We start from the raw sequence: 216,584 nt of genomic DNA, 5'->3' as shown, positions 1-216,584 counted from the left end.
TTCCCTGCATCGGCGATGGGCGCCAGTCGGGGACGTCGGGGTCGCCCTCGATCCTCAACGCCTCGCCCGAGGCGGCGGCCATGGGTGGGCTTGCGCTGATCCGCACCGGCGACCGGGTTCGTATCGATCTCGCCAAGGGCAGCGCCAACGTGCTGATCTCCGACGACGAGCTTGCCGAGCGCCGCCATGCGCTGACCGAAGTAGGCGGTTATGCCTATCCGCGTTCGCAGACGCCCTGGCAGGAAATCCAGCGCGCCACCGTCGGCCAGATGGAGACCGGTGCGATCCTCGAAGGTGCCGAGAAGTACCAGCGCATCGCGCAGATGATGGGCCTACCGCGCGACAATCACTGATACTCATGGAGCATCGCTTTCTCACGGGAAGGCGATGCTACAGGCCCCCGGTGGCGAAGTACCACCGAACCATCAGACGGCACCGTCGGCAGGACGCCCTTCGATCCCGCGCTCGAACCTGGGGCTAGATGAGTCTCCGCTCGACGATACGGCACGCCGTCCTTCCGGAATACTCCGTCAAACCCATAGTCAGCCTGGCCAACGCGTACAGGTTCCTCAGCCGCCCCATGGCAGTGTTTGCGTCTTGTGATCGCCAAAACCCAAGTTGTTCACGCCCACATGGTAGCACTTGCCAATCGCTAACGAGCAATCGCGGATCGATCCGGTGCCCCGCGCCATTAATCCCGATCGGATTATCATGCAGTTGCAGGGCATCAACTGCCGGATCCGTCGCTCGAATGTTTCCATCATCTGTAATTGCGGCACCTCACGACGTCCAACGGCTGAACCGACGCTTTTGCACGGGCGACGTCTTGCGGCGCGGTGCCAATCGCGGCCGATCCGGCCCCCCAGATTAACGGTTGCGACAAATCGGCCGCGCGCCCGATCGATGGCCTGCGTCAGCGGTGCGGCCAACGGCTCCTGCCCTTCTGCCCCTTATACCGGCCAGCGCTGTTGTTTCGCCCGTTCCAAAAGTCCCGGCCCCCGACCAGCCACCGATCTTCGTCGGGGGCGCGGTCCTTCGCGAGCAGAGCGGCGTCTATTATGTATCGCACAGTCACGGTCGCTGCACGCCCCCCCCCCCAATTACTCGTTCCATTAGGCGACCGCGCCCTCCCCATTCGGTTCGTGGCGATACCGCGGCCCAAGCCTGACGAACAATGCGCGGCATCATGGCCAGGCCACCACAGTTCGTCCGCGCACGCACGCTCCTCAGAAGAAAGGCCGGTGATTGTCAAGCATCACCGGCCTTTCTTCGATAAGCGTCAATACGCCCTGCACCCGCTTTTGTGCGTCGGAGGCGTTGTCGCGACGAGTTTCGTTTTCCCGGTCCTCTTACGTGATTACCGAGACGGCGTTTGGAAAACAGCGCGGTTGAGTATGCTTACCGCTTGCCGCTATGAGATGGGCAGGCATCGCGGCAGGTTGAGCATCCCCAAGACGCCTCCCTGCCGCGGTGCCCCCAGACCATTTTTTGCATTTGTCCCTAATAGCGGGCGGACCGAAACAGGAAGTTTGCCTGGATTCGCCAGCCCGTGCGTGGACGCGCAAGGATAGCCGTTTTGTGAGGGTCGTTATGCAAAATCTTTTCGGCAACGAGTCTTTTTAAGTCAGGATTACGTACCTGATAGTCCGCAGCGCGGTTCGCTCCCACGTTGATCCGCTGCGAGGCTCGCCAAGCGAGCTACCGACGCGGTCAGCCTATCCGTTTTTCTCAGCAGTTTTCCGGATAGGCTGGCCGTTGCGGACACGAGTTTGCCCTAGCGCGTTATGTGACGCCGTCTGCGCAAACTCCAACGTAGCTGGCCGACCTGCTTCGGACTTCACACGAGCAACTGAAGCGGGCGTTACTGTTGACACACTACCGCCTCGTCGTGTTGGTTTAAAGCCCCGCGACCGTGAAGTAATCCGGCGTCTCCCTTATTGACCGCAATTGAGTTTATACATCTTTCCCAAGCCCGTTTTGCCATCCAACGAGCTGAGACGATTTTTTCGAACTGATCCAATTTCAATTCTACTCCCTGTTGAGGTGATCCGTTACGGATAATGTTCAAGAAGCGGATCGTACTGTCGGGGGCGAGGTTGCAAGCTAGCCGTAATCGATAACAAGCTTACCCCATTGCCCGAGCGAACCGGGCAGAAAATACTCCTGCATCTCGCGTCGTTTATGCTAGAAGCGCACATGCTTAATAGACGAAAGAAACGACTTGCCGATCGCGGAGATCGTGCAGTGCAAAGCGTTACCGAAATCGAAACCGCGATCACGAACCTCGCGAACGAGGATTTGCTCGATCTGGCGGACATCTTCAAAGCCCAGCCCCGTACACCGATTGGCGATATGGCGTGTGCCGAAATGGCTCGGCGTAACATCAGTCTCTGAAGGCGGTGTCGCGACGGTTGGTAACCTCATCTGATGACGCCGAGACTTTTCTATTATTGACGGATATCCCGCGGGATCTCGCCGCGCCTTGCCCTATTTGGCATGGTCATTCTGTGCTCATGGAGTGAAACTCGTTCTATTCGGATTCACCACGCCCCCATCACCATGCAGCTAAAAAGGACCGGATTGTCCAGCTCGACTTAATCACGACCGACGCAGGCAGCAGCAGGGGCTTTGAGCGATCTTTTCCAGATAGCTGTGGCACGGCAAACCCATACCATCCGTCACGATCTACGGGTGTCCTCAGGTGGGTTTTCACACAGCCTGTCTGGTTTTTGCCTCACGAATGGGTTCTGGTGCTGAGTGCGAGAGGAGTTCGCGGCGCTGGCGAGAGCATTGCGGACGGACGTGGCACCTTTTCGGATATGTCCCGACGCTCGATTACATATGCCGGTTCTCCATTGCTTTGTGAATTGGAAAGACTTTTGCGCTACGTGGCCGCTTGCGCGCAGCGTTCGACAATAGACACGACGATCCTGCGCCGTATGAAACGTTGGGCGCCGATCGTGGCGACTAGACCGGGCTTTTTTCCAAGGACGAGATCATTTCACCTTCTTCCGGATATGATGGGGATACCGTCCGGCTGGACTGGCACTGGCCGATACTCGCGGTAGCGCTTGCCGCAACGGCGATTGCGCTCGGCTGGGTCGGATATGCCGCGTCCGATGATGCAGCCTATTATTTGGCAGCCCAGCACTGGATCGCCTCGCCACCCTATCCAGGGTATGATCACTGGGCGACGCGGTTTCCGCTGGTGATCACACTGGCTGCGACCCTACGATTGCTGGGCGAGAATGAAACCGCACTGACGGTCGTCGCCTTGCTCTGGTACGTGGTATTCCTGCTGGCCGTGTTCGCCTTAGCGCAACGGATTGGCGGCAGGAGGGTCGGGTGGATCGCGACAATTCTGCTGTCGACGATGCCGGTCGTCGTGACAAACGCGACTACGGCGTCCTGCGATCTGGTCGAAGCGACGTTCCTGGTCCTTGGCATCGTGTTGGCGGGCGACGCGGCAACGCGCGATACCAGACCTGGTCGCCGTGCGGTGGCAGCCGGGCTTGCGTTCGGCGTTGCCATCCTGTGTCGCGAGACCACCACGCTGGCGCTCATGGGCTTCGTGCCGCTGTTCATGCTCGGCAGGCCGATTTCGCGCCGCGCCCTATGCTTGATGGCAGTCGCGTGCTTCGCGCTATTGGCCGGGGAAGCGGTGTTCCAATGGGCGATGACGGGCAACCCGCTCAACCGGTGGGACGTCGCGTTCCATCATGACGCCCACATCGATCGTGCTGCGAATGCCGAGGGCAATTTTCTCCTGCACCCCGTCATCGACCCGCTCCTCGTACTGCTAGTGAACAACGATTTCGGGCTGATCTTCTGGATCTTCCTCATTGCAGCGTGGCTTCGTGTCGATCGGCTGCTGGACGTCGTCGCGCGACGCCGAACGATCATCCTGGCCGCGCTAGCGCTTGCAACGTTCATCCTGACCGGTGTGCTCTACACGAAGCTTGTTCTCAATCCCCGCTACTTCATGCTGCCCGCGATTGCTGCAGCGATCATGGTCTCGGTCTGGCTCGGCTCCGTGACCGTCCGCACTCGAACGGTGGTACTGGCCGTCGCCGTCGCGGTGAACTTCCTGATGCTGTCGGTCGAGAACACGCATCCGCGCTGGGCGGCGGAAGCGCTTGTGAGCGCTGCGCGGGCGCAACCCGATACGCCGATCGTCACGGACGCGCAGACCTATCATCGCGCATTGATGCCGCTGCAATGGCACCATTTAAGCCGGATCGAGCGCGGTCCATCCAAACCGGGCCAGCTGCTCTTGCTACCGAACGAACAGGGGCCGGTGGGCGCAACCGTCGTGGCGCGCTATCCCTCGCCGAGCACACCTCTAGGCGCGATCCTTAAAGCAGTGAGGCTTGACGAGTTCATACCCCCTTCGATCCGCCGACGCCTGGTTTCGCCCAACCCGACCGCCGTGCTCGTTCGAACCTAGTCAACCGCGTGGAGCGACGCGCAAATCGCGCGTCGGCGTCCCGGAAATGGGCCGCTGAAAACAGATGACCGCTGGGACATTGGCGGTGGGATGCCCGGCAACCACAGCAGTGCAATCGAGAGTCGAGGAGCGCGCGATCGCCCGGAACCTATCGCCGGAGGTTGGTGCCGGTGCGGCCGCCTTAGCTGTTCCAAGACAACTTCTAATCGATAAGGCCGCCCCGGCAAGCTATCGACGACCCGCCGCCAGAAGCAGCAGGATCCTGTTCGCTCATGCTGGCGACGTGGCCCCGCTGAGGCCTTCATACACAGGCGAACTCAGAGTATGCAGCTGGCGGGACGGCCAAAAACCAGAATGACACGTTTGCGTTGACGGCCAAGCCCGCAAACAGCCCAACCCCGCAGACCAAGCCATATTCCCGGCATGATACCGCACAAGGCCCAGATCACGGTAATCCCGGCAATGGCGCGCGCGAACGCCAAGACAGAGGCCGGGTGAAGATCATTATGACGATATGTAACCAGAGTTGGCGCGAGTCTTAATTTGGTTCATTATTAGCTGATCTCGCCAATATCCTAGATAGTATATTCTCGATTATTGCGAACGGCGCAGCTCCCGGAGGGCCAAAGTGGCCTTGCGGGACGTGACGATCCTTCCCTAAGGCGTGACGGATCCAGAGAAGGGACCTTATGCGCGTTCTCGTTACCGGTGCGGCCGGGTTCATCGGCTTCCACGTAAGCCGCCACCTCCTTGCGCGCGGCAACACGGTGCTCGGTATCGATAGCCTTAACGACTATTATGACATCGCACTCAAGCAGGCGCGGCTGGCCGAACTTGGCAAACTCGGTGGCAGGTTTGCGTTCAAGCAGGTCGATTTCTCGAATCACGTTGCGCTCGAGGCGGCGCTCGACGGCGAGGATTTTGACCGTATCGTTCATCTCGGGGCGCAGGCTGGCGTCCGGTATTCGATCGAGAACCCACGGGCCTATCTCCAGGCCAATCTCGCCGGGCACCTCAACATGATCGAGATCGGGCGGAATCGAAGGGTCGAACACCTGGTCTACGCATCATCTTCGTCGGTCTATGGCGGCAACGACGCGCTGCCGTTCCGCGTCGAGGATCGGGTCGATCACCCCCTGTCGCTCTACGCCGCTACCAAGAAAGCGGACGAGTTGATGAGCGAAACCTATGCACACCTGTACCGCATACCGCAGACCGGCCTGCGGTTCTTCACCGTCTATGGTCCTTGGGGGCGGCCCGATATGGCGATGTGGTTGTTCACCAAGGCAATCTTCGACGGCCAGCCGATCAAGGTGTTCGGTGAAGGGCGGATGCGCCGCGACTTCACCTACATCGATGACATCGTCGCCGGCGTCGTCGCCTGTCTCGACAATCCTCCGGCCGACGACGGCGTAGTCAAAGCGGGCGGCAGCATTAGTCCGCACCGGATCTACAATATCGGCAACAACCGCTCGGAGGATCTCGGTGAGATGATTGCGCTTATTGAACAGGCGTGCGGACGCCCCGCCGAGCGCCGGATGCTGCCGATGCAGCCCGGCGACGTGCGCGACACCTTTGCCGATATCGGTGCGATCCAGCGCGATCTTGGGTATGAACCGCGCACAAGCATCGTCGACGGAGTGCCGCTTTTCGTGAACTGGTATCGCGAATATCACGGGCTCGCGACACGCTCTTGGTGATAATGCGCCAGAGATCCCAATCGCTATTGGCCGATGGTTTCCGGGGCGATCCGCGCCGCGAGATACGTTGTCTACGGTCAGCAGCCGTTTGTCCCGTCGAGATGGATCGCCCGTGATCGCCGGGATCGGCAAGAGCCCCCCGGACCAGCTAGCTCACGTGCGCAGACGAAGGAGTATGTCAGTTCCGCCTCCGGTCGTCGCCGATACGTACAATCCTACACGGCGCATCGCAGCCGGGGCAGTACACCACGCAAAGCTGTTCTAATCATTCCAAAGTTGGTCTAGTGCGACTGCGGCAGCCGACCGGGTCGTATTCCGGCGGCCAACAGATTTAAAGGTGGGATCGGTTGAGTATCGAACGCTCGCAAGGGACGCCTGGCACGGCGCCGTCCCTGGTACGCAAGGCTTGGCGACCCCGTGCGACAACGCTTCGGATGCGTATGGTACTAGGCCTGCTGGCGCTCGATATCGCCTGCATCGTCCTCAGCTTCGCGCTTGCCGCCCTCGTCCGCGATAGCTTTCTTGGCACATCGAACTGGACTTTTGTTCTCGCCGTCATCTTGCCGACCTATGTGATCGCGGCGGCCAATGTACATGCCTATACCGCAGCCAGCAGTCAGGACCCGTTTCGTGCAATCGCCAAGGGCCTGCACGCGTTCCTATTCGCGCTCAGTGTCGCGATCTTCGCCGCATTCGCCTTGAAAACCACAGATACCTTTCCGCGGTTGGTCGTATCGTTGGGGGCCGTTCTTGCGATCATGACGCTTTCAATGGGGCGCTATCTCTTTACACGACACCTCGAGAAGATCATCGGTGGATCACCCTTTAGCGTAGTGCTACTGCGCGACGGCGATGCCCCCATACCCGATGCCAGCTTTTCCGTCATTATGCCGGTGGATGGAAGGTTCGATCCGGAAAGCCACGACCCAGTCATGTACGATCGGCTGGCAACATCGCTTGCGCATGCGGACCGGGTTATCGTGGCATGCACCGCAGATCGCCGCATCGCCTGGGCTCACGCCCTGAAAGGCGCCAATATCCAGGGCGAGATATTCATCCCCGAGTTCGACACGCTCGCGCCGCTTGGCATTGCGAGCTATGGCGACATACCGACGCTGATCATTGCCAACGGTCCACTGGGATTGGTTGACCGTTCGGTCAAACGTGCCTTCGATATCGTCTTGGCCAGCGCCGCGCTTTTTATCCTGCTACCGCTGTTCATCATTATCGCCCTTCTGATCAAACGCGATTCGGTGGGCCCAATATTTTTCACGCAGACCCGGATCGGTCGGAGCAACCAGATGTTCCGAATGAAGAAGTTCCGTAGTATGTATGTGGACAGCAGCGATGGTGCAGGTCATCGCTCGACGGGCCGCGAGGACGACCGCGTTACGCGCATTGGTCGCTTCATCCGGAAGACCAGCATCGACGAATTGCCCCAGATACTAAACGTCTTGGCGGGCGATATGAGCATTGTCGGTCCGCGACCGCATGCGCTGGGCTCACGGGCAGCAGACAAGCTTTTTTGGGAAGTTGATCAACGATATTGGCACCGGCATGCCGCCAAGCCCGGTCTGACAGGCTTGGCACAGGTGCGTGGATACCGTGGTGCCACGTTGGTCGAGGCCGACTTGGAAAACCGGCTACAGGCCGATCTCGAATATCTCGAAAACTGGTCGATCTGGCGGGATCTCAAGATTACCGTGCTGACCTTCCGGGTGCTGCTTCACCGCAATGCTTTTTAGCAGCGTCCTTGGGGCCGGCGTTCAACTCCATACCTACTCGTTAGGATACCGCGTCGATGAGCAGCCCGAACGCGGTTTTGGCTGGCGTCGCGGGGGAGTAAATGCAGTTTCACACGACGTCCGGACAATGCGATCTCGGTCGATGGCTGAAGAGCGGTTTTCCGATGCGAACAGGCCGCCCTCCAAACCTCGAAGCAAATCGGTAGCCGACAAAACGACTATGGTTTAGCCTCCGATCAGAGCGACCATCTCCAAGTGAACAATTCAAGAAGAACTATGCCATGAGTACCGCGCCGTCTCCGCACAATTCGCAAAGATTGAAATGGCTGGATACTGCGCGTGGGATAGGCATCATACTCGTCGTCGCAGGTCACGTCGAACGGGGTCTGGTTGCCGGCAATATCGCTACAAGCAGCGCGTGGAGCATTCTCGATGTCGGACTGTATACGTTCCACATGCCGCTATTTATGGTCCTTGCTGGACTCAACGTTAAGCAATCTCTGAGCAAGGGCAAACCTCGCTTTATACGATCGAAAAGTAGATCAGTCGTCCTGCCATATATCATATGGTCCGTGATCCAGGGCTCTCTTCTGGTCGCGCTTTCGGGATCAACGAACAGTTCAACTAGCTGGAACGATGTATTAAGCATCGGCTGGAAGCCAATTGCTCCTTTCTGGTTTCTCTATGCTCTCTTTATTTATTTTTGCGTCGCTTCCTTATCAGTTAACAGGGTTTTACTGACCGCCTTGGCAATTTTTGGCATAGTGCTAGCCGACAGCTTCGAGCCTGGAAGCTTCGCAAATTTGCTATGCCATCATTTTTTGTTTTTTGTCATCGGAGTCACGGCAGGCGACTGGATAAAAAACTGGAACCCAAATCGTCCGGCCATGATGCTGCTGGCTGGCATCATCGGGTATTTTGTAGGCTGGCAGGTCCTTGCTGCGGGCAAGACGGCGTATACGTCTGTATCGGCCATACCGTGTGCAATCATGGGAAGCATCGTTGTTCTTACTTTGGCCCGTATGGTGAACAGATCGGCATCCTACCTCGAATGGATTGGGCAGCGGTCAATGCCAATCTACGTCATGCACATCATCGCCGCGTCGGGTAGCCGTATGATTCTTCAAAAACTCGGGATCACGACAGATGCGTCAATTTTCTTTATCGTCGGCGTCTGCAGCGGCGTAGGCTTTCCCCTTCTTGCCTTCGCAGTGATGAACCGATGGGGCATATCGCCTCTGTTTGGGCTGGGCGATCGTCCTAGACTGTCGGGCCCACTGCCCGACAGTCCGGTGGCATCGCGGTGACTAGTGCTTCATTATGGCGCCGTGAGAAAAATTCGAACGGGCCGAACGGGTACAATCTGAGACCAAATCGGGCGACTAGCTACGTTCGTGGGGTGACGATTGTTCGGATGCGTTTACAAGGACCCGTACGGTCTCGGCGAACTCGCTTGCGGAGCCATCCCAGTTGATCCAGCTGAATGCACGTGCAGCAGTCTGATAGCCTTCGGGGTTATCGATAAACCCCCTGATGGCCCCGGCGAACTCGTTAATATCGTCGGGTGGGAAATAGCATCCCGCCTCACCGGCGACCTCTCGAAAGATCGGAATGTCGGACGCGAGAACCGGTACGCCAAAGGCCAGCGATTCCACGATCGGTAAACCAAAGCCTTCCGCCTTCGACGCCATGATCGTCGCGTCCGCCCGTGCCATGGCGTCGCGCAGCTCGTTATCCCCAACGTCATGGCACAGGAACAGCGATTTGCCGAATTGCACATGTCGCCGCGTTTCGTGGATGAACGCGTCGACGTCCCAACCAACCCTGCCCACCATGAGAAGATTTGCGGCGACGCCGTCCTCCCATAAGCTGCTGAATGCTGCCAATGCGGCTGCATGGCGTTTGCGGGGCTCGATTGAGCCGACCATAATGAAAGTCGGACCACCGTGCCAAGCATCCTCGGGTATCGTCGTGGAAGCAGGATTCCCACGCGCGACGTGAAGATCTTGCCCAAGATAGAAACTGCTTACCGGAACCCCCGACCTGAGCACCGCGGGCTGCGCACGGATCAGGTCGGCACCGCTCTTTGAGATCGCAATCAATCCATCGACCCTGCCGGCCATCTTCTCAAAGGTTCTTTTGAATAGATAGGCGATTGGTCGCGGCACCATCTCTGGGTGGAGAATGGGGATAAGATCATAGACGATCGCGATCGTCGTGGCACCGGTACGCCGGGCCTTGGCGATCGCGCCCAGCGAGGGACTGCCACCTGCAAAATCGTCGATCAGCGCAACGATATCATCGGACGTAACGTCAATTGGCTCGAGGTTTGCCGTCAATGCCGCCATCCGCCGCCGCATGCTCAACCGCTGCATCGTCGCATAGACGCGCATGTTGGACTGCAGTACTTCCTTGGCGCGACGGGCCAATCGGGAATGCGCGACGATGGCCCCGCCGGTCGCAGCCGGTGGGTCGAGCAGTCGCGTCAGCCCGGCGGCGTCGAGGCGGTGATAGCCCCTGCTACTCGTGACCACCGGGATCACTTCGACTCCAAGCGCGGCGCCGATCAGGTCGCTCCGGCGGACGAGCTCACGGACGACGCGTTGAATGCCAGTCGAGAAACGGCATTCGAACGTCTTCGTCGCGTCTAGGAGCATTCTCTTTGGCACGCATTACTCCAGATTCTAGTTGCGTCGGCTTAGTCGTATCGGCGACCTGGTTAGTCACGACAGACCCTGACATTGGCCTCAGGGTGTGCCGGCGCGCTTCTCGACGCGGTAGCTCATGTCACTGCCAACTCGTAAACTAACACGACCTTCGGACGCACGGCCTAGGTTGTATAGTTCGTTCTGACTAAGGATACGGTTCTTGCCCGAACGCCCCGCAGCGGCCGTCGCAGGCGTATCGTTGAGTGAACGGACCGCGACACCGACCGCGTCGCTAGCAGATTCCTCGATCGCACCATTCTCGCGGGCCTCACCCGGCGCTGGCGTGGCCGTCTGGGCGAAGCCGGAGCGCGCTACGGCTCCTGAAAGGATCAGCACCGAAATCGTCAACGCAGACACTACACTTTTGCGCATCGCTATCCCCAATGAAGAATCCTGCCGTAAGGTTAACGCGGCTCACGAAACCCGTCTTTACGCCGTCTTGCAGCCGCTACGCTACCCAAACGTCGCCAGCAACGCACGATGCGTCGGGCAACGCTGGATTTCTGTCGATCACGCCAGTACAGGTCACGGCTATTGAATCCCATCGATCATACGGCCGGCACATGCCGACCAGATCTGCGTATGGCCTGGTATACTTGGCCCGAAGGAGACTATGTGAGCAAGACCGCGATTGTTACCGGCATCAGTGGCCAAGACGGAGCCTACCTTGCCGAAAACCTGCTCAACCGAGGTTATACCGTTTACGGCACATACCGGCGAACCAGTTCGGTGAATTTTTGGCGCATCGACGAAATTGGCGTCACGAATCACCCGCGCCTGAAGCTCGTCGAGTACGATTTGACTGACATGGGATCGGCAATCCGTCTTCTCGAAACTTCTCAGGCCACAGAAGTCTACAATTTGGCGGCCCAGAGCTTCGTTGGGGTATCGTTCGACCAACCGATCGCCACCGGCCAGATCACCGGTCTGGGGGCTGCGTATCTGCTTGAAGCAATCCGTACCGTGAACCGTGACATCCGTTTCTACCAGGCGTCGACGTCGGAGATGTTTGGCAAGGTTCAGGCCATTCCGCAGGTAGAGGACACTCCCTTCTATCCTCGCAGCCCATACGGCGTTGCCAAACTTTACGCACATTGGCTTACCGTCAACTACCGCGAAAGCTTCGGCATCTTCGGATGCAGCGGCATTCTGTTTAATCACGAGTCGCCGCTGCGTGGGCGTGAGTTCGTGACACGCAAGATCACGGACACGGTCGCAAAGATTGCCCTCGGCAAGGCCGATCTGCTGGAACTTGGCAACCTCGATGCCAAGCGGGACTGGGGTTATGCCAAGGATTATGTCGAAGGCATGCGCCTGATGCTGCAGCACGACGTTCCCGAAACCTTTGTGCTGGCGACAAATCGTACTGAGACGGTCCGTACGTTCGTTGAGATGGCATTCCGTCAAGTCGAAATCGATATCGACTGGTCCGGCAAGGATGAGACCGAGACCGGTGTCGATCGCAAGACCGGCAAACTGTTGGTCCGGATCAACCCGCAATTTTATCGTCCCGCCGAAGTCGAGCTGTTGATCGGTGACCCGGCAAAGGCACAGCGCGAACTTGGCTGGACGCCACAGGTCCAGCTCGAGGAACTGACCGCTTTGATGGTCGAGGCCGACATGCGCCGCAACAAGGCGGGTTGGTCCTTCTAATGCGGATCGCGTTGACCGGCGCAAACGGGTTTACCGGACGCTTCGTGATCGAGGCGCTCTCGGCCCGAGGGATCGAGTGCGTCCCTCTGTCGGTTGACCTTGCCGACAAGGACGCGGTGGAGGCGACGGTTGCCGATACCGCGTTCGACCGATTGATCCACCTTGCCGCCCGAGCGTTCGTGAACGCGTCCGACTGGGAGGCGTTTTATACCGTCAACCAGCTTGGTACGTTTCACCTCCTTGATGCGGTCGCTCGGGTTAGGCCCGACACGCGCTGCATCATTTCCAGCAGCGCCCAGGTTTATGGCCCCGGTGCTCAAGGACTGGTCGTTGAGGATGCGCCTACGCGTCCCGCTAACCACTACGCCATTAGCAAACTCGCGATGGAGGAGGGCGCGGCACTGTGGCGCAACCGGCTTGAGATCGTCTGCACGCGTCCGTTCAACTATACCGGCGTCGGTCAGGGGATCGAATATCTGGTCCCCAAGATCGTCGATCACTTCCGCCGTGGTGCCGACACAATCGAGCTGGGCAACCTGTTTGTGAAACGTGATTTCGGCGATGTACGTTCGGTCGCCGAAGCCTATGCCGGCTTGGCACTAGCCGATGCGCCACCTGCGCTCATCAATATCTGTACAGGCACGGTGCGCTCGATCGACGACATTCTCGCCACGCTAAACCAGATTAGCGGTCACCGGATCGACGTGAAGGTCAATCCGGCTTTCGTACGTGCCAACGACGTACCGGTGCTGGGCGGCGACGTTGCCCGCCTGCGTACCGCCCTGCCCGACTGGCACCCGCGCGATCTCTCTGATACGCTGGATTGGATGTATCGGGACGCTAGTGAATAAGCGGCTGTAACTAGGACCTCGCTTAAAAAGCTCACGCGCCCTCGAAACGGCACTGCTATTTGCGTTCCAACGGTCCGCTCTGCGCCTTGATCGGGTTTGCTTCCGCGAGTCCAGCGTCGTCGGGGGTCGCTTCGCCACCCGGTCGGGCGGAGACGATATCAGCGTATCCGCCACAGTATTTCGGTTGGCGTGAGCCACCGGACACCAGTGCACCGCAATAATCCTTGGGGCGCATGACCACGTTGCGCAGGACAAGCATATGCCCGTTGCGCAGGGCTACCGTCAGAAGGCCGTCTGGGCCGACCATGACAAAGGCTGTCGACAACGTCCGGCGTCCCAGCGCTTCTGCGGGCGAGTCTGCATGCACTGCCGCTACGGGAACAGCACCGGCATTTTCTGCGGCGGACACGGATTCTGGAATTGGACCTTGGGCAGCATGTGCCCCCTCACTGATGTCCTGGGCGGTCGAACTCGGCGCCGCGGACCCCTGGCGCTCCGGTTTTAACTCGCTTGGATCCGAGATAATGATCCTTGGTATCGGACGCGAGTTACGCATGGATACATCCTGAGGTGAAGGCGTGCATGCAACAAGCGCCGTGAAGCATGACAATAAGATGCGGAGCATCGCGTTCTCCGTCGGCGTGACCGCATTTCGCAATACGGCAACCCCGGTCGCGTGTCACGTGTGGAGGGCAAAGAGTGGTACAGATTGTGACCGGATCCCGCACTGTTCAGCGGCATCTGTACCAACGGTATTTCGCCTGCTCTGAGCGATTTGCGCTGCGTTTCAGTCACTTCCATCGCATTTGAACGAGGTAGCGCTTGACCCGCATCGACGCGCTGTGAAACTATGAAGCTAACATTAACGAATCATGACACGTCCGTCGATGTGACGGTGATAGAATATGACATAACGATGCAGTTAACTGCAATAAAAATATAGTCTGGCAAACAGGGGAATCGTCGATGAACATTTCTAAGCTCGGCAATACTAATCCTGACCCCAATCACGTTGGCGGTTCCCCCGAGGCGTATTCCAATCGCCTTCCTGGTGACGAGGTCGTTATCGGCTCCTACGATCCGCTAGCAGTTACCACTCCTATTTCTGACGGAGAAATGGGTGTCGGCACATGGGATCCTCTCGCTGACATCGGTCATGAGACGATCATGGAGGGGTGTAACTGCGCCGGTTGCCAAGGCCTGCGCGAGGCACAGGGTGGCGTCGACGGCTCCAATCCAAAAAACATCGATCCGACCGGGGCCAATCCGGAAGGCAACAACATCGGCGAGTTGCTGCCGCTGGGCACCAACCCAGACGGAAGCCATTTCTTCACAGGCAACCGTAATATCGATGCCACGCTGATCGGCTCAAAATGGGGTACCCTGAACCTTACCTATAGTTTTCCTACATCGGGATCAAACTACAACGGCAGCGGTTATGACACCAATGGCGTCAGCCTTTATCATATCGATCTAGGCACGCAGCAGCAGGCAGCAGCGCAAGCATCCTTTGCACAGCTTTCGGCCGTGACCGGACTTACGTTCACCCAAATCACCGATACAGACACAGTTCACGCAAACATCCGCATCTCGCAGAGCGCGGACAACGATGTGACGTCGGCTTATGGCAACTTCCCATCCGACACGCGCGGCCTGTCGGGCGACATCTGGTTCGGCCGCACCAGCCAGCCTTATTATGACCTCGCGGTTAAGGGCACATGGGGATACGCCACCATGATGCACGAGATTGGCCACACCATGGGGCTCAAGCACGGGCATCAGGATTACACGAACAGCGATCTGTCCTTCTATTTTGGGGGCACGCCGCGTTATGGTACCCAGTCACTGACCCCGGACCGCGACGGACAGGCCTGGTCATTAATGACGTATACGCCCGCGCCGTTCACCAACAGCAACTTTGCCGGTGAAAAGATCAACCAACCACAGACTTACATGCAGTACGATCTGGCTGCTCTGCAGTACCTGTACGGCGCCAACTACACGACCAATGCCGGCGACAGCATGTACACCTTTAGCCAGACGACCGGTGAGATGTTCATCAACGGTGTTGGCCAGGGCGCACCGTCGGGTAACAAGATCTTCCTTACCGTCTGGGATGGCGGTGGCAACGACACGATCGACGCCAGCAACTACTCCAACGGGATCACCGTTGATCTGCGCCCGGGCGAGTTCTCGACGTTTGACCAGTCGCAGCTGGCCAACAGCCTGGCCTATCAGGGCCTCACATCGCTCGCGCCCGGCAACATCGCCATGTCGCTGCTCTACAACAACGATACGCGTTCGCTCATCGAGAACGTCAAGGGTGGCGCGGGCAACGATGTCCTCGTCGGCAACGTCGCTAACAACATCCTCGACGGCGGCGCCGGCAGCGACGCGGTGATTTTCACTAACACCATCGGCGTGACCGTCACGCTGAACGATACCGGGGCGGACGTCATCGTCGGCCATGACGGCGAGACCGACACGCTGCGCAACATCGAGAACATCGGTGGTACGATCGGCAACGACATTCTAACCGGCAACAGCCAGGACAACATTCTTAGCGGTGGTGTAGGTGGCGCCGACTCGCTGTCGGGCGGCGCCGGCAACGATCGCCTGATCGGCGGCAGCTTTACGACCACAACGACCGTCACGGCACCGCCACAGGCTGACATTATCAAGGCCCAGTCGACCAACAATGGCAGCATCGCCACAGCCGTAGCGACTGCTGGCGCCTATGACGTCGACGCGAATGCCGACATCACGAATGCGGCGAGCATCCCTCACGCCACCATCAACGCAACGGCAGCCGGCGGCGCGCTGGAATATTATCAGATCGACGTGACGGTGCCGGGGTCGCAGGCGATCTTCGACATCGACGGAGCCGGCACGCTCGACGACAGCTTCATCGAACTGGTCAACAGTGCTGGTACCGTGCTGGCTAGCAACGATACGGGTTCGGGTGACGCATCCTATCCCGGGCACGACGACGCCTATCTGACCTATACTTTCGCGACGGCAGGAACCTATTTCATCCGTGTCGGGCTGTGGAATGGTGCGACCACCGCCCAGCCGCTCATCGCTGGGCAGACCTATCAGCTGAACGTCTCGCTCCAAAACGCGGCGGTCGTGACGACCACGGTCACCGCCAACAACACGAGCAGCCTCGTGGCGGACGGCGGTGAGGGCAATGACTTCCTGCAGGGAACGATCGCCAGCGATATCCTGAACGGCGGCAACGGCAACGACACCGCGTCCTTTGTCAACGCGTTCAGTGCGGGTTCCACGACCGGGGTCACGGTCGACCTTAACGTGCAGGGCACCGCCCAGAACACGGTCGCGGCCGGCAACGACACACTGAGCGGGATCGAGAACCTGATCGGCTCGGCGCTAAACGACATTTTGACCGGCAACGCCGACGCGAATGTCATCGAAGGCGGCCTTGGCAACGACACGCTCGTCGGCGGTGCCGGCAACGATACCGCCTCCTACGCAGGCGCAACCGCAGGCGTGACGGTCAGCCTCGCGCTGCAAGGGTCTGCACAGAATACCGGGATCACCGGCACAGACACGCTCAGCGGCTTCCAGAACCTGCTCGGCTCCGCTTTCAACGACGGTCTCAGCGGCGATGCGGCCGAGAACGTCCTTTCGGGCGGCGACGGCAACGACACGCTCAATCCCGGAGTAAACACGGGGGGCGCCGTTGACCTGCTGGATGGTGGCGCGGGATCGGATACCGCCTCGTTTGCGGGCAATACTGCCGGTGTTACCGCCACGCTTACCGGCGCGACGGACGGGACTGCAAGCGTCGGCGGATCTCAGATCGCCGCCCTACGCGGTATCGAGAACCTGCTGGGCGGTGACGGCAATGACATCCTGACCGGCGACGCCAATGCCAACATCATCGAAGGTGGCCTTGGCGACGACACTCTCAATGGTGGTGCAGGCAGCGACACCGTATCGTTTAGCGGCACGACCGGCGTGACGGTCGATCTGACTATTCTGACCGCGCAGAACACCGGCGTCGGCAACGATACGATCACCGGCTTTGAGAACGTTCGCACCGGCGCAGGTGCCGACACGGTCACCGGCGACACGAACGACAACATCTTCTTCGATGGCGGCGGCGCGGACACCTATGCTGGCGGTACCGGTAGCGACACGATCGATTATTCCATCGCCACCTCAACGGTAACGGTTAATCTCAACACGCTTACGGCGCAGAATACCGGAATTTTCGGTGGCAGTGACACGATCCGCGAGATCGAGAATTTGACGGGTGCGGTGGCATTCGCCAACAGCCTCACAGGCGGGAACACGACGGCCAACCGGCTGGTCGGTGGCACGGTCGCAGACTTCCTGGTCGGTGGCGGTCTCGGCGACACGCTGATCGGCGGCACCGGCAATGACGTAATGTTCGGTGACTATGTGGGCAATTTTAATACCGGGGCGACTGCTGCTGACGGTAGTGACGTGCTCGAGGGCGGTTCCGGCAACGACACCCTCGTCGGCGGCATGGGCAACGATATCCTGCGCGGCGGCGATGGCGACGACGTCCTGGTCGGCGGCATCGCCAACGGTTCGGCAGCGGGGCTCAGCACCGTCTTCACGAACGACGGCGGCGACGACACGTTCGACGGCGGCGACGGCACCGATACCGCCTATGCCTATTATACCGACCACACCGCCGGGATCCGTTTCGATCTTGGCAATCTGGCAGGCAACAGCGCGATCACCGTCGACGGCGTCCAGCGCGGCGAGTTCATCAGCGTCGAGCGCGTGATCTTCCGCGGCGGCCTCGGCAACGACGTCGTCCGGGGGGGCGGCACGCTCGATACGCTGGTCGGCAACGCCGGTGACGACGTGCTCGATGGCTGGTACGGGAACGACACCCTCTCCGGTGGACTGGGCAACGATACGCTGATCGGCGGCGAGGGACTGGATACTGCTACCTATGTAAACTCTACAACTGGCGTGAACGTCGATCTGCGAATTCAAGGCGCTCAGTTTACGGTTGGCGAGGGTATCGATACGCTCATCGACATCGAATACCTGACCGGATCCAGCTTCGGCGACAATCTGCGGGGCAATGACGACTTCAACCTGATCATCGACAACGCGGTCGATGCCTCCGCGACCGCCCTCAGCCAAACGGACTCCCTGTTCGGTTACGGCGGCAACGACAGCATCCTGGCAACGCGTAGTGCCGCGACTGTAGCCACCAATCTTAATCTGGACGGTGGCGACGGCAGCGACTTCATTGAACTGCGTAGCGGTACGTCGTCGACGGCGCTGGCCGCCAACGCCGCAGGACTATCCGGCACCACGTACCTGGCATTGGGCGCGACTTCCAACGACAGGAACAGCGACGTCGTGACCGTCGATGCCGGAGCTGGCGATGACCGGATCGTCCTGACAGGGGTTGCCAGCGCTACCGTCAATGCCGGGTCAGGTGCCGATATCGTCAGCATCAGCATGCGCGGTGCTTCGAGCGTAAACAACTACCAGCTTACGCTGGGATCCGGGGCTGACATCGTTCAGCTGGGCGTCGGCACCTCGGTTGCAAATTCGGCTGAGGTAGCAACGACCGTCCGAACCAACCGCGTGACCGACTTCCAAGCCGGCAATGCGGGCGACAAGTTCGAGTTGACGGATTTCCTCAATCGCGGGCTGACCGGTTACACCGCGAACAGCAACGCCTTCGCCAGCGGTCACCTGCGTCTGGTTCAGTCGGGGACCGACCTGGTGCTGCAGAGCGATCGCGACGGTGCGGGTACGGTCAACAGCTTCGTGACCATCTTCACGATTAGCAACGGCTATACGGGCGGGTTCACCGCGTTTAACTTCGACGGCGCGATTGGCAATCTCACCCTGACGGGGTTCGCGATCGATGAGACTATCACCGGCGCGACGGGCAATGATGTCCTTAGCGGGATGGATGGAAACGACGTCCTGTCCGGCCTAGCAGGTAACGACACGCTGGACGGCGGGAATGGTAACGACACGCTCGACGGTGGTGCCGGTAACGACACGCTGTTCGGCGGCACCGGGAATGATATTCTGCTGGGCGGCATCGGCAACGACACGCTTGATGGCGGCGCGGGTATCGATCGGTCGGGCTATGACAGCCTGTTCAGGACGTCCGGGATGTCAACGGTAGCCGGCGTGACCACCCTGAACGGCGACGCCGCTCTAGGTACTGATACGCTGACGAGCATTGAGCACATTACGTTCAGGGACGGCGAGTTCAGTACCGATCCCGACAGCGTGGGTGCCCAGATCATTCGCCTGTACGATACGGTTTTGGATCGTGGCCCCGACGCGGGCGGTCTCGATTTTTGGGTCGATCAGGTCGAGGATCGCGGCCTGACAGTTACTGCGGTAGCCAACGCGTTCGCGTCCAATGCCGCCTTCCAGTCTGCCACCGGTAGCTTGTCGAACGAAGCGTTTGTCGATTACATCTATCAGCAGGCGCTGGGTCGTGCAGCCGATGGCGGAGGCCGGACGTACTGGACGGCGCAGCTGGATAGTGGCCTCTCTCGTGGCGAGTTCATGCTCGGCCTTTCGGAAGGCACCGAGCATCGTGGGCTGACGGCGGAGATCATTGGACAAGGGTACTTCCAGACCGACGACACCTATCAGTCAATTGCGTTGCTGTACGATAGCGCCAGCAACCGGATGCCGGACGTCTCGGGTCTGACGTTCTGGGCTGAGCAGGTGAAAGCCGGCACCCTGACGTTGAACCAGGTTGCCGATAACTTTGTATCTTCGGCGGAATTCAGCAGTAGCACGCAAGGGCTGAGCAACGGTCAACTGGTAGATTTGATGTACCAGAACTCTCTGGACCGCGCGCCTGACGCCGGCGGGCGCGCCTTCTGGACCGATCAACTCGATCATGGACTCTCCAAGGGTGCGCTATTGTACGAGTTTTCGGCATCGGCCGAGCACGCCGCTCTGCTCGCCGCAAACATTGTCGGCGGCATCGCAGTATAACTGATATCCGCCATTGAAAGCGCACGGGGGTAGTATGGACGGCGTCCGTACTACCCCCGTGCGCTTTTCCACCTCTAGTCCCACGCTGATCGGCTGGCGTTTGTTAACCGCTGGTATTGATCCTCGAATTGGGTCAAACATCAGGCATCAAAATCTTCGCGCTGGGTCCGGTTCAACGCTCATGTCGCTATCCTGCGCAACGAAACGAGCAGCGGCTTCTTGTGCGATGCCCCAAGGCAAACACGGTATGACTTTATCAGCTGCGCCCAGGCGCCGCATCGGCCGTATCGGTCGCATCGCTTTCGCAAATGGGGTCATCGGCGGGTTGGCAATGACCGCAACGCCTGCGCTGCATGCGCAGGTAATTGCTGCGCCGCCTGGCTCGTTGGTAGTCGATCCGCAGCAAGGCGCAACGCCGCGCCCGCTTCCCGCTTCTCCGATATTGCCGGCCCAATCTTCGTCGGCACGCCCCGTAGCGGCGCCGTCATCGCCTCCGCAGCAAGGTCCATTGCTGCCGATCCCGGCGACGAGTGGTCCCGTTCGCCCGACCGGAATAGCGTCCGCGCCAATCGCGCCACGGTCACTGCCTCGCCGCACAATCGCGGGCGGACTGCCAGCGCCTGGCGGTGATCCACTCCACATCGACCCGGCAGCAGACCCCGTATTGCGCTTGGCACGCAGCGCCACTGACCCTGCAGTGTTCCACCGTGCGATCGCCGACGCCGTGCGTCACAATCCCGCATTGGATGAGGCGACGGCGCAGGTCGAGGAGGCCGACGCTGCTCGCGCCGAGGCGGGCGCTCGCAGGCTGCCGACCGTCGACCTGTCGCTCTCGAGCTTCAAGATACTGAGCCGCGCCTTCTCGAATGATCCCGGCAACGTGCTGGAGCGCTCCCGCCCGCGTAGCCGAACCGATGGGCTCCTTCGGCTCCAGCAGCCAGTGCTGGACTGGGGCTCGAGCCTTAGCCGCGTGCACGCCGGCGAGGCCCGGCTGGAGGCTGCGCGCGCAGGCGTCGAGGACACCGGCACGCAGGTCGCCTTACGCGCGATATCAGCCTGGTATCAGGTCTATGGGTATCGCGTGCTGGTGCGGCTTGCCGATGCGTTCACCGCCAATCAGACCGACCTGCGCTCGGCCCTAGAAGATCGTGTCATGCAAGGCGCGGCGGCACCCGCCGATATCGCCCAGGTCGACAGCTATATTGCGTCGGCCGATGCGCAGGCCGCCGATTTTCACCGCCAGCTGAAAAGCGCCGAAGCGCAGTATGCCGCGGTGATCGGGTCTCCCGCACTCGGCGATCTCGGTCGCGCACCGGTGCCGGCGCTAGACGGAATTGCCAAGGCGGCCCTTCCCGATGCGGTCGATCGCCTACCAACGGTACGCGCCGCACGGCTAGGGGCGGACGCGGCGCGGCTCGATGCGCGCGCGCTCAGGTCCGATCAGCTTCCGCAATTAGCGGCGGGGCTCGACGCTGGCCGGTACGGCATCGTCGAGACTGCGCGCGACTATGACATCCGCGGCAGCGTCACCTTGTCGATGCGGCTTGGGGGGGGGGCGGCAGAGCGGGGCCGTCAGGCGGCGGCGCGCGCCAACGGCGCCGACGCGCGACTGCGGCGCACGCGGATAGACGCTCAGCGCGATGCCGAGATCGCGTTGTCCGACGTTGAAGCGCTAGAAGCGACCCGGAAAGCGATTGAAAGTAACTATATTGCCAGTCGGCAGTCACGCGACGTCTTAGCCGAACGGTTCCGCGTGTCGCGCGGCACGCTGTTCGATCTGCTTGGGGCTGAGAGCAATTACTTCGGCGTCGCTGCACGCTATATCCAGACGGTGATCGAACTCGATAGCGCACGCTATGCCCTTCTCGCCCGTACCGGCCGCCTGCTGCCGGAACTCGGTATTGATCCTGTAACGCTAGACGTATTGCTGGACCCTCAATGAGCAATTCCCCCGACCTGGTAGAGCATCCAAGCCCGCGCTTTGCACTGTGGCTGACGGAGCCGATGCTCCGTAACAAGGGGACGTACATGAAGGTCGCCCTGGCTGCTGCGATGGTGAACATTTTCGGCCTCATCACTTCGCTCTTCACCATGACGGTGTACGACCGCGTGGTGCCCAACAACGCCGTCACCTCGCTGGTCGCGCTGTCGATTGGGCTGCTGGTAGTGGTGATCTTCGACTTCCTGCTACGCATCCTGCGCGCCTATTTCACCGATCTCGCGGGCGCCGATATCGATCACGATGTCGGCGGTCGCGTATTTCGGCGGTTGGTCGCGATCCGGCTCGACCAGAAGAAGGGATCGACCGGCGCACTGACAGGCATGATGCGCGAACTCGAGACGCTACGCGACTTCTTCGCGTCCGCCACTATGACCGCACTGGTCGACGTGCCGTTCATCGTCGTGACTTTGGTGTTCATCGCGATCCTCGGCGGACCGCTGGTATGGGTGCCGCTCGCCGCCATCCCGATCGTGGTGGGCGCCGGGTGGCTGACCCGCCCCGCGCTCGATCGCCTATCGGCTAAGTCGATGAGCGAAGGCCTGTCGAAGCAAAGCGTACTGGTCGAGACGGTCGGTGCGCTGGAGATGGTAAAGACGTCGGGTGCAGGACGTTTGCTTGGGCGTCGCTGGAGCAAGGCTAATATGGCGCACGGCGACAGCTCGACACGCCAACGTCTGGTCTCCACGATCGCGGTCACGGTGGCAGCCTCGGCGAACACCCTGTCCTATGCAGGCACGGTTGTCGCTGGCGTATTCCTGATCGCTGACCACCGGCTGACCACCGGCGGACTGGTAGCCTGCTCGATCCTGTCGGGCCGCGCCGTTCAGCCGCTTGCGACCATCGCTTCGCTCCTCTCGCGACTATCGGCAACACGCGCCTCCTACAAGCAGATCAACGGAATGATGGAGACCGGGTCGGAGGAGCCGGGCGCTGGCGCCCTCCGCCCGGTCCGGTTCGACGGCCGCATCGAACTGCGCGGCGTCGAGTTCCGCTATCCCGGTGCGGCTGAGAAGACGCTTGACGGTCTCAACCTGCTCATTCCAGCTGGTCAGCGTGTAGCGCTGCTCGGTAGGATCGGATCGGGCAAGTCGACCATCGCGCGCCTCATTCTCGGTTTGTACCCGCCCCAGGAAGGCTTGGTGATGATCGACGGCACCGACATCCGCCAATACGACCCTTGGGCGATGCGAGGACTGATCGGAACCGCGCTGCAGGAGCCGGTGCTGCTGTCGGGAAGCGTCCGCGAGAATATCGTGCTCGCGCGAGACGGTATCGATGATACCGAAATGCTTCGCGTCGCCGAACTGTCGGGCGCGCATAGCTTCATGGGGCAGATCGCCAACGGCTACGACCTCCAGCTCGCGGATCGTGGAGAAGGTCTGTCGGGCGGGCAGCGCCAGGCGATCTCTCTCGCCCGGGCGCTGGCGGGCAGGCCGCAGATCGTCGTGTTCGACGAGCCCACGAGTGCGATGGACCAAGCCAGCGAAGCGCAATTGATTGCGCGGTTGGTGGGCGAGCTTCAGGGCCGTACCTTCGTGCTCATCACCCATCGCCCAGCACTACTGCACCTCGTCGATCGGATCGTGATGGTAGAGAATGGCCGGGTGGTGCAGGACGGCCCGCGCGACGCGATCCTCAAGGACCTCCAGCGCCCCCGCGTCGCAGCCTGAGACCCGATCCATGACCGAACCCTCTTCCGCGTATAGCCATTTCGAAGATCTGGCCGACAGGATCAAGCCCAAGGCGGTCTCCGACCTCCTGCTGTGGCTGATCCTTGGCTTTATCGTCATCTTCGTCGTCTGGGCGAGCGTGGTGGAGCTCGACCGAACCGTACATGCGTCTGGACGAGTGGTGCCATCGAGCCGGCTCCAGGTGCTCAGCAATCTGGAGGGCGGCATCGTGTCTGAGATCCTGGTGCGTGCTGGCGACGTTGTCAGCCGCGGCCAACCTCTGGTTCGTCTTGATCGCACCCAGGCTGGGGCGGAGCTCGGCAGTTCGGAGGCTACGGTTGGCGCGCTTACGGCCAAGATTGCACGGCTGAGCGCTGAGATCGCAGGCCGCGAGCCGGTGTATCCTACCGCGCCGTCGCCTGAAATCGCCGAGCAGATCGCGATCGAGCGGTCGCTGCACACCGCGCGGATGAGCGATCTCGCCAGCCTCAGTTTGGCTGCGGCCGCGCGGGAGGCGCAGTCCGGGCGTGCCGTCGCGGAAGCGAGCGCAGCCTACCAGTCGCGCGTCTCAGCGCGCGATTCGGCGCGGCGCCAGCTAGATATGATGCGCCCTTTGGTGAATCGTGGGATCGAACCGCAACTTACGCTGATCCAGTTGGAAAACACCGCCGCGGTCGCCACGACCGATGCGGCGCAGGCTGCGGCCGGCATCGCGCGCGCACAATCGGCGGTAGCAGAAGCCCGCGCCTCGCTGGCACAAGTCCGCGGCGCTTGGCGCGCGCAGGCGGGTACTGAGCTCGCGACAGCACAGGCAGAGCTAGCGGCGCGGCGCCAGACGGTGCCCGCGCTTGCCGCCCGGCTTGGCCGCGCGACCGTATCGGCGCCGGTCAATGGCCGCGTGAACCGGGTGTTGGTGTCAACCGTTGGCGCCAGTATCGCCGCGGGACAACCGATCGCCGAAGTGGTCCCGTCCGCTGATGCGCTTACTGTCGAGGCGATGGTCAGCCCGAAGGATATCGCCTCAGTGCGGCTCGGCCAGCGCGCCAAGGTCAATATCACCGCGTATGAATCAGGTATCTACGGTGGAATGGCCGGGCGGGTTGTCACGATCTCACCTGACGCCACGATGGACGAGCGTACTGGCGAGGGTCACTATACGGTGCGCGTACGCGCCGACGCCCAGAACTTCCGCGGCCCCGACGGCCGGCACCTTGTGATTGGCCCCGGCATGACTGCCGACGTCAATCTGATCGGGGACAAGAGGTCGGTGATGGCCTACATTCTGTCGCCCTTTACCCGGCTCAAAGAGGACGCGTTCCGAGAATAGCGAAGGTCCGTTCGCCGCAATCAAGGACCGAAGACGTGCGTTACTACCGTGAAGTCAAGCATCGCGGCACTAACGTTGGGCGGCCTTCTAGATTATAGTATACCTTGGACTGCAGGTCCGAACATTCTCGTTGCGACGATGCCAATCAACATCGCCTATGACATATGTTCAAAGGGCCACAAATGCGCCACTACGGACCAGCATCATTCATTACAGTAAAGTAATGCACTTCAAGCGGCCGATGGTTTTATTCTCGCCCGCGACCATGTGAACCGGCAATATGGCGCATAGCGAATCAAGCACCATGTCACCTTTGAAGCATTGGTTGGCCCAATAAAGGTATCGAGCCAACCAAGGTGCGCGCGATCACCCCTGCCCCGCAGCGTCGAGTTCCGAGATGACTTCAAGCATCTGGATGGCCGCCCCGCGCCAAGTATAGCTGGCTGCTCGCTCAAGGCCCTGGTCCCGTAAACTTTGGCGAAGACCTGCATCGCTGACGATCTTCGCCAACGCGGCGCGCCATGCTGATTGATCAGCCGGGTCTGCATAAAGTACCGCATCCCCACAGATTTCCGGCACGGCACCACCAGTGGTTGCAATGACGGGGCAACCCAGACGCATCGCTTCCAGGGGAGTAAGCCCGAATCCTTCGGATAGAGAGGGGCAGGCAAAGGCCATAGCGTGCGCGTACAGCGCCTTAAGCTCGCCGTCGTTAACTCGACCCAGATACCGAATATTCTCACCCTTGCGCAAACCGGCGTCACCGAACACCCGCGCGTTGCCACCCCCGGCGATCACCAAATCGATACCGTCAGGCCGCTCATCGCAGAAGGCGTCGACTAGCATCCGCAGGTTCTTGTGACGCGCGAGGGACCCGATCGCGAGAACATACGGCCGAACGAGACCATGCCTCACGACGACTTCGTCATCGGCCGCGACTTTATCAAGGTGATCGATTCCGAGGCGCAACACCTGCGCCTTGTTCTTGGGAAATACGCCGAACTGCTCCAGTTGCTCCTTGGAGAACTCAGAAATGGTGAATAACGCTGCAGCACGACGACTGGCAATCGACAGCGCAAAACGATACCACCAGCGGAATGCTCGCGAATAGGATTCCGGGTGGAGAATGAACTGCGCGTCGCAGATCACAACCGCTTGGCGTCGCCGCAGTATCGGCGCGGTGTTACACAGGTTGAGCAACCATGCATCCGGCCGCGCCTGTGATAATTCGCGCTGCTCCCAAGCATGTCCGTTGAGCCGGCCAATCGCCTGCACGGGGTTTCGGGGAAAGCGTATCGAGGCGGCAGCGGTGATCGCCGCGAGGTCTGGCGATGGTGCGAGAATTTCGAACGCGCTACCAGACGGCAGCGTATCACCACCGACCTCTACCACGCGGTTATCGATGGCATCGGCGAGTTCGATCGCCAGTCTTTCGACACCGGTGACAGGGCGCCCCAGGAAACGCCCGTTAAGCGCGAGTTTGAAAAGCATCTTACTCCTTACGCCTCTGCCATGCCGGTCGCATTCGTTAGCGTCGGGTGAGCCTGCTCGCGAACGCGGACGTAGGCCAATGCAATCATGAACCAAGGTGGCAGATAGGAGAATTCGGAGACCGTCACCATTTCCATCACGTACAGGGAGATCAAGGTCGCAGCGATCGCACCTCGGTCCGGTGCCGTCCGCAACATGAAACAGGGGGCTAAAAGCAGAGCAGAGTACGCCAGCAAGCCAATGATGCCGACATTGGCCAGCAGGTTGGAAAACATGTCGGTCGAACGCACGGTACCGAACCCTACACCGAACAGCGCGCGCACGACGTTGCCGTCGAACGCAAGCGAGACGTTGTTCACGAACGACGTCAAGCGTTCGGTTCCAGAAAGCGTGTCCAGCTTATCGAACAACAAGGCATTGAGCGCTTGATTGACCGAATCAGACGTCATGTAGAGTAGCACGCCGACGAAGACCGCCGCTGCAATATAAAGAATAAATTCCTGTCGCTGACGTATTTCGGCATAGGCTAGACCAACGAGCAGGCCGATTACGGCTGTGCTTGACGTCGACAGCACAAGGGAAACTGCAAGCAAGCCGAACAATAGCCACCATCGTCGTGCATAGGCGTAAACCGCGAACGGGGTTACGCTCAGCGCATACATTGATGGTTCACCGACAAGGCTTTTCAGACGCATGAAGCCCGCGCCAAAGAGATTCGACCCCTGAATCACGCTACCAGTGACAGAATCCCCCTCGCCTGCACCAGCGGCGGCGGTATCCAAATCACCAAAGTTACGGTTCGACAGTATGTCACCGTTCGTATGGAAAATGGCATAGAATACAAATTCATAAAAGCCGTACAGAGCCAGCAATATAATGCCAAAATATGCGAACTTTACAAATGCTTCTTGAAAATAAGAGTAAACCAAAAAACAAAACAGCATTGCGGCAAACAGATATAACCCTTGCGTGAACTGCGTCTGGCGCAATATGCCGTAGATGAACACCTCGCGGATTGTCGTAACAGTACTGAAATCAGGTTCATCTATCAGATAGCCTGAAAGGCTACAGGCCATATAGAGAATGTAAATTAGCCAGAAGCCGACGATGAACATCAGGACACGCCCGTAGCGCACTTCACCCCGAAGCAAAAATGCCGCTGCACCCAAAATCAACAGGAACGCCGGGGTGGACCCCTGCACTGGCGTGAGCAGAATGCTCTGGATCGGCGCTAGGAGAAGCAAAAGCTTGAAATACAGCGTGTGCACGAGATTGGTGCCATTCCACGCATAAGGGGAAAGCGTGGAGTTCCTAACCGACGCCGGTTGCCCGGGTGTGGCGTCAAAGCCTAGATTCATGCGCGTCGCCATACGTCTGCCCGCCTACGCCGCGGGGCGCATGTGCAGGGAATGCAGCAGCAACGTGCGCGGGACCGAAGAGGATTGGACATCGCCAACGATCTCAAGGACAGGATAAGCGCACGGCAAGGGCTGGACGGTCACAAGCCGTGTGGGAACGCCCCCCTCCTGCCGCAAGAGTATCGCAGCATCGTCGCACATCAAACGAAACTGGGCTGCCGACAGATTGGGGATATTCTCACGGTCCACAGATATTTCGAGGACGTAGCGGCGACCGGCGATGGCAGACGTACGCTGTCGTACGAAAACTGGCACGCCGCGCCCGTTCCACTTGATCTCTAGCGCACTACGGCCATTATCGACGAACGCATCGGTGCTGAACCCTTCACCGGTCAGCAGCTGCCAGTCGTAAGGCACCGTTGTTGCGGCCTCAGCCGAGTTCGCTGCAGCGCGTTGGAAATACGGGTCGTTCAAAGGAACGCCGACATCCCGATGCACCGTTTTCCATAAACTAAACCCGAGATCTGGCAATTTTCCCCGATCAAGAGCAATCACGTTAGCCGTTAGCTCCGACTTGCTCAAATGATCGCCCCGCCGCATTAATTCCCGCAAAATACCGTAGCGGGCAACGAGTTGGTCACGCCGAAGCAGAGTATCGGTCGTTTCGAGATACGCTGCACGCCACGCCGGCCTGCTCTGCAGTCGCCTGACCAGATCAGCGCCGATCTTTGGATCAGTCTCAACGATGGCGAGCACGGGCGTAATACGCTCCATAAGCTGCTGGCGGCGGAGCAACGCTTCGCTAACGTCAAGTATCGTCGCAATATTGCCAGCCGCAGCGGCGACATACAGGCGGTTTAACTGCGCTGGAGTATCGCGCCAGCCCAATCGCCCGACGACTGGCATCCATCTGGTCAGTCGTGCGTCGTTCAGCGCCGGAACCGTATAGCCTGGGGTTGCTCGCCCGTTTACTGTGGGCCCCTGAACGACAACATGCCCCCCAACTTGCCCCGTATTTCGTCCGTCAACCTGTCTTGCCGCATGCCCCTGGATGTCTCGGACCATCGCAACGTTGACTAGCCCTTGGTCGAGAGGCCGAGCAACGATGGCCCGCCGCATCACCGTGTCAGAGATCGTCGTCAGTTGTGGCTTGGCAACGGATACCGGGTCAGTCGATGCCGAATTATACCCCGCTTTACCAGTCGGCGCCGGAAGAGCTGACAGGCCGGTCGCAGGTACGGGCGCTGCAAGCAATGCGCCGTCACGTTCACCGCGAACGATCATGACCGCGCTGGACGCATTCGCGAGATAAGCAACGACTGGCAGCAGTACCGCTGCCGCCAGTACGCTCGCCACACTCCGCCGCAGACGCGACGGTTCAATCATTCCGTGGGGCATAGTCATATTGATAGCCATATTCGGTACCATAGCCGTAACCGAACCGGCCCGGATCAAACTTCAGGAGCACCGCGCCAATGATGGTGCCGCCACCTTGCGCAAGACGTGCGAGAGCGACCTGAATGGTGCGGGCCGGATTGCGTCCGGACTCGATGACAAACACTGTCACATCGACTTCGCTCGACAGGACGACCGCGTCGGCAAGACCCATCACCGGGGCGGAATCGAACAGGATCACGTCGTAGCGCTTGCGCAACTCCGTGAGCAGTACGGGGAGTTGCGGGCTACCGATCAACTCAGCCGGGTTCGGTGGGATATCACCTGCGACAACCATATCGAGCCCGTCAACGCCGCTTGGCTGAATTGCATCGCCGATCGCCAACTGGCCTGCCAGCACGTTGCTGAAGCCCTGCTTGTTCGCGACGTTGAATAGACGGTGGACGTTGGGGCGTCGCAGATCGATATCAACGATGAGAACACGCTTGCCGAGGCGGGCAAAGCTGAGTGCCAAAGCGTGGCAGGCGGTTGATTTGCCCTCACCCTGTTGCGTGCTGGTCACCATCATGACCTGTGGCACGCCGCCCTTGGTCAGCGAAAGGCCGGTCCGAACAGAACTGTAGGCTTCACTTTGGAACGACTTCGGATCGGCCAGTTCATCCTCAGGATTGTCGCTCGACGGCACAACACCAAGGATCGACAGATGCGCGGCAGCACGCACTTCGTCAGGCGTCCGTACGCGGCTGAACAATTGCTCGTGGAGGAAGACGAAGAGTGCCGAAAGAAGCATCCCTAAGATTAGAGCTAGGGCGATGTTCAACGGCAATTTCGGCCAGGACGGACGCTCGGGTACCTGCGCCTGGTCGACCGACGACAGGTTATTGGTCTGTATGCCTGATTCTGCGTTGAGTGAGTTGTAACGCCGCAGCAGCGCTTCATATTGCTGACGGTTGGTATCGGCCTCGCGACGCAGAATCGAAAGCTCGATCCCCTGCTTCTGCTCCGACAGCGTGCTGTTCTTGAGGCTGTCGATCTCGCTGACCAGCGAACGCTCGCGCGACGACGCGACGTCGAACTGATTCTTGATGCCGTCGCGAATCCCCCGTGCCAGCGTCGTAATCTGGCGGTTGAGTTCCTTAACCTGCGCAGCCGTCTCGGCCACCGCAGGGTAGTCCGCGCGACGCGTCGTCAGTTGCTGCTGATACTGTGCCTGGATTTGCGCGCGGCGTTCGATCAGCGGCTGGATCGCGCTGTTCGCCAGCACGTCCGGCACGCTGAGCAATGGTAGACGCGAAACGTTCGCCCACTTCTGCTCGGCGGCGATGCGGTCGGCGATCGCGGTCGAATATGCCTGGTTCAAGGCGACGAGCTGTGCGGTGATCAGCGACTGGGGCCGCGCACTCGCGTCGGACGTTGCGGCATTGCCTGCGGCATTGCCGGCATCGACGATACGCGTACGACGCGCATATTCAACGACGTCCTGCTCTGACTTGGCAAGACGCGCCTGCGCCTCGCGCAGCTGGTCACGCAGGAAGTCGAGCGCATAGACCGAGCTGCCCGCCTTGCGCGCCAGATTGTTGCGGATGTACGAGGTCGCATAGGCATTGGCGATCCGTGCCGACAGCCGCGGATCCGGGCTGGTGAACGAGATCGTCGCGATCCGGGTCGTGCCGGTATAGCGCACCTGCATATTGTCCCGCAGGGCCTTGATGACGCGCGCACGTTGCGCGTCGCGCGGCGACATACCGAGCGGCACCTGCACGTCAGCATCGGGGACACGCATCGTGTTAAGAAACGCCTCCCCACGGAACAGCCCTTCGCTTTCGGCGACCGCCTCGGCAACGCCGCGGCTGCGAATGATGTCCAGCTGGGTTTGCAGGAAGCGCTCCGCATCCGCGCGCGAACTCGAATCCTCTCGGTCCTGCTCGGTGCCCAGAACCTTCTCGGCTTCCTGACGGACCTCTATCGACGCGGACGCCTGATAAAGGCGCGTCGACAGCAAAGCGACCGCGATCGCCAGGACGATACACACCGCGAAGATGCCGGCAATCCAGTAGCGCGACCGATAAACGGCAGCCCAGATCTCACGCAGCGTCCCAGTGCTCCGATCGGCCTCGATCGTCGGCGTGGTAGCTGAGGTCATGGTCGGTTCGGTCGGCGTACCGGGACCGGCAAACGGAAACTGCATATTGCGAGACGCCTCGTTCAATTGGACAGACCCACAAAGATGGCCGCCGCACTCGGCAGCGCCGCGATGAGCACACGGGTCAGGGCAGCAGCGCGCGAATAGCCGACGACGACGATATCGGACTGCTGGATCTGGGGGTCGGCCATCTGCGCCGCACGGATCTGGGCCAGATCGAAGCGCGCAGCATAGCGCTTGCCGTCGATCTCACGGATGACCAGCACTTCGTTCAGCTTGGCAAGGTCGGTTACGCCTTCGCCAAGCGCTACCGCCTGCAGCAGGGTCAGGCGCGCGCCGGGAATTTGGTAGACGCCCGGCTTTTTCACTTCGCCATCGATGGTCACTGTGAAGTTGGCCGCGCGCTCGACCGATACCGCCACGCGGGCATTGCGCAGATACCTGGCGTTGAGCGCAGACGTAATCATCGCGGCGACTTCGCTAGTGGAACGGCCAGCCACCGGAAGCTCACCGAGGAGCGGCAGGGACACCTTGCCGCTAAGCGATACGCCTGCTTCGGTGACGCTGAGCGACGGTTCGTTGAACACGTTGACACCGATCGTGTCGAGTGGCCCGAGCAGATACTCATTGAGCGTGACCGGAACGGGTCGGGTCAGCGGGGCCGGCGGCAACTGGGTCTGGCCGACCGGCACATTGGAGCCGCCCGCACATCCAGCCACACATGCAGCCGCTCCGGCAGACAGCGCCCAGGTCGATAAGATCTTGAGGCGCACACGCACACCCTTCACCAAAGTAGAAACGATAGTCTGAAGATACAATAATCAGAAGCTGGGCTGCCGTAGCAGCAGCCACGATCCTCCATCAAGCCGTTTCGACCTGTCGGTCCATTGGTTGGTCCGTAGAACCGGCCGAACCACCGCCCACCGCACTCATGCGATACCCGCGATAGACCGCGACCAGTCCCAATGCAAAGAACGCCCATCCCGCAGGGCGGCGCAGGGGATAATCCACGACACTGTGCAGCGCGAACAGGAGGATCATGGCGAAGCCGAGCGTCATCGTCGCACGCTCCCGGGCGCTGCGCGGCAGCTGCCACCACAGCATCAGCGGCGCGATCAGCGATGCGAGAAATACTGCGAGCACCGCGATCCCGGCTACGCCAAATTCGATCACGAGTTGCAGATATTCGTTATGGGCATGATTGACGAAGGTGGGTTTGACCCAAGCGAGCTGTTCGTTCGCCGCGAACAGCGTCGCGAACGAACCAGCGCCGCTGCCCGACACCCAATAGCGCTCCGCGAGAGGCCACGACCATGTCGCGATTCGCCAGCGCAGATCGCTGTCGACATCCTCGAACCGACCCGAGACCAGTTCGAACGCGGCGGTCGACAAGATCAGGCCGGACAGCAGCGCGAGCACGACCAGCCCCCCGATCTTGTAGCGCCAGCTGATCCTTCGCGTCTGGTCGTGCAAGACGATCAACGCTGCGATCCCGCCAAGCGCCAGACCAGCGCGGCTGTTGGTCGACACGATGCACACCAGCACGAACGCGATATAGCCCAGGTTCACCCACAGGCGGCGCTGCAGGTCGAAGACCCGCGGTATCACCACGAAGCCCGCCAGCAGGATCGTGGTCGCGAGGATTAGCGCCATATGGTTCTTGTTGGCATAAAAGCCCTGAAGCGTCGGCCCCATGCTGATGCCATGTGGATTGGGAAACTGACCGTCCGTGACGACCTGCACCATTCCCACCAGGATGCCGAAGACCACGAGACCGAACGCCAGGAATAGGACGCTGCGGAAATCCTTGTCGGTCAACCGCATCAGCAACGCGACCAGCGTCACGAAACCGACCGTGAGTATGCCCGATATCGCCGTCCCGACGGGTTCGGTCGACAACGGCTGCCAGCTGTTCCCCAGTCCCGCCAGCGCCAGTACCTGCTGACGCAGCGCCTGCCCCGGCAGCGCCTGCCACCAGCCGGGCGGCAAGGGGATCAATTGCAGCAGTGGCAGAACCGCGATGCAGATCAGTGCGATCTTGGCCAGGGGCGGCGTCTCATCGAGCACGCGAAATCCGTCGCGCCACGCCAATGCGACCGTCGCGGCGATGATCGCAACGAAGATCAGCATATAGCCTGGCGTCCAGCCGGCGAGCCCACCGCCGAACAGAGCCAGCACTGCAAAATACCCGCCGGTAGCTATCAAGCACCGACGTTCTTTCAGAGGCGTGTCGCTGGTAAACGGCGGGCGCCAACCGCGGGACCTACCGGCAGAACGGCTACGATCCGAACGCGCGGATACGCCACGTCCTCGGTAGGTTGCATTCATATTTCAGTCCATATGCTTGGTCGATCAGGCTGCGACCCCGCTTATGCCGAAGTCGCACCGAAGAACAGACCCTTGCCGGGTGCGAGCTGCGCTGGACGGGGCACGTTGCACGATCAATCGCAGAGCCGGCCCTTTCTCCCCCTTCAGGACAGGCGCATTGCGAAGACCGTAGTAAGCAACAGGCCCGCCCACGGCACCATCGTGGCGTTCGTCGTTCAGCCGACTGTCATCTCGCTGGCGGCTATTTGTCTGATGGCTTAATCACGGCCACGGATTTCATTGCGAAACAAGGACTTCGCTATTCTCCCTCCCCTTCCCACATCACGACGATCGTTGCTCGCCGCGTTGACGTCTGCCCCGTTGATGGTCGGATCCACCGCCCGCGCCGACGACATGCTGCCGCTCGCAAGTACCGGTGCCGCAGACAATGCCAGCGTCACCCCTGAACAATACGGTGCGAAAGGGGACGGCATTACCGACGATGCCCCCGCGATCCAGCGTGCAATCACTGCGATCGCGGCACGCGCCAATGGCGGCATTGTGCACCTCCAACCCTTGATCGCCTATCGCTGCCGTTCGACCATCACGCTTGATGCATCGCGAGTGTCTTTATGGGGACAGGCGTTGCTCGACTTCACGGGTATCAATGGCCGCTGCCTGCACGTCATCGCCAGCTCGGTTGCGCGAAGCGGGGCGGCCAACAACTATGGCCCCAAGGGCATGATCTCAGGCGCCATCCATTTGCGAGGCGGTGGAATGGATACCGACAGTATCGGGTTAGATTTTGACGCGGATGCGGTTGGCACCTCGGCGCAGTTGCTCGTCGAGAACATGGCGATATCCAAATGCGGCACCGGCATCCGTTTTGGCAATCGTGGCTACAACAGTGTCTTTACGCACTGTGAGGTTTTCGAGTGCGCGCAGTGCGTCGACTGGCCGCTCCTCGCCGACAATGGTGAACGCAACAGTTTCTTTGGCTGCTCGCTGTACAATTCGACGGTTGCGGTACGCATGGCGCAGCCATCAGGTTCGCTACAACTGATCGGCTGTTCGATCGACTATACCCAAAAGCTCTATGCCGTGAGCGCTGGCGTGGTGACCGCGACCGACTGCCACCACGAGAGCAAGCTATGGACATCCCCCGTCATCAGCTGCTCCGGCAACGGTGCGCTGGTACGGCTGAACGGCGGGTGGTTGTTGAATACCGGCAAGCCCATTGTCGGGCGGTACGTTCTGGAGGTAGGCGCTGGCGCGGACGTGGCACTGGTCGGCATGGTCATCCATCAGGTCGATGTCGAGCATGGGGACCCGGCGCGTCCCTCCGTCTGGGCAGCGGGTGCCGGCAGGTTCAGCATGGAACACAGCACCGGATTCGATCTCGGCACGATGCCGATGCGGTTGCACGAGAGCCAAACCATGCTGGCCGATCCGGATTTCACAGCGCCTGACTGGCAGGATCCGATCTGGCGGATCACCGACACGGTGATGCCGATCCGGTCGCGTGTCGGCGGAGAAGGCGACAATCTCCGCCTGACGCGCCAGCCCGGTGCGATGATCGCGACCAAGGCCTATGGCACGACAGCAGCGGCAGCCTTCGTCTTGATTGCTCTCCCGGTGCACAACGGAGATCAGGTGCTCGCCGGCTTCCAAGTACGCCGCGACGCGCGGCACCCGGGCACCGACGGTACCGTACTGACTATCTCACGGTGGGTACGTATCGACGGATACGACGCCAATCGGGTGCCGGTCATGACCCGTGTTCAGGACATCGGGACTTTTCCGATTACGCCGCCAACTGATCGTTTCGTCGCGGTCGCTCCCTTGGCATCACGCACCAATCGTACCGCTCCGAGTTGGGCGACGCACTTCGTCATGGTTATCGACTTGGTGCAGGCGCACCAAGCTGGCTTTCTGTTCCGAGGTCTGTGGGGCGACACGATCTGAGGCCTCGTCCGAATAAGGTTTTTCTAGCACGGCATCGGCGTGGGACCGGTCAGACACACTGTCCGACCGAGACAGTTCGTTGCTACTGCGCTCCATGGCGCGGTCGACAAACGCACTAAATTCCCGACGAAACCGTTCGGTAGAAAAGCGTGTGGCATTAGCGCGGCACGCCTCAGGCGTGATATCCTGCTGTCGGCGTTCGAAATGTTCGACCGCCGCGACGATCGAGTCCGTGCTCTGCTCGCTGAAGAACACGCCGGTCTGCCCTTCGCCGTCGCGACCACGGATGGTTTCCCGCGCGCCGCCCTTGCTTAAGGCGATGACCGGGGTGCCGCACGCCTGTGCCTCCAGCGGCGCGATGCCGAAATCCTCTTCAGCCGCGAACAGGAACGCCTTGGCCCGCTGAAGATGCGAAACGACAACCTCGTCCGACTGCCGGCCCATAATCATGACGTTGGGGGCATGGACAGCCTGCACGGCAGCCATTTCTGGCCCGTCGCCAATCACGATCAAGCGACGATGAGGCATCTTAGCGAACGCTTCGACGATCAGCGGAATGCGCTTGTAAGGCACCATACGCGATACGGTGATGTAAAAGTCTTCCTTAGCGGCGCCCATATTGAACCGGTCCAGATTTACCGGTGGATGGATCACCGTGGCTTTCCTACCATAAGCTTTGCGGATGCGGCGCGCGACGAAGGCCGAATTGGCGATCATGTCGTCAACCCCGTTAGAGGTCCGGGTGTCCCACATCCTGATGTAATGCAGAATCAGACGGGCCAGCGCACTCTTCACACCCTTGGTGAGGCCTGCTTCCCCGAGATACTGATGCTGGAGATCCCAGGCATAGCGAATCGGGCTGTGGATATACGAAATATGCACTTGGTCAGGACCGGTGATGACGCCCTTCGCCACGGCCGCGGACGCGCTGATGACCAGATCATAGCCAGTGACGTCGAGTTGCTCGATCGCGAGTGGCATGAACGGCAGGTACGATCGATATCGCTTCGACGCCCATGGCAGGCGCTGGATGAAGCTGGTGGTAACGCGACGTCCCTTTAGAAAAGCGCGTTCATCTTCAGGCAGGAAATCGACCACGCAGAACAGGTCGGCTTGCGGATAGAGGTCGAGGAACTCTTCCAGACACGCTTCGGCCCCGCCTTTCAGCGTCAGCCAGTCGTGAACTATTGCAATCTTCATACTCGAAAAATCCAATGACGCGGATGAGGCCGATCCACCTGTGCGGCGTGATCGACTCTCCGCCCCCTTCCGCCCAAGGGGTATGCAAATTGCGCCTGAACGGGATATTGACTGAATGGATGGGCCTGCCATCGCTTGGCGGTAAAAAGCTCAGCTTTATGCGGGTCATGCGGAATTATAAAGTCAGGCATAAACTCCCTTGCCCATCGAACGTTCCGAATCGGAACATATGACCCCGGATTGCGCGCCTTTGCCCAACCAGAGGGGCCTAGGACAAGAGCCCAGCCGCGGCTAAGCGCTGGACTGTGTGTAACAATCGCTTATCAGGCGCGTCGCTATGAATACCGTCACGCTCAACACCCATCGTTCGTTCGATGCGGATCCGACAGTGTCGATCCTCGACGCCGCACGGACTCAGGGGATCGTCCTTGAATATAGCTGTCGCACCGGTCGCTGCGGGATCTGCAAAGCGCCGGTTCTCGCCGGCACCACCGAGATCCTGCGTCACGAGGAAAGCCTGACGCCCGCCGAAGCGGCCGAGGGGCTGATTCTCACCTGCTGCCGGTCGGCGACTAGCAACGTCACGCTCGACATCGAACCGCTTGATCGCCTTGCCGGGCTCGAGATCAAGACGATGGCCAGCCGAATCGTGTCGATAGAACGCCTCGCGCTCGACATCGTCAAGGTCGTGCTGAAGACGCCGCCCACCTCCCCAATGCGGTTCCTGCCCGGACAGTATGTCGACGTCATCGCCGAGGGCGTGCGCCGCAGCTATTCGCTCGCCAATGCTCCACGCGCCGACGGCCTGCTCGAACTCATCATCAAGCGCTACAAGGGCGGCACGCTCAGCGAATATTGGTTCGAGCGCGCCAAGGCCAACGACCTTCTGCGGATCGAGGGGCCGTTCGGGACTTTTTTCCTGCGCGAGGAAGGACCGACCAATATCGTGTTTTTAGCAACCGGCACCGGCATTGCCCCCGTCAAGGCGCTGCTCGAGGAACTGGCCGCAAATCCCGACCGCGCCGCCAAGCACCGGCTCACCGTCTTCTGGGGCAACCGGGAAGCCGAGAGTTTTTGCTGGGACCCGGTCGGATTGGGTCTCGACGTCGGCGTCCACCACTTGCTATCGGGCACCAATGCCAATTGGAGCGCCGCGCGGGGGTATGTTCACGACGCAGCGATCCGCCAGGGGATCGATCCCGACGACACGGTCGTCTATGCATGTGGCTCGAACGCCATGATCACATCTGCACGAGAGGCAATTCTGGCGCTGGGTCTTCCGGCCAAGCGCTTCTTCTCCGACGCATTTGTCAGCTCGAATTGAGGTAGGACAATGAAGGCAGTCATTTTAGCCGGTGGTCTCGGCACGCGTTTCGCCGAAGAGACCAGTCTGCGCCCCAAACCGATGATCGAAATTGGCGGTCGCCCGATCCTGTGGCACATCATGAAGATCTATGCCGCGCACGGCGTAACTGAGTTCATCATTTGCTGCGGCTACAAGGGCTATGTGATTAAGGAGTATTTCGCGAACTACTTCCTGCACATGTCCGACGTCACCTTCGACATGAAGGCGAACGAGATGATCGTCCACGAGAAGCGCGCCGAGCCGTGGAAGGTCACGCTGATCGACACCGGCGACGACTCCATGACCGGCGGGCGCCTCAAGCGCGTCGCCGAACATGTGAAGGACGAGGAATTCTTCTTCTTCACCTACGGCGACGGTGTTGCCGACATCGATATCACCAAGTCGATCGAATTCCATCGCAGCCACGGCAAGGCGGCGACGCTGACCGCCACCTATCCGCCCGGTCGCTTCGGTGCGTTGCAGATCGAAGACGGCCAAATCACCGAGTTCCTCGAAAAGCCCCAAGGCGATGGCGGCATGATCAATGGTGGCTATTTCGTACTGTCGCCCAAGGTGCTCGATTATCTCGAGGGCGATTCCACCACGTGGGAGCAGGAACCGCTGCGCACGCTGGCCACCGACGGTGAGCTCATGGCGTACGAGCATCACGGCTTCTGGCAGCCGATGGATACGTTGCGTGACAAGCAGTATCTCGAAAGCCTGTGGCAGGGCGGCAAGGCGCCGTGGCGGATATGGTGACTGACGCCGCCATGACTGCGCCGATCGCGACCAAGGGCAGCGTCGACCCCGCCTTCTGGGCGGGCAAGCGCGTCTTCCTGACCGGCCATACCGGGTTCAAGGGAAGCTGGATGTCGCTCTGGCTCCAGCAGATGGGGGCGGAGCTGACCGGCTTCGCCCTTGCCCCGCCGACCAGCCCCGCGCTGTTCGAGGTCGCCGGCGTCGCAACCGGGATGACGTCGATCATCGGCGACATTCGCGACCGCGAAGCACTGGAGGCAGCGCTGGTCGCGGCCGATCCGGAGGTCGTCATCCACATGGCGGCACAGCCACTGGTGCGCGCCTCCTACGACGACCCGGTCGGCACTTATGCGACCAACGTCATGGGCACCGTCCACCTGCTCGAAGCGGTCCGTAAGGCACCGTCAGTTCGCGCCGTCTGCGTGGTCACGACCGACAAATGCTACGAGAACCGCGAATGGGTCTGGGGCTACCGCGAAGACGAGGCGATGGGCGGCCATGATCCGTACAGCAACTCGAAGGGCTGTTCAGAACTGGTGACGTCGGCCTATCGCCGGTCGTTCTTCACCGGCGACGGCCAGCCCGCGCTCGCCTCGGGCCGCGCCGGCAACGTCATCGGTGGCGGCGACTGGGCGGCCGATCGCCTGATCCCGGATATCCTACGCGCGGTCGCCGACGGCGATCCGGTGCTGATCCGCAATCCGCTCGCGACCCGGCCGTGGCAGCACGTGCTGGAGCCGGTGTCCGGCTATCTTGTGCTGTGCCAAGCGTTGTGGACCGATCCCACCGCTGCCCAGGCGTGGAACTTTGGTCCGCGCGACGAGGACGCGCAGCCGGTGCAGTGGATCGTCGAACGCATGTGCGCACGCTGGGGCGATGGCGCCGACTGGACCCGTGATGAATCGGTGCAGCCGCACGAGGCCAATTACCTCAAGCTCGACATCTCCAAGGCCCGTTTCGGCCTCGACTGGCAACCGCGCTGGTCGTTACTACAAGCACTCGACCGGATCGTCGCCTGGCATCGCGCCTGGATGTCGGGAGCCGATATGCACACGTATTCGCTTGAAGAGCTGGAGCGCTTCGCCGGCGCCAGCCACACCATTTCCGCATAGGACCTATTTCAATGACCGCTGACGAACTTCGCAAGCAGATCCGCACTCTGGTTGGCCAATATGCCGAGCAGCAATTCGCGCCCAAGCCGTTCGTGCCGGGTGAATCCGTAATCCCGCCCGCGGGCAAGGTGATCGGTGCCCCCGAAATCGAGATGATGGTCGAGGCGTCGCTCGACGGATGGCTGACCACGGGCCGCTTCAACACCGAATTCGAGGCGAAGCTTGCCAAGATGGTCGGTGCGCCGTTCCTGCTGACCACCACCTCGGGTTCGTCTGCCAACCTGCTGGCGCTATCGTGCCTGACCAGCCACAAGCTCGGCGATCGTCGCCTGAAACCTGGCGACGAAGTCATCACAGTCGCGGCGGGCTTCCCGACAACGGTCAATCCGTCGATCCAGCACGGTCTGGTCCCGGTGTTCGTCGACGTCGAAGTCCCGACCTACAACATCGACGTCAATCTGATCGAGGCGGCGATCACCGAGAAGACCGGTGCCATCATGATCGCGCACACGCTTGGCAACCCGTTCAACCTTGCCGAGGTCCGCCGGATCTGCGACGAGCACGACTTGTGGCTGGTCGAGGATTGCTGCGACGCGCTCGGCGCGACCTATGACGGCAAGCTGGTCGGCACCTGGGGCGACGTCGCGACGCTCAGCTTCTACCCGGCGCATCACATGACGATGGGCGAAGGCGGTGCGGTGTTCACCAAGTCGGCCGAACTGCGCCCGCTGATCGAGTCGATCCGCGACTGGGGCCGCGACTGCTATTGCGCACCCGGCTGCGACAACACCTGCGGTTCGCGCTTCGGCCAGCAGCATGGCACGCTCCCGTTCGGCTACGACCACAAGTATGTGTACTCGCACCTTGGCTACAACCTGAAGATCACCGACATGCAGGCCGCCTGCGGCCTTGCACAGCTCGATCGTGCGGAGGGCTTCATTGCTGCCCGCCGGCGCAATTTTGGGTTGCTCACCGAGCGGCTGAAGAGCCTCGAGGAAATCTTCATCATGCCGGAGGCGACGCCGAATTCGGATCCGTCGTGGTTCGGCTTCCCGCTGATGCTGCGCGAGGGTATCGATGCCAAGCGCGTCGACGTGACTCGCTTCCTCGACCAGAACAAGATCGGCACACGCCTGTTGTTCGCCGGCAACCTGACGCGCCAGCCCTATTTCGAGCACGTCAACTACCGCGTCGTCGGCGACCTGACGCAGACCGATCGGGTGATGAACAGCACCTTCTGGCTCGGCCTCTACCCTGCCCTAGGCCAGGAGCATTTCGACTATGTCGGCGAGAAGCTCGAAGAATTCTTCGGCCTGAACTTCTGACAAGGCCCGGTTCTACGAACTACCAATGTTGCCACCTAGGTCTGGCCAGCGATGTCTGGCCAGACCTATTTGATTGTATGATTGTCAGCATGCCGATGATGAATTCCTGTTCCCTGCTCACGACAGTGCCGCTAGGGAACGCCGCGTGACCGAGGCCGACCGGCAGGCTGGCGGTGCCGAAGAGGGCGATGCCGAAACCGCACACGCCGACGCTGGGCGGGCTGACAGCACTCTTTGGGGATTCCGCGTTCCCTCGATCTGGCTGGTAGCCGGCGGGGGCTGGATCGGCCGCGGCATCCAGGTGATCGCCCAGCTCGTGGCCGTGCGCATCTTGATCCAGGGGCTCGGCACCGCCGGCTATGGCGTGTTCGCGGTCCTCGCCAGCCTTAACGGCTGGCTGTTACTGAGCGACTTCTGCATCGGCATCAGCCTGCAGAACCATATCTCCGAGCGCCGGGCGGCCGGCCAGGACACTGAGGACCTGATCCTTACCGGCGCGCTGCTATCGCTGGGGGCGGTCTGCATCATGGGGCTGGTCGTCCTGCTGATCGGCCCGTGGCTGTCGCACATGGTCCTCGGTGAAGTCGGGTTCCTGTCAGCGTCGGATCGCACGCTGGCTTTCTATGCGGTGGCATTTCCCGGGATCGGCACGGCGCTCGGCACGGTAATGTACCGGATCTGGTTCGCGCGGCATCGCGGCTATCTGTCCAACCTGGTGCCTGCCGCTGGAACGGTGATCGGCACGGCCTCGGTATGGGCGCTGCAACATACCCATGCGGAGCCGCGGATCGCACTTGCCACGGCATTCTATTATGCGCCACTTGCGGTGCTGCCGCTGATCGCGCTGGCGGCGACCGTTGCGAGGGCGCGGCGCAATCATCGGTTCCACCGCGAGCTGGTCCGCCCCCTGCTATCGCGCGCGTTCCGCTTCTGGGTGTCGGGGCTGCTCGCCGCGGCCGTGCTCCAGGTCGACTATATCATCATGGTCCAGGTGCTCGATGTCCACGACATCGTCATCTACAGCGTCGCCACCAAGTTGTTCCTGCTGATCTTCTTCGTCTACAACGCGCTGCTCCAGGCGCTCTGGCCGGTGTGCAGCGAGGCGATCGCACGACACGACTGGCACAGCGTTCGGACCATCGTGAACAAGTACATCGCGTTCGGCGTGGTTTTTACGCTGGTCGCCGGCGTCGGGGTCGCGATCGTCAATCCGTGGATCGTACGCCTGCTGGCGCCGGGCTTGAACACCCCGATCCCGATGATCGTGATCGCCCTCCTGACCTTCTACATCATGATCCGCGTCTGGACCGACACGTTCGCGATGGTCCTCCAGAGCATGAACGACCTGTTGCTGATGTGGCTGGTCGCCCCGATCCAGTCGTTGCTTAGCATCGGCCTGCAGATCCTCGGCGCGCGCTGGTTCGGGCTGCCGGGCGTGATTGGTGGCCTGATCGGCTGTTTCGTGCTGACCGCGGTCTGGGTGTTACCGCTGCGATGCTGGCTCCACGCGCGCCGCGATGCGCTCACCTGAAGGACCCGGTATGCGTCTATCAATCTGTATCCCTACCTATAATCGTGCGCATACCCTGCGCCGACTGCTCGACAGCATCGCCGCGCAGATCGGTGATGACGGCTTCGATCGTGACGGGTTCGAAATCGCGATCAGCGACAATGCGTCGACCGACGATACGTCCGACGTGGTGGCGGGCTATGTCGCGGCAGGGCTGCCCATCACCTATCACCGGTTCGAGGAGAACAAGGGCTTCGATCGCAACCTGATGAACGCGATCGAGATCGCGGCCGGAGAGTATTGCTGGCTGTTCGGGAGCGACGACTTTCTCGAGCCCGACGGCTTGTCGCGGGTGTGGAAGGCGCTGGGCGAACATCCATCGCTGACCGGGATGAGCGTCGGATCGCAGGGCTACAGCCCGAACCTCGACCGGCAGATTTTCGTCAACGACCATATCTCGACCGAATTCGCCACCGACACGATGCTGGAAGGCCGCGACGCGATCATCGCCAGCATCGGTCCGTGGATGGGATTCATCAGCAGCCTGGTCGTCTGCCGCGAGCGCTGGCGCGCCGCCATTCGCAGCGCGCCCGTCGAGCCGTACATGCACGGCTACATACACCTCTATCTTTGCGCCAAGATGCTCGACGAGGACTCGCGCTGGATATGCGTGCCGGACCGCTTGGTAGGTTGCCGCACCGGCAACGATTCCTTCCTTGCCAAGGACGAATTCGCGCGTACCCGCCTCGATATCGAGGGCTATGATTTGGCCTTCGGCGCGACCCTGGGCCGAACCAACCCGGCCTACCGGCAGGCGATGGCCAAGGTGTCCGCGTTCTACATCCGTACGCACTTCCTCAACGCGAAGGTGAAGGGCGCGAGCGGCGCCTATTGGAAGCAGGCTATCCCGATGTCGCTGACGCATTACTGGCGGTATCCGACGTTCTGGACCAAGACCTTCCCGATCGCGGTGACGCCGCGGTTCGTGATGTTGGGTGTGCGCACCGCCTATCGGGGCACCGTCAAGCCGATCCTCGAACGACGACGCGGCATCAAACCCCAACGTTGACCGGCCGTGCTCGCGCCGACGTTCGAAATCCCCGTTATCGAGGATTTCGAACCGCTGCGCGATATGGGCTCGGGAAAAACGCAGTGCCCGCCCGCCGTCGGTGACGGGCCGGCGGGTCGAAGGCCGATCCCGCTCGCGGTCTCAGCCCCCTTGCGGATTTGCGCGTGACGGGTTCACCCCGGGATCGTGGATCACCTTGTCGACCAGTGTCTTGCGCGAGACCAGGTTCGACGCCGGCAGCGAGAGATGGCCATAGTCGTACGTCGTTATCCCCAGCCGCTTGTCCCCGCCGATATACGACAGGCATCCGCGTGCCGTGCAGAACAGGTCGATGAGGCTGACGTATCGTGAATAGGGATCGGCCTTGAAGTTCGTCTTCAGGCTGCGGTCCAGCTCTATGGTGTCGGTATTCAGGCCGGTCTTGAGATAGCGGGGCGTGTTTTCCCACGCCGAGCGCAGAATGATGTTGGGCAAATCATAACGCCAATGCGGGCTGGGTCCGACGAACAGGACATTCCTTACGCCGGCGGACTCGAGATAGCGCCGGATGGCGTACATGCGATCCAGAGAATGCCCGTCCTTCTGGGCGACGATGACCGTATCGGGTTTGGCCACAACGACCGTCTTCATCGCCAGGGCATTCGAGAAACGGCAATAGTTCGAACGATCGCCGCCATCGACAATCTCGGCGGGACACGCCGAGCTGGCGACCTGAAGGACCTGCCAATCGGCCGGCAGGTTCCGTGTGAGGCCCGGGCGCAAGGCCATGGCGTGGCTGTCCCCCCATATCAGGACAGCCTTCCGGCCGGTGCGTACGAAGCAGGATGAGGGGATGCTCGGCTTGGCGACGTTGGTCTGGGCACCATTCAAATCCGACGCCAGATCATACGAATCGCAGTCATAGTGAACCTTTGCAAGAATTTCCTCACGTTTGACATAAGCCAAACCCGGCGACGCATTCTCGAAAAACTTAGCAAACACCGCGCGTTCCGGCGTATCGTAAAAGCGATACATGCCGCCATTGGTTGTCACGCCGGAAGCACCGACCGCAGCGAACCCGGCCAAGCCCACGGCCGAAAACGCGAAGATCTGTTTGCGGCCGAAGGTTTTAGACTGACGAAAGGGCGTCTCGACGAACCGATAAGAGAGATACGCAAGCCCGATAGCCAGCGCCGACAATGCCAAGCCCACCGGGGTTGGCAAAGGGCCCATCCGGTAATGGCGGGCAAAAGCGAAGATCGGCTGATGCCACAGATATGCGCTGTAGCTGATCAGCCCGATCCAGACGAACGGGCGAAGCGAAAGCAATCTCCCGGTCAGCGTATCAGCACCTGCGAACAGCAAGATCAGACCCGTGCCAATGACTGGCACGAGTGCATATACGGAGGGAAAAGGCGTGGTCTCGTCATACGCGAATATCGCGAAGGCGATCATGGCGAGTCCGAGAGCCGCCAGCGGTCCGTTCGATCGTTGTGGCTTATTAAAATGCCAGAGCGCACTCATCGACCCTACAAGCAACTCCCACGCGCGAGTCGGCGCAAGGTAGAAATTCGCGCTTGGTTGATGCCGCCACCCCCATTCGCTCAGCAGCAGGCTGAGCGCCGCCACAAAGAAGATCAGATAGAACGTGGGACGCCGCCCAAACCGCCAGAGAACCAACAAAGCAATTGGAAACAAGACATAATATTGCTCCTCAACTGCCAAACTCCATGTGTGGAGAAGAGGTTTTCCGGCGGTCTCCGCATCGAAATATCCGCTCGATCGCCAGAAGAATATGTTCGATGCGAAGAGGCATACGGCGATTATGCTTTTTGCAAAATCTTTCAGATCCCCAGGCATCAGAAGGAGCCACGCAAACGGAATGCAGACCAGTATTACAACGAATAAGGCGGGTAATATCCGTCGAGCCCTGCGCTCGTAGAACCTAATGATCGAAAATCTATTATTATCAAGATCATAGGCCATAATACTGGTGATGAGATACCCAGATATGACAAAAAAGATGTCGACTCCGACAAACCCGCCTTTGAAGAGATTAGAACCGGAATGAAATAATATAACCGGAATGACTGCTATTGCGCGTAAGCCATCGATTTCGCTACGATATTTCATAAAGAACCTTGTACGGCCCCTGCTGGGCGTCAAGATTACTTCGTCTGTCCTAAATCTTCGCGTGCGTCTACCAGGTAGCGCGGTCATGATGACCAACGCGGCACCTTTCCGAAACCAAAAGGCTCCGGGCGATCATATCTTAACACGTAGCTCCCCGGCTATGGCCGACAGGGGCGCCAGTCTGGTGCTCGCCCCTCGATGATCAGCGCGAGAGGATGAGGCGGGTTACGCTCTTCAACGTATCGCTTGACCCCGATCGTGGCCGGTACCCTAACGCCTCGGCCGAGCGATTCCGCGAGAAATAGTTCGACTTCACGCCGGTCGCATTGATGCCTCCTCCGGAGACCTCAAAGACCAGTCCGAACTCGTCGCGGAACAGCGCGAGCATCTGCATCTTGGAAATTGGCGAGCGACTATAGGCATCGACCGCGGCGTTGTAGCCGGACGGAGCATCGAGGCAGGCCCCCATCAGCGCCGCGAAATCCTCGGTCCCCAGGTAATCGCGCCACATGTCGTTGGGATCGACGCTCAACGAGCGACCGTCCCTGACTGCGGCGATCATCTCGTTGATCAGGAACCGGTGGTTCAGATCCGCGAATTCGCTGATGTAGTTGAAGATCCGGATGTCGACGATCGAGCGACCGGTCTGTGAGCGATGAACCGCCTCGGCGTAGAATTTTGATATGCCGTAATAGGCCCGCGTCTGCAGATCGTTGATCGCGAAGCGGGCGCTTGTGTCCGGTCCGAGCGGCTCGGGTCCGGTCGCCCCGAACGCTGCGCCGCTGCTCAGGAACACATAACGGCACGTCGGGCGGGTATCGAGATAGGCGAGCACCCGGTCGTCCCACAACCGGGTGATACGCAAGATGTCCGCCCCCATCGCCACGGCGCGGGCAGGATCGCCCACGCCGACAAAGTTGACAATCGCATCCCAGTCGCCATCCGCAAAGGCGTCGAGCGGTTGGCAATCGGGCAATGCCGATATCGGAGGCGCCGATACGCCCAACGCCGGGGCAATGCGCCGTGCGATCGCACCGCGGGCGGCTTCCGGATCCCGGGCGAACAAGGTCAGGCTGTAGGGCGCCTGCTGCTCGAGGCTGAAGGCGACGAAATCCGCCGCCAACATGCTCGTCGCTCCGAGGATCGCGATACGCATGACGGCCTCAGAGCTGCGCGGACTTCTCGTGGAGACCGACGATCATGTGCGCGCGCAGTTCGTCGCGGGGAACCAGCGGCGAGAGATCCTCTAGCGGGGGCGACACGATCGTGCCGTCCGGCCGCGCTGCCAGCGATAGCTTGGGCAGGAACAGCTGGTGCGGATCCATAAACACCTCGCAGATCAGCGGCCCCTTCGCCTGCTGGATCTCTGGAATCATCGTATCGACATCGTCCCAGGTCCGGATCTGATAGGCCGGGATGCCCCACGCCTTTGCCAGCGCGCTGAAGTCGGGGCAGCTTACCCCGCTCTTCTTGTCCACCGCGACCTGCCGACCCGCGAACAGGTTGGTCTGGGTGTGCTTGATCATCAGATAGCCGTCGTTGTTGAAGATGAACAATTTGATCGGCAGTTCGTGGTGAACCATCGTCTGGATTTCCTGGAGGTTCATCATCATGCCTCCATCGCAGTTCAGGCAGATGACCTCGCCGCGATCCCGACCGAAGGACGCGCCGATCGCCCCCGGCAGCCCGTAGCCCATCTCGCCCAGCCCGGTCGACGTCATCAACCGCTGGCCATCCTTGAACCGCATTACCTGGTGCCCCGACAGCAGCGCCGTGCCCATGTCGGTCACGACCACCTGGTCCGGCTTCATCTGGTCGGTGAGCTTGTCGAGGAACTGGTAGGAGTTGATGAACGACGGCGTATCCGCGTGCTCCGGCCCGATCCAGGGATAGGCTTGCCGGTACTGGTCGCACCGCGCCAGCCAGTCGGTCTTCGGCGCCGTCGGGCTCGCCGCCTTCAGGATGCCGTCGATCACGTCGGCCACATCGGCGACGATCGGCAGCGTCACGCGTGCACCATGCTTGGCGACCTCGTCCGCGTCGATATCCACGACGACGAGCTTGGCCGCGCGCGCGAACTCGTCGAGCACATAGCCGACCTGCGGAATGGCGAGACGCGTGCCGAGTGCGATCACCAAATCCGAATTCTGGACGACCAGATTGCCCGCGCGCTGCCCGTAGACACCGGCGCGACCGAACACCAACGGATGACTGGAATCGATCAGGTCGATCCCGGCCCAGGATACCAGCGTGGGAATTCCGAGCTTTTCGACAAGGGTCCGAACGCGGTCTGCCGCACCGGCCAGCCGGATCCCGTTACCGAGCCACAAGACCGGACGCTCTGCCTGTTCCAGCAGCGCGAGGAGTTCCGAGACGGCCGGCTCGATTGATGCGACGGCGTCCCCCGATACGGTGTATGGCGCGGCATCCGAGACGGGCGGAACGAACTTTCGCAACGTCGCCGGGTCCAGCTTCACCGACTGGATGTCCATCGGAATGTCGACCCAAACCGGCCCCGGACGCCCGGTCGAGGCGATGTAATACGCCTTTTCGAGTTCGTAGAGGACCTCGGTCGGATCCATCACCCGCGCGACATGCTTGGTGACCTTCTCCACCACGCCGCTCGAATCATAGCCCTGGACGCCCCAGATCCGCAGCGGATTGTCCTCGCGCGTGAACTTCGAATTCTCGTTTCCAGAGATGATCAGACCCGGCAGCGAATCCATATAGGCGCCGACCACGCCGGTCAGCCCGTTGGTAGAACCACCGCCGGTGGTCAGGATCGCCGCAGTGATGCGGTCCGACGTCCGGTAATAGGTCTGCATCGCCATCGTCGCGGCCTGTTCGTGATGGACGCAGACCATCTCGAGTTCGTCGCGCGACCCGATCGAGTCGAAGATATGCGCGTTGCCGGCACCGATGATGCCGAACACGTGTCGCATGTCCTTGCCGATGAGGAAGTCGGCAATGACGTCGCTAATCTTTACAATGGTCACGATGGTTCCTTGGACTCAAACGACGGTATCGTCGGCTATCGGTGATCGTCGGTACGGACGTCTGACCTGCCCCCGGACACCCGATCAAGCGACCAGATGCCCGAGAGGTTCAGGCCGAACGAGCGTACCAGGCTAGGCTGCGCGCGACGGCATCGGTCATCGAATGCGCGGGACGAACGCCGAACTGGCGGATCGAGCGCTCCATATCCGGCAGGAAGCTGTCGGTATCCGCATGGCGCGCCGCGGTATTCACGCGAACATCGAGCGGGCGCTTGGCCTGGCCGACCACCAGATTGGCGAGATCTAGCACGGTCATCGGGTCCACACCGCCGAGATCGTAAATCTCGCCGCTGTCGCCCAGCACCATCTGGTGAAGCGCGATCATCGCCATGTCGCTGCCATAGAGATAGGATCGTACCGCGTGACCGTCGCCGCGGATCTTCAGCGGCTGCCCTTCGATCGCGGCATGGAGGAAGTTGTTCGCCGCCCACGGGCTGTCGAGGTTCTGGAACGGACCGAGGAACGTGAACGGCCGGGTGATGACGATCGGCAGCTTGGCTTGGGTCCGGAACGCATAGCAGAGCGTTTCGCTGTAGCGTTTGGCCTCGACATAGGCCGAGTTGGGGCTCACCCCACGCCCGGACACCGCGACGGCGTCGACCAGACCCGAGCTGACGTGGAGGATTTGGCGCAGGCCACCCGCCTGCTCCGCCAGGCGCAGGATGCGAAGCGTGCCCTCGCCGATGACCGCAGCCGTCTCGATCGGGCTGGTCGCATGATGGCGGCTGTCGGGATTGCCCGCGGCATGGATCACCCATGCCACGCGGTCCGGCATCGAGGCGAGCTGGCGGACGTCCGTGCCGACCCAGCTGATATCCTCGCGTCCCACCAGGAACGGCGCGCGCTGTTCGACGATGCTCGGATGCCGCGCGACTGCAGTCACTTGCGTGCCGAAGCCGTGGACGTCGTTGAGGAACGCCAGCGTGGACAGCAGCCAGGAGCCCACGAAGCCGCTCGCGCCGGTGACCAGCACGTGGCTGCCGCGCAGGTCGGCGAGCGCTGCGGTACCGGTTGCCGCGAAGGACTTGGCACAATCGGCGTAGATGCGGTTCTTGTCGTCCATGTTACGCAAACTGCTTCCGCTTCGAGAGACCCTCTACCACTTCGAGAATGATATCCTCCTGCCCCGCCACGACACCGCGACGGCCGAGTTCGAAAAACACGTCGCGGACATCGACGCCGAAGTCGTTGGCGATCCGCGTGGCCGGCTTGAGAAAGCCCGAGAACACGCCGGCAAGGCCGCTGACGACGCTGGCAGACGAAATGATCGGCACGGTTTCCATGACTTCGGTTTCCGCAAACGTCGCGAGATCGAGGACCTTGTAGAGGTCGATCCCGGTTTCGTAGCCAAGCCGGTGCAGCACCGCGACCAAGACTTCGAGCTGGGCATTGCCCGCCCCTGCCCCGAAGCCGCGCGCGCAGCCGTCGAGCATCGTCGCGCCGACCTCGATCGCCGCGAGCGAATTGGCGATCGCGCAGCCGAGGTTGTTGTGCGCATGGAAGCCGACCGGAATGTCGAGATTGTCGACCAGCAGGCCGATACGACGACGTACGTCGTCGGGCAGGTAATACCCCGCCGAGTCCATGATCACGAGCGTCTCGGCACCATAGGCTTCCATCTTCTGCGCCTCTTCGAGCAGAATTTCAGGGCTGGCCATATGCGACATCATCAACACGCCATATGCCGTCTTGCCGGCATTGCGCGCGAACATGATGAAGCGATCGGTGATGTCGGCTTCGGTGCAGTGCGAGGCTACGCGGAAGACATCGACGCCGGCATCGAGCGCGGGCTTCAGATCCTTCTCGATCGTGGCGAAGCCCGGGATGATGTGGACCCCGAGCTGCGTGTTCTTGAGCGATTCCCGCGCCGCGCGCAGCAGCTCGGCGTCGGTGGCAGCCGCCTCGCCCAGCTGGAGCGAGGAAGCGCCGAGGCCGTTGCCGTGGCCGACCTCGATCACCGGGATGCGTGCCGCTTCGGCGCGGACGCAATAGGCCCGGACCTGGTCGGGGGTCAGCTGATGGCGGACCGCGTGGTTGCCGTCGCGCAGCGAAGGATCGCTTATCAGGATATGCTTGCCGCTCATTACTGCACTACCCTCAACGCACGCGCCTGCTCGCCCTGCAGGCGACGCTTGGCATATTCCTCGGCAACCGCGATCGCGGCGCAATTGATGATGTCGAGATTGCCGGCATAGGCAGGCAAATAATCGCCGCTGCCTGTCACCTTCACCATCGTCACCACCCGGCCATTATCGAGCTTTGGCCAGACCAGCACCTGATATCCCGGGATGTAGCGCTGAATGTCCGCGACAACCTCGCGGAGTTTGGCAGTGAACGCCTCGATATCAGGGTTTGCGACGCGTGCGAACACGGTCGTCTGCATGTGGATGCAGGGAACCGCGGGATTGAGGTTGAGGATCGCCTTGGACCGCCGGGCGCCCGAGAACTGGCGCAGCGCACCTTCGGTCGTATGGATATATTCGTCCAGGTTGCTGCGCGTCGCAGGTCCTGCCGACCGCGAAGCGATGCTCGAGACCACTTCGATATACTCGATATCGGCATGGGTGGCACCCAGCGCATGGGCAATCGGCGAGGACGCCTGTCCGCCACACGTCACCATGTTGACGTTCAGCGTATCCAGCGACTGATCGAGATTGACCGACGGCACGCAGAAGCCACCGCGCTTCGCCGGCGTGAGATCGATTACCAGCATGCCGGCCGCTTCGAGCGCGGGCGCGTGCAGATGATGCGACGCCGCGGACGTCGCATCGAAGACGATGTCGAAATCGTCGGGATTGGCAAGAATGTGGTCGACGCCGTTCGCGGAGATCGCGATGCCCTCCGCCTGCGCGCGGGCGAGCCCTGCGGACCCGAGGCTGCGCCCGATCAGCGCGGCGCACTCGAGACGATCCGACTTCTGCAGCTTGATCGCGAGATCGGTTCCGATATTACCGCTTCCGAGCACGGCTGCTCGAAGTTTTGCGTTGGCGGCGAATGTCATTCCACATTCCCTTCAAATTTTGCTTCAGACATAAAAATCTGCTGACTTTCCAGTATAGCAGGGCGCACCGGCGCGGGCCGCCACGTGTGGCTGTCGCACTTAGCTAGTTGTGGCCTCGGAATAAAGCTTTGTGTGGCGAGTGGGTCGCTCGGGGATGTCGGGAGGCCTCCTGCAGGAACGGGTTGAACCCAAGCGGCCAGTGACAATCCGGTCCGCCCAAGCACTCCCAAGGTGCGTACGGATGCGTTCGCCTACAAGGGAGACGCGTAATCGACGACCATCGCCAGGGTCTCTATCCGCTCGGTTCGAACCAATCGTGGCTTTCCACGTGATCACGTGGATCGGTTGGCGTCGACCACCCCACTGCGGGCGGTCTGATCCGCTACGCAATATCACCCGACTGGCCAGCCAGTTTCGGCCGATCAGACCTGAATGCCAGTTTGTTTCATCGTCGAATCGACGCAGATTTCAATTTGTGATCAACTCTCAGAGGATCCGCTCAGTAAAGATAGGTCAGCATGCCACGCCTGCAACAGGGCATCGCGATCAGCACGACGGCCATTTCGCAATTTCAGACGGTGTGAGATGCTCACACATCCAAAGATAGCAGCTGTCGCGACTAGGTAAAGCACTCTCAATCCCCCAACTCGCCGCGTGTTATTTGCACGTCTCGACGGCACCTAACGACGCATGGGCAGGCTGTTCAACCCATATTTTTTACAACCATCTGAACCGCCCCGGTTCTGCCGGAAGCCTTGAGTTGTGAGTCGTGCTGCCATACCGGTGTTGTCCGCGGCAGCATGATACTGATCTTCGGCTTCGGCAGGCGGGATGTTGCCGATTGGCTCCAGTAGGCGATGGCTGAACCAGTCGCCCCATTCGAGGGTCGCGTATTCCACTGCTTCGAAAGATCGCAAGTCCACGGCGATGGATGACCTCGGCTTTGTAGAGGCCGTTGATCGTCTCGGCCAAAGCGTTGTCTGTCGCCGACGCTGCCAACCCAGGGCTCGATGCCGATCTCGGCCAAGCGCTCGGTGTACTTTACGGACACATATCCAGACCCGCGGTCGCTATGATGGATCAGGCCACCCCGGTGGGTCGGACGGCGATCATGGAGCGCTTGTTCGAGCGCATCTAGGACGAAGCTGGCGTGTGCTGTCTTGCTGGCGCGCCAACGTACGATCCAACAGGCGGTTTACGTGATCGCGCGGGCACGGTGCCGCCTTGTCGCTGACGGTCGTACACACCGGCTTGCCCCGTATCACGCCTGCCAAGCTCATCTCGTGCATCAGCCGTTCGACGGTGCACGTGCGATTACAGTAAGCGCTGTTATCCCACCACGCGGGCAGCGTAGGTCCATGGCATAAGGTCGCCGAGGGCATTGATACGATGGCCCTCGGCGAGGCGCGTCAGAGAGTCAGCGAGCCAGGCCTGTGGGTCGACGCGGTTCAATTTGGCGGTTTCGATGAGCGAGGCGATAACCGCCCAGTTGTCTCCGCCATCGTCGGAGCCTGCGAAAAGCGCGTTCTTGCGGTTGAGGGTCAGCGGCCGGATGCTGCGCTCGACGGTGTTGGAATCCAATTCGACACGTCCGTCGTCGAGGAAGCGGCAGAGCCCGTCCCAGTGGCTCAATGCATAGCGGATAGCCTCGGCGAGTCCCCCTTTGCGGCTGATCTGGCCAAGCCGCATATCGAGCACGCGGTGAAGGTCGTCGATGACGACACGGCTGCGTTCCTGCCGGACGGCACGGCGTGCATCGGCCGACTGGCCACGGGTGTCGGCCTCAACGGCATAGAGCTGCGCGATGCGCGCGAGAACGTCGGTTGCGACCGGCGACGTTCCGCTCGCTGCCTGCTCGAAGAAGCGACGACGCACGTGTGCCCAGCAGAAGGCGAGCTGCACGTCGCCGATGCGCGCGAGCTTGCGGTATGCGGCATAGCCGTCGACCTGCAGCACGCCGCGGAAGCCGGCGAGATGCTCGATGGGCTGCTCGGCCTTTCGGTCGGGCGCGTAGCGGTAGGCGACGGCGGGCGGGTCGCTGCCGCCCCATGGTCGGTCGTCGCGCGCATAAGCCCATAACTGACCGCGCTTGGTGCGGCCTCGTCCCGGGTCGAGCACTGGCGCCACGGTTTCGTCGGCGAACAGCTTGCCCGAGCGCTTGAGCATGTCGAGCAGATGGTCGCGCAGCGGTCGCAGCCACCACGCCGCGCGCCCGGTCCAGTCGGCCAGCGTCGAACGGTCGAGTTCGACGCCCTGGCGGGCGTAGATCTGCGCCTGACGGTATAGGGGCAGGTGGTCGGCGTATTTGGACACCAGCACCTGGCGACGAGCGCCTCGCTGGGCAGGCCACCGTCGATGATATGCGCAGGTGCCGGCGCCTGCACGGGCGCCGCCTCGCATTCCCGGCAACCATAGCGGGGGCGGCGGGTGACGAGGACGCGAAAGGTTGTGGGCACCACGTCAAGCCGCTCGGAGACGTCCTCGCCGATGACGTGCAGAGCACCACCGCAGCAGCCGCATGCCTTGTTTTCGATGTCGACGACCTGCTCGACCCGCGGCAGGTGAGCGGGAAGCCGCCCGCGGTTGGTCTTGCGCCGACGCGGCTCGCGCGGGGCGGGCGCAACGGCGTCGAGACTGGCGGCGACCACGGCAAGTGCCGTTTCGGTATCCTCGAACGCCATCTCCAACTGCTCGTCGTCGAGCTTCTCGGAGCGTGCGCCAAAGCGGTGGCGGCGCAGCGCGGCGATGATGTCGTGCAGCCGGGCCAGTTCTGCCTCGGCATGGTCGTTGACGGCGCCGAGCCGTACGATCTCGGCCTGAGCCTCCGCCTCGACCGCCTGCAGGACGGCAATTTCCGCCTGCTTCTGCTCGTTAGCGGCACGCAGCGAGGCGAGTTCTTCATCGTGCGAATGCAACTGCGCCATGGTCGCGACGAGCATGGCGCGCAGAGCGTGCGGATCAGATGGAAGGTCAGCCTCAAGCAGCATCGCGGAGCAGTGAATCAGGCCGCTCCCGCGGCGTCAACCGGGCAGTTGCGGCGCCGCGGGCTTGCGGCCGCCATGGACCCGACGCCAGTCCGAACCCTCGAGCAGCACCGCCATCTGCGCGGCCGTCAGCCGGATCACGCCGTCCCGGATACCTGGCCAACGAAAGCCACCCTGCTCGAGCCGTTTCGCCATCAGGCACAGGCCCGTGCCGTCCCACCAGACCAGTTTGACCCGGTCCGCCTTCTTTGCACGGAAGACATAGACCACGCCCGAGAACGGGTCGGCGCCGTACTGAGCCTTCACCAATGCCGCGAGCGAGTCCGCACCTTTGCGAAAGTCCACCGGCGCGGTCGCCACCATGACCCGGGCGTCGCTGCCGGGACCGATCAACGCGACACCTTCAAGGCATCGATCACCGCGGCGATGACGCTGGCATCTGCACCACGCCCGATCTTTACCGCGACACCGTCGATCTCAAGCTCGACCATGCCATCTGCGCGCGCATGTCGGGGACGCCGTCGGACCGATCGCGCTGGAACAGCGGGAACCGAAGCCGGCTCGATGACAGCTGGCACGAATACCGGCGCTGCCTCCTCCATGGCTTTGCGCGCCTCCCGCCGCCAGGTGAACAGTTGCGATGGGCATAGCCCGTGGCGTCGGGCTACCGCGCTGACGCTTTCCAGCCCCGCGTAGCTCTCCGCCAAAATCCGAGCCCGGGTCTCGTCTCCCAACTCGCGACGCCGGCCCGCTCCCGTAAACACCTCGAACCGGACCGGCTTAGTGCCAGCATCGTCACATGACATCGTCATGGCTGTAGGCCTCCCTGCTTTTCAGAAAGGCCGATCCGGCCGCGCTTACGCAGCCCTCAACAAGGTGCCCACCGAACAGCGCTTACCGATTACAAAGCCTTCCCGTATCATCTGACGCCATACCCTGCGCACTCCGTAGACCGCGAAATTCTCCGCGAACACACGAGCGATCTCAGGCTTAAGGATCAGATCTTCACGCGCCCGTTCCGACAGACGCTCTGAGAGTCCCCGACGTGCCGGCGATACTGTTTAAGACAGGGTTTTTTCTGAACTCGAAGGATGCGGCGTTCCGCGACAGCATAGAAGGACAGTCCAAAATCGCCGAAAGCATCGCTCCCGCGGTGGATGTACGTGTTACCAGGTCTCAAGCGACACCTTGAAAAAGATCCCACCTTGGAAAGGATGAAAACCCTCGCGCATCAAGGTGCCGGAGAAGGCAAGCCCGGCAAATGGCGGCGGGGCGGTATGCTTTTGGCGCACTAGCATCAGGCCAGTAGCGCAGCGACCGGTCTACGATCCCCACGGCTTCTACCCCGCTGAAGAGGGTCCGCAAATGGGGAGCGTAGGAACTGGGATCAGATCGCGACCGCGTGTAGCGTAGGCTCGCTGGCGTCCTCGTCGTGGGCCCGTGACGACACCCGGTAAGCCCGGCCATCATCGCCGGTAAACGTCAGATTGATCTGGGGCTCGCCGTCGAATTCATGCACCAGCGCTTCAGTCTGGCCTTCGACGATAACGTTGTACTTGATCATTCTGCGGATCCTCACTTGCGGTAGACGTACATTCCAACGCTCAACTTTTGCGTTCTATCCTAACGAGAGAAGGCCGGAGTCCGTGGGACATCGGAAATAGGCAAACTTTCGGCCGCGCGAGCGCGCCATAAGCCTTAGAAGCCGTGGCCGGTGTCGACGTAAGCCGGCATGCTGGCATCTGCGAAATGGCTGGAATCCAACCACATTGTCTGGGCAACATCATGACTGGTGGGGGCAGCATTCTCTGAGATGAACGCGCTCGCCGGCGCAGCAGAAGACAGGCTGGACACGTCATCCAGGTCATCATTCCGGACCGGTGAAACCGCAGCCGCACCGGACGCGTCATCCACAACCTTGATTCCGCCAATAATGTCAGCTGCCTTTAACCCGTAGTGCTCTGCGCCCTGCGAGAAGCTAAGCAACAGCGCACCCCTGGTCAGGCCTGCATCGAGTTGGCTCACCCAGAAAGCACGACCTGATGCGTCGGGACCTCGGTCAAGCGTGTTCTGGTACATAAAGTCGACTAGCTGCCCGTTGTCCTTGCCAGCGACCGCGTTCGTGAACTCACCCGATGCCGCAAACTCGTCCGCGACCTGCGAGAGCGTCCGAGCGCCGCTCTCCACCTGCTCGGACCAGAATGTCAGTCCGCTGGTATCCGGTAGGCGCCCAACGGCGCTGTCGTACAACAACGCGACCGCCTGATAGGTATCGTCGGTATCGAAATAGCCCTTGCCGACTAGATCGGCGGTCAGCGTACGATGCTCGGCGCCCTCAGAAAAACTTAGCAGCATACTGCTGCGCGAGAGCCCAGCATCGAGCTGCGACGTCCAGAAGATGCTGCCACCGGCATCGGCGCCGCGGCCGAGCGCATGCTGGTAAAGGTAGTCAACGAACGCCGGGTTCGTCAGCGTCCCGGTCGCGGACCGAAACTCAGGCCCATCCAGAAAACTTGCCGATACCATCTCAAGTGTTGCACCCTTATCCTGGATTCGCTCAACCCAGTAATCGAGCCCGAACGCATCCGGTTCGCGCTGCAGAACGGTATCATACAGACGCGTTACTTGTGCCCCAACACTGTCACTATCAATGATGTAATGACCATCTTTGAAGCCGATGTCCTGTACCTCCGCGATGGTGTCGACCCCATCCGACTTGTGAACGGTTATAGAGCCGCTGGCACCATTGACAAAATATTGCCGCCACACATCGTCGTAAACAAGTGCGTTACGACCAGAACCGCCAATGACAATGTCAGATCCCGCACTACCGAATACCGTATCGTTTCCATCATTGCCGCTTAGCACGTCATCAAAACGAGTACCCGATAGCTGGTCGTCACCGGACCCGCCGGTTTGCGCACGTTCGGCTAACCGGACCGTCACGAGCGTTGTGTCCGTACCGTTTGCAAACGTTTGCCCGCTAGCGGTCACTCTAAACGCGATGGTTTCGGCACCCTCCACAGCCAAGTCGGCGTAGTAGCTTATCATCGGCAGCGCGAAGACGAAGTCACCAGCGGCTGACTGACTGACGGTTACCGTGCCGGAGAAATTTGCTCCCGCAAAGTCGGTCCCATTTGTGGCGGTCGAGGCCTCTCCGACAAAGGAAACGGTAACATTCGTCGTAGCGGTCGTAACGTTGCGTAACGTCAGCAACGGGGTAAAGCTGTTGCCGACGCCCTCGGTCACGATGGCTGGCGTCGTTACCCGAATGGTCGCGAGGTCTGCCATCGACACCACCGTCGGGGCAAAACCAGCAAGGTTTCCCATGTTGATCTGCGCCGCCTGAGTATTTTGCAGCAAAGCCCTCGTGACAAAAGCTTGAGACCCGGAGCTGCCGTCCGCATCGACCTGTACAAGTACGTTCTCTGCGGCTTGGACTAGGCGAACATTACCCACCCCTGGCGCAACGCTCGAGACGAGCGCGGATATGTCGATTACGTCGCCGCCGACACCAGCCTTAAAGTCGGCAATGGTCAGGTTGTCAGGTGAATCGCCGGTAAGCACTACTCGGTCCGCCCCGCCGCCCAACACCACATTCACCGTTGTCATCGGATAGGCGATCTGCTCCAGAAACAGCGTGTCCGCCCCTTCGCCAAGGTCGATGGACACAGTCCCGGCGGATGTTGATTTAATGCGGACGGTATCGTCGCCGGCGCCACCACCGACCGTGACCTGCTCTGGCCCATTGTAATTAAGGCGTGCGAGCGCGATCGTATCGTTACCGTCGCCGCCATCGATCGTATCGGATCCGCCTTGAAAATCAGTCAAGACATCGTTGCCGGCGCCGCCGAGAATGTGATCGCTTCCTAAGCCACCATCGATATTGTCGTCCCCGGCGCCACCATCGAGTAAATCATTTCCCGCGTCGCCAACGATGATGTCGGCACCTGCAAGGCCATGAATGGTGTCCGCGCCCTCCCCTCCGACGATTGTATCGGCGTTATTAGTGCCACTTGAAATGACACCTGGCACAGCGCTCCCGTCTGGCGAATAACCGTCAAAATTTGTCGCGGTTAACTGCGTCGCCTGGACATTACGAAGCACTAATAGTTGCGAGCCGGATGAATACGTCCCCGCTCCGTCGCTATCGAAGGTTACAACGGTATCAGTACCGGACTGTTGCAATTGAATTTGACCGGACGCAAATGGGTTGCGACCATCCCAAAACGGATTTGCGCGTATAAGGCCTCGCAAAGATAAGACGTCGCCGCCATCTCCGGGCGTAAAATCGGCTATATCCCCGACAATGTTGCCATAAGAGCCGCCGCCCCCCTCGTAAGAAGCGTCAATTAAGACGGTATCTCGCCCGGTTCCCAGCGTCGCGGTTACGGAATCACTATTGTAGTAATACAGCCTCAACGTGTCGTTATCAGCGCCCAAGTCAACGGTCATTTGGGGACCGCGCACTTGGACAGTATCACGCCCGCTGCCCGCATCGACGATGACTTTGTCCATGCCGAAGGTGCGACTTACCGTAATGATGTCGTCCCCCCCTCCACCACGAAGCGTATCCGTCCCACCAAACGCTGCGCCGCCACCTGCGCTATCTGAGAGAATGTCATTCCCATCACCACCATCGATAACGTCGTAGCCCGTGCCGCCCTCGATCGTGTCGTTATCCGCCCCGCCCTCGAGAGTATCATTGCCGGCGAGTCCGTTGATGATGTCATCACCGCCCAATCCGCGGATGATGTTGTTGCCTGCTCCACCGGTCAGGGTGTCGGCATTCTCCGTTCCGGTGATCGAGCGGTTGGCATCGAGATTGGGGTCAAAACCAAACAAATTTGCCGACGTTATTTGACTCGACTGCACGCCACGTAATGTAAGCACCGAAACCGGTGAATAACTGTATCGGCCGCTGTTGAGCCCATCGGCATCAATTTGCACTACCGTATCATTTCCCACTTGTTCTAAATGGATATACCCCGCCGCAAAAGGGTCACCTCCGTTCGGATTGACAAACAAGCCGCGTAGGTCGATAAAATCTCCCATGCCTCCCGCAACAAAGTCGGCAATTGTTAAGCTATTGCCTGAAAATACATTCCCGGTGGGGGTAAACGTATCTCGCCCAACTCCACCCGTAGCGCTTGTTCCGCTACCTAACGCCAAAGAAATGGAGTCGTCACCCTCTCCACCGTCTATTTGATCCGCGCCTCCGCCTCCATTTATCTGGTCATTGCCAGCGAGGCCCATAATTACATCGTTGTCCGATGTCCCCGTTAGAACATCTGCGTTTTGAGTTCCGACGATAGTGGCCATGATGGTTTGATCCAAGTGATTCGGTTGGGGTAAACGCGTTTGGCAACAGCATCAACAGTCCGTCGAACGGCGCAGTGATGTCAATGTGTTCCGGCTGGACGACACTGACGCACATCATCATAGGATCCGTCCCAGTCTTTCAGAAAGCTATCGTCGGCGAATGTCTTTGAGGCTCAATTTCGAGCGCCTTGCGGGGAACAGTAGAAGTTCGCCAGGGATCGGTTGCCGATGGGCGCGGTCCAATGCGGTCGAAGCGGTCGAGCCGCAACGAAAGGGCATGGCAGTCATCCGGTCGTTCGGGACGCCGATCTGCGACCTCGAGCCGATGATGGGTGCGCTGTCGCAATACGCGCTGCGGGCTGCCGAGAAGTTGCTATCGCACGGTTTGGTCGCGGCTTGGCCGAGCGCGTTCTTTCATACCAACAAGCACCAGCCTGATCAGCTTCAATACGGCGGATCGCGGATGGTGACGCTGCACCCGATGATGAGCGACAGCCTAGAGCTAATCGCGGCGGCCTGACGCGGTGCGGAGAAGGTATGGCGCGACGGCTACGCCTACACGAAGGCCGGTATAATGCTCGACGATCTGTTGCCCGAGGACGAGCGGCCGCGAACGCTGTTTGAAGGGGATTCGGCCAAGCGCGATCGGCTGATGGGCGCACTCGACGCGATCAATCGCAAGCTCAGCACGTGGACGGCTGTGACCACGTCCCAAGGGTTCAAGCGGGAAGGGAAGATGCGGTCGCCGGCATGGACGACCAACATCTCCGAGGTGCCGACAGTTCGGGCTCAGTTCACGCGCTGCTTCCGTGCGCCGACGATCATGCCCCTTGCGATCTGACGCACGGCTTCGTCATTTTTCGTGGCATCAGTTGCCGGGTCGCCGAGATGGTCAAGACTTTGCTCCATAAAGTCGAGCAATCCCGCGTGCCGCGCCTCGACATACTCCATGAGCTTGAACAGGAGGTGTTCGGTCGCGATCTCGCGCTGCCGCGTTTGCGTTGCCGCGTCAGCCATCACGGCGCCTCCTTCGGCTTTGGAGCGCCCAACTTCTTGGCAACGCGGGCGACTTCCTCATCGCTTGGCGCCTTGAGCAACTCCTCACCCGGTAACAGCGCATCGTCAGGGATGCTTGGTGCAGTGCCGGCAATCGGCTCATCGATAGCGCGCTCGTTCGCACCGTCAGTAATCTTCTCTCGCATGGCCATGTAAGTCTCCTTCACGGTGCTCAAACGCGCAGGTGGCGCTACGGAGCCGCCTCCCTCATGCAATTAGAAATTACGAGAATGACGTCCGGAATGGGCAGGAAATCGGCCCGTCTGCTCTTCACGGATTAGTCGGAAAAGCAGCCGTTGGAGATAATGACATCTGGTGCCATTCCAAACGCATGCACACCTCACCCGCGATCGACGCAGCCCCGCAGTTTATGGCCGTCGTTCAGGACGGCCAGGTTCCCACTGACGCGGCGCTGACAGGGGCTCTGGGTCGCCGCATTGCCGCATATCACGTCACCGCCGACGCGGAGCCCTCTGACGGCGATCTGGAAGCCCCCCCCCGTGAGGGCGGCCCCGATCTATTCCGGAGGGCCGTCGCACGCTTTCCGGATTATAGTCTCTATCCGCTTGCGGACCCAGCCGATGGATCGGACGCCAAATTGGGTTGAGGCGACTCAATTGATGACCTCGGCGATCTCACGCTTGATATGCGCGAGGTAGAGTGGCTGGCAGACAATACGGGAGCAGATGGCGCCCATTGGTCGTTCCGCCTTCACTTCTCCCATTGGGCCACGCACGCTCGGGATTCGTCACGATATTTGCACCGTCGCCAGTTCGGCTGAGTGTCCGCTCTTGGGAACCTCCAGCTTCAACGGCAACAAGTGGGCGTAAGCGGAAAGGCTGAGATGGGGAAAGGCGTCGGGTTGCGTATGAGCGAAAGCCGATAGAACCGAATGATGGGTGCTTGCTGTCGAACGGAAGCGAACCAATTCCACGGTTACTCGTTCACCATCGATGCTCCGTCGAATAATTTACATCAGCAAATCCCGCATGGGCCCCGATCCAAGCGGGATAGCAGCGATCGTGTCGTCCTCGATTAGCCGCAACGCAAAAACCGACGTTACCGGAATGTTGTGGGCTGATGGGCACCACTTTGCGCAGGTGCTTGAGGGAGATCCTAGCGCTGTCGAGCAAACCATGGGTCGTATCCGCACAGACCTACGGCATGCCGACATCGAGGTGCTGTTTGACCGGCAAGTGTCATCAAGGCAGTTTGGCCAATGGTCGATGCGACGTGCAGCTGACGACGAAGAAAGTGCCCGAGGGAGCGCGTTTATTATCGGCTTTGCCTTGAATATCCCTACGGCGCCGGCACAACGGCTCTATCAGATCGTTCTGGCGAGCGACGAGCAAGGCAAATAGCTCCGTCGAAGCGTCAAGTTTGGGCGATAGTGAGCATTAGGTGATGCCGCCGACCTAATCTAAGATCGCGACATGAAACCCAGCAGGTTCATCTCACATTACGAACGGCAACTTGGGCGTGCGCTAACGGTAGGCGAGTTGGGCAAGGTCAACGAGGCCCGTTCGACCAGCGCGGGCAAGCGGGACGCCGTGAAAGCCATGCGGCTGGCCCTCCTGGCCCTAACGCCACAAGCCCGACCTGGTTACCGTGACATAGAAGCGGTGTAACCGACACGACGCCAACTCAACATGATGCGACCGGTTCGATGCAGGACGGAGTATCGCTAAGTGACAGGTCATCGTGCGGCAGATCAATACGAATTAAAACCATGCCGGCTTCGTTTCGATTACCCTTGAGCAACTCAGAGAATCTGGGCGGGGAGGCTAACATATGCCACTGTGGAACGAGAATGCGGTCGCCGTCGAACGCCGCGGCGACGAGTCCGTCATTATCGGTGAGGGCACATTGGCGGCGCTAGTAGCTGGACTACAGACGCTTGGAGCCAGCGCTTTAAAGGGGGTGCGGGTATCGATGCCGGATCGGCACGTTTCACCGTTCACCTTTGAGGGCCAAGGGCTCGTTGAGTTGCTAAAGGATGCGCGGCGGCCCGACGCGCGTCCTACGAAGCTGCTTGCACCTGTCGCGACGTAGCAGCCGTCACCGCGGAATCCGACGTGTGGATACATGCTCGGGCAACGTTGCGGCCCGATTGCTGACCGTATGTCCGTCACAACTCAGGCCGATGTCACTTTCGCCCTGCGCCAGAGAGAGAGGCGCGCCTTTTCGGTTGAAAGAAGCATCGCTCTGTCGAAACGGACGCCATTTGCTAGTGCGGTGATCCCGTATCATCGTAATTCCGCATCTGGATCAGTCGGATCGCCAGTGGGATGTCATGCAAAGTTTTAGCTTTCCGCCGGCGATGACCGATAAGCGCACGCGGTATTTTCATCTCGTTGCGCATCCCAGTCTTTGGTCCTGGCGATATGTGAGCTTCTTCTGGCGCTCGTCCCTCGACAGCCACATCGAAGCCCACCAGATTCCCGCTTCTCGCTTATGACGCTGTTGGCGGCGTTCGGACTTTTGTCGACGAGAGCGAGACTTGAGGACCGATCGTGTGCCAATCCACATCGCTGCCACTGCGGGAACGATCGCTAGGAACTCAAACATGTAACGCTCCAAACCAGCAGATGCGCACCGCCTAGAGGCTCGCATGCCGTCCGGCGAGGATCGCGTCCGTACAACTGCCCCAAAGGGGATGGGCGCATTATCAGAGGTGCGTCCAGCGTGCGATTCTCACGCCGTCTAGCTCGACGGCGAGGCCCCCAATTTCTGCGTCATTAAGCGACTTGCGCAGGTCGACAACGTCAGTAACATTGCCCGAAATGATATGGGATAGTCATGATGAAGGCTTGGATAGCAGCTGCGTTGGTGGGATCGAGTGCGGCGCTTGCACAAACCAATGCGCCTTCGAGCGCAACAGGTGCAGCCGTGCCAGCAGCGCAAATTAAGCCACCCAAGCCTGTTTGTCGAAGTGAGACCAGAACAGGTTCCCTATTCCCGACTCGAACCTGCCACTCGAAGGAAGAATGGGCTGCTATCGATGACGCGAATACATCCAGCGCCGAGCGCATGTCGAACATGCGCAACAGCGCCGGGCAAAATTAGGTTTCCGGCTGCCGGACGCCCCCCCTCCCCCACGCGCTCCATCCTGATGAAGCAGGACTAAAATTCGGGGCGCCAGTTGGATGCTTTCGCGCCACCGAACCATCGAGCGCCTTTCGTCGATTATTCCTCGGGTCCACTTCGCGACGTGTCGAGATCGATGTCTTCACCGGCGTTGCCGCCACCTGCGCTCGATCCGCTACCGTGAACCTCCCCGGTCTTGTTGTCGATGTACGCCCGTTTGCCTGCCTCGGGTGGGATGTCGCGACCGTCAGCGGCTTCGCCAGCGCCTTCTTTTGGCGCACCGTCGCGCTTTTGAAGGTGCCGCTCAGCCGCATGATTCGCGCTGTCGTACTCGTCGCCCGAGTAGCCTTTGCCTTTACCAAAACCGTTTTTGTTACGGTCTGCGGACTGCGACTTTACTCGTACATTGTCGTTAGGCCTCGGCGTGCTGTCGTTCGTCATGGCAACCTCCAGATCTGCTAGGCAGCCAACGCACGGCTAGCAGAAAGCTCCGAGAAACTGATGAAGGGTTTGTAAGTTGACCGACGCGGCCGTCGGCATATCATCGATCCCGCCCACTGAGGGCAGGGAGATTGTTAGATGCATAAACTGCTGTTCGCTGCTGCCTCGCTATCCCTGCTTGTCGGGGCGCCCTCAATGGCTGCGCCCTGCAAGGACGCCAAGGGGCGCTTCACCAAATGCCCGAAGGCACCGGCCAAAGTGGTCCGGTGCAAGAGCGCTAATGGCAAATTCGCGAAGTGTGGCACGGCTGGCGCCAAGCCAGTCTGAAGCTAGACGAGCGCGGGCGATCACACCCGCGCTCGCTACGTCAGTTTTTCGCCGGCGCGGTGACAACCATCGGCGCACTTGCCGGTACGACGGCAACCGAGACGTCCTCATCGATAAAGGCGGTCACCGGCGAGCCGAGGGGAATGTCTGCGCTCGTTCCGGTCATGAAGAAACCCGCGACCGGGATCAGCACCGCGGCACCGACCACGCCCGCGGTCCCGGTCTTCCCCTTATCGTCGATCGAGCCGCTCATGCGGATCTGGCGACCATTTGCACGCACGTACAGGACGCGTCCGTTGATGCGGCCGGACTTGCCCCACATGCCCTTGTTCCTGACTTCCGTGATCTCGCCGGTCGCAGGGCTGCCGGCTGGGATGACGACGTTGCCGTCGATCATGACAGCCTCCGCGGTCTCCATCTGAAAACGCTGCCCCACCTTGAGCTTCTTGCCCTACGTGGTCAGCCCTTCAGCCATTTTTAGCGGAACCGACGTTCCGGCACGAAGCGTTCCCGACGTGGTAGCAGCGGTCGCGACTGGAGCCGTCTGCGCCTGAACCGCAGGCACGGCGAGAGTAAGCGCGCACGCGAGCGCGCCAATTGTATATTTCATAATATAACCCCTCCTGATTCGGCCTCCCCAGACCAATGTTTGGAGCGTGTCGCGCAAGTCATTCGGGGTCAACGATAAATCTTCATCCGAATCGAATGTAACGGTGGTCGTTGATAGACATGGAGTGCGGCATTACGGCCTACTCAGGGGGCCGGATTCTTGAGAAACACAGGAGTGGTGGATGCCCGGTATTTAGAGATGTTTGGTAATCGTCGCCGGCTTAATTTCCGGAACCGCGAGTGCCACGACAGTTTGAGCAACGTCAACTGCAAGAACCAACCTACGACTACGGCGCGCGTCGTTGCCCGAATTTCCGCCGGTACCGATGTATCCGTAGAGCAGCGCCGGGATGATTGGTCACCGATCCGCCATGCGCCGCGAAGCTGCTGGGTCGCATCGCGTTATTTCGGCGAGCAGAGCACCGCAGATGCGAACCGCGCAAGCCTGCGGCAGACCCGTGCCGCAAGTCGTAGCTCCTACACGAACGAGGAGCGCATCGGCCGGTCCAGCCGTCGCTCCTCGTTCTGGTCCAGCACGCCTCACCGTTCGACCCGGCGACAGAGCCGAGCTCGGAGTGTACCCAGCTATAATTATGGCGGTGGCTCCTGAGGTGGCCTCCTAAATGCCCTGACAGAGCCGCTCTCAGATAAGAGTGAGGCACATGACTGACGGTACGACCAGGCGTTACAATGATGGCGAGGTCCTCTCCGGTGTTCAGCGCCGGAGGCGGTGGACACCGGAAGAAAGGTCCGGATCGTCGAGGAGACGTATCTGCCGGGGATGAGCGTGTCGCTCGTCGCCCGCCGGCACGGCATCGGTGGCAATCAGATAATCGCCTGGCGGCGCCTGATGACGCAGGGTGCACTGACCGCCGCAACAGCGGGCGAGGACGTGGTGCCGGCGTCCGAGTACCGCGCGCTCGAGGCGCAGGACGCGAGCTACACCGGCTGCTCGGTAAAAGGCCATGGAGAACGTGCTGCGGCGCGAGGCCGTGTCCCGGGCCGCAGGCCCAACAAAACTGCTGTTGCGCTCGACCTCGTTGCCGCGGGAGGGACGGTGAGCGCTGTCGAAGAGGCGGTCGGCATCACTCGCCCACACCTGTCCGCAATGCGCCATCGCCCAGCACCTCGCCCACGCGGACGACCACCGCTGCCGGATGCCGAGCTGGTCGCCGACATTCGCGTGCTCGTCGCCGATCTGCCTGCCTATGGCTATCGCCGCGTGCATGCTCTGCTGCGCCGGGAGGCCGGGAATACCTGGCGCGAAGCGCGCAATCCGAAACGCGTATACCGCGTCATGAAGATGCACGGGCTGCTACTCCAGCAAGACGGCGAACGCCGCGAGGAACGGCGTCACGACGGCCGCGTCGCCGTCGACCTCCGCAACACCCGCTGGTGCTCCGACGGGTTGGAGATCACCTGCGACAATGGCGAGAAGGTGCGTGTCGCATTCGCGCTCGACTGCTGCGACCGTGAAGCCATGGGACACGTGGCAACGACGGGCGGCATCACCGCAAAGGACGTCGAGGACTTGATGGTCGCCACGGTCGAGCATCGCTACGGACAGGTGAACCGCGTACCCGAACCGATCGAGTGGCTCACCGATAATCCTGTCCCGAGCGAAACCGAAGGGGGCAGCTGTTACACCGTTCGCAACACACGTGCGTTTGCCTGGGGCATTGGGCTGATCCCGCGCACGACCCAGTCAGCAGTCCTCAATCGAACGGCATGGCGGAGGTGTTCGTTCGCACCCTCAAGCGCGATTATGTCCGCGTGAACCCCAGGCCGAATGCGCAGAGTGCCATCGACCAACTGCGTGGCTGGTTCGCCCATTATAACGAGGTGCATCCGCACCGCGCTTTGCGCTATCGATCACCCCGCGAGTTCATCGCGAAAACCTGCGAGGCCCTGTCAGGCCTTTAGGGGGCAACAACAGCTGGGTATCACGCGCCAGACGCCCGACCGCTTCAGTAGTACCACAGGTAGCATTGGAGCCGATGACGAAAGCTACTTGCCCGACGCACTCGATAATCGCGATGCTTTGCGGACGGCGAGTTCCCCTCGGCGATATCGTTCCTCACCGTCACTGATGCGCGCGAAAGGTCACGCCGATCGTCCGCGGGTCGCTTGGCGTAGCAAGGATTAGGCCTGAGTTTCCGGCCTGGATCGTGACGTTTTGAATGTAGTCGCGATCGAACAGGTTGCGGGCGAAGACAGCAAGCTCCCAGCCCTTCTCGCTGCGATAGCCTATGCTGCCGTTGACGACAGTGTAGCTGCCTATCGTCGTGAAGCGCGAGCCCGTGGGATCGCCGAACTGCTTGCTGCGGTAATTCGCATCGGCATGCGCGAACAGGCTGCCCCCGAGCGTCGCGACGGGACGGAGGTAATCGCCACCGACGGTGTAGGACCATTTCGGCAGGCCGGGCAGGCCGGTGCCGCTCAGGTTGCAGGAGGACGCCGTATTGCCGATCAACTCGATCGGACACGGGCCTGCGGGGTAGCTGTCATACTTGCCGTCCGCGTAGGCGACCGACGCACGCAAGGATAGCTCGCGGGTGACCGCCGCTACCGCATCCGCCTCGACACCCTTCACCGTTACGCGCGGAATATTGGCGAGATAGGTGCGCAGCGCCGCAGCCGCGCGGGTGTCGCTGACGTTGGTCTGGAAATCGGTGACGCGGGTGTAGAAGCCGTCGATGTTGAAGGTGAGCCGATTGTCGAACAGGCGGGTCTTCACGCCGACCTCGTAGGCGGTGTTCTTCTCGGGCCGGACGACGGCGGTGCCGATTGCCGGCAGGTTCTGGTCGTTCAGCGGCAACCCGGACATGTTGATGCCCCCCGACTTCTCGCCCCGCGCGTAGCTGACATAGCCAAGTACATTATCGGTCGCCTGCCACGCGATGTTGGCACGACCGGTCAGCGCGCCGTCATTGACCTTCGCGGCATAGGTCTGGCCGCGCAGGATCGACAGCCGGGCATTGATCAGCGCGGCGTTGGTGGTGGCGGGCCCGCCGAACACGACCGTGTCGTAGGTGCCGGTCTTGTGCTCGTAGGTGTAGCGCAGCCCCCCGGTCAGCGTGACGCGATCGACCGGGCGCCAATTCACTTCGCCGAACGCGGCGTAGCTGTTCGACTGGAAATCGGTCCGGCCATCGGTGCCATAGCCATCGAGCAGATTGGCGGGTACCGGGGTGGCATTTGCGCCGGTGGTCGTCCCGATCAGGTAGCGCGCCGCGGCCGGGCCGTAGATCGAGATCGGCCGTCCGACGACGCGCTGACGGAAGAAATACAGACCGCCGACATAGCTGATCGCATGGTCGCCGTTGGAGGCCAGACGCAGTTCCTGGCTGTACTGGTCCTGGCGCGACGGAATGTGCTGCTCGATCTGGATCGGGATGCCGGTATAGTCGCGATCATTGGCCGCATCCCAGTTCCAAAAGCGCCACGCGCTGACCGACGTGAGGGTCGCGCCGCCCAGGTTCCAGTCCGCGATCGCTGCGACGCCGCCCTCGTTGGTATCGACGCCTAGCTGTGCGTCGATATCGGTCACGCGATCATAAGGATTGGTGCTGGGTGGCGTGTAGCTGAACTGCGCAGCAAGGCCGGTCGGTCCGGCGAATTGCCGCGTGGCGGTGCGCGGGACGTCGCGGGTTGCGACGCGGTAATAGACCTGCGTGCAGCAGTTGCTCTGGAAGTTGGTGAAGTCTGCGCTGAGCTTGATCTGGACCATCTCGGACGGCTTGAACAGCAATTGCCCGCGGACCGCCTGATTGCCGATCTGGTTCTGATCCCGCCCGGTGCGGACGTTGTCGATGACGCCGTCGCGCCGCGTCGACACGCCCGATAGGCGGAAGGCCAGCGTATCGCTGATCGGCCCCGACGCGGCCGCCCTGACCTGGACGAAGTTGTAGCTGCCGACCGAAATCTCCTCGGTCGCCTCGGGCGTGAAGGTGGGCGCGCGCGTGGTTATGTTGATCGCGCCGGCCGTGCTGTTCTTGCCAAACAACGTGCCCTGCGGCCCCCTCAGCACCTCGACCTGGCCGATATCGCTGAAGTCGAACGCGGCCGTCGCGGGACGGGCGTGATACACTTGGTCCACGTAGAAACCGACACCGGGCTCGAGCCCGTCATTGGCCTGGCTAACCGCGACGACGCTGCTGCCGAGGCCCCGGATCGTGAAGGCAGTGTTGCGGGGGTTGGCCGAGCTGTAGTTGAGCGTCGGGACCAACTGCGAGAGTTGCTGCGTGTTGACCGTATAGGACCGGTCGAGCGATTCGCCGCCCACTACCGAGAGCGAACCGGGGATGCGCTGTGCGTCCTCGGCACGACGACGGGCGGTCACGGTGATCTCTGGCAACCCAGCCCTGTCCTCGTCGACACCAGTCGTGGTCGGGGCAGACATGTTGCCCGCTGGCGCCGATGGCCCCTGCGCGAAGGTGGGTGCCGCGAGCGCGATGACGCTGACGGCGCAGAGCAGGTGACGCATTGGAATTTCCCCTTGTCGGCCGGCATGCTGTCGTTGCAGATGCACTGGTACTATATATAGCCATATACAGTCCTAAATCGATTGGAAGAGGCTTTGCCGGCCATGATGCTGATTTCACTGTTCGTTTCTGCAGCCAGTCCACAAGCGATGCCGGCATTGGACCATGCGACGATCGCGTGTCCCGCAACGCCTCTGCCGCTCCCGGCAGGATTGAAAGGATGGGAGCGCAAGCAACCGGTTCACGCAGCGGGAACCGTCAAAACGGCAACGCCGCTACCGATCGGCACCGGCGTTGCGGCCATTTTGCTGCCGACGTCGCAAATTGCCTATGCCGTCGAGGCGCGCGGAGGGGGCGGGGCGAACAGCAACGGTGGCATGTTCGCCTTCACGGTAGCGATGGCCGGTCGCTACCGTGTCGCGCTGGGGGCCGGGGCGTGGGTCGACGTCCTGCGCGGCACGACGCCGGCGCCATCGGTAGCGCATGCGCATGGCCCCGCGTGCACGGGCGTTCGCAAGTTAGTCGATTTCGACCTGACGCCGGGGCGCCATGTGTTGCAGGTTGCGGGTAGCGAATCCCCGACGCTGACGCTGATGGTCGCGCGTATGCCCTGAACGCGACACGACCGACGGGTTCAGCCCTCCGGTTTGAGTGCGGCGACCAGCCAGTCGAAATCCGCTCCGCCCGCGGTCGCGACCATGCGAGCCTCTATGCTGCGGTAGCGGTCGAGCACCTGTTCGCCGAAGGCGGTCAGCTGCGCGCCGCCCATCTTGCCACCGCCGGCGCGCGTCTCCACCACGGGCGCGATCCAGGCGCGATTGAGGCTGTCGACGAGCAGCCAGATACGTCGATAGCTCATCTTGAGATCGCGTCCGGCAGCCGAGATCGAGCCGGTCCGCGCTATCGCGTCCATGACCAGCGCCTTGCCCGGACCGATTGCCGGTTCCGAACCGCCCAGAATCTGAACGTTGACCTTCAACGGTCCATCAATAGCCAATTATTAGCTCCATGCCGAAAGCACGATATTCGTTGAAATCGCTGACCGCGTCGATTGCGGAAGACGCATCTGCCTTCTGCGTTCGACTCATTTACAGTGCACTGTAAGCGAGATGTGGTTTCAGCCATAGCGCTGTCACTGCCTGAGCAAAACGTCGCTCGCCTTCGCCTGCCATACGGCAATCCGCATCGTTGGTGGGACTGGGATCGAGCGCCTGCATTGTGACGTCGTCGGGGATCTCGATCCTTACCAACCGCGGATCGTCAGGAAGCAGCGCGGCGGGCAGATCGAGAAGGACCAACACTTCCACGACCGCGAGGCTTGGACTGGCTGCTGCATACACTATCTGCCGTCCTGCCGAATTCTATCGACCGCTCCAAAGGCGCGCGCCCTCACCATCCAGCCCGCCACGTACCGCCTTGCACAACCGATGGGCGATCACGCAGCAATCCCGTGCGCGACCCGCCCCAGCAAGGCCTCGACAGCAGGGCGCCCTGATCGGTATCCGCCATTCCCCGCGGCGTTTCACCAATGAGTGTACGGTTCTGCCGGTTCAGCCAGACATGCGCTTTCTCGGCATCGCCGAAGGTCTCTTCCGCCGTTGCGACCACACCGACCATGCGGAGCAAGCGATCCGATTCCGCCTGGTCCAGCTGTTCGGCATTTAGCTGCCGACACTTGACGGTCCGTCGATTGACAATTGGAGGGTCGTTCCCGTTGAACGACAACCGTGCAATGCGCAGGAAATGGTTGACTACTTGTGTAGGCACCCCGCGCCGGATGAACCGCACAATGTCAGGTGTTCAGCGGAACTGTGACACGCTCGCTGTCCAACACCGTCCATAAGTGTGCCACTGCGGTTACGATATCAACCCTAGCACTTTGCCTAAGGCTATCGGGCATAGTGTCCGGGGGGGGCGTCGTATGATAGCAAGGAGGTGTGCGACCCCTGGGACCGACTAAATTGACGCCTGTAACGCCCTAACGTGCCGTTGGTTGAGGATGTAACTGCCCCGCTGATGCCGAACCTGTGTCGCCTGCAGTTTGACGTGGCGTTCGGGGAATTCACCGAGCATTCCTGCGCACAATGCACTAGGGATGCCCTGTGCCTAATGTCGTATCTCCGTCGCTGCGCCAACTGCGCTACCTGGTAGAACTTCGTGAGACCGGCCATTTCGGGCGAGCCGCAGCTGCCTTGGGCGTCGGGCAATCGACTTTGTCATCGGGTATCGCCGAACTCGAACGGCTGATCGGAATGCAGCTCGTCGAGAGAACGCAACGCTCGCTGCGGTTCACCGATGTTGGTGAGGCTTTCGTCGTTAGAGCTCGTAGCGTGATAGATGCGACATCAGCATTGACCGACTTTGCCATCGCATCGGCAAAGCCGCTTACAGGCACCCTTCGCCTCGGTATTATTCCAACGATCGCCCCATTTCTCCTGCCGCGCTCACTCGGCGCAATGCGGGCGGAGTTTCCAGAGCTGGAGCTACATGTCCGAGAGATGACGAGCGAGCGTGGCTGCGCCGATTTGTATCGCGGTATTCTCGATGCGGTTATTCTCGCGCTACCGTATGATTGCGGCAAGATCGACTATGTCGAGATCATGCAAGATCCATTGTCGCTCGCAACCCCACGGCAGGGGGTTTCTCCATTGCTCGACCCACAAACCCTCTTGTTGCTCGAAGACGGACACTGCCTGAACGACCATGGCCTGATGGGCTGCGGGCTGCCAAAGGCACGCGCGTCGGCGATGGTAGCGACATCGCTCCATACGCTTGTGGAGCTTGTGGAAGCAGGTCTGGGGACGACCTTTCTACCCCAGATGGCGATAGACGCCGGACTGATCGATGGCCGACAAATCGATACGACGCGATTGCCATCAAGGGCGGACCGGACAGTGGTGCTGGCGTGGCGCGTCGGCAGTGGCCGTGAGAACGACATGCGCGCCCTCGCTCAGACGATCCGGAACAGTCTTCCCCATTGCAACGACCGCTAGGCTCACCACTCATATCGACGTAATTGTGATCGCAGCCGTGTCATGGCGGATGTACGTGGCGTCAGACCGCTTGTTTGATGCCCGCCTGTGATCGACTGATATGATCGATCTCTCCCGAATAATCGATTGGACAAATGTCCTTCAGAACCTGCATGTTAGAAATAGACGGTTACACCTATCGAGAGAGGATGCCGAGATGGCCGATTACGAACAGCCCAAGGGTAGCGGTTGCCCAATGAGCCCCCAGGGTGGCGGCGAGGTTAAAGCTCGCTCGCTGCTAGGTCGTACGAACAAGGATTGGTGGCCCGATGCGCTGCCGATCGACATGCTGCACCAGCACGGCGTCTCCCCCGATCCGATGGGTGAAGAATTCGACTATGCCGAATCGTTCAAGCAGCTCGACTATGCCGCGCTGAAAGCCGATCTGACCGCGCTGATGACCGATAGCAAGGCATGGTGGCCTGCTGACTATGGCCATTATGGCCCGTTCATGATCCGCATGGCATGGCACGCCGCCGGCACCTACCGCGTGACCGACGGCCGTGGTGGATCGTCGTCGGGTCAGCAGCGCTTCGAGCCGCTCAACTCGTGGCCGGACAACGGCAACCTCGACAAGGCACGTCGCCTGTTGTGGCCGCTGAAGCAGAAGTACGGCAAGAACATTAGCTGGGCCGACCTGTTCATCCTCGCTGGCAACGTCGCGATCGAGAGCATGGGCGGGCCGATCTTCGGTTTCGCTGGCGGCCGCAAGGACGTCTTTGCCTCCGAGGGCGACACGTTCTGGGGTGCCGAGGAGCTTTGGGTCAACGAGGGGGCGCAGACGCGCATTAGCGAGGAGCTCCCCGAACTCGAAGGCCCGCTCGCCGCGATCCAGATGGGTCTTATCTACGTCAATCCCGAAGGCCCGGGCGGTGATCCGAACCCGCTGCTATCCGCGCGCGACATGAAGGCCACCTTCCAGCGGATGGCGATGAATTCCGAGGAAACCGTTGCGCTCACCGCCGGCGGCCACGCGTTCGGTAAGGCGCACGGCGCCAAGCCGGCCCCGCATTTCAAGGCGCCGTCTTCGGAATCCGTGCACATGCAGGGCCTTGGTTGGCTGACCGACAGTGAGGAAATCGGCCAGGGCCATATCACGACCTCCGGCGTCGAGGGCGCATGGTCGAACAACCCGACCAAGTGGACCGGCGATTACCTGCGCCTGCTGTTCAAGTATGAGTATGAGCTGACCGAGAGCCCGGCCGGCGCGAAGCAGTGGCAGCCGGTCAACCCCGAGCACGAGGACATGGCACCCGACGCGCGCGATCCCAACAAGCGCGTGCCGACGATGATGACCACCGCCGACATGGCGCTGAAGATGGACCCCGAGTTCCGCGAGATCGCGCTGCGCTTCCGCGACGATCAGTCGGCACTGGACGACGCGTTCGCGCGCGCCTGGTTCAAGCTGACGCACCGCGACATGGGTCCGCGCGTTCGCTACCTCGGGCCCGAGGTTCCGGAAGAGACGCTGATCTGGCAGGATCCGGTTCCCGAGGGCAACGCGCCGTCGGACGCCGACGCCGCTGCGTTCAAGGACGCGGTGTTGTCGAGCGGCCTGACGATCGGCCAGCTGGTCAAGACCGCCTGGGCATCGGCATCGAGCTATCGCCGGTCGGACCACCGCGGTGGTGCGAACGGTGCGCGCATCGCGCTCGCACCGCAGAAGGACTGGCCGGTCAACGAGCCCGAGCAGCTGAGCAAGGTCCTGGCCAAGCTCAACGAACTGCGCGGCGACATGTCGCTGGCCGACGCGATCGTGCTGGCCGGTTCGGCAGCGGTCGAGAAGGCGGCGCGCGATGCCGGTCACGACGTGTCGGTGCCGTTCCTCGGCGGACGCGGCGATGCGACGCAGGAGTGGACCGATGTCGAGAGCTTCGTGTGGATGGAGCCGCAGGCCGATGGTTTTCGCAACTACCTGAAGACGCGTCACCCGGTGAAGACCGAGGAGCTGCTGCTCGACAAGGCTTCGCTGCTCGGCCTGTCCGCGCCGGAGATGACCGTGCTGGTCGGTGGCCTGCGCGTGCTTGGCGCAAATTTCGGTGACGCGCCTGAGGGCGTGCTCACCGAGCGTCCGGGACAGCTGACCAACGACTTCTTCGTCAACCTGCTTGACAACGACACGTTCTGGGACCTGGTCGACACGTCAAGCGACGAAAAGTTCATCGGTTACGATCGTGGCGGTCGCGAGAAGAAGTGGCAGGCGACCCGTACCGACCTGATCTTCGGCTCGAACTCGCAGCTGCGCGCCACGGCCGAAGTCTATGCGGAGAACGGTCATGAAGAGAAGTTCGTTCGCGATTTCGTCCGTGCTTGGGTTAAGGTCATGAATGCTGACCGTTTCGACGTCACGGTCAAACCTGTATCATCCAATCAAGCGACATAAGGTGTGATGGCGTGCGGATAAGTCGGGTTGGCCTGATTAGTTTACGGTAGGCCATGACTTATCCGCACTGTCTGTTAAGCAAACGTCGCAATAAAAGCATAGAATCGTAGCTCCGGAAATTCTAAAACTATACTTCAACGGCAATATATGCTACGTTTATTATCGTGCACGCGGTTAGATACTGCCTGGTCTGACCGCATGTCGATTTTAGTGTTGCATTAAAATTTATAAACAAACTTGGTTTTGCACTTGCATAATGGCTAAGGCCGTCGAGAGGTTCTAACTGCTATCCGCCCTGGTAGGTGACTTTGTGATCTGCCGGAATGTGGTTGCAGGGATAGACGCCATTCGAGCATGTCGGCATCTTCCATCGAGCGTGAAGGGTCTGCATCGAACGCGTAAAAAGCCAGTCTGTAGAAGCGGCGCTATCTGCTGCCATCCTTTGTTGATTACGCTGATAATCGACGAGCGTGCATGGCGTTTTGCAGATTTCAGCGCCACCGCACTCCGTCAGTTGCCCATGGCCGCAGTCTGGCGATCAAGGGAAAAACAAGACCACACTTGTTGCGCCATTTTCAGCTCAAGCATGTCCTTCCGTTTTACATCATCTAACGCGCCACCAGCGCGTAATATATACCCTATCTATTTTGTCATTTAAACTTGTGATCAGCTTAGCATCTGGGTGCTCAAGCGAGCGCCCAGCGTAAAAGTCCCCCCGCTCCTACGCCACCAGCGCGCACTGCCAAACGCTGCGCTATTGGTATGGTGCGACCATGCAGTGCGAGCGCCCAAGACGGCAGCAACTCTTCTCCAGCATGAAGCATGGCACGCTGAAGCGGTACTGCGGCCGGGCTTGTTGCTGGTTGATCCATCAGCGCCGATGCCACGGATCGTGTTCGTGCGTCGTAGCGCAGTTGGGGTCGCATTGTGTAAAGATAAGCGGCTACGTCCTTGCGCGTCTCCGGCACGTCAATGGCCCCGAGCTTACGGGCCAACATCGCCATCTCTGCAAAGTACGCGTCCTGGCGTGAACTGCGAAATGCCGGCGCGCGATACCGCATATAGGCTGATAAAAAACTACGTGCCTCGACCACGTGGACCCATGTCAGGAGTGCCGGATCGTTGGCGGCATAGGGTGTACCATCGGGCAGTACGCCTGTAACCTGATCGTGGATCGCGCGGACACGTTCGATTGCGGCATTGGCCGCCTGGGTTGGTCCGTGTGTCGTTATGCCGATGAACTTCGCGGTCCGTCGCAACCGCTGGTGCATGTCGTGGCGGAAGTTCGAATGATCCCATACCCCCGAAAGGGCGGCCGGATGCAGCATCTGTAAAAGCAAGGATGATATGCCCCCGATCATCATCGATGGGAAATCGCCATGCACCGCCCAAACCGCGGATCCCGGACCGAACAATCCGTCATCGCCCATCGGCCTTTCAAACTCTGACTGTGCTGCGGGATCAGGTCGCATCACCGCCTCGATCTGCACCCGAATTGCACGACGTAATGGGTTCGTGCCGGTACCTACGCTACACGCATCTGCGGTTTCACAGCCCACCCCCGTTTGAGAGGTGCCGTTCCTACGCATAACGCCCGAGACTCGTTACGGTATGCTGCCGTTCGCCGTCCGAATTTTCGAATTCGATCGCGAAATGGGCCTACCAGCTCAGAGACGGCATCGCGCCTCGCGCGGGTCGGTGACGAACATGGAACGCCAGAGCTATGCCCTGTTTTTTCGCTCGAGTTGGCCATTGAAGTAATGGCTTTTGATATAGACGCGTGCGCCAGCCACGGTGGGTCGGGGACGTACTCGATCGGCTATCCTCACGAGGTCATCGATATTCTTACTAACCCAGGACGTCATGTCTTCTCCCCAGATTGGCGTACCCGCCGCGGCTTCGATTGCCTCGCGCGTGACGACAACGATGTATCGCACCCCATCGGCGTGAGCAGGAAATTTGATGCTTTCCCCTCTTATCGGCACCGAACTGCCCCCTTTTTATCGCTGCATAGCCCGCAGCGGGTATGGCCATGAGTGCCGCTCCGAGGCTCTCGCAACGCGAAATCGCGCGGGGTAAAACCGCCCTAAAAGGTCGAAACGGCTTCGCTATGCCAGCTTAGCATAGCAGTTTTTCTTAATCTAGATTAAGCCCATGAAATGACGGATCGTTTTTGGCTAATCTACGATAATCTTGTACAACCAACGTAGGTTAGGCCGGTTGAGCGAGTTTTTCGTAACCACCCCGCCCTGATGGATGCGCTAAGTCGCACCCGACCGAAGAGTTCGGGAACATCCCATGCTCCGCTGCCGGCGAGAGTGAAGGGTGACGCGATTTAACGGACATCGGCGGAGAACCATTATGCCATCCAGTTGGACGACGAACGCCAAACCAGCGTTCAACACGCCTCGGTTTGCGCCACTAACGAATGGGGCACCCGCCGCAATCCGGATCACTAGATCTGGAGGCACCCGCAGCGCACTCGCGATCGCAAGCGCAGCTAGCCCTGTTATGCGCGGCGTAGTGACCGCGTTGCCGCTATCGGCCTTGGTCTAGATCGCCATCTTGCTTCTCTGCCTGGCTAGCAGCGAACGCCCTCTACTCCATGTCGCCGCGCTCGATTGGCAAGATCCGATCAATTCCACTCTCGTTCGTCCTCGCGCCTCGCGGGGCGAGGATCGCCATGCTCAGAAACTTTCTCGCATGTGCAGCGGCGTCGCTTCTCGCGCTCACCCCGCAACCAGCGGTGGCCCAACAACTTATTCTTCCGGGTGCGTTGCGGCTTGCAAGCTACCGCGCGATCTGAGGCCCGGTCGGTACGATGATCCAGCCCATCAACGACGTCGTTGCGGCATACAAAGGTCGTATTATCCTTCATCCGCGCGTGCTCGACCTTCCCCGTGCACAACAGCTTTTCTGGCACACACATGAATGTGCACATCAGATCTTTGCCCCTGGCGAGGCAGCGGCAGATTGCCGGGCCGTACAGCAGGGCAAGATCTGGGGACGGCTGTCGCATGAAGAGCTAACCAACCTCCCCACTCCGTGTATCAATTTCCCGGCGTTGATACTCACGTCAGTGAATAAGAGCGCATCTCCACGATTAAAAGTGCTTTAGCACTTAATTCATTAATTCTAATAATAATCGTATATTATCGTGGCAAAGTAATCCTCTGACTCTTAGATTACGATGTCCGCCGGTCTATCTCGGTGATAAGCAGGCTATACACGGGGTATCGCTTTCTGGACACAGTTGACGGTCCGTGGCCTTCCCGGCTTCACTTTTTTTCTGCAGGCCCAACCTCAAAGGCCCATATGCTCTTTCCGGCGTCTTTGGCCCGGTACAATGTTTGATCGGCGACGCGCAGCGTCTCCGCCACGCCTACGCCCGTCGCTGCTCCCAAACTGCAGGTTGCGCCATAGTTCGTCTGGGCGAGCGCAGCCATGATGGCATCATGGATCTTACCGCTTTTTCTTTCTGCGGATGCCGTGTCGCGAACGGCGAGACAGAATGCAAACTCGTCGCCGCCCAAGCGCGCGGTCACGTCATAGGGCCGGACGGCAGAGAGAAGGGCATCTGCCACGATACTCAAGACATCGTCTCCTGCGGCGTGGCCATAGCGGTCGTTGATCGCCTTGAAATCGTCCACATCGATCAACCCGCACAGGAGGATCCGATTATCTCGCGCGCTGGTCAGTTCCAGACTGCTACACTCCCTTTTAAATGCCCTACGATTGCCCAGGCCGGTCAGGGGATCGATCTGGGCGTTGGCCCGCTCCTGATCGAAGGTTCGGCGGAAAGCTCCGACGAACAGAATGATAAACATTACACCAAAGACCCTTACGCCAACATTCCAGGCGGCGGTCGACGTCGAAACGGTCGACATCTGTGCGGAAAGGCCATCGCCAAAGCCGTTGAGCTGCAGGGTTATGGCGACCGCGATGAGGCCGAATACGAGACCGGCAATCCTGCCAAGGCACCATACGGTGAAACACAGAGGCGCCAGATATACAGCGTTCAGAGAGAGATGCGGGCCTGTCGCATCATCCACGACCAGGACTGCGCTCCACATCAAAGTCAGCCAGACTGCAGCTACGGCCCTGTTAACATCGGCTGATCTGCGCAGCGCCGCTTCGAGTGGCGACCATTTCGCTGTCGCGTTGCGGTGATCAGAATTGGTGGATGTGCTGAGCCCCTACGCGCGCTTCAATGACACCGTGACCTACCCAATGGTACCAGCACATTTGCGAAAAGCTGTCGGCGATGAGAAGACTTCGATGTCCTAAGCACGATCGGGTGGCCGCACTGTCGCATCAGGTGGGTTCATGTGCAAATATCGACTATTGAACCCTGCTTCCGCTATCAATACCTCCCAATCCGGAATGGTCACACCGCGCTTGCTGTGAACAATCAGACCATCGCTCACGAGACCTTTCAAGATCCTGTTGACATGGACAGCCGTCAAACCAAGGGTATCGGCCAGTTGCTCCTGCGTCATCGGCAGTTCGTATGCTTGACCGGGCGGCAGGTCGTGTTTGTCGAGCCTGAAAGCGAACTCGCATAGCAAATGGGCAAGGCGCGTGCGTGCGTCGCGCCGTCCGATCCCAAGCATCCACTCCCGCGACATCGATAATTCGACGATCGTTGTCACAATGAGCGCGTCCGCGACCGACGGGCGTTCCGCCGCAAGCCGGCGCAGCGCCTTGTGCGATATTGTCACGACCTCACACCGTGTCAGGGCCTGCACATTATTGTCTGCAGTGGCGAGATGCAGTTGTTGCAGATCATAGATCTCGCCGGGGATATGGATCGAGACGATCTGGCGCAGGCCTTCCACACTGATTTTATGGCGGTAGGCGAAACCCGAAACCAGCATACCGCATTGATCAGGCGTATCGCCATCTCGAAGCAGATAACTACCGGCTTCAAAAAAGCGCGACGCGTACGGTAGTTCGAGCAGGCTGACACGATCTTCCACCGAGATCGGCGCGTGGAGCGCAAGTTTGTCGACCATACGAACGAGCGGACTGATGTTGGCTATGTTCATGATCGATCCCTGCAAATGCAAGGCAACATCGCGTGCACTCTTGCTTTATGACAAATCTATTAGACTCTGCTACAAAGTAAACTATCACAGTCCATTGAAATAGACTAATGATTATTCCGGCATTAGGCAGACTATGTAAGCTTCTGTTAATAAACTGTTAATTACTAGGCGTTGGCATGGTTACAAATGTACGCGGGATAGTACTAACATATGTTAGTGCTAATCATAGCTATATTTGCAGTAGGCGGGCCTGCTTCGCATACCGTTGACGCCAGCTGAACTACTGATTCCAGCTCGCTGAATGTCATTTTCGGCGTTGCTATGAAACGCTTCCCAGCCGGATTGCGCTGCCGTCGATCGCCTCGACGCCCTTCTGGCTTCCTCAAAACAGCGTTTGCTAAGCGTTTGCGACACGACCTTCAGGACGAAAGCTCGAAGCCGAGGCAAGCTGCCATAGGCTTTGGAAACTAACATGACGGATAGCGTTTATGCATCGCCGCGGTCGTCCTCCGGCTGAGGCCGGTCCGTCCTTGCTACCCTGTGGGGACGGACCGTTGTTCCGTTCTCAAATACAAATGAGACGCAGCCCACTAGGCCAGGCAAACAGAGCGATCTGTAAGGTAACATGCCAATCGCGCTACTGACGATGGCTTCCAATGCCTTTTTAATCCACCGGATCGCGAGAGACTGGACCCCCGCTAAGCGCAAACAGCCCTTCAGTGCCTTTCTTTAGTTCTTGCCTGCCGCTCGGTGTCATTGGTGTTGTCGGCGCCGTCGATCAGTGGTGCGACGGACTCAAACACCACGCCACCTGGAAGGTATGAAATTTTGGCCGTTACTGGTTTCGTGCGCCAAAACACGCTGGATGAGCTGTGGGCCAAAACTGGTCCGCGTTGGCGGCTCAACCAGTGGGCCTCCTGACTCGATCCAAGTCAGGTGGAGCTCGTACGGGTATCAGCCGCCCACGACTTTCCAGCTCAGATCAATCACCCCATACGCGGTCGAGGGAGCGCCATATTCTGCTGCGTTGGTCGCAAGCTCGTAGAGACCAAGCGCGACTGCGACGACAAGGCGGGGCGGGAGCTGAAGGTGCCCCCCGGAAAGCTTGGACCGTTGACCGCCTTCCACTCCAAAGGGGGTAAGTGTGCGCTCGACCAGCGCACGCAGGGACGTGCTCTCGACCCGGCCACTGATCAGCAAGTCATTCGCGGCGGACATCGCGTGTATGCGTGCTTCCAACGTTGTACCAGCCTCCTGCACAGAGCTCGCGCGGCGCATCGTTTGCGAAACGATCGTCTGAAGGGACGCGAGCGTATTCCCACCCGGTGGCTCAGCTCATCAGCCAAAAGGGCCCGATGCTCCTCAGCACGCCTCCGCACGGTCACGTCCTGGGTTGCCCCGACGAGTGCTAGCGGTGTGCCATCGGCGCGGCAGCTCGCCTGTCCACGTATCTGCACCCAGCGCTCCTCGGCTCAAAACGCTCAATGGCCTCACGCCTTGCGAATACATCGCCAAAACCTGTACGTCAGAGCCGGACAGGTTCATCGTCGATCCGATCCACCAAATACCGGGACTAAGCACCTAGAGATCGGACGCGGTCGGTCACATCAAGCCGAATGTGACCGACGATTAGCACGAAGTCCGGTAATTACCGCGCTGGACACATCGCGGGAACGATATTCATTTTTCATCGAGAAATCGCAGAAATGGCGATCAAGGCCGAAGGCCTCGTAAGATAAGCACTTAGTTTTGGGGACAGAGCGGATTTTTTATAGTCGCGATCCACGTTAGCGAAGCGTTGGCTGCGATTGAACATGAGAATATTCTCAGTAGTCGATATTCGAGTTGAGGAGTTTTTCGACCTTAAATAATCCCGTCACCGTAAGCTGTGGCGCGTGCCGCACCGAGCCTGTTCGCTCAATAAGACCCGTGCCTTCCAAAACCTTTAGCCAACGTTCTAACAACTCTAGATGCATGCGAACCATCTCCGCGATGCCAGTTAGATCTGCAGTTCGCCCCTCCGCTTCAGCCAGATAAATCTGCAGTAGGATGAGCCACGGATAGTCGCTGAAAAGGTCATCAGTTAACTCGACTCGACGACGCTCGACGAGCCCGCAAACTCGTATAGCCGATTTCCAAAGGTCTTTCGGTGTAGCGTCCAGCGACATTGCGCCGACAACCTGAATCGTTCCGATCAGTTTGCTTCCGTCATCTGCCCGCAGTCGGGAAACTTGGATGCTTGTCCAAATGGATGATCCGTCCGGGCGGACATATCGTTTTCGGAGCGATAAGGGTCCATCTTGAACCCGAAGAGCCATGATTGCTGCCACATTTTTATCAAGGTCATCGGGGTGGGTGAGCGATTGGAAGGTGACTCCAATTAAATCTCGTTCCTCACGGTGCAAAATCTCACAGATTTGTGGATCAACTGCAAGAAGCCGGCCTTCTGCAGTCCCAAGAGAGTGTCCTACCAGAACCCTTGCCCATCCTACGAGATTTTTGCCATTCTCACGTCAGCATTTTAACGACGTTAGAACGGGCATCGCATAAGAAGGATGCATAGTAGCTGCGGATATACTTGCTGAATCTGCAGGTGCCGAGATACGCAAACTGGCTAGGAAATGCCTGAACGAAAGGCCATTCTCAGGCATCTGCGTTGTTAGCCCTAACGTCCGGGTGTGGGCGTAAACGACTATGCAGCTTTTCATTCCGAATTGAGCGGCAGGCGCCTATGAAACAGCAGGTTGGAACCGGTGCTTCCAACTATTCTCTTCGCTGTTATCATTCGCAAGGCAGACAGAATGAAAGAAATTTGAATTATGCATTTCGGGATGACCTCAATCGCGGTAAGCGCGCTTAGTATTGCCGCTATCGTCGCCGCATCCGCGTCGTCATCGCAGCCAGAGCGGCCAGGCCGCGCTGAGCGCGCGTATGACAAATTGCTCGCCGGAAAGACGGCTGGATCCGAAGAGACTTGCTTTAACACCCAACGGTCGCACCCGCGATTATCGGCTTATGGCACGAAGCTGATATACTGGGTTAGCCCGAAGCTAGTTTATGTTACTGAAACCAGCGGTGGCTGCGAAGGAGTTTCGTTTGGCGATACGCTCATCACCTACCCGTTCAAGGCGCGGCTGTGCCGCGGCGACATTGCACATACGATCGGTGTACCATCGGGGAAGCCCAGCGGTAGCTGTACGATCGGGAATTTCGTTCCATACCGCTCTAAACAGACTCGCACATCGAAGTAGCTAGATCGACGCGCGAGGATAGTCGGAGACGGGCGACCGATGTGATGTTTCCAAACAATCCCTAAGTCGCACCGACGAAACAGCCGTGCCGTTCCAGTATAGCGCTTCACCGTGCGTTAGCACCACCAGGTTTATTACTGGCTGAATGCCACCGAAGTTATGGTGTTATTGCCAATACGATCTAGGAGGCTTGCAAGCACGGGGCACCTGTTGCGAGCATCCGGCCATGAACATGCCGGCCGTTGAGATTGACGCCACCGATGACAATATTTTCAGCACGCCCATTCGCCAAGGCGGAATGAAAGATCGCTTTTTGGCAAGCTGATACCCTTCAAGACCGGCTATCAATGGGCGAACGCGCCCGCCCGAGACCTTCCGGCCAAACCCGTTCCCGTCGTTCCGCGACCCTTTGTTATATCCAGCTCCAGACGTTCATTCATTACCGGCGTTAGCTGGCAAACCGGCACATACATGCCGTCGGGAACTTGATCGGCTTGTGTCTCGCTTAGAACAGCTTGTGGTAGACGAGCAGCTCGCAGCAGCGGGCGGGCGTGGTTTGAGCCGTGACGGTGTTGCCTGTGCGCTACGGTCTTTGTAATCGCGACACCGCCTTCGATAGCCCACCAAATAGTCTGTCAGCCTCCCTGTTTTGAAAGTTTACCCATGGCCGTGAACCCCGCCGAGCGCTCGGTCGTGCTGGCGCGAACTCGCGCCCTTAAAATGTCGCGATCGGTCCATGCCTATGTTCGCGGCAACACGGCGCAGTTTTACGAGTGGCTCGAAGCCTCGCCCGTTGCCGCAAGCATTCCGGACGGCCCGGCCGTATGGATTTGCGGCGACTGTCATCTCGGCAATCTTGGCCCAGTGGCCGACGCCGATCATCGCGTCGATATCCAGATCCGCGATCTTGACCAGACCGTGATCGCCAACCCCGCTTACGACCTCATTCGCCTCGGGCTTTCACTCGAGACCGCCGCGCGCAGCTCCGACCTGCCGGGCGTCACGACCGCACAAATGATCGAGGCAATGATCGATGGATATAGCCGGGCGCTAACCCCGACCGTCGACGACGATCCTCGCGAACCCAATGTAGTACGGGCGGTGCGACGGGAGGCGATCGGCAGGCGTTGGCGGCATCTTGCAAAGGATCGGCTCGAGGATGTCGAACCAACGATCCCGCATAACAAGCGTTTCTGGAAGCTTGCCGCCCAGGAAAAAGACGCGATTGTCGCGCTGTTCGCCGAGGAGCAGGTACGAGCGCGAAGCTTGGCGCTCGCCGGCCTGGCAAATGATGGAAGCCTTCGGGTCGTCGACGCGGCATACTGGCGGAAGGGGTGCAGCTCGCTTGGGCGCCTCAGGTTCGCGGTGCTGATTTGTGTTTCCGATGGCAGGCCGAAGAATGAGCGGCTTGCGCTGGTCGACATCAAGGAGGCGGTCTCACCCGTGGTGCCGATAAGAAATAAACCGGCAATGCCGCAGGATCCCGCCGAGCGCGTGGTTGCAGGCGCCAAAGCGCTGTCGCCCAACCTTGGAGAGCGAATGATTGCGGCCAGCCTTCTGGATAAGCCAGTCGTGCTACGCGAACTGGCGCCGCAGGATCTCAAAATTGAGGTTGATCAGTTCAGCCGCAAGGAAGCTATCGCGGCCGCGTCATATCTGTCGTTCGTCGTGGGCCAGGCGCACGCCCGGCAATTAACTAATAGTGCCCGATTATCATGGCGCGACATGCTGACCGATCGCGATGACAAACTCGATGCGCCGTCTTGGCTGTGGCAATCTATCGTCACCATGGCTGGGGCTCACGAAGTTGGCTATCTGGAACATTGCCGCCGCTTCGCGTTGAGCCGGTAACATTGTCGTGCGACAATCCGCCGGCATAAGCGGTGACCTGTTGCTGTAGGCATGAACCTACTCGGACGCTTGAGATAACCTACTTGGGTTCCAACTTTCGGCCGCGTCATCTTCGAACTTACCAAGGGGATCAGCCGATCGTTCCGACGCTCGATCGTCCGGCCGGGCGTTGATCCCCCGCCCCTAACCCCAGAAAGTCTTGCGATCGAAAAGATCGTCGTACGCCTGGGCGGCGGCGTCGATGTCTTCGATTTCTTCCGATGCACCAGCAGGCCCTTCGCTACGGGGTCATCGCGCAGGCCGAACCGGTCCAGGACCGCCCGCGCCGTCGCCATATCGTTTAGTGCGCCAAGCTGCTCCTGTAGCTCCTCCAACGATCCCACGAAATTCCCGTAACGACGTGAACGCTTCCTGCGCGAGAAGACGGAGCCGAGAAACTCCGCGCCATAGCGCAGCCTTTTGGCGGTCTTCCGGATTTCATGGCGCTCCTCGTCCTCCAGTGTCGAAGGCGAACGACCACGCTTGCTCACGCGACAAAATAGGGCGTGCAGCGTTCCCGCCGCGAAGTGCCGCGCAGACGCGTCCCGTGCATCGCGCATCGACGGCTTGGTGCGCCACGCCCCGCACGTCAGCCACTCGGTCAGATCGAGCATCAAGGCGCGCACCCGGTCCGACCCCAGCGCAGTGTCGACTGCGGCATAGGCAGCATCGCGAGCATGGCTCAACCGCTCGAACACCGACGCTGCTGTTCCAGCAACGCCAGTCCCTACATACCTTTGCGCCTGTCGGTGTGCCGAATCGCAATCCACACCCGCGCGTCCGACGGGATCATCGCATCGCCTTCAGCGCCGCGACCGCCAACGCCGGCGACGCCGATGCGAAAATCCTCAGCTGTCCGCCGTCGGCCAGATCGAGAACGATAGCGAGCGTGGTCTCGGACGCCTTCTCAGGCGGCTCGTCCAACAGCTCCGCCGGCATGAACGCCGGCTCCGCCGAGCGCCGCGCCGCACGCCGCCACTGGTAGATCAGGCTGCGGGCGACGTCATGACGACGCGCTACGTCGCAGACCCTGGCACCTGATTGAAACGCATCCGAAAGAATCCGCTCGCGCTGTTCATCGCTCCAGCGACGGCGACGCTCCGGCCCCGCCAATATTGTCATCTGCGCCATGGTCGGTACGGACGTCTTTACGTACGGCTGTAAGGACGCCCTTTATCCTCGCGCCGCGACCAGCCAGGCGGCACCCGTCGGAGGCTTACTTCTGAGACAAAGGCGGTGAAGTTATTGGAGGCATTAAGGGCGATGCAACCGGCATATGGCTTTGTTAGCATCAAGCGAGTGTCTGCAATTGGGCGAACGAGAATGAACGGGATGAAGCGGTTGACGGACGTTGGCTTCAGTAATGAAAGGGCGCGTTGTTCGACTCGCATCAAGTATGTCGCCGTTCTGGTTGACCCTGAATAGTAGCACCGTATGCGTCACGCCTGCGACCCGGTAAGCAACATATGTCCCGCCGTCGCCAAAGTATACGCCGATGCGCATGAGGTAATTCTTATACGATCCTAACGGAAGCTTGGAATAACAGCGAGGTATCATGCTTGCTGCCTTCTCGATTCCCTTGTCGGCCGGAACAAGAAACAGAGTTGAGAGATCGATAGAAACCGATCTATAGCTTCCATTAACGTGTACGCACGCATCGCGTTCTGTCGCATCGCTGTCATGGCAACCCACAAGAGCAGCAGCCAAGGCTGCGATAAGGCGCAGAATCGCGATCATTGGCCGTTTGAACAGACTGTTAGAATGTCCGCAAGCGGCGTGAGCGGAATGGCTGGGTTGAGAGGGAAGCGGACGTTCGCGATCACACCGCTGGGTCGTAGCCAGTACATGACGGCGTGTGACATGCTACATGCAAATGCATATTCCGGCTTGTGATGACGAAATGTTGAAAGTCAGCGGCATCCCAAGTGCCGTCGCGCTCAGCCAGTTGCTTGATCCAGTCGGAAGCATGAACCTGGAGGTAAGGCCAGCGGCCTCCATATGGATACGGGAGTTTCAACAGCATTGCGTCGTCGTCCGTTACCTCTGTCACGTCCATGTTTTCATCGAGCATTTGGAAGGCGACCACATCGTCAAAAGTCACCACGCTGCTGGAACTATTTTCATTTTCGTCCGCGTTCATCGCGTAACGCACCGTCGCGATAAGTCGCTGCTCACCACCCTGCCAGTTCAAGTCAAAGATGCTAGCCGGGCGTTCAGCTAGTTCTGGAACAGGGTACCAGCGGGCGACCGATCCGTATGTCATGGACATCAACGTGATCTAACGGGCGAATATCTGCAAGTGGGCGATACCACACTGCCTTACGGCTTCCAGCCAGACCCACATCCGGACGCCCAGGCGGCCTCGGCCGCTCCCAAACTTCGAATACCCATTCATCTCGGCACCATGACCGCTTCTGGTGCCTCAACATCACGCGCACGGGTCCGGGGCCGGGTCCGGGGCCGGGGCCGTTCGTCGGCTGCGAAACTGTCGCTTCCCTCAACAACAGCTCCGGCCGCCACCTTGCCCACACTCGTCAGACTCGGGACATTCCATCGGATTTTCCTCAATCTACAGTTTGCCAGTCCAGGGGCATGCCCATCAACGCCCCATGGAACGCGCACCATAGTTAACGCTCTCTACCCAACTGCGAATTCTCATTCATACAAGCTTTAACAGATTGTCATGTATCGTTATTTTTTATGAATATCGGTCCACTTCGGAACTTGTATGCGCTCCGAAACGATATCGCGCAGCCAATACGGCATGCCTTAAGCCATTGTAAATGCAACCTGAACGGCATCGTTCAGGCTACCGTCTGTGACGCGCTTTACTGCCCGCTGCATTGTTCTTTACGCGAAATCTGGAGAAACCCGATGGCCTCTGCGGCAGCCATGCCCGAGACGAAAGACACGGCGCAGCGCAGCGTGCCTACAGGTACGCTCGACGCGCTCAACTTTTTCCTAGCCGACGTCCGCGACGGACTCGGGCCGTATCTCGCGATCTACCTGCTGGTCGTACGTGGGCCTTCGCATGGCTGGAACGAAGCGACGGTCGGCCTCGTGCTGACCATCGCCGGGATCGTCGGCCTGTTGTCGCAGACGCCAGCGGGCGGGTTGATCGACCGGGCGAAGAACAAGCCGCGCATCGTCATCGCTGGCGCCCTGCTGGTAACACTGAGCAGCTTGTCGCTGCCGATCGTATCGGGCTTCACGATGGTGACGGTCACCCAGTCGATCGCGGCTGCGGCGGGCGCGATCTTTGCGCCGGCGATCTCGGCGATCACGCTGGGACTGGTCGGGCCGAAGCTGTTCGCCAAGCGGGTCGGTCGCAACGAGGCGTTCAACCACGCCGGCAATGCCGTGTCGGCAGCGCTTGCCGGCGTCCTTGCCTGGTCGTTCGGTCCGGTCGTCGTCTTCTGGCTGATGGCGGGGCTGACGGTCGCGAGCGTCATCGTCGCGGGGCGGCTCAAGAACGACGACATCGACAATGCGGTCGCGCGCGGCCTCGACTGCGAGCCGGAAGAAGACTGCGAGGAGCCGAGCGGCTGGAAGACGTTGATCGAAAATCGCCCGTTGATGATCTTCGCGGCGGCCGCGTTCACCTTCCATCTCGCAAATGCGGCAATGCTGACCTCGGTCAGCCAGCTGCTCGGTCGCACCGTCGGCACCGACAAGGCGACGTCGCTGACCGCCGCCTGCATCGTCGCCGCGCAGCTCGTGATGGTGCCGGTCGCGATCGTCGTCGGGCGCAACACCGAGCGCTGGGGCACCAAGCCGATCTTCCTGGTCGCGTTCGGCTTCCTGGCGGCGCGCGGCGCGCTCTACACCGTGTCGAACGATCCTTGGTGGCTGGTCAGCGTGCAGGCGCTCGACGGGATCGGCGCGGGAATCTTCGGCGCCCTGTTCCCGGTGATCGTTGCCGACCTGACCAAGGGATCCGGCCGGTTCAACGTCAGCCAGGGCGTCGTGTCGAGCGTGTTCGGCCTGGGGGCGGCATTGTCGGCGACGCTGGCCGGATCGATCATCGTCTGGGCCGGATACAGTGCAAGCTTCCTGACGCTCGCCGGGATCGCGTCGGCGGGGTTCGTGCTGTACCTCATTGCCATGCCGGAGACGCACAAGTGACCCACCCTTCCTCCATCACGTGGGTGCACATCGGCGATCTGCACATGGACGAGGCGAACGGCTGGCAGAGCCGCGACCGGCTTGCCGCGATCGTCGCGGAGATCAATGCGCATCTCGGCGACGCCGCGGACTTCGTCTACCTGCCCGGCGACAATGCCAATCACGCGACGGCCGAACAATACCGGGTCATCACCGATACGCTCGCCCCGCTGCGCCTGCCCTACCGGGTCATCCCCGGCGATCACGATTTCGAACTCGGCGATCTCGCGCATTACGACGCCGCTTTTGCCGAAGCGAACCGGCCCGAGGTCGAGGTCATCGCCGGGCATCGCTGCATCTTCCTCGACATCATCTCGGCGGGTGCGGGCGGCCCCGATTTTCGGCTGACGATGCACCACCGCAACCGCTTGCTGGAGGAACTCGCGCGCGCCGAGGCGGAGCGGCAGACGCCGCTCGTGTTCATGCATGCCTATCCCGGCGACCTTGCCGCGGATGGCGAGGATATCGCCCGCATCTTCGCCGATGCCCGCGTCGCCTTCGTCGATACCGGGCATACGCATTACAACGAGCTGCTCAACGACGGACGGGTCGTCTACGGCGCAACGCGTTCGATCGGGGAAATCGAGGAAGACGACGGCAAGCCCGGTTTCTCGATCGTCACGGTCCGCGGCCGCGTGCCGAGCTGGCGGTTCAAAGAGACCGGTAGCGACTGGCCGTTCGTCCAGATCGTCGCGCCTGCCGACATCCGGCTGGTGACGCGCCCCGCCGATGCCACACAGGTCCCGCGGCCAGGCGAGGTCGAGATTGTCGCCAAGCTGTTCGGCGGCACGACACAGCCGGTGATGCTGTCGGTCGACGACGGCATCGCCCAGCCGATGCTCGCCGTGTCGGGCACGGCGCTCTGGTCGTTGAGCATCACGCTCGACGCCGGCCTCCACCGCGTTGCGGCCAGCGTCGGCACCGACCGCGATATGGTCGAAGTCCTGGTCCGCGGCGAAGCGGATATCCCGCGTCGCGGTGTGCCGATCGCGCCGGGTCGCGATCTCCACAGCATCGGCGCATGGCCCGAGCACGGCATCGCCGGCACGCAGCTCGGCCCGAACAGGAACGGGAAGCACTGGTGATCCTCACTACCGGCGCCACCTGGGGTATCTGCGCTGCCTCGACCGCTGCGGTGATCGCACGACCGTTCCGCTGGCCGGAGGCGATCTGGGCGGTGGCAGGGGCAGCGTTGCTTCTGCTGTTCGGGCTGATGCCCTTCCCCGCGGCGATCGGCGCGGTCGCCAAGGGGATGGACGTCTATCTGTTCCTGATCGGCATGATGCTGCTGAGCGAGGTTGCCCGCGCGCAAGGCCTGTTCGACTGGGTCGCGGCGACCGCGGCGATCCACGCAAAGGGATCGACCGCACGGCTGTTCGCGCTGGTCTACGTGACCGGGATCGTCACGACAACTTTCCTGTCGAACGACGCGACCGCGGTGGTGCTGACCCCGGCGGTCTATGCCGCGGCAAAGAAGGCGAAGGCCGACCCCCTGCCCCTGCTGTTCGCCTGCGCGCTGATCGCGAATGCGGCAAGCTTCGTCCTGCCGATCTCCAACCCCGCCAACCTCGTCCTCTACGGTGGCAAGATGCCGCCGCTGGGCCAGTGGTTCGCCTCGTTCGCGCTGCCGTCGCTGGCGTCGATCGTCGTCACCTTCGCCGTGCTACGCTGGCTCGAGCGCACGCGGCTGGCAGGTAGCTGCACCAGCGCGGTCGAGCGCACCCCGCTGACCGCGGGCGGCAAGGCCGCGTTCGTCGGGATCGTCACCACCGCGATCGTGCTGCTGACCGTATCCGCGCTCGATATCGAGCTCGGCCTGCCGACCGCGATCGCCGGTATCGTCACGACGCTGGCGGTCTGCACGATCGCCCGGTCGTCGCCGGTCGCGCTGCTGCGCGATATCTCGTGGAGCGTGCTGCCGCTGGTCGCGGGACTGTTCGTCCTGGTCGAGGCGCTCGACCTGACCGGCGTGATCGCGTGGGTCGCGCACGCGATCCGCACCGCGTCGGCCGATCCGGCGCAGGCGTCGGCGGTATCGGGGACGATCCTGGCGTTCGGATCGAACCTGATGAACAACCTGCCCGCAGGCCTGGTTGCCAGCACCGCGGTTGCCCAGGCCCAGCCGCCCAAGCTGGTCGTCGACGGCTTGCTGATCGGCGTCGACCTTGGCCCCAATCTGTCCATCACCGGCAGCTTGGCGACGATATTGTGGTTGCAGGCGATCCGGCGGGAGGGCGAGGACATCGGGTTCTGGCGGTTCCTGAAGGTCGGCGCGGTGGCGATGCCGCTGGCATTGATCGCTGCTTTGGGAGTCAGGATTGCCTTAGGATGACACGAGATGAATTGACGCGGAATGGGATGACGCGCGACCGTATGTGGCGGCGCCTGCTGATCGCCCTGTTCGTCGCCATGGTGGCGTTCACCGGCTACCATGCGGCGCGCACCGTTAGCGACGCGATCTACTGGAACGCGCACCGTGACGAACCGATCGAGCGCTGGATGACGATAGGGTACGTCGCGCATTCGTATCATGTGCCACCCCACGTCCTGCACCGCGCGCTGAGCCTGCCGCCGGAACCCGATCGCCGTCCGCTCGGCCGCATCGCGCAGGACACCGGACAAACAATGACACAGATCGAAGCCAAGCTTACTTACGCGATCGTCCACGCCCGGCCGCCCTACCCACCACCTGCCCCGCCATTGCAGTCTTCCCCGCCGAAGAGATCGATGTCGTGACGGAACAGCTGCTCGAACTGCTGACGACCTACGGCTTGCCCGCACTGTTTGGCGCGATGGTGCTGGCGGCTGCAGGGCTTCCTTTCCCCAGCTCGTTGACGCTGATCGCAATGGGATCGTTCGTCGCGCAGGGTGAACTAAGCTTCTGGCCGGTAGTGCTTTCAGGTGCGGCCGGCGCTGTGCTTGGCGACCAGATCGGCTATGCATTTGGTCGTTACGGGGGCCGCCCGCTTCTTACGGCCGTGACGAAGCGCATTGGTGGCGCTGACAAGGTGGCGCAAGCGGAGACCTACTCGCGCAAATGGGCAGGTTGGGGTATCTTCTTCAGCCGCTGGTTGATCGGCCCGCTTGGACCTTGGATAAATGTAACGAGCGGCCTTACGGAATACCCCTGGGGACGGTTCATCCTGCTCGACGTCGCCGGCGAACTGCTCTGGCTTTTTATATACGTCTCGCTTGGACGCCAATTCAGCGATCAGGTTCAGACCGTGGCGAGCTTGCTCGGGAATCTGACCTGGGTCGTCGTAGGTCTTCTCGCGGCAGGATTTCTGGGATGGAAACTATTTGGAAAAAGAAAAGCAGAGGTAACGTCGAAAGTAGCTGTTTGAAGACTGGCTATTGACGGCCGGTCTAACCTGGAGAGTGAAAAACATCACACGGGACCCATCATCCGCCATTCACGGCCTAGGCGTTGGACTTGTTGATCAGAGCCAGAATATGGCGGCGGCGGCGAGGCCACAGCGGAGAATAAAGCGGTCGGGTATCAATCGTAGCGAGTGGAGACGCGGCGCCAGTTCTTCAAGTTTTCGATCACCATCTCGATACGGCGCCGGCTTCGGTAGCAGAGCTTATCGTATTTGACGGGGATGATCCGGGATCTTCGGCGCGGAATGCTGGGCGTTATGCCCTTTGCCGGAAGAGCGACCCGGTACAGTCTGCATCATCGCCGGGGTCGCCCAGCACCCACTGCGCCTTGGGTAGATCCTCAAGCAGCGTGGCAGCGCCGGCATAGTCGCTGACCTGCCCAGCGGTCATGAAGTAGCTGAGCGGTCTACCTTCTGCATCGGTGACGGTGAGCAGCCCTTCGACAAGCTCAGGAAAGCCTTGGTGTTCATACCGCCTTTGGTGCGCCCGATGAGACGCCCAAGGCCCCCTTTTTAACCCGCAGGCTCGATGCCGTGCGGTGTGCTTTCAAGTAAGTAGCGTCGATCATGATTGTCTTGGGCATGGCGCTCGCGGCGGCCAATCCCTCCATCATGCGGAGGAATACGCCCCTTTCGCCCCATCGCTTCACCGGTTGTACAGCGTCTTGTGTGGACCATACTCCCGAGGGGCATCGCACCAGCGCAGCCCGTTGCGGTTGACGCAGACGATGCAGCTTAACACCCGCCGGTCATCAACCCGTTGCTTGCCGTGGCTCTTGGGAAATTACGGCTCGAGCCGCGCCATCTACTCGTGGGTAAGCCAGTACAGGTCGCTCATACTCGGTCTCCTCACAGAGCCTGAGCCAGATCGAGCCTTTCAGACCAATCGGTCCTGACCCTAGCGAGGTGAGGCGAGCAAGCTCCTCCAGCCGCGGCCGGCGCAACGCTGCTGCTGCTGCATCCACTAATCCTCATTTGGCACAGATGTAAGGAAGCAACCCTCGCCGGCCCCGGTGCGACGTTTATAGCGATCTGCGCCGACCGGTATGGAGCGTTACATGTTGGAACCACTTGCGATCGTTGCGGCTGTAGCAGCGGGGTTGATCGGCACCCGTTCGATCCTGCAGTCTCGTGCGCGTCGACAAAGGTCGGAACGGCGCCGTCAGCGTCGTAAACGCGAAGCAGGAATCTGGTGGGCGTCGCTGTGGCTCGGACGCGTCAATCGGCAAAAGAAGCTTACGTACACAAGGGCTCAAGACGGAGACGTGACAGGTTGCGATGTTGCTTTGTTCGTTAATCGGTCATCATCGACGAAAGACGAAAGTCTGGCATGATACTACCGACTGGCGGTCGGAGTGTTCAAGCTGCGGGACGTCGATGATACGAGATCACCGCATCAACAGGTGGCGCGCGTTTCGCGACGGTGATGTTTCCCCCAAACGTAAAACCGCTCACCCGAGTGGTACGGCTCGCGGGAACCAAAAGTTCGGATTAGGGCTGTCGCAATTACGCGTTAATCCCTACCATAGCCGTGGCGATCCCAGTCGTGATAATGTTCATTTTCGAGACTTCGTGACGGGAAATTTAGTAGAACGCGAAAGCAAGGTGCGGCACGCTCCGTCAAATAGGAGATCCGAATGTTCAAGCAAATGTTTGGCCGAATGAAATGCATATTTGGTATGCACCGACGATCCCGGAGTCGTACCGTATTCCATGGGTCGGGCGGTGATACAAGTGTGTGTCGTTACTGTGGCGTACCGATGAAAAGCACGCCAAGTGGATGGATCGCGGGCATTCCCTGACGGTACTAACAGGGCAACTTGCTGATATCGAAGGCGCAGATCCGCGCGCTATCGACGCTTGCGCGCAGTGCTTTGGAATACGCCTTGGATTGCCAGATCATTTCCTCCGGGGATTTGAACGCACGATAAGCGCTGGCCTCGCGTCGGTGGCCAAGCGCGTCGACGGTGAACTTTCTCTAAACGGCCGTCACTACGTCCTGTACAAGCGCGGTTCAGGCGCCTGGGCCGGACATTGTCCCTCACGACGGCGCGAACGCTGGCGCCGCCTGCCCATCGTGCCGTTACGAGTGACCTGCTCTAGCGTTATGTGGGCCCCTCCCGATCGCATGTGCAGCGAGCAGCATAGACAACATAGGCGCCATTGAAGCTGGGGTATGACGGCTACACATTTGGCGACCGCACATGCGCCAACCGATCAGTATTAGGCTATGACGGAAGTGAAGGTAACGGCACTCCCCCATCCGATACTGCCGCCAATACCGATCTCACCGGACGGCCGCGCCGGACGCGCCGGACGCGATCACCGCACAAGACAATACCGACCGTCGGGCAATATGCACCGGGCAACGATGCGACTGTAACTCTCGCCGGCAGGTTCGCAGCGCAGCGTCGTGTGCGGCACGAGACCTTCGACGATCTGCTGGCTGCGTTTGGCCGCAGCATCGTCGCACCGGTAGTTGTTGCGCCGCGGATCCGCAGCACGACAAGGCGATACGTTTAAAGTCGGGTGCCTGGACGCCAGCGATGCGAACCCTGATGCCGTTTGAGCACCACAGCGGCCCATTACCGTCATGGACACGGTTTACTATGCAGCAGAACGGCGGCGCTGATGCGAGCGCGGGCACGATCATCGAGCGACCGCCGTATCAGCGCTTCGTCCGGCTAACGTCGGTCACGGTGTACAGACAATCGGCTAAACACTCCCCCTGTCGGTACTGCTCGGGCTGTTTTGGCGGTTTGCTCTGCAAACCAGATGCTACGATCTCGAAGGCGCCCATCTGGCCATGATCCGCCATCAGCGCGAAGCCTCTTCCCACGCGTCCTGCATCGCGCTGACAACCAGTCCGACTCGGCATCGTCCACCGCGGCGACCATGTTGCCCTCAGCCTGCATGGCGCTGAGATGATTACGCACCACTTCCGAGTCTCCGTTTCGAGGGAAGCGACGGTCGGCAAGCGCACTCACTGCGAGCTGTCCAACCAGGTCACTTCGGTCTTTTTGCGTCACAAGCCACTGGCCAAACGCTGGCTTCGGGTCGTGCCGACGCTAGGATCTCCACGACAATTGACCTGATGGGAGAATCATCACATCGTCCCCGCCGAACCGACCATAGACCCGTCGACCTTTCAAGGCTGCAGCGGTGCCACAACGCGAGCTCAAACCCGATCAACGGCTTCGCGAGCATCTCGAAGATGCGCTTGCAGAGGCTGATGGGCTTGGATGGACAGTGGTCGCGGCGCTTGTCTCCGCAGCGCTTGATGCACTTGGCTCTCCCTCCAGCACAGGGCTTAGGTAAGGATCGTCATCGATAGATCACGCGCGTCCGCGCGTCGGGAATACCGGGTCTCGCACTGTCATCTGTTCGGCCGGGTATGGCCGTCGAAGTGCGAGTACGTCATCGTAGCTGCCTGTCAACCAGCGAGTCTGATCATCAGGACGCAGGATCGTAATCATTGCTTTGGGATGTATCGGCGCCCCCACGAATTCGCGTCGCCTGTAACCATTGCGAAATAGCGCTGCTGATCAACCTGCCGTCAGCAGCCAGCGATCGCGAAGACTGGCTGGTCGGAAACCGCAAACCACATTTCTCCCTTGATCGGCTTCTTGCCGCCGTCAAGATTGGCAGGTTCAGGTGCCCATTCGCACAATTCGGCCAAAGGGATCAGGCAACGGTTAACCGGATCGCTGCCGAAAGCGGGCCATCAGATGTAGCCGCAAACTCTGTTCGTCCGCACACCATTAACATCGCTGGGATATTGGTGGGCGATGACGGGCTCGAACCGCCGACATTCTCGGTGTAAACGAGACGCTCTACCAACTGAGCTAATCGCCCCTCTCGGGAGGGCATCCAATGCCTAGGTCCGGCAAACGGTGCAAGCGAAAAGGATCGGTTCCGGGTGAGAGCAAAATGAGACCCTAGGTCTGCGGTAAGACCAGCAGGGTAGACCTCCTGGACGATCGGCCGAAGGCGCAGTAACTACTTGTTGGTCCTTGGCGCCTTCATAAAGCAAGACCGGATAACGCCTCCGCGGCCGCATGCCGACCAAGATGGCCGTAATGCCTTTCGATCATTTCCGCGCTCGTGTCGCTGATCTGTGCCACGGCAAGCAGCGGCAAGCCGCCATTCACGAGATCGGTGATCGTACTATGCCGAAGCGTGTAAGCGGTCGTTCCGGATGGCAACTTGGCAGCAAGGACCGCTTCAGCAATTGGCCTCTTCCACGATTCCTTGTCCCACGGCTCGCCGTTGGAACGCGCCAATAACGGAGCATCGGGGAGTTTTCCCTTTGCCTGCACGGCAAAAAACATGGCGGCAGCGGTTGGTATAAGGATCCGACGAGGCTTGCCACTCTTGTCCTTGCCGATGGTCAGCTCCGATGTCCGCATGTCGAAATTGCCGGCGATCAGGCTGGCTACGGCCCCCGGCCGAAGCGGCAGCAGGCAAAGCGCCCGCACGAAGGGTTCGGCCTCCGGGGCAACGTGTCTCAGGAGCGCGCGCCGCTGGTCGCGATCCAGAAAGAGCGTCCGTTGCCGGTCAGCATTTCGGATAGCCTTCAGTGCTTCTTGCCACGCAGCTTCGGTATTAGGCGTGCCGGGCGCGAGTACCTTATTTAACGCCGCGCGGAACATCGCCATGTCCCGGTTAATTGAGGAGAGCGCGCGATCTCGGGTAACCTGCGGCCCCTTTTTGCTCCGAGAGACCAACGCCGGCTTTTCTTCCAGGCGCTTGCGCCATCCGCGCAAATGATGCCGCCGAAGCCTAGCCAGTTTTATTTTAGCAACGGGATCGGAATAGATATGCCGCCTGAAGCGGCCTGCCGCGTCGGGATGCGACTCTGCATAGCGGCGACACGCTTGCTCTACCGTTTCAAGCTTTTCCTCAATATGCCCCCCCGCTTCTATCAATGCGGCGAAGGCCTCCGCCTCCCTCTTGGCGTCGGCAAACCGCTCACGGCCTGGTAGCGCGCCGAAGTCGCCGAGGGCCTTCAAGCGATAGCAGCGTTGGTCCTCATCATAAGCACGAGCGATCCAGGTCCCCGCCCCTTCTCGCGCCGCGGGTCGATAACCGAGGAAGCAGCCTGGCCGGATCCTCTGCCAGTACGGCTCGCGCTTGCTGCGAAGCGCCTCCCGCTCTTTCACTTTGCTCAAGTCCAGCGCCATGCCGGCCTCCCGCTAATTCCGTACGGAAAAAGTACGGAAAACATAGTGGGAAACTGGTGGACCATGCGGGAGTGAAAATCAATATCTTATAGTGACTTAGCAGTTTCAGGAAATCCCAAAAACACCCGTTTCTCTGCACTCCGAAGGCAGAGGCCACTGGTTCGAATCCAGTCGGGTGCACCAAGCTTTCATCTTCGCACACTGCAGATGTAGTCTGCCTCGAAGACTGGCGTGGTTGCGCGAACGACGGGTCAGCGCCTGACCGAACGCAGCATGCTGACGCTGGCGACTGGTGCAAAATACTGGCGCACTAGTGCAGATTCCAACATGAAATACCGTTCATTTTCAGTATCATGACGCTGAACAATTGGAAGGTAGTCCATGAACTCTAAGTATCTTGCGGCACTGGCCGCCACGGCCCTCGTAGCAGCCCCCGTGGCCGCTGCTCCCACCTCTGCGGCAACGACGATGTCGGTACGCGCAGGCGCACCCACGACCAGCAGCAGCGACCTCGCCGGTCGTCGCGGCGGCGGCGTCATCGTGTTCATCCTGGCGGCTGTCGCCGTCGGTCTCGGCATCTACATCGTCGCCGACAAGGACGACGACGCCGACAGCAACTAGGAGCACATCGAATTCGTCCGGTGTCGTGCCCTCGTTCCCAAGACGCACGCGATACCGACCGAATGAACGCAGCAGCGTTCCAAAGGGGGCTCCGGCTCCCTTTGTTGTGTCTGGGCCCGATGTCGTAACCGTCGCGCGTCAATTGCATGCGGTCGTACGTCGGTGACCCCAGCGCGATCCAGGCCTGTCGCGCGACGACACGGCCCGGTATGAGGGCTGCCGGTCGGGCTTTCCCTGCCGCAGTTCCGCCGGAGACCGACGATATTCAACCTCATCTTCGCGACGCCCTGCCTGATCGTGATCGCGCGCTGGCTTTCGCCGCTGTCGCTGCCGTTCTGGATCAAGGTCTGCGTCGGCCTCGCGCTGCTCGCGGCATCGCAGTTCCATTTCTGGAGTCGCCTGTCGTCGGGCTCGATATTCGCGCCTGAGTTTCCGCGCGCGGTCGTCGTCGCGTTCAACTGGGCGTTCGGCGCGATCGTGTTGCTGGCCGTCCTGCAGATACTGCTGGACGTCGGAACACTGGCGACGATGCTCGTGCGCAGGACCGCTGGCGGGGGCGTTCCCGACGGCGTCCGCTATGCGATCGGCGGCGTGGCCGCGGTGCTGGCCGCGATCGGCGTCGGCAACGCGGTGCGCGTGCCGCCGATCGAGGACGTCGCGGTCGCGATCGACGGCCTGCCGCCGCAGTTCGAGGGCTATCGAATCCTGCAATTGACCGACCTGCACATCAGCCGGTTGTTTCCCGAGCGCTGGACTCGCCAGCTGGTCGAGCGCGCCAATGCGGCGGGCGCCGACCTGATCGTCGTCACCGGCGACTTCATCGACGGCTCGGTCGCGATGCGCCGCCGCGACGTCGCACCTTTACGCGATCTGCACGCGCCCGACGGGCTCTATGCCATCCCCGGCAACCACGAATATTTCTTCGAATATCCGGCCTGGATGCGCCATCTCTCCGAGCTGGGCTTCAAGATGTTGCCGAACGCGCACGCCGTGCTGGCGCGCGGCGATGGCCGGCTGGTGCTCGCCGGTGTCACCGACCTGTCGGCACCGGGCGCGGGCCAGCCGGGACCGGACCTGACCGCCGCGCTTGCCGGCGCACCTCCCGACGTGCCGATCGTGCTGCTCGATCATCAGCCGAGGCAGGCGCGACAGGCGGCCGCGCACGGCGTCGCGCTGCAATTGTCGGGGCATACGCATGGCGGCATGATCGCCGGAATGGACCGGCTGGTCGCGCCGGCCAATGGCGGGTTCGTCTCGGGGCGCTATGCGGTCGACGGCATGACGCTGTACGTCAGCAACGGCACGGCCCTGTGGCCAGGCTTCGCGCTGCGGCTCGGCAGGCCATCAGAACTGACCCGGATCACGCTCCACGCCGCGCAGTAATTGGCCATCGCCGGGACCGACACCTGCACGTCGATCCCGGCGATCCTTCGCGGCTCAGCCCTTCAGCTTGGCCGCCGTCTCGGCGATCCGCTTGCCCTGGTAGCGCGCGCCATCGAGTTCTTCCTTGCTCGGCATCCGGCTGCCGTCGCCGTCCGAGATCGTCGTCGCGCCGTAAGGCGAGCCGCCCTTGACCACGTCGACGCCCATCTGCGCCTGGAAGCCATAGTCGAGCCCGACGATCGTCATGCCGTGATGGATCAGGTTGGTGATGATCGAGAACAACGTCGTTTCCTGGCCGCCATGCTGGCTCGCGGTCGAAGTGAACGCACCGCCGACCTTGCCGATCAGCGCGCCCGAGAACCACTGGCCGCCGGTCGTATCCCAGAACTGCGCCATCTGCGCGGGCATCCGGCCGAAGCGGGTCGGCGCACCGACGATGATCGCGTCATACTGCTCGAGCGCGGCGGGGCCCTCGATCTCGGCATGCGCGGTGTCGGTCTTGAAGTGCGCGGCCTCGATCACCGCCTGCGGGGCGGTTTCGGTGACGCGGCGGATGTCCACCTCGGCCCCACCGGCGCGCGCGCCTTCGGCCACGGCGTCCGCCATCTGCTCGATATGACCGTAGGACGAGTAATAGAGCACGAGAACCTTGGTCATGGGCATTTCCTTCTTGGCTCCCCCTCCCGCGAGCGGGAGGGGGCGTTTCTTCTAGGCTCCCCCTCCCGCTTGCGGGAGGGGGCTGGGGGGTGGGCACCCGGCTTCGGCAAGCGCGCCGGATCGAAGCGCGTATCTTCAACGATGGTCACGGCGGAGGTGAGCGCGAGCCCACCCCCTGCCCCCTCCCGCTTGCGGGAGGGGAAAGAAGCTTACTCCGAGTCCACCAGAACGATCTCGGCGTCCTCTTGAGCCGTGATCGTCACCGTCTGGCCGCCCGTCAGCGCCGCTCCGTCGCGTGCGGCAAAAACGTCGTCGCCAATCGTGATCGCTCCGGTCGCCGGCACCAGATACACGTGGCGCCCTTCGCCGACCGCATAGTCGACGCTGTCGCCAGCCTTCAGCGTCGCCGCCAGCACCCGCGCATTCGCCCGGATCGGCAGCGCATCGCCGTCACCGTCGAACCCGCTGGCCAGCGTCACGAACTGCCCAGAGCGCTCGCCTTTCGGAAACGGCTTGGCACCCCAGCTCGGCGAGCCACCTTTCCGCGAGGGCTCGATCCAGATCTGGAAGATCGTCGTCGTCTCCGGCTCGAGATTATACTCGGCATGCCGCACGCCGGTACCCGCGCTCATCACCTGGACGTCACCGGCCTCGGTACGGCCCTTGTTGCCGAGCGAATCCTCATGCGTGATCGCCCCGCTGCGGACATAGGTGATGATCTCCATGTCGCTGTGCGCATGCGGCGGGAAGCCCGAGTTCGCGGCGATCTGATCGTCGTTCCAGACGCGGATAGCGCCCCAGCCCATCCGGGCCCGATCGTAATAGTTCGCGAACGAGAAATGATGCCGCGCATTGAGCCAGCCATGATTGGCATGGCCGAGGCTCTCGAAGGGGCGGCGTTCGACTTTGGAAAGGGTCGTGGTCGTCATGATAGGTCTCCACTGGTTGACCCCAAGATAGGCGCTGCGATTACGTCGTAAATAGAAACGCTGGAAACCGATCGTTTCGGTGGGTAATGTACGCGCTCTTGCTCCCCTCCCTGAAAGGGAGGGGTTGGGGGTGGGTCGGCCGCTTGGCGAACGCGACTTTCCCTCGATAGCGACCCACCCCCAGCCCCTCCCTTCCAGGGAGGGGGGAAGATCTGGAGCCCCCCCCATGCGCCTGCCCGATCTCGAAGCCTGGGCGATCTTCGCCAGCGTCGTCGAGCACCGCTCGTTCAGCGCCGCCGCCGACGCGGTCGGGCTCAGCAAGGCGACCGTGTCGAAGGCGATCACCCGCCTCGAAGCGCATCTCGGCCAGTCGCTCTTCCACCGCACCTCGCGCCGCCTCGCACTCACCGAAGCCGGCAAGCCGCTCGCCGAGCACGCCGCGCGCATCCTCGCCGAAGCCCGCGCGGCCGAGGAATCCGCGCACGACGCCGCCAGCGCGCATACCGGCCGCGTCCGCCTCGCCGCACCGATGAGCTTCGGTGTCACCAACGTCGCACCCATTCTCGCCGAGTTCCTCGTCGCGCACCCGGGGATCGAGGTCGACTTCCACTTGTCCGACGCCCGCGTCGACATCGTCGCGGAAGGCTTCGACGTCGCGCTGCGGATCGCCGAGCTCCCCGACAGCTCGCTCCGCGCCCGCCGCCTGTGCAGCATCCAGGCGCACACCGTCGCCGCACCCAGCTACCTCGCCAAGCACGGCACCCCGACGCACCCGGCACAGCTCGGCGAGCACCAGTTGGTCGGCTATTCGAACGTCGTTGGCCCGTGGCGCTTCCATGGCCCCGGCGGCGCCGACGTCTCGGTCCGCCTGCAGGGCCAGCTCACCGCCAACAGCGGCGAGGCGATCGTCCCCGCGCTGATCGCCGGTCTCGGAATCGCGCGCCTCCCCGACTTCATCGTCGACCGGCATATCGCATCCGGCGCACTCGTCATCATCCTGGAGGACTGGGCACCCGCCAAGATCGGCCTCCATCTTCTCACCCCGCCGAGCCCCCTCCGCCCGGCCCGCGTCGAGGCGCTGATAGACTTCCTCGCCGCGCGGCTCCGCGATCCGAACGCAGGGCAAGCGTAAAGCGGCGACCTTGCGCAAAACCGGGCCGGATGCCATGTAAGAGGCTGGATAGCTGCTCGAGTTTGCAACCCAGCGCGATCCCAACGACACCCGATACCGGGATGAGGACTTTGAGCAGCGGCCGCGCTCAGTCGGTAGTTCGTGTATCGATTCCGTGATTCCCGCGTGGCTGACCCGATAATCCGGTTATGGATTCTCGTCGTCCTCGGCCTGTGTCGGGACAGCGGACCATGCCGAAACGAAAAGGCATGACCATGCGGCGTGACGCTAACGACGACGTGAACTCCCCGAACCTCCGTACCGGCGTAACGCGGCGCAACCTGCTCGGCTCGGCGATCGTCGCCGGCGGTGCGGCCGCGTTGCCGATCGCACACGCCGACGCCGCGAACACCGAGCGCACCGTCGACGTCCTGCTGATCGGCGGCGGCATCATGAGCGCGACGCTCGCCGTCCTGCTGCGCGAGCTCGAGCCGACCTGGACGATCGAGATGGTCGAACGCCTCGACAAGGTCGCCGACGAAAGCTCGAACGGCTGGAACAACGCCGGCACCGGCCACTCCGCGCTGTGCGAACTGAACTATACGCCGGTCAACAAGGCTGACGGCAAGGTCGAGATCGCCAAGGCGGTCGAGATCAACGAGCAGTTCCAGGTCACGCGCCAGTTCCTCAGCCACCAGGTCGATACCGGCATCCTCGCCAACCCGCGCTCGTTCATCAATTCGACGCCGCACATGAATTTGGTGTGGGGCGATGCCAACGTCGCCTTCCTGCAAAAGCGCCACGCCGCGCTCCAGGCGAGCCCGCTCTTCTCGGGGATGGAATTCACCACCGACCCGAAGCAGATCTCGCAGTGGGTGCCGGTGATGATGGAAGGCCGCGCGCCCGGCACGAAGCTCGCCGCGACGCGCTCGCCGCTCGGCACCGATTGCGACTGGGGCGAGGTCACGCGCCAGTACATCGCGTCGCTCGCCAAGCAGGACAATTTCACGCTGACCACGGGCCACGAGGTCCGCTCGCTCGAACGCGAGACGATCGGCGGCAAGAAGGCGCGCTGGCGCGTCACCGCGCGCGACATGAAGACCGACGAGAAACAGGTCATCAAGGCACGCTTCGTGTTCGCGGGCGCCGGCGGCGGCGCGCTGCCGATCCTGCAGAAGTCGGGCATCCCCGAGGCCGACGACTATGCCGGCTTCCCGGTCGGCGGCTCGTTCCTGGTCGCGGACAAGCCCGCAATCACGCACCGCCATCTCGCCAAGGTCTACGGCAAGGCAGCCGTCGGCTCGCCGCCGATGTCCGTGCCGCATCTCGACACGCGCTTCCTCGACGGCAAGCAGGCGCTGTTGTTCGGCCCGTTCGCGACCTTCTCGACCAAATTCCTCAAGGAAGGCTCGTATTTTGATCTTCCGGCGTCGGTCACGCTCGACAATTTCCGGCCGATGCTGGCGGTCGGCTGGGATGATTTCGACCTCGTCGAATATCTCGCGGGCCAGCTCATCATGTCGGACAGCGATCGGATGGATGCCCTGCGCGAGTATTTCCCGGGCGCGAAGGACGCCGACTGGCGCCTGTGGCAGGCGGGCCAGCGCGTCCAGATCATCAAGCGCGATCCGGACAAGGGCGGCGTGCTGCGTCTCGGCACCGAGATCGTCGCGTCGAAGGACGGCTCGATCGCCGCGCTGCTCGGCGCCTCGCCGGGTGCCTCGACCGCGCCGTCGATCATGCTCAACCTGTTGAAGAAGGTGTTCCCGAACCACCTCGCGACCGCCGGGTGGCAGGCGAAGATCCGCGAAATCGTCCCAACCTACGGCGTGATGCTCAACGAGACGCCGGACGTCCTCGCCGAACATTGGGCCTCGACCGCGGACATGCTGCAGCTCGCCATTCCCTCGCCCACAGTCGGCGTCGCAGCCGGCCCACGCCCCGCGGCCATGCGCGTAAAGCCAGACCGCAGCCCCGACCTCGCGCTGTAAGCTCGAACGACGGCTATTCTACAATCCTCCCCCGCCAGGGGGAGGTGGCTGGCACTTGCCAGACGGAGGGGGAGGCAGGCGATGACTGCCGTTGCGTGTCCTCCCCCTCCGTCACCTTCGGCGACACCTCCCCCTGGCGGGGGAGGATTGGCCCACGTTACTTCGGGAACGCACCTTAAGTCCTTGGAACGGCTGTCCTACACCGTGGCGATCTGGCACGGTCGACCGATGAGCGATCCGACCTTCCAAACCCTGCAGCGCCAAACTGACGGCGAGATGCCCGCGTTCAGCGATCGAACGCGATGTGCACAAAGTCTCCCAGCGTCTATACTTTCTATACTTCACTCTGTTTCGCCTCGTACGACGCCTCTCGCGCGGCCCGCGTCCGCATGAACCGCCTCGCCCCCGACGCGGACGATTCGCGCTTCATTCGCCGCGTCGTGCTCACGATCGTGATCGTCGCGATAGTCGCCGCGCTCTACAAAGCCGGTGACCTTCTCATCCTCGCCTTCGGATCGATGCTCGGCGCGATCGTCATCCACGCGATCGCCGATCTCTACCGCGACCATCTCCGCGTTCCACGCAAGCCGGCGCTAGGCCTCGGCATCGCCACCGTACTCGGCATCATCGCGTTCCTGGTCTGGCTGTTCGGCGTGCAGTTCCGCAGCCAGGTCAACTTGCTGATCGCCCAGACGCCGGCGTTGCTCGACCAGCTCGCCGCGTATCTCTCGCAAAGCGCGGTCGGCGCGAAACTCGTCGACGCGGTGCAGCAGGCCTATGCCGGGTCGAAGGTCGCGCAGGACGTCGGCGGACTCGTGACCGGTGCGGGCGAACTCGTGCTCAACTGCCTGTTGCTGCTGGTCGGCGCGCTGTTCTTCGCCGCGGATCCGAAAGTGTACGAACGCGGTTTCCTGTTGCTGATCCCGCGGTCGAAGCGTGCCGCGGTCGAGGACGCGCTGTTCGACGTCGGCTCGACGCTGCGGCTTTGGTTGGGCTCGTCATTGATCCTGATGACGACGATGGGCATTCTGGTCGGGATCGGGTTGTGGCTATCGGGCGTCCCCAGCGCCGCCGCGCTCGGGCTACTCGCCGGGTTATCGGAATTCATTCCGTATATCGGGCCGACCGCGGCAATGATCCCCGCGCTCGGGCTCGCCGCGACGAAGGGGACGTCCTCGATCGTCGGCACGCTCGTCACCTACGCGGTCGTGCGGCTCGTCCAGACCAATTTCATCACGCCCTACGTGCAGAACCGCGTGATCTCGATCCCGCCCGCGATCACTGTCTTTGCGATCATAGGGATCGGCACGATCTTCGGCCTGTTCGGACTGTTCTTTTCGGCCGCACTGCTGGTGGTCATCTTCACACTCGTCCGCAGCCTGTATCTGCGGGAGGTTCTGGGCGAGGATATTCCCAAGACGTTGCATCGAACGCTGCTCGGGCCCGACCTGACACTGCCGTCGTCCGATAACAAGTTGTAAGGAAATCAGGGTCTCAGCGTGCCCGGCAACGGTCCCGGCCATGAAGCTTAGTCCGAAATTAACCTTTTGCCTTCAGATGTTGTGTGGTTAATGAATCGAAGTCGAGCTGCTGGCATGGGGTGTCGGGCGGTCTCGCGAACAGGGGACGACGCATGCGAGTGCTGCTGATCGAGGACGAGCCGACGACGGCCAAGGCTATCGAGCTGATGCTGACGACCGAAGGGTTCAACGTCTACATCACCGATCTCGGGGAGGAAGGCCTCGATCTGGGCAAGCTGTATGATTACGACATCATCCTGCTCGACCTCAACCTGCCCGACATGCACGGCTACGACGTGCTCAAGCGCCTGCGGGTCGCCCGCGTGTCGACGCCGGTGCTGATCCTGTCGGGCGTCAATGAGATGGATTCGAAGGTCCGCAGCTTCGGCTTCGGTGCCGACGACTACGTCACCAAGCCGTTCCACCGCGAGGAACTGGTCGCGCGCATCCACGCCGTCGTCCGCCGCTCCAAGGGTCACAGCCAGTCGGTCATCCGCACCGGCAAGCTCGCTGTGAACCTCGACGCGAAGACGGTCGAAGTCGATGGCAGCCGCGTCCACCTGACGGGCAAGGAATATGCGATGCTGGAGCTTCTGTCGCTCCGCAAGGGCACCACCCTGACCAAGGAAATGTTCCTCAACCACCTGTATGGCGGGATGGACGAGCCCGAGTTGAAGATTATCGACGTGTTCATCTGCAAGCTCCGCAAGAAGCTCAGCCTGGCGTGCGATGGCGAGAATTACATCGAGACCGTCTGGGGTCGCGGCTATGTGCTGCGCGAACCCGACGAAGCGCTCGAAGCCCAGGTCGCGTAACTCCCCAGTATTTCGGGAGCGCTCAAGGCCGCGGTACCGGGGGGTGCCGCGGCCTTTTTCCGTCGCTGCGGTGGCTGTTGTCGATCGTAACCTATTTCTTGCGCCGAAGTCGGCGGAACAGGCCGCGCTTGCTCAGCGACTCGAACATTTCCTCGGGACCTTCGGGATCGAGCACTTCATTGTCCGCCAGCCATTCCTCGACCGATGTCAGGTCCGGCACTTCATAGGGCTGCACCGTCTTGCCCTCGCCGCGCAGCCGCTCGATCGTCTCGATCAGCGACCCCGTCTCGGCGATCAGATCGCTCACCACCCGCACCTCGACCCCCAGATGCTCCGCGATCAGCCCGTCGCGAATGGCCGCGATGCCCTTCGACGTCGCATCGTCGCTCGCACGGATCGCGAGATCGCACTCGGTATCGAGCCGCAACGATCGATTGTTCATATTGGACGAGCCGAGCCGGAACACGTCCTCGTCGGCGATCAGGATCTTGGCGTGGCAATAGATCGCCTCGCCGCCCTTAGTGAACGGATGATACATCCGCAACCGCTGACGCTTGTCACGCCGGTGCAGCGCCTCCATCAGCCGTGCACGCGCGGTGTCCATCGCGATGGGCTCCAGCCACCCCTGCGCTTTGGTCGGGTTGATGATGACGATCTCGGGGCCGTCCGCTTCATCGAGACGCTTCGCAACGGCCTCGGCGATCTTGCGCGAGGCGAAATACTGGCTCTCGATGTAGAGGTGCTTCTTGGCGCGCGCGATCTGGCCGAGGAACAGCGCCTCGCTTTCGTACACCGGTTCCTGATCGGACATCTCCGGCTCGCTGCGCGCGATCGCGACGTCGACGTCCCTGAAATCGACTTCGAGCCCCTCCGGCCAGAATTTACCGCCGGGTTCGCCCGCCGGCATGTTCATCCCACCGGCCAAGTGCCAACGCCTACGAAACAACTCGCCTAGCGCGTGCGCGACCGGCCCCTGCACAGCGCTGATCGCGTCGTGCCATGGCTTGTACGGCTTGCCCGACGGCTGGATACGGTGCGGATCGCTATCCGCGTGATCGCGCGTGTCCCAGCGGTCGCCGGTCATGTCGATACCGCCGCAGAACGCCAGCGCGTCGTCGATGATGACGATCTTTTGGTGATGCGACGCCGCCGTCGGATGATGCCCGTCGAGCTTGGTATGGATGCGCTTGTGCTTCATCCATTTCATCATCGTCAAGATCGTCGAGCCACGGAACAGCGACTTGATTGCGCCGGTATCCCAGCGCAGCACAAAAATTTCCAGACCCGGTTCGCGCTCGACCAACCACAGCATGAATTCGCCCAACGTCTTTGGCTCGCCGGGCCGGTCGATGCCGGGTTCGAGCTGGATGCGGGCGTCGAAATCCCACCCGATCAGAAGAATACGGCGCTTGGCGCCCATCATGGCGATGCGGGCGGTACGGAAATACTTCTCCGCATCAACGATCACCGCCATCTGTTCGGCGCGTTCGACCCGCCAGCATTCCGTCCCGACCTGCATTCGCGTCCCTTCGTATGCCTGTCGGCAGTACCCATAGCCGCGCGATTGGTTGCGGATGCACCCTGTATCGCCGCCCCCCGCACGCCTATCTAACGCGCTGATGCTTCCTCCTACCCAGCCCCCCGCCCAGCGCAAGGTGATCCATGTCGACATGGACGCCTTCTACGCATCGGTAGAGCAGCGCGACGACCCTTCGCTCAGGGGCAGGCCGGTGGCGGTCGGCGGATCCCGCGCGCGCGGCGTGGTGGCGGCGGCCAGCTACGAGGCGCGCGCGTTCGGGGTACGCAGCGCAATGCCGTCGGTCACCGCGATCCGGCGTTGCCCCGACCTGGTGTTCGTGCCGCCACGGTTCGACGTGTACCGTGAAGTGTCCGACCGGATCCGCGTGATCTTCGCCGACTATACTGACCTGATCGAGCCACTGTCGCTCGACGAGGCGTATCTCGACGTTACCGAGGACATTCGCGGACTGGGCACCGCGGCAGCGATCGCCGAGGAAATCCGCGCGCGGATCAAGGCGGATACCGGCCTCACCGCGTCCGCCGGGGTCAGCTACAACAAGTTCATCGCCAAGCTCGCCTCCGACCAGAACAAGCCCAACGGGATCTGCATCATCACCCCCAAACGCGGGGCGGCGTTCGTACAGTCGCTCCCGGTCAAGCGGTTCCACGGTGTCGGGCCGGTGACTGCGCAGAAGATGGAACGGCTCGGCATTCTCACCGGCGCCGACCTGTTCGGCCAGAGCCTCGCGTTCCTCCAAGCGCATTTCGGCAGCTATGCGGAGTATCTGTACCGGGCCGCACGCGGCATCGACGACCGCCCGGTACGGGTCAATCGCGCCGCCAAGTCGGTTGGCGCGGAGCGAACGTTCGAGACCAATCTCAGCACCGCAGAAGACCTGCGCGCAGCGCTGCACCGCGTCGCGGATGCCGCATGGGTGCGAATCGAACGGCACGGCACCCGCGGCCGCACGGTTACGCTGAAACTCCGCCACGCCGATTTCCGCACGATCACGCGCGCCCGTTCGTCGCAGGTTGCGGTGACTGACAAGGCGGCGTTTCTCACGGCGGGACTGGAACTGTTGATGGCGCAACTGCCCGTGCCCGACGGCGTGCGCTTGCTTGGTCTGACGCTGTCGGGGATCATGGGCGACGAGGAGGAGGCTCAGCCCAGCCTGTTGTGACCTGTCCCGAGCGGCCAAGTGCTATGACGCTTGGGACACTATGGGGTCACCCGTATCCAGGGTCAGGATCGCGACCGCGCCACGTCCCGGCCCGTCACTTTCGAGCCGCAGCGCGCCCTTCATCGCGACCATCGAATTAGCGCACCAGTGCAGCCCCAGCCCGCCCGACTTGTGTGCGCGCGTCGAAAATCCGCGCTGGAACAGCATCGCGGCAGCCTTGGGAGAGAAGCCTTCGCCATCGTCGCGGATCTGGATCGTAACGCGGCCATCGGCCTGCGTAATCAGAGTCGCGATCGAACCGCTGCCGGTGCCGCGGGCAGCGATCGACTCCGTCGCATTGCCAAACAGATTGCCGATCACCTGGCTCAGTATGACGCGGTTCGCACGCACCAGATTGGGGCCGGCCGGGAAACTGAACGCGATCGATGCGCCCTCCGCATACCGCATGATCGTCGCGTTCCGGGCGATAATCTCGGAGATGTCGCATATCGTCAGCGCCGGTCGCTCGTACGCCGCCCTTTGCTGCTGGCCGATGATCTCCAAAACGTCCGCCATCGCCTCGCGACCGACCAAAAACTCGCGACGGATCGCATCCCGGCTGATCGCCTCGGTATCAAACGCAGCGGTGACGAACGCGGCAAGCTTTCGACGGCGCGCATCGGGCACGTCATGCTGGGCGAGTTCGGCGATCGCGCGATCGATCGTCGCACGGTCGACCGGCGGTACATGGGCGATCCCCTGACTGAGGATCGTGCTGATCGGGTTCAACGCGTTACGCACGTTATGCATGACAGCGACTGCGCTCTCGCTGCGCCCCAGGTCGAACGACTGGAGTTCGATCTGTTCACGCAAATCCTTGAGTTGCCGAAGCATCGCGTTGAAGTTGCGACCGAGCGAGCCGACCTCGTCGCGGCGGCCATCCTCCTCGAGCATCGCAAGCGATCCCGACATGCGGATGCGTTGCATGTGGCTCTCGACCCGGCGCAGCGGGCGCAGCACCAGCCGTGCGATCATCCGCCGTAAGACGATCAGCACCAAGAGCAACAGCAACGTCGAGCCGATCACAGCGAGCAACAGCATGCGGCGACCAAGCAGCGAGACGTCGCGCGGCACGCTAAACCGGGTACTGGCGACAACCAGCCCATCCGCGCCCGTTATCGGAACGCTGATCGTCAGTGTGGACGAACTCGGCGTCGCCACGGTGGCCTTGCCGCCCGCGACAATATCGACATGCGCTTTCACCCCGGCCAGCGCCGATATTCGCGCCGCCGTCAGCATGCGCGCCATCAGGACATAGCCGCGTGCGTTGCCGCTGCCATCGGACCGACGGACTTGGGCGACGCCGATTGCCGCGACGCCGTCACCGAGGCGCGCGTAGAAGTGCCCGGAACTACGCCCAGCCAGCACCCGAGCGATGTTCGTGCGGGAGATCGTCAGCGTCATCTGCTTGCGCATATCGGCCCGTTCCGCACCGCTAACCGGATCACGCCAGCGAGCAGCGACGAGTTTTCCATCGGGCTCGACATAGGCGACCCCGTCGACACCGATGTTGCGCAAAGCAGGCAACGAAAAGCTCGCGCGTTCGAACCCCGTGTCGGGATGCGCCATGTATCCATAGCTGTCGTTCCAGTCGCCGTAGTCGCGGACGGCGTGTTCGACCTTGCCGGCATAGTCGGACAGCGCGGCACGCATCCGCTCGACATGCGCGGCGATGGCTTTGTCCTCGAGCTTGGTGAAGCTGGGCGTTATAACGATTGCGAGCAGCAGCGTGATCGCGATCGCACCGAGCAGGCCGACCGCTGTCATGATGAGCACCAATTTTACGCCGAGCGACGACGGGGTCCGCATTCGCCCGAACTGCCGTCCAAGCTGAGGCGGAACGCGGCCCATGGCGGTCGTGGGCATCAGCGGCGCAGTTCCAGACCGCGGCCGACGCGTTGCCCCACGTTCGGGCCATCGGTCGACACGTCGTCCCGTCCCACGAGATCGCGGCTCCGTGCAATCGCTCTCGCGGCTTTGGCATCGACCGGTCGCGAGAAGAAATATCCCTGCATATGGCTTGCACCGGCGAGGCGGAGCGCCTGGACCTGCGCCTCGGTCTCGACCCCTTCTGCGATTACCCCGAGACCGAGAGCGCGGCCTAGATGGATGATCGAGTGAACGATAGCCGCACTTTCACGCTCGCGCGCCATGCCGTCGATGAACGACTTGTCGATCTTGAGGCAATCGAGCGCGAACTTGCGGATGTTGTAGAGGCTCGAATAGCCCGTACCGAAATCGTCGAGCGCGATCCGGAAGCCCATCTGGCGCAACTTGTAGAGCGTTTCCGCCGCACGTTCGGCATCGTCGAAGATCGCGGTCTCGGTGATCTCGATCTGGAGTCGCGTGGGCTCGACGCCGGCGCGCTGTACACTCTCCATGATATGACCGACGAAGTTGTGGCGGCGGAACTGGCGGGGGGAGAAATTAACGGAAACATATTGTCCCGGCCATTGCTTGAGGACGGCGAGCGCTTCGCCGAGCACCCAGTCGCCGAGTTCGTGGATCAGGTTCGATTCCTCGGCGATCGGCACGAAGGTCGCCGGGCTCATCGCGCCGTATTGCGTGGTGTTCCAGCGCACCAGCGCCTCGAACCCGACGACCTCGATCGCATCGCGCGACACGATCGGCTGGTAGACCAGGCTCAGTTCCCCGTTCGCGATCGCCCGGCCGAGCCCCCCCTCGACCCGGCGCCGGAAACGAATGCCCTCGTCCATGCTCTCGTCGAACAGCCGGACGATGCCGCGGCCGCCACGCTTCGCATCGTTGAGCGCGAGATCGGAGCGCCGCATCACGTCGATTGGATCGCTGCCCTGCCCGCCTTCCGTCACCACCAGCCCTGCGGATGCACCGCCCTGGACCGAATTGCCGAACACCTGGAGGCTGACCGAGCACGCCGCGATAATGCGGTCGCAGGCCATCACCGCGGCATCCTCGCCGGACGTATCGAACAGGATGCCGAACTCGTCACCACCAAGCCGGGCGACCATCGCATCCGCGGGCGTCGACCGGTTGAGGATCGCGCAGATCTCACGGATCAGCGCATCGCCGGCAAGATGGCCGAGCGTGTCGTTCACCAGCTTGAACCGATCGAGATCGATCATGACCGTCGCAAACAACCCGGCATCGCGGGTCCGCTCCGCCAGCGCGCGGAGGAAAGCCAGCCGGTTGGGGGCGTCGGTCAGCGAATCATGCGTTGCCAGATGTAGCGCGCGGCTCTCGTTCGCCGCGAGTTCCGCGCCCTGTTCCTCGAGCAACGCGACTTTTGCGGCGAGGAGATCGCGCGTCGTGGCCAGTTCGCGGTCGACCTCCCAGCGCTTGCCGAGCGCGGTCGCGGTCTGGAGAACCTCGGCGACCTCGAACGGCTTGGCGATATAGAAGATCTTGTCGGCCGGGCCTGCGACCCTGTTGATCTCGGCGGGCGAGAATTCCGAATAGCCCGTCACGATGACGAAATTGATCTCGGGATCGATCGCGCGAATGCGCCTGGCGGTCTCGCGGCCATCGATCCCCGGCGGCATTCGTACGTCGATGAAGGCCACTGCGAAGGGGGCGCCCTCGGCAAGCGCCGTCTCGACCGTGGCAACCGCGTCGAGCCCCTGATCGCAGTGGGTCAAGGCGAAATCCGGATAGCCCTCGTCCGCCGCGGGGCTCCCCGAGGCGTTCAACGCGACGTCCCTTGAGGCGTCCCCCGATTCTTGCAGCGTGGCGTCTGGCGCGGCATCCGGCGCGGCGCGCCCGACATCGCCGAACAATTCGTCCGCCATCGCCTCGAGGCCGTCGCCACGCTGCGTATGCCGTCCGGCAAAGCTGCGCCGGTAGCTGTCGTGCATTGCAGGCTCGTCGTCCACGATCAGAATGCGCATCAAACACCGCTCCTCGAAGGGGCACAATCTTCGCCGTCCGACGATCGCGTACCTTGCCCCCCGCTCTATACCGAGGGGTAACGGTACGTAGTTAAGACGCTGTAAACGACGTTTTGAGTTGCTGTTCCAAGGCCTGCCCGCCGAGCACGATCGCGCCGAGCGGCCCTGCGTTGTTGCCGAGTGCGGGCGGCACGATGAACGTGTCGGCCAGGGCGACCTCTGGCAAGGTGATGTACCCGCCGAGACTGCGCGTCATCGCCGCCCGGACGCGGGGAAACAGATGCGACGCGCCCATCACGCCGCCGCCCATCACGATCCGCCGCGGAATGCCGGTGAGCACGAGCGTATGGCACAGCTGGCCCAGCGCATCGGCGACGTTGTCCCACACCGGATGGTCGGCCGGGGCTTCGTCGGCGGGATGGCCGATCCTCGCGGCGATCGCCGGGCCCGCGACCAGCCCCTCGACGCACGCGCCGTGAAACGGGCAATTGCCGATCCAGTCGTCACCCTGGAACCGCGCAGGCCGGATGTGCCCGAGTTCGGAATGCGTCAGCCCATCCACCGGACGGTTGTTCGCGATCATCCCCGCACCGACGCCGGTGCCGACGGTGACATAGGCAATGTCGGGGAGGCCCTTCGCCGCCCCCCAGAACGCCTCGGCAAGCGCCGCGCCGACGACGTCGCTATGGAACCCGGTCGGCACGCCGTAGCGCCGCTGCAACCGACCGGCGACGTCGGTTCCCGCCCAGCCCGGCTTGGGCGTCGAGGTGATGTGGCCATAGTCGTGCGAGTGGCGATCGATCGAGACCGGACCGAAGCTGGCGATACCGATCGCGACGAACCCGCTCCACCGGTCGAGGACGGCCTCGATCGCGGCCATCGTCTCTTCGGGTCGCGTCGTCGGGATACGCACGGTTTCCTCGATCTGGTCGGGTCCCCGCGCAAGAATGCAGATGCATTTGGTGCCGCCGAGTTCGATACCTGCGACCAGAGGTGCTTCCGTCATCCCAAACTCCCAACACGTTGCGAGCGTCCGCTTCCTTTGCCAACGACCCCGCGTCAAGAGCAGGTCGACTGTACCGATCACGCTGAACGAGGATTTCGTCTGCTTCGATCCAGCCGATCATGCGTTAGGATGTCGCGTTCACCCGAACAGACAGGAATTCCCAATGGCGAAGAAACCCGCAAAGCTGGCGAAGACGGACACCAACGTGTTGGTCGAGGCACAGCCACAGTACAAGGTCGAGTATCGCGAGATCCAGCCTTACGGCACGCTCAAGCGCCTGCCGATCGCGCTTGAGGACAATGCACGCGCACAGAGCGTGGCGACGCTGAACCAAGTGCTCGCGGACACGATGACGATCCGCGACATGTACAAGAAGCATCATTGGCAGATGTCGGGCGCGACCTTCTATCAACTGCACCTGTTGCTCGACAAGCATTACGAGGAGCAGGCGGCACTGGTCGATCTCGTTGCCGAGCGGATCATGGCGCTGGGCGGCATCTCGATCGCGATGTCGCACGACGTTGCCGAAATGACGACGATACCCCGCCCGCCCAAGGGGCGTGAAGACGTGCCGACGCAGCTCGCACGTCTGCTCGAAGCGCACGAGATCATCCTGCGTCAGGCCCATGAAGGTGCGGAAGCGGCGGACGAGTCCGGCGATGACGGTACCAACGACCTGCTGGTGAGCAACATCATCCGCACCCACGAACCGCAGGTATGGTTCCTGGCGGAGCACCTTGCCGCGACCGAACTGGTACGCGAGGACAAGTAAGACGCAAAGCCTGTCCCTGTGTTCGCATGGGGTTCGTTGCAGGCTCGTAAGAATGCATTCAGCGGCCTCGATGGGTATCGTCGGGGCCGCTGTCTTGCGATCGATGCTGGAGCGGCATTCATTGTCGGGGCATGAACTACACCCGGGGGACGGAAGGGCGGCCGGATGAGCGTTCCGAGCCCCACGCCCCTCACCCTTCCCACGGCAAGTGCCGCGGGCCCCTTCCCTCTCCCCGGCGGGGAGAGGGACTGCGATAATATGACGCGGTTTTGGACAGCCCTCTCCCCGCTGGGGAGGGGGAGGGAGGAGCCGTAGGCGACGGAAGGGTGAGGGGCTTTGGGACGCGCGTCTCGAGCCTCACACCCCTCTCCCTTCCCACGGCAAGTGCCGCGGGCCCCTTCCCTCTCCCCGGCGGGGAGAAGGAGATAGCTTAGCGGGTGGCGTTGTACTTGAGCTGGTCGTCGGTGAGCTGGAAGCCGACCAGTGCTTCGAAGCTGGCGCGGAGGACGGCCTGGCGGACTTCGGGGGTGCTCAGCGGATCGACTGCGGCATCCTGGTCGCCGGCCTTGCGCTTGCGAGTGAGCTTCTCGCGCACGTCGTCGGGCAAGGTTGCAGCCGAGCGCGCGACCGTTGCGGAAGCGGTTGCCGAGGCGGAGGCGAGCGCTTGGCCGGCATCGAAGTGCAACGCGACGCGGCCGATGCGCTTGGCGACGACGGCGCTGCCGCCGCGGACGACCGTAACGAAGTAGGGCAGCGTCACGTCGCGCGCGCCCTCGGTACGGGTGCGGCGGGCGCGGATGTCGAAGGTGACGCTGGTGACGACCTGGTCGGTCGCATCGGCACAGGTCGAGCGGACGTTGGTCATCAGCGCGGCGACGTCGATCGCCGACTGATCGCGGCTGGTGATGGGATCGAACAGCGTGATGTCGCCAGTCGCCGCCGGAATCGCCACGGGCGGGCAGACGGAGCGGACTGCGGAGATGCCGCCGGTCGCGTCGACCTCGCCTTTGGTAGCGCACCCGCAAAGTAAGACAGCTACGGCCGATACGGCTAAAATGGGGGCTTTCACGGCGACGCATACCTTCTCGAACGAGCGAAAGGGCCACCGCATGTCGCAAGCGGCCCCTGTCGCGGCGCACCATAGGAACCGGCTATCGTCCAGGCAAGCAATCGCGTAGAGGCAAGGCATCATGAGCCCAATCGACAAGCCGCCGCTCGAACTGTTGATCGCAGCACCCCGAGGCTTTTGCGCTGGCGTCGACCGCGCAATCCGGATCGTCGAACTGGCGATCGAGAAACACGGGGCGCCGGTCTATGTCCGTCACGAGATCGTCCACAACAAGTTCGTCGTCGACACGCTGAAGGCGCAAGGCGCGATCTTCGTCGAGGAATTGAACGAGGTGCCCGACGGCGCCCCGGTCGTGTTCTCGGCGCATGGCGTACCCAAGTCGGTGCCGCTCGACGCGCAGAATCGCGGTCTCGAATATCTCGACGCGACCTGCCCCCTGGTATCGAAGGTGCACCGGCAGGCCGAGCGCCTCGTGTCTGCGGGACGGCATATCGTGTTCATCGGTCATGCCGGGCATCCTGAGGTGATCGGTACGTTCGGGCAGGTTCCCGAAGGCGCGATGTCGCTGATCGAGACGGTCGAGGACGCCGAAGTGTTCATGCCGATCGACCAGACCAACCTCGCCTTCCTGACGCAGACGACGCTGTCGGTCGACGATACCGCCGCTGTCGTGGCGACGCTGCAGCGCCGCTTTCCGCAGATGCTGCCGCCGCGTGGCGAGGACATCTGCTACGCGACCTCGAACCGCCAGACCGCGGTCAAGGCGATCGCGCATAGCGTCGACGCGGTGCTGGTGATCGGTGCGCCGAACTCGTCCAACTCGGTGCGGCTGGTCGAGGTCGCCGAGCGCGAGGGAACGCCGGCGATGCTGATCCAGCGCGCTAGCGAGCTCGACTGGGATTTCTTGGCGGGCGTCGGCACGCTGGGCATCACGGCCGGCGCATCGGCGCCCGAACTGCTGGTCCGCGAACTGGTGGACCGGCTATCGGAGCGCTTCATGGTAACGGAGCGCGAGGTCGAGACGAACCGCGAGACGATCGCGTTCAAGCTGCCGCGCGGACTGGAGGCGGCCGCCTAGCATGGCGGTCTATACGCAGGTGTCGGCGGAGGCGCTGGGCGCGTTCCTCGCCAAGTTCGATCACGGTGAACTGGTTTCGGCCAAGGGCATCGCCGAGGGGGTCGAGAACAGCAACTACCTGGTCGATACGAGGACCGGGCGGTTCATCCTGACGCTGTACGAAAAGCGCGTGTCTGCGGACGACCTGCCATTCTTCATGGCGATGCTAGATCATCTGGCGGTCGACGGGAACCCGGTGCCGCGCGCGCTGCCGGATCGCAGCGGTGCGCTGATCCACGAGCTTTGCGGGCGACCTGCGTGCCTGATCGAGTTCCTTACCGGGGTATCGGTGTCGCATCCGACCGAGGCACAGGCGTATGCGGCCGGTGCGGCGATGGGGTCGATGCATGTGAGCCTCGCAGGGTTTGCTGGCGCCAGACCGAATACGCTAGGGCCGGACGGATGGCGCGCTTTGCTTGATAAATGCGGTCGCGATCTGGATGCGATCGAGCCGGGGTTGTCCGATACGGTGAGCGCGGCGGCGGACGCGGTGGTCGCGGCGTGGCCGGCCGATCTGCCTCGCAGCGTCATTCATGCCGACCTGTTTCCCGACAACGTGCTGATGCTCGGCGACCGAGTGACGGGGCTGATCGACTTCTACTTCGCGTGCACCGACGTTCGCGCGTACGACCTCGCAATCATGCACAGCGCCTGGGCGTTCGATGCGCAGGGCGAGAATTGTGACGCTGCGGTCGGCAAGGCGCTGGTCGCTGGCTATGTCGATCGCCATCCGCTGTCCCCCGCCGAGCGCGCCGCGCTGCCCGTGCTGGCGCAGGGCGCGTGCCTTCGCTTCCTGGCGACGCGCGCGTGGGACTGGCTCAATACGCCGGCGGATGCGCTGGTGACGCGCAAGGATCCGCTGGCGTACTGGCGGCGGTTCGAGGCGTATCGCAAGGACGATCTATTCGCATGACTGACGAAGCTCCCGTTTCCATCACCAAAGTCGAGATTTTCACCGACGGCGCGTGCAAGGGCAATCCGGGCCCCGGCGGCTGGGGCGCGGTGATCCGCATGGGCGCGCACGAGAAGGAATTGTCGGGCGGCGAGACGCCGACGACCAACAACCGGATGGAGATGACTGCCGCGATCGAGGCGCTCAACGCGCTGACGCGGCCGTGCTCGGTGACGCTGTATACCGACAGCAAATACGTGATGGACGGCCTCACCAAGTGGGTGAAGGGCTGGCAGCGCAACGGCTGGAAGACCGCCGACAAGAAGCCGGTGAAGAACGCCGAACTGTGGCACGCGTTGCTGGCCGCGGTGGCGCGGCACAAGATCGAGTGGCAGTGGGTCAAGGGTCATGCCGGCCACCCGGAGAACGAACGTGCGGACCGGCTGGCGAGCGATGCCGCGGTCGCTGCCGGGCGTAAGTAGGGGCTAGAACCGCTCGGGCGCGTACCGGGCGGCGTCGATCGCCGCGACCGCGGGATCGGGACTGACGCCGAGCAGCAGGCTGGCGGCAAGCAACGCAGCGGCGGGCGCGGTCTGGATGCCGAACCCGCCCTGCCCTGCACACCAGAAGAAGCCGGGCACGTCCCGGTCGAAGCCGTAGATCGGCAGGCGATCGGGCGCGAACGTCCGCAAACCCGCCCAGCGTCGTTCGACCGCCGCGACTCGCCAGTCGACGACTTGCTCGAACCGGTCGATCGCGATCGCGACGTCGATCTCCTCCGGGGCGGCGTCGCACGGGTCCGTGGGCGTCTCGTCATGTGGGCTGAGCCATAGCCGACCGCCGGGCTCAGGCTTGAAGTAGAAGCGCCCGGCGATGTCGGCGATGTGCGGCAAACCCTCGGGCGCGCCGGGATCCGTGCGAAGCTGGACCATCGTGCGGCGATAGGGTTGCAGGCGGAGCGGCCGTGCGCCCGCGCGGACGGCGACCGTGTCGGCCCAAGCCCCCGCCGCGTTGACGATCGTCCTTGCCCTGAACGTGCCGGCCCTGGTCTCCACGGTCCAGATGCCATCGGATCGCCGCGCGGCGAGGAACGCGGCATCGATAACGAGGTCCGCGCCCGCGGCTCGCGCGACGGCGATGCTTTTGGCGTGGACCGCGGCCACGTCGATGTACGCGCAACTCTGCTCGCGGACGCCCAGCGTCCAGTCGGCGCGCAGGCCCGGGATGTGGAGGGCAGGATCGATCCGGTCGAGGACGACGTCGCTGTCGGCGAACGCGGCGAGAAACGCGTCGATCGCAGCCTCGTCCGCCGCGCGCCCGACATGGATCGAACCAAGCGGCGACAGATGTCCGTCGGCCTCGAGGAACGGACCGGACGCCGTGGTCAGCGGCTGAATGTCGGGGCCGCCATAGGTCTCCGACCAGAACGCCGCCGAGCGTCCCGTGGCATGATAGCCGGGCGCATCCTCGGCTTCGAGGATCGCCACGCGCGCCCGCGATCCGATCGCCGCCGCCAGACTGGCGCCCGCCATCCCGGCGCCGACGATCGCGATATCGTAGACGGGCGTCACGGGCGGGGTGTCACGAAGGGGGCGGGATGATCGCGGCGAGGAACGAATCGATCGCCGCCAGCGCGCGGTTCCTGACGCCATCAGCCTCGCGCAGGATCTCATGCGCCGATTCGGGACCGAATCGGACGACCTGCGCATCAGGCAGGCGCGCGCCGAACCGGAGTGCCGCGCGCGCGTCGACCAGCTTGTCGGCCTCTGCGACCAGCATCAGCACAGGCGTCTCGATCGTTTCGATACGCGGATCGGCGACGATCGCCGCCGATCCCGCAAAGCCCTCGGCCAGCCACGTCCAGCTCGGCGGGCCGAGGACCAGTTCCGGATGGCGCATGTGCCACCAGCCCTCGTCGGCATAGCGCTCGCCGTCGTGCGTCAGCAGCGACTGGCGCGAGGCGATCGAGCCGGGGCGCTCGTTCGCGCGCCACGCCGGCCGCGCGGGATCGCCCCGCGCCGCCAGCCAGCGCGCGACCCGGCCGGCGATTCGCGCATCGATCGGCGACTTCAGCCCGATCATCGGCGCGACCAGGATCGCCGCGTCCGGATCGATCGCGCGGGCCGCCAGTGCGCGGACCACCATCATCCCGCCCATCGAATGCCCGAGGATGACGCACGGCCCCTCACCCTCGCGCCGCCAATCGGCCCAGAACGCAGCAAGATCCGAGTCGTAGACCGCGTAGCCGCCGACATGGCCGACATGCGGATCGGCGGACAATCGCCCGGAGCCACCCTGCCCGCGCCAGTCGAACGCGGTGACCGACCAGCCCTGCGCGTGCAGATGCGCGTAAGTCTCCAGATACTTCTCGATGATGTCGCCGCGACCGGTCTGGAACAACAGCCGTCCGCGCGGACGGTCCGCCGCCCAGTCGAACCGCCGCAGCCTCCAGCCGTCGGGCGCGGTCCAGTAGCCGAGCCGGGCCCCGGCCGGGATCGCGCGTCGCACGGCGCGCGCACCGTCCGCGTTCGTGGTGCTCGCGGCACCCGGCGGCAAATCGTTCGGGACGGTTACTTTTTCGAAAGCCATCTTCGTTAGGGCCTAGCCGATGGGGTGGAACATTGCTCTTCCAATTTTGATTTTCGCGCTAGGCGCCCTGCTGGTGTCGGCGGGCGTCGAGGATGCACGAACGCGCGAGATCGCCAACTGGAAAAACGCCGCGGTCGCGCTGCTCGCGCCGGCCTGGTGGTATGCGAACGGCCTGGGCCTCTGGCCCGACGTCGCGCTGCAGATCGGGGTCGCGCTGGCCGTGTTCGCCGTGTTCCTGGTCGCGTTCCATTTCGGCATGATGGGCGGCGGCGACGTCAAGCTGATCGTCGCGCTCGCGTTGTGGCTGCCCCTGCCCGCGTTCCTGACGATGCTGATGGTGATGTCGATCGCCGGCGGTGTCGTCACGCTGGTCATGATGATCGACCACGCGCGCAAGAACAACGAAGGCCAGATCGAGGTCCCATACGGCATTGCGATAGCATTCGCCGGGCTTCTCGCGCTGCGCGAACCACTCGTTAATCAGTTTCAGTCATGATTAACGTCGAAGCAGAATACCGGCGCCTGAAAGGCACGAACTAATCATGGATAGTCGCAAGATCATATTGCTTGTCGGCGCGCTGATTGTCGCGGCGATTACGGCATTCTTTGCAAGAACGTTGATCGCCGGCAGCTCGGCGCCGCAAGCCGGCGCCGCCGTGATCGCAGCGCCGGTCGTCGATGGCCCGGAAGTCCTGGTGGCGACACGGTCGTTGCCGGTCGGCACGATCCTCGATGCGACCGCGCTGAAGTATCAGCCCTGGCCGAAGGAGTTGGTCGACAACGCCTATTACCTCAAGGACAAGACCAACCTTCAGTCGCTGCAGGGCACGGTCGTGCGCAGCAACATCACCGCGGGACAGCCCGTGACCCAGGGGTCGCTGGTCAAGCCGGGCGATCGTGGCTTCCTGGCTGCGGCGCTCGGGCCCGGCATGCGCGCGGTCACCGTCCCGGTTTCGGCGCAGGCGGCGGTAGCGGGTTTCGTGTTTCCGGGCGACCGGATCGATCTCGTCCTGACGCAGACGGTCGCCGGCGGCGGCGAAGGCCAGCCGCTCAAGGTCTCCGAGACGATCATGCGCAACATCCGCGTGCTTGCGACCGACCAGCGCACCGACAACCTGGTCGGCGAAGACGGCAAGACCCAGGTTCGCACCTTCTCCAACGTGACGATCGAGGCGACGCCGAAGATGGCCGAGCAGGTCGCCGTCGCGCAGACGCTCGGTTCGCTGTCGCTGTCGCTCCGGTCGATCGCGGACAATTCGGCCGAACTCGAGGAAGCGATCGCTTCGGGTGCGGTGCGCGTGCCCGCCGGTAACGATCCGAAGGCGGAAAAGGCGATGATGGTGCGGCTCGCAAGCCAACCATCGGGGGGCGCCTCCAGCTACCAGACCGGTGCCGACGTCTCGCGCTATCAGCGCAGCACGGTGCCCGGCAAGCCAGTCGAGACCATCAGCGGTGGCGGCATGCAGGGCGGCGCAGTCCAGCAGTCCGGCACCAGTGGGCAGGTCCTGATCCAGGGACCCGTCGTCCGGATCGCACGCGGCAATGCAATGACCGTCGTTCCGGTCGGGGGGAAGAACTGACATGCGTATTCCGATGACCCCGCTGGGATGGCCGTTGGCCGTCGCCCTCGCCGCGGCGAGCGCCGCCCCGTCCGTGCCCGCGCTCGCGCAGACACGTAATGTCGCCAATCGTGGCGCAAGCGTTGCCCCGGCAGGCTCGCCCGTCGTGCAGGTCAACACCGGCCGCGGCCGGCTGGTGACACTGGCACGGCCGATGACCGACCTGTTCGTCGCCGACGACACGATCGCCGACGTCCAGGTCCGTTCGCCGACGCAATTATACCTGTTCGGCAAGAAGACCGGCGAGACGACGATCTCCGCCACCACCAAGGGGGGCGTGGTCGTCTATGCCGCGACCATCCGCGTCGGCAACAACCTCGATTCGGTCCAGCAGATGCTCGGGCTGGCGATGCCCGAGGCACAGGTGATCGCCACGCCGATGAACGGCCTGATCCTGCTGACCGGCACCGTGGCTGCGCCCGAGGACGCCGCCGAGGCGGAACGCCTGGTGCAGGCGTTCGTCGGCGATTCGACCAAGGTGCTGTCGCGCCTGAAGACCGCCACGCCGTTGCAGGTCAACCTGCAGGTGCGCGTCGCCGAGGTCACGCGGAGCTTCGTCAAGAACATCGGCGTCAACCTGCTCACGCAGGATCGCGGCGGATCGGGCATCCAGTTCGGCAGCACCTCGGGTACGCCGGGCACGATCACCTACAATCCGACGACGGGCGCCAAGACCTCGACCTACACGTCGGGCGCGCAGCGCACCACGCTAGGGTTGGCGGGCAAGTTGCTGGGAATGGACTTCCTCGCGGCGATAGACCTCGGCGAAACCACCGGTCAGGTGACGACGCTGGCGAACCCCAACCTGACCGCGCTCTCGGGCGAGACGGGCACCTTCCTGGCGGGCGGCGAAGTACCGATCCCCGTCGCGCAGGCGCTCGGGACGAACTCGGTCGAGTACAAGCAATATGGTATCAGCCTGGCGTATACGCCGACGGTGCTGTCGGATGGGCGCATCTCGCTGCGGGTTCGCCCCGAGGTGTCGCAGCTCGATTATTCGAACGCCGTCACGCTGAACAACACGCGCGTGCCCGGCCTGACCACGCGTCGGACCGAAACGACGGTCGAACTCGGCTCGGGCCAGAGCATGATGATCAGCGGCCTGCTGTCGAACAGCCACAACAACTCGTACGACAAGACCCCAGGGCTCTCGAGCCTGCCGATCATCGGTGCGCTGTTCCGGTCCAACGCGTTCCAGCGCAACGAGACCGAGCTGGTCATCGTCATCACCCCGTATCTGGTGAAGCCGGTCAACAACGCCAGCGATATCGCGTTGCCGACTGACGGCGCGCGGGCGCCGACCGATATCGACCGGGTGCTGCTGGGTACGTTGAACGCCAATGGCGGCGGAAAGCGGCCGGTGCCGACCGTCGCGCCGCCCTCGTATGCCGTGCCATCCGTCGGCGCGGCCGCACCGGTATTGCCGGTGCCGCGGAGCGACGCGCGTCGCAACGAGGACGACACCGCCACCGCCACCGCCACCGCCACGACCGCCGACGCGAAGACGGACAAGCGGACCAAGACCAAAAAGGGCGTCGTTCCCGCGCCAGGCTTCTCGAACTGAGCCGGCGATGATGACCAAGCCCTACGCCCAACGCACCAAGGACATCCGATGATCAACAAGTCGATCCTAGCGTCTCTCCTCCCTGCCCTGCTGCTCGGCGGCTGCATGGGGACGGAGAATCGCGGCGTGGAGTCGGTCCACCAGCCGGTCGTGACGCGATCGGACTATGCGCTCGACCTCGGCGTTGCCGGTGGAGCGCTCGCACCTGGCGAACAGCAGCGGCTTGCCGGATGGATGTCGACGATGCGGCTCGGCTATGGCGACCGCGTCGCGATCGACGATCCGGCGGCGGAGGGATATCGCGCGCGCGCCGATATCGCCGCGGTGGTGTCGCAATTCGGCCTGCTGCTGAGCAGCGACGCACCCGTCACGCCCGCGCCGCTTACGCCCGGCGCCATTCGCGTGGTGGTCAGCCGGATGCGGGCGGACGTGCCGCACTGCCCGGACTGGTCGCGGGATTCGAGCCATGATTTCAGCGAGAACACCTCGTCGGACTACGGCTGTGCGATTAACCGGAACCTCGCCGCGATGGTCGCCAACCCCGCCGACCTGGTGCGCGGCGCACCGGGTATCGAAACTACCGATGCCGCGCTGTCGTACAAGGCGATCGAGGCGTATCGCAAAAAAGCACCAACCGGTGCTGCGGGCCTCGCCGCATCCGGCACGGGAGGAAAGTGATGAACGCACCCTGGAAGCCGGGCGGCATCACCAACCGCGAGCCATTCACCGCCTATGTCTGCGACGAGATCACGGCCGAGGCGTTGCGCCCGGTCGTCAACGAGCTCGGATGGTCGGTCGACAAGATCCACAAGGGCGGTCTGCGGAACGCGATCCAGTCGCTGTCGGTGTCCGCCTCGCCGCAGATCCTGTTCGTCGACCTCGCCGAATCGGGTGATCCGCTGAACGACATCAATGCGCTCGCCGAGGTGTGCGAGCCCGGCACCGTGGTGATCGCCGCCGGGCAGGTGAACGACGTGCGGCTGTACCGCGACCTGGTCTCCAGCGGGATCCAGGATTACCTGCTGAAACCACTGCACGCGGACATGCTGCGCGAGGCGTTCGGCCATGCGCAGGTGCTGTTGAACGCACCGAAGATCGTCGAGTCGACGACCGATCGCCCGCATTGCTCGGTCGCGGTGATCGGGACGCGCGGCGGTGTCGGCGCCTCGACGATCGCGACGTCGATCGCGTGGCTGCTGGCGGAGAAGGAAAAGCGGGCGACCGCGCTGCTCGATCTCGATGTGCATTTCGGCACCGGCGCGCTCAGCCTGGACCTCGAACCGGGCCGCGGGCTGACCGACGCGATCGACAATCCGAGCCGGATCGACGGGCTGTTCATCGAACGCGCGATGGTGAAGGCATCGGAAAAGCTGTCGGTCCTGTCAGCGGAAGCGCCGATCAATGCGCCGCTGGTGACCGACGGCTCCGCCTTCTACCAGTTGCAAGAGGAGATGCACGCCGCCTTCGAATGCACGGTGGTCGACCTGCCGCGTGCGATGTTGATCCAGCATCCGCAATTGATCAGCGAAGTACCGCTGGGCGTGATCGTCACCGAGCTGACGTTGGCGTCGGCACGCGACACGATCCGGATATTGTCGTGGATGAAGACGAACGCCCCGCAGACGCAGCTGTTCGTGCTCGCCAACCGGATGCACGTCGGGGCACAGCTGGAAATCAGCCGCAAGGATTTCGAAGGCTCGATCGAGCGCAAGATCGATTACCTAGTGCCGTTCGACCAGAAGCTTGCCGCGCAGGCCGCCAAGCTCGGCAAGCCGTTCGTGGAAGTGGGCAAGGCGTCGAAGACGATCGCGCCGATCGTCGCCCTCGCCAGCGCACTCGCCTCCGCTGCGCCCGAAGATCCGGCTACCGCTGCCAAGGTGAAGGGCAAGTCGCTGATGACCAAGTTCGGCGACCTCAAGGGACTGATCCCCAAGCGCGCGGCGAAGGCCAAGTGACCATCGCCGGACGAACCCGGATCGCCGCGAGCGGAGGGCGATAGGCCGCCATGGAGATGATGCCGTTCCTGCTCGTGATCGTCGGCGCGTCGATCGTCCTGGCGATGGTCGTCTTCGCGTTTGCCGGCCCGTCGGCGAGCCGTGCACAGTCGCGCCGTATCGCCGCGCTGCGCGAGCGTCACGGCGACGCGCTGGTCGTTGCCGAGGCGCAGATGCGGCGCATCTCGATGACCCGCGATACCAAGATGGACCTCGCCTTTACGCGGATCCTGCCCAACCCCGTGCAGCTCGCCAAGCGGCTGGCGATGACCGGCAAGACCTGGACGGTCGGGCAGTATGGCATGGCAACGGCGGGGATCGCCCTGGTCGTCGCGGTCCTGATGCTGCTCAAGGGCATGCCGATCCTGCTGGCGCTGTTGTTCGGCATATTCGTCGGCGTCGGCCTGCCGCACTTTATCGTCGGCAAGACCATCGCCCGCCGGGTCGGCAAGTTTACCGCGAAGTTCCCCGATGCGATCGACCTGCTGGTGCGCGGGCTTCGGTCGGGCCTGCCGATCAGCGAGACGGTCGGCGTCGTCGGCCACGAGGTCGAGGGGCCGGTCGGCGAGGAATTCCGCGCGGTCAGCGACAAGATGAAGATCGGCCGGACGATGGATGCGGCGCTGCAGGAAACCGCCGACCGGCTCGGTACGCCCGAGTTCCAGTTCTTCGTCATCACCATCGCGATCCAGCGCGAGACCGGCGGCAATCTGGCCGAGACGCTGGCGAACCTATCCAACGTGTTGCGCATGCGCAGCCAGATGAAGCTGAAGATCAAGGCGATGTCGTCGGAGTCGAAGGCGTCGGCGTACATCATCGGCTGCCTGCCGTTCCTCGTGTTCGTGATGATCTGGTTCATCAACGGCAAGTACATGCAGAATTTCTTCGTCGACGAACGGCTCATGGCGATCGGCATGGGCGGCTTGGTGTGGATGGCGATCGGCGCCTTCATCATGTCCAAGATGATCAGCTTCGAGATCTAGGGGCATATGATGGGCAGCACTGCCGGACCGACCCTGCTCGGGTTCGACGTACTCTGGGTCGCGACGATCCTGTCGGGCATCGCCGCGTTCGCGGTCATGGTCGCGATCTACGCCGCGACCACCGTCAGCGATCCGATGACCAAGCGCGTCAAGGCGCTGAACGACCGCCGCGAACAGCTGAAGGCGGGCATCACCGCATCGACCAAGCGCCGCGCCAAGCTCGTCCAGCGCAACGACACCGCGGACCGGATGCGCGGCATCCTGTCGTCGATGAAGATGCTTCAGGACAGCCAGGTCAAGGCGGTCCAGCTGAAGCTGATGCAGGCCGGGATCCGCTCGAAGGAATGGGCACCGGCAGTAATCTTCGGCCGGCTGGTGATGCCGATCCTGCTGGGCGGCGCGATGCTGTACTGGGTGTACGGCACCGATGGTTTCGCGACATGGTCGCCGCTCAAGAAATACGGGCTCGTCGCGGTCACGTTCATCCTGAGCTACAAGGCGCCGGACCTGTATCTTGACAACAAGATCAACAAGCGCTCGGCGGCGATCCGCAAGGGACTTCCGGATGCGCTCGACCTGCTGGTGATCTGCGCGGAGGCGGGCCTCACCGTCGACGCCGCGTTCCACCGCGTCGCGCGCGAGCTCGGGCGGGCGTATCCCGAGCTTGGCGAGGAGTTCACGCTGACCGCGATCGAGCTCGGCTTCCTGGCGGATCGGCGGTCGGCGTTCGAGAATTTGGCGCAGCGGGTGAAGCTGGATGCGGTGAAGGGCGTCGTCACGACGATGATCCAGACCGAGAAATACGGCACGCCGCTGGCGTCTGCGCTGCGCGTGCTGTCGGGCGAGTTCCGCAACGAGCGGATGATGCGCGCCGAGGAGAAGGCGGCGCGGTTGCCGGCGATCATGACCATCCCGCTGATCCTGTTCATCCTCCCCGTCCTCTTCGTCGTCATCCTCGGGCCGGCGGCGTGTTCGATCTCGGATGCGCTGTTGAAGACCTGAAGCAACCGGCGGCGCGGCGGATCGTTGGGCTTCCGTAACAGGAGGGTTTTACGATGCCGTTGTTTTCCACACCTACGCAGTTCGCGGCGCTTGCGCTGGTTTTCGTCGCCGGCTGGCTGTTCGGACTGGCGAGCCATCCGGGGGGGAAGAAGTGGAAGGCGCGGTATCTTGCTGAGCGGGATGCGCATGCTTCGGTGAAGAAGGATGGCGATGTTCGGGCGGCTGCGGCGGAGAAGCGGGCGGTCGAGGCTGAGCGGGAGAATGCTCGGTTGGTGAAGGCGGCCGAGGCGGCGCGGGTTGCTCCGGCGGTTGTCGAGCGGGCGCCGGTTGTGGATACTTCGCGGACTGGGGCGCTGTCGGCGGCGCGGCCGGGTTATGCTCGGCCGGCTTATAATGCCGATGGGACCAAGCGTGGTTGGTTCGATTTCGAGCCGCGTCGGTAGGTTGCAGGGGTTAGGTTAGTCCCTGCCCCCTTGTTCTCCCGCGAAGGCGGGAGCCCAGTCTGGGTCCCCGCCTTCGCGGGGAAACATTCTTTTGTTCTTCCACCCCGGCGGAGGCCGGGGGCCAATTGGGGAAGCTAGGTAACTGGAGCTAGTCCTTCGTTACCTTGGACGTTCCAATTGGGCCCCGGCCTTCGCCGGGGTGGTGCTATTGTATGGGTAGCGCTTACTTCTTCGACAGTGCTGCTTGCGCCGCGGCGAGGCGCGCGATCGGGACGCGGTAGGGACTGGCGGAGACGTAATCGAGGCCGACCTTTTCGCAGAACGCGATGCTGGCCGGGTCGCCGCCGTGTTCGCCGCAGATGCCGAGCTTGATGCCGGCACGCGTTTTGCGGCCACGTTCGGCGGCGATCTCGATCAGTTCGCCGACGCCTTCGACGTCGATGCTGACGAACGGGTCCTTGGCGTAGATCCCCTGCTCGACATACGCGCCGAGGAAGCGCGAGGCGTCGTCTCGGCTGACACCCAACGTGGTCTGCGTCAGGTCGTTGGTGCCGAACGAGAAGAACTCGCCGACTTCCGCGATTTCACCGGCGCGGAGCGCGGCGCGGGGGAGCTCGATCATCGTGCCGACGAGATACTCGATCGTCCGGCCCTTCTCGGCGAACACAGCTTGCGCGGCCTTGTCGACGACCGCCTTCATCAGTTCCAGCTCGCGGCGGGTGGCGACGAGCGGGATCATGACTTCGGGGATCGGGGCCGCGCCAGACTTCTCGGCGACGTCGACCGCTGCCTCGAAAATGGCGCGGGCCTGCATCTCGTAGATCTCGGGGTAGGTCACGCCGAGACGGCAGCCGCGGTGGCCGAGCATCGGGTTGAACTCGTGCAGTTCCGCCGCGCGGCGCTTGAGTGTGTCGACGTCGACGCCCGCCGCGGTCGCGACTTCAGCGAATTCGGATTCCTCGTGCGGCAGGAATTCATGCAGCGGCGGATCGAGCAGGCGGATCGTCACCGGCAGGCCGGCCATGACCTCGAGGATCTCGGTGAAGTCCTTGCGCTGTTCGGGGAGCAGCTTCTCGAGCGCGACGCGGCGGCCCTTCTCGTCCGAGGCCAGGATCATCTGGCGGACGTTGGTGATGCGGCTGCTCTCGAAGAACATGTGCTCGGTGCGGCAGAGACCGACGCCCTCGGCGCCGAATTCGCGCGCGACGCGGCAATCCTCGGGAGTCTCGGCGTTAGCGCGGACTTTCAGGCGGCGGACCTCGTCGGCCCAGACCATCAAGGTCGCGAAATCGCCCGACAGCTCGGGCTGCACGGTCGCGACCGCGCCGATCATCACTTCGCCGGTGGTGCCGTCGATGGTGAGCAGGTCGCCCTCCCTCACCTCGCGGCCGCCGCAGCGCATGATCTTCGCCTTGGCGTCGATGGAGAGCGTGCCGGCGCCCGAAACGCAGGGACGTCCCATGCCGCGTGCCACCACCGCAGCATGTGACGTCATCCCGCCACGCGCGGTGAGGATGCCCTTCGCCGCATGCATGCCGTGGATGTCGTCGGGCGAGGTCTCGGTGCGGACGAGGATGACGGCGACGCCATCCGCCGCTTTCTTCTCGGCGGCATCGGCGTCGAACACGACCGCACCCGAGGCTGCACCCGGCGATGCGGGGAGGCCCTTGGTGAGCACGTCGCGCGTCGCCTTGGGGTCGAGCGTCGGGTGGAGCAGCTGGTCGAGCGCCATCGGCTCGATGCGCAGGATCGCTTCCTCGCGGGTGATGAGGCCTTCGTTGGCCATGTCGACGGCGATCTTGAGCGCGGCCTTGGCGGTGCGCTTGCCGGCGCGGGTCTGGAGCATCCAGAGCTTGGTCTTCTCGACCGTGAACTCGATGTCCTGCATGTCGCGATAGTGGTTTTCGAGCGTGTCGAACACGTCGGCGAGTTGGGTGTAGACCTCGGGCATCGCCTCTTCCATCGAGGCAGGCTTGGCGCCGGCGTCTTCGCGCGCGGTCTTGGTCAGGTATTGCGGGGTGCGGATGCCGGCGACGACATCCTCGCCCTGCGCATTGATCAGGAATTCGCCGTAATAGGCGCGGTCGCCCTTCGACGGGTCGCGCGTGAAGGCGACGCCGGTGGCCGAGGTGTCGCCCATGTTGCCGAACACCATCGCCTGGATGTTGACCGCGGTGCCCCAGCCGCCGGGAATGTCGTTGAGGCGGCGATAGACCTTCGCACGCTCGGACTGCCACGAGCCGAAGACCGCGCCGACCGCGCCCCAGAGCTGGTCGTGGACGTCCTGCGGGAACGGCTTGCCCCAGAGCTTCTCGACGAGGCCCTTATACTCGGCGACGAGTTTGCGCAGGTCGTCGGCGGACAGCTCGGTGTCGAGCGTGAAGCCCTGGTCTTCCTTGGCGATCTCCAGCGCTTCTTCGAACGCGCCGTGATCGAGTTCGAGGACGACGTCGGCGTACATCTGGATGAAGCGGCGATAGCTGTCCCACGCGAACCGCGCGTCCTCGGACTTGGCGGCGAGGCCTTCGACGGTCTGGTCGTTGAGGCCGAGGTTGAGGACGGTGTCCATCATTCCGGGCATCGAGGCGCGGGCGCCGCTCCGGACCGAGACGAGCAGCGGGTCGGCGGGGTCGCCGAACGTCTTGCCGGTTACGCCCTCGATGTGCGCGAGGCCGGTGGCGACCTCGTCGCGCAGGCCTTGCGGGAACTGGCCGCCCTCGTCGTAATAGACCGCGCAGAAATCGGTCGAGATCGTGAAGCCCGGCGGGACCGGCAGGCCGATCGACGCCATCTCGGCGAGGTTCGCGCCCTTGCCGCCGAGCAGGTTCTTGTCGCCCTTGCCGCCATCCGAAACACCGCCGCCGAAGCGGTACACATATTGGGTCATGGTCGGTCCTCTAAGTGCTTGTTTTTATTAGCAGGGCAAAAGTGAAGTATAGGAAGTGCAGACGCTGGGAGCGGTCTGCACTTCACCTCCAATCAGCCCTCGATCTTCGAAAAATCTGCGACATTGTGCACTGCGGCGCGAACGCGCTCAAGTAGCGCGAGACGGGCGGAGCGCTTGGCGGGATCGGAATCGTTGACGATAACGCTATCAAAGAACGCGTCGATCGGGGCGCGCAGCGAGGCGAGCGCGGCCATCGCGGCGGCGAAATCCTCGCGCGCGATCGCGGCGGTGGCGCGGGGTTCGGCAGAGTCGAGCGCGGTCATCAGCGCGGTCTCTGCGGGTTCGGGGGTGTAGGACAGCATCTTCTCCCTCTCCCCTTCTGCTGTTCCCTCGCGAACGCGGGGGGCCAGGCCCGCACCCTCCCGGAGTTCGCCGCCACTGAGTCCCTGGGCCCCCGCGTTCGCGGGGGAACCGGAAGGTGCTTCCTTCTTCAGGATATTGGCGGCGCGCTTGTAGCCGGCGAGCAGGTTCGCGCCGTCCTCGGTGGTCACGAACGCCTGGAGCGCGTGGACGCGCGCGAGCAGCGTCTGAAAACGCACAGCGCCGGCCAACGAAAAGACAGCGTCAATGAGATCGTGTCGTACGCCATTTAGACGCTGCTGGGCCTCCAATCGCTCAGCTAGGAAGGCCACTACAATTTGAATGACCGAAGTGAAATCGATTATCTTAGTCGCGCTAGGCATTGCCTTAGAAGCGAGCTTTACCTCATCCTCAAACGACAAGTCTTCGCGAGTACGACCCTCAAAATCTCTTACCTCGTTTAGAAGCCGAGCATGCAAGCCTGCATCGTAGGACTGCTTCATAAGCGACGATCCCAGCTCGACGTACGCACTGAGGATCGCAAGGCCCCAATTCACGTTAAGGCCATTCGTCTCGTCGAGACGTATCATGGCAATCGCTGAGCGCCGCAGAGCAAACGGATCTTTCGAACCGGTGGGAAATAGCCCAACCGAAAAAAAGCTGACAATCGTGTCCAGTTTATCCGCCAAGCTTACCGCGACCGTTACCGGGTCGGTGGGGACGTCGTCGCCTTGGCCGACCGGCTTGTAGTGGTCGCGGATGGCGGTGGCGACGGACGGGTGCTCGCCCTGCGCGGCGGCGTAGTAGCCGCCCATCAGGCCTTGTAGCTCGGGGAACTCGCCGACCATGCCGGTTACGAGGTCTGCTTTTGCGAGGCGGGCTGCGCGGTCTGCTAGGTCAGCCAACTCACTGCTCCCTTCCCGCTTGCGGGAGGGGTCGGGGGAGGGGTTGGCCTCAAACGCGGTGGTGGTTGCGTCAGGCCCTCCCCCGACCCCTCCCGCGAGCGGGAGGAGAGCAGAAGAAGGAGCGACTATGCCCTCTTCTACCAGCCAGCGGGCCAGCTTCGCTACGCGGTCGACCTTGTCGGCTACGGTGCCGAGCTTTTCGTGGAAGACGATCTTCGACAGCTTTTCCGCCTGCTCTTCGAGCGGGACCTTCAAGTCGGTGTCGTAGAAGAACTTCGCATCCGACAAGCGCGCGGCGAGGACCTTGCGGTTGCCCTCAACGATGCTGGCGCCGCCGTCGTGCGCGGCGATGTTAGCGGTACAGACGAACGCGTTCGCCAATTTTCCGTCAGCCCCGCGACAGACGAAATATTTCTGGTTCACGCGGGCGGTGAGCTGGATCACCTCGGGCGGGACGTCGAGAAACGCGGGATCGAACTGGCCTAGCAGGGGAATCGGCCATTCGGTCAGCCCGGCATTCTCCGCGACGAGGCCCTCGTCCTCGATCAGTTCGAGGCCGGCCTGCATCGCGGCTTCGCGGGCGTGGTCGCGGATCAGCGTGGCGCGTTCGTCGTGGTCGACGATGACGTGGCAGGCGCGCAGCTTCTCGACATAGTCGTGCGCGCCGCCGATCGTGATCTGGTACGGGTGGTGGAAGCGGTGGCCGAGCGTGGCGGCGCCGCTGGCGATGCCGGCGATCTCGAACGGCACGATCTCTTCGCCGAGCAGCGCGACGATGCCTTGCAGCGGGCGGACCCAGCGGAGCGACTCGGTGCTGGCGGAGGCGTCGCCCCAGCGCATCGACTTCGGCCAGGGGAACGCGCGGACGATCGCGGGGATCGCTTCGGCGAGCACGGCGGCGGTGGCGCGGCCGGGCTTCTCGGTGACTGCGAAGAGCGTGCCGTTGCGGTCTATCAGTTGCTCGCGGGTGAGGCCGGTTTTGCGGAGGAAGCCTTCGAGTGCCTGCGGGGGCGCGGAGGTCTTGGGGCCCTTGGTTTCCTCAGAGACGGCGGCGGTCTCGAGCGGCAGGTCGCGCGCGATCAGCGTCAGGCGGCGCGGGGTCGCGTAGGTGACGATGGCGCTGGTGGCGATGCCGGCCTTGGCGAGCTCGGCGGTGAACAACCTGGCGAGATCGTCACGCGCCTTGGACTGCATCCGGGCGGGAATTTCTTCGGAGCGGAGCTCCAGGAGGAAGTCGGTCATTTGGGTTCGCACGCGAAGAAGAAGGAGTTGGGTTCACGCGGAGACGCGGAGACGCGGAGTAGAAGGGGAGAAGAAAGGTTTGGGGCGCTGCGCGCGGCTGTTCGACGCCGCAGGCGTCTCGCATCGCCAGGCTGGATGCTGGGAGCAAGAACGCGGAAGCCAGACACCCCTTCTCCCTTCTGCTCCGCGTCTCCGCGTCTCCGCGTGAACAAACCTTCTACCGAGCGCATCATGCTGCCCATCCGTGCTTGTCCATCCAGGCGGCGCAGGCGCCTTTCGCGAGGTCGCGGACGCGGCCCATATAGGCTTGGCGTTCGGCGACCGAGATTACGCCGCGGGCCTGGAGCAGGTTGAAGATGTGGCTGGCTTTGATCGCCTGCTCGTAGGCTGGGATCGGGAGCTTGGCGGCCAGTGAGTTCTCGCATTCCGCTACGTGCTTGCGGAACTGGTCGAAGAGCGAGTCCGTGTCCGCGATCTCGAAGTTCCACTTCGACATCTCCTGCTCGTTCTCCAGGAATACGTCGCCGTAGGTGACCCCGGCGTCGTTGAACGCCAGATCGTAGACCGAGTCCTTGTCCTGGATGTACATCGCGAGGCGCTCGAGCCCGTAGGTGAGTTCGCCCGCGACGGGCTTCATGTCGAAGCCGCCCATCTGCTGGAAATAGGTGAACTGAGTCACCTCCATGCCGTCGCACCAGACTTCCCAGCCGAGCCCCCAGGCGCCGAGCGTCGGGCTTTCCCAGTCGTCCTCGACGAAGCGGATGTCGTGCTTCAGCATGTCGATGCCGATCGCGGCAAGGCTGCCGAGGTAGAGTTCCTGGAGGTTGGCGGGGGATGGTTTCAGGATGACCTGATACTGGTAGTAATGCTGGAGTCGGTTGGGGTTCTCGCCGTAGCGGCCGTCGGTCGGGCGGCGGCAGGGCTGGACGAACGCGGCGTTCCACGGTTTCGGCCCGAGCGCGCGGAGCGTCGTGGCGGTGTGGAAGGTGCCCGCGCCCATTTCCATGTCGTAGGGCTGCAGGATCAGGCATCCGTGTTCGCTCCAGTAATCGTGGAGCGTGAGGATCATGCGCTGGAAGCTAAGAGGCTTTATCACGGGCTGGGTCACGCGCGGGCTTTGGCGGATGGGGGTGCGGGAGGCAAGTGGTGCGTTGCGACCGGGCGTCCTACATGGGGCCAAACCAATGATGAGGATGTCGTCGCCTTGAAGCTGTTTTCGAAGATCGTTTCGTTCCGATCCACGCTCTCTGCCATTGCCATGGCGTTCGCCCTGCCCGCCTGTGCGCAGGTTGCGCCGAAACCGGCGCAGGCCGCGAACGATGCCGATCCGGCCTTGTGGGTGGTGAAGGACAAGGACACGACGATCTACCTGTTCGGGACGATCCATGTGTTGAAGCCCGGCATGACGTGGTTCGACGAGGCGGTGAAGACTGCGTTCGATCGCTCGAACCAAGTGGTGCTGGAGCTGGTGATGCCCGATCCCGCCAAGATGCAGTCGCTGGTGATGGCGACGGGCGTGGCGAAGGACGGGCCGACGCTGACCGAACAGCTGCCCGCGGACAAGCGTGCGGCGTATGCGAAGGCGGTGACCGATCTGGGGCTGCCGGCGAATGCGTTCGATCGGTTCAAGCCTTGGCTGGCGGCGACCAACCTGTCGATCGCGCCGCTGTCGAAGCTTGGGTACGACTCGGCGAACGGGCCCGAGCAGGTGATTACGGCGGCGGCTAAGGCTGCGGGGAAGCCGGTGATCGGGCTTGAGACGGCGGAGCAGCAGTTGGGGTATTTCGGGGGATTGTCGAAGACGGCGCAGCTGCAGTTTTTGGGGAGCACGATCGACGAACTGCCTAAGCTGGAGAGCACGATGGCGACGATGGTCGACGAGTGGGCGAAGGGGGATCCCGAGGCTTTGGCCAAGGAGATGAACGATAGTTTGAAGGATTCGCCCGAGGTCGCGAAGGTGCTGCTGGTGGACCGCAATGCGCGGTGGGCGGAGTGGGTGAAGACTCGGCTCGGGACGCCGGGGACTGTGTTCGTTGCGGTCGGTGCTGGGCACCTCGCGGGCAAGGATAGTGTGCAGGCGCAGTTGGCGAAGCTTGGGGTGAAGGCCGAACGGGTTCGGTATTGATGCCCGAGTCCCTCTCCCCTCGGGGAGAGGGAGGGAGGAGCCCTTGCGACGGAAGGGTGAGGGGGAGTTGGCGCGAACGTCCCGAGCCTCACTCCCCTCACCCTCCCACGTGCAAGCACACGTAGGCCCCTCCCTCTCTCCGGAGGGGCGAGGGTTTAGTTGATTAAATCCCCCACTTCCGCTATGCGCCCGCGCTTCCGGTTCATGGTCATCCCTGGAGGCGTGGGCGGGAAGGACAACAAACGAGTTTCGGAGAATATAGATGAGCGACCAGTTGACGCTCGCAGCCGAGACGCGTGACCGGGTTGGCAAGGGAGCCTCCCGGGCGCTGCGTCGTGATGGCCGCGTGCCTGCCGTGATCTACGGCCTGAACCAGGAACCAACCTCGGTTCACCTCGAGGAAAAGGCGCTGATGAAGGCGCTGATGACCGGCCACTTCATGAATTCCGTCGTGATGGTCAACGGCGTGCGCACGCTGCCGAAGGACGTCTCGTTCCACCCGGTTTCGGATCGTCCGATCCATGTCGATTTCCTGCGCATCGGCGAGCATTCGACCGTCACCGTCGCGGTGCCGATCGCGTTCACCGACGAGGACGACGCACCGGGCATCAAGAAGGGCAAGGGCGTCCTCAACATCACGCGTCACGAGATCGAGCTGGTCGTCGACGCTTCGGACATCCCGAGCGAGATCACGATTTCGCTCGCCGGTCTGGAGATCGGTGATTCGATCCACATCAGCGACGTGAAGCTGCCCAAGGGCGCGACGCCCGCGATCGACGACCGCGACTTCGCGATCGCCACGATCGTGCCGCCGACCGTGCCGACCGTCGAGGACGAGGAGCTCGAGGCTGAAGTCGCCGAAGCTCAGGCAGCCGAGGCTGCTTCGGACGAAGAGCCGGTCGTTGAGCCGAACGACGACGACAACGACGACGACAAGATCACGCCGCAGAAGAAGGACTGAGGGTTCAGCCCTTCGTCTTAGGATGATCTGGCGGGCGGGAAAGCTAGGGCTTTCCCGCCCGTTTCGTTTTATGGGCTTGCCCTGCCCTCCTGTTCCCTCGCGAACGCGGGGGCCCAGGATCAAGCAGCGGTGTCGCCGTTACCCTGGGCTCCTGCGTTCGCAGGAGAACACGGTTGAGTGGCCGACGCGGTCTTTTGGAGAATCACACGTGCAGATCTGGGCGGGACTCGGCAATCCGGGGGCGCAATATGCGATGCACCGGCACAATGTCGGGTTCATGGTCGCCGACGCGATCGCCGAGGTGCACGGCTTCGGCGCGGTCAAGAAGCAGTTCCAGGGCTGGACGCAGGAGGGGCGGATCGGCTCGACCAAGATCCTGTTGCTGAAGCCGGCCACCTTCATGAACGAGAGTGGGCGCGCGATCGGCGAGGCGTTGCGCTTCTACAAGCTCGGCGTCGAGGCGCTGACGGTGTTCCACGACGAACTCGACATCGCGCCGTTCCGCGTGAAGGTGAAGACCGGCGGTGGGACCGCGGGCCATAATGGCTTGCGCTCGACCGACCAGCATCTGGGACCGGAGTTTCGCCGCGTGCGGCTGGGGATCGGGCATCCGGGGCACAAGGATCGCGTCACTGGCTATGTGCTCGGCAATTATGCGAAGGCGGAAATCGAGCCGTTGAGCGATATGCTCGGCGCGGTGGCGGCGGAGGCCAAGTGGCTGGCGGAGGGCGACGACGTCCGCTTCATGAACGATGTCGCGTTGAGGATGCAGCCATGACCACCCGTTCCTTGTTTGCCACGCGGTTCTACGAGGCCGATCTCGGCGACGACGATCTGGTCGAGGAACTGGAGGATGCCGCGCTCGAACTGGCGAAGGCCGATCGCGCCGGGGTCGCATGGTCGAAGGCGCATGGGTATCGCGGGTATACCTCGTATGCATCGCTGAACGACCTGCCGTTGCGCGATCCGCGGTTCGGGGATCTGGTGCGGCTGCTGAACAAGCATGTCGCGCAGTTCGCGAAGGATTGCGCGTTCGATCTCGGCGGGCGGAAGTTGAAGCTCGACAGTCTTTGGGTGAACGTCCTGAAGCCTGGGGGCGCGCATTCGGGGCATATCCATCCGCATAGCGTCGTGTCGGGGACGATGTACGTGGCGATCCCGGAGGGGGCCGGGGCGCTCAAGCTGGAGGATCCGCGGTTGCCGATGATGATGGCGGCGCCGACGCGGTTGGAGGATGCGGCGGAGGATCTGCGGACGTTCGTTTATGCCGAGCCTAAGCCGGGGAGTGTGTTTCTTTGGGAGAGCTGGTTGCGGCATGAAGTCGTGCCGAATGCTGCCAAGGGCGAGCGGATCAGTATCAGTTTCAATTATCGGTGGTGATCAATGCTCGATCTCTGGTGCTCGCGCTTCTCAATGAAGCTCGCTGCCCGGTCGAGCTTGGGGTTTGAATACAACATGGCGGCACTGGTCGTCTCGAACTGTAACTCGTCCTGCAATTTCAGATGCAGTCAGGTTCGGGGCCATAGGTTTCATATCGGTGTTGATCTGCAGCCGCTTGCAGGCCGTGCGAGCAATATGCATGATCGCGTCGAAACTGCTGACGCTGACGGTTTTCCCTAGCTCCGTTCCCTTCGCTTCGTCTGGGCTGGAGAAGAGGTCATCGTGCGACAACCCCATACACTCCACGGCATCCCAAACGGTCGAATGTTCCTGCGCCTCGATCGCGTCTTTTGACGCAAGCGCTGTGTTGGCACCCAATGTGTTAATTGGCCGGCCCGATTTCGGCTTGCAGGTCGTCATGTTCGCCGCCACCACTTCCATACCAGTGCGATAGACACCCGTGGCACGGTGCAATCCGCCGGCGGCTTCCGAGACAGCCCTGATCGCGTTCAATCCAGCCGACAAGACATTGCCCTTCGCCGAATCCTGCAAAAACGATCGAACGCGCTCCTCAGGTAGAGCGGCCAGCATCAGCCTTGATATCCGCGCTTCCATCATCGGCACGTCGCTTTCAAACAAGCTATAATAGCCGCCAGTGCACGCGACATAGTTTGCAGGCGGTAGCGTCGGAAGCCCATTGATCGGAGAAAGATATGGGTTCTTACCCTTAACCTTGCAGGGCAATTGCCCGTCGACCGGATAGAGACTTGCACCTGCATAATTAATCTCGTCCGCAGCGGCGGCAAGATAATCGACGAAGGCGTCCGCATCCTTACCGTCCCGAATGGTGGCGGTGCCCATCCGGGCCGCCATCGCCATGATCAGTGCCGCCCTGAACAACTGCAACTGCTTCGATCTCGACGCATCGAATGTTCGCTTATCGAGCAGATATCCGGGATACCCCCCTGGGTGACGGACATCCCGCAATATCGGGCCGCATCCCGTTGTCATCGCCGCGATAAGCACAAATGCAGTGATTTTCTTGTACATTGCGACGCCCCGACTATTCGAGGTCACACACTACGCTAATCTACGAGTTATGCCGAAAACATGATCGATTACGGAGCAGTATTTAAGTTCGATTGGTACAATACTGACGAAATAGGTTAGCTTCCGAAACTTGAAAGAACTGCCGGCCCTTCCAGTCAGAAAGGCCGGCTTCCCATCAGGCCGTCTTCATCGAAGCCATGTCGATGACGAAGCGGTATTTCACGTCGCTCTTCACCATGCGCTGATACGAGGGTTCGATCTCGTCCATGCGGATCATCTCGATGTCCGATACCAGGCCGTGCTCGTTACAGAAATCGAGCATCTCCTGCGTCTCGGCGATGCCGCCGATCAGCGAGCCGGCGATCGCGCGGCGCTTGAAGATCAGGTTGCCGACCGAGGGCGACGGATGCGCGTGCTCGGGGACGCCGACCAGAGTCATCGTGCCGTCGCGCTTGAGCAACGCGGTGAACGTGTCGAGGTTGTGGCTCGCTGCGACGGTGTTCAGGATGAAGTCGAAGCTGTTGTCGTGTTCGGCCATCGCGGCCTCGTCCTTCGACACGATCAGGTCCTTCGCGCCGAGACGCTTGGCATCGTCGCGCTTGTTGGGCGAGGTCGAGAAGACATAGACCTCGGCACCCATCGCGTTGGCGATCTTGACACCCATGTGGCCGAGACCGCCGAGACCGACGATGCCGACCTTCTGGCCGGGGCCGACCTTCCAGTGCTTGAGCGGCGAATAGGTGGTGATGCCGGCGCAGAGCAGCGGCGCGACCGCGGCGAGGTCGGCTTCGGGATGCGAAACCTTCAGTACGAAGCCTTGGTCGACGACGATCTTGTCCGAATAGCCGCCGAAGGTGTGGCCGCCCAGCACGGGATCGGGGCCGTTATACGTGCCGACGAACCCGGTGGTCTCGCAATATTGCTCCTCGCCGTCCTTGCACGACGGGCACTCGCCGCAGCTATCGACCATGCAGCCGACGCCGACGACGTCGCCGACCTTGAACTTGGTGACGTCGCTGCCGACGGCGGTGACGTGGCCGACGATCTCGTGGCCGGGGACGCAGGGGTAGAGCGTGCCTTCCCACTCGCCCTTGGCGGTGTGGAGGTCGGAATGGCAGACGCCGCAGAATGCGATGTCGATCGCGACGTCGGTCTTGCCGGGCTCGCGGCGCTCGAAGCTGAACGGGGCGAGCGGGGTTTCGGGGGATTGCGCGGCGTAGCCATGGGCGGTCGTGGTCATGAAGTTCCTGATCTATCTCGAGCTGGGATCGGGATATAAGTGGCGACCATATAATAACTACCGACCGGTATGATTATTTTGCTGCACTGCGGCAATCGAGTGGGTCGATCAGGAGGGACGCGGAACCGTGCCGCAAGGCGTGGGCTTCTCCCCTCCCTGGAAGGGAGGGGTTGGGGGTGGGTCTGTGTCCGGATCGGGGAACGGTTGCGGCCAAAGCTGGCCTACCCACCCCCAGCCCCTCCCTTCCCGGGAGGGGAGCAGGACTGCAAACACGGGCCGTGCGCGGCCTCCACTGGCCTTCCTTGCCGCCCTGCCCTAAAGCGCCACCACATTCTTATACCAAGGGCATATCATGGGTTTTCGCTGCGGCATCGTGGGGCTGCCGAACGTCGGCAAGTCCACTCTCTTCAACGCGCTGACCGAGACGGCCGCGGCGCAGGCGGCGAACTATCCGTTCTGCACGATCGAGCCGAACGTCGGTAACGTCGGCGTGCCCGACAAGCGGCTCGACGCGCTCGCGAAGATCGCCGGATCGCAGAAGATCATCGAGACGCAATTGGGCTTCGTCGACATCGCCGGCCTCGTACGCGGCGCGTCGAAGGGCGAAGGGCTCGGCAACCAGTTCCTCGGCAACATCCGCGAGGTCGACGCGATCGTCCACGTGCTGCGCTGCTTCGAGGACGGCGACGTGACGCATGTCGACAACAAGGTCGATCCGATCGCCGACGCCGAGACGGTCGACACCGAGCTGATGCTGAGCGACCTCGAAAGCCTCGAGAAGCGGGTCCCCAACCTCGCCAAGAAGGGCATGCAGGGCGACAAGGAGGCCAAGATCGGTGCGGCCGTGCTTGGCCAGGCGCTCGAACTGCTCCGCGAAGGCAAGCCCGCGCGGCTGACCGTGCCGAAGGACGAAGACGAGGCGCGCGTGTTCGCGCAGGCGCAGTTGCTGACCGCGAAGCCCGTGCTGTACGTGTGCAACGTCGACGAGGGCGATGCGGCGAACGGCAATGCGCTGTCGGCGCGGGTGTTCGAGAAGGCGAAGGCCGAGGGCGCCGAGGCGGTCGTGGTGTCGGCGGCGATCGAGGCGGAAATCGCGACGATGCCCGCCGAGGATCGCGGCGAATTCCTGGGCGAGCTGGGGCTGGAGGAGACCGGCCTCGCGCGCGTCATCACCGCCGGGTACAAGCTGCTCCATCTGCTGACGTTCTTCACGGTCGGCCCGAAGGAAGCGCGTGCCTGGACCGTCCACGAGGGCGCGACCGCACCGCAGGCGGCGGGCGAGATCCACGGCGATTTCGAAAAGGGCTTCATCCGCGCCGAGACGATCGCGTTCGACGACTTCATCGCGCTGGGTGGGGAATCGAAGGCTCGCGAGGCGGGCAAGCTGCGCGCGGAAGGCAAGGCCTACGTCGTCCACGACGGCGACGTGATGCACTTCCTGCATAGCTGAGGATTTGGCGGCGGCGGGTCAGCGATAGGGTTCGCAGGCGATCCCGTCGCCGTCACCGTCCATGCCGGCACGATAGCCTGGCTGGCCACGATGTAGCGGTGCGGCCCCCGCCGCCCGCACTTCGCGGCACCCGCGGTAGAATACCGAGCTTTCCGACTGGGAGCTGGTTGAAGGGCGGGCCGGTGGCGATGATCCAAAAGCCGGTCGAACGACGTTGTAGGGCTCGGCGTCTGCTACGCGTCGTGCAGGCGCGACGGCGTGCCGCCGCACCACCGGCGGCGCGGCAATCACCATATCGGGGACCGCCTTGGTATCGACGATAGCCGGGGCAGGAATCGGCTGCGGCTCAGTGGCTTTCCAGACACCGGCAAACATCAATGTCGAGGCGATCGCCGTGACCGCGATAAAGGAACGCTCCATGACGCCACTATACGGGCCTACTGGTTGACGAATATTTATCGGTGGCTGCTGCCCCAAGGGCGAGACGGCAACAACGCGATGTCTGCTATGGAGAGGATAGCTGCCATCCGTCTTTAGCGCGAAAACCACCAGATCAATCCGGTGATCAACGCCACAAACACGATCAGCATCATCAAAGCGGCTAGCCAAGCTGCTGCGCGACCATACCTTTCGTCGACATACTCAACGATGGTTCCGGCCCAAGCGATGAACATTACATCATCCATCGCTGGATCGTAGCAGAGTGGCAGTCGTCCGCAATTGGGCGGAAGCCGACCGGCTGCTTTGCGCCCGTCGTTGATGCAAAACTTTTGATTTTTGCATCATGAATGGCCGGGTTGGAGAGGAAAGCGGACTGGCTGCTTTAGGACGATTCCCGCCCATATCGGCCCTCTGGCCTCCAGCTTCGAGGCATCGCTCCTTCGTCGTAGCCAGAACATTCACAGCCATCGACAGTGCAAAGCATCTGCTCTGCCGTGCCAGCATGGTGGTAGCCGATCGCATGCCCGCACTGGCTGCAATCCCCTGTGCCTATGCTATTTGGCGGTTTGATTGATGTGCGATGGGGTCGCCGCAAGAGTATGTCGAGAAAGCTCCGCTTGCGGATGATCTCCCCAGTCCCCCAAGCCGGCACCTCGTGCTTGGGGTCCAGAAAGCCTTGGATCTTGATAAGGATGGGGCCACCAACCCCCTCCTTCCAATCCGCATCCCATGTGACCGACATATACGGCCCCTCGTTCTGCGGTCGCGTGTAGGTAGTCCCGATCGGAACGCGTTCCGCGAGATCAGCCCATGCGAAGTCCGCAACTTCGTATGCGACGTCGCTAACGCGGAGTTCAAGTTCATCACGATCGGCGTCGGTGGGCATGCGCAGAGACTGAATGAATGGCGGCTAACGGGCAACCTACATCGGCACACGAATGACCGACTATGGGCGTTAGGCGTCGGTCTTGGTATGATCAGGCAATGCCAGTGGCCGTCTTGCGGCCTTGCGACCTGCCGCGGCGACTATGACTGCGCTGGACAGGAGGATGCTGGATACGAGCGCGCCGACCGACAGAAGACCGGCGGTGGTCATTGAAGCGTCGAGGGTCGTGCGCTTGCCGATCCTGATCGAGACTTTGGCGGCGGGGGCGCTTGGGGTTTTGGTTCGTTCGGGGTGCGTTGGGGTCTTCATGCGCCGAGGCTGAACCTTTCGCGGGTTTCGGGCAAGTCGGCGATTTGGTGCGACCACGGCTTAGCTGCGTTCGACGGAAGACTGCGAGGTTGTGGCGGGACGTGCGCGGGGTTAGACCGGCGGCATGCTCGCGCGCCTGATCCTGGCTTTGCTCCTTGCTGCGTTTGCGTTTCCTGCGGTGGCGCCGGCGGCGTGTCATGATGCGTCTGCTGCGCGGGGGCATGCCGTCGTCATGGACATGGCGGCGATGAGCGGGACGCACGAGGCTATGCCAGATCACGAGGCGCCCGACCGGAAGGCTACGCCGCTGCATGGGTGCATCGGGTGCGTGCCGCCTTCGAACTGGAATGCCGCTCGGGTTCTCGGCGTGGCGTTGCGGGAGCCGGTGATGGTGACCGAGCGGGCGGCGGTGCTGGATCTTGGGGCTGGCGTCGCGCCGGCCTTGCGGCCGCCGCGAGAGGCTTGATCGTCGGGTGCCGAGGCACCGTGATTTTCGGGCTTTTCCAAGGATATAGTGATGACTCGATCGAGGTTTCTCACGGCTGGGGCCGTGAGGGCGATGCTGCTTGCGGGCGGTGTCGTGGGGGCGGCGTTGCCGGTTGCCGTGGTGGCGCAACATGCCATGTCGATGCCGGGCATGACGATGCCGGATGCGGTGCCCAAGAAGACGGTGAAGAAGGTCAAGTCGCGGCCGGTGGCTAAGCGTTCGGCTGCCCGGACGGCTCGTCCGTCGCAGTCTGAGGGTATTGTCGATCATTCGACGATGGACCATTCTGCGATGGGCCACCCTGCTCCGGTCGCTCCTCCGACCCCAGCCACGCCGTCTGCGATGCCCGAGGCTATGCCCGGCATGGATCATGCGCAGATGGACCACTCGGCGATGCCCGGGATGGCGATCGATCATGGCGCGACGGGGCATGCGATGATCGCCGACCCGGCGTACCGCGCGGCGTCCGATGCGGCGGTGGCGAAGATGCCGGCGGGATCCGCGATGGCGGGGATGGCGATGGGGACGTCGGCCGGGTTCTATAGCCAGGGTAGCGGGACGTCGCGGCTGCCGGCGGCCGAGGGGCCGATGCGCGGGTATATGATCCAGGCGGGCGAGTGGATGCTGATGGCGCATGGCTATGCGTGGGGCGTCGCGACCGACCAGGGGGGACCGCGCGGGAAGAGCGAGGCGTTCGTTCAGTCGATGGCGATGCTGATGGCGGATCGCGACCTGGGCGACCGGTTCCATATCCAGCTGCGGACGATGAACAGCCTCGAGCCGCTGATGGGCGCGCGGGGCTATACCAATCTGTTCGCGACGGGTGAGCTGGCGAACGACCGGCCGCTGGTCGATCGGCAGCATCCGCATGACCTGTTCATGGAGCTCGCCGCGAAGGTCGATTACCGGCTGGGGAACGGCAACACGGTGTTCCTGTATGGCGGGCCGGTTGGCGAGCCGGCGCTGGGGCCTAGCGCGTTCATGCACCGGGGGTCGGCGCGGTATCAGCCGATGTCGCCGATCACGCATCACTGGTTCGATTCGACGCACATCACCTACGGCGTGGTGACGGCGGGGTATGCGACGCCCGCGTTCCAGCTGGAGGGGTCGGCGTTCAAGGGGCGCGAGCCGGACGAGCATCGCTGGAATATCGAGACTCCGCGGCTCGATTCGTGGAGCGTGCGCGGGACGTGGACGCCGTCGCCGTTCTGGGCGGTGCAGGTGAGCCATGGCCATCTGAAGGAGCCCGAGGCGCAGCATCCGGGCGAGGACGAGAACCGCTCGACCGCGAGCGTGCAATATGCGCGGGGCGGGCTGGCGACGACGTTTGCGTATAGTCTCAAGGACCGCGTGCCGGGGGAGAAGCTGAGCGCGTTCCTGGCGGAGGCTACGTACGAGCTTTCGGCGCGGCATGCGGTGTTCGGCAGGCTCGAGAACGTCGCCAATGACGAGCTGTTTCCGGACGAGGGCGATCCGCTGCATGATCGGAAGTTTCGCGTGACGAAAGCGGAGGTCGGGTATGCGTATCGGGTGCCGATCGTCGGGCCGCTTGGGTTGGCGCTTGGCGGGACTGTGGCGGCGTATGCGAAGCCGGCGGCGCTGGAGGCGGCGTATGGGAAGACGCCGGTGAGCTGGACGTTGTTCAGCAAGTTGGCGGTGGGGTTGTAGGCCGACGGCTCGTGCCGAGTGTTGCGGGCGCCACCTCTCTTTACCTCCCCGGCGGAGGCCGGGGTCCAGTTGGGTAGGCGGCGGTAACGAAGCGCAACGCCGATCAGCAACGTCCCCCAATTGGGCCCCGGCCTTCGCCGGGGGGGGCTTCCCCTGGGACGGCCAGCTAGCCCATGCAAACGGTCGCTTTCGCTCGCCGTTCGTGCCGAGTAAGGACCGCGCGAAGTCGCCACTTGGTCGGGACGAACGGTTATGATGAAGAACGCGCTGGCTCTCCTCGGTTCTGCACTCGGGCTGACGCTCGCCGGGTGTGCGTATCCGTATACGCCCCCTGCCCTTGCGCCGGTGACCACGCCTGCTCCGGCCACGACGGCGGCGGCTGCGATGCCGGGCGAGACTCGGACGCCGGTTACGATTCTCGTGTCGATCGATGGTTTCCGGCCGGATTATCTCGACCGGGGGGTGACACCCAATCTGAACCGGCTCCGCGCGGGCGGCGTGTTCGCGAGCATGCGGCCGTCGTTTCCGAGCATCACCTTTCCCAATCACTGGACGCTCGTGACCGGGCTGCGGCCCGATCGCAGCGGGATCGTCGGCAACAAGATGGAGGATCCCGCGCGGCCGGGCGAGAGCTTCACGATGGCGACCGACGATCCGTTCTGGTGGAGCGAGAGTTCGCCGATCTGGGTCGATGCGGAGAAGGCGGGCATTCGGACGGCGACGATGTTCTGGCCGGGCGCGAACGTCGCGGTGGGCGGCACGGTGAAGCCCGACAGTCACGGTGCGATCGAGGGCGGGACGCGGCCGGAGGACTGGCAGCAGTTCAACCAGCAGGTGTCGGGGACGCAGCGGGTCAATGCGGTACTCGATTGGATGCGGCGGCCGGCCACGATCCGGCCTAAACTGGTGACGCTGTATTTCGATACGGTCGACAGCGCTGGTCATGCGGGTGGGCCGGACAGCGCGGGCGTGACTCAGGCGGTCGCGGATGTCGATGCGAGCATCGGCGCGCTGGTCGACGGGCTTGCCGCGCTGGGGCAGACGGCAAATCTCGTTATCGTCGCCGATCACGGGATGGCGGCGACGAGCAGCACGCGAGTGGTGGCGCTCGACGCGATCGCGTACAAGGCGGACTATCGCACGGTCGAGACGGGGCCGTACGCGACTTTGTTCGCGGTGCCGGGGCATGAGGCGGCGCTGGAGGCGCGCTTGCTGAAGCCGCACGACCACCTGCAATGCTGGCGGAAGGGCGAGATCCCGGCGCGGTTCCATTATGGGCACAATCCGCGCGTGCCGAGCTATCTGTGTCTCGCCGATGTCGGCTGGCGGGTCGATCCGAGCGCGCCGACCAAGGCGTCGAGCGGCGGTTCGCATGGGTATGACAACATGGCGCCGGAGATGCGCGCGTTGTTCATCGCCAACGGGCCGGCGTTCTTGGCGGGCAAGACGATTGCGAGCTTCGACAACGTTGCGATCGAGCCTTTGCTGCGTGATCTGATCGGGTTGCCGGCCGAAGCGGGGCTGGACGGCACCGACGCACCCTTCCAGAAGGTGCTGCAACGATAAGAGGAGAGGTTGTGCAGTATTTCGAGGATATCGAGGTCGGTTGGACCGCGGCGTTCGGTTCCTACGCGGTCACGCGCGAGGAGGTGATGGACTTCGCGGCGAAATACGATCCGCAGCCGTTTCATCTGTCCGACGCAGCCGCCGCGCAGACGCATTTCGGGCGGCTGTCTGCGAGCGGCTGGCATACGTGCGCGATGGTGATGTCGATGGTGGTCGCGAACCTGAAGGAGAACCAGCAGGCGGGGCTCGGGTCGCCGGGAATCGACGAATTGAAGTGGGTGAAGCCGGTGTATCCGGGGGACACTCTGCGCTGAGAAACGAGATCCTGGAGAAGCGCGTGTCGGCGAGCCGGCCCGAGATGGGGATCTTCAAGAGCCGGATGCGGGTGTTCAATCAGGACGACGTTATGGTGATGACGTTCGTGTCTAATGGCCTCGTCGCGACGCGCCCGACGGAAGCGCCGGCCGGTTAATTTTCGGGCTTTTGCCCATCACGACGTCGGGTCTCGCTTGATGCCTTGATATTCACGCGAAGGCGCGACGGCGCTAAGAGAAGATTTGTTCACGCGGAGACGCGGAGACGCGGAGAGAATTAGTATGGCAGAGCTTCGTCGTGAGCTTCACTGCCGTGATGAGTGACCCGTGCCGTTCCTGAACTAATCTCCGCGTCTCCGCGTCTCCGCGTGAACAACTAATCCTTATCTTCGCGCCTTCGCGCCTTCGCGTGAACCAAACCTGCTCTACTTACTGCGCTGGACGACCGCCGCCGCGGTTGCCGCCGCCCTGACGACCGCCGCCTTGCCGTCCACCGCCGAAGCGCTGGCCGCCGCCGCCGCGATTGCCTCGGAATGCGCCGTCGCCGCGATTGCCGCGGAAGCCGCCTTGGGCTTGGGGTTGCTGTGGGTTGGCGACCTGGCCGGGCTGCGGAGGCTGGCCGGGTTGACCAAACTGGCCACGACCTGGACCACGTCCGCGATCGTCGCCGCGGCCGGGACGGCCGTTGCCGAACTGGCCCTGACCGGGCGTGCCGGGGTTGCCCTGGTACCCCGGACGGTTGCCGCGCCAGCCGCCGTCTCGGCCACCATTGCCGCGGTTGCCGAACCCGCCCCAGTTGCCGCGACCGCCATCGTTGCGGTTGCCGCGATATTGCTGGCGGCCCTGCCAGTAACGTTGCTGATCGCCATTCCAGCGGTGCGGGCGGCGATAGCGATCGTAGACGTAGACGCCCGAGCCGGGATAATAATAATCGCCGCTCCAGCCGTAATAGGAGTTCAGGCCACCGTAACCGGCGAAGCCGTCATAGCTACCGCCGTACCCGCCATAGCCTGCGCCGTAATAGCCGTCGCCATAGCCCCCGCCGTAATAGGGATCGCTGGCATAGCCGACGCCCGCACCGCCATAGCCGTACCCGTCGGTGCAACCCGCGACGCCCAGTCCAAGGCCCAAGGCCAGGCCGATAATGCCGAAGCGCTTCATAAACATGGAGAGTCTCCCGTACGTGGAGAGCGGACACAACGCGCCGCCATTCATCGCACAACGGAGTCGGTGTATCGCAAGTTCCATGAATGGGGTCTGACGGGGTTTGGGATTGGCGGGAGTGCGCCTGTGCTTAACCTAACCCGGCATCGCATTCGCGGCGATCAAGTCATGAAGCAAACCGCTACCTCAATACCTCCCCGGCGAAGGCCGGGGTCGAATAGCGACAAAAGAGGTAACGGCGCGCAGCCATCCGTTAGCAACGTTTCCCAATTGGGCCCCGGCCTACGCGCGGGGTGGTGCCGTATTGGGGTACGCGTGACCATTATCAGGTGACCTGCATTAGGTAGCGTGCGTCGGCAAGCGCGCGTCAGTGGCCGGGGAAGTGGATCAGCGCGGTTGCTTCGATGCCGTCGGCGCGGAGCGCGTCCGCGCCGCCGAGATCGGGGAGGTCTACCAGGAACTGCGCTTGCGTGACGACCGCGCCCGCCTTGTGGAGGAGGCGGACCGCGGCGCGGGCGGTGCCGCCGGTGGCGATCAGGTCGTCGACCAGCAAGACGCGGGCGCCAGGGGCAAACGCATCGGCGTGGATCGCGATGCGGTCGGTTCCGTATTCGAGCGCGTAGTCCTCGGCGATGGTGGCGCCGGGGAGCTTGCCGTCCTTGCGGATCAGCAGGACACCGGCTTTCAACGGTGCGGCCAAGGCGGCGGCGAAGAGGAAGCCGCGGGCTTCGATGCCGGCGACGAGATCGACGGGGCCGGAGACCGCCGCGACCATGCGTTCGATCGCGGTCGCCCAGCCGTGCGGGTCGAGCAGCAAGGTGGTGATGTCGCGGAACTGGATGCCGGGCTTGGGGAAGTCCGGGATGGTGCGGATCAGGGCTTTAAGATCGGCGTTGCGCTCGTTGGTATCGGACATGGGCGTTCCCTTTTCGCACGGAGCGGCGGCCGTATCGCGACGTCACGCTATGGCCAAAACGAAAGCGGCGGATCGGGCTCCTCGCCCGTCCGCCGCTCCCTTTATCCGTGCGCCCTTACCGCGGGAGCCCGGCCGTCATCAATGCTTAACGTCGCGCCAGACGTTCTGGTACGCGCCCCAGGCGAGGCCGCAGAAGATCAGGATGAAGATGATCGACGCGAACCCGGCGGCATGACGCGCCTCGAGATTGGGCTCGGCGGTCCAGGTCAGGAACGCGGACACGTCGGTCGACATCTGGTCGATCGTCGGCTTCGTGCCGTCCGCATACGTCACCTGTCCATCCGACGTCAGCGGTGGCGGCATCGCGATATTGAGGTTCGCGAAATACGGGTTGTAGTGGAGCCCGGTCGGCGTCTTGATATCCGGGAATTCCTTCAACAGCGCGGCGGGCTGCGTCGTGTAGCCGGTCAGCAACGAGTGGACATAGGCGGTGCCGTCCTCGCGCGCCTTGGTGATCAGCGAGAGATCGGGCGGCAGCGCGTTGTTGTTCGCGGCGCGGGCGGCGATCTCGTTGGCGAACGGCGACGGGAAACGATCCGACGGGATATTCTTGCGCGTTGCCGGTTCACCCGTCTCCGGGTTGATCGACGGCTGCTCGATCACCCACTGGTTGGCGATCGCCTTAACCTCGGGGTCGGTATAGCCGATCTTGGTCAGGTCGCGGAACGACACCAGCCGCAGCGAGTGGCAGGCCGAGCAGACTTCCTTGTAGACCTGGAACCCGCGCTGGAGCTGGCGACGGTCGAACTTGCCGAACACGCCATTGGAGGCGAGCTCGAGTTCCTTCGGGTGCTTGTGCGCGACGCTCTCCGCGGTCGGCGCGACGGGGTCGGTGATGACTCCCGAGACGCTGCCGAAGAGCGCGATACCGAGCACCAGCACGAAGGCCGCGCCGACGAAGGATGCGATGAGACGAACCATGTGTGTGTCCTCGAGTTCGTATCAGTGCGCGGCGTGCGGCGCGGAGGGCGCACCATGCGACGTGGGCGCGGTCGACAGCGCGGTGTGGGCCGGGCTGGTGCCGCCATGCTTGTTCAGCACCGCCTCGGTGATCGAGTTCGGCAGCGGCCGGGGCCGCTCGGAACGCGAGATGATCGGCAGGATGATCAGGAAGTGCGCGAAATAATAGGCCGCGCAGATCTGGCTGAGGATCACGTAGAACGCGTTGGCCGGCGCGCCACCGCAATAGCCGAGCACGAAGATGTCCGCGACCAGCACCCAGAACGCGATCCGCGCCTTGGGACGGTAGTTCATCGAGCGAACCGGCGAGCTGTCGAGCCAGGGAAGGAAGAACAGCAGCAGGATCGAGCCGAACATCGCCAGCACGCCCCAGAGCTTGGCCGGCAGGATGAAGTCCGCGGTGAAGGCGCGCAGGATCGCGTAGAACGGCCAAAAATACCATTCGGGGACGATGTGCGCAGGCGTCGAAAGCGGGTTCGCCGGGATGTAGTTGTCCGGGTGGCCGAGATAGTTCGGGAAGAAGAACAGCAGGCTGGCGAAGATCAGCATGAAGATGCCGAGCCCGAAGCCGTCCTTCGCGGTGTAGTAGGGGTGGAACGGGACGGTGTCCTGCTCGCCCTTCACGTCGACGCCGGTCGGGTTGTTCGAGCCGGGAATGTGCAGCGCCCAGATGTGGAGGATGATGACGCCCGCGATCACGAACGGCAGCAGGTAATGCAGCGAGAAGAAGCGGTTCAGCGCGGCGTTGTCCGGTGCGAATCCTCCGAGCAGCCAGATGCGGATGGTGTCGCCGACCAGCGGGATCGCCGAGAAGAACCCGGTGATGACCTGTGCGCCCCAGAAGCTCATCTGGCCCCAGGGAAGCACGTAGCCCATGAACGCGGTTGCCATCATCAGCAGGAAGATGACCACGCCGAGCAGCCACACCATCTCGCGCGGCGCCTTGTACGAGCCATAATAGAGCCCGCGGAAGATGTGCGTGTAGACGACGATGAAGAACATCGAGGCACCGTTCGCGTGGGCGTAGCGCAGGAACCAGCCCGCGTTGACGTCGCGCATGATGCTCTCGACCGAGTCGAACGCGACCGCGCCGTTGGCGGCATAGTGCATCGCCAGGACGATGCCGGTGACGATCTGGATCGCCAGCGCGGCGCCGGCGAGCACGCCGAAGTTCCAGAAATAGTTGAGGTTGCGCGGGACGGGATAGCCGCCGCCGAGTGAATTGTAGACGAGCCGGGGAACGGGAAGCCGCTCATCCAGCCACCGCGTCAGCGGCAGCTTCGGTTCGTATTGCTTGGCCCAGGGAAAGCTCATGTCGTTTTCCTCAGCCTACCGTGACGACGGTGTCGGAGTTGAAGGCATAGTCCGGAACGTGGAGGTTCGACGGAGCGGGGCCTTTGCGGATGCGCGCGGCGGTATCGTAGGCCGAGCCGTGGCACGGGCAGAAATAGCCGCCGAACGGGCCTTTGTTCTCGCCCTCGCCGGCGCCGAGCGGGACGCAGCCGAGATGCGTGCAGACGCCCAGCGTGATCAGCCAGTTCTTCTTGCCCGCCTTGGTGCGCTGCTCGAGCGTCTGCGGATCGCGCAGCGTCGAGATGTCGACCGCGTCGGCTTCCGAGATTTCCTTCGGCGTCAGGTTGCGCACGAACAGCGGCTGCTTGCGGAAGCTGGTCTTGATCGCCTGGCCGGGGAGGATTTTCGACAGGTCGATCTCGGTGGTCGACTGTGCGAGCACGTCTGCGCTCGGGTTCATCTGGTTGATCAGCGGCAGGACGATCGCGATCGCGCCGACGCCGGCGAACGAGACGGCGGCGATATTGATGAAATCACGGCGGCGAGGATCATGGGCCTCTTCGTGAAACGGCTCTGGCGATTCGCCGGGGGGAACCATGTCGTCGACTGTCGCCATTCATCTCGCCCTTGCACGTTATTTTTTTCGTGACGGGCTGGGCTTTCGGTTTCGCGAAACCATATCCCCAATCCGCCCGACCGTCCCCACGGAGGCTGCGCTTTGATAGACGGCGGGGTGCGGGTTTGCCAACTGCATTTTGCTTTGGGTTACCGCCTTGCTAGGGGATCGGGCATGAGAATTGCCCTGTATCAGCCCGATATCGCCGGAAACGTCGGCGCGATCCTGCGCACCGCCGCGTGCATGGGGATCGGCGTCGACCTGATCGAACCGATGGGATTCACCTGGAGCGAGAAGGCGGTGGCGCGCTCGGGGATGGATTATGTCGGGGCGGTCGACGTGGTGCGGCATGTCGATTGGGACGCGTTTCTTGCCCAGGTGAGCGGGCGGATCGTGTTGCTGACGACGAAGGGCGCGGTGCGGCTGGATGTTGCGGAGTTTCGTAGCGACGACGTGTTGCTGATGGGTAGCGAGGGGACTGGGGTGCCGGAGGAGGTGCACGCGCGCGCCGACGTGCGGGTGCTGATCCCGATGCGGCCTGGGTTGCGGTCGATGAATATCTCCGTGGCGACGGGGATCGTTGCGGCGGAGGCGTTGCGGCAGACGGGTGGCTGGCCGACTTGAGCTTCTGCTCCCCTCCCTGGAAGGGAGGGGTCGGGGGTGGGTCGGCCCGCTCGTGTCGCTAGCGTTCGGATGTGCGGAAGCCGACCCACCCCCAGCCCCTCCCTTCCAGGGAGGGGAGCTAGAAGTGTCGTGTCTTTCAAGCGTCGCTTGCCGGCGGTAAAGACTCCTCCATGACCGATTTCGACCCCCAGCAAGCCGCCGCCCGTCACTGGTTCGAATCGCTGCGCGATCGCATCTGTGCGGAGTTCGAGGCTATCGAGCGGGAGGCGGGTTCCGACGCCAGCTTCGAATACACCCCTTGGGACCGGATCGATCCGTCGGGCGAACCCGGTGGTGGCGGTGTCCGCGGTGTCATGAAGGGCAAGGTGTTCGAGAAGGTCGGTGTCAACGTCTCGACTGTCGGCGGCACGTTCGAAGGCGACTTCGCCAAGTCGATCCACGGGGCGGGCGAAGACCCCCGCTTCTTCGCGACCGGGATCAGCCTGGTCGCGCACATGACCAACCCGCACGTGCCCGCGGTGCACATGAACTGCCGCTTCCTCAACACCACCAAGCGCTGGTTCGGTGGTGGGGGCGATCTCAATCCGCCGCTGCCGATCGAGGAGGACACGGCCGACTTTCATGCAACGATGAAGGCGGCGTGCGACGCGCATGATCCGGCGCACTACCCGCGCTTTCGGGAGTGGGCGGAGACGTATTTCTACATCCCGCACCGGAAGGTCAGTCGCGGTGTCGGCGGGATCTTCTTCGATCATCTCGACGGCGATTTCGACGCGAACTTCGCGTTCACGCGCGATGTCGGCGAGGCGTTCCTCGATGCGTATCCGCGGATCGTGCGGCGGCGGATGGATACGCCGTTCGATGCGGCCGACGAGGCGCGGATGCTCGAATGGCGCGGGCGCTATGCGGAGTTCAACCTCGTCTATGACCGGGGGACGCTGTTCGGGCTCAAGACCGGTGGCAATATCGATGCGATCCTGATGAGCCTGCCGCCTCGCGCTACGTGGTCGTGATCACATGGCGCTGATCCCGGTTGCCGACGACGTCCTTGCGACGATCGTCACTACGCTGGAGATGCGGACGCGACTGCCGCTGCGGCCGAGCCTGGGGTCGCGGTTGCGGCTGGTGCGATGGGAGCGGCCGGCGTTGGAGAAATACCGCGCGCTGTTCCGGCGGGTGGGGAGCCCTTGGCTGTGGTTCTCGCGGCTGGTGATGGCGGACGATGCGCTGGCGGCGATCGTGCACGATCCGGGGATCGCGGTGTATGCGGTGCTCGACCCGGCGGGGATCGAGGTCGGGATGCTCGAACTCGATTTCCGCGAGGCGGGCGCTTGCGAGATTTCGTATTTTGGGTTGATCCCGGAGCTGGCCGGGCAAGGGCATGGGCGGTGGCTGATGGCCGAGGCTTGTGCGCGAGCCTGGGCGAAGGGGGTGGAGCGGGTGTGGTTGCATACCTGCACGCTGGATCATCCGAGCGCGCTGGGGTTTTATCGAGCGCAGGGGTTCGTGGCGGTGAAGCGGACGATCGAGACGTTTCCCGATCCGCGCGCTTCCGGGTTGTTGCCGCCGGAGACGGCGCCGCAGATCCCGTATCTGGGTAAGCGGGGGTAGCAGCCACTCTGGCTTGGTTCGTCGACTATCCCATTCCAACCACGTTTACCTCCCCGGCGCAGGCCGGGGTCCAGTTGGGAAACGTTGCTAACGGAGGTCGCGCGTCGTTACTGCGACCTTTCCAACTGGGCCCCGGCCTCCGCCGGGGAGGTGCTGTTCTATTAGACGGGGTCCGCCCTACTTCGCCAGGCGGCGGTAGGCGGAGATCGCTATCAGGGCCATCGCTATGCCGGCTGCCATCGCCGCCACCGCGGCGCCGGCATCGACGATCGCCAGCGCGACCGGGTTGGCCTGCCCGCCTTCGCGCAAGGCACGATCCAGCATCATGAACGGCGCGCCGGCGAGCCAGCCGCTGATGTAGCTGAACGCCGCCAGCCCCATGAGCGGGAGGCCCGCGCCGCGGCTGAGCGTGAAGCTGCGGCGGATCGCACCGAGCGCGCCGAGCGGCGCTTCGGCGAACAGCGCCGGGCCGGTCAGCATCGTCCGGCCGAGGATGTAGAGGCCGGGAACCGCGTACAACAGCAGCCCTGCCCCCGCCGGCAGCGACACGATCACCATCGCCAGCAGGAAGCGCGGAAAGATCCGCAGGCAGCGCGTCAGGCCTGCACGCAGGTCGAGCTGATCGCGATCGAGATACAGCGCGTAGAACAGCGACGTCCCGAAGAAGCTCATCACATAGGCGAGCAGATACCAGCCGCCATGCGCCGCGGCCCAGGTCTGCACCGCGTCGGCCCAGACCATCGCCTGCGCCTCGTTATTGCCCGCCGCGGCATCGGGCATCGGCGGATCGGGAACGACCAGCGCGAGCGCGAAGGCGGGCAGGAACAGGAACGGCGCGGCGATCCGCAGCAACAGGTCGCGGTCGCGCTTGAACAGCGTCCAGGCATCGGTGAGGACGGTCGCGAAATCGAGCTTCATGGAACGGCGTGTTTCTCTCTGGTCGCGACATAGAGCTGCGCGGTGAAGACGGCGGCGAGTGCCGTGAAGGCGGTGGTGACGATCGATCCGGCAACCCCGGCGAGGAAAGCCGCCGTCGTGATGGAATCCGCGCCTAGCACGAGACGGAAGACGATACCCGTGACGGACTGCGCCGCCCCGGTAGCGACCAGCAGGACGATACAGAACAGCACGAGGACCCCGATGATCCGCCACGTCATCCCCTTGGTCAGCTGGATCGACCGCCGGATCGCGCCAACGCCGAGGCGTTCGTTGAGGATGACGGGATTGAGCAAGACCAGTCGCGCACCGACCCAGATCAGGACGAGCAGATAGGCCAGCCCGTAGAGCGCGGTGAAGCTGGCGGCACCGACGCTGGGCGGCGTCATCTGCGCGCTGGACCCATTGGCGGCGGCGGAGAAGTCGAAACCGGACTGGACCAGCACGACGATCGGCGGCACCGCGAGCAGGACCGCGACGATCGTCAGCAGGACTGTGATGCCGAACGCCGGCAGGACGCGCGCGCTCCCCTGGCGACGCGCAGACGCGGCATCGACCGCCGGATCGGTTGCGATCGCGACGATCGAGAGTTGTGCCCAGATCATCGCGACGAGCGCGCCGATCGCCAGGATCGCGCCGACCAGCATCGAAACGGGGTTTGCCCGCGACGAGAACGCGACGAACCCGTCGCGCACGACCGTCGGCACCAACATGCCGAGCACCGCGATCCGCGCGATCATGCCGGTGCGTCCGTTGAGCACCTCGATCGTGCGATCCCAGACCGTTCCCATCTTCACGCGTGCGTTGACCATGTCCGTCGTCGCGCCCGTCGTCGCCATGCCCGTGCTCCCGTCATTCCCGTTCCTGCGCGAGGTAGCCCAAGCCCTCGCGCTTGACCACATGGGTTGAAACGCGCGTCGCAGTTGCAACTTGCGGCACGGGTGCGCAATTGAGTTCAGTGACCACCCCTCCCCTCTCCGATATCGAATGGCGGACCAGCGCCGGCCTTACCCCCTATGCGGACGCGCTGGCCGAGATGGAGGCGCGCGCGGTCGCAGTCGGCACCGGCGCGGCGCGCGAACTGCTGTGGATGCTCGAACACCCGCCGGTCTACACGGCAGGGACCAGCGCCGAGCCGGGCGACCTGATCGATGCGCGCTTTCCGGTGATCCCGACCGGGCGAGGCGGGAAATACACCTATCACGGGCCGGGCCAGCGGATCGGCTATGTCGTGCTCGATCTCACGAAGCGCGGGCGCGACGTGCGCTGTTACGTCCACGCGCTCGAATCCTGGGTGATCGCGGCGCTGGGCGAACTCGGCGTCGAGGCGTTCGCGGTCGATGGCCGGGTCGGGATTTGGACATTGGACCGGGGACGCGAGGCCAAGATCGGGGCGATCGGCGTGCGGGTAAAGCGCTGGGTGACGCTCCACGGCTTCTCGGTCAACGTCGACCCCGACCTGTCGCACTTCGGGGGTATCGTGCCCTGCGGCCTGCCCGAATACGGCGTTACCAGCCTGCAAACGCTCGGCATTCCAGCCGACCTTGCAACTTTCGACGCGGCCCTGGCGTTGACGGCCGATGCTTTCCTTGAAACAGTTTCTTGTCCTTGAGAAAACGAGGCTTGAGGGCAAAGCGTTATCGGATTAATGTCCACTACGATTTGGGTATTAAGGGCGAGCAGCCAGCCAAATCCTCTATCTAGGGAGCTTCCACATGCGTGCACTCATTTCCAAGGTCCTGACCGGTTCGCTGATCGCCAGCGCAGCACTCGCCGTTTCGGCGTGCGGTCCTAAGACCGAGACGACGACCGACAACACGATGGTCACCGACATGAACGCCACTGAAGGCATGGACACCATGACCGACAACATGACCGCAGTCGACGGCGCGTCGAACGGTGGCATGATGGCCAACGACACCATGATGGCGAACGACACGATGATGTCGAACGACGCAATGGTAACCAACAACGCAATGTAATCCCGTGGGGATTACCCGCCTCGGCGGGTAGTTTCCGACAGGACTACGCGATGTGAAGGGCCGTCCGGGCAACCGGGCGGCCTTTTCCGTTTGCGCGCAAGACGCCGTATCGCGCGATCATTTGCACGGGGGACGTACGGGCCGCCAGCAAGCTTTGGGGCCGCTGCTCAAGCAGTCTCGATGACTCGTTTCGGATGCGACGAATCGAGGCGCCGGGGATCGCGGCGACGTTGTCGAATCGATCGTCACAAAAGGTTAAAATCGCTTGGGAGTTTTCGCGAAACGCTTTAGATTCGTGGACTAGAAGTGCCCCTGGGGAGGTTGAAATGAAAGTGTTGCGTACCGCGCTCGCGCTTTGCGTTGCGTCGAGCGGGATCGCGGTGGCGCAGTCGGCGTCGGCGCAGTTCTTTTTGAAATCCCGTGATTTCTCGGGTGCGGCTGTGGTCGGCGACGAGGCCGATCTGGGCCAGCCCCTGCCGGGCGCGACGCCGACCGAAGTGCGCGCCGCTCTCGTGTGGCATATGCGCGCGGCCTTGAACGTGGCGGCGTTGCAGTGCCAGTTCGAGCCGACCTTGCTGACCGTGCCGAACTACAACTCGATCCTGGCCGATCACGGCGACGAGTTGAAGGGTTCGTTCGACACGCTGACGAAGTATTTCCTGCGCGTGAACAAGGCGGCGGGCGTCAAGGCGGGCCAGGCGGCGCTCGACCAGTTCGGCACGCGGACCTATTCGAGCTTCGCCACGGTCGCGGCGCAATATGGCTTCTGCCAGACCGCGGCCTCGATCGGTCGCGACGCGGTGTTCGCGCCGCGCGGGCATTTCGCCGACGTCGCGCTGGAGCGGTCGCGCGAGCTTCGCAACAGCCTGATCCCGTGGGGCGAACAGCGCTTCCCGCGCTATATCGGTAGCGACCGGGCGACCCCGATGATGATCCGCCTCGATCCGGTCTGCTGGAACAAGAAGGGCGAATGGGTCGAGAAGAAATGCGGCGCGCAGAACTGGCCGCCGGTCGGCATGGGTATGGCGACGCGCTAGTCGGTCGAGGACCGCCTCGGTGCGGACTGGGGGCCGGGTCCTGACTGGCTGAGGACTGTTATCGTGGCCGACTGAAGATTGGCTGGCCACGCATTCCTGCCGCCCCCACCCGTCACCCCAGCGAAGGCTGGGGCATTTCTCGGGTCGGATGACCGAAGCTACACGGGAATATCCCACCTTTCGCTGGGACGACGGATGGGGCGGGATGCGTGTCTTCGCGCTGTGTGCGACACGTCGCGCGCGCCACGCCGTTAGCGCAGGCCGAGCAGCTTGTGCGTCTGGAGCGACAGCCGCCATTGCGGGCGTTCCATGACCAGGTCCACGCATGCCTCGCGGTTCGCATCGGCCCGCGGATCGTCGAGCGGCTGGAGCAGAAAGTTCGCGAAATCCCAGGTCTCGACCTCGTCGATATCGCTGCCCGGCTGCGGCCAGACCAGCTTCAGTTCATGCCCCGACCGCTGAACGACAATGCTCCCCGCCTTGGGACTGATGCAGACCCAGTCGATACCGGGATGCGCCGGGATCGTGCCGTTGCTCTCCATCGCGATGCGGAAGCCCTGCGCATGCAGCGCATCGACGATCGCGTCGTCGATCTGGAGCATCGGCTCGCCGCCGGTCAGGACGACGAAGCGGTCGCGTGCCCCCTCCCCCCAGAAGCTCGCTACCGCGGACGCGAGCGCCTGTGCATCGGCGAACTTGCCGCCGCCGAGCCCGTCGGTGCCGACGAACTCGGTATCGCAGAACTTGCAGACCGCGGTCGCGCGATCCTGCTCGCGGCCCGACCACAGGTTGCAGCCGGCGAACCGCACGAACACCGCGCGACGGCCGGCGTTCACGCCCTCGCCCTGCAGCGTGAGGAACATCTCCTTGACGGCGTAGCTCATCGCGTCAGGCCGGCTTGACGGCGTAGCGTGTCGGATCGGCGATCCCCGCCTCGTCGAAGCCGCGCGAACGTAGGCGGCAGCTGTCGCACTCGCCGCAATGCTCACCGGCAGGCGTTGGATCGTAGCACGACCAGCTGAGGCCCAGATCGAGCCCGAGACGCGTGCCCTCGCGGACGATGTCGGCCTTGGTCATCATCTGGAGCGGGGCCTGGATGCGGAACGGTTCGCCTTCGACGCCGGCCTTGGTCGCGAGTTCGGCAAGGCCTTCGAACGCGGCGATGAACTCCGGGCGGCAATCGGGATAGCCCGAATAATCGAGCGCGTTGACGCCGATATAGATGTCGCGCGCGCCCGCCGCCTCCGCCCAGCCCAGCGCGAGGCTGAGGAAGATCGTGTTGCGGGCCGGGACGTAGGTCACCGGGATGCCGCCGCCATCCTCGGTGCCGGCGCCGTCCTTCGGCACGTCGATGTCGGCGGTCAGTGCGGACCCGCCGAACGCGGAGAGGTCCATCGGCAGGACAATGTGACGTTCGGCCCCGAGTGCGGTGGCGACGCGGCGGGCGGCGTCGAGTTCGATACGGTGACGCTGGTTATAGTCGAACGACAGCGCGAGCAGGCGCTGGCCGGCTTCGCGCGCCAGGGCGGCGGATACCATGGAGTCGAGCCCGCCCGAGACGAGGGCGACCGCAAAGGGAGCAGAAGATGTCATGATGCGATGTCCGCTAGGCCAGCGGCGGACAAAAAGAAAGGGGCCGCCCGGTGAGGCAGCCCCTGAGGTTGGCGCGAACCGCGCCACAAGGGAGAAAAAACGTGCCGAATAAAAAGCACAGCCCCGTCTATACCCAACATAAGTAAATAGGGCGTTAATTCCTTACCTGTGGCGCTTGACCAAGACGTTAAGCGACTACGGGTACAGGGAATTTCTTCGCACAGAACGCGCAGTCGACGATGATGAAGCCGGTTTCGTCCGCCATCGACTGGCGTTCCTCCAACGGGAATTTCGAGATCACGCCCGCGATATACTCGGGATCGCACCGGCACCCGCGCGTGATCGGAATATCCGCGAGGATGCGGACGTCCTCTTCTTCGTTGAACAGGCGCCAGACCAGCGTTTCCAGCGGCAGGGTCGCGTCCGTCAGTTCGTCCGTGCCGATCGTGCTGCCGAGAGTCGCGACATGCTCCCATTCCGGGTGGTCGAGCTTGGTGTGAAGCCGCTCGCGCCCATCCTCGCCCTCGGGCAGATGCTGGAGGAACAGCCCGCCGGAGATGCAGCGACCGTCGGGGCCCTTCGCCATGCCAGTGCGGATCATCGTCGGGATCTGTTCGGACTGCGTGAAATAGCTTTGCGCGGCCTGCGACAGCGTGTCGCCGTCGAGCGGGACGATGCCCTGGTAGCGTTCGTTGCTGGTCGCCATGTCAAACGTGATCGCGAGATAGCCGGCGCCGAAGAGGGCGAACAGCGACGGCTCGGCGGGGGCCTCGGCGAGCTTGTCCGCGTCGTATTCGATGTAGCCGCGCACTTCGCCGCCGCGATAGTCGCAGACGAGCAGCTGGACGACGCCGTTGTCGGTGCGCGTCTGCATCGTTAGCTGGCCGCTCGAATCCTTGAGCGTCGAACCGATCAGCGCCGCGAGCGTGAGCGCCTCGGCGAGCAGCTTCTCGATCGCCGGCGGATAGGCGTGCGCGGCGAGCACTTCGTCGAGCGCGGTGCCGAGCCGGACGATCCGGCCGCGGGCACTGCGTGCTGGGATCGCGAAGGCCAGCGCGCGGTCGAGATCGGTCACGTTGGGGTCGAATTTTGGCGTATCGTTCATCGTCCGCCAGATGGTGACCCTGCCCGTTCAGGTCAACCGATCTGGCCGAAGCACCAGCGCAGCACCGACTTCTGCGCGTGGAGGCGGTTCTCCGCTTCCTGCCAGATCAGCGACTGCGGGCCGTCGATCACCTCTGGCGTGACTTCCTCGCCGCGGTGCGCGGGCAGGCAGTGGAGGAACTTCGCGTCGGGCTTGGCGAGTGCCATCAGCGCCGCGTCGACCTGATACGGGGTGAGCGCTGCCAGCTTGGTATCGGCATGCGCCTGCCCCATCGAGATCCAGGTATCCGTGACGACGATGTCCGCGCCCTCGACCGCTTCGCGGGGCGTCGCGACGACCTTGGCGCGGCCCTTGCCGAGCGCGACGTCCGCGTCGGTCGGCATATACCCCTGTGGGCACGCCGCGACGACGTCGAACTGCATCAGCCCGGCCGCCTCGACGATCGAGGCGAGCACGTTGTTGCCGTCCCCCAGCCACGCGACCTTGAGGCCGGGCAGCGTCTTGGCGCTCTCGATGATCGTCAGCAGGTCGGCCATGATCTGGCACGGGTGCGACGCGTCGGTCAGGCCGTTGATGACCGGGACGGAGGCGTAGTGCGCCATCTCCTCGATCTTGGCGTGATCGTCGGTGCGGATCATGATCGCGTCGACATAGCCCGACAGGATGCGCGCGGTATCGGCGACCGACTCGCCGCGACCGAGCTGCATCGACCCGGCATCGGAGACGATCGAGGTGCCCCCGAGCTGGCGGATCGCCATGTCGAACGAGAAGCGCGTGCGGGTGGAGTTCTTCTCGAAGACCATCGCGAGCGTGTGGCCGGCGAGAGGCGCATCCGAGTCCGCGCGGCCCTTGGGGAAGCCGGCGCGCGCGGCCTTGCGGTCGAGTGCGTCGGTGAGCATCGCGGCGATGCCGTCGGCGCCGGCGTCGGTGAGATTCAGGAAATGGCGGGTCATAATGTCCTCCCCGGCACGGGGAGGGGGACCGCGCTCGCAGGGCGGGGTGGAGGGGGACCTCCACGAGCGCTACGCTGCGGGGCGATCCCCCTCCACCATGCTTCGCATGGTCCCCCTCCCCGTACCGGGGAGGATCAGTTTCAATCGTCGGCGGCGGGTACGTAGACGCGCGCGGCGGTCGACAGCTTGTCGATGCATTCGGCGATGTGGCTCTCGTCGATCACCAGCGGCGGCAGGATGCGGACGACGTTCTCGCCCGCCGACACCAGCAGCAGATTGTGATTGTCGCGCGCGAACGCGACGAACGCACGGCTGTCGCTCTTGAGCTTCAGCCCGAGCATCAGCCCGGTGCCGCGAACGCTGTCAAACAGATGATCGTGGTTCGGGATCATCTGTTCGAGCCCCTGCCGCAACCGGTCGCCCATCGCCGTGACGTTCTCGAGGAACCCGTCCTCCAGCATCACGTCGAGGATCGCCTCGCCCGCGGCCATCGCCAGCGGGTTGCCGCCATAGGTCGAGCCGTGCGTGCCGGCGACCATGCCCTTGGCGGCCTCCTCGGTCGCGAGGCAGGCGCCGAGCGGGAAGCCACCGCCGATGCCCTTGGCGACCGCCATGATGTCCGGCGTGATGCCGTACAGCTCATGCGCGAAGAACTTGCCGGTGCGCCCATAGCCGCACTGGACCTCGTCGAGCACCAGCAGCAGGCCGTGCTCGTCGCAGGCCTTGCGCAGGCCGGTGAGGAACTCGTGGCTTGCCTGGCGGATGCCGCCCTCGCCCTGGATCGGCTCGACCAGGAAGCCCGCGGTGTTGTCGTCGATCAGCGCGAGCGCGCCTTCGAGATCGTTGAACTTCGCATAGGCGAACCCCGGCAGCAGCGGCTCGAACCCGTCGCGCATCTTCGCCTGATTGGTCGCCGAGATCGCGCCGAGCGTACGCCCGTGGAACGCGGTGTCGAACGTGATCAGCGTGTGACGCTGCGGGTTGCCGTTGGCGAAGTGATAGCGCCGCGCGGTCTTGATCGCGCACTCGACCGCTTCGGCGCCCGAATTCGTGAAGAACACGGTGTCGGCGAAGGTATTGTCGACCAGGCGCTGCGCGAGATGCTCGCCCTGCGGCGACCCGTACAGGTTCGACACGTGCATCAGCGTCGCGGCCTGCTCGGCGATCGCCTTGGTCAGGTGCGGATGCGCGTGGCCGAGTGCGTTGACCGCGATGCCGCTGGCGAAATCGAGATACTGCTGGCCGTCCTCGCCGAAGAGGTACGCGCCCTCGCCTCGGACCGGACGCACGCCACACCGCGGGTAGACGGGCATGAGCGGGGTGATGGTCACGACGGCAAGCTCCTTCAAACAGCGAGGGCGACCCTTAGCGGCCGCCCGAACCGCCTGATACGAGCGCGCGCCGCCGGGAGCAACAACCGCGTAGCATCCCGAGGCGAACGGCCCGGCGAACGGCGACCCGCCTGCGGCGTATGATTTCACCATAGCTCTTGCCGCACTCGGCAGAAGAGGCGCATGATCATCAGGACGTGGTGCCAGGATCCTGTGCGCTTTGATTCGATTCGAATCACCCCGCCGCACAATAGGGGAGATCACCATGTCCAGAACATTACAGTGTATCGCACTTCTGCTCGCCACGACGTCGCCCGCCTACGCCAAAGACGCCTTCACCGGAACTTGGAAGGGCGACATCAAGGAAAGCGCGCTCTCGACCAAACCTTCGGCTGCACTGATCGACCAGGGGGTCTATACCTGCTCGAGCTGCATCCCCGTGGTCAAGATCGCCGCCGACGGTGCGCCGCATCCGGTCGCCGGCCACGCCTATTACGACGCGATGTCGGTGACCGTCGTCGATCCGGCCACCGTCAAATATACGACGAGCAAGGGCGGCAAGCCGATGAGCGACGCCACCGCGACGCTGTCCGCCGACAATAGTTCGATGACCACGGTGTTCAACGATACCAGCGCCGCCAACGGTATCGCCGTCACGGGCACGACGGTCAGCGAGCGGGTCACGGCAGGCCCGGCGGGGTCTCATGCAACGTCGGGATCGTGGCGCCAGACGAACCAGACCCAGGTTTCCGACAGCGGCCTAGTGTTCACCTTCGAAAAGACCGGCAAGGGCGTGACGTATTCGACGCCGACCGGCACATCGTACGTGGCCACGACGGGTGGCCCGTCGGCCGCCGTCCTCGGCGATCCCGGCTGGACGACGGTGTCGCTCAAGCAGTCGGATCTCAACACGCTGCACGAGACCGACTATCTCGACGGCAAGGTGATCGGCAAATACGTCATGACGATCTCGCCCGATGGGAAGAAGATGACGATCGACGTCAACGACATCAAATATGGCCGGACATCGACGCTGGTGGCGTACAGGCAGTAGGTGATCGCCTGAAAGCGATGTCGGTGCCCAGCTGGATTCTTCATCCGCGAAAGCGGGTGGCCAGGCTGGGCACCGGCCTTCGCGGGCGAACTTAGTGGTGGCAAGCTTGGCGAACTTGGGCCGCATTCATGTCGGTTTAAGAGCGCGCCACCCGTTCCCGACACGCCGTACCCTTACGTCACGCGTCGATCGCTTCCTCGTCCATGCGACCTGCATTCTCTTGGATGAAGGCGAACCTGTGCGCGGGGTTGTTGCCCATCAGGCGGTCGACGAGGTCCTTCACCTGCGCGCGCTCCTCGTATTCCTGCGGGAGCGTGATGCGGAGCATGCCGCGCGTCGCCGGGTCCATCGTGGTTTCGCGGAGCTGGCTCGGGTTCATCTCGCCGAGGCCCTTGAAGCGGCCGACGTCGACCTTCTTGCCCTTGAACACGGTGCGCTCGAGTTCGGCGCGGTGCGCGTCGTCCCTCGCATAGACGCTCTTGGTGCCGACGGTCAGGCGGTAGAGCGGCGGTTGCGCGAGGTAGAGGTGCCCGCGGCGGACGAGTTCGGGCATCTCCTGGAAAAAGAACGTCATCAGCAACGTGGCGATGTGCGCGCCGTCGACGTCTGCGTCGGTCATGATGACGATGCGTTCGTAGCGCAGCGTATCCGGCGTGCAGTCCTTCCGGGTGCCGCAGCCGAGCGCGAGCGTCAGGTCGGCGATCTCCTGGTTGGCGAAGATCTTCGCACTGGTCGCCGACGCCACGTTGAGGATCTTGCCGCGGATCGGGAGGATCGCCTGAGTCTTCCGATCACGCGCCTGTTTCGCGGAGCCACCTGCCGAATCGCCCTCGACGATAAAGAGTTCGGTGCCTTCGGGCGAGTTCGCCGAGCAGTCGGTTAGCTTGCCGGGGAGGCGGAGCTTTCGCGCGGACGTCGCAGTCTTGCGCTTGACGTCGCGTTCCTGCTTGCGGCGCAGGCGTTCGTCCATCCGCTCGAGCACGTAGTTCAGCAGCGCCTTGCCGCGCTCCATGTTGTGACTGAGGAAATGGTCGAAATGATCGCGCACCGCCTTCTCGACGAGCCCAGCGGCTTCGGGGCTGGTCAGGCGATCCTTGGTCTGGCTCTGGAATTGCGGCTCGCGGATGAAGACCGACAGCATCAGTTCGCTGCCGACCATGACGTCGTCCGCGCTGATATCCTTGGTCTTCTTGTTGCCGACGAGATCGCCGAACGCGCGCAGGCCGCGGACCAGCGCCTGGCGGAGGCCCTGTTCGTGCGTGCCGCCGTCGGGGGTCGGGATGGTGTTACAATACCAGCTGTAAGAGCCGTCGCTCCATAGCGGCCATGCGACCGCCCATTCGACTCGGCCCTGCGTCTCGCCGTTTGCGCTGGGGAAATCCTGCGAGCCGGAGAAGAAGTCGGAGGTCGCGCATTCGCGGCCGGCGATCTGGTCGCGGAGGTGATCGGCGAGACCACCCGGGAACTGGAACACGGCCTGTGCGGGGGTGTCGTCGCCGATCAGGTCGGGGGCGCAGTGCCAGCGGATCTCGACGCCGGCGAAGAGATACGCCTTCGAGCGGACGAGCTTGTAGAGGCGTTGCGGCTTGAAGTTCAGCTCCGTGCCGAAGATCTCGGTGTCGGGCGTGAACGCGACGCTGGTCCCGCGACGATTGGGCGTGGGCCCAAGATGTTCGATCGGGCCGAGCGTCAGGCCCTTGGCGAAGCGCTGGCGATACAACTGCCGATCGCGTGCGACCTCGACGACGGTGTCGGACGACAACGCGTTGACGACGCTGATGCCGACGCCGTGCAGGCCGCCCGAGGTCGCATAGGCCTTGCCGGCGAACTTGCCGCCCGAGTGGAGCGTCGAGAGGATCACCTCAAGCGCGGACTTGTCGGGGAACTTCGGGTGAGGATCGACCGGGATACCGCGGCCGTTGTCGACGATCGTCAGGCGGTTGTTCGCCTCCAGCGTGACCTCGATCCGCGTCGCGTGGCCGGCGACGGCCTCGTCCATCGCATTGTCGAGCACTTCGGCGGCGAGGTGATGCAGCGCGCGCTCGTCGGTGCCGCCGACGTACATGCCGGGGCGACGACGTACGGGTTCGAGGCCTTCGAGCACCTCGATCGACGACGCGTCATAGGTGTTGGCGGCGGTTTTGCCGGCGCCGGGCGTCGAGGGGGACGCGAACAGATCTTCAGCCATGGCGGGAACGTAGCCGCAGGCGTCGGACAAAGCCACAGGCTCCGTTTGTTCTCCCTGTGATGCAAAAGTCACATTGATATAGATTGTTGCTTTGGGGGGATAACTTTCGCGGAACCGGCCGTTTATGAAAAACCTGTCATGAAGTTTCCGGGAGTGAATATGACTAAGACGATGATGGTGGCGCTTGCCGGCGCCGCTACGCTGGGTTTTGCCGCAATGCCTGTCGCCGCGCAGGAGATCACCGAGGACGCGCCGTTCAGCGGCCTCTATGTCGGTGCAGCCGGTGGCTATGACGTGCAGCCCAACGACGTCGGTTCGTCGATCCAGTTCGATCGCAACCTCGATGGCCGGTTCGGCGATGCGGTCACGACCGCGACGGGCGCCAATGCGTTCTCGCCGGGCTTCTGCAACGGCGCCGCGACCAGCAGCACTGCGCCTGCCGCCGGTGGCCGCGGCTGCCGCAACGATCGCAACAACACCGCTTACTATGCACGCGTCGGCCTCGACCAGCAGATGGGCAACATCGTCGTCGGCGTCGTCGGCGAGTTCGGCAAGTCGAACATCCGCGACAGCGTCACCGCGTTCTCGACCACGCCAGCCTTCTACACGATGACGCGCGACCTCGATTGGGAAGCCTCGATCCGTGGTCGTGCGGGCTATGCGGTCAACACGACACTGTTCTACGGCACGTTCGGTGCGGGCTATGCGCGCATCAACCGCGATTTCTATTCGAGCAACACGGCCAATGCGTATGCGCAGAGCGGCAAGAAGAACCAGTTCGGCATCACCGGCGGCGGCGGCATCGAGCAGAAGCTCGCCAAGAACGTCTCGGTCGGGCTGGAATACATGTTCCACCAGTATCAGGACGACGACTACCGCGTCCTGGTGACGCGCGGGACGCAGCCGGCGACCAACCCGTTCGTGCTCGCGCCGAACACGGCTGGGACGGCATTCAAGCGTTCGGACGACAATTTCCGCTGGCACAGCGTGCGCGGCACGGTGGCGTTCCGGTTTTGAGGCGAAGGGCGAGTCCTGCGCTAAGCTGGCGCAGGACTCGCCCAAGCCCGGCCGGCGCGGTTCACCGCGGCCGACGACATGGGCTTTGCCCATGGCTAGCTGATAGAGAAAGGGCCGCTTCCTCAGACGAGGAAGCGGCCTTTTTCTTGATCGCAGTATTTATGCTTCCGCCATTCGATAGCTAGTTGCCAGCCGCAAGCTTGTGTCCCCGCGAAGGCGGGGACCTAGACTGGGCTCCCGCCTTCGCGGGAGAACAAGGAAGGGTGCCGTCCCCCACCAAATGCACCACCCCGGCGAAGGCCGGGGCCCAATCGGGAGACGTCGCTAATGAAGCGAAGCACCTAGTTACTAAGACCTTCCCAATTGGGCCCCGGCCTTCGCCGGGGTGGCACCTCTTGGGAAAGCCGTTTGCCATCAAATTAGAATGTTATCTCGGCCGCGGACCACCGAACGGCAGCGGCGGAGTCGGACGGCGATCTCGGCGGGGCAGCTGCGCCTGGTACGCGTGGCCGCAGTGATCGACGCAATACGGGAAGCCGGGGTTCACCGCCTTGCCGCAGAAGTGGAAGTCGGGCTCGCCGGGATGGCCGAGCGGCCATTTGCAGATGCGGTCGTTCAGTTCAAGCAGGCTCGTCTTGTTCGCCATCTCGGCCGACGGCTTGGCGGGAACGAGGCGACGCGGCGGGGCCGGCGTGCTGGGGGGCTGCTGCTCGCCGGGCGCCTGGCGGAGGAAGCCGCCGGGGCCGACCGAGCGCAGGATCGGCTGCGGCGCGCGAACGGGTGCTACGACCGCCGGAGCAGCCTCGTCTTCATCCTCGTCCTCGTCGTCCTCCGGCTCCTCGGCAACCGGCTCGGGCTCGGCGGGCGCTGACGCGACGACGGGCGGTGCGACCGGTGCGGGCTGGGGGGCCTCGATCTCGATCGGCTCCGGGGCCGCGACCGGCTCGGGTGCTGCCGCTGCTGCCGACGCCGACGCCTCTGCCGCAGCAGCCGCCTTGGCTTCGGGATCGTTCGGCTTCACCGGCGACGGGCGCGCCTGTAGCTCGAGGCGGTGGGCCTTGCCGATGACGGCGTTGCGGCTCACGCCACCCAGTGCTTCGGCGATCTGGCTGGCGGTCTGGCCGGCCTCCCACATCGTCTTGAGCGTCTGGATGCGCTCGTCGGTCCAGGACATGTTCGTTCCTTAGTCTACGTCAGCCGGGTTGCGGGCGGCAGCGGCAGCGATTACCCGCAACCCTTATGAGCAGCCAGCCCCCAATCGGTGAAATCCATTCGGCGGTGCATTCCGCCCCCGGCGTTCCCGTCATAAAGAGCGTGAACTGGGAGGGATTGCGAACCCTCTATATCAAGGAGGTGCGCCGGTTCTTCAAGGTGCAGCTTCAGACGGTGTGGGCGCCGGCGATCACGACGCTGCTGTTCCTGATCGTATTCACGATCGCGACCGGCGCGAAAAGCCCGGTGCCGGTCGATGGCCAGATCGTCGCGTTCGCCGATTTCATCGCGCCCGGCCTGATCATCGCACAGGGCATGATGGGCCCGGCATTCGCCAATGCCAGCTTCTCGCTGCTGGTCGGCAAGATGCAGGGGACGATCGTCGATTACCTCCAGCCGCCCTTGTCGACAGGTGAGTTGCTGGGCGCGTTGGTGGCCGGCGCGGTGACTCGCGCGGTGATCGTCGGGGTCGTCGTGTGGGCGGCAATGGCGTTGTATCCAGGCGTGCACGTGACGCCGCATGCGCCGCTCGCGATCGTCTGGTTCGGGTTGCTGGGCGCGACGTTCCTCGCGTTGCTCGGCGTGCTGACGTCGATATGGGCGGACAAGTTCGATCATGCCGCGGCGGTCACCAACTTCGTGATCGCGCCGTTGTCGCTGCTGTCGGGGACGTTCTATTCGGTCGACAAGCTCGCACCGGCGTTCCGCGCGTTCAGCCATGCGAACCCGTTCTTCTACATCATCTCGGGGTTCCGATACGGGTTCCTGGGCATTGCCGATTCGCCGGTGATGATCGGCGGGATCGTGATCCTGGTGATCGATCTGGTGCTCGCGACGCTCTGCTACCGGTTGCTGAAGAGCGGTTGGAAGCTGAAGAACTGATGCGTGGGCTAGCACTCTGGCTGATGGCGGTACTGATGGCGTTGCTGCCGGTAGGAGTCTCGGCGCAGGGTCCGGTGGCGGATCCCGCGTTGCGGGCAAAGGCCGATGCGCTGGTCGCGATCCTCGACGGGCGCGGCGCGTATGACGCGTATTTCGCCGCCAGCTTCCGCGAGAAGGTGCCCAAGGCGCAGTTTTCGGCGATCGCCGAGAAGCTGAAGGCGACCCTGGGCGCACCGCAGAAGATCGAGTCGCTGACGGCGACGTCGCCGTGGGGCGCGGACCTGGTCGTCGGCTACGAACGGGGAACGGCGAGCGTCAGACTGGTGCTCGACCCTGCGCCGCCGCACGCCGCTTCCGGGTTGCTGATTACCGGCACGGGCGCGCGCGACGATAGCCTGGCGAAGGTCGAGGCGGACTTCAGGGCGCTGCCGGGGGCCAGCGGGCTCGGGTTGTACGCGCTGGGTCAGGGCAAGCCGGCGCCGATCCTCGAATACCGCGCGGACGTGGCGGCGCCGCTCGGATCGGCGTTCAAGCTCTGGGTGCTGGCGGAACTGGCGCGGCAGGTGGCGAGCGGCGAACGGCATTGGGCGGACGTCGTGAAGGTCGGGGCGCCGTCCCTCCCCTCCGGCGTTTTGCAGACCTGGCCTGCCGAGTCGCTCGTGACGGTGCAGACGCTGGCGACGATGATGATCTCGATCAGCGACAACACCGCGACCGATACGCTGCTGACGACGCTTGGACGCGCGAAGGTCGATGCGACGGCAGAAGCGGTCGGCGGCAGCGTGCCGGTGATGACTACGCGCGAGATGTTTGCGTTGAAGGGAGATCCGGCGCTGACCAAGGCTTGGGCGGCTGGGTCGGTGGACGGGCGGCGGGCGCTGTTGGTGGACAATGCGGTGAAGATCGCGACGGCCAAGCTGGATCCGACCGTGTTCGCGGGGAAGCCGGTGGCGATCGACAGCGTCGAATGGTTTGCCAGTCCGGCGGCGATGGCGGGGGTGCTGGATCGGTTGCACGGGGCGGATTCTACGACCCGCGCGGTGCTGGCGGTCAATGCGGGCGTCGACCCGGCGATCGCCAAGCGGTTTGGGTATGTCGGGTTCAAGGGTGGCGGCGAGCCTGGAGTGGTGACGCTGAACTATCTTGTGCAGGCCAAGGACGGGCGCTGGTATGCGGCGACCGGGAACTGGCACCGGGCTGACGACGGCGTGAACGAGCTTCGGTTCGTGGGGCTGATGGGGCGGGTGCTGGCGTTGCTGGCGGCGCGGTAGGGTTCGCTGCCCCGCCCCGTTTCTAGGGCCACCACCCCGGCGGAGGCCGGGGTCCAATTGGGAAGCGCTGCTAACGAAGCACATCGCACCGTTATATCCACCTTTCCAATTGGGCCCCGGCCTTCGCCGGGGTGGTGTTTGTGGGGATAACGGTGGTGACTAGGCCCGTCCGGCAGCCTGCCAGCTATCCGCGCAGAGTCCGTAGATCAGGCTGTCGCGCAACCCGAGATGCGTTTCCCACTCGTCGCGCAGCAAGCGCTCGCGACGGAACCCCAACCGTTCCAGCAACGTGATCGACGCCGCGTTCTCGGTATCCGCATCCGCGAACACCCGGCTGCGACCTTCCGCGAACAATCGGTCGATCACAGCCGACACAGCCTCCCGCGCGATCCCCCGCCCCCAAGCCTCGCGCGCGAGGATGAAGCCGATCTCCGTCACCCCTGCCCCGTCGGCCTCGCTGCCCGAGACCCAGCCGATCGCGCGGTCGTCGCCGGTGCGGGTGATCGCCCAGGTGCGCTGGTTGCCGGGGGCGGCTTCCTCGGCGAGGTAGGTGCGGACGTCGTCGACTGAACCCAAGGGACCGTCCGCGGAATATGCCATCAGTTCGGCATCGGCGAGCATCGGGTGCAACGCGGTCGCATCGCCCTCGACCAGCGGTCGCAAGCGCAGCCGTCGCGTCTTCAGCACCGGCGATACGCCGGCGCGCCGTGGCCTGCGCCCGGGTTGCCTCACGCGGTCAGGGCATCCACGAGCGCGCGGACTTTCTTCTGGCGCCACTGCGGGAGCGGGGCGACGAGCCAATACCCCCCTTTCGATGGCTGCGACTCGCCGATGAGACGGACGCGGGCCTGCGCGAGATCGCGGCGGGCGAGCAGTTCGGGAACGGTCGCGCGGCCGAGTCCCGCCGCTGCTGCGTCGATCGCGAGCCCGGCGTCGGTGACGCGGACCAGCGCGACGCCGTCCTCACCCGACCACGCGATCGCGGCTTCGCTATCTGTGCCGGGCTTGGCGATCGTCACCATGCCCTCCGATTCCAGCGCCTCGCCCTCGTGCTCGCCGGGACCATCGCCCCAGCGGATCGCCAGGTCGAGATTGGCTTCGGTGAAGTCGACATTCTCGTCGGCGGTGATCAGCACGAAGCGGAGTTCCGGATCCGCCTCGGCGATCTGCGCGAGACGGGGCATCAGCCACTTCTCGGTCAGGTCGCGCGGCGCAGCGATCGTCAGCGATTTCGACGACTGCCCCGCCTGCATCGCCCGCACGGCTTCCTCGAACTGGAGGAACCCGCCACGGAGCGCACCGAGGCCAGCTTCCGCCTCAGGCGTCAATTCCAGCCCGCGCGTGGTGCGGCGGAACAGCACGACGCCAAGCGTATCCTCCAGCGCGCGGATCTGCTGGCCGACCGCTGCCGGCGTCACCGCCAGCTCGTCCGCAGCCCGCGTAAACGACAGATGCCGCGCCGCCGCATCGAGCACGCGCAGGCCGTTGAGCGGGAGATGCGTACGCTTCAATTCAGCACCGCGGGGGCGAACAGCGAGAAGCGGGGTATCTCGACCGCGAACACGGCGCCGTTTTCGCGGACCATCTGGTAGCTCCCCTGCATCGCACCCGACGGTGTCGCGAGCGGGCAACCCGAGACGTAATCGAAGCTAGCGCCAGGCTCGATCACGGGCTGTTCGCCGACCACGCCTTCGCCCTCGACCGAATGGCGCGCGCCGCGGCCGTCGGTGATCACCCAGTGGCGGGTGAGCAGCTGGACGGTCTCGGTGCCCTCGTTCTCGAGGCGGATGTGATAGGCCCAGAACCAGCGGCCCCGCTCGGGCTCGGACTGTTCGGGCAAATAGCTGACCGACACGCGCACCGTCACCCCATCGGTCGTCGCCGCGTTGGGGAACAGCGCCTTCACAGGCCCGCCTGCCTCAGGGCCTGATCGAGGTCGTCGATCACGTCCTGCGCATCCTCGAGCCCGACGTTGATCCGGAGAAGCCCCTCGGTCACGCCCATCTCGATCTGCTTGTCGGGGGAGACGCTGGCGTGCGTGGTCGAGGCGGGATGCGTCATCAGCGAACGCGAGTCGCCGATGTTGTTCGAGATATCGACCAGCTCCAGCGCGTCGAGCAACGCGTGTGCCTGTTCGCGACCCTCGACCTCGAACGCGAAGATCGGGCCGCACGCGTCCATCTGCCGCTTGGCCAGTTCGTGCTGCGGATGGCTCGGCAGGAAGGGGTGCAGCACGCGGGGGACGCGGCCTTCGAGGAATTCGCCGACCTTCATCGCGTTCTCGGACTGGCGGTGGATGCGCAGGTCGAGCGTTTCGAGGCCCTTGAGCACCACCCACGCGTTGAACGGCGACAGCGTGGGGCCGGTGTTGCGCGTAAACGGCAACAACGTGTTGGTGATGAAGTCCTCGGTGCCACAAACCGCGCCGGCGAGCACGCGGCCCTGCCCGTCCATCATCTTGGTCGCGCTGTACGCGGTGACGTCCGCACCGAACTCCATCGGCCGCTGCAAGGCCGGCGTGGCGAAGGCGTTGTCGACGACGGTCGTGATGCCGCGCTCACGCGCGATGTCGCAGATCGCCTTCAGGTCGGCGATGTCCATCGTCGGGTTGGCGGGTGTCTCGAAGAAAAACACCTTGGTTTCGGGGCGGACCGCATCGAGGAACGCCTGCGGGTCGCGCGCATCGACGATCGTCGTGGCGATGCCGAACTTCGGCAGCAGCGTGTCGGTCAGCCAGCGGCACGACCCGAACGCCGCGCGGCCGCCGACGAGGTGATCGCCGGTCTGGAGCTGGCACAGGAGCGAGGCGGTCATCGCCGCCATGCCGGTCGCCATCGTCCGGCACGCCTCGGCGCCCTCCAGCAGGGCGATCCGCTCCTCGAGCATCTGCACGGTCGGGTTCTGGAGGCGGGAATAGGTCATCCCCTCCTGCTCGCCGGCAAAGCGCGCCGCGGCGTCGCCTGCCTTGTCGTAGCAATAGCCCGAGGTGAGGAACAACGCCTCCGACGTCTCGCCATATTCGCTGCGGGCGGTGCCGCCGCGGATGGCGCGCGTCGCGGGACGCCAATTCTGGGTGATCGAACGATCCTGGCCGGTCTTGCGCTTCATGCGCGCCGCTTTGCCGGGGGGGAGCCGTTATGACAACCCCGGGGACTAGCCTTGCGGGTGTGAAGAGCACTTCGCTCGCCCCTCCCTGGAAGGGAGGGGTTGGGGGTGGGTCGGGTTCCGGATCGTGGAACGGTTGCGACAAAAGCTGGCCTACCCACCCCCAGCCCCTCCCTTCCAGGGAGGGGGGCGAGAAGATTCAGTACCGGCCCCAGGTGAATTTCGACGACAGCGCGTAGTTCCAGACCGCGCCGACCAGCACGCCGATCAACGCCGATGCCGCCCACGCCCCGTCGCGCATCTCGTACAGGAACGCCGCGATGCCTACGTTGGCGACCGCGCCGACCGAACAGATCACCGCGAACGACACCCAGCCGTCGAGCAGCTGACGCCATCCCTTCAGACGCCGGTCGCGATACGTCAGTGCATTGTTCAGGAAGAAGTTGAAGGTGAGCGCCGCCAGCGTCGCTGCAATCTCGCCGACCAGGAAGTGCGTGCCGAACCCGACGAACAACGCGGTCAGCACTGCCATGTGGATGCCGACGCCGAACACGCCAATCGCGGAGAACATCGCGAACCGCACCGGCACGACCCGCCCGAACATCCGGTCGTAGATCGCGATCAGATATTCCATCGCGACGACGTGATCGAGCTTGCTCTCGCCCTCGGTGCGGCAGCGGAACGTGTAGGGCACCTCGACGAAGCGCAGCGGCGTCGGCGAGGCCGTGAGCAGGTCGAGCAGGATCTTGAAGCCGATCGCCGACAGCGACGGCGCGAGGCGGCGGACGATATCGGTGCGGATCATGAAGAAGCCGCTCATCGGATCGTTGAGGTCGCACTTCAGCACGCGGCGCGACAGCTTGGTGGCGAGCGCCGACTTGGCGACGCGGTCGCTGTCCCACTCCCCGGTGCAGCCACCGCTGACGAAGCGCGAGCCTATCGCCACGTCGGTGTCGCCGTCCTTGAGCAGATCCAGCATCGCCGGCAGCAACGTCTCGTCATGCTGCAGATCGCCGTCGATCACCGCGACGACCGGCGCGGCGGTGGCGCACATGCCCTCGATGCAGGCCGACGACAGCCCGCGCCGGCCGATCCGCTGGATCACGCGCACCCGCTTGTCGAGCCGGGCGATCTCGCGCGCGGCGTCGGCGGTACCGTCGGGACTGTCGTCGTCGACGAAGATCGCCTCCCAGTTCAGCCCGACCAGCGCCTGGTCGAGCTTGGCGATCAACGTCGCGACATTGGCCTTCTCGTTGAACGTCGGGATGACGACCGCGAGTTGCAGCAGGTCACCGATCACTGGGCGGTCAAACGAGGTTGGCCAGCACTGCATCGCCCATGTCGCGAGTCGACAGCGTGCCGCCGAGATCGGGCGTGCGCGCACCACCGAGGATCGCCGCGGCCACCGCCGCCTCGATCCGATCGGCCGCGTCGGGCATGTCGAGCGAGTGGCGCAGCATCATCGCCGCGGACAGGATCGCCGCGCAGGGATTGGCCTTGCCCTGCCCGGCGATGTCGGGCGCACTGCCGTGGATCGGTTCGTACATGCCCTTGTTCGAGCCGTTGAGCGCGGCGGACGGCAACATGCCGATCGAGCCTGCGCACATCGACGCCTCGTCGGACAGGATGTCGCCGAACAAATTGCCGGTGACGATCACGTCGAACTGGCCGGGGTTGCGCACCATCTGCATCGCCGCGTTGTCGACGTACATGTGGCTGAGCGCGACGTCGGGATAGTCGGCCGAGACCTCGATCACGACGTCGCGCCACAGCTGCGAGGTCTCGAGGACATTGGCCTTGTCGACCGAGAGCAGCTTGGCTTTGCGCGTGCGCGCGGTCTCGAAGCCGACGCGCGCGATGCGGGCGATCTCGGTCTCGTCGTAGCGCATCTCGTCATGGCCTTCGCGCAGGCCCTCGGCCGTCGTGCGGATGCCCTTGGCGCCGAAATACACGTCGCCGGTCAGTTCGCGGACGATCACCATGTCGATCGAGCGGGCGATCTCGGGGCGAAGCGCGGAGGCATCCTCGAGGCCGGCGAACAGCTTGGCGGGGCGAAGGTTGGCGAACAGGCCGAGGTCCTTGCGCAGGCCGAGGATCGCCTGCTCGGGACGGAACTGGCGTTCGAGCGCATCGCAGTCGGGATCGCCGACCGCACCGAACAGGATGGCGTCGGCGCGGCGGGCGAGGTCGAGCGTCTCGGGCGGCAGCGGATGCCCCGTGGCCTTGTACGCGGCGCCGCCGACGAGGCCTTCTTCGTAGCTGAGGTCGAGGCCGAGCGTGTCGAGCACGCGGCGCGCCTCCGCGGTGACTTCGGGTCCGATGCCGTCGCCGGCCAGTATCGCGATCAAGGGCATGTGCGTTCCTCCTGCGCGGCCCTTGCCGGGCGGTGCGCGCTCACGCAACCGCCCTTTTGAGACGATCGACCAGCCGGTCGCGCGCCGCCAACGGATCGGCGCGACGGTCGACAAGGATGTCGCGCGCGAGGAAATGACCGGTCAGCCGCAGGCCATCGAAGATGTCCGGCCACGCCGCTTCGCCGCCTACCAGGAGGAAGTCAGGCAATCGCAGCAACTTGGCCTCATAGCCGAAGGCTGCCCCGCGTGAGACCGCCGCGCCGGTCCTGGGCGACACGAAGCCGAGATCGTCCTCCGCTCCACTCGCGACACAGCGATCCAGATCGAGCCCGAACCCGAGTTCGGCCAGCACGAGCAATTCGTACCGGACCAGCGCCGCGGCCCAGCCCCGCGCCGATGGCGCCGCCTCGATCGCGCCGAGCACCCCTTCCAGAGCATCGTGGATCTGCGGATAGGGTTGCGCCTCGGGGAGGGCCGCGGCGGTCAGCGCGGTGGCCCATTCGAGCGCGCCGGCCGCGAGCGGTTCGCCGTGCATCTGCGCGCGACTATGGACCAGCTCCGCGGTCAGCGATGCGAGCTGCTCGCCGGTCCGCGCGCGCCATTCGCCTTGGATGACGTTCGCCTGGAGCAGCACCGGGCGCATGGCGCGCGACCGCCCGCCGCGGACGTACCCCGGCTGGACGCCATCGTTCCGGGTGAGCGCGCGCACGATCGCGCCATGCTCGCCGTGTTGGCGGACGGCGACGACGATGGCAGACGCGCGGAGGTGCATCGGGGGGCTATACTGCGCTCGCGTCGGGAGCGGGAGGGGTGGCTGACCAGCCGTGGAATGGTGAGAGCATGGCGTGTCGGGAGCGCGTGCCCTCACCCTTCCGGCGCAAGCGCGCCTCCCTCCCTCTCCCCCGAGGGGAGAGGGGTAAGCGTCTTCTGCTCGATTCCCTGGAGGAGTGGGGTGAGCCCCTTCTGCTCCCCTCCCTGGAAGGAAGGGGTCGGGGGTGGGTCGGGTTCCGTATCATCGAACGTCGGCGGCACAAGCTGGCCTACCCACCCCCAGCCCCTCCCTTTCAGGGAGGGGGGCAGATCAGCGGCGGATTTTCTTTGCCAACTTCGCCAATGCAGGATGCGCCGCAGCGCGTTTTGCCAGGGCCATCGCCTCGTCGAAACCGCGCAACGCTCCCAGCATCGCGCGATTGCCGAGCGTCCGCCGCAGCAGCAGGACATCGACGCACGCCGTCCCCCCGGTCGAGAATTGGCGCTTGTGCTGCCCCTCCCCCTCGGTGAAGTCGAACCGCGCGAAACGCCCCTCCGCGAACAGGTCGCGCATCGCCTCGACCTGGAGCACGGCGCCGGGCGACAGCGCGTTGTGCGCCGGATCGTGTCCGACATGATCGTAGCGCAACGAGTCCCCCTCCGCGGTACAGCAGAGATACGCCACCGGCGCACCGTCCAGGAACAGCAACCACGCGCGCAACCGGTCCGACTCGGCTAGTGCGCGCAGATGCCGAACGGACCTGTCGTCCTCCGGCAACCCGGACCCCAGCAGCGCCTCCTGGTACGTCGTCGCCGACACGGCGCGGGCGAGCGGGTGGAATGCGGCGAAGCCCTCCGCGTCGTGATAGCGCCGGATATCGAGCGCATCGCCGTTCGCCGCAGCAAGCTTCTTCGCCTTGCGCTTGAGCCCCGATCGCGCGCTGCCCGACAGTCCCGCCAACCACGCCGCCTCGCCTGCCGACAGATCGACGAAATAGCGCACATAACGCTGCCTAACGGCCATGATCAGGCTGCGACCGTCGAGCTCGTCCAGCGCCGTTTCCGGCAGCGACGTCACCAGATAGCCGTCGGCGTCGACCGGCAGAGTCGGCAGCACGGGCGGGGCGCCGGCCAGCACCGCATCGAGCGAGTACGCCACGCGCACCAGTCGGCACGAGAATGACGCCAGCGTCCGGGCGCCAACCTGGAACTTCAGCGACATGACCGGAGTCATCAGCGGCGGCGCGATCGTGGCCGTTCCTCGACCCAGTTCGACCAGAGCTGTTCGGCCTGCCGCCACCGCGTCCGCAGGTGATCGGGTGCCAGCGGCGTGTCCGCGCGATCGAGCATCAGCACCGGGCGATCGACGAAATGCTGCGTCGGCAGGACGTCGCGCAACTCGGCGAGCATCGCACACAGCGCCTGGAAGCGGCGGACATGGACCGCGTTGGCGCGCGTACCGCTGCGGTTGGCGAGCTCGAAGCCGTGGCTGACGATCGTCACGACGGCATGTCCCGATACCGCGGCATGTTCGAGCGCGTCATAGGTCTCGCCGGCGGACAGCGCGCAGAGCTGGAACGTGCGGATCTTGCCGGGCTTGTCCTCGATCACCGTGACGGGGACTTCGATCAGGCCTTCGTTCGGGTCCCGTCGAACCGGCGCGATCTGCTGGGCGGGAAGCGAAATCCGGCTGGTATGCGGCGCCTCGGAGCCATTGTGGCTGCTGTCGTAGCTGAACCCGAGCGTCGCCAGCGCGGTCAACGTATTGTCGTTGGCGGCGTAGCTGCCGGCGCGAAACGCGATCGGTTTCGGCGCCCCCGCCTCGACCAGCAGATCGGTCGCGCGCACCAGCAGGTCGATCTGCTCCGCCAGCGTATAGTCGAACAGCTGGAACCGCCCGTGATGCGCCCCGCCGTCGCCGATCCTCGCCCCGGTCCAATTGGGATGGAGATGCAGCTGCACCTCCTGCCCGGCCGCCAGGATCGTCTCGACCATGCGGCGGACCGGCGCGAGGCCGTAGACCAGTGCCGGCATCGGATCGACGAAGAAACACGCCTTCAGGTCATGCTTGGCAAGCTCGGCGAGCTGGTAGCTGAGACCGACCCCGGCGGGTTCGAGCGAGCGCGCATAGATATCGTCGCAGCCGAGTTTGGCGGCATGGTGACGCCAGGCGAATTCGGTATCGACGGTAAGGAACACGGGTGTGGGCACGTCATAATGTAACAACGTGCAATGAAGAATGGGTGTAGTTTTTTGCAATCCGCTTGATCGAGATCGGGATTTCGACGGGAAGCACATCGGCGGGCCGACATGCTCCCGCACGCTCGCTACCGCGAATGGTAGAAGTCATACACCTGTTGCGCGACGCCCGCGGACACGCCCGGCGCCTGTTGCAGGTCCTGCAGGCTCGCATTGCGGACCGCGCGGCCGGTGCCGAAATGCATCAGCAACGCCTTCTTGCGCGCCGGACCGATGCCGGGGACCTCGTCGAGCGGGCTCGCGCCGATCGCCTTGCTGCGCTTGTCGCGGTGGACGCCGATCGCGAACCGGTGGACCTCGTCGCGGAGGCGCTGGAGATAGAACAGCACCGGCGCGTTGACGGGGAGCTGGAACTCGCGACCGTCGAGCATGTGGAACACCTCGCGGCCATCGCGGCCGTGCTCCGGCCCCTTGGCGATCCCGACGAGGCACACGTCCTCGACACCGATCTCCTCGAGCGCCGCTTTCACCGTGTTGAGCTGGCCCTTGCCGCCATCGATCAGCACGAGGTCCGGCCAATCACCCGAATCGCGATCGGGATCCTCGGCCTGCGCGCGCGAGAACCGCCGTGTGAAGACCTCGCGCATCATCGCGAAGTCGTCGCCCGGCGCGGTATCCTTGTTCTTGATGTTGAACTTTCGATACTGGCCTTTGCGGAAGCCCTCCGGCCCCGCGACGACCATCGCGCCGGTCGCGGCGGTGCCCTGGATGTGGCTGTTGTCGTAGATCTCGATGCGCTCGGGCGGCTCGGCGAGGTCGAACAGGTCGGCGACCTCGCGCAGCAGCTTGGCCTGCGTCGTCGATTCGGCTTGGCGGCGCTCGATCGCCTCGATCGCGTTGCGCTTGGCCTGGTCCATCAGGCGGCGGCGATCGCCGCGCTGCGGGACCTGCAACGCGATCTTATAGCCGGCGCGTTCGCCTAGTGCTTCCGCCAGCAGTGCACCTTCCGTCAGTTCGCGGTCGAGCAGGATCTGCTTGGGTGGCGGGACCTCTTCGTAGAACTGGCCGAGGAAGCTGGTCAGCACCTCATCCTCGGGGACATCGTTGGTGTGCTGCGGGAAGAAGCTGCGATGGCCCCAGTTCTGGCCGCCGCGGATGAAGAACGCCTGGATGCCGATCAGCCCGTCCTTGCACGCCATCGCGAAGATATCGGCGTCGCCAACCCCTTCCGCGTTGATCGCCTGCGTGCCCTGGATGAAGGTGAGCGCGCGGAGACGGTCGCGGAGCAGCGCCGCGAGTTCGAAGTCCATGTTCTCCGCGGCGGCCTGCATCTGCGCGCCGAGCTTGGCCTGCACGCCGGTCGACTTGCCGCCGAGGAACGCCTTCGCATCCTCGGTCAGTTCCCGATACGCGGCCTCGTCGATCCGGCCGACGCACGGCGCGGAGCAGCGCTTGATCTGATAGAGCAGACATGGCCGGTCGCGGGTCTTGAAGAAGCTGTCGGTGCAACTGCGCAGGAGGAACAGCTTCTGGAGCGCGTTGAGCGTGTTGTTGACCGACCCGGCGCTCGCGAACGGCCCGTAGTAATTGCCCTTCGCACGCCGTGCACCGCGGTGCTTCTGGACGCGGGGGAAGGCGTGGTCGTCGCGCAGGAGGATGAAGGGGAAGCTCTTATCGTCGCGCAGCAGCACGTTGTAGGCGGGGCGATAGCGCTTGATGAGCTGCGATTCGAGCAGCAGCGCCTCGGCTTCGTTGTTGGTGGTGACGATCGTCATCGACCGGGTCTGCGACACCATCCGCTGAAGGCGCTTCGTCAGCCGCTCGACCTGGACATAGTTCGCGACGCGGTTCCGCAGCGCGCGCGCCTTGCCGACATAGAGCACGTCGCCGCGCGCGTCCTGCATGCGGTAGACACCGGGACGGATCGGCAGCGTGTCGAGCACGTTGCGGATCGCCGCGACGCCTGCCGCTAGGTCTGGCGCTTCGCCGCCGCCGCGGACCGCGAACGTGGACTTGTCTTCGTTGAACCGATCGGGGGAATTGGGGGAGGACATTGCTGGGGAATCTAGGGAGTGACGGGGGGTTATGCCAGATCGGCCGTGTATCGCCGGACGATCGTGGTCAGGATGCGGCGATTCGCAACGCGCGCCCTGCAATCGAATCGAGCTTTGCGGAAAGGGTTGGATCGCGCACGGCGGGGGCGGTGATGATCGCGCTATCGAGGCAGGTATCGATCGGCGATGGCGGCCGTTCCGCCGGCAAGGCACGCAGCAGCGCCGCCACCATCGCGCGCGCTTTCCGGGCGTTGGCGCCGAGTTGCGCGATCACCTGCGCGACGTCGACGACCGCCTCGTCCTCGCGCCAGCAATCGTAATCGGTGACCATGCCGACCAGCGCGTACGGAAGCTCCGCCTCGCGCGCGAGTTTCGCCTCGGGCATCGCGGTCATGCCGATGACGTCGCAACCCCATTGCCGATAGAGCCGGCTTTCCGCGCGGGTCGAGAATTGCGGGCCCTCCATCGCGAGATAGGTCCCGCGGTCGTCGACCTGTGCGCCTGCATCCCGTGCTGCGTCCGCCGCATAGCGCGAGAGCCGCGGGCAGACTGGATCCGCCATCGACACATGCGCGACGAGGCCGGTACCGAAGAAACTCGACGGGCGGCCCTTGGTGCGATCGATGAACTGGTCGACGACGGTGAAGCTGCCGGGCGGGCGGGCCTCGACCAGCGAGCCTACCGAGGACACCGCCAGAACATCGGTCACGCCGAGGCGCTTCAACGCGTCGATGTTGGCGCGGGCGTTGAGTTCGGAGGGGGAGATGCGATGGCCTCGGCCATGCCGTGGCAGGAACGCGACACCGGCATGGCCGACCCGCCCGGTGTAGATCGCATCGGAAGGCTCGCCCCACGGCGTCTCGACCGTCTGCCAGCGACCATCCTCGATGCCGTCGACCGCGTAAAGTCCCGAGCCGCCGATGATGCCGATCGTCCAGCCGCTCACTTGGCCAGCGCCCTCGGCCGTGCGTAGACGAAGTAGATCGCGAGGCCGAGCAGGTTCCACAGCCCGAAATACAACTGCGTCTTGGAGGGCAGGCTGAAGAACAGATACAGGCAGCCGAGAATACCGATCGTGCCGACCAGCGTCGCAGCCGGTGCCCGGAACGTCCGCACCGCATCGGGTGCACGGCGACGCATAACCAGCATGCACGCACAGACCGCGACGAATGCGGCGAGCGTACCGGCGTTGGCGAGTGCTGCAATTTCGGCCAGCGGCAACAGGCCTGCGATCACCGCGACGATCGCCGCCGTGATCCACGTGATGCGGACGGGGGCACCTCGCCTAGAAACCTTGGCGAGGCTCAGCGGGAGCAATCCGTCGCGCGCCATCGTGAAGAAGATACGGCTCTGGCCGAACAGGAACGCGAGCAACACCGTCGGCAAGGCGATCACGGCCGATGCACCGAGGAAGGTCGCGAACCCCGGCCGGCCGATGTCGCGCAGGATCAGCGCGAGCGGCTCGGCGCTGCCGGCGAACTTGGTGTAGGACAGCGCGCCGACCGCGGCGACCGCGACGAGGATGTAGATCGCGATGCACGCGACCATCGACCCGACGATCCCGATCGCGAGATCGCGGCCTGGGTTCTTGGTCTCCTCCGCTGCGGTGGAGATCGCATCGAAGCCGTAGAACGCGAAGAAGATGATCGCTGCCGCCGCCATCACGCCGCGCTCCGCCCCATCGGGCTGCACCGCCTTGGGGAAGCCGTAGGGCATGAACGGGTGGAGGTTGGCGCTGTTGAAATAGTGCAGCGCGATGAACACGAACACGGTCAGCGCGATCATCTTCACGCCGACCAGCACTGCGTTCAGCGTCGCACTCTCGCGCGTGCCGAACGACAGCACACCGGCGACGACCGCGATGATGAAGATCGCCGGCACGTTGAGAATACCGCCAAGTTCGGGGCTGAGCGTCAGCGCCTCGGGAAACCCGAACGCTCCGCGCAGCAACGGTGCGGCATAGCCCGACCAGCCGACCGCGACGGTCGACACGACGAGGGAGTATTCGAGGATGAGGCTCCAGCCGATCACCCAGGCGATCAGCTCGCCGAGCACGACATAGCTGTAGGTGTACGCACTGCCCGAGGCGGGGATCATCGTGGCCATCTCGGCATAGGCGAGCGCCGCGCAGGCACAGATCCCGCCGGCGATGATGAAGGACAGGATGACCGCTGGCCCGGCGAGCCCTGCCCCCACGCCGATCAGCGTCAGGATGCCGGTGCCGACAATCCCGCCGACGCCCATCGCCACGAGGTGCGGCCACGACAGGGTGCGCGCGAGCTGATGCTCCGGCGGCTGCTCGGTGACGATTTTTCGGCGAAACAGACTGGCCACGGATATCCCCTCTTCTTGCCGCGGGGAGTGCCACAGGTGGGCGGCGGGGGGCAAGTTCGGCGGCCTTGCCAGCTCCGGTTGCCGCCCCCCCCCGTCATGCCGGGCTCGTTCCGGCATCCACTGTTCCGCATATTCGAGAGATTTGAGTCCGCGGAAGGGTGGACCCCGGAACCAGTCCGGGGCGACGGAGCCATGGGGCACCGTCTCAACTCAATCCTTGTTCTCCCGCGAAGGCGGGAGCCCAGTCTGGGTCCCCGCCTTCGCGGGGAAACAAGCTACCCCATGGTAAAACTCAGACGGTAAAGCTCTCGCCGCACCCGCACGCACCCTTGGCGTTCGGGTTCTGGAACACGAACCCCGCGGTGAAATCATCCTCGACCCAGTCCATCGTCGACCCGATCAGGTACAAAATCGACCCGCCATCGACGAACAAGGTCCCCCCCGGCGTATCGATCCGCTCGTCGAAAGGCTTGGCCTCGGTGACGTAATCCACCGAATAGGCCAGCCCCGAACACCCACGCTTGGGCGTCGACAGCTTCACCCCGATCGCATCCTCCGAAGCCCGAGCCATCAAGTCGGCGATCCGCGCATGAGCCGTCTCCGTGAGGTTCAGCGCCGCCGGCCGTGCTCGCAATGTCGTTGCCATCACCAATTCCTTCTGCTCCCTCCCGCCTGCGGGAGGGGTCGGGGGAGGGCTTGAACAGCAGCGTTCCGCTCTCCCCTCCCCTAACCCCTCCCGCAAGCGGAAGGGGAATAATTACAGCATACCCAGCTCGAGCTTCGCCTCGTCCGACATCTTCTGCGGATCCCAAGGCGGATCCCAGACCAGGTTCACTTCCGCAAACCCGACCCCTGGCACCGACCCGACGCGCATCTCGACCTCCGCCGGCATCGACTCCGCGACCGGACAGTTGGGCGTCGTCAGCGTCATCGCCACCACCGCGTGCCCGTCCTCGGTCACCTCGACGCCGTAGATCAGCCCTAGGTCATAGATGTTCACCGGGATCTCGGGATCGTAGATCTCCTTCAGCGCGTCGATGATCGCATCGTACACCGCGCCGCCGGGCTCGCCCGGCGAATCCACCTGCGGCTTCTGCGCCAGAAAGCCTGCGAGATAATCGCGCTTCCGCTCCGCGTCGGAGTCCGTCTCCATGACGACGCGCGCCTTGGGCGGCGACTGGACCGCATCCACTTCCTCGATCTCGAACCGATCGCTCATTTGAAGATCCTCGTTACTCGCTCGATACCGCGCACCAGCGCCTCGACGTCCGCCGGCCCGTTATACACGCCGAAACTCGCGCGCGCCGTCGCCTCGACGCCCAGCGCCTCCATCAACGGCTGCGCGCAGTGATGGCCGGCACGGATCGCGACGCGCTCCTCATCCAATATGGTGCCGATGTCGTGCGGATGAACCCCCTCGATCGTGAAGCTCACGATCCCCGCCGAGTTCGCCGGGCCGTACAGGCGCACCGAATTGATCCCCGACAGCGCTTCGCGCGTGGCGGTCACCAGCGCGGTCTCATGGGCGTGGATCGCGGCGAGCCCGATGCTCTCGACATAGTCGATCGCGGCATGCAGCCCGAGCGCGCCGACGATATGCGGTGTGCCTGCCTCGAACCGTCCCGGCGGCGGCGCATAGGTGGTCTTCGCGAACGACACCTTGTCGATCATCGACCCGCCACCCTGGTACGGCGGCATCGCGTCGAGCAGTTCCGGCTTGGCCCAAAGCACGCCGATCCCGGTCGGCCCGTACAGCTTGTGCCCGGAGAACACGTAGAAATCGCAGCCGATCACCTTCACGTCGACCGTGATCCGCGGCACCGACTGGCACCCGTCGAGCAGGATCTTCGCGCCGACCGAATGCGCGATCTCGGTGGCGCGCTTGGCGTCGAGCACCGAGCCGAGCACGTTCGATACATGCCCGAGCGCGACCAGCTTGTGCGCCGGCGTGATCATCCGCTCCATCGCGTCGAGATCGATGCGGTGGTCGGGCGTCAGCGGCAGCACGTCGATCGCGACGCCGAGGCGTTCGGCGATCATCTGCCACGGCACGATGTTCGAATGATGCTCGAGCATCGAGAGCAGGATGCGATCGCCCGCCTTCAACTGCGTCCCGGCCCAGCACTGCGCGACGAGATTGATCGCCTCAGTAGCACCGCGCACGAACACGATCTCATCGGCCGAACCCGCACCGATGAACCGCGCCACGGCCTTGCGCGCCGCTTCGTACGCGACGGTCATGTCGGCGGACCGCTGGTAAACTCCGCGGTGCACGGTGGCGTAGGTCTCGCCATAAGCGCGCGTAATCGCATCGACCACGACCTGCGGTTTCTGCGCGGTGGCAGCGGTATCGAGATACGCCCAGCCCTCGGGGATCGCCGGGAAGTCCGACAGGCGATCAAGAGGCTCCCCTCCCGCTTGCGGGAGGGGTCGGGGGAGGGCTTGGTCGAGAACGATACTCATGATGAAGCCCCTCCCCCAACCCCTCCCGCAAGCGGGAGGGGAGCAGAAAGCGCCCGCTCCAGCCACGCGTCCGCGTCCGCCACGAAAGCCTCGCGCACCGTCTCGTCCGCGATCTGCACGAACGCATCGCCAACGAACGCGCGCGTGAGCAGCGCCTGCGCCTTGGCATGCGGGATGCCGCGGCTCTGCATGTAGAACAGCGCGCGCTGGTCGAGTTCGCCGACCGTGGCACCGTGCGCGCACTTCACGTCGTCCGCGAAAATCTCCAGCTCGGGCTTCAGGTTGACCGTCGCGGTACGCTGCAACAGCAACCCGCGGAGCGACTGCACCCCGTCGGTCTTCTGCGCATCGCGTGCCACCTCGACCCTCGCCGCAAGGCTCGCGGTCGACTTGTCCGCCGCGACGGCACGCCAGATCTGCTTGCTCTGCCCGTTCAGCGCCGCATGCCGGACCGACACCGCGCACTCCTGCCGCTGGTCGTTCCGCGTCAGCAACGCGCCGCCATATTCGGCGAACGCGTCGTCACCGGTCACGGTAATCGACCCATCGATCCGCGTCCCGGCATCGCCCGCGCCGAGCACCGTCACGATGAGGCTCGCCTCGGCACCGACCTCGACCTCGTCGCGCAACGACACGAAGCCACCGGCCTGAAGCAACCGCACAGCGCGCGTCAGCTTGGCACCCTTGCCGAGCATCATCCGCGTCGACCGGTTCGACCAGCCAGCCCCGACATACGTCTCGACGACCGAAGCGCTCGCGCCGGCGACGAGAACGATCTCCGCGGGAAGCTGGTTATCGCCACCCGTTGCGATGTGGACGATCTGGATCAGTTCGGCCGTCGCATCCGCGTCGACGCGCATGGACCAGCCCAGCCCGGTCGTCCGACGCCCAAGCGCGTGCGATCCGCCGTCGATCGGTACGATCGTGACATGCCGCAGATCGCTGCGCCCCTCGTCGAGCACACCATCGACGAACACCGCCCGCGCACCCGGCAAGTCGAGAAACCACTCGCCAGCATCCAGCGCAACACCGCGCGGCAACTCAGCCGCTGCCGCGATCGCCGCCGGATCACCCCAGCGCCAAGATTCCTCGCGCGTCGAAGGAAGAGTAAGCGTCGTCACGAGCGCAACTCCTCCGCGTCTCCGCGTCTCCGCGTGAACAAAATTTTCTCACGCGGAGACGCGGAGACGCGGAGAGTAAGGGGAGAGATTAAGGCGCCTTCAGCGCGAAATACACTCACGCGGCGATCCCCACATAGCCTTCGCTCTCGAGCTGCTTGGCGAGGTCCTTGCCGCCCGAGCGGACGATCTTGCCGTCCGCCAGCACGTGCACGAAGTCCGGCTCCACGTAATCGAGCAGCCGCTGGTAATGCGTGATCAGCAGCACAGCCTTGTCGGGCGCGCGCATGATGCGGTTGATGCCGTCGCCGACGACGCGCAGCGCATCGATGTCGAGCCCCGAATCGGTCTCGTCGAGGATCGCGAACTTCGGGTTGACGATGCCCATCTGGACCATCTCGTTGCGCTTCTTCTCGCCGCCCGAAAACCCGACATTCACCGGCCGCTTGAGCATGTCGTAATCCATGCCGAGCAGATCCGCCTGCCCGCGCGCGAGCTTCAGGAACTCACCCCCCGACAACGGCTTCTCGTCCCGCGTCGCGCGCTGGGCGTTGAGCGCCTCGCGCAGGAACTGGACGTTCGACACGCCGGGGATCTCGACCGGATACTGGAAGCCCAGGAACACGCCCGCCGCGGCGCGCTCGTGCGCCTCCAGCTCGAGCAGGTCGACGCCGTCGAACGTCACCGAGCCCGCCGTGACCTCATAGCCGGGCCGCCCGCCGAGCACATAGCCCAGCGTCGACTTGCCCGCCCCGTTCGGCCCCATGATCGCGTGCACCTCGCCCGCGTTCACCGAGAGAGACAGGCCCTTGAGGATTTCCTTGCCGTCGATCTCGGCGTGGAGGTTTTCAATTTTCAGCATCATTCATCCTGAATCGCGAAGCGAGACCGAAAGGCCTCTCTTCCAGTTTGGCGAGCATGATCAATCTCGTTGAGTCGCGCTTCGCACTGTTTCGCAAAATCCTCAGCCTTCGACACGTCGCGCTTGAACATTAGCGGCAGTGACCGATTGACCAGCAAAAGTGTGATGGACTCACCACACAATCCTAATTGCTGATCAGCCTTGGAAAAAATTTCTGTTACAAGAGATATTGTTTGGCCAGCTGGCAGTCCAAGCCGTTGAGCCTGCTCTGCATCAGATCGTATGTGGTCGGCGCGGGTGACGATCGCGTCGAAGCGGTTCATCAGAACCTTCAACCGCGCCGCCAAGTCAGACCGCATCTGCTCAAACATTACCCCACGGAGCCTTCCAACGAAATCCCCAGCAGCTTCTGCGCTTCCACCGCAAACTCCATTGGCAGCTGCTGCAGCACTTCCCGCGCAAAGCCATTCACGATCAGCGCCACCGCCGCCTCCTGGTCCAACCCGCGCGACATCGCGTAGAACAGCTGGTCCTCGGAGATCTTCGACGTCGTCGCCTCGTGCTCGATCTGCGCGGAGGGGTTGCGGACCTCGATATACGGCACGGTATGCGCGCCGCACTGGTCGCCGAGCAGCAGACTGTCGCACTGCGTGAAGTTCCGCACGCCCTCCGCGGTCGGTGCGACGCGCACCAGCCCGCGGTACGTGTTGTCCGAACGCCCGGCCGAAATCCCCTTCGACACGATCGTGGAGCGCGTGTTCTTGCCGAGATGGATCATCTTCGTGCCGGTATCGGCCTGCTGGCGATTGTTCGTCACCGCGACCGAATAGAACTCGCCGACCGAGCCATCGCCGAGCAGCACGCACGACGGGTATTTCCACGTGATCGCGCTGCCGGTCTCGACCTGGGTCCAGCTGACCTTCGAGTTCTTGCCCTGGCACAACGCGCGCTTGGTGACGAAGTTATAGATTCCGCCGACGCCGTTCTCGTCGCCCGGATACCAGTTCTGCACGGTCGAATACTTGATCTCGGCATCGTCGAGCACGACCAGTTCGACCACGGCGGCATGAAGCTGGTTCTCGTCGCGCATCGGCGCGGTGCAGCCTTCGAGATACGAGACGTACGAGCCCTTGTCGGCGACGATCAGCGTGCGCTCGAACTGCCCGGTATTCTCCGCGTTGATCCGGAAGTACGTCGACAGCTCCATCGGGCAGCGAACGCCCTCGGGGATGTAGACGAACGTGCCGTCGGAGAAGACCGCCGAGTTCAGCGTCGCGAAGTAGTTATCGCGCTGCGGCACGACCTTGCCGAGCCACTTCCGAACGAGCTCCGGATATTCCTTGATCGCCTCGGAGATCGAGCGGAAGATCACGCCCGCAGCCTCGAGCTCCTTGCGGAACGTGGTCGCGACCGAGACGCTGTCGAACACCGCATCGACCGCGACGCGACGCTTGGGGGTGCCGTCCTCGTTCAGCGGATCCTCGACCACGCCCGCCAGCATCTTCTGCTCGCCGATCGGAATGCCGAGCTTCTCGTAGACGCGCAGGATCTCCGGATCGACCTCGTCGAGCGACCCGAGCTTCGGCTTCGCCTTGGGCTGCGCGTAGTAATACGCGTCCTGATAATCGATCGGAGGCACGTTGAGCTTCGACCAGTCGGGTGCCTCCATCGTCTGCCACAGTGCGAACGCCTTCAGCCGCCAGTCGAGCATCCACTGCGGCTCGCCCTTCTTGGCGGAAATGAATCGCACCGTGTCTTCCGACAGGCCCTTGGGCGCGAATTCCTGTTCGATGTCCGAGGAGAAGCCCCACTCGTACGTCTTGTTCGCGGCGGCGTAGGCCTCTGCGTTCCGGGTAGCCATCATTCCATCTCCGCCGCGCTGCGGCTCTCAAAAAACTCTGCGATCTCTGCGCCTCTGCGCGAACAAGAATCTTTGCGCGCAGAGGCGCAGAGATCGCGGAGGAAGGGGTAAGCTGCGCGCAAGGTCATGCGGGCACCTGTAAAACCGGGGTTTGCGAAAGGCTGGCTAGCGACACCCCAGCGAGCGCACCGCGGACCGCGCCGTTGACGGCGTTCCAGTGCGGCTTCACCTTGCACGTCTGCTCGACGCAGCAATCCTGCGATGCGCCATCGACGCATGAGGTCAGCGCGATCGGACCCTCGACCGCCTCGATGATGTCGGCGAGCGAGATCATCGCGGGCGGTCGCGAAAGGCGAAAGCCACCGCCGGTGCCGCGCGTGCTCTCGATCAGCCCCGCGGCGGACAGCCGGCTCACCAGCTTCTGCACGGTCGGCAGCGGCACGCCGGTCTCCTCGGCGAGCAGCGTAGCGTTCAGCCGCGCGATACCGCCGCAATGACGCGCCGCGGCGCTCATCATTACGACCGCATAGTCGGCTAGGCTGGAAAGACGCATGGTGGGTGTGGAGTCCAATCGGACCGATATGATCCGATTGGTCAAATGGGCTTTGTGCAGTGCATCGTCAACCCGGCCAGGGGTGCTAACGACTCGCAACTGGAGCGCTGTTTTGTGCATCGCACACGACCCGAAAGCTTGACTTCCCCCCTTCCTGGAAGGGAGGGGTCGGGGGTGGGTCGGCTGCTGACGCCAGGGAGCAACAGCCAACGGACCAACCCACCCCCAGCCCCTCCCTTCCAGGGAGGGGAGCAAGGAAGAACCTTCTCGACCGGTCGCCCGACCAGTGGAAGGAGCAAGGACGACGCGCATGGCCTTCTACCACCCGATCCTGTTCCGCCTCGACGCCGAGCGCGCGCATACCCTCACCATCGCCGCGCTCGGCGCATGGGGAAAGGCTGGCACGCCGCTCGCCCCCAGCGTGCCGCGGCTCGCGACGACCGTGGCGGGGATCGCCTTCCTCAACCCGGTCGGCTTGGCGGCAGGGGTCGACAAGGACGGGCGGGCGATCGACGGGTTCTTCGGGTTGGGCTTCGGAAGCGTCGAGATCGGCACGCTCACGCCGCTTGCGCAGCCCGGCAATCCCAAGCCTCGCATCTTCCGCCTTCCAGAAGACCGCGCGGTAATCAACCGCCTCGGCTTCAACAACGGCGGCTTGGACGCGGCCCTCTCCCGAGTATGTTCACCCGCGAAGGCGGGTGCCCAGTCTGGGCACCCGCCTTCGCGGGTGAACAAGGGGCCGGGCGGTGAAGGCGTTTTGGGCATCAACGTCGGCGCGAACAAGGACGCGACCGATCGCACCGCCGACTACGTCCACGGCGTCACGAACGCCGCGCCCCACGCCGATTACATCACGATCAACATCAGCTCCCCCAACACCCCCGGCCTCCGCGATCTCCAGCACGGCGCGGCCCTGCGCGACCTCCTCGCCGCCTGCACCGCCGCCAAGGGCACGACGCCGATCTTCCTCAAGGTCGCCCCAGACCTCGACCCCGCCGACATCGACGACATCGCCCGCGCCGCACTCGACAACCGCATCGACGCGCTGATCGTCAGCAACACGACGATCTCCCGCCCCGGCCTGCGCTCGGCCACCGCCAAGGAAACCGGCGGCCTGTCCGGAGCCCCCCTCGCCCCGCTGGCCCGCCAACGCCTGTCGGACTTCCGCAAGGCCACAGGCGCAGCGATCCCGCTGATCTCGGTCGGCGGCGTGGACAGTGGCGCCGAAACCTATGCCCGCCTCCGCGCCGGTGCGAGCCTTGTCCAGCTCTACACCGCGCTGGTCTACGAGGGGCCAGGCCTCCCCGCCCGCATTCTCCGCGAACTGGACGCGCTGCTGACCCGCGACGGATTCGCCACGGTCGCCGACGCGGTGGGGGTCGACGCCTAACGATCCTCCCCCGCCAAGGCGAGGTGGCGCCGAAGGTGACGGAGGGGGAGGACACGGAACAGCGGTTGCTCCTTCCGCCCCCGCCGTCTGGCAAGCGCCAGCCACCTCCCCCTAGCGGGGGAGGATCGCAAGGTTGCGAGACGGGTTGCCTAGTATTCGAACCACGCTAGGTTCGCGCTCGATGAAGACCTCACTCCTAGCGCTCGCCCTCCTCGTCCCCGCAGCCACCGTAGAGGCGCGCCAACCCGCCCCGGCCAAAGACCAGGGCATGGTCAGCGCCGCCGACCCGCGCGCCGCCGCAGCCGGCGTCGAGATCCTCCGCGCCGGCGGCAGCGCCACCGACGCCGCCATCGCCACGATGCTAGCCCTCAACGTCGTCGAACCACAAAGCTCCGGCATCGGCGGCGGCAGCTTCTGGATCTCCCACGCGGCCAGCGGCGCGCTCAGCACGATCGACGCGCGCGAAGAAGCCCCCGCCGCCGCCGATGCGCGCTGGTTCTACGCCCCCGACGGGACGCCGCTGAGCCACAGCGACGCGGTCCCCGGTGGTCGCAGCGTCGGCATCCCCGGCGCGCTCCGCGGCATGGCGCTCGCGCACCGTGCGTCGGGGAAACTCCCCTGGGCGCAGCTCTTCGCCCCCGCGATCCGCCTCGCGACCAACGGCTTCCAGGCCTCCCCGCGCCTCGTCAACGGCATGAAGGCTTACGGCGACCACATCACGCCAGAGACACGCAAGCTCTTCTCCGCCCCCGACGGCTCGCCGGTCGCGATCGGCGCGGTCATCAAGAACCCGCAGCTAGCCGCCCTCCTCCAGCGCATCGCCGCCCGGGGCCCCGACAGCTTCTACGTCGGTCCCGAGGCGCAGAAGATCGTCACCGCGGTCAACACCGCCGCGCGCAATCCTTCGAAGATGACGCTGGGCGACCTCGCCAGCTACGACGCCAAGTCGCGCCCGCCGGTGTGCGTCAAATACCGCGTCTACCGAGTCTGCGGGATGGGCCCGCCCTCGTCCGGCGGCATCACCGTGCTGATGATCCTGAAGCAGCTCGAACGCTTCGACATGGGCAAGCTCGGCAAGGACAGCGCGCAGGCCTGGCACCTGTTCGCCGAATCCTCGCGCCTCGCCTATGCCGACCGCGACCTCTACGTCGGCGATCCCGATTTCGTCCGCGTGCCGGTGCAGGGCATGCTCGACACCAAGTATCTCGCGTCGCGCTCGGCACTGATCTCCCCCGCGAAGACAATGGCGACCGTCACCGCCGGGTCGCCTCCCGGCGCCCCCGCACGCACCCGAGCGCCAGTCAGCGAAGTCCCCGGTACCACCGACATCGCGACGGTCGACGCGCGCGGCAACGTCGTCGAAGTGACCACCACCGTCGAAGGCTATTTCGGCTCGGGCCTGACTGTCGACGGCACGGTCCTGAACAACCAACTCACCGACTTCGACATCGTCCCCGTCAAGGACGGCGCCTTGGTCGCCAACCGGGTCGAAGGCGGCAAGCGCCCGCGCAGTTCAATGTCGCCGACGATCGTCTACGGTCCCGACGGCAAGGTGCGCCTGGCGGTCGGCGCGGCCGGCGGCTCGACGATCATCGCGCAGGTCGCCAAAGCCATCATCGGCGTGGTCGACTGGAAACTGTCGGCTCAAGACTCGATCGCACTCGGGCTGCTGTATGCGCCGGGCCACGTTGCCGCGGCGGAAAAGGGCACCGAACGCGAGACGATGGTTCCCGCGTTGCAGGCGCTAGGCGAGACCGTCCAGGTCGCAGCACTCGGCTTGAAGGCAAACGCGATCGAGCGCGTAGGCGGCAAATGGGTCGGCGCAGCAGATCCGCGCAGCGAAGGCGTCGCGATCGCGGAGGACGGTACCGTCACCAAGATCCAGCGCGTCGGCGCCGTCCAGCGCGCTCCGGAGTAACGACCAAACTCCACCTCCCCGGCGAAGGCCGGGGTCCAGTTGGCACGCGTTGCTAATTGACGTTCGCACGATGTTACTGCGACCTTCCCATCTGGACCCCGGCCTCCGCCGGGGGGGGTGCCGGGTCCGTGGCAGCGGATGGGGTTGAGCCCCCGCCGGTTATGACGCAGTAACCGTCCAACGCTCAGAATCGCGTCGTGCAAGGCGCAACGGCACAGCGCCCAGGGAGAGACAATGGCCCGCCAGCTCGAACGATTCCCGAACCTCGTGACGATGTTCTTCGCGCGCGCTGCGGAGAAGGGCGACGCGCCGTTCCTGTGGACCAAGACGAGCGGCACCTGGGTCGCCACCAGTTGGGCGGACGCGGCACGCCAAGTCGCCAGCCTTGCCACCGCGCTAACCGCGATAGGCCTCAAGCGCGGCGACCGCGTCATGCTCGTGGCCGAGAACCGCCCCGAATGGTGTCTCAGCGACCTCGCGATCATGGCCGCCGGCTGCGTCACGGTGCCGACCTACGTCACCAACACCGAGCGCGATCACCTCCACATCATCGAGAACGCCGGCGCCTGCGCGATCATCGTCTCGACTGCCAAGCTCGCCAAGACTTTGCTCCCGGCGGTCCTCCGCTCGAACCAGGCGCATACGGTGATCGGGCTCGAGGACATGAAGGTCCCCGCCTCGATCGACTTCCACAACTGGCACGCGCTGATCGCCGCGCACCAGACCGCGCCCGAAACCGCCGCCGCCCGCGCCGACTTCGAACGCAAGGACCTCGCCTGCATCATCTACACCTCGGGCACCGGCGGCGCCCCGCGCGGCGTGATGCAGCACCACGGCGCGATCCTCCACAATTGTGCCGGCTGCGCGAGCGTGATCTCGGAGGATTTCGGCTGGGACGACGAGGTATTCCTCTCGTTCCTCCCCTTGAGCCACGCCTATGAACACACCGGCGGCCAGCATTTCCCGATCTCGCTCGGTGGCCAGATCTACTATGCCGAGGGCCTGGAAAAGCTCGCCGCCAACATCGAGGAGACGCGCCCGACGATCATGTTCGTCGTCCCCCGCCTGTTCGAAGTCCTCCGCACGCGCATCTCGAAGACGATCGAGAAACAGGGTGGCGCCTCGGCGTATCTGCTGCGGCAGGCGTTGGATATCGGCGGCAAGCGCTATGCCGGCCGCCTCCGCCTGATCGACCGCCCGATGCAGGCGGCCGTCGCCACCCTCTTCAAGCCGAAGATCTCGAAGAAATTCGGCGGCCGGTTGAAGGCGATGATCTCGGGCGGCGCACCACTTAACCCGGAAGTCGGCCTGTTCTTCGAGGCGCTCGGCCTCACCTTCCTGCAAGGCTATGGCCAGACCGAGGCCGCGCCGGTCATCTCGTGCAACCGCCCCAAGGCGGGCGTGCGCATGGACTCGGTCGGCCCTGCGCTCAAGGACACCGAAGTCCGCATCGCCGAGGACGGCGAGATCCTGGTGCGCGGCGAACTCGTGATGCACGGCTATTGGCGCAACGACGCCGAGACCGCGAAGGTGCTCAAGGACGGCTGGCTCCACACCGGCGACATCGGCGAGATCGACGACCGCGGACGGATCCGCATCACCGACCGCAAGAAGGATCTGATCATCAACGACAAGGGCGAGAACGTCGCCCCGCAAAAGGTCGAGGGGATGCTGACGCTCCAGCCCGAGATCGCGCAGGCGATGATCGCCGGCGACAAGCGCCCCTACATGGTGGCGCTGATCGTGCCCGATCCCGAGTGGACGCAGGAATGGTGCGCGGGGAATGGCGACGCGTGCAGCTTCGCGCGACTGGCGGAGAACAGCGAGTTCCGGACGGCGATCGGGCATGCGGTCGAGCGGGTGAACAAGGACCTGACGGTGACGGAGCGGGTGCGGAGGTTCGTGCTCGCGGACGGGCCGTTCACGATCGAGAACGAGCAACTGACGCCCAGCCTGAAGATCCGCCGCCACGTCCTGAAACAGGCCTACGGGGAACGGCTGGACGGGCTCTACAAATAACCCTCGCCCCTCCGGGGAGAGGGAGGGGCCCGCACGCGCTTGCGTGTGGGAGGGTGAGGGGAGTGAGGCTCGCAACGCCGCCGCCAAAGCCCCTCACCCTTCCGTCGCCAAGCGGCTCCTCCCTCCCTCTCCCCGGCGGGGAGAGGGACTTAGAACCTCACTTCTTCGCGGGCGCTGCAGTCGGCACCACGGCCATCGTCCAGTCCTTCTCCGGCCGCAGATACTTCGCTGCCGTCGCCTGCAACTCCACTGGCGTGGTGGCGATCAAGTCCGAAGCAATCCGCTGCGTCGCCGCGATCCGCCGCGGATCGAACGTCGCCCCGCCGAGCTGCTGCAACCAGAACTGGTTCCCGGTCGAGGCACGCAGGATATACTGCCCCATCGGCTTCTTGATCCGGTCCAGCTCGTCCGCCGCGATCGGCGTCGACACCAGCTCCGCTGCGATCTGGCGTGCGATCTGGAAGAAGAACGACACCTTGTCCGGCGCGACCTGCCCGATCGCGACCATCCGGCCGCCGGTGTTCATGCCCACCGGCCACTGGCTCGACACGTTGGGGCTGTAGCTCGCGCCCGCCGCCTGCCGCAGTCGCTCGAACAGCCGGTCGCTGAACACCTGCGCCAGCACGTCGAGACGCCGCGCCTCGACGATATTGTCGATCCCGCCGCCGGTCGGCCAGGCGATCACCGCCGCCGCCTGGTTCTCGGGGCCGGTATGCGCACGCATCACCGGTGTCGCGTTATGCGCGGGGAACCCCACCGGCGCGCCGACCGTCGACACCGCCGTCCGCGGTTTCATCGCCCCGAACGACTTCGCCACGGCGGCGATCGCGTCCTCGGTCTTCACGTCGCCGAAGATCGAGACCTCGATAGGCCCGGTCTTCAGGATCGGCTCCCAGAACGCGCGGAAGTCCTTCGCATTCAGCGCCTCGACGGTCGGCTTCGACGGCGTCCCCCAGCGCGGATCACCCGCGCGGAGCAGACCTTCGAGGTCCCGCGACAACACGCCGTCCGGCGACGAGTCATAGCCTGCGAACCCTGCCAGAGCGGCCACCCGAGCACGCGCTACCGGCGCAGGATCCCACGCCGGGAACGCGAGTTTCGCCGCCATCAGCCGCAACTGATCCGAATAATCCGCCGGCGACGTGATTGCGCTCAGCGTGAACGCGTCGTCGTCGATCCCGAAGTCGAGCCCGATCCGGCGCCCTGCGGTCAGCTGGTCGAGATCGCCCTGGTCGAGCTTGCCGATACCCCCTGCGACCAGCGCAAGATCACCCGCCCAAGCCGGCGTCGGCCGGTTCGACGGGATCGCGGTATAGCCGCCACCGAACCGCACGCGCACATACACGCGCCCGGTCTCGCCCGCGTTCGGGAACAGCAGCACCCGCGTTCCGTTCGCGAAGTTCACCTGCTCCATGTCGAACGCGGCGATCTTCTCGCGGCTGGCGACGACGCCCGGCTTGCCGAGCGACGGCAGCTTCGAGAAGTCGACCGCAGCCTGCGCACGACGCTTGCCGGCCAGCCCCGAAACGTCCGCCTTCAAAGCCGTCGCCAGCTTGGCCGCAGCGCCCGCATCCGGCGTCTGCGTATTGACGAGGGCGCGCGTAGCCGTGCCCTCGAAGATCGCCTTGCTCGACGCGAGCAGCGTGGCGGGCGTGAACATGCCCTTCGCCTTGGCGTCCTGCAAAATCTTGTACGACGTCTCGGGCCCGGCCACCGTCTCGCGGATGTCGAGCGCGCCGACCATGTCGTCGGCCTGCTTCGACCCCGCCTCGACTCGCGCCGTCTCGACGCTGGTTCGCATGATCGTATCGAAATCGGCGTATTCGCGGTCGACTTCGGCCTGGCTCGGCGCGTTGGTCTGCGCGTCGGCGATCACCGCGCGCACGTCCTTCAACGCCGCTTCCCAGTCGGTCCCGATCGGCACGATGTTGACGCTCGTCAGGTTCGCCGAGCGCGACACGTCGTCGATCGACACACCGGCTTGCAGGTAGCTCCCACCCGCCCGCGCGCGCGTTTCCAGACGGCGACTGATGAGCCGGGTGGCCAGCACGTCGACCAGCCGCTTCTGGTTCATGATCGCGGTGTCGTCCTTATACTCCCAGGGCCGCACCACGCCGAGCGTCACCACCGCCGGGATCGCCGGCTCGGCGATCGTCGCTGAGACCGGCGCCTTCGGATCAGGCTTGCCGAAATCGGGCGCGGGCACGACCGGGCCGATGCCCTTCCAGTCGGCGAAGTTCTTGACGATCAGCCGCCCGAACAACGCCGGATCCATGTCGCCCGAGATGATGACGACGGTGTTCTCCGGCCGATACCAGCGATCGTGGAACGCCTTCACCGTAGCACCAGTGGCGGCCTCCAGCGTCTTGATGTTGCCGATCGGCGAGCGATCCGCGAGCGGCTGCCCGGCGAAGAACGTCGCGCGGATCGCGTCGCCGAACCGCACCTGAGGCCCCGGCTGTTCGCGCTGTTCGGCGAGCACGATCGGGCGCTCGGCGGCGACCGATGCGTCGGTGATCGTCGGCTTCTCCATCATGCCCGACATGATCTTCAAACTCTCGTCGAGCCCCGCTTCGGTCGCCGAGGGGAGATCGAGCTTGAACGTGGTCGAGGTCGGCGTCGTCTGCGCGTTGGTATCCGAGCCGAAGGTCGCCCCGAACCGCTGCCACACGCGCTTGGCCTCGCCATCCGGCACGTACTCGGACCCGCGGAACGACAGATGCTCGATGAAATGCGCGAAACCCCGTTCGCTGTCGGTCTCGTTCAACGATCCCGCATCGATCCGCACGCGCACCGATACCTGGCCCGGTGGCACGCCGTTCTTGCGTACCGCAAAGCGCATGCCGTTGGGCAACGTGCCGAACTTCCACTCGGGATCGCGGGTGAGGTCGCTGCCCTTGTAGAGCCATGCGGTCGTATCGATCCCCGGCAGTTCGGGAAGCGTCGGCGCCTCCTTGGCGGGGGTGGACGCGGCCTGCTGGGTCGCCATCTGGCCGCTAGCCGGAATGGCCAGCCCGAGCACGAGGGGGAGCAGGACGGGAGCGCGGTACAAGCGCGAGAAAAACACCATGCCGCACCTGTAGCGGCCACGGACGTCGCTCGCCAGTGCCCTGCCTCCGCACCGATCGTGCCGATGCCATCATTTCGTCCAACACCGGCGGTATATCGTGTCCTAACAAGGGGATCGGCGCCGCAGCGCGCGGGGATACAGGGTAGAGATGACGGTCGGAGCCGAACTGGGGCAGTCTTCATTGTGGCGGGAATCGGGCGAGCCGGCGGTACGGCGCGGCGCTCGCGTACCCGATCTGAACGTGATCTCGGGCGCACCCAAACCCGGCGGCCCGATGGTCGCTGAAGCCAACCGCCCGCTGATCATCCGCGTCGGCAAGCACCTGCGCGGCGTGTTCGACCGCATGATCGCGTCATCCTCGCTGGTCGCCAATGATCCGGTGCTCGACGTCCGCGACTTCGCCTGGACCGCAGGCCTGCGCGAGAACTGGGCCGCGATCCGCGACGAAGCCGTCCGCGTCGCGCTGCAAGGCGAGGCGTCGCCCAGCCTCGCGACGATCTCGCCCGATCACCGCTCGATCGCCGAAGTCGACAAATGGCGCTCGTTCTTCCTGTACGGCTATGGCTACCCGATCGAGGAAAGCCTCGCGCGGTGCCCACACACGGCAGCGGCGGTCGCGCGCATCCCCGGTCTCAACAGTGCGTTCTTCTCGATCCTCGCGCCGGGCACGCACATCCCCGAGCATCGCGGCGTGACCAAGGGCCTCATCACCTGCCACCTCGGCCTGATCGTGCCCCGCGACGGCGACGTCCGGATGCGCGTCCACGACCGCGTGGTACGTTGGGCGGAAGGCGAGACCCTCGTGTTCGACGACACCTACCAGCACGAGGTCTGGAACGACACGACCGGCACCCGCGTCGTGCTGCTGATCCAGTTCGAACGGCCGTTGCGCAATCCGGGCAAGTGGATCGCCGACCTGTTCCTTGGCGTGGTGCGCCGCTCCGCCTTCGTCCAGGACGCGGTCCGCAACATCGGCAGCTGGAACGCCGCGGTGAAGGCGATGGACGTCTGACACTTCTAGCTCCCCTCCCTGGAAGGGAGGGGCTGGGGGTGGGTCGGCCGCTTGGCTGGCGTGACGGCAATTGCGAACCCACCCACCCCCAACCCCTCCCTTCACGAGGGAGGGGGGCAAGAAGTACGGTTACTGTGCCCCCGCCCCTCACCCCCCGAAAGAAACCGTTTCCCGTTCCGCGCTTGATCCCCCGCCCCCTTCGGGCCACATGCCCCTCATGCTCATCGAAACGGAATCCACTCCCAACCCGTCGACGCTGAAGTTCCTGCCGGGACGCACCGTCATGGAAGCCGGCACGCGCGACTTCGCGACCCCCGAGGAAGCCGAGGTGAGTTCGCTCGCCGATGCGATCTTCGGCCTCGGCGACGTCACCGGCGTGTTCTTCGGCCGCGATTTCGTCTCGGTCACGGCCGCGCCCGGCACCGCCTGGTCGGACCTCAAGCCAGACGTACTCGCGATCCTGCTCGATCACTTCTCCGCCGCGATGCCGCTGTTCAAGCCTGCGCGCGCCGGCTTCTCGGTGCCGTCGGACGAGCCCGCGCTGTCGGACGACCCCGCGGACGCCGACATCGTCGCGCAGATCCGCGAGCTGATCGACACGCGCGTGCGACCTGCGGTGGCGAACGACGGTGGTGACATCGTCTATCGCGGCTTCGACAAGGGCAAGGTCTTCCTCCAGCTTCAGGGCGCCTGCGCCGGCTGCCCGTCGTCGAGCGCCACGCTCAAGAACGGCATCGAGCAGCTGCTGAAATACTATGTTCCCGAAGTCACCGAAGTGAGAGCCGTCTGATGCGCGAGAAACTCGACGATACCGCCTTCGACACCGTCTTCCGGGACGCGCGCAGCTATAACGGCTACGCCGACCAGCCGGTCGCCGAGTCCGAGCTGCACGCGATCTGGGACCTGATGAAGTGGGGCCCGACCTCCGCGAACCAGCTCCCCGCACGCCTGATCTGGGTGGTCAGCGACGAAGCCAAGCAGAAGCTCGCCGACGCTTGCAGCGCGCAGAACCAGCCCAAGATCCTCAAGGCCCCAGTGTCGGTGATCATCGGCATGGACACCAATTTCCACGAACACCTGCCTGAGCTGTTCCCGCATGCCGATGCGAAGTCGTGGTTCGACGGCAACGCCGAACTTCGCGAAGCCTCGGCGTTCCGCAACTCGTCGCTGCAGGGCGCGTATTTCATCATCGCCGCGCGGATGCTCGGGCTCGATACCGGGCCGATGTCGGGCTTCGACGCGGGCAAGGTCGACGCGGCGTTCTTCCACGATACGCCCGCGGTGCGGACCAACTTCATCTCGACGCTCGGCCACGGCGACCCCGCGACGATCTACGCCCGCTCGCCCCGCCCCGACTTCGCGAAGTTCAATAGCATCGCTTGAGGCGGGACCTGCTCCCTCTCCCCTGCGGGGAGAGGGTCGGGGTGAGGGGCAGTTGGGAAGGGCAGCGCTGGCGGCGCCCCTCACCCTAGCCCTCTCCCCGAGGGGGAGAGGGAATAAGACTTGCGCACGCTAGTAATCGAAACATCCACCACCGCCTGCTCGGTTGCCCTCATCGAAGACGGCGCCATCGTCGCCCGCGCGCACGAAGTCGTCGGCCGCGGCCATGCCGAGCGGCTGATCCCGATGATCGCCGAGCTCCCCGACGGCGGCCGCGCCGACCGCATAATCGTAGATTGCGGCCCCGGCAGCTTTACCGGCGTCCGCGTAGGCATCGCCGCCGCCCGTGGCCTCGCACTCGGCTGGGGCGCGGAAATCGCCGGCTTTTCCTCGCTTCCGCTCATCGCCGCCGCCGGTTTCGCCGACCGCTTAACCGACGATATTGCGGTGATCATGGAAGGCGGGCATGGCGAGGTCTTCATGCAAGCGTTCTCCGCCGATCTGTCGCCGCGATCCGACATGGTATCGCTGAAGCCCGACGCCGCGCTCGCCGCGCTAGCTGGGCGCCGCGCAGTCGGCAACGGCATCCGCTGGCTCACCGCGCTCGATGACGGCTTGGACCTCACCGAAGCGCTTCCGGATGCAGCCTCCGCGGTCCTATTGCCCGCGAAGCTGACCGCGCTAGCGCCGAGCCCGATCTACGGCCGCGCGCCCGACGCCAAGCCGTCGGTCCCGAATTAATGGCCACGCGCCAAGTCGCTACGCGCACCGTTACACTCCGCACCGGCGACGCACGCGATCTCGCGATCGTCGACGCCTTGATGACCGACGCGTTTGACCCGCGCTACGGCGAGGCGTGGACGCGCAGCCAGTGCCTCGGCGTGCTCGCGCTGACCGGCGTCCACCTGACCCTCGCCTTTGTCGACGACTTCCCCGCCGGCTTCACGATGACCCGGTCAGTCGCCGACGAAGCCGAACTGTTGCTGATCGCGGTCGCACCCGATTATCGCCGCCGCGGCGTCGGTACTGCGCTCATCCGCGCCGCCATCGCCGACTGCTCGGTCGGCGCCATTGCCAAGCTCCATCTCGAGGTCCGCGCCGGCAACGACGCGGTCAAGATGTACGCGCATCACGGGTTCGTGAAGGTCGGCGAGCGTCGCGCCTATTACCGCGGCAAGACCGGCGTCGCATACGACGCACATACATATTCGAAAGTTATCAACGCTTAAGGCTTATTGCGAGTCACTATCCCTTTTCGCAACAGCGCGAACGCCCTACATGGTACGCAACGAGGGAATGACATATGCCGCGCAAGATCGATCTGGAAGCACTCTGCAACGAGAAGGGCCTGCGCATTACCGAGCAGCGCCGCGTCATCGCGCGCGTGCTGTCCGAGGCGGACGACCATCCCGACGTCGAGAAAGTCTATGAGCGCGCGTCGCAGATCGACCCCGGCATCTCGATCGCGACGGTGTACCGCACGGTCCGCCTGTTCGAGGAAGCCGGCATCCTCGATCGCCACGATTTCGGCGACGGCCGCGCGCGCTACGAGCCCGCGCCCGAAGCGCATCACGATCATTTGATCGACGTCGAGAGCGGCAAGGTGATCGAATTCGTCGATCCCGAACTCGAGCAGTTGCAGAAGGCGATTGCGGAGAAACTGGGCTTCCGGCTGGTCGACCACCGCATGGAACTCTACGGCGTCGCGCTCACCCGCAAGGACTGAGCTGATTGGCAGGATCCGCCTCGGCGCGCGGTTGGCGGCGCTGGTGCTCGCGCTGATCATAGCGCTGCCGTTGCACTGCGCGTGGCGGCTGTTCGGCCGCAAGTCGCCTTGGCCGCCGCGCTTCCTGGGGCTCGTCGCGCGCATAGTCGGCGCCCGACCCCGCGTCGTCGGCACGCCGCTTCGCCACGAAGTCGTCTTCGTTTCGAACCACTTGAGCTGGATCGACATCCTGCTCTTGTCGGGAGCGACCGGGACCGCGTTCGTCGCCAAATCCGAGTTGCGTAGCGCGCCACTGGTCGGCTGGCTCTGCACGCTCAACCACACTATCTTCGTCTCGCGGGCCGACCGCATGGCCGTAGCGGCCCAGATCGCCCAGATCCGCGACGCCCTCGCAGCCGACTGGCCCGTAACCCTTTTTCCCGAGGGCACGACGGGCGACGGCACCTCGCTCCTCCCCTTCAAGGCCGCGTTGCTGGCGGCGCTCGATCCGCCCCCACCCGGCGTGAAGGTCCAACCGGTCCGCATCGATTATGGCGTGGCGACGAACGAACTGGCCTGGGTCGGCGACGAGCCCGGCCAACACCACGCCGCCCGCGTCCTCGAGCGCAAAGGCAGTTTCGTCGCGACGCTGCACTTCGCCGAACCTTTCGACTCCGCAGAGTACGGCGACCGCAAAGCCATAGCCGCCGAAGCCCGCCGCCGCATGGAAGCGCTGTAGCCCGAACAAAGAGTGTTCCCCCGCGAAGGCGGGGGCCCAGACTGGACTCCCGCCTTCGCGGGAGAACAAGGGAGGGAAGCTCCCACCTATCCCCAATCTCAGCCGCCACCCCGGCGAAGGCCGGGGCCCAGTTGGAAAGGTCGCAGTAATGAGACGCAGAGCTCAGTTAGCGACGTCCCCCAACTGCGCCCCGCCTCCGCCGGGGAGGTGCAAATCGCCAAGCGCCCTTCCACGCTATACCAACCAGCAACGCCCCCTCCCCCCGCGCGCACAAATTTGGTAGGGCCTCCCGCATGTCTCCCCCCAAAACCTTCCACGTAAAATCCTTCGGCTGCCAGATGAACGTCTACGACGGCGAGCGCATGGCCGAACTGATGGCCGCCCAGGGCCTCACGCAAGCCGACGCGGTCGACGCCGACGTCGTCGTCCTCAACACCTGCCACATTCGCGAACGCGCCACCGAAAAGGTCTATTCGGACATCGGTCGCCTCCGGAAGGACCAGCGTCGCAAGTCCGGCAAGACGCCGATGATCGCCGTCGCCGGCTGCGTCGCGCAAGCCGAGGGCGAGGAGATCTTCACGCGAGCCAAGGTCGACATCGTCGTAGGCCCGCAAGCCTATCACAACCTGCCCGAGCTCGTTGCCAAGGCCGCCGCCGGCACGCCCTCGCTCGACACCGATATGCCGCTGCTGTCGAAATTCGGCGCGCTCCCCGCTCGGCGGAAGGTCGCCCCCTCGGCGTTCCTGACCGTACAGGAAGGCTGCGACAAATTCTGCACCTATTGCGTCGTCCCCTACACGAGAGGCGCAGAGATCAGCCGGCCATTCGCGGCGATCGTCGACGAGGCCAAGGCGCTGGTCGACGCCGGTGCGCGCGAGATCACGCTGCTCGGCCAGAACGTCAACGCGTGGTCGGAAAACGAGCGCGGCCTCCACGACCTGATCCGCGACCTCGACCGCATTCCGAGCCTCGCGCGCATCCGCTATACTACCAGCCACCCCAACGACATGACCCAAGGCCTGATCGACGCACACCGCGATATCGAGAGCCTGATGCCGTTCCTCCACCTTCCCGTGCAGGCCGGTAGCGACCGCGTGCTGAAGGCGATGAACCGGAGCCACACCCGCGACTCCTACCTCCGCCTGCTCGACCGCGTCCGCGAAGTCCGCCCCGACATCGCGCTGTCGGGCGACTTCATCGTCGGCTTCCCCGGCGAGACCGACGCCGAGTTCGAGGACACGCTGAGCCTCGTCGACGCGGTCGGCTACGCACAGGCCTACAGCTTCAAATACAGCCCCCGCCCCGGCACCCCCGCGGCATCGATCGTCGAGCAGGTCCCGGAATCGGTCATGGACGAACGCCTCCAGCGCCTCCAGGCCGCGCTCAACCGCGACCAGCACGCCTTCAACGCCGCCACCGTCGGCCGCACCTGCTCGGTCCTGCTCGAACGCGCGGGAAAACTCCCCGGCCAGCTGATCGGCAAGTCCCCCTGGCTGCAATCGGTCCACCTGATCGGCAACCACGCGATCGGCGACTTGGTGGAGGTCACGCTGGCGGCTGCGGGCCCGAACTCCCTCACCGGGATCGAACGGATCGCAGAAGCAGCCTGAACCCCGATCTGATCCTCCCCCGCAAGGGGGAGGTGGCAGGCGCTTGCCTGACGGAGGGGGAGGGCGCGATAACCGCAGTTGCGCGTCCTCCCCCTCCGTCGCCTGCGGCGACACCTCCCCCTTGCGGGGGAGGATCGCAACGGCGTCCCTGAGGCTTCAAAACAATACGAGCGGATCGCGAAACCACCCCCGCGATTTCGCTGTCCTACACCCGGATCGCCTGCCACACTCGCCCTCGATGCAGCTTCGCCCACGCGACTCGAATCATCTCTCGGCCAGCGCTCCAGCGCGGCTTGAACGCGTCGCTTGGCATGCTCATCTTCCTTTCAAAGGTTACGGTTCGACGCTTCCAGGCGTAACCTTTGACACCCTGAAAGGACCGTATGAGCCGTAAACCCGTTCCCGCCCAGTCCGGTGATCGCGCCCGAGTCGAACTGCTGTTCGACAAGCCCCAATTGCTCGTCCGGCTCTTCGGCCAGTACGACCAGAACCTGGTAGCGCTCGAGAATCGCCTCGGCGTCTACATCACCGCACGAGGGAACAAGATCGGCTTGGAGGGCACCGCCGAACAGGTCGCCAAGGCGCGTGACGTGCTCCACGATCTCTACGCCCGCATTCAGCGCGGCGAGGACGTCGACGCCGGCTTGGTCGATGCGTCGATCGCGATGGCGGACGAGCCCGTGCTCGAAGGCATCATTCGCGCCGATGCCGGTGGTGGCGCGGCCCCCCCGATCATGATCCGCACGCGGAAGAAGACGATCGTCCCGCGCACGCCGGCGCAGGCGCACTACATGCGCGAGCTCGCCAACAACGACATGATCTTCGCGCTCGGGCCGGCAGGTACGGGCAAGACCTATGTCGCGGTCGCGCAAGCCGTGCAGCAGCTCATCAACGGTAGCGTCCAGCGACTGATCCTCTCGCGCCCCGCGGTCGAAGCCGGCGAACGCCTCGGCTTCCTCCCCGGCGATATGAAGGAGAAGGTCGATCCGTATCTCCGCCCGCTCTACGACGCGCTCTACGACTGTCTCCCCGCCGAGCAGGTCGAACGCCGCATCGCGAGCGGCGAAATCGAGGTCGCGCCGATCGCCTTCATGCGCGGCCGCACACTGGCCGACGCCTTCGTCATCCTCGACGAAGCGCAGAACACCACGCCGGCGCAGATGAAGATGTTCCTCACCCGCTTCGGCCAGAACAGCCGGATGGTGATCTGCGGCGATCCGAAGCAGGTCGACATCCCCGGCGGCGTCGCGGCGTCCGGCTTGGCAGATGCAGTCCGGCGGCTGGAAGGCGTTGAGAGCATCTCGATGTGCCGCTTCACCGTCGGCGACGTCGTCCGCCACCCAATCGTCGGCCGCGTCGTCGAAGCCTATGAAGGAACCGATGGTTGATGCTCGGGATATCCCGGAGTATATCCGGGATATCCCAGGAGGATGACGATGGCGTCTCTCTACATCAAGGATAACGAAACCGCCGAACTCGCGACGGAGCTTGCGACGCGTCTGGGTGTGACCAAGACCGAGGTCGTTCGTGATCTACTGCGTAAGCGCAAAGCGGAACTGGCACCGGAAGCTCCTCCGCTGAGCATGCGAGAACGATTGCGCGCCTGGCGCGAGGCGCATCCATTAGGCGAGTCCACAGGACTTGAGGCCGACAAGGCCTTCTACGATTCGTTGAACGATGAGGACGGTGATTGACCATTCTCGTCGACGCATCCGCTATCGTCGCAATCGTTCACGGCGAGCCGGAAGCGGACGATTTCGCCGACGTGATCGAGGCGCACGTCGACCGCTATTATTGCGCGGTCGGCGCGTGGGAAGCGTCGCAGGCGATCGCAAGGTTGAAAACCGTCAGCCTCCAGCAGGCGGCCGACCTCGTTTCGAGCTTTGCGTATGAAGCCGGACTTCGTCTCGTGCCGATCGGCCACAGCGAAGGCCAGCAGGCGATTGTCGCGGCGGCACGCTACGGCAAGGGGCGTCACCCCGCAAAGCTGAATATGGGCGATTGTTTTGCTTACGCCTGCGCGAAAACCCATGGTGCGGAACTTCTCTACAAGGGTAATGATTTCGCCCTGACCGATCTCGCCTGAAGGACCTGCATGCTCGAAATCGCGCTCTCTTCCGACGCCCCCTGGCCAGAGCAGGATTGGGACACGCTTGCCCTGCGTGCGGCGACAGCGGCGATCGAGCGGACCCCGCACGGCGAGCTGCTGACCGGGGCCGCCACCGTCGAGATTTCGATCCGCCTCGCGTCGGACGAAGAGGTGCACACGCTCAACAAGCAATATCGCCAGAAGGACAAGCCGACCAACGTCCTGTCCTTCCCGATGGTCCAGCCCGACCTGCTCGCCACGGTCAGCCAGAATTCCGACGACGGCGAAGTCCTCCTCGGCGACATCATCCTCGCACACGGCGTCTGCGTCGCGGAGGCGGCCGAGCGTAAAATCTCGGTCGAGGACCATGCGATGCATCTGATGGTGCACGGCACGCTGCATCTGCTAGGCTATGACCATATCGACGACGAGGAGGCCGAGGGCATGGAGCAGATCGAACGCGATGCGCTCGCGGCGCTCGGTCTCCACGACCCTTACCTGATAACAGAGGACTGACGACCACGATGGCCGATGGCCCCAATGCCGGTAACGGCGATAGTAGCGACAGTATCTGGCGCGGGCTCAAGGGCCTGATCTTTGGCAACCAGGACGAATCGCTCCGCGACCAGCTCGAGGATGCGATCGACCGGCACGAGGGCGATCCCGCCCCCGATGCGAAGGGCGATCTCACCCCGCTCGAGCGCCAGATGGTTCGCAACCTGCTCCACTTCAGCGAGCGCGACGCGGGCGACGTCGGCGTGCCGCGCGCGGACATCATCGCGGTCGAGGAAGAAACCCCGTTCGCCGATCTCGTCAAGCTGTTCGCCGAAGCCGGCCATAGTCGCCTGCCGGTCTACCGCGACAACCTCGATACGATCATCGGCATGGTCCACATCAAGGACGTCTTTAACATCCTCGCGACCGGCGCCGAGCATCCGACGTCGATCGCCGGGCTGATCCGCGAGCCGCTCTACGCGCCGATGTCGCGCGGGGCGCTCGATCTGCTCGCGGACATGCGCCAGAAGCACGTGCACCTGACGATCGTGCTCGACGAATATTCCGGCACCGAAGGCCTCGTCACGTTCGAGGACCTGATCGAGGAGATCGTCGGCGAGGTCGAAGACGAGCATGACGAGGCGCCACAGGTGCTGATGACGCCGATCGAAGGCGGCGCCTGGGATGCCGATGCGCGCGCCGAGTTGGAGGACGCCGCCGAACTGATCGATCCGCGTCTGGCGGAGGTCGACGGCGATATCGACACGCTGGGCGGCTTGGCGGCGCTGCTGGCAGGGCACGTCCCGCAGATCGGCGAATGCGTCGATCATCCGAGCGGGTGGAAGCTGGAGATCACCGACGCGGACGAACGGCGCATCAACCGGCTGCGGCTGCACCCGCCGGTCGTGCCGGTCGAGGACGACGACTGACCTCACGATCCTCCCCCTGGTGGGGAGGATTAAGTGTCACCATTCCATTCACCCCGACATATCACCCACCCGATCACTGCCGACGACGCAATCTATTTTACCGATCACTCGGTCGGTGCCATACCCCTATCAACTTCAGAAGACGCTGAATTGGAGATGGTATGACCACCGAAGCAACCACCGCAGGCCCCGCGGCCGGCCAATGCCCGATGCACGGCGGCTCCTCGCATAAGGCGACCAACGAGCCCGGCAAGATGGATGGTCCCGCCGTCCTGTTCGAGATGTCCAACCGTACGTGGTGGCCGAACCAGCTCAACGTCTCGGTCCTCCACCAGAACCCGCCCGCGGGCGATCCGATGGGCGACGATTTCGACTATGCTGAAGCATTCAAGTCGCTCGACCTCGCCGCGGTGAAGGCCGACATCTTCGCGTTGATGACCGACTCGCAGGAGTGGTGGCCGGCCGATTTCGGCCATTACGGCCCGCTCTTCATCCGCATGGCATGGCACAGCGCCGGCACCTACCGCATCGGTGACGGTCGCGGCGGCGCGGGCGCCGGTCAGCAGCGGTTCGCGCCGCTCAACTCGTGGCCGGACAACGCCAATCTCGACAAGGCGCGTATGCTCCTCTGGCCGATCAAGCAGAAGTACGGCCAGAGCCTGTCTTGGGCCGATCTGCTCGTGCTCACCGGCAATTGCGCGCTTGAGTCGATGGGCTTCCAGACCGCAGGCTTCGCAGGCGGGCGCATCGACGTATGGGAGCCCGCTCTCGACGTGAACTGGGGTGCCGAGCGCGAGTGGCTCGCCGACGAGCGTTACTCGGGTGACCGCGATCTCGCGCACCCGCTGGCCGCCGTCCAGATGGGCCTCATCTACGTCAATCCGGAAGGTCCGAACGGCAACCCCGACCCGATGGGCTCGGCTCGCGACATCCGTGACACCTTCGCGCGCATGGCGATGGGTGACGAGGAAACCGTCGCGCTGATCGCTGGCGGCCACACGTTCGGCAAGACGCACGGCGCGGCCGAGCCCGAGCCCTATATCGGCCCGGAGCCCGAGGGCGCGAGCATCGAAATGCAGGGTCTTGGCTGGGCGAACAGCTATGGCAAGGGCAATGCCGGCGATACGATCACCAGCGGTCTCGAAGTCACCTGGACTCAGGAGCCCACCAAGTGGACCAACCTGTATTTCGAGAACCTGTTCGGTCACGAATGGGAGCTGACCAAGAGCCCTGCCGGCGCGCACCAGTGGGTCGCCAAGGATGCGGCCGAGGACGTGCCCGACGCGCATGACGCCACCAAGAAGCATCGCCCGACGATGCTGACCAGCGACATCGCGCTGCGTGTCGACCCTGCGTACGAGAAGATCTCGCGCCGCTTCCACGAGAATCCGGACGAGTTCGCCAAGGCGTTTGCCGAGGCGTGGTACAAGCTGACGCACCGCGACATGGGCCCCTACCCGCTGTTGCTCGGTCCCGAAGTTCCGGCCGAGCCGCGCATCTGGCAGGATCCCGTGCCGGCGGCTGAAGGTGAGCCGCTGTCCGACGCAGACGTTTCGACGCTGAAGGCCAAGATCCTCGATTCGGGTCTGTCGATCTCGCGTCTGGTGAAGACGGCGTTCGCGTCGGCCTCGACCTATCGCGGTACCGACAAGCGCGGTGGCGCGAACGGTGCGCGTATCCGTCTCGCCCCGCAAAAGGACTGGGCGGTCAACGAGCCGGCCGAACTGGCGCAGGCGCTGTGGACGTTCGAGGGCATCCAGCGCGACTTCGCCACCGGTGGCAAGACGGTGTCGCTGGCCGACCTGATCGTGCTCGGCGGCAATGCGGCGATCGAGGCAGCGGCGAAGAAGGCCGGTCACGACCTGATCGTGCCGTTCACGCCGGGCCGTACCGATGCGTCGCAGGAGCAGACCGATGCGATCTCGTTCGCCCCGCTCGAGCCGCGTACCGATGCGTTCCGCAACTATGTCGGCGAGACCTCGGTCTATTCGGCAGAGGAGTTGATGGTCGACCGGGCGCATCTGATGGGGCTGACCGCGCCCGAGATGACCGTGCTCGTCGGTGGTCTGCGGGTCCTCGGCGCCAACCACGGTGACTCCAAGCTCGGCGTGTTCACCGATCGCCCCGAGACGCTGACCAACGACTTCTTCCGCAACCTGCTGCGGACGAGCTTCACGGCCAAGTGGACCGCGGTTTCGGACGGCGTGTTCGAGGCGAAGGATCGCAAGACGGGCGAGACGACGCTGACCGGCAGCCGTGTCGACCTCGTCTTCGGATCGAACTCGCAACTGCGTGCGCTCGCCGAAGTGTACGCGGCGGACGATGCGAGCGAGAAGTTCGCTGGCGCGTTCGTGAAGGTCTGGAACAAGGTCATGAATGCCGACCGCTTCGACCTCGCCAAGGTCCGTGCGGAACAGGACGCCGCGATCTCGTAAAGCGACGCGCGATCGTTGGGTAAGGGCCGTGGGCAGCAATGCCCGCGGCCCTTTTTCATTCCCCCGGCACGGGGAGGATCTTGTCCTCCCGTAACCTGTCAGCAGCTTTCGTCGGGACGACGGCAGTAGAGATTGCCCCAGCCCCCTCGCCCGCCTAATCTCCTTCCATGCGCAAACACATCCTCATCGTCCTCGGCCTGATCCTGCTGGTGATCGCCGCGGGCGTCACCTATCTCGCATGGCCCGATACCGCCGAACTGTCGGTAGATCAGGTTGCCGGCAAGCTGCCCGAGATCACCGATCCCCGCATCCAGACGATCCCGACCGTCAAGGTCGCCAAGGTCGTCGGCTGGCAGAACGGTGCGATGCCGACGCCCGCCGCCGGCCTGAAGGTCCAGCCATTCGCGACCGGGCTTGATCACCCGCGCTGGATGTATCGCCTCCCCAACGGCGATGTGCTGGTCGCCGAGACGAACTCGCCAGCACGCGAGGGCGGCGGGATTACCGGCTGGGTGATGAAGGTGCTGATGGGACGTGCGGGCGCCGGCACGCCGTCCGCCAACCGCATCACGCTGCTGCGCGACGCGAACGGCGACGGCGTGGCGGAGACGAAGTCGGTGTTCATGACCGGGCTCAACTCGCCGTTCGGCATGACGCTGCTCGATGGCCAGCTTTACATCGGCAACACCGACGCGCTCGTCCGCGTGCCCTATGTCGACGGTCAGACCAAGATCACCGCCAAGCCGGAACTCGTCATCAAGCTCAACCCCGGCGGCAACCACTGGGCGCGCAACGTCATCGCTGCCGCCGACGGCAAGACGCTGTACGTCGGCGTCGGCTCGTCCTCGAACATCGCCGAGAACGGCATGGACGCGGAGAAATACCGCGCCAACATCCTGCAGGTCTGGCCGAAGGACAAGAACTGGCGGATCTACGCCGCGGGCCTGCGCAATCCCAACGGCATGGCGATCAACCCCAAGTCGGGCGGACTGTGGACCGTCGTCAACGAGCGCGACATGCTCGGCTCCGACCTTGCGCCCGATTACCTGACGCAGGTCGAGTTCGGCGACCACTTCGGCTGGCCCTGGTATTATTGGGGTGGCTATCCCGACCCTCGCGTCGAGCCGAAGAACCAAGCGCTCCAGCAATATGCGAAGCGACCCGACTATGCGCTCGGACCGCACGTCGCGGCGCTCGGCCTGACCTTCTCCGCGGATGCGAAGCTCGGCGCGAAGTTCGCCAATGGCGCGTTCGTCGGCGAGCACGGCTCGTGGAACCGCAAGCCGGTGTCGGGGTACAAGGTCGTCTACGTGCCCTTCGGCGACACCGGCTTCCCGGCGGCAAACGCGAAGCCCGTCGACGTGCTCGGTGGGTTCTTGAACAAGGACGGCGACGCGCAAGGCCGCCCGGTCGGCGTCATCACCGACAAGACCGGTGGGCTGCTGGTCGCGGACGACGTCGGTAACGCGATCTGGCGGGTCAGCGCCGGGGGCTGATCTTAGTGGAGGGCGGACCAGGGCTCCGCCCTCCAATATTTTTGTAATTCCGCTCGCACGATCACCAACTGCTGGTCATCCCCGCGAAGGCGGGGATCCAGAAACTCAAGGGCTGTCGATTAACTCGCCAGCTTTGCCAGTATGGGTTCCCGCCTGCGCGGGAATGACGAATTTGGGGTTAGGCAGTTTTACCAATGCCTAACGCACCAGTTCACCCCGCCAAAATCCCCCTAGCCTCGTCGAGATCATCCTCGTCGACCATCACCCGGACCGGGATCAGCAACCAACTCCCTTCCATGATCGACATCCCGCCGTCGAACGCGATCGCAGGGATCCCTTCGCTCTCGAGCCGCCCGACGATGATATGCGCCTCGTTCCGGCCGTACCGCCCAAGTTCGACCAGGCTCATGCGCCGACGCGGTCCGGCAGGACGGTGCCGAGCCGAACCGGCAAGCCGTCGATGCTCGCGACTGGCCCCGCCAATTCCTCGGTCCGTTCGGCGTCGGACTGCCTGGCGTGATATTTCGACAAGGTCTGTCGTTCGCGCTCCAGCGTCATGAACGGCACGCCCCACCCGCAACTCGTCTGCACCTCGTCGACCGCAATCACGAAGATCTGCCGCGTGCCCGGCAACGGCGTGAACTGCGCATACAGGTCCGCCCACTCAACATCCTGCGGCAACACCGCGCGGCCCCGGCCGTAAATGCGGAAGATCAGCGCGGGCTGGTCGAACGCGCAGAACATGATCGTGATGCGACCATCCGCGCCCAGATGCGCGTTCGTCTCGTTCCCCGAGCCGCCGACGTCGAGATACGCGACCGTCTTGGCATCGAGCACGCGAAAACTGTCCATGCCCTTGGGACTGAGATTGATCCGCGCGCCTTCCGCGGCTGTCGCGACGAAGAATACCGGTTGTCGCATCACGAACGCGCGATGATCGTCGGTCAACGCAGGAAAGAAGTCCATCGATAGGCTCCGAATTGACGCGCTTCATGGACGCGCATACTCTGTGCGCATGAAACATGATCCAATTGCCACCGGCAAGCGCAAACCGGTCAACATGTCGATTGATACCGGCATCGTCACCGCAGCGAAAGACGTGGGCGTCAACCTGTCACGCGTTACGGAAGCGGCACTGCGCGTCGCGATCAAGACCGAGCGTGAACGGCGGTGGAAGGAGGAGCATCGACAGTGGATCGAAGCGCAGAATAGATGGATCGACGAGAACGGAATTCCACTTTCTGGTCTCAAGCCGCTCTGAATGGCGCAATTCGACGTCCATTCGATCGACGGTCATGGCCTCGTCGTGAACTGCCAAAGCGATCTTTTGAGCGACTTGCGCTCGCGGGTCGTTGCCCCATTACGACAGCCTGACGAACCGTCGGTTTCGCAGTCCAGGCTCAATCCACTCGTGACGGTGCATCAGACGGAATATCGCGTCGCCGTCCAGTTTCTACGCGCCGTCGACAGCCGGCAACTCGGTGAAAAGATCGGTTCGCTTGCCGACTACGAATATGATCTGAAGGCTGCAATCGACATGGTCGTTGGAGGACTTTAAGCCGCCGTCCCACCGACAGTAAGCCCATCGACCAGCAACGTCGGCTGGCCGACGCCAGCCGGCACCGACTGTCCGCCCTTGCCGCAGATCCCGATGCCCTCGTCGAGCGCGAAGTCGTTGCCGATACCGCGGACCTTGGTCAGCGAACTCGGACCATCACCGATCAGCGTCGCGCCCTTAATCGGCGCACCGAGCTTGCCGTCCTCGATCAGATACGCCTCCGTGCAGCTAAACACGAATTTGCCCGAGACAATGTCGACCTGACCGCCGCCGAACGCCTTGGCAAATATGCCCTTCTTGACGCGCGACAGAAGCTCAGCCGGGTCGTCGTTGCCCGCCTTCATGAAGGTGTTGGTCATCCGTGGCATCGGTGCGTGTGCGTAGCTTTCGCGGCGGCCGTTGCCGGTCGCTTCGACGCCCATCAGCCTCGCGTTGAGGCGG

General features: G+C 63.4%; 181 protein-coding genes, 1 tRNA gene and 8 pseudogenes (1 of these 190 running past the window's edge). 92 read left to right on the top strand and 98 right to left on the bottom strand.

Features of this window, described 5'->3' with window-relative positions; translation table 11 throughout:
• A partial coding sequence (locus tag BM244_RS11495; protein ID WP_175518180.1) for a dihydroxy-acid dehydratase domain-containing protein occupies positions 1 to 353 on the top strand: 353 nt, incomplete at its 5' end.
• Between the two features lie 216 nt (positions 354 to 569).
• Here BM244_RS11495 and BM244_RS22680 read toward each other — a convergent pair.
• Positions 570 to 929, bottom strand: coding sequence for a hypothetical protein (locus BM244_RS22680; RefSeq protein ID WP_139226914.1), 360 nt, complete (start codon positions 927 to 929; stop codon positions 570 to 572).
• A 1,204-nt stretch (positions 930 to 2,133) separates the two neighbouring features.
• Between BM244_RS22680 and BM244_RS11490 the strand changes: the two genes are divergently transcribed.
• The 5 genes from BM244_RS11490 to BM244_RS11470 all read left to right on the top strand — a co-directional run bounded on the left by BM244_RS11490 (position 2,134) and on the right by BM244_RS11470 (position 9,199).
• Positions 2,134 to 2,394 carry a hypothetical protein gene (locus BM244_RS11490; protein ID WP_254784388.1) on the top strand — a complete coding sequence of 87 codons (261 nt, stop codon included), beginning with the start codon at positions 2,134 to 2,136 and terminating at the stop codon, positions 2,392 to 2,394.
• A 742-nt stretch (positions 2,395 to 3,136) separates the two neighbouring features.
• Positions 3,137 to 4,447, top strand: coding sequence for an ArnT family glycosyltransferase (locus BM244_RS11485; protein ID WP_175518179.1), 1,311 nt, complete (start codon positions 3,137 to 3,139; stop codon positions 4,445 to 4,447).
• A 689-nt stretch (positions 4,448 to 5,136) separates the two neighbouring features.
• The gene (locus tag BM244_RS11480; RefSeq protein WP_093398973.1) at positions 5,137 to 6,147 is read left to right on the top strand and encodes an NAD-dependent epimerase/dehydratase family protein; all 1,011 of its coding nucleotides are present in this window, start codon (positions 5,137 to 5,139) and stop codon (positions 6,145 to 6,147) included.
• 434 nt (positions 6,148 to 6,581) lie between these two features.
• Positions 6,582 to 7,892, top strand: a complete 1,311-nt coding sequence (locus tag BM244_RS23545) for a sugar transferase (protein WP_093398972.1) — start codon at positions 6,582 to 6,584, stop codon at positions 7,890 to 7,892.
• A 281-nt stretch (positions 7,893 to 8,173) separates the two neighbouring features.
• Positions 8,174 to 9,199, top strand: a complete 1,026-nt coding sequence (locus BM244_RS11470; protein ID WP_093398971.1) for an acyltransferase family protein — start codon at positions 8,174 to 8,176, stop codon at positions 9,197 to 9,199.
• A 75-nt stretch (positions 9,200 to 9,274) separates the two neighbouring features.
• Here BM244_RS11470 and BM244_RS11465 read toward each other — a convergent pair whose 3' ends face one another.
• Together BM244_RS11465 and BM244_RS22670 are read right to left on the bottom strand one after the other, a co-directional pair.
• Entirely contained in the window at positions 9,275 to 10,561 is a 1,287-nt protein-coding gene (locus tag BM244_RS11465; protein ID WP_139226913.1) for a glycosyltransferase family 4 protein, read from the bottom strand.
• A gap of 78 nt (positions 10,562 to 10,639) precedes the next feature.
• Positions 10,640 to 10,972: a hypothetical protein gene (locus BM244_RS22670; RefSeq protein ID WP_139226912.1), complete on the bottom strand. Its 333-nt coding sequence runs from the start codon at positions 10,970 to 10,972 to the stop codon at positions 10,640 to 10,642.
• A 243-nt stretch (positions 10,973 to 11,215) separates the two neighbouring features.
• On the opposite strand from BM244_RS22670, the gene gmd reads away from it, so the two are divergent.
• Together gmd and BM244_RS11455 are read left to right on the top strand one after the other, a co-directional pair.
• Positions 11,216 to 12,253, top strand: coding sequence for a GDP-mannose 4,6-dehydratase (gene gmd / locus BM244_RS11460; protein WP_254784387.1), 1,038 nt, complete (start codon positions 11,216 to 11,218; stop codon positions 12,251 to 12,253).
• Complete coding sequence (locus tag BM244_RS11455; protein ID WP_093398968.1) at positions 12,253 to 13,104, top strand: GDP-mannose 4,6-dehydratase; 852 nt, start codon at positions 12,253 to 12,255, stop codon at positions 13,102 to 13,104. Before gmd ends, BM244_RS11455 begins: the two co-directional genes overlap by 1 nt.
• 55 nt (positions 13,105 to 13,159) lie before the next feature.
• Here BM244_RS11455 and BM244_RS22665 read toward each other — a convergent pair whose 3' ends face one another.
• Entirely contained in the window at positions 13,160 to 13,513 is a 354-nt protein-coding gene (locus BM244_RS22665) for a hypothetical protein (RefSeq protein WP_175518178.1), read from the bottom strand.
• 557 nt (positions 13,514 to 14,070) lie between these two features.
• Between BM244_RS22665 and BM244_RS11445 the strand changes: the two genes are divergently transcribed.
• From BM244_RS11445 to BM244_RS11430, 4 genes are all read left to right on the top strand, one after another.
• Positions 14,071 to 20,097 carry a DUF4214 domain-containing protein gene (locus BM244_RS11445; RefSeq protein ID WP_093398966.1) on the top strand — a complete coding sequence of 2,009 codons (6,027 nt, stop codon included), beginning with the start codon at positions 14,071 to 14,073 and terminating at the stop codon, positions 20,095 to 20,097.
• A 670-nt stretch (positions 20,098 to 20,767) separates the two neighbouring features.
• A complete protein-coding gene (locus tag BM244_RS11440) occupies positions 20,768 to 22,039 on the top strand; it encodes a TolC family protein (RefSeq protein ID WP_175518177.1) in 1,272 nt (423 codons plus the stop codon).
• On the top strand, positions 22,036 to 23,769 hold the full coding sequence (locus tag BM244_RS11435) for an ATP-binding cassette domain-containing protein (RefSeq protein ID WP_093398964.1): 1,734 nt from the start codon (positions 22,036 to 22,038) through the stop codon (positions 23,767 to 23,769). Before BM244_RS11440 ends, BM244_RS11435 begins: the two co-directional genes overlap by 4 nt.
• Positions 23,770 to 23,779: 10 nt before the next feature.
• Positions 23,780 to 25,096, top strand: a complete 1,317-nt coding sequence (locus BM244_RS11430; RefSeq protein WP_093398963.1) for an HlyD family type I secretion periplasmic adaptor subunit — start codon at positions 23,780 to 23,782, stop codon at positions 25,094 to 25,096.
• Between the two features lie 366 nt (positions 25,097 to 25,462).
• Here BM244_RS11430 and BM244_RS11425 read toward each other — a convergent pair whose 3' ends face one another.
• The 6 genes from BM244_RS11425 to BM244_RS11400 all read right to left on the bottom strand — a co-directional run bounded on the left by BM244_RS11425 (position 25,463) and on the right by BM244_RS11400 (position 33,688).
• On the bottom strand, positions 25,463 to 26,587 hold the full coding sequence (locus BM244_RS11425) for a glycosyltransferase family 4 protein (RefSeq protein WP_093398962.1): 1,125 nt from the start codon (positions 26,585 to 26,587) through the stop codon (positions 25,463 to 25,465).
• Between the two features lie 8 nt (positions 26,588 to 26,595).
• Entirely contained in the window at positions 26,596 to 27,957 is a 1,362-nt protein-coding gene (locus tag BM244_RS11420) for a hypothetical protein (RefSeq protein WP_139226910.1), read from the bottom strand.
• Between the two features lie 12 nt (positions 27,958 to 27,969).
• Positions 27,970 to 29,331, bottom strand: coding sequence for a hypothetical protein (locus BM244_RS22660; RefSeq protein WP_175518176.1), 1,362 nt, complete (start codon positions 29,329 to 29,331; stop codon positions 27,970 to 27,972).
• A complete protein-coding gene (locus BM244_RS11410; protein ID WP_175518175.1) occupies positions 29,324 to 31,483 on the bottom strand; it encodes a GumC family protein in 2,160 nt (719 codons plus the stop codon). Before BM244_RS11410 ends, BM244_RS22660 begins: the two co-directional genes overlap by 8 nt.
• Before the next feature lie 62 nt (positions 31,484 to 31,545).
• Positions 31,546 to 32,256, bottom strand: a complete 711-nt coding sequence (locus BM244_RS11405) for a polysaccharide biosynthesis/export family protein (RefSeq protein ID WP_175518174.1) — start codon at positions 32,254 to 32,256, stop codon at positions 31,546 to 31,548.
• Positions 32,257 to 32,344: 88 nt separating this feature from the next.
• Positions 32,345 to 33,688 carry an O-antigen ligase family protein gene (locus BM244_RS11400; RefSeq protein ID WP_175518173.1) on the bottom strand — a complete coding sequence of 448 codons (1,344 nt, stop codon included), beginning with the start codon at positions 33,686 to 33,688 and terminating at the stop codon, positions 32,345 to 32,347.
• 456 nt (positions 33,689 to 34,144) lie between these two features.
• On the opposite strand from BM244_RS11400, the gene BM244_RS22655 reads away from it, so the two are divergent.
• Complete coding sequence (locus tag BM244_RS22655) at positions 34,145 to 35,755, top strand: glycosyl hydrolase family 28-related protein (protein WP_175518172.1); 1,611 nt, start codon at positions 34,145 to 34,147, stop codon at positions 35,753 to 35,755.
• On the opposite strand, the gene BM244_RS11395 is transcribed toward BM244_RS22655, so the two are convergent.
• Entirely contained in the window at positions 35,639 to 36,955 is a 1,317-nt protein-coding gene (locus BM244_RS11395) for a glycosyltransferase family 4 protein (protein ID WP_093398956.1), read from the bottom strand. The genes BM244_RS22655 and BM244_RS11395 overlap by 117 nt on opposite strands.
• Positions 36,956 to 37,292: 337 nt before the next feature.
• Here BM244_RS11395 and BM244_RS11390 point away from each other — a divergent pair, with 337 nt between their 5' ends.
• The 6 genes from BM244_RS11390 (at position 37,293) to BM244_RS11365 (ending at position 44,075) form a co-directional block, all read left to right on the top strand.
• The gene (locus BM244_RS11390; protein ID WP_093398955.1) at positions 37,293 to 38,279 is read left to right on the top strand and encodes an FAD-binding oxidoreductase; all 987 of its coding nucleotides are present in this window, start codon (positions 37,293 to 37,295) and stop codon (positions 38,277 to 38,279) included.
• Positions 38,280 to 38,288: 9 nt separating this feature from the next.
• Entirely contained in the window at positions 38,289 to 39,059 is a 771-nt protein-coding gene (gene rfbF, locus BM244_RS11385; protein WP_093398954.1) for a glucose-1-phosphate cytidylyltransferase, read from the top strand.
• Positions 39,056 to 40,171: a CDP-glucose 4,6-dehydratase gene (rfbG, locus tag BM244_RS11380; RefSeq protein WP_254784386.1), complete on the top strand. Its 1,116-nt coding sequence runs from the start codon at positions 39,056 to 39,058 to the stop codon at positions 40,169 to 40,171. Before rfbF ends, rfbG begins: the two co-directional genes overlap by 4 nt.
• 11 nt (positions 40,172 to 40,182) lie before the next feature.
• Complete coding sequence (gene rfbH / locus BM244_RS11375) at positions 40,183 to 41,496, top strand: lipopolysaccharide biosynthesis protein RfbH (protein ID WP_093398953.1); 1,314 nt, start codon at positions 40,183 to 40,185, stop codon at positions 41,494 to 41,496.
• A gap of 145 nt (positions 41,497 to 41,641) precedes the next feature.
• On the top strand, positions 41,642 to 43,027 hold the full coding sequence (locus BM244_RS11370) for an MATE family efflux transporter (RefSeq protein ID WP_093398952.1): 1,386 nt from the start codon (positions 41,642 to 41,644) through the stop codon (positions 43,025 to 43,027).
• A gap of 10 nt (positions 43,028 to 43,037) precedes the next feature.
• The gene (locus BM244_RS11365) at positions 43,038 to 44,075 is read left to right on the top strand and encodes a glycosyltransferase family 2 protein (RefSeq protein ID WP_175518171.1); all 1,038 of its coding nucleotides are present in this window, start codon (positions 43,038 to 43,040) and stop codon (positions 44,073 to 44,075) included.
• Between the two features lie 141 nt (positions 44,076 to 44,216).
• On the opposite strand, the gene BM244_RS11360 is transcribed toward BM244_RS11365, so the two are convergent.
• The 13 genes and pseudogenes from BM244_RS11360 to BM244_RS11310 all read right to left on the bottom strand — a co-directional run bounded on the left by BM244_RS11360 (position 44,217) and on the right by BM244_RS11310 (position 60,550).
• Positions 44,217 to 46,187, bottom strand: a complete 1,971-nt coding sequence (locus tag BM244_RS11360; protein ID WP_093398950.1) for an acyltransferase family protein — start codon at positions 46,185 to 46,187, stop codon at positions 44,217 to 44,219.
• A 202-nt stretch (positions 46,188 to 46,389) separates the two neighbouring features.
• Complete coding sequence (locus BM244_RS11355) at positions 46,390 to 47,343, bottom strand: NAD-dependent epimerase/dehydratase family protein (RefSeq protein WP_093398949.1); 954 nt, start codon at positions 47,341 to 47,343, stop codon at positions 46,390 to 46,392.
• A gap of 7 nt (positions 47,344 to 47,350) precedes the next feature.
• Positions 47,351 to 49,183 carry a thiamine pyrophosphate-binding protein gene (locus tag BM244_RS11350; protein ID WP_093398948.1) on the bottom strand — a complete coding sequence of 611 codons (1,833 nt, stop codon included), beginning with the start codon at positions 49,181 to 49,183 and terminating at the stop codon, positions 47,351 to 47,353.
• Between the two features lie 109 nt (positions 49,184 to 49,292).
• The gene (locus BM244_RS11345; RefSeq protein ID WP_093398947.1) at positions 49,293 to 50,306 is read right to left on the bottom strand and encodes an NAD-dependent epimerase/dehydratase family protein; all 1,014 of its coding nucleotides are present in this window, start codon (positions 50,304 to 50,306) and stop codon (positions 49,293 to 49,295) included.
• 1 nt (position 50,307) lies between these two features.
• A complete protein-coding gene (dmpG, locus tag BM244_RS11340; protein WP_093398946.1) occupies positions 50,308 to 51,327 on the bottom strand; it encodes a 4-hydroxy-2-oxovalerate aldolase in 1,020 nt (339 codons plus the stop codon).
• Positions 51,327 to 52,244, bottom strand: coding sequence for an acetaldehyde dehydrogenase (acetylating) (locus BM244_RS11335; RefSeq protein WP_093398945.1), 918 nt, complete (start codon positions 52,242 to 52,244; stop codon positions 51,327 to 51,329). Before BM244_RS11335 ends, dmpG begins: the two co-directional genes overlap by 1 nt.
• 680 nt (positions 52,245 to 52,924) lie before the next feature.
• Positions 52,925 to 53,551, bottom strand: a pseudogene (locus BM244_RS11330) (DDE-type integrase/transposase/recombinase); the annotation flags it as partial.
• A gap of 22 nt (positions 53,552 to 53,573) precedes the next feature.
• Positions 53,574 to 55,231: pseudogene (locus BM244_RS11325) on the bottom strand (IS66 family transposase).
• A gap of 33 nt (positions 55,232 to 55,264) precedes the next feature.
• A complete protein-coding gene (gene tnpB, locus BM244_RS11320) occupies positions 55,265 to 55,591 on the bottom strand; it encodes an IS66 family insertion sequence element accessory protein TnpB (protein ID WP_217649122.1) in 327 nt (108 codons plus the stop codon).
• 26 nt (positions 55,592 to 55,617) lie between these two features.
• Positions 55,618 to 56,034, bottom strand: a complete 417-nt coding sequence (locus BM244_RS11315) for an IS66-like element accessory protein TnpA (RefSeq protein ID WP_254784410.1) — start codon at positions 56,032 to 56,034, stop codon at positions 55,618 to 55,620.
• A 57-nt stretch (positions 56,035 to 56,091) separates the two neighbouring features.
• Positions 56,092 to 56,250, bottom strand: a pseudogene (locus BM244_RS23540) (IS3 family transposase); the annotation flags it as partial.
• Positions 56,251 to 56,615: 365 nt separating this feature from the next.
• Entirely contained in the window at positions 56,616 to 56,792 is a 177-nt protein-coding gene (locus BM244_RS23105; protein WP_175518169.1) for a hypothetical protein, read from the bottom strand.
• 134 nt (positions 56,793 to 56,926) lie between these two features.
• Complete coding sequence (locus tag BM244_RS11310; protein WP_139226908.1) at positions 56,927 to 60,550, bottom strand: DUF4214 domain-containing protein; 3,624 nt, start codon at positions 60,548 to 60,550, stop codon at positions 56,927 to 56,929.
• Positions 60,551 to 60,827: 277 nt separating this feature from the next.
• Here BM244_RS11310 and BM244_RS11305 point away from each other — a divergent pair, with 277 nt between their 5' ends.
• Both BM244_RS11305 and BM244_RS11300 read left to right on the top strand, forming a co-directional pair.
• Complete coding sequence (locus tag BM244_RS11305) at positions 60,828 to 61,070, top strand: DinB/UmuC family translesion DNA polymerase (RefSeq protein ID WP_093398941.1); 243 nt, start codon at positions 60,828 to 60,830, stop codon at positions 61,068 to 61,070.
• Between the two features lie 54 nt (positions 61,071 to 61,124).
• Positions 61,125 to 61,391: a DUF4113 domain-containing protein gene (locus BM244_RS11300; protein ID WP_093398940.1), complete on the top strand. Its 267-nt coding sequence runs from the start codon at positions 61,125 to 61,127 to the stop codon at positions 61,389 to 61,391.
• Here BM244_RS11300 and BM244_RS11295 read toward each other — a convergent pair.
• Both BM244_RS11295 and BM244_RS11290 read right to left on the bottom strand, forming a co-directional pair.
• On the bottom strand, positions 61,340 to 61,567 hold the full coding sequence (locus BM244_RS11295) for a hypothetical protein (RefSeq protein ID WP_093398939.1): 228 nt from the start codon (positions 61,565 to 61,567) through the stop codon (positions 61,340 to 61,342). The two genes, BM244_RS11300 and BM244_RS11295, sit on opposite strands and share 52 nt — an antisense overlap.
• Positions 61,567 to 61,758 carry a hypothetical protein gene (locus BM244_RS11290; RefSeq protein WP_139226907.1) on the bottom strand — a complete coding sequence of 64 codons (192 nt, stop codon included), beginning with the start codon at positions 61,756 to 61,758 and terminating at the stop codon, positions 61,567 to 61,569. Before BM244_RS11290 ends, BM244_RS11295 begins: the two co-directional genes overlap by 1 nt.
• 801 nt (positions 61,759 to 62,559) lie before the next feature.
• Here BM244_RS11290 and BM244_RS11280 point away from each other — a divergent pair.
• A complete protein-coding gene (locus BM244_RS11280) occupies positions 62,560 to 62,967 on the top strand; it encodes a BLUF domain-containing protein (RefSeq protein ID WP_093398936.1) in 408 nt (135 codons plus the stop codon).
• 1,825 nt (positions 62,968 to 64,792) lie between these two features.
• Here the strand turns inward: BM244_RS11280 and BM244_RS11260 are convergent.
• Together BM244_RS11260 and BM244_RS23870 are read right to left on the bottom strand one after the other, a co-directional pair.
• The gene (locus tag BM244_RS11260) at positions 64,793 to 65,134 is read right to left on the bottom strand and encodes a hypothetical protein (protein WP_093398932.1); all 342 of its coding nucleotides are present in this window, start codon (positions 65,132 to 65,134) and stop codon (positions 64,793 to 64,795) included.
• A 367-nt stretch (positions 65,135 to 65,501) separates the two neighbouring features.
• The gene (locus BM244_RS23870) at positions 65,502 to 65,858 is read right to left on the bottom strand and encodes a hypothetical protein (RefSeq protein ID WP_175518167.1); all 357 of its coding nucleotides are present in this window, start codon (positions 65,856 to 65,858) and stop codon (positions 65,502 to 65,504) included.
• Between the two features lie 874 nt (positions 65,859 to 66,732).
• Between BM244_RS23870 and BM244_RS11240 the strand changes: the two are divergent.
• Positions 66,733 to 67,993 (top strand): annotated as a pseudogene (locus BM244_RS11240) (IS3 family transposase).
• A gap of 160 nt (positions 67,994 to 68,153) precedes the next feature.
• Here BM244_RS11240 and BM244_RS11235 read toward each other — a convergent pair.
• On the bottom strand, positions 68,154 to 70,556 hold the full coding sequence (locus BM244_RS11235; protein WP_093398929.1) for a TonB-dependent receptor: 2,403 nt from the start codon (positions 70,554 to 70,556) through the stop codon (positions 68,154 to 68,156).
• Between the two features lie 102 nt (positions 70,557 to 70,658).
• On the opposite strand from BM244_RS11235, the gene BM244_RS11230 reads away from it, so the two are divergent.
• Positions 70,659 to 71,168: a homogentisate 1,2-dioxygenase gene (locus BM244_RS11230; RefSeq protein WP_217649113.1), complete on the top strand. Its 510-nt coding sequence runs from the start codon at positions 70,659 to 70,661 to the stop codon at positions 71,166 to 71,168.
• Positions 71,169 to 71,188: 20 nt separating this feature from the next.
• Here the strand turns inward: BM244_RS11230 and BM244_RS11225 are convergent, their stop codons facing one another.
• The 3 genes and pseudogenes from BM244_RS11225 to BM244_RS23525 all read right to left on the bottom strand — a co-directional run bounded on the left by BM244_RS11225 (position 71,189) and on the right by BM244_RS23525 (position 72,162).
• Positions 71,189 to 71,533 carry a winged helix-turn-helix domain-containing protein gene (locus tag BM244_RS11225; RefSeq protein ID WP_254784385.1) on the bottom strand — a complete coding sequence of 115 codons (345 nt, stop codon included), beginning with the start codon at positions 71,531 to 71,533 and terminating at the stop codon, positions 71,189 to 71,191.
• A 109-nt stretch (positions 71,534 to 71,642) separates the two neighbouring features.
• A pseudogene (locus BM244_RS23530) lies at positions 71,643 to 71,903 on the bottom strand (RES domain-containing protein); the annotation flags it as partial.
• A 40-nt stretch (positions 71,904 to 71,943) separates the two neighbouring features.
• On the bottom strand, positions 71,944 to 72,162 hold the full coding sequence (locus BM244_RS23525) for an MbcA/ParS/Xre antitoxin family protein (RefSeq protein ID WP_254784409.1): 219 nt from the start codon (positions 72,160 to 72,162) through the stop codon (positions 71,944 to 71,946).
• Between the two features lie 494 nt (positions 72,163 to 72,656).
• Between BM244_RS23525 and BM244_RS11210 the strand changes: the two genes are divergently transcribed.
• A complete protein-coding gene (locus tag BM244_RS11210) occupies positions 72,657 to 73,547 on the top strand; it encodes a hydrogen peroxide-inducible genes activator (protein ID WP_093398927.1) in 891 nt (296 codons plus the stop codon).
• Positions 73,548 to 73,782: 235 nt separating this feature from the next.
• Positions 73,783 to 75,969, top strand: a complete 2,187-nt coding sequence (gene katG / locus BM244_RS11205; RefSeq protein ID WP_254784408.1) for a catalase/peroxidase HPI — start codon at positions 73,783 to 73,785, stop codon at positions 75,967 to 75,969.
• 686 nt (positions 75,970 to 76,655) lie between these two features.
• Here katG (BM244_RS11205) and BM244_RS11200 read toward each other — a convergent pair.
• Positions 76,656 to 77,459 (bottom strand): oxygenase MpaB family protein, encoded by an 804-nt coding sequence (locus BM244_RS11200; RefSeq protein ID WP_254784383.1) that lies wholly within the window; start codon positions 77,457 to 77,459, stop codon positions 76,656 to 76,658.
• Between the two features lie 1,331 nt (positions 77,460 to 78,790).
• Here BM244_RS11200 and BM244_RS23100 point away from each other — a divergent pair.
• Complete coding sequence (locus tag BM244_RS23100; protein ID WP_175518166.1) at positions 78,791 to 79,087, top strand: hypothetical protein; 297 nt, start codon at positions 78,791 to 78,793, stop codon at positions 79,085 to 79,087.
• 160 nt (positions 79,088 to 79,247) lie between these two features.
• On the opposite strand, the gene BM244_RS11195 is transcribed toward BM244_RS23100, so the two are convergent.
• The 3 genes from BM244_RS11195 to BM244_RS23865 form a co-directional block, all read right to left on the bottom strand.
• Positions 79,248 to 80,042, bottom strand: coding sequence for a GGDEF domain-containing protein (locus tag BM244_RS11195; RefSeq protein ID WP_093398925.1), 795 nt, complete (start codon positions 80,040 to 80,042; stop codon positions 79,248 to 79,250).
• A gap of 210 nt (positions 80,043 to 80,252) precedes the next feature.
• Positions 80,253 to 81,017: a Crp/Fnr family transcriptional regulator gene (locus BM244_RS11190; protein ID WP_093398924.1), complete on the bottom strand. Its 765-nt coding sequence runs from the start codon at positions 81,015 to 81,017 to the stop codon at positions 80,253 to 80,255.
• Positions 81,018 to 81,971: 954 nt separating this feature from the next.
• Entirely contained in the window at positions 81,972 to 82,295 is a 324-nt protein-coding gene (locus tag BM244_RS23865; protein WP_093398923.1) for an HWE histidine kinase domain-containing protein, read from the bottom strand.
• 190 nt (positions 82,296 to 82,485) lie between these two features.
• Here BM244_RS23865 and BM244_RS11180 point away from each other — a divergent pair.
• Positions 82,486 to 82,602 (top strand): annotated as a pseudogene (locus tag BM244_RS11180) (IS481 family transposase); the annotation flags it as partial.
• A gap of 241 nt (positions 82,603 to 82,843) precedes the next feature.
• Here BM244_RS11180 and BM244_RS11175 read toward each other — a convergent pair.
• Entirely contained in the window at positions 82,844 to 83,491 is a 648-nt protein-coding gene (locus BM244_RS11175; protein ID WP_093398921.1) for a PAS domain-containing protein, read from the bottom strand.
• Positions 83,492 to 84,931: 1,440 nt separating this feature from the next.
• Between BM244_RS11175 and BM244_RS11170 the strand changes: the two genes are divergently transcribed.
• Positions 84,932 to 86,119 carry a DUF2252 family protein gene (locus BM244_RS11170; protein ID WP_093398920.1) on the top strand — a complete coding sequence of 396 codons (1,188 nt, stop codon included), beginning with the start codon at positions 84,932 to 84,934 and terminating at the stop codon, positions 86,117 to 86,119.
• Here BM244_RS11170 and BM244_RS11165 read toward each other — a convergent pair.
• The 3 genes from BM244_RS11165 to BM244_RS11155 form a co-directional block, all read right to left on the bottom strand.
• Positions 86,080 to 86,928 carry a CHAD domain-containing protein gene (locus BM244_RS11165; RefSeq protein WP_093398919.1) on the bottom strand — a complete coding sequence of 283 codons (849 nt, stop codon included), beginning with the start codon at positions 86,926 to 86,928 and terminating at the stop codon, positions 86,080 to 86,082. The two genes, BM244_RS11170 and BM244_RS11165, sit on opposite strands and share 40 nt — an antisense overlap.
• A gap of 19 nt (positions 86,929 to 86,947) precedes the next feature.
• Entirely contained in the window at positions 86,948 to 87,289 is a 342-nt protein-coding gene (locus BM244_RS11160) for an IS66-like element accessory protein TnpA (RefSeq protein WP_093398918.1), read from the bottom strand.
• A gap of 688 nt (positions 87,290 to 87,977) precedes the next feature.
• Positions 87,978 to 88,427: a hypothetical protein gene (locus BM244_RS11155; RefSeq protein ID WP_093398917.1), complete on the bottom strand. Its 450-nt coding sequence runs from the start codon at positions 88,425 to 88,427 to the stop codon at positions 87,978 to 87,980.
• Between the two features lie 605 nt (positions 88,428 to 89,032).
• Here BM244_RS11155 and BM244_RS11150 point away from each other — a divergent pair.
• From BM244_RS11150 to BM244_RS11130, 5 genes are read left to right on the top strand one after another with little or no spacing between them, the layout of a single operon-like run.
• Positions 89,033 to 90,283 (top strand): MFS transporter, encoded by a 1,251-nt coding sequence (locus BM244_RS11150; protein WP_175518164.1) that lies wholly within the window; start codon positions 89,033 to 89,035, stop codon positions 90,281 to 90,283.
• Complete coding sequence (locus tag BM244_RS11145) at positions 90,280 to 91,407, top strand: metallophosphoesterase family protein (protein ID WP_254784381.1); 1,128 nt, start codon at positions 90,280 to 90,282, stop codon at positions 91,405 to 91,407. Before BM244_RS11150 ends, BM244_RS11145 begins: the two co-directional genes overlap by 4 nt.
• Positions 91,404 to 92,654, top strand: a complete 1,251-nt coding sequence (locus BM244_RS11140; protein WP_093398915.1) for an arsenic transporter — start codon at positions 91,404 to 91,406, stop codon at positions 92,652 to 92,654. The genes BM244_RS11145 and BM244_RS11140 overlap by 4 nt, the downstream gene beginning before the upstream one ends.
• Positions 92,655 to 92,680: 26 nt before the next feature.
• Positions 92,681 to 93,058 carry a hypothetical protein gene (locus tag BM244_RS11135; protein ID WP_093398914.1) on the top strand — a complete coding sequence of 126 codons (378 nt, stop codon included), beginning with the start codon at positions 92,681 to 92,683 and terminating at the stop codon, positions 93,056 to 93,058.
• Positions 93,055 to 93,666, top strand: coding sequence for a DedA family protein (locus BM244_RS11130; protein WP_093398913.1), 612 nt, complete (start codon positions 93,055 to 93,057; stop codon positions 93,664 to 93,666). Before BM244_RS11135 ends, BM244_RS11130 begins: the two co-directional genes overlap by 4 nt.
• Positions 93,667 to 93,762: 96 nt before the next feature.
• On the opposite strand, the pseudogene BM244_RS11125 reads toward BM244_RS11130, so the two are convergent.
• The 3 genes and pseudogenes from BM244_RS11125 to BM244_RS11105 all read right to left on the bottom strand — a co-directional run bounded on the left by BM244_RS11125 (position 93,763) and on the right by BM244_RS11105 (position 98,885).
• Positions 93,763 to 94,507, bottom strand: a pseudogene (locus BM244_RS11125) (IS5 family transposase).
• A gap of 2,974 nt (positions 94,508 to 97,481) precedes the next feature.
• Positions 97,482 to 97,557: transfer RNA gene (locus tag BM244_RS11110), tRNA-Val, on the bottom strand.
• 167 nt (positions 97,558 to 97,724) lie between these two features.
• Positions 97,725 to 98,885, bottom strand: coding sequence for a tyrosine-type recombinase/integrase (locus BM244_RS11105; protein WP_093398911.1), 1,161 nt, complete (start codon positions 98,883 to 98,885; stop codon positions 97,725 to 97,727).
• A gap of 381 nt (positions 98,886 to 99,266) precedes the next feature.
• Here BM244_RS11105 and BM244_RS11100 point away from each other — a divergent pair, with 381 nt between their 5' ends.
• Positions 99,267 to 99,506 (top strand): hypothetical protein, encoded by a 240-nt coding sequence (locus BM244_RS11100; protein ID WP_093398910.1) that lies wholly within the window; start codon positions 99,267 to 99,269, stop codon positions 99,504 to 99,506.
• A 297-nt stretch (positions 99,507 to 99,803) separates the two neighbouring features.
• Positions 99,804 to 100,889 (top strand): metallophosphoesterase, encoded by a 1,086-nt coding sequence (locus tag BM244_RS11095; RefSeq protein ID WP_254784380.1) that lies wholly within the window; start codon positions 99,804 to 99,806, stop codon positions 100,887 to 100,889.
• Between the two features lie 54 nt (positions 100,890 to 100,943).
• Here BM244_RS11095 and wrbA read toward each other — a convergent pair whose 3' ends face one another.
• Together wrbA and BM244_RS11085 are read right to left on the bottom strand one after the other, a co-directional pair.
• The gene (gene wrbA / locus BM244_RS11090; RefSeq protein ID WP_093398908.1) at positions 100,944 to 101,546 is read right to left on the bottom strand and encodes an NAD(P)H:quinone oxidoreductase; all 603 of its coding nucleotides are present in this window, start codon (positions 101,544 to 101,546) and stop codon (positions 100,944 to 100,946) included.
• Between the two features lie 209 nt (positions 101,547 to 101,755).
• On the bottom strand, positions 101,756 to 102,475 hold the full coding sequence (locus tag BM244_RS11085) for a pirin family protein (protein ID WP_093398907.1): 720 nt from the start codon (positions 102,473 to 102,475) through the stop codon (positions 101,756 to 101,758).
• A 226-nt stretch (positions 102,476 to 102,701) separates the two neighbouring features.
• Between BM244_RS11085 and BM244_RS11080 the strand changes: the two genes are divergently transcribed.
• The 4 genes from BM244_RS11080 (at position 102,702) to ctrA (ending at position 107,912) form a co-directional block, all read left to right on the top strand.
• Positions 102,702 to 103,607, top strand: a complete 906-nt coding sequence (locus tag BM244_RS11080) for a LysR family transcriptional regulator (protein WP_093398906.1) — start codon at positions 102,702 to 102,704, stop codon at positions 103,605 to 103,607.
• A gap of 248 nt (positions 103,608 to 103,855) precedes the next feature.
• Positions 103,856 to 105,577 (top strand): malate dehydrogenase (quinone), encoded by a 1,722-nt coding sequence (gene mqo, locus BM244_RS11075; protein ID WP_254784379.1) that lies wholly within the window; start codon positions 103,856 to 103,858, stop codon positions 105,575 to 105,577.
• 389 nt (positions 105,578 to 105,966) lie between these two features.
• A complete protein-coding gene (locus BM244_RS11070) occupies positions 105,967 to 107,058 on the top strand; it encodes an AI-2E family transporter (protein WP_093398905.1) in 1,092 nt (363 codons plus the stop codon).
• 152 nt (positions 107,059 to 107,210) lie between these two features.
• Complete coding sequence (gene ctrA / locus BM244_RS11065) at positions 107,211 to 107,912, top strand: response regulator transcription factor CtrA (RefSeq protein WP_093398904.1); 702 nt, start codon at positions 107,211 to 107,213, stop codon at positions 107,910 to 107,912.
• A gap of 91 nt (positions 107,913 to 108,003) precedes the next feature.
• On the opposite strand, the gene BM244_RS11060 is transcribed toward ctrA, so the two are convergent.
• Positions 108,004 to 109,431: a phospholipase D-like domain-containing protein gene (locus BM244_RS11060; RefSeq protein WP_093398903.1), complete on the bottom strand. Its 1,428-nt coding sequence runs from the start codon at positions 109,429 to 109,431 to the stop codon at positions 108,004 to 108,006.
• 100 nt (positions 109,432 to 109,531) lie between these two features.
• On the opposite strand from BM244_RS11060, the gene dinB reads away from it, so the two are divergent.
• The gene (gene dinB / locus BM244_RS11055) at positions 109,532 to 110,614 is read left to right on the top strand and encodes a DNA polymerase IV (protein WP_093398902.1); all 1,083 of its coding nucleotides are present in this window, start codon (positions 109,532 to 109,534) and stop codon (positions 110,612 to 110,614) included.
• 21 nt (positions 110,615 to 110,635) lie between these two features.
• On the opposite strand, the gene BM244_RS11050 is transcribed toward dinB, so the two are convergent.
• The 3 genes from BM244_RS11050 to BM244_RS11040 all read right to left on the bottom strand — a co-directional run bounded on the left by BM244_RS11050 (position 110,636) and on the right by BM244_RS11040 (position 115,525).
• A complete protein-coding gene (locus tag BM244_RS11050; RefSeq protein WP_254784378.1) occupies positions 110,636 to 112,519 on the bottom strand; it encodes a sensor histidine kinase in 1,884 nt (627 codons plus the stop codon).
• Complete coding sequence (locus BM244_RS11045) at positions 112,519 to 114,519, bottom strand: putative bifunctional diguanylate cyclase/phosphodiesterase (RefSeq protein WP_093398900.1); 2,001 nt, start codon at positions 114,517 to 114,519, stop codon at positions 112,519 to 112,521. The genes BM244_RS11050 and BM244_RS11045 overlap by 1 nt, the downstream gene beginning before the upstream one ends.
• A 91-nt stretch (positions 114,520 to 114,610) precedes the next feature.
• Positions 114,611 to 115,525, bottom strand: a complete 915-nt coding sequence (locus tag BM244_RS11040; RefSeq protein ID WP_093398899.1) for an ROK family protein — start codon at positions 115,523 to 115,525, stop codon at positions 114,611 to 114,613.
• 163 nt (positions 115,526 to 115,688) lie between these two features.
• On the opposite strand from BM244_RS11040, the gene BM244_RS11035 reads away from it, so the two are divergent.
• Positions 115,689 to 116,297 (top strand): Dps family protein, encoded by a 609-nt coding sequence (locus BM244_RS11035; RefSeq protein ID WP_093398898.1) that lies wholly within the window; start codon positions 115,689 to 115,691, stop codon positions 116,295 to 116,297.
• A 430-nt stretch (positions 116,298 to 116,727) separates the two neighbouring features.
• Here the strand turns inward: BM244_RS11035 and BM244_RS11030 are convergent, their stop codons facing one another.
• On the bottom strand, positions 116,728 to 117,408 hold the full coding sequence (locus BM244_RS11030; protein ID WP_254784377.1) for a hypothetical protein: 681 nt from the start codon (positions 117,406 to 117,408) through the stop codon (positions 116,728 to 116,730).
• 79 nt (positions 117,409 to 117,487) lie between these two features.
• Here BM244_RS11030 and ispH point away from each other — a divergent pair, with 79 nt between their 5' ends.
• From ispH to rnhA, 3 genes are read left to right on the top strand one after another with little or no spacing between them, the layout of a single operon-like run.
• Complete coding sequence (gene ispH / locus BM244_RS11025; protein ID WP_093398897.1) at positions 117,488 to 118,444, top strand: 4-hydroxy-3-methylbut-2-enyl diphosphate reductase; 957 nt, start codon at positions 117,488 to 117,490, stop codon at positions 118,442 to 118,444.
• Position 118,445: 1 nt separating this feature from the next.
• Positions 118,446 to 119,396: a homoserine kinase gene (gene thrB, locus BM244_RS11020; protein WP_093398896.1), complete on the top strand. Its 951-nt coding sequence runs from the start codon at positions 118,446 to 118,448 to the stop codon at positions 119,394 to 119,396.
• Positions 119,393 to 119,857 (top strand): ribonuclease HI, encoded by a 465-nt coding sequence (rnhA, locus tag BM244_RS11015; protein ID WP_093398895.1) that lies wholly within the window; start codon positions 119,393 to 119,395, stop codon positions 119,855 to 119,857. The genes thrB and rnhA overlap by 4 nt, the downstream gene beginning before the upstream one ends.
• A 3-nt stretch (positions 119,858 to 119,860) precedes the next feature.
• Here the strand turns inward: rnhA and BM244_RS11010 are convergent, their stop codons facing one another.
• Positions 119,861 to 120,946: an NAD(P)/FAD-dependent oxidoreductase gene (locus tag BM244_RS11010; RefSeq protein ID WP_302847263.1), complete on the bottom strand. Its 1,086-nt coding sequence runs from the start codon at positions 120,944 to 120,946 to the stop codon at positions 119,861 to 119,863.
• Positions 120,947 to 120,956: 10 nt separating this feature from the next.
• Positions 120,957 to 121,964 (bottom strand): alpha/beta fold hydrolase, encoded by a 1,008-nt coding sequence (locus tag BM244_RS11005; RefSeq protein ID WP_093398893.1) that lies wholly within the window; start codon positions 121,962 to 121,964, stop codon positions 120,957 to 120,959.
• A gap of 19 nt (positions 121,965 to 121,983) precedes the next feature.
• On the opposite strand from BM244_RS11005, the gene BM244_RS11000 reads away from it, so the two are divergent.
• Genes BM244_RS11000 through BM244_RS10965 form a run of 8 tightly spaced genes read left to right on the top strand, consistent with a single transcriptional unit; the run spans position 121,984 to position 129,569 of the window.
• Positions 121,984 to 122,460, top strand: a complete 477-nt coding sequence (locus BM244_RS11000) for an A24 family peptidase (RefSeq protein WP_093398892.1) — start codon at positions 121,984 to 121,986, stop codon at positions 122,458 to 122,460.
• Positions 122,461 to 122,506: 46 nt separating this feature from the next.
• Positions 122,507 to 123,544 carry a Flp pilus assembly protein CpaB gene (gene cpaB / locus BM244_RS10995; protein WP_093398891.1) on the top strand — a complete coding sequence of 346 codons (1,038 nt, stop codon included), beginning with the start codon at positions 122,507 to 122,509 and terminating at the stop codon, positions 123,542 to 123,544.
• A 1-nt stretch (position 123,545) separates the two neighbouring features.
• Positions 123,546 to 125,147 (top strand): type II and III secretion system protein family protein, encoded by a 1,602-nt coding sequence (locus BM244_RS10990; protein WP_093398890.1) that lies wholly within the window; start codon positions 123,546 to 123,548, stop codon positions 125,145 to 125,147.
• A 48-nt stretch (positions 125,148 to 125,195) separates the two neighbouring features.
• On the top strand, positions 125,196 to 125,825 hold the full coding sequence (locus BM244_RS10985) for a CpaD family pilus assembly protein (RefSeq protein ID WP_093398889.1): 630 nt from the start codon (positions 125,196 to 125,198) through the stop codon (positions 125,823 to 125,825).
• Complete coding sequence (locus tag BM244_RS10980) at positions 125,825 to 127,102, top strand: pilus assembly protein CpaE (protein WP_093398888.1); 1,278 nt, start codon at positions 125,825 to 125,827, stop codon at positions 127,100 to 127,102. The genes BM244_RS10985 and BM244_RS10980 overlap by 1 nt, the downstream gene beginning before the upstream one ends.
• Before the next feature lie 50 nt (positions 127,103 to 127,152).
• Complete coding sequence (locus BM244_RS10975; RefSeq protein WP_093398887.1) at positions 127,153 to 128,124, top strand: type II secretion system F family protein; 972 nt, start codon at positions 127,153 to 127,155, stop codon at positions 128,122 to 128,124.
• A gap of 9 nt (positions 128,125 to 128,133) precedes the next feature.
• Positions 128,134 to 129,126, top strand: a complete 993-nt coding sequence (locus BM244_RS10970; RefSeq protein WP_093399115.1) for a type II secretion system F family protein — start codon at positions 128,134 to 128,136, stop codon at positions 129,124 to 129,126.
• Between the two features lie 53 nt (positions 129,127 to 129,179).
• Positions 129,180 to 129,569 (top strand): hypothetical protein, encoded by a 390-nt coding sequence (locus tag BM244_RS10965; protein ID WP_093398886.1) that lies wholly within the window; start codon positions 129,180 to 129,182, stop codon positions 129,567 to 129,569.
• Positions 129,570 to 129,792: 223 nt separating this feature from the next.
• On the opposite strand, the gene ppdK is transcribed toward BM244_RS10965, so the two are convergent.
• From ppdK to BM244_RS10950, 3 genes are all read right to left on the bottom strand, one after another.
• The gene (gene ppdK, locus BM244_RS10960; RefSeq protein ID WP_093398885.1) at positions 129,793 to 132,456 is read right to left on the bottom strand and encodes a pyruvate, phosphate dikinase; all 2,664 of its coding nucleotides are present in this window, start codon (positions 132,454 to 132,456) and stop codon (positions 129,793 to 129,795) included.
• Positions 132,457 to 132,548: 92 nt separating this feature from the next.
• Positions 132,549 to 134,963 (bottom strand): glycine--tRNA ligase subunit beta, encoded by a 2,415-nt coding sequence (gene glyS / locus BM244_RS10955; RefSeq protein ID WP_093398884.1) that lies wholly within the window; start codon positions 134,961 to 134,963, stop codon positions 132,549 to 132,551.
• 229 nt (positions 134,964 to 135,192) lie between these two features.
• Positions 135,193 to 136,032 (bottom strand): glycine--tRNA ligase subunit alpha, encoded by an 840-nt coding sequence (locus BM244_RS10950; protein WP_093398883.1) that lies wholly within the window; start codon positions 136,030 to 136,032, stop codon positions 135,193 to 135,195.
• 135 nt (positions 136,033 to 136,167) lie between these two features.
• Here BM244_RS10950 and BM244_RS10945 point away from each other — a divergent pair, with 135 nt between their 5' ends.
• The 4 genes from BM244_RS10945 (at position 136,168) to BM244_RS10930 (ending at position 139,429) form a co-directional block, all read left to right on the top strand.
• Positions 136,168 to 137,088, top strand: coding sequence for a TraB/GumN family protein (locus tag BM244_RS10945; protein ID WP_368086065.1), 921 nt, complete (start codon positions 136,168 to 136,170; stop codon positions 137,086 to 137,088).
• Positions 137,089 to 137,350: 262 nt separating this feature from the next.
• On the top strand, positions 137,351 to 138,049 hold the full coding sequence (locus BM244_RS10940; RefSeq protein ID WP_056488652.1) for a 50S ribosomal protein L25/general stress protein Ctc: 699 nt from the start codon (positions 137,351 to 137,353) through the stop codon (positions 138,047 to 138,049).
• A gap of 208 nt (positions 138,050 to 138,257) precedes the next feature.
• Entirely contained in the window at positions 138,258 to 138,827 is a 570-nt protein-coding gene (gene pth / locus BM244_RS10935) for an aminoacyl-tRNA hydrolase (RefSeq protein WP_056488650.1), read from the top strand.
• A complete protein-coding gene (locus tag BM244_RS10930) occupies positions 138,824 to 139,429 on the top strand; it encodes a TIGR02466 family protein (protein ID WP_056047257.1) in 606 nt (201 codons plus the stop codon). Before pth ends, BM244_RS10930 begins: the two co-directional genes overlap by 4 nt.
• A gap of 30 nt (positions 139,430 to 139,459) precedes the next feature.
• Here the strand turns inward: BM244_RS10930 and BM244_RS10925 are convergent, their stop codons facing one another.
• Complete coding sequence (locus BM244_RS10925) at positions 139,460 to 140,479, bottom strand: hypothetical protein (protein ID WP_093398881.1); 1,020 nt, start codon at positions 140,477 to 140,479, stop codon at positions 139,460 to 139,462.
• A 175-nt stretch (positions 140,480 to 140,654) separates the two neighbouring features.
• A complete protein-coding gene (locus BM244_RS10920; protein ID WP_093398880.1) occupies positions 140,655 to 141,719 on the bottom strand; it encodes an NAD(P)-dependent alcohol dehydrogenase in 1,065 nt (354 codons plus the stop codon).
• Positions 141,720 to 142,071: 352 nt separating this feature from the next.
• Between BM244_RS10920 and ychF the strand changes: the two genes are divergently transcribed.
• On the top strand, positions 142,072 to 143,169 hold the full coding sequence (gene ychF, locus BM244_RS10915; RefSeq protein WP_056047251.1) for a redox-regulated ATPase YchF: 1,098 nt from the start codon (positions 142,072 to 142,074) through the stop codon (positions 143,167 to 143,169).
• 18 nt (positions 143,170 to 143,187) lie between these two features.
• On the opposite strand, the gene BM244_RS10910 is transcribed toward ychF, so the two are convergent.
• From BM244_RS10910 to BM244_RS10900, 3 genes are all read right to left on the bottom strand, one after another.
• Positions 143,188 to 143,589 carry an excalibur calcium-binding domain-containing protein gene (locus BM244_RS10910; RefSeq protein ID WP_217649111.1) on the bottom strand — a complete coding sequence of 134 codons (402 nt, stop codon included), beginning with the start codon at positions 143,587 to 143,589 and terminating at the stop codon, positions 143,188 to 143,190.
• A 113-nt stretch (positions 143,590 to 143,702) separates the two neighbouring features.
• Positions 143,703 to 143,855, bottom strand: a complete 153-nt coding sequence (locus tag BM244_RS23095; protein WP_175518162.1) for a hypothetical protein — start codon at positions 143,853 to 143,855, stop codon at positions 143,703 to 143,705.
• 710 nt (positions 143,856 to 144,565) lie between these two features.
• Positions 144,566 to 144,805 carry a hypothetical protein gene (locus BM244_RS10900; RefSeq protein ID WP_093398878.1) on the bottom strand — a complete coding sequence of 80 codons (240 nt, stop codon included), beginning with the start codon at positions 144,803 to 144,805 and terminating at the stop codon, positions 144,566 to 144,568.
• Between the two features lie 124 nt (positions 144,806 to 144,929).
• On the opposite strand from BM244_RS10900, the gene BM244_RS10895 reads away from it, so the two are divergent.
• The 4 genes and pseudogenes from BM244_RS10895 to BM244_RS10880 all read left to right on the top strand — a co-directional run bounded on the left by BM244_RS10895 (position 144,930) and on the right by BM244_RS10880 (position 148,998).
• Complete coding sequence (locus BM244_RS10895) at positions 144,930 to 145,271, top strand: hypothetical protein (RefSeq protein WP_093398877.1); 342 nt, start codon at positions 144,930 to 144,932, stop codon at positions 145,269 to 145,271.
• A 51-nt stretch (positions 145,272 to 145,322) separates the two neighbouring features.
• On the top strand, positions 145,323 to 146,960 hold the full coding sequence (locus BM244_RS10890; protein ID WP_254784376.1) for a hypothetical protein: 1,638 nt from the start codon (positions 145,323 to 145,325) through the stop codon (positions 146,958 to 146,960).
• 384 nt (positions 146,961 to 147,344) lie between these two features.
• The gene (locus BM244_RS10885) at positions 147,345 to 148,526 is read left to right on the top strand and encodes an alkaline phosphatase family protein (RefSeq protein WP_254784406.1); all 1,182 of its coding nucleotides are present in this window, start codon (positions 147,345 to 147,347) and stop codon (positions 148,524 to 148,526) included.
• Positions 148,527 to 148,537: 11 nt separating this feature from the next.
• A pseudogene (locus BM244_RS10880) lies at positions 148,538 to 148,998 on the top strand (MaoC family dehydratase).
• 271 nt (positions 148,999 to 149,269) lie between these two features.
• On the opposite strand, the gene BM244_RS10875 reads toward BM244_RS10880, so the two are convergent.
• The 5 genes from BM244_RS10875 to petA form a co-directional block, all read right to left on the bottom strand.
• Positions 149,270 to 150,007, bottom strand: coding sequence for a hypothetical protein (locus BM244_RS10875; protein WP_254784375.1), 738 nt, complete (start codon positions 150,005 to 150,007; stop codon positions 149,270 to 149,272).
• A 364-nt stretch (positions 150,008 to 150,371) separates the two neighbouring features.
• Positions 150,372 to 150,920, bottom strand: a complete 549-nt coding sequence (locus BM244_RS10870) for an adenine phosphoribosyltransferase (RefSeq protein WP_093398874.1) — start codon at positions 150,918 to 150,920, stop codon at positions 150,372 to 150,374.
• A gap of 138 nt (positions 150,921 to 151,058) precedes the next feature.
• Positions 151,059 to 151,901 (bottom strand): cytochrome c1, encoded by an 843-nt coding sequence (locus BM244_RS10865; RefSeq protein ID WP_093398873.1) that lies wholly within the window; start codon positions 151,899 to 151,901, stop codon positions 151,059 to 151,061.
• 21 nt (positions 151,902 to 151,922) lie between these two features.
• Positions 151,923 to 153,254 carry a cytochrome b gene (locus BM244_RS10860; RefSeq protein ID WP_093398872.1) on the bottom strand — a complete coding sequence of 444 codons (1,332 nt, stop codon included), beginning with the start codon at positions 153,252 to 153,254 and terminating at the stop codon, positions 151,923 to 151,925.
• A 10-nt stretch (positions 153,255 to 153,264) separates the two neighbouring features.
• Positions 153,265 to 153,831: a ubiquinol-cytochrome c reductase iron-sulfur subunit gene (petA, locus tag BM244_RS10855; RefSeq protein WP_056056038.1), complete on the bottom strand. Its 567-nt coding sequence runs from the start codon at positions 153,829 to 153,831 to the stop codon at positions 153,265 to 153,267.
• A gap of 192 nt (positions 153,832 to 154,023) precedes the next feature.
• Between petA and BM244_RS10850 the strand changes: the two genes are divergently transcribed.
• The 3 genes from BM244_RS10850 (at position 154,024) to BM244_RS10840 (ending at position 156,084) form a co-directional block, all read left to right on the top strand.
• The gene (locus BM244_RS10850; protein ID WP_093398871.1) at positions 154,024 to 154,473 is read left to right on the top strand and encodes a tRNA (cytidine(34)-2'-O)-methyltransferase; all 450 of its coding nucleotides are present in this window, start codon (positions 154,024 to 154,026) and stop codon (positions 154,471 to 154,473) included.
• Positions 154,474 to 154,643: 170 nt separating this feature from the next.
• Positions 154,644 to 155,486, top strand: coding sequence for an oxygen-dependent coproporphyrinogen oxidase (hemF, locus tag BM244_RS10845; RefSeq protein ID WP_093398870.1), 843 nt, complete (start codon positions 154,644 to 154,646; stop codon positions 155,484 to 155,486).
• Between the two features lie 4 nt (positions 155,487 to 155,490).
• Entirely contained in the window at positions 155,491 to 156,084 is a 594-nt protein-coding gene (locus tag BM244_RS10840) for a GNAT family N-acetyltransferase (protein WP_093398869.1), read from the top strand.
• A gap of 177 nt (positions 156,085 to 156,261) precedes the next feature.
• On the opposite strand, the gene BM244_RS10835 is transcribed toward BM244_RS10840, so the two are convergent.
• Together BM244_RS10835 and BM244_RS10830 are read right to left on the bottom strand one after the other, a co-directional pair.
• Positions 156,262 to 157,002, bottom strand: a complete 741-nt coding sequence (locus BM244_RS10835; protein ID WP_093398868.1) for a hypothetical protein — start codon at positions 157,000 to 157,002, stop codon at positions 156,262 to 156,264.
• The gene (locus BM244_RS10830; RefSeq protein ID WP_093398867.1) at positions 156,999 to 157,859 is read right to left on the bottom strand and encodes a hypothetical protein; all 861 of its coding nucleotides are present in this window, start codon (positions 157,857 to 157,859) and stop codon (positions 156,999 to 157,001) included. The genes BM244_RS10835 and BM244_RS10830 overlap by 4 nt, the downstream gene beginning before the upstream one ends.
• A gap of 119 nt (positions 157,860 to 157,978) precedes the next feature.
• Here BM244_RS10830 and lipB point away from each other — a divergent pair, with 119 nt between their 5' ends.
• The 3 genes from lipB to BM244_RS10815 all read left to right on the top strand — a co-directional run bounded on the left by lipB (position 157,979) and on the right by BM244_RS10815 (position 160,039).
• Positions 157,979 to 158,632 carry a lipoyl(octanoyl) transferase LipB gene (gene lipB / locus BM244_RS10825; protein ID WP_175518161.1) on the top strand — a complete coding sequence of 218 codons (654 nt, stop codon included), beginning with the start codon at positions 157,979 to 157,981 and terminating at the stop codon, positions 158,630 to 158,632.
• Between the two features lie 103 nt (positions 158,633 to 158,735).
• The gene (locus BM244_RS10820; RefSeq protein WP_093398865.1) at positions 158,736 to 159,002 is read left to right on the top strand and encodes a hypothetical protein; all 267 of its coding nucleotides are present in this window, start codon (positions 158,736 to 158,738) and stop codon (positions 159,000 to 159,002) included.
• 326 nt (positions 159,003 to 159,328) lie between these two features.
• Positions 159,329 to 160,039 (top strand): hypothetical protein, encoded by a 711-nt coding sequence (locus BM244_RS10815; protein ID WP_093398864.1) that lies wholly within the window; start codon positions 159,329 to 159,331, stop codon positions 160,037 to 160,039.
• Between the two features lie 251 nt (positions 160,040 to 160,290).
• On the opposite strand, the gene queE is transcribed toward BM244_RS10815, so the two are convergent.
• The 5 genes from queE to BM244_RS10790 form a co-directional block, all read right to left on the bottom strand.
• The gene (gene queE / locus BM244_RS10810; RefSeq protein WP_093398863.1) at positions 160,291 to 160,923 is read right to left on the bottom strand and encodes a 7-carboxy-7-deazaguanine synthase; all 633 of its coding nucleotides are present in this window, start codon (positions 160,921 to 160,923) and stop codon (positions 160,291 to 160,293) included.
• A 4-nt stretch (positions 160,924 to 160,927) separates the two neighbouring features.
• A complete protein-coding gene (queC, locus tag BM244_RS10805; RefSeq protein ID WP_093398862.1) occupies positions 160,928 to 161,632 on the bottom strand; it encodes a 7-cyano-7-deazaguanine synthase QueC in 705 nt (234 codons plus the stop codon).
• 187 nt (positions 161,633 to 161,819) lie between these two features.
• Positions 161,820 to 162,737 (bottom strand): Hsp33 family molecular chaperone HslO, encoded by a 918-nt coding sequence (locus tag BM244_RS10800; protein ID WP_093398861.1) that lies wholly within the window; start codon positions 162,735 to 162,737, stop codon positions 161,820 to 161,822.
• Between the two features lie 32 nt (positions 162,738 to 162,769).
• A complete protein-coding gene (gene argF, locus BM244_RS10795; RefSeq protein WP_093398860.1) occupies positions 162,770 to 163,690 on the bottom strand; it encodes an ornithine carbamoyltransferase in 921 nt (306 codons plus the stop codon).
• A gap of 140 nt (positions 163,691 to 163,830) precedes the next feature.
• Positions 163,831 to 165,021, bottom strand: coding sequence for an aspartate aminotransferase family protein (locus BM244_RS10790; protein WP_093399112.1), 1,191 nt, complete (start codon positions 165,019 to 165,021; stop codon positions 163,831 to 163,833).
• A gap of 265 nt (positions 165,022 to 165,286) precedes the next feature.
• On the opposite strand from BM244_RS10790, the gene BM244_RS10785 reads away from it, so the two are divergent.
• Positions 165,287 to 166,075 carry a hypothetical protein gene (locus tag BM244_RS10785; protein WP_093398859.1) on the top strand — a complete coding sequence of 263 codons (789 nt, stop codon included), beginning with the start codon at positions 165,287 to 165,289 and terminating at the stop codon, positions 166,073 to 166,075.
• A 178-nt stretch (positions 166,076 to 166,253) separates the two neighbouring features.
• On the opposite strand, the gene parE is transcribed toward BM244_RS10785, so the two are convergent.
• Positions 166,254 to 168,263, bottom strand: coding sequence for a DNA topoisomerase IV subunit B (gene parE / locus BM244_RS10780; RefSeq protein WP_093398858.1), 2,010 nt, complete (start codon positions 168,261 to 168,263; stop codon positions 166,254 to 166,256).
• 159 nt (positions 168,264 to 168,422) lie between these two features.
• Between parE and BM244_RS10775 the strand changes: the two genes are divergently transcribed.
• Positions 168,423 to 169,280, top strand: coding sequence for an outer membrane protein (locus BM244_RS10775; RefSeq protein ID WP_093399111.1), 858 nt, complete (start codon positions 168,423 to 168,425; stop codon positions 169,278 to 169,280).
• A gap of 427 nt (positions 169,281 to 169,707) precedes the next feature.
• On the opposite strand, the gene BM244_RS10770 is transcribed toward BM244_RS10775, so the two are convergent.
• A complete protein-coding gene (locus BM244_RS10770) occupies positions 169,708 to 170,454 on the bottom strand; it encodes a GcrA family cell cycle regulator (RefSeq protein WP_093398857.1) in 747 nt (248 codons plus the stop codon).
• A 65-nt stretch (positions 170,455 to 170,519) separates the two neighbouring features.
• Here BM244_RS10770 and BM244_RS10765 point away from each other — a divergent pair, with 65 nt between their 5' ends.
• Positions 170,520 to 171,374 (top strand): ABC transporter permease, encoded by an 855-nt coding sequence (locus tag BM244_RS10765; RefSeq protein WP_093398856.1) that lies wholly within the window; start codon positions 170,520 to 170,522, stop codon positions 171,372 to 171,374.
• Positions 171,374 to 172,645 (top strand): serine hydrolase, encoded by a 1,272-nt coding sequence (locus BM244_RS10760; RefSeq protein ID WP_093398855.1) that lies wholly within the window; start codon positions 171,374 to 171,376, stop codon positions 172,643 to 172,645. The genes BM244_RS10765 and BM244_RS10760 overlap by 1 nt, the downstream gene beginning before the upstream one ends.
• 159 nt (positions 172,646 to 172,804) lie before the next feature.
• Here the strand turns inward: BM244_RS10760 and BM244_RS10755 are convergent, their stop codons facing one another.
• From BM244_RS10755 to BM244_RS10660, 20 genes are all read right to left on the bottom strand, one after another.
• Positions 172,805 to 173,332, bottom strand: a complete 528-nt coding sequence (locus tag BM244_RS10755; protein WP_254784374.1) for a GNAT family N-acetyltransferase — start codon at positions 173,330 to 173,332, stop codon at positions 172,805 to 172,807.
• A gap of 41 nt (positions 173,333 to 173,373) precedes the next feature.
• On the bottom strand, positions 173,374 to 174,156 hold the full coding sequence (locus BM244_RS10750) for a LysR family transcriptional regulator (RefSeq protein ID WP_056055436.1): 783 nt from the start codon (positions 174,154 to 174,156) through the stop codon (positions 173,374 to 173,376).
• Positions 174,153 to 174,551 carry a Co2+/Mg2+ efflux protein ApaG gene (gene apaG / locus BM244_RS10745; RefSeq protein ID WP_093398853.1) on the bottom strand — a complete coding sequence of 133 codons (399 nt, stop codon included), beginning with the start codon at positions 174,549 to 174,551 and terminating at the stop codon, positions 174,153 to 174,155. Before apaG ends, BM244_RS10750 begins: the two co-directional genes overlap by 4 nt.
• Entirely contained in the window at positions 174,548 to 175,753 is a 1,206-nt protein-coding gene (locus tag BM244_RS10740; RefSeq protein ID WP_060527159.1) for a trans-sulfuration enzyme family protein, read from the bottom strand. The genes apaG and BM244_RS10740 overlap by 4 nt, the downstream gene beginning before the upstream one ends.
• Positions 175,754 to 175,949: 196 nt before the next feature.
• The gene (locus tag BM244_RS10735) at positions 175,950 to 177,047 is read right to left on the bottom strand and encodes a glycosyltransferase family 2 protein (protein ID WP_093399110.1); all 1,098 of its coding nucleotides are present in this window, start codon (positions 177,045 to 177,047) and stop codon (positions 175,950 to 175,952) included.
• A gap of 10 nt (positions 177,048 to 177,057) precedes the next feature.
• A complete protein-coding gene (gene leuB / locus BM244_RS10730) occupies positions 177,058 to 178,104 on the bottom strand; it encodes a 3-isopropylmalate dehydrogenase (protein ID WP_093398852.1) in 1,047 nt (348 codons plus the stop codon).
• A 40-nt stretch (positions 178,105 to 178,144) separates the two neighbouring features.
• The gene (gene recO, locus BM244_RS10725; RefSeq protein WP_093398851.1) at positions 178,145 to 178,876 is read right to left on the bottom strand and encodes a DNA repair protein RecO; all 732 of its coding nucleotides are present in this window, start codon (positions 178,874 to 178,876) and stop codon (positions 178,145 to 178,147) included.
• A gap of 309 nt (positions 178,877 to 179,185) precedes the next feature.
• Positions 179,186 to 180,088, bottom strand: a complete 903-nt coding sequence (locus BM244_RS10720) for a GNAT family N-acetyltransferase (RefSeq protein WP_093398850.1) — start codon at positions 180,086 to 180,088, stop codon at positions 179,186 to 179,188.
• A complete protein-coding gene (locus BM244_RS10715) occupies positions 180,088 to 181,065 on the bottom strand; it encodes a polysaccharide deacetylase family protein (protein ID WP_093398849.1) in 978 nt (325 codons plus the stop codon). The genes BM244_RS10720 and BM244_RS10715 overlap by 1 nt, the downstream gene beginning before the upstream one ends.
• Before the next feature lie 116 nt (positions 181,066 to 181,181).
• Positions 181,182 to 183,107, bottom strand: coding sequence for an excinuclease ABC subunit UvrC (gene uvrC / locus BM244_RS10710; protein ID WP_056055419.1), 1,926 nt, complete (start codon positions 183,105 to 183,107; stop codon positions 181,182 to 181,184).
• A 67-nt stretch (positions 183,108 to 183,174) separates the two neighbouring features.
• On the bottom strand, positions 183,175 to 184,053 hold the full coding sequence (gene mtnP / locus BM244_RS10705; RefSeq protein WP_093398848.1) for an S-methyl-5'-thioadenosine phosphorylase: 879 nt from the start codon (positions 184,051 to 184,053) through the stop codon (positions 183,175 to 183,177).
• The gene (locus BM244_RS10700; RefSeq protein WP_093398847.1) at positions 184,050 to 185,441 is read right to left on the bottom strand and encodes an amino acid permease; all 1,392 of its coding nucleotides are present in this window, start codon (positions 185,439 to 185,441) and stop codon (positions 184,050 to 184,052) included. The genes mtnP and BM244_RS10700 overlap by 4 nt, the downstream gene beginning before the upstream one ends.
• Before the next feature lie 292 nt (positions 185,442 to 185,733).
• Complete coding sequence (locus BM244_RS10695) at positions 185,734 to 186,087, bottom strand: HesB/IscA family protein (protein ID WP_093398846.1); 354 nt, start codon at positions 186,085 to 186,087, stop codon at positions 185,734 to 185,736.
• 111 nt (positions 186,088 to 186,198) lie between these two features.
• Positions 186,199 to 186,660, bottom strand: coding sequence for an SUF system Fe-S cluster assembly protein (locus BM244_RS10690; RefSeq protein WP_056047148.1), 462 nt, complete (start codon positions 186,658 to 186,660; stop codon positions 186,199 to 186,201).
• Positions 186,657 to 187,904, bottom strand: a complete 1,248-nt coding sequence (locus tag BM244_RS10685; RefSeq protein ID WP_093398845.1) for a cysteine desulfurase — start codon at positions 187,902 to 187,904, stop codon at positions 186,657 to 186,659. The genes BM244_RS10690 and BM244_RS10685 overlap by 4 nt, the downstream gene beginning before the upstream one ends.
• Entirely contained in the window at positions 187,901 to 189,025 is a 1,125-nt protein-coding gene (locus tag BM244_RS10680) for a SufD family Fe-S cluster assembly protein (protein ID WP_093398844.1), read from the bottom strand. The genes BM244_RS10685 and BM244_RS10680 overlap by 4 nt, the downstream gene beginning before the upstream one ends.
• Positions 189,026 to 189,140: 115 nt before the next feature.
• Positions 189,141 to 189,884 (bottom strand): Fe-S cluster assembly ATPase SufC, encoded by a 744-nt coding sequence (gene sufC / locus BM244_RS10675; protein ID WP_093399109.1) that lies wholly within the window; start codon positions 189,882 to 189,884, stop codon positions 189,141 to 189,143.
• The gene (locus tag BM244_RS10670; RefSeq protein ID WP_093398843.1) at positions 189,884 to 190,255 is read right to left on the bottom strand and encodes a hypothetical protein; all 372 of its coding nucleotides are present in this window, start codon (positions 190,253 to 190,255) and stop codon (positions 189,884 to 189,886) included. Before BM244_RS10670 ends, sufC begins: the two co-directional genes overlap by 1 nt.
• On the bottom strand, positions 190,255 to 191,745 hold the full coding sequence (gene sufB / locus BM244_RS10665; protein ID WP_093399108.1) for a Fe-S cluster assembly protein SufB: 1,491 nt from the start codon (positions 191,743 to 191,745) through the stop codon (positions 190,255 to 190,257). The genes BM244_RS10670 and sufB overlap by 1 nt, the downstream gene beginning before the upstream one ends.
• A gap of 124 nt (positions 191,746 to 191,869) precedes the next feature.
• Positions 191,870 to 192,298: an SUF system Fe-S cluster assembly regulator gene (locus BM244_RS10660; protein WP_056057656.1), complete on the bottom strand. Its 429-nt coding sequence runs from the start codon at positions 192,296 to 192,298 to the stop codon at positions 191,870 to 191,872.
• Positions 192,299 to 192,608: 310 nt separating this feature from the next.
• On the opposite strand from BM244_RS10660, the gene BM244_RS10655 reads away from it, so the two are divergent.
• The 3 genes from BM244_RS10655 to BM244_RS10645 all read left to right on the top strand — a co-directional run bounded on the left by BM244_RS10655 (position 192,609) and on the right by BM244_RS10645 (position 197,625).
• Positions 192,609 to 193,688 (top strand): quinone-dependent dihydroorotate dehydrogenase, encoded by a 1,080-nt coding sequence (locus BM244_RS10655; RefSeq protein ID WP_093398842.1) that lies wholly within the window; start codon positions 192,609 to 192,611, stop codon positions 193,686 to 193,688.
• A 181-nt stretch (positions 193,689 to 193,869) separates the two neighbouring features.
• Positions 193,870 to 195,606, top strand: a complete 1,737-nt coding sequence (gene ggt, locus BM244_RS10650) for a gamma-glutamyltransferase (protein ID WP_175518159.1) — start codon at positions 193,870 to 193,872, stop codon at positions 195,604 to 195,606.
• 234 nt (positions 195,607 to 195,840) lie between these two features.
• On the top strand, positions 195,841 to 197,625 hold the full coding sequence (locus tag BM244_RS10645; RefSeq protein WP_093398841.1) for an AMP-dependent synthetase/ligase: 1,785 nt from the start codon (positions 195,841 to 195,843) through the stop codon (positions 197,623 to 197,625).
• Between the two features lie 157 nt (positions 197,626 to 197,782).
• Here BM244_RS10645 and BM244_RS10640 read toward each other — a convergent pair whose 3' ends face one another.
• A complete protein-coding gene (locus BM244_RS10640) occupies positions 197,783 to 200,695 on the bottom strand; it encodes a M16 family metallopeptidase (RefSeq protein ID WP_093398840.1) in 2,913 nt (970 codons plus the stop codon).
• A gap of 148 nt (positions 200,696 to 200,843) precedes the next feature.
• Between BM244_RS10640 and BM244_RS10635 the strand changes: the two genes are divergently transcribed.
• From BM244_RS10635 to BM244_RS10565, 15 genes are all read left to right on the top strand, one after another.
• Positions 200,844 to 201,707 carry an aspartyl/asparaginyl beta-hydroxylase domain-containing protein gene (locus BM244_RS10635; protein WP_254784373.1) on the top strand — a complete coding sequence of 288 codons (864 nt, stop codon included), beginning with the start codon at positions 200,844 to 200,846 and terminating at the stop codon, positions 201,705 to 201,707.
• Positions 201,708 to 201,924: 217 nt separating this feature from the next.
• On the top strand, positions 201,925 to 202,497 hold the full coding sequence (locus BM244_RS10630) for a NifU family protein (RefSeq protein ID WP_093398839.1): 573 nt from the start codon (positions 201,925 to 201,927) through the stop codon (positions 202,495 to 202,497).
• A complete protein-coding gene (locus tag BM244_RS10625) occupies positions 202,497 to 203,090 on the top strand; it encodes a malonic semialdehyde reductase (RefSeq protein ID WP_093398838.1) in 594 nt (197 codons plus the stop codon). The genes BM244_RS10630 and BM244_RS10625 overlap by 1 nt, the downstream gene beginning before the upstream one ends.
• Before the next feature lie 120 nt (positions 203,091 to 203,210).
• A complete protein-coding gene (gene tsaB, locus BM244_RS10620) occupies positions 203,211 to 203,828 on the top strand; it encodes a tRNA (adenosine(37)-N6)-threonylcarbamoyltransferase complex dimerization subunit type 1 TsaB (protein WP_093398837.1) in 618 nt (205 codons plus the stop codon).
• The gene (locus BM244_RS10615) at positions 203,828 to 204,316 is read left to right on the top strand and encodes a GNAT family N-acetyltransferase (protein WP_093398836.1); all 489 of its coding nucleotides are present in this window, start codon (positions 203,828 to 203,830) and stop codon (positions 204,314 to 204,316) included. The genes tsaB and BM244_RS10615 overlap by 1 nt, the downstream gene beginning before the upstream one ends.
• 74 nt (positions 204,317 to 204,390) lie before the next feature.
• Positions 204,391 to 204,813: a Fur family transcriptional regulator gene (locus BM244_RS10610; RefSeq protein WP_056047123.1), complete on the top strand. Its 423-nt coding sequence runs from the start codon at positions 204,391 to 204,393 to the stop codon at positions 204,811 to 204,813.
• A 43-nt stretch (positions 204,814 to 204,856) separates the two neighbouring features.
• Positions 204,857 to 205,531 (top strand): lysophospholipid acyltransferase family protein, encoded by a 675-nt coding sequence (locus BM244_RS10605; protein ID WP_254784372.1) that lies wholly within the window; start codon positions 204,857 to 204,859, stop codon positions 205,529 to 205,531.
• A 293-nt stretch (positions 205,532 to 205,824) separates the two neighbouring features.
• A complete protein-coding gene (miaB, locus tag BM244_RS10600) occupies positions 205,825 to 207,141 on the top strand; it encodes a tRNA (N6-isopentenyl adenosine(37)-C2)-methylthiotransferase MiaB (RefSeq protein ID WP_093398835.1) in 1,317 nt (438 codons plus the stop codon).
• A gap of 383 nt (positions 207,142 to 207,524) precedes the next feature.
• On the top strand, positions 207,525 to 208,529 hold the full coding sequence (locus BM244_RS10595; protein ID WP_093398834.1) for a PhoH family protein: 1,005 nt from the start codon (positions 207,525 to 207,527) through the stop codon (positions 208,527 to 208,529).
• Positions 208,530 to 208,577: 48 nt separating this feature from the next.
• Positions 208,578 to 208,835: a type II toxin-antitoxin system VapB family antitoxin gene (locus tag BM244_RS10590; protein ID WP_093399104.1), complete on the top strand. Its 258-nt coding sequence runs from the start codon at positions 208,578 to 208,580 to the stop codon at positions 208,833 to 208,835.
• A complete protein-coding gene (locus BM244_RS10585; RefSeq protein ID WP_093398833.1) occupies positions 208,832 to 209,227 on the top strand; it encodes a type II toxin-antitoxin system VapC family toxin in 396 nt (131 codons plus the stop codon). Before BM244_RS10590 ends, BM244_RS10585 begins: the two co-directional genes overlap by 4 nt.
• A gap of 9 nt (positions 209,228 to 209,236) precedes the next feature.
• On the top strand, positions 209,237 to 209,746 hold the full coding sequence (gene ybeY, locus BM244_RS10580) for an rRNA maturation RNase YbeY (RefSeq protein WP_093398832.1): 510 nt from the start codon (positions 209,237 to 209,239) through the stop codon (positions 209,744 to 209,746).
• An 8-nt stretch (positions 209,747 to 209,754) separates the two neighbouring features.
• Positions 209,755 to 210,654 carry a hemolysin family protein gene (locus BM244_RS10575; protein WP_093398831.1) on the top strand — a complete coding sequence of 300 codons (900 nt, stop codon included), beginning with the start codon at positions 209,755 to 209,757 and terminating at the stop codon, positions 210,652 to 210,654.
• A 254-nt stretch (positions 210,655 to 210,908) separates the two neighbouring features.
• Positions 210,909 to 213,089, top strand: a complete 2,181-nt coding sequence (gene katG / locus BM244_RS10570; protein WP_254784405.1) for a catalase/peroxidase HPI — start codon at positions 210,909 to 210,911, stop codon at positions 213,087 to 213,089.
• A gap of 167 nt (positions 213,090 to 213,256) precedes the next feature.
• On the top strand, positions 213,257 to 214,585 hold the full coding sequence (locus BM244_RS10565; protein ID WP_093398830.1) for a PQQ-dependent sugar dehydrogenase: 1,329 nt from the start codon (positions 213,257 to 213,259) through the stop codon (positions 214,583 to 214,585).
• 211 nt (positions 214,586 to 214,796) lie between these two features.
• Here BM244_RS10565 and BM244_RS10560 read toward each other — a convergent pair whose 3' ends face one another.
• Entirely contained in the window at positions 214,797 to 214,994 is a 198-nt protein-coding gene (locus tag BM244_RS10560; RefSeq protein ID WP_056057596.1) for a putative signal transducing protein, read from the bottom strand.
• A complete protein-coding gene (locus BM244_RS10555) occupies positions 214,991 to 215,551 on the bottom strand; it encodes a pyridoxamine 5'-phosphate oxidase family protein (protein WP_093398829.1) in 561 nt (186 codons plus the stop codon). Before BM244_RS10555 ends, BM244_RS10560 begins: the two co-directional genes overlap by 4 nt.
• A 49-nt stretch (positions 215,552 to 215,600) precedes the next feature.
• Between BM244_RS10555 and BM244_RS10550 the strand changes: the two genes are divergently transcribed.
• Both BM244_RS10550 and BM244_RS10545 read left to right on the top strand, forming a co-directional pair.
• Positions 215,601 to 215,846: a type II toxin-antitoxin system CcdA family antitoxin gene (locus tag BM244_RS10550; protein ID WP_093398828.1), complete on the top strand. Its 246-nt coding sequence runs from the start codon at positions 215,601 to 215,603 to the stop codon at positions 215,844 to 215,846.
• Positions 215,847 to 216,143: a CcdB family protein gene (locus BM244_RS10545; RefSeq protein ID WP_093398827.1), complete on the top strand. Its 297-nt coding sequence runs from the start codon at positions 215,847 to 215,849 to the stop codon at positions 216,141 to 216,143. It abuts the gene before it with no gap.
• On the opposite strand, the gene tldD is transcribed toward BM244_RS10545, so the two are convergent.
• Positions 216,140 to 216,584 carry the 3' end of a metalloprotease TldD gene (gene tldD, locus BM244_RS10540; protein WP_093398826.1) on the bottom strand. Its footprint extends 983 nt past the window's final position, so the window shows 445 of its 1,428 coding nt (coding positions 984–1,428); its start codon lies off the right edge, out of view — the gene reads right to left on this strand; the stop codon is at positions 216,140 to 216,142. The genes BM244_RS10545 and tldD overlap by 4 nt on opposite strands.

The sequence above is a fragment of the Sphingomonas sp. OK281 genome (assembly GCF_900115295.1).
Classification (GTDB): Bacteria; Pseudomonadota; Alphaproteobacteria; order Sphingomonadales; family Sphingomonadaceae; genus Sphingomonas.
This window is presented reverse-complemented; position numbering and strand designations above follow the sequence as displayed.

Coding starts and splice junctions, on each gene's coding strand:
- BM244_RS10550 (WP_093398828.1), top strand. CDS start 215,601: ATGAAACATGATCCAATTGCCACCGGCAAGCGCAAACCGGTCAACATG.
- BM244_RS10820 (WP_093398865.1), top strand. CDS start 158,736: ATGCGTGCACTCATTTCCAAGGTCCTGACCGGTTCGCTGATCGCCAGC.
- ppdK (WP_093398885.1), bottom strand. CDS start 132,456: ATGACCCAATATGTGTACCGCTTCGGCGGCGGTGTTTCGGATGGCGGC.
- BM244_RS11470 (WP_093398971.1), top strand. CDS start 8,174: ATGAGTACCGCGCCGTCTCCGCACAATTCGCAAAGATTGAAATGGCTG.
- BM244_RS22660 (WP_175518176.1), bottom strand. CDS start 29,331: ATGATTGAACCGTCGCGTCTGCGGCGGAGTGTGGCGAGCGTACTGGCG.
- BM244_RS10685 (WP_093398845.1), bottom strand. CDS start 187,904: ATGAGTATCGTTCTCGACCAAGCCCTCCCCCGACCCCTCCCGCAAGCG.
- BM244_RS11365 (WP_175518171.1), top strand. CDS start 43,038: ATGCGTCTATCAATCTGTATCCCTACCTATAATCGTGCGCATACCCTG.
- BM244_RS11170 (WP_093398920.1), top strand. CDS start 84,932: ATGGCCGTGAACCCCGCCGAGCGCTCGGTCGTGCTGGCGCGAACTCGC.
- katG (WP_254784405.1), top strand. CDS start 210,909: ATGGATGGTCCCGCCGTCCTGTTCGAGATGTCCAACCGTACGTGGTGG.
- BM244_RS11420 (WP_139226910.1), bottom strand. CDS start 27,957: ATGGCGACGCGCATGAATCTAGGCTTTGACGCCACACCCGGGCAACCG.
- BM244_RS10630 (WP_093398839.1), top strand. CDS start 201,925: ATGCTCATCGAAACGGAATCCACTCCCAACCCGTCGACGCTGAAGTTC.
- BM244_RS10910 (WP_217649111.1), bottom strand. CDS start 143,589: ATGGAGCGTTCCTTTATCGCGGTCACGGCGATCGCCTCGACATTGATG.
- ggt (WP_175518159.1), top strand. CDS start 193,870: ATGAAGACCTCACTCCTAGCGCTCGCCCTCCTCGTCCCCGCAGCCACC.
- BM244_RS11305 (WP_093398941.1), top strand. CDS start 60,828: ATGGCAGTCATCCGGTCGTTCGGGACGCCGATCTGCGACCTCGAGCCG.
- BM244_RS11360 (WP_093398950.1), bottom strand. CDS start 46,187: ATGAAATATCGTAGCGAAATCGATGGCTTACGCGCAATAGCAGTCATT.
- BM244_RS11290 (WP_139226907.1), bottom strand. CDS start 61,758: ATGGCCATGCGAGAGAAGATTACTGACGGTGCGAACGAGCGCGCTATC.
- BM244_RS23095 (WP_175518162.1), bottom strand. CDS start 143,855: ATGGATGATGTAATGTTCATCGCTTGGGCCGGAACCATCGTTGAGTAT.
- uvrC (WP_056055419.1), bottom strand. CDS start 183,107: ATGTCCTCCCCCAATTCCCCCGATCGGTTCAACGAAGACAAGTCCACG.
- BM244_RS11300 (WP_093398940.1), top strand. CDS start 61,125: ATGCTCGACGATCTGTTGCCCGAGGACGAGCGGCCGCGAACGCTGTTT.
- BM244_RS10920 (WP_093398880.1), bottom strand. CDS start 141,719: ATGACCACGACCGCCCATGGCTACGCCGCGCAATCCCCCGAAACCCCG.
- BM244_RS10775 (WP_093399111.1), top strand. CDS start 168,423: ATGACTAAGACGATGATGGTGGCGCTTGCCGGCGCCGCTACGCTGGGT.
- dmpG (WP_093398946.1), bottom strand. CDS start 51,327: ATGAGCGGCAAGCATATCCTGATAAGCGATCCTTCGCTGCGCGACGGC.
- BM244_RS11335 (WP_093398945.1), bottom strand. CDS start 52,244: ATGACATTCGCCGCCAACGCAAAACTTCGAGCAGCCGTGCTCGGAAGC.
- BM244_RS10560 (WP_056057596.1), bottom strand. CDS start 214,994: ATGAGCCTGGTCGAACTTGGGCGGTACGGCCGGAACGAGGCGCATATC.
- cpaB (WP_093398891.1), top strand. CDS start 122,507: ATGGATAGTCGCAAGATCATATTGCTTGTCGGCGCGCTGATTGTCGCG.
- BM244_RS11105 (WP_093398911.1), bottom strand. CDS start 98,885: ATGGCGCTGGACTTGAGCAAAGTGAAAGAGCGGGAGGCGCTTCGCAGC.
- rfbF (WP_093398954.1), top strand. CDS start 38,289: ATGAAGGCAGTCATTTTAGCCGGTGGTCTCGGCACGCGTTTCGCCGAA.
- BM244_RS10660 (WP_056057656.1), bottom strand. CDS start 192,298: ATGCGTCTTTCCAGCCTAGCCGACTATGCGGTCGTAATGATGAGCGCC.
- thrB (WP_093398896.1), top strand. CDS start 118,446: ATGGCGGTCTATACGCAGGTGTCGGCGGAGGCGCTGGGCGCGTTCCTC.
- BM244_RS10890 (WP_254784376.1), top strand. CDS start 145,323: ATGACTCGATCGAGGTTTCTCACGGCTGGGGCCGTGAGGGCGATGCTG.
- ispH (WP_093398897.1), top strand. CDS start 117,488: ATGAGCCCAATCGACAAGCCGCCGCTCGAACTGTTGATCGCAGCACCC.
- BM244_RS10895 (WP_093398877.1), top strand. CDS start 144,930: ATGCTCGCGCGCCTGATCCTGGCTTTGCTCCTTGCTGCGTTTGCGTTT.
- rnhA (WP_093398895.1), top strand. CDS start 119,393: ATGACTGACGAAGCTCCCGTTTCCATCACCAAAGTCGAGATTTTCACC.
- dinB (WP_093398902.1), top strand. CDS start 109,532: ATGCTTCCTCCTACCCAGCCCCCCGCCCAGCGCAAGGTGATCCATGTC.
- BM244_RS11035 (WP_093398898.1), top strand. CDS start 115,689: ATGGCGAAGAAACCCGCAAAGCTGGCGAAGACGGACACCAACGTGTTG.
- BM244_RS10885 (WP_254784406.1), top strand. CDS start 147,345: ATGCCGGGCGAGACTCGGACGCCGGTTACGATTCTCGTGTCGATCGAT.
- ybeY (WP_093398832.1), top strand. CDS start 209,237: ATGCTCGAAATCGCGCTCTCTTCCGACGCCCCCTGGCCAGAGCAGGAT.
- BM244_RS10645 (WP_093398841.1), top strand. CDS start 195,841: ATGGCCCGCCAGCTCGAACGATTCCCGAACCTCGTGACGATGTTCTTC.
- BM244_RS23870 (WP_175518167.1), bottom strand. CDS start 65,858: ATGATCGACGGCAACGTCGTCATCCCAGCCGGCAGCCCTGCGACCGGC.
- BM244_RS10740 (WP_060527159.1), bottom strand. CDS start 175,753: ATGAAGCGCAAGACCGGCCAGGATCGTTCGATCACCCAGAATTGGCGT.
- BM244_RS11390 (WP_093398955.1), top strand. CDS start 37,293: ATGAATACCGTCACGCTCAACACCCATCGTTCGTTCGATGCGGATCCG.
- BM244_RS10720 (WP_093398850.1), bottom strand. CDS start 180,088: ATGACTCCGGTCATGTCGCTGAAGTTCCAGGTTGGCGCCCGGACGCTG.
- BM244_RS11085 (WP_093398907.1), bottom strand. CDS start 102,475: ATGACGACCACGACCCTTTCCAAAGTCGAACGCCGCCCCTTCGAGAGC.
- BM244_RS11050 (WP_254784378.1), bottom strand. CDS start 112,519: ATGCCCACGACCGCCATGGGCCGCGTTCCGCCTCAGCTTGGACGGCAG.
- BM244_RS11410 (WP_175518175.1), bottom strand. CDS start 31,483: ATGACCTCAGCTACCACGCCGACGATCGAGGCCGATCGGAGCACTGGG.
- BM244_RS10555 (WP_093398829.1), bottom strand. CDS start 215,551: ATGGACTTCTTTCCTGCGTTGACCGACGATCATCGCGCGTTCGTGATG.
- BM244_RS10840 (WP_093398869.1), top strand. CDS start 155,491: ATGGCGCTGATCCCGGTTGCCGACGACGTCCTTGCGACGATCGTCACT.
- BM244_RS10870 (WP_093398874.1), bottom strand. CDS start 150,920: ATGTCCGATACCAACGAGCGCAACGCCGATCTTAAAGCCCTGATCCGC.
- rfbH (WP_093398953.1), top strand. CDS start 40,183: ATGACCGCTGACGAACTTCGCAAGCAGATCCGCACTCTGGTTGGCCAA.
- BM244_RS10545 (WP_093398827.1), top strand. CDS start 215,847: ATGGCGCAATTCGACGTCCATTCGATCGACGGTCATGGCCTCGTCGTG.
- BM244_RS11000 (WP_093398892.1), top strand. CDS start 121,984: ATGGGGTGGAACATTGCTCTTCCAATTTTGATTTTCGCGCTAGGCGCC.
- petA (WP_056056038.1), bottom strand. CDS start 153,831: ATGGTTCCCCCCGGCGAATCGCCAGAGCCGTTTCACGAAGAGGCCCAT.
- hemF (WP_093398870.1), top strand. CDS start 154,644: ATGACCGATTTCGACCCCCAGCAAGCCGCCGCCCGTCACTGGTTCGAA.
- BM244_RS10965 (WP_093398886.1), top strand. CDS start 129,180: ATGCCGTTGTTTTCCACACCTACGCAGTTCGCGGCGCTTGCGCTGGTT.
- BM244_RS11480 (WP_093398973.1), top strand. CDS start 5,137: ATGCGCGTTCTCGTTACCGGTGCGGCCGGGTTCATCGGCTTCCACGTA.
- BM244_RS11230 (WP_217649113.1), top strand. CDS start 70,659: ATGATGCTGATTTCACTGTTCGTTTCTGCAGCCAGTCCACAAGCGATG.
- tnpB (WP_217649122.1), bottom strand. CDS start 55,591: ATGGTGGCGACCGCGCCGGTGGACTTTCGCAAAGGTGCGGACTCGCTC.
- BM244_RS10800 (WP_093398861.1), bottom strand. CDS start 162,737: ATGAACGATACGCCAAAATTCGACCCCAACGTGACCGATCTCGACCGC.
- BM244_RS10985 (WP_093398889.1), top strand. CDS start 125,196: ATGATCAACAAGTCGATCCTAGCGTCTCTCCTCCCTGCCCTGCTGCTC.
- BM244_RS10595 (WP_093398834.1), top strand. CDS start 207,525: ATGAGCCGTAAACCCGTTCCCGCCCAGTCCGGTGATCGCGCCCGAGTC.
- BM244_RS10980 (WP_093398888.1), top strand. CDS start 125,825: ATGAACGCACCCTGGAAGCCGGGCGGCATCACCAACCGCGAGCCATTC.
- BM244_RS10785 (WP_093398859.1), top strand. CDS start 165,287: ATGTCCAGAACATTACAGTGTATCGCACTTCTGCTCGCCACGACGTCG.
- BM244_RS10835 (WP_093398868.1), bottom strand. CDS start 157,002: ATGAAGCTCGATTTCGCGACCGTCCTCACCGATGCCTGGACGCTGTTC.
- BM244_RS11345 (WP_093398947.1), bottom strand. CDS start 50,306: ATGGACGACAAGAACCGCATCTACGCCGATTGTGCCAAGTCCTTCGCG.
- BM244_RS10815 (WP_093398864.1), top strand. CDS start 159,329: ATGAAAGTGTTGCGTACCGCGCTCGCGCTTTGCGTTGCGTCGAGCGGG.
- parE (WP_093398858.1), bottom strand. CDS start 168,263: ATGGCTGAAGATCTGTTCGCGTCCCCCTCGACGCCCGGCGCCGGCAAA.
- BM244_RS10765 (WP_093398856.1), top strand. CDS start 170,520: ATGAGCAGCCAGCCCCCAATCGGTGAAATCCATTCGGCGGTGCATTCC.
- BM244_RS11135 (WP_093398914.1), top strand. CDS start 92,681: ATGACGCGCGACCGTATGTGGCGGCGCCTGCTGATCGCCCTGTTCGTC.
- BM244_RS11100 (WP_093398910.1), top strand. CDS start 99,267: ATGAACTCTAAGTATCTTGCGGCACTGGCCGCCACGGCCCTCGTAGCA.
- BM244_RS10850 (WP_093398871.1), top strand. CDS start 154,024: ATGAGAATTGCCCTGTATCAGCCCGATATCGCCGGAAACGTCGGCGCG.
- BM244_RS23100 (WP_175518166.1), top strand. CDS start 78,791: ATGATCCAGCCCATCAACGACGTCGTTGCGGCATACAAAGGTCGTATT.
- BM244_RS11355 (WP_093398949.1), bottom strand. CDS start 47,343: ATGCGTATCGCGATCCTCGGAGCGACGAGCATGTTGGCGGCGGATTTC.
- BM244_RS10950 (WP_093398883.1), bottom strand. CDS start 136,032: ATGATCCTCACGCTCCACGATTACTGGAGCGAACACGGATGCCTGATC.
- BM244_RS11315 (WP_254784410.1), bottom strand. CDS start 56,034: ATGTCATGTGACGATGCTGGCACTAAGCCGGTCCGGTTCGAGGTGTTT.
- BM244_RS23105 (WP_175518169.1), bottom strand. CDS start 56,792: ATGATCAAGTACAACGTTATCGTCGAAGGCCAGACTGAAGCGCTGGTG.
- BM244_RS11160 (WP_093398918.1), bottom strand. CDS start 87,289: ATGGCGCAGATGACAATATTGGCGGGGCCGGAGCGTCGCCGTCGCTGG.
- BM244_RS10930 (WP_056047257.1), top strand. CDS start 138,824: ATGACCACCCGTTCCTTGTTTGCCACGCGGTTCTACGAGGCCGATCTC.
- BM244_RS11235 (WP_093398929.1), bottom strand. CDS start 70,556: ATGCGTCACCTGCTCTGCGCCGTCAGCGTCATCGCGCTCGCGGCACCC.
- BM244_RS10760 (WP_093398855.1), top strand. CDS start 171,374: ATGCGTGGGCTAGCACTCTGGCTGATGGCGGTACTGATGGCGTTGCTG.
- BM244_RS10670 (WP_093398843.1), bottom strand. CDS start 190,255: ATGTTTGAGCAGATGCGGTCTGACTTGGCGGCGCGGTTGAAGGTTCTG.
- BM244_RS11195 (WP_093398925.1), bottom strand. CDS start 80,042: ATGTGGAGCGCAGTCCTGGTCGTGGATGATGCGACAGGCCCGCATCTC.
- BM244_RS11435 (WP_093398964.1), top strand. CDS start 22,036: ATGAGCAATTCCCCCGACCTGGTAGAGCATCCAAGCCCGCGCTTTGCA.
- BM244_RS11045 (WP_093398900.1), bottom strand. CDS start 114,519: ATGCGCATTCTGATCGTGGACGACGAGCCTGCAATGCACGACAGCTAC.
- leuB (WP_093398852.1), bottom strand. CDS start 178,104: ATGCCCTTGATCGCGATACTGGCCGGCGACGGCATCGGACCCGAAGTC.
- sufC (WP_093399109.1), bottom strand. CDS start 189,884: ATGCTGAAAATTGAAAACCTCCACGCCGAGATCGACGGCAAGGAAATC.
- BM244_RS10770 (WP_093398857.1), bottom strand. CDS start 170,454: ATGTCCTGGACCGACGAGCGCATCCAGACGCTCAAGACGATGTGGGAG.
- wrbA (WP_093398908.1), bottom strand. CDS start 101,546: ATGACCAAGGTTCTCGTGCTCTATTACTCGTCCTACGGTCATATCGAG.
- BM244_RS11455 (WP_093398968.1), top strand. CDS start 12,253: ATGCGGATCGCGTTGACCGGCGCAAACGGGTTTACCGGACGCTTCGTG.
- BM244_RS11190 (WP_093398924.1), bottom strand. CDS start 81,017: ATGAACATAGCCAACATCAGTCCGCTCGTTCGTATGGTCGACAAACTT.
- BM244_RS11030 (WP_254784377.1), bottom strand. CDS start 117,408: ATGCGGTGGCCCTTTCGCTCGTTCGAGAAGGTATGCGTCGCCGTGAAA.
- BM244_RS10865 (WP_093398873.1), bottom strand. CDS start 151,901: ATGGTTCGTCTCATCGCATCCTTCGTCGGCGCGGCCTTCGTGCTGGTG.
- BM244_RS11040 (WP_093398899.1), bottom strand. CDS start 115,525: ATGACGGAAGCACCTCTGGTCGCAGGTATCGAACTCGGCGGCACCAAA.
- BM244_RS10575 (WP_093398831.1), top strand. CDS start 209,755: ATGGCCGATGGCCCCAATGCCGGTAACGGCGATAGTAGCGACAGTATC.
- BM244_RS10875 (WP_254784375.1), bottom strand. CDS start 150,007: ATGTTTATGAAGCGCTTCGGCATTATCGGCCTGGCCTTGGGCCTTGGA.
- BM244_RS10940 (WP_056488652.1), top strand. CDS start 137,351: ATGAGCGACCAGTTGACGCTCGCAGCCGAGACGCGTGACCGGGTTGGC.
- BM244_RS11260 (WP_093398932.1), bottom strand. CDS start 65,134: ATGACGAACGACAGCACGCCGAGGCCTAACGACAATGTACGAGTAAAG.
- BM244_RS10625 (WP_093398838.1), top strand. CDS start 202,497: ATGCGCGAGAAACTCGACGATACCGCCTTCGACACCGTCTTCCGGGAC.
- BM244_RS10635 (WP_254784373.1), top strand. CDS start 200,844: ATGACGGTCGGAGCCGAACTGGGGCAGTCTTCATTGTGGCGGGAATCG.
- BM244_RS11425 (WP_093398962.1), bottom strand. CDS start 26,587: ATGCTTTTCAAACTCGCGCTTAACGGGCGTTTCCTGGGGCGCCCTGTC.
- BM244_RS23545 (WP_093398972.1), top strand. CDS start 6,582: ATGCGTATGGTACTAGGCCTGCTGGCGCTCGATATCGCCTGCATCGTC.
- BM244_RS11070 (WP_093398905.1), top strand. CDS start 105,967: ATGAACCGCCTCGCCCCCGACGCGGACGATTCGCGCTTCATTCGCCGC.
- BM244_RS11060 (WP_093398903.1), bottom strand. CDS start 109,431: ATGCAGGTCGGGACGGAATGCTGGCGGGTCGAACGCGCCGAACAGATG.
- recO (WP_093398851.1), bottom strand. CDS start 178,876: ATGCACCTCCGCGCGTCTGCCATCGTCGTCGCCGTCCGCCAACACGGC.
- BM244_RS11080 (WP_093398906.1), top strand. CDS start 102,702: ATGCGCCTGCCCGATCTCGAAGCCTGGGCGATCTTCGCCAGCGTCGTC.
- BM244_RS10970 (WP_093399115.1), top strand. CDS start 128,134: ATGGGCAGCACTGCCGGACCGACCCTGCTCGGGTTCGACGTACTCTGG.
- sufB (WP_093399108.1), bottom strand. CDS start 191,745: ATGGCTACCCGGAACGCAGAGGCCTACGCCGCCGCGAACAAGACGTAC.
- BM244_RS10925 (WP_093398881.1), bottom strand. CDS start 140,479: ATGTACAAGAAAATCACTGCATTTGTGCTTATCGCGGCGATGACAACG.
- BM244_RS11445 (WP_093398966.1), top strand. CDS start 14,071: ATGAACATTTCTAAGCTCGGCAATACTAATCCTGACCCCAATCACGTT.
- BM244_RS10830 (WP_093398867.1), bottom strand. CDS start 157,859: ATGGCGACGACGGGCGCGACGACGGACATGGTCAACGCACGCGTGAAG.
- BM244_RS10565 (WP_093398830.1), top strand. CDS start 213,257: ATGCGCAAACACATCCTCATCGTCCTCGGCCTGATCCTGCTGGTGATC.
- argF (WP_093398860.1), bottom strand. CDS start 163,690: ATGACCCGCCATTTCCTGAATCTCACCGACGCCGGCGCCGACGGCATC.
- BM244_RS11395 (WP_093398956.1), bottom strand. CDS start 36,955: ATGAAGATTGCAATAGTTCACGACTGGCTGACGCTGAAAGGCGGGGCC.
- BM244_RS10860 (WP_093398872.1), bottom strand. CDS start 153,254: ATGAGCTTTCCCTGGGCCAAGCAATACGAACCGAAGCTGCCGCTGACG.
- BM244_RS10990 (WP_093398890.1), top strand. CDS start 123,546: ATGCGTATTCCGATGACCCCGCTGGGATGGCCGTTGGCCGTCGCCCTC.
- mqo (WP_254784379.1), top strand. CDS start 103,856: ATGACCATGCGGCGTGACGCTAACGACGACGTGAACTCCCCGAACCTC.
- BM244_RS11280 (WP_093398936.1), top strand. CDS start 62,560: ATGCTCCGTCGAATAATTTACATCAGCAAATCCCGCATGGGCCCCGAT.
- BM244_RS11295 (WP_093398939.1), bottom strand. CDS start 61,567: ATGGCTGACGCGGCAACGCAAACGCGGCAGCGCGAGATCGCGACCGAA.
- BM244_RS10640 (WP_093398840.1), bottom strand. CDS start 200,695: ATGGTGTTTTTCTCGCGCTTGTACCGCGCTCCCGTCCTGCTCCCCCTC.
- BM244_RS10590 (WP_093399104.1), top strand. CDS start 208,578: ATGGCGTCTCTCTACATCAAGGATAACGAAACCGCCGAACTCGCGACG.
- BM244_RS10695 (WP_093398846.1), bottom strand. CDS start 186,087: ATGGCAACGACATTGCGAGCACGGCCGGCGGCGCTGAACCTCACGGAG.
- BM244_RS11155 (WP_093398917.1), bottom strand. CDS start 88,427: ATGTCCATGACATACGGATCGGTCGCCCGCTGGTACCCTGTTCCAGAA.
- BM244_RS10690 (WP_056047148.1), bottom strand. CDS start 186,660: ATGAGCGATCGGTTCGAGATCGAGGAAGTGGATGCGGTCCAGTCGCCG.
- BM244_RS10610 (WP_056047123.1), top strand. CDS start 204,391: ATGCCGCGCAAGATCGATCTGGAAGCACTCTGCAACGAGAAGGGCCTG.
- katG (WP_254784408.1), top strand. CDS start 73,783: ATGAGCCCCCAGGGTGGCGGCGAGGTTAAAGCTCGCTCGCTGCTAGGT.
- queC (WP_093398862.1), bottom strand. CDS start 161,632: ATGACATCTTCTGCTCCCTTTGCGGTCGCCCTCGTCTCGGGCGGGCTC.
- miaB (WP_093398835.1), top strand. CDS start 205,825: ATGTCTCCCCCCAAAACCTTCCACGTAAAATCCTTCGGCTGCCAGATG.
- BM244_RS10655 (WP_093398842.1), top strand. CDS start 192,609: ATGGCCTTCTACCACCCGATCCTGTTCCGCCTCGACGCCGAGCGCGCG.
- glyS (WP_093398884.1), bottom strand. CDS start 134,963: ATGACCGACTTCCTCCTGGAGCTCCGCTCCGAAGAAATTCCCGCCCGG.
- ctrA (WP_093398904.1), top strand. CDS start 107,211: ATGCGAGTGCTGCTGATCGAGGACGAGCCGACGACGGCCAAGGCTATC.
- ychF (WP_056047251.1), top strand. CDS start 142,072: ATGGGTTTTCGCTGCGGCATCGTGGGGCTGCCGAACGTCGGCAAGTCC.
- BM244_RS10900 (WP_093398878.1), bottom strand. CDS start 144,805: ATGAAGACCCCAACGCACCCCGAACGAACCAAAACCCCAAGCGCCCCC.
- BM244_RS22670 (WP_139226912.1), bottom strand. CDS start 10,972: ATGCGCAAAAGTGTAGTGTCTGCGTTGACGATTTCGGTGCTGATCCTT.
- BM244_RS11005 (WP_093398893.1), bottom strand. CDS start 121,964: ATGGCTTTCGAAAAAGTAACCGTCCCGAACGATTTGCCGCCGGGTGCC.
- BM244_RS11150 (WP_175518164.1), top strand. CDS start 89,033: ATGGCCTCTGCGGCAGCCATGCCCGAGACGAAAGACACGGCGCAGCGC.
- BM244_RS23865 (WP_093398923.1), bottom strand. CDS start 82,295: ATGCGCCGCGCGAGCTCTGTGCAGGAGGCTGGTACAACGTTGGAAGCA.
- BM244_RS11310 (WP_139226908.1), bottom strand. CDS start 60,550: ATGGCCACTATCGTCGGAACTCAAAACGCAGATGTTCTAACGGGGACA.
- BM244_RS10975 (WP_093398887.1), top strand. CDS start 127,153: ATGGAGATGATGCCGTTCCTGCTCGTGATCGTCGGCGCGTCGATCGTC.
- BM244_RS11430 (WP_093398963.1), top strand. CDS start 23,780: ATGACCGAACCCTCTTCCGCGTATAGCCATTTCGAAGATCTGGCCGAC.
- queE (WP_093398863.1), bottom strand. CDS start 160,923: ATGAGCTACGCCGTCAAGGAGATGTTCCTCACGCTGCAGGGCGAGGGC.
- BM244_RS10615 (WP_093398836.1), top strand. CDS start 203,828: ATGGCCACGCGCCAAGTCGCTACGCGCACCGTTACACTCCGCACCGGC.